This is a genomic window from Rhabdaerophilum sp. SD176 (assembly GCF_030143245.1).
Taxonomy (GTDB): domain Bacteria; phylum Pseudomonadota; class Alphaproteobacteria; order Rhizobiales; family Beijerinckiaceae; genus Rhabdaerophilum.
This window is the reverse complement of the sequence record NZ_JARJNS010000004.1, coordinates 112546-339298: the sequence shown is the minus strand read 5'-3', so window position 1 is coordinate 339298 and position 226753 is coordinate 112546. Positions and strand designations below refer to the sequence as shown.

The window sequence follows — 226753 nt, the reverse complement described above, 5'->3', positions numbered from 1 at the left end:
GCAGTGAAGACATAGACCGCGCCCCAGTAGCCCCCTGCCCTGTCGTGATCGAGGATCAACATCACGGAATCTCCTCGGCGGCGCGCTTCGCCTTGATGGCCCTTGCCTCAAGGCGCTTGCGCTGGTCCGGGTTCTCGTGCGGGGTGTCCTGCCAGATGCCGGCATTGTAGCCGGTGCCGACACCCGCGAAGAATTCCGTCATGATGTCGAACCGCGCCTTGTTGCCGAGCGCGGCATTGATCACCGTGGCGAGGCTACCGGCGCCGGCTGGGCCGAAAAGCGGGCGGGCCGAGATCAGGTTGGTGAAGTAGAGCGCGGGAATGCCCTGCTCCTTCGCCTTCTGCACAACCGGCGTGGTGCCGATCGCAAGGTCGGGCTTGAATTCCTCGATCGCGGCAAAATCCTGCTCGATGGCGGCCCGGAAATTGACGATCACGCCGCGCGCCTCGAGCCATTCCCGGTCGGCGGCGGACCAATCGGTTCTCGGGCAAGCCGTGCCGACATAGCGCAGGTCGGCACCGCTCTCGACGAGCAGCCGGGCCACCAGCAGTTCCGAGCCTTCATAGCCCGTCAGCGTGATGCGCCCCTTGATCGGGCGGGACGCCAGGGCGCCGCGGATGGCGGGCAAGATGGCATTCTGGGCGGCGGCGATGCGGTCCGCCGGGACATTGCAGGCTGCGCCGATCCCGGCCAGCCAGGCGGCGGTGCCATCGACACCCACCGGGGCCGAACCGACGACCGCACGGCCCGCAGACTGGAACTCGCGGATCGAGGCCGTGTAGAACGGGTGGATGGCCGCCACGGCCGCGCAATCGAGCGCGGCATAGAGTTCGCGCCATTCGCGGGTCGGGACAACAGGGCCAGCTGCGAGGCCCATCGGCTCCAGCATCATGCCGATGCCAACCGGATCGGCCGGAAACATCTCGCCGAGCAGCGTGACGGTGGGTTTTTCCGACTTGCCGCCGCGCGGCGCCTGGACCGGGCCGAGTTCGGCTTCCTGACGGGCATAGGCCAGCATCGCGCCAGCGAGGATGTCCTTCGCCTCGGCATGGGTGGGCACGCCGAAGCCGGGCACGTCGATCCCGATGATACGGACGCCGTTGATATCCTTCGGCAGCAGCCGCAGGGGCACGCCGGAGGCGCTGGGCACGCAGAGATTGGTGATGACGATCGCGTCGTAAAGCTCCGGATCCGCCATCTTGAAGACGGCCTCGCGGATATCCTCGAACAGCTTGCCGGTAACGAGCGTCTCGGAGTTGAAGGGCACATAGCCCACCGAGCGCCGGGCGCCATAGAAATGCGAGGTGAAGGTCAGGCCATAGACGCAGCAGGCCGAGCCGGAGAGGATCGTCGCCGTCCGCCGCATCCGCAAGCCGACGCGGAGCGAGCCGAAGGCCGGGCACATGCTCTGCGGCTTGTCATGCGGGCCGGCGGGATAATCCGCTGCGTAGCGTTCCAGCGTCTCGCCGAGGCCGGCCCTGGTGGCCGCCGCGCGCATCGCGTCCTTGCCCGTATGGCAGCCGATCCCGTCCGTCATCTCGACGGGTTTGGCCATGACCATTTCCGCCGGGGCCGGGGCGGCCTGCAGAACGGGTTGGGGCTGGTGGACAGTCATGGACGTCACTCGCGAGGGAGGGCGGGGTTCAGGCGTTGTCGTAGATCACTTCCAGGGTCGGCTTGGTGATGTCGGACTTGCCGCACATCTGTTCGATCGTGGCCGGAATCAGCACCACGTCGCGTCCGACGGTGTCGCCGTCGAACAGGCCGAGCAGGGCATCCGGCGTAAGGGGGGTGGGGCGGACAGGCGGGGCCTCGGCGACGCTGCTGGCAAGGCCCTCGAACAGCGAGGCCCATTGCGTGCCGGGCCGGCCGATAATCTCGTATTTCGCGCTCTTGCGACGGATATCCTCATCGGCCGGAATGGCGGCGAGGATCGGGATGCCGACAGCCTCGGCGAAGGCTGCTGCCTCGCCCGTGCCGTCATCCTTGTTCACCACGATGCCGGCGACGCCGACATTGCCGCCCAGCTTGCGGAAATACTCCACGGCCGAGCAGACATTGTTCGCGACATAGAGCGATTGCAGGTCGTTCGAGCCGACGATGATGACCTTCTGGCACATGTCGCGGGCGATCGGCAGGCCGAAGCCGCCGCAGACCACATCGCCCAGGAAGTCGAGCAGGACATAGTCAAAGCCCCATTCGTGGAAGCCCAGCTTCTCAAGCAACTCGAAGCCGTGGATGATGCCGCGCCCGCCGCAGCCGCGGCCGACTTCCGGCCCGCCCAGTTCCATGGCAAAGACGCCGTCCCGGACGAAGCAGACATCGCCGATCGCGACATTCTCGCCGGCCAGCTTCTTCTTCGAGGAGGTTTCGATGATGGTCGGGCAGGCCTTGCCGCCAAAGAGCAGCGAGGTGGTGTCGCTCTTCGGGTCGCAGCCGATCAGCAGCACCTTCTTGCCCTGCTGGGCCATCATGTAGCTGAGATTGGCGAGCGTGAAGCTCTTGCCGATGCCGCCCTTACCGTAGATGGCAATGACCTGCGTTTCCTTGGTGGCAGGGCCGGTTTCCGGCGCGTCCAGCTCCTCGCTGGCTTCCTGGCGGAGCTTTTCTGCCATGGCTTCCTGCGCGGATTTCCCGGCATGGGTAACGAGCGCGTTGCGCTGCTTGTCGAGGGCGCGAAGCTGCACATTCATGGATGGGCTCTCCAATCGAGGATCATCTTGAGGCAGCGGGCATCGCTGAAAGCGGTCCGATAGGCCGCTTCGGCATTGCAAGCCGGTTGGGTATGGGTGATCAGGCCGTCGAGACTGAGACGGCCGGACGCGATCAGGCGGCGCGTGAGATCGAGATCGGCCTCGCGCCATTCGGCGGCGATCCGGATCCGCGCCTCGCGCATGAAAGCAGGCGCGAAGTCGAATTTGATCGGCCGCTCATAGAAGCCAGCCAAAACGAGCTCGCCGCCCGGAGCCAACCTCGAGATCAGCAGATCGATCAGGGATTCGTCTCCCGAGACATCGTAGATGGTCGGGTAATCGCGGCGGGAATCGGCATCGGGATCCAGAACGGTGTAGCCGGCTGCGCCCGACTGGCGGTCCTGGTTCTTTTCCCAGACGACCGGGCTCGCCCCCAGCGCGACCGCAACCCGGGCCAGCAGCCGTCCCAGGACACCATGGCCGACGATGAGATCCGGGAGGGCCGCACCCTGGGCCTGAACCGCATGGATCGCAGTGGCCGCGAGGGCCATCAGCACGCCCTCGGGGCCGGAATCAGCGGCATCGAGGGTGACGGCACGGCGACCGGCCACGACGAGCCGCGAGGCGGCGCCGCCGAACAGCCCGCGGGCATCGCGGAACCCGCGGGAGCCCGGCACGAAGACCGACTCGCCGACACGGTGGCCGGAAGCCTCTCCCGCCATCACGACAGTACCGACAGATTCGTAACCGGGAACAAGCGGATAGCCGAGGCCGGGGAATTGCGGCATGCGCCCGGTCCAGAGCAGGCGCTCGGTGCCGGTGGAGATGCCGCTCCAGGCAATGTCCACCACGATGTCATCCGCTGTTGCCTCGACGAGATCGAGGCGGCGGAGCGAGAGGTGCTCCGGCTTCTCCATCACGACAGCTAGCGTTTCCATGGCGTTGTTCCTAACCGTCTGTTCATCAAACGGCCTGCTCCATGTGTCAGCTTAGAGTGACAGTTTTTAATGTCAATCCAACCTGACAATTAATTGGGCAAAGTGTCGGGCCGCCGGAACGCGGGCTTCGATGGCGCTGGTCAGGAGCGGACGACGGGTGTGCAGGAGTCGGATATCGTGGAATCCCGCCTGCTCGAGCATCTGCCGGATCTCCTGCGGGCGGCGGGCCCGGCCGGACCCCATCGCCAGCAGATAGAAGCCGAAATAAGCATCCGCCATCGCCTCTGCGCCGCGAATGCCGGCCATCGGCTCCGCAATCAGCAAGGTTCCGCCAGGCGGCAGTGCTGCACGGATGTTCCGCAGGATGGCCATGGCTTCGGGATCATCATGATCATGCAGCACGCGGATGAGGGTGACGAGATCGGCTTCACCGGGGATCGGCCCGGCAATCGCATCGCCGGCGACGGCCGAAAGCCGGGCGGATTGCGGTTCTGCCGCCAGCCGGTCGCGGGTTTCGGCAATCACGCCGGGCAGGTCCAGCACGCCGGCGGCGAGCCCCGGTACACGCTGCGTGACCGCGATGGCGAATCGACCCGTGCCGCCGCCGATATCCAGCATCCGGCGATGACGGGCAAAGGGGAACGCGTCCAGCACGTCTTCGACCACCAGCGAAAGCGAGTCAGCCATGAGCGCGCTGTAGGCGGAAACCGTTCCGCCGGTTTCCTCGCGCTCGCCGGCAGCATAGGGCCAGAAGGCTCCGAGGCCGGTTCCGGAATGCTCGCCCCGCAGCAGGGCAACGGGATCGGCAAGGTCGCGGTAGAGAATCCGGTGATGCTCGATCATGCGCATTGCGCCGGGATTGCCGAGCAGCGCCGCGCCCTTCATGCCGAGGCCATGGCGGCCACCCTGCCGGGGCGAAACAAGGCCAAGAGCCTGCGCGGCGCGCAGGAGTCGCTCCATCGCGGGAGGTCCCAGCTTCGTCGCTGCTGCCAGCTCGGCGGTGTCATGCGGGCGCTCGGCGAGGCGCGGCAGGATGCCCAGCTCGACCACGGCCGCCAGCACCTGGGAATAGACAAAGCCGGCGCAAAGATCGAAAACCGCGCGGGATTGCCGCTCGGCAACGGGCCGCGTCAGGGGAAAACGCGCCGCGAAACGCTGGAAGCCGGGGCTGCTGACCAAGCGGTCACGCCAGGCCAGCAGGCGGTCTGGAACGGCCATGGCGCGCGTCACGCGGCCCGGCGGGCCAGCTCCTCGGGCAGGAAACTGTTGGCCTGGATGCGGATCTGGGCCTGCAATTCCGCCCGGCCCGGGCAAGCCGGGACCCGCTCGATCGCACTCACGATCATCGAATCGAGGTGGCGGACCGCACCGGACAGCCCGAGCTGGTGCACGACATTGGGCCGGTGCAGCATGGCATCCTGCCCGTTCGGCTTGCCGATCTCCTCTGGCCGCCCTGCCACATCGCGGATATCGTCGGCAACCTGGAAAGCCGCGCCGATCTGCTCGCCAAGCGCACGCCATTCGGCATAGGGCATACCGGCAGCCGCAGCGCCAGCCATCGTCGCCCCGGCAAAAAGGGCACCGGTCTTGGCCTGGTGGTAGCAATCGAGATCGATCTCGGGCTCGGCCTCCCAGGCCTGCCCGGCGGTGATGCCGCCCCGGCTTCCCACCGCGCCGGCGATGATCCGGACCAGATTTCCGAGCCGGGCCGGCGCCACGCTGGCAGAGCGCGTCAGCACCTCGAAGGCGAGGACGATCAGGGCATCGCCGGCCAGAACCGCCAGCGGTTCGCCGAAGGCACAATGGACCGTCGGCTTGCCGCGCCGGAGATCGGCATCATCGAAACAGGGCAGATCATCGTGGACCAGCGAGGCGCAATGGAGCAGTTCGATCGCTGCTGCAGCGGACAAGGCGAGCCCGGGATCCCGGGCGCCGCAGGCCTTGGCCACGGCGAGGACCAGCCTCGGCCGTATACGGGCTCCGCCCGGAAAGACCGAGTAATGCATCGCCTGACCCAGGCGCGGCGGGCATCCGGCGCCTTGCGCCTCCCGGAGCACAGCCTCCAGCTTTTCTTCAAACCGGATCATGCTTTCCTCCCTGTCAGGCGACCCTGATCGGCGATTTTCTGAGTGTAAGGTTGCCTTGACAGTTTTCATTGTCAAGAGAAGATGTCATGGTAGCGGCATGGCGAATGTGACAATGCAGGATCAGGTGGTGATCATCGGTGCCGGGATCGGCGGGCTCAGCGCGGCCCTGCTGCTCGCGGCCCGCGGATTCGGCGTCACCGTGGTCGAGGCGGCCGGGGGGCCAGGTGGCAAGATGCGGCAGGTCACGGTCAATGGCCATCCGCTTGATGCCGGGCCGACGGTCTTCACGATGAAGGCGGTGTTCGAACAGCTCTTCGCCGAGGCCGGGCTCGATTTCGCTTTGGCCGTCCCGCTCCGGCGGCTGGATGTGCTGGCCCGCCATGGCTGGCCCGACGGCAGCCGGCTCGATCTTCATGCCGAACGCGAGGCCAGCCGGGATGCGATCGCAACCCTTGCCGGCGCGGAAGCGGGCCGGCTCTATGCCGAATTCGCGCGCGAGGCGGAAGCGATCTGCCGCTCGCTTGAACAGAGCTTCATGCAGGCGGAGCGCCCCTCCCCGTTCGGGCTTGTCCGTCAGGCGGGGATCGGCGCAATGCTCCGCACAAAACCCTTCTCGACCATGTGGAGCGCGCTGGGTCGTTTCTTCCCCGATCCGCGGCTGCGCCAGCTTTTCGGCCGCTATGCCACCTATTGCGGCTCCTCGCCCTTCCGGGCCCCGGCCACCCTCATGCTGATCGCCCATGTCGAGCAGGATGGCGTCTGGCAGATCGAGGGGGGCATGCACGTGCTGGCCCAAGCGCTCCGGAAGGCGATCGAGGGGCTGGGCGGCGTTTTCCGCTTCGGGCAGCGGGTTGACGCCATCGAGGTGCAAAATGGCCGGGCCAGCGGCGTCCGGCTGGCCAACGGGGAAACCATCCCGGCAGATTTCGTGATCAGCAATGCCGATCGCGCAGCGCTGGCCACCGGGTTGCTTGGCCAGGAAGCGACACGTTCCGTCCCGCCCCTGCCCCGTGGCGGGCGCTCGCTCTCCGCCATCACGCTCAGCGGGCGCAGCCGGTTTTCGGGCTTTCCGCTGCATCACCACACCGTCCTGTTCTCGGCCGATTATCCGGCCGAATTTGCCGCACTCGATAGCGGCATCGTTCCTGCGGATCCGACCCTCTATCTCTGCGCGCTGGACCGGCATGGCGCCGTGGCGCCGGAGGGCGAGGAAGGCTTCCTCATGCTCATCAATGCGCCGGCCCGTGGCGACGAGGCCGGGGCCGGCCTACCGGAGATCGAGACATGCCACAGGCTCCTTTCGCAGGCCCTGAACCGCCATGGCCTGGCACTGGACCCGGGCCCCACACCGCCGGTCCTGACGCGGCCGCAGGATTTCGCGGCCTTGTTTCCGGGCACGGGCGGGGCGCTGTACGGGATGGCGACGCATGGAGCGATGGCCTCATTCCAGCGCCCGGGCTCGCGGAGCCGGCTGCCGGGGCTGTACCTGACGGGCGGGAGCGTGCATCCGGGTCCGGGCGTTCCGATGGTGGCGCTTTCAGGCCGGCTGGCCGCCGAGGCGCTGATCCGGGATCGGGCTTCGACGCGCCGGTTCCTTTCGACGGGTATGCCTGGTGGTACTGCGATGCGATCAGCGCTGACGGCCGGTTCGGGCTGACCGTCATTGCCTTTGTCGGTTCGGTCTTCTCTCCCTATTACGCGTGGGCGCGGCGGCGAGGCGAGGCCGATCCGATGGCACATTGCGCCATCAACGTGGCGCTTTACGGCCCCGGGGCACGGCGCTGGGCGATGACCGAACGGGGTGCCGCTGCGGTTGAGCGGGCGCCCGGCCTGTTCCGGGTTGGCCCGAGCGCGTTGGAGGAACGGGGCGAGGATCTCATTATCCGGGTCTCGGAGCGCGGCATGCCAATCCCCAAGGCTGTGCGCGGCGAGATCCGGCTCCGGCCCGAGGCCCGCGGCGACACCAGCTATCTCCTGAACCCGCATGGAGAGCATATCTGGCGGCCGCTTGCGCCGCGATGCCATGTCGAGCTGGCCTTCGAGGCACCGGCACTCCGCTGGCAGGGCACAGGCTATCTCGACCATAATCGCGGCTCGATGCCGCTTGAGGCCGGGTTCATTGATTGGACCTGGTGCCGGGGCGATACCGAAACTGGCTCGCTGGTGGGCTATTCCGGCCGCCATCAGGACGGGACGCCGTTCTCGCTGGGCCTCGCCCAGGACGCGGATGGCACGGCGCACCGCTTCCCCCTCCCCGCCAACCAGAAGCTGCCGGGCACGTTCTGGCGCGTTCCGCGCGCCGTACCCGCCGATGCGGGGACGCGGCCGGAGGTGCAGGCGACGCTGGAGGACACGCCATTCTATTCGCGCTCGGTCATCCGCACGCAGCTGGCCGGCCAGTCGGTCACGATGATGCATGAGAGCCTGTCGCTGACCCGATTCACCCATCCGGTCGTCCAGGCCATGCTGCCGTTCCGGATGCCGCGGCGCGGGTGAGACCACTCTCCCCCAGGGCGGCCTTCAGGCGGCAGGATCGCGGCCGCCGGACGCGGCTTTGCCGGCCGCCTTTTCGCTTGCCCACTTTTCCTTTGCCTGCTTTTCCCTTGCCCGGCGGAGCGACCAGAGCTGGTGGACGCCCAGGCCGATGCCCAGGGCGCCGAAGACCAGCAGCTTGATCAGGCCAAAATAGTGCTCGTCCATCGAACCGATCCCCGAAGGGGCTACGTCTGGGGCTGCCGCATCGGATTGCCGCCGAGGGCGATGTCCCGCTCGGCCCGTTCCAGCTTCTCGAGGATCGGGAGGATGGTCAGCAGCCGGCCGGAGAGATCCCACCAGGCGAGGCCGGCCGATGCAGGAACGGCCGGAAGCGACAGCTCCGGCAGGCCCGGCATCATGAAGCGGACAGCCTCATGTGGCGCCGGCAATGCCTGGCGGGCATGGGTCAGGCCCTCATCGGGCAGGCGGACCAGCGCCGAGAGCAGGAGCCGCCATTTGCGGCTGCGCGGCACCACGGTCCGGTGCAGGATGTCGGCGCGCGGATTCCGGAGGATGGCGCGACCGATCTCGGCATAGATCAGCCGGGCGGCACGGATGGCGGGCCGGCAATCCGGCGGCAGCAGCGCGATGCCGAGTTCGGCACGGCGATAGAGCCGATCAGCCTCTTCCAGAAGGCGGTGAGCGGCCAGGCGGATCGCCGGGTGATCCTGCGGGTCAGCCAGCCAGGCCACCGGGTCGAGCCCGGCCTCGCGCAGCCAGAGGCGCGGAAGGTAGAGCCGACCGTTTCGGGCATCCTCGCCGATATCGCGGACGATATTGGTAAGCTGCATCGCCATGCCGAGATCGGCGGCGCGGGCCAAAGCGGCGTCCTGCGGGCGACCCATGATGGCGCTCATCATCACGCCGACGGAACCGGCGACGCGGGCGGCATAGTCCATCACGTCATCCAGGGTCTCGTAGACGCGCTCCTCGGCATCCCATGCGAACCCCTCGACCAGCGCATCGACAGCCGGACGCGGCACCGCGCAGGCCCGGACCACCGCCGCGAAGGCCCGGTCGGCCGGATGGGGAAAGGGCTCGCCGCGATAGATCTGGTCGACCCGCAGCCGGACCAGCTCGACACCGGCCTCGGCCTTGCCGGTCATGTCGATCAGGTCATCGGCGATGCGGCAGAAGGCATAGAGCCCCGTGGCCGCAGCACGAAGACGACCGGGCAGCAGATGCGAGGCCAGCGCGAAGGATTTCGACCCCTGTGCGAGCAAGGTGCGGCAGGCGACGAGATCGCGGGGGGGAAGATCGGGGAGCGGATTACGCATGGGTTGCATGGGGTGCCACCTCGTCGAGAATGCAGTCAAAGCGCCGGATGCCGGGACTATCCGCACCGAAAGCCGTATCCGCTCCGGGGAACCCGGCGGGCGGGGGCGTGTCATGCGGGGCGGGATGGGTGAAGGCAGGTTCCGGCAGTTCTGGCTGGTCCATGGCTCCCTCCCCTCAGGCCGCTTCGGCGAGGCCGTGATCGGCGGCGACCCGATCCACGAGTTCGACAACCTTGGCCGGCTGCTCCTCATGGCAGAGATGACCGAGGCCGGGCAGGAAATGCAGCCGGATCGACGGCATGGCCTGCTTCAGGCCACGCGCCTGTTCCGGCGAGACGGCCTTGTCGCCGAGACCGACAATCAGATGCAGCGGGACGGCCAGATCCGGCATGGCCTTGCGCAACGAGGCGAGATCCCAATAGGCCATCATCGCGAGGGTCGCGCGGATATGGTCGCGCGAGCGGAACAGCCGCTGATAGAAGGCCAGGCCTTCGGACGAAATGCGGGAACCGGTGGATTCCATCAGCCGCGAAATTGCCGCGAGATCGGTCGCCTGCCAGGTGAAGAAGCGAGGCACGAACGGGTTGAGCGTCAAAAGTCGGGCGAGCGGCGGGAATATCCGTTCGGCGGCGCCGCCGAAGGGCACGAGCGCGGCGTTGATGCCAACAATGGCCTGCGGCGTGACCGAGCCATCGAGCGCCATCCGGATCGCGATCGCCGCCCCGGCGGAATGGCCGATCACAAGATCGACCTCGGCATCAAGGGCCGTGAGGAGCGCAGCCACCGCCTTCGCCATTCCCGGAAGCCCGGCCTCGGATTCGGGCAAGGGGTCGGTAAAGGCATGGCCGGGCAGATCCGGCACGATCAGTTGGAAATGCGGCGCGAGCAGCGGGATCACATCGCGCCAGGAATGGGTGGAGGCGCCGGTGCCGTGGAGGAGCAGCAGGCTCGGCCCCTGGCCGAAAATCTGTACATGCCATTTCAGTCCACCAGCCTCGACGAAGCGGCTCGCCTCGCGATGCGGCCAGTCCGCCCCTTCATGATGCCAGTCGAGCCGACCGGTCATGCCCTGTGCGCGGCGCGGGGGGCCGGCCTTTCCTGGCTGACGGCATGCACCACCAGTTCCGGCGCGGCATAGGGCAAAGGCAGGTAGCGGGCCTCCATGGCATCGGCGAGGACCGCCGCCGCCTCGCCAGGCTTGTTTGCCGTGTCGATGAGGATTGTCGTCTGGCAGAGCGCGGCGAGTTCCCGCGCTGCCTGCCGGGCATCCGCCATGGCACGCTCGCGGCCGGGCTGGCCATCGCGCCCGATATTGGCGCGGGCATCGGTCATGAAGACGAGAACCGGCGTCCGGCCCGAGCGCATGATGCCCTCCGCCACCTGCCGCGCCGTATCGATGGCGGTGGCGAGCGGCGTTCCGCCGCCCCCGGCAAGGCCGGCAAGGGCGCGGGCCGCGCGCGCGAGGGCGCGGGTCGGCGGCAGGACCATCTCGGCCACGCGGCCGCGGAACGTGATCAACGCCACCTCGTCGCGGCGGACATAGCACTCGGCAAGAAGCAATTGCACCGCGCCCTTCGCCTCGCCAAGCCGCTGGAGCGCGGAGGAGCCGGAGGCATCGACAATGAAGAGCGTGGTCGTCCGGCGGCGGGCCCGACGCCGGACAATCCGGAAATCCTCGCGACGGACGGCGATCGTGCCATCGCCGAAGGAGGCGCCGCGCCGGAGTTTCTGCCAGGGCGCTGCCGCCCGGAGCGTGTCGATCAGGCCGAGCCTTGCGCCGGTCCGGGGATCGCCGGGCTTGACGCCGACGGCACGACCACGCCGGGCATTCTTCTCGCGGGCGCCGGCCTTGCCGGCGGAACGCTGGCGGCCGGAAGCCGCGCGGGCCTTCAGATCAGCCAGAAGCCCGGCCGGAAGGGCGGCGAGCGCCGACTGGCTCATCACGTCATCGGGCGGATCGCCCGACTGGTCCTGCGGCGGCTGTTCCGGCGGCGGCGTCTCCGCATCTGGCGGCGGCGGGGGCGGTGCCTCCTCCTGCTGCTCCTGCCGGCTCGGCCATTGCACGGCGCGCGGCGCCAGCACGAGCGCGGCGGCGAGGATCGCATCCTCGTCGGCCACGTCGAGCCGGCCATGCAGGGCCGCAAGGGCGCGGGCCACGCCGACGGCCTGCAGCGAAGGACGCAGGGAGGCGAGGCCGAAACCGGCGGCGGCGGCGCAGAGTTCGCCGATGATCCGGGCCGAGGTCGCCACGAGGGGCAGGCGCGCGCGCGCAGAAGCCACGGTCTCGAAGGAGAAGGGCAAGTCACCGAACCGTGCATGGGCGAGATCGAGGACGAGGCCGAGGCGCTCGGTCAGGATGGCCGGCGGGGCCTCGTCATCAATGCCCTCATCCAGTGCCACCATCGCAAAATGGGCCGGCAGGGTCTGGGTCACGCCGTCGCGCTCGACATGCAATTCGCCGGTTTCGGCCGTGGCCGCGACAAGGCTCGCCAGCCAGGGATCGAGCCGCTCGGCCATGCTGATGACGAGATAGCCGCCATCGGCCTCGGCCAGCAGGCCGCGTTCGGTCACCGGCAGGCCGGAAGCGAGGGTCGCGGCCAGATCGAGCCCACCGATCAGCCGGGATTCGGCAATGCCCGCCGGCATGCGGCGGAAAGGCACGCCCGGCACGGCATGGCTCCGCAGGGCGGCAAGCCAGCGATCGCGATCGGGGCCTGCCTGTGCACGCAGCCAGATGCCGCCCGCCGCTTCCGGCGCGACAGCGAGCACCGCCAACGCCAAACCGGCCAGATCTGCCCCGGCCGGATCGCTTCTGGCCGGATCGGGGTTCATGAGCCGAAGACCTCGCCGATCGCGCGCTCGACCCGAGCCGTGGCACGGGAATCATCAAGGGGCGAGCGACGCAAGCGATGGCGGAGCGCCATGGGCGCGACGACGCGCACATGCTCTTCCTCGACCGTATCCTCACCCTGATAGGCGGCAAGGGCCCGTGCTGCCCGGATCAGCGTGAGTTCACCGCGCAGGCCGTCCGTCCCGAGTGCAATACACAGTTCCGTGGCGCGACGCAGGGCAGCCTCGCTGGTTGTCATGCTGCCGATCCTCTTGCGGGCGGCGGAAATTCGGCGACGGATACCGGCATCGCGGCCGCGCCAGGCATCGGCGAAGGCCTCGGGATCGCGGTCAAAGGCATCGCGGCGGCGGACGACCTCGATCCGCGTTTCCAGATCGGTGGGCGTCTCGACATCGACCGAGAGGCCGAAGCGATCCAGCAATTGCGGGCGCAATTCACCCTCTTCCGGGTTACCGGAGCCGACCAGCACGAAACGGGCGGGGTGACGGATGCTCAGCCCCTCGCGTTCGACAACGTTCTCGCCGGAGGCCGCCACATCAAGCAGCACATCGACGAGATGATCTTCGAGGAGGTTGACCTCGTCGATGTAGAGAAAGCCGCGATGCGCCTTGGCCAGCAGGCCGGGCTGGAAGGCCTTCTCGCCACGGGCCAGGGCCCGTTCGAGATCGAGCGCGCCGACGACACGGTCTTCCGTCGCGCCGAGCGGCAGGTCGACGACCGGCACGGCAACGAGATGGGATTCGGCCTGCCCGCGCCGGCCCTTTTCGAGCGAGAGCCGCTGGCAATGCTCGCAGGAGGCTGCAGGGCGACCGGGTTCGCAGCCATAGGGGCAGCCGACAATGGCGCGCATGCGCGGCAGCAGGGCCGCGAGGGCGCGGATCGCGGTGGATTTCCCGGTGCCGCGATCGCCAAAGATCAGTACGCCGCCGATCGTCGCGTCGATGGCAGAGAGGATCAGCGCGTTCTTCATCTCTTCCTGCGCCACGATGGCGGAGAAGGGAAAGGGCACGCGCTGGCGAGGCGCCGGTGCCGGCGTGACCCGGACCGTCCGGTTGGCGCGATCCACCGTCTGCATGTGCCCGCCGAGTGTTTCGCGCAGGTTTTCTTCCCGTTCCGGAAGGGGGCGCTGGGCGCCATAGGCTTCTGCCGACATGGCGCTCTCCTCAGGTTCGTGCGGTGTTGGCAAGCCGGACGGGCAAGCGGAACACGACATCTTCCTCGACACCTTCCAGTTCGGTGATGGACACATCCCGGAAGTGCCGAAGCCAGTCGATCGTGGCCTGGATCAGCTCTTCCGGGGCGGAGGCGCCTGCGGAGAGACCGAGCGTGGACACGCCCTCCAGCCAGGCAAGATCAATGGAAGCCGGCCCCTCGACGAGATAGGCCGGCACGCCCAGCTGCGCGCCGATCTCCCGGAGACGGCTGGAATTGGAACTCTGCCGCGAGCCAATGACGAGGATGACCTCGGCCCGGCCCGCCATTTCCTGGACGGCGGCCTGACGGTTCTGCGTGGCGTAGCAGATGTTGCGCGTATCGGGCCCGACAATGTCCGGAAAGCGCGCCTTCAACGCCGCGATGACATCCCGCGTATCCTGCACGCCCAGCGTGGTCTGGGTGATATAGGCGACGCGGGCGGGGTCCGCGATCTCGAGATCCGCTACCTCTTCCGGCCGGGCGATGAGATGAAGGCGGCCATCGATCTGGCCGCGTGTGCCCTCGACCTCGGCATGGCCGGCATGGCCGATCAGCACCACGTCATGACCCTGCTCGGCATGGCGGCGGCCCTGCACATGAACCTTCACCACGAGAGGGCATGTCGCATCGATGACATCGAGGCCACGCTCCGCAGCCATGGACTCGACCCTGCGCGAGACGCCATGCGCGCTGAAGACAGTGATCGCGCCTTCGGGAATCTCGTCGACCTCGGACACGAAAACCGCGCCGCGCGCGCGCAACTGTTCCACGACATGCGTGTTGTGCACGATCTCGTGGCGGACATAGACCGGCGCGCCATGGATCTCAAGCGCACGCTCGACAATCTCGACCGCGCGGATCACGCCGGCGCAAAAGCCGCGTGGCTTGGCCAGCAACACTTCCAGCGGCGCGAGATCGGGTTCGAAGTGGCGTTGCGGGGCATGACGGTTCATGAGCCGGCAGCTCCCTCTACCTGGAATTCCGGCTGGCGCAGCACGGCCCTGGCGGAAGGGTCGGCCAACGCAATCAGCCTCGGGCCGATGCCGCTGATGATTCTTCGCCGGGTTGCCGGCTGGACGATGCTCATCGCCAGCCGGATAATGGCGTCGCAATCAAGCCCGGCCTCGGCATAGAGCCGCGCCTGCGTATCCTGGTCCTGGAACCGATCCGGAAGATGCATCGAGCGCAGCTTCAGGCCATGATCGAGCCAGCCGTTATGGACAAGATACTCCATGACAAGCGCGCCGAAGCCGCCGGTCGAGCCATCCTCGATGAGGATCAGCGCCTCGTGATGCCCGGCCAGCTGTTCCACGAGAGCCCGGTCGAAGGGCTTCGCGAAGCGGGCATCCGCCAGGGTCGTCGAGATCCCGAGATCATCGAGGCGTTCGGCCGCAATCCGGCATTCCTGCAGGCGCGTGCCATAGGAGAGAATGGCGAGGCGGCTGCCTTCGCGCAGGACCCGCCCCTTGCCGATCGGCAGGGGAATGCCGGTTTCGGGCAAGGCCACGCCGGTTCCGTCGGCGCGGGGATACCGGAAGGCGATCGGCCCGGCATCATGCGCTGCTGCCGTCGCGACCATATGGACAAGCTCGGCCTCGTCACCTGGGGCCATCAGAACCATGTTGGGCAAGCAGGCCATATAGGCAATGTCGAACGAGCCGGCATGGGTGGGCCCGTCGGCGCCTACGAGGCCCGCGCGGTCCAGCGCGAAGCGGACCGGCAGGTTCTGCAGCGCCACATCATGCATGATCTGGTCATAGGCGCGCTGCAGGAAGGTGGAGTAGATCGCGCAGAAGGGCTTCATCCCGTCACAGGCAAGGCCGGCGGCGAAGGTGACGGCGTGCTGCTCGGCAATACCGACATCGAAGAAGCGCTGCGGGAAGCGCTTCTCGAACAGGTCGGTGCCGGTGCCGGAGGGCATGGCGCCGGTGATTGCGATGATGCGATCGTCCTTCTCGGCCTCCTTCACGAGGCTCTGGCCGAACACCTTGGTGTAGGACGGCGCGGCGGCCTTGGGCTTTTCCTGCGTGCCCGTGGCCACATCGAACTTGACGACGCCGTGATACTTGTCGGCGCTGGCCTCGGCCGGGGCATAGCCCTTGCCTTTCTTCGTGATGACATGGAGCAGGATCGGGCCCTGATCGGCATCGCGGATATTCCGCAGGATCGGGACGAGATGATCGAGATCATGCCCGTCGACCGGTCCGACATAGTAGAGGCCCAGTTGGTCGAACAATGTACCGCCGGTGAGATAGGAGCGGGCATGCTCGATGGCGCGGGTGATCGTGCGGTCCATCCGGTTGCCGAACTTCCGCGTCAGCTTGCGGCCGGCCTCGCGCATGGTGAGATAGGTCTTGCCCGAGAGCAGATGGGCGAGATAGGTCGACATCGCACCGACCGGCGGAGCGATCGACATGTCGTTATCGTTGAGGATGACGATCAGCCGCGAACCGAGCGCGCCCGCATTGTTCATCGCCTCGTAGGCCATGCCGGCCGACATCGCGCCATCGCCGATCACGGCGATAACATGGCCGTCCTTCTGCTGGAGATCCCGCGCGACGGCATAGCCGAGTGCGGCGGAAATCGACGTCGAGGTATGCGCGGCACCGAAGGCGTCATATTCGCTCTCGCCGCGCTTGGTGAAGCCCGAAAGGCCTCCCCCCTGCCGCAGGGTGCGGATCCGGTCACGCCGGCCGGTGAGGATCTTGTGCGGATAGGCCTGGTGGCCGACATCCCAGATCAGGGTGTCCTTCGGAGTGTCGAAGACATGGTGGAGGGCAACCGTCAGTTCGACCACGCCGAGGCTGGCGCCGAGATGGCCGCCGGTGGTCGAGACCGCATCAATCGTCTCGGCCCGCAATTCATCGGCAACCTGCTTGAGGTCAGAAGCCGGGAGCGCGCGGAGATCGGCGGGCGTGGCAATCTGGTCCAGGAGAGGAGTTTCCGGCATCGGCTTGACCTCCACGACCGAATGTCTTCATTGAGTGACATTCTTGTGTCTAGCATTCTTGACACTTTGGAGAATTCCGCAAGGGGAAAATCACCCGGCCCGTCGAATTCACGGGGCAACATCTGGCTCAGTCCCGGTCCGTCCGACGCAGTCTACGTGCGAGATCAAGGGCGTGGGCAAGGCCGCCGAGCATCAGCAATCCGGCCATCGCCCAGTCCGACCCACCGGAAAGAGCCAGACGGAGAGCCAGAATCAGCGTCAGGCCCGCCCCTGAAACGAGCAGGATGGTTCCAACGGGCAAACCACGGCCTGTCAAGACTCGATGACAGATCAGTGCGGCGGCCTCGATGACCAGAATCGCCAGCGCGAGATCGACCCCGAACCGAACCCATTCGCCGAGCATCGCTACATTCATGGACCGGACCTTCCGAAGGGGCCATTGAGCAGCAGGATCGCCCGGTTGAGGAAGCCGGCAGTCGTCACCCAGAGGATGTAAGGGACCAACAGCAGGGCCGCGCCGCGCGAGAGCGGCCAGAGCACGAGGATCATCGCGAGGATCGACAGCCAGAGCAGCACCAGTTCGGCCAGCGCCCAATCGGGCCGGCGGAAGGTGAAGAACAGGAAGCTCCAGGCAATGTTCAGGGCTGCGTTGACCGCGAAGACCGCGATCAGGACCGTGCGGGCCTCGGGGCCGGGCGCATCGCGCCAGCCGAGGGCGAAAGCGAGCACGGCCAGCGCGAAGATCGTGGTCCAGACCGGACCGAAGATCCAGTTCGGCGGCTGCCACGAGGGTTTCCGCAAGGCCTGGTACCAGACTCCGGTTTCCGTTGCATAGCCGCCAAGCACGGCGACGATAACGGCAGCGCCGGCTGCCCAAAGCAGGATGCGCGTTTCGAGGCCCGCGAGATCAATCACGCGCGGGCAAAGCCGAGGAGGTGGCGAACATCGTTGAGAAAGATCCGGACATGGGCCATGAAGCGCCCCTGGACCAACGCCTTGTTCATGTAGGATTCCCAGGTCAGTTTCTGCACATCCGGATCGCGGCAGATCTTCACGAACTGCTCGCGGCTGCGATCATTGCGGTACCAGAAATACTGGAGCAGGCCGAGCACCCAGAAGACCCTGCCATGCTTGGCCATGAAGGTCTTTCGGGCGCCGGCCAGAGCCCGGGCATCGCCTGTGCGCAGGACAGTGGCCGTGGCCTCGGCGGCGAGACGGCCGCCATACATGGCGTAATGGATCCCCTCCCCCGAAGCCGGCGCCACAACGCCGGCGGCATCGCCGGCCAGCAGGACATCGCGGCCATTATCCCAGCGCTTCAGCGGCTTCATCGGGATCGGCGCGCCTTCCTTGCGGATGGTTTCCAGCCCCTCGAAGCCAAGCGCCTGGCGCAGGTCGGCGATCGAGCCCCGCAGCGAGAAGCCCTTGTGGGCGCTCCCGGTGCCGATGCTCATCGTCTCGCCATGGGGAAAGACCCAGCCATAGAAATCCGGCGAGACCTTGCCCTGGTAGATGACATCGCAGCGGGCGGCATCGTAATGCGGCGAGCCCGCCGCCGGGGCACGGACAATCTCGTGATAGGCAAAGACGAAGGGCACACGCTTCACATCCGGCAAGGCAATGCGGGCGACCTGAGAATTCGCACCATCCGCGCCGATGACCAGCCGGGTGCGGAGCGAGACCAGCCGGTCCTCGTCACCTTTCGGCCGGAACTGGACGACCGGGCGGCCCTCGTTGTCGCGGATGATCGTCTCGAACGTGCCGCTGAACCGCCTGGCACCGTAAAGAGCGGCCCGCTCACGCAGGAATTCGTCAAAATGCTCGCGGTCGACCATGCCGACAAAGCCGTTCTCGATCGGCATGTCGACGCCGATCTCGGACGGGGCGACCATGCGCGCCGAGCGGATCCGCGCGACGATCTGTGAATCCGGGATCTGGAATTCACGGATGCAGCAGGGTGGGATCGCGCCGCCGCAGGGCTTGATGCGGCCAGCGCGGTCAAGCAGCGCGACGCGATGACCGGCCCGGGCGAGATCCTCGGCCGCAATGGCGCCGGACGGACCGCCGCCGATCACGACGACATCGAACCGGGTGTTTTCGGCTTCATCCATGCGTGTTCCCTCCCTGCCCGTCATTCCGCCGGGCGGCCAAGTGCGAGATCCGGCAGATCCGGCTCCGACCGCCGGCTTCTGGCCGGCTGCCCCGCCTGCCTGGCAACACGATCCGCCAGAACTGCCGAGATGACGAAAAGAACGCCTTCCGCCGCGAAAACGGTGGCATAGGCCGAGACCTGCGAGGTGATGAGATACCGGGCGATATCCGCCGCCAGCGCACCGAGGAAGCCGCCTGCCCCGAAGGCAATGCCCTGCGCAGCACCCCAGAGGCCCATGCGCACGCCGGCCCTCTCCGGATTGCCGGCATTGACGAGCCGCATCATCGCGCCGATGGCGGCCGCAGCGAAGGCGCCATTGGCGACGCCAAGCAGAAAGACATTCGGGCGGAACGGGAATTCCGGCCCGATCAGCGCCGAGGCGACAAGGCCGGCCAGCGCGAAAGCTGACGCGATGCAGCCTCCCACGGTCCAGAAACGCGTGGTCCCAGGCCCGCGATTGCCATAGAGCGTCGAGACGATGGCCACGAGGATCATTCCCGCCAGCACGCCGCCATGCTGGAGCCCGGCCAGCTTGGTCGTCTCGCCGGGCGTATAGCCGAAGACCGCCCCGGCGAAGGGCTCAAGGATGAGGTCCTGCGCGCTGTAGGCGATCATCGACAGGAAGATGAAGATGGCGAAGAGGCGCGAATGGGGCTCGGACCAGACCTCGCGCAGCGCTTCGGGGAATGAAATCGCCGGTGCGGTCTCCCCGGCGGCCGGCGCGGAGGGCGATGTGTCCTCGACGCCCCAGACCGCTAGCACGCTGACGATGAAGGCAATAAGGCTGACCGCTGCAGAGACAGCGACCAGCCGGCCCATCGAGAAGGGATCGAGGAAATGGCCGGCGGTGCCAGCGGTCACGATGAAGCCCATGATCATCATGACCCAGACGATCGTGGCCGCTGCCGGGCGTCGGGCATCGGCCACGCGGCGCGAGAGCAGGACCAGCAGCGAGGTGCCGCTGGCACCAACGCCGATGCCGATGCCGAGAAAGGCGAGAACGGAGAGCAGCAGGCCGGCCACAGGCATGGTCGCCATCAGCGCGACCGCCAGTGCGGCACCGAAACCACCCAAGGCCAGCATGGCCATGCCGCCGATGATCCAGGGCGTCAGCCGGCCACCGATATCGGCACCATGGCCCCAGCGCGGACGGAGCACCTGTACCGCGTAGTGGAGCGCCACCAGCGCCCCGGGCAGCATGGCCGGCAGCGCAAGCTCCACCACCATGACGCGGTTGATGGTCGATGTGGTGAGGACCACGATGGCGCCGAGTGCGGTCTGCACGAGCCCGAGCCGCATGATGCCAAGCCAACCCAGCGGAGTCATGGTGTACCTCCCGAAGCAAGCATGCGCAGGGCAAAGGCCGACACCATCATGCCCGAGACATAGAGGGTGATGCCGGTGGCGTTGTACCAGGGCGCCCGCCCGCGCGGATCGGAGAGCAGGCGCTTCATCAGGGCGATCTGGGCTAGCAGGATGCCGGCGACGAGGCCGGCATGGACCGGTGCATTCCAGAGCCAGAGCAGCAGGATGACCACGAGCTGCGGCAGGGCCATGACCCAGCAGGCCAGCAGCGCAGCGCGTTCGGCGCCCAGTTGCGCCGGCACGGAGCGCAGCCCCATCTGCCGGTCGCCCTCGATCGACTTGAAATCGTTCAGCGTCATGATGCCGTGGGCGCCGAGGGAATAGAGCAGCGCGATCCAGACCAGCCGGCTGTCCGGGAAGGTGCCGAGAATGGCTGCAGCCGCCGTGAACCAGGGCAGGCCTTCATAACAGAGCCCGACTGCGGCATTGCCGACCCAGCCGTTGCGCTTGAGGCGGAAAGGCGGCGCCGAATAGGCCCAGGCCAGAGCGAGCCCCAGCACGGTTGCGGCGAGAACCCACGGGCCCAGCAAGGCGGCTACCAGCGCCGATACGGCTGTCCAGACGATGGCGAAGCCAAGGCCCCATCGCCCCGGCACCCGGCCGGAGGGGATCGGCCGGTTCGGCTCGTTGATCGCATCGACATGGCGGTCGAACCAGTCATTGACGACCTGGCTTGTCCCGCAAACCAGCGGACCGGCCAACAGCACGCCCGCCGCGGCCGCCATCCAGCCGCCGGCGCCGGCAATGCCGACAGAGGCAATACCGCAGGCATAGGCCCACATTGGCGGAAACCAAGTGATTGGCTTGAGCAATTCGACCATGGCGCTCAGCGCAGGCCGGTTCAATGCCGCGGCAGGAACCGGCTGCGAGCCACCGGAAGGGACAGGCGCCTCGATCATGGGGCAACGGTAGTGCCCGCCACCCGATCCGTCAATTTAGATTTACACTATTTTGTCGCGACAGGCTGACATATCGCAGCCGCCTGTGATCACTCCTCGCCCGGCACATCCGGATCGAGATCGCCAAGGCCGTGGCGGCGCATCTTGGCGTAGAAGCTCTGCCGGCTCAGCCCGAGCATCTGGGCAGCGGAGGCGCGATTGTCACCCGAACGTTCCAGGGCGGCCTCGATGCAGAGACGCTCGATCATGTCGCTCGACTCGCGCACCATGTCCTTCAGCGACACCCGGCCGACCAGTTCGGTGAGCTGCTCGACAGAGCGGTGGAGGGACCGACCGCGATGGCCATTCAGCGCCTGGCGGATGCCGTTGTTGCGGATGACGAAGCCGTAGGTCGGCACTTCCCCCGTCAGGGCGGGCACGGCCGAGACCTCGACCTGCTCGACACTGCCATAGGAACCGCGAAGCACGGTCGCGAAGGCGCGCATCGCCCGGCTTTCCTCGAGCCGCGCCATGATGAGATCCATGTCAACACCCGGCCGGCCGAGCCAATGCTCGAGAGGCTCGCCGAGCGCCTGCGTCTTGGCGCCAAGCTGGGCCAGATCGAGGAAGGCCTGGTTGCACTCGACGATCTTGAGGTCGCCGTCGATGACGACAAACCCATCCGGCAGCTGCTCGATGACGCCCATGACCTTGCTGGCCAGCCCGTCGCTCCCCGCCAGTGGCTGGGTGCCGGCATGCGGCGTCAGCCGGACGAGCAGGAAGACCACCTGGTCCTGCCGGAAAACCGAGGCCGCGACGGAGAAAAGCTGTCCGTTCTGGGCGAGGCGCGCCTCGACCTCCGGCACCTTACCGGCCCGACGGGCGGTTTTCAGCGCGGCTTCCAGCGCCTCGGCGCCATCATAGGTGAAGCAGGAGAGAATCGACTGGTTGACCAGCCGCTCCGCGCCATTGGCAATCTGGCGCAACGCCGCCGGGTTGGCCTCGACGATGCGCAGGGTGATGGAATCGACGATCAGCACGGGCTCGGAAGCGAGGTGGAAGAGCATGCGGTAGCGGGTCTCCGCCGCACGCATGCGGGCGTATTCCTGCTCCATCGCTTCCTGGGTCTCGACCAGGCGACGCTGCAGCTGCGCCAGGCTGCGCAGATCGCGGCCAATGGCAACGAAACGGCCGCTCTTGCCCAGAGCCATCGTGGAATAGCGGATGGGGACGTCGATCCCTGAACGGGCGGGATGATTGATCTCGCGCGGCTGGACGAGCCCGCCACGGAGAGAACCGCGGATCAGGTCATCGACTTTGGGCCGGCTTTCCCGGGTGACGATCTCGCTCCATTTGCGGCCGCGCCAGTCCGGGTCGACTTCACGGGCCAGTTCGGCATTTCCGAGCACCACATCATGGATCACGCCCTCGGCATCGATGATGAGCGCGATATCGGACATCGACGCGAGCAGCTTTTCAGCAATATCAGGCGACAGGCCATCGGCCCAGCCCACCCTCAGGCCGTCAGCGTTCGTGCTGCTGGATGATCCGAATTCCATGTTCTTCTCGGCTTCCTTGGGTCGATTTACCTCTGGGTCGTCAGCTCAGGCAAGGTTCAGGCCAAACAGGTTGACCGACGAAGTGTGTGCAAAGGGCGGCAGCATCGCGACTCAATCAAGACGCGCCATCTTCATCATACGATTGACTGCTGCAACAACATCGGGCCCGGCGCAAGCCTCGATATCGGCTCCGAGGGAAAGAGCCAAGTTCGGCTCCACAAGAAACGCCGCTCCGCCCAGCAGCACCTTCACATCGGGGTTGAGTGATGATTCCCGGATCCGGCGGACGAGTGCCGTCAGCTGGTGCACCGAGGCATCACAGCTCGCGGTCAGGCCGACGACATCGAACCACTCTGTCCGGACCCGCTCGAGCAGCTCCATCCGCGAGAGCCCGACCTCGGCCAGAACGTCCCAGCCCGCCCGGATGAAGAAAGCCTCTGCGATCGAGGCCCCGAAGGTATGGGTCTCGCCGGGGACGGCCGTGATGAAGATCCGGTGCGACTCGAGATCAGGGTCGAGTTCCGGTGCGAGGGCCGGTCCATAGACGCGGATCAGCTGCTGGAGGCGCGACATCGCGATCGTGACCTCGACGAAGCTCAGCACATCTTCTTCCCAGAGGCGCCCGAGCTTGCGTGCCGCCGGCTCGATCAATTCGAGGATGAGCCGCTCGAAAGGCACATCGTTGATCAGCAGATCATCAACAAAATCGATCGCGGCATCGACGGGCTGATCAATCAGGATCCGGAGGAACCGCTCCGCGATGGCGGGGGATTCCACATTCGGGATAGCCAGCACCCTCGCGGATAGCCCCTCGCTGGGCTGCCGGCGAGGCGTTGCCTCACGGTGGAGCAGCATGAGGCGGGGAATGATCTCGGATTCAATGGTGCGGGCAAGCGGCGCCATATCCGGCCGCGCGGGCGCGTAGCGCGTTGGCTCGGGCCGGTGACGATCGGACATATGGTGATCAGGCATATGACGATCGGGTCTCTGGGGCGTCGCGCGCGGCATCGCACTCTCCGTGCCTGACCGCGTTACCGCTTTATCATCCCCGTGATCGGGAACGGCGTCAGCTCCGATCATGTCGTCCGAAGTGCTCGCCATCCCACTCCTCCCAGAGTGTTTCGCTGCGTGCGGGACGTCTTGGCTTCCGCGCCCTCTCTGACAGAGCTGCGGGAGTTTCGGCATGCTGGAAAAGATGTGACAACCAGGCGAGACACAATCTGGCAGAACGCCCGCCCTTCCGCAAATCTTTCCGGTTTTTATCACCCAGAAATTGCAGCGACTGTGGAATGCCGTTGCACCAGCTCGATGGCTCGACCGGGAAAACTCTGTGTTGGCAACACCCTCCACCATCTGGACGCGTCCCGAACGCGCCTTGTTGAGTGACCATATTAAATGACAACCAAAGTGTCTAGTTAGATTGACAGATGTTTTTTTGGAGCCCACACTCTGTGCAAATTGGTGTCAACCCGAGTGAGGGGGATACCGGACAGGGAGTACGCCATGAGCGAGCGTCCACGGGGTCGCAAGACTGCCAAGCCGCTCTACACACCGGATGAGCGCCGCCGCCGGGACGCGACGCCCTGGACGCTGGTTCAGGGCATTCTCGCCCCCGTCCAGTTCGTGGTTTTCCTGGTCAGCCTCGTGCTGGTCCTGCGCTATCTGGCGAGCGGGCTGGGCTATGAGGCCGCGACCACGTCCATCATCGTGAAGACGCTGGTCCTGTATCTGATCATGGTCACCGGCTCGATCTGGGAACATGCGGTATTCGGCAAATACCTGCTGGCGCCGGCCTTCTTCTGGGAGGACATGGTCAGCTTCGTGGTCATTGCGCTGCACACGGCCTATCTCGTGGCCCTGTTCACCGGCTGGGCCGGACCGCATGGCCAGATGGCCATCGCGCTCGCGGCCTATGCCACCTACGTGGTGAATGCGGCGCAGTTCCTGCTCAAGCTGCGGGCGGCCCGGCTGCAAACACCACCGGATGTCGAGTTGACCTCTGAAGGGCTGGAGGTCACGCCATGACAACCAGCCCAGCCATCCTGCCCGAACTGCCGGCCTCGTCCTGCTCCAACCCGCCGATCCTGCGCGAGCGTGGGCAACGTGAGGTTTTCTGCGGCCTCACCGGCATCATGTGGCTTCACCGGAAGATCCAGGATGCGTTCTTCCTGATCGTCGGTTCACGGACCTGCGCCCATCTCATGCAATCCGCCGCCGGCGTGATGATCTTCGCCGAACCACGTTTCGCGACGGCGATCATCGAGGAACGTGACCTTGCCGGCCTCGCCGATGCGAACGATGAGCTGGACCGTGTGGTCATGCGCCTGCTCGAGCGCCGCCCGGATATCAAACTGCTGTTCCTCGTCGGCTCCTGCCCGTCGGAAGTGATCAAGCTGGACCTGTCCCGCGCGGCGAAGCGGCTGTCGGAGCGCGTCTCCCCCGCCGTGCGTGTGCTGAACTATTCCGGCAGCGGCATCGAGACCACCTTCACGCAAGGCGAGGATGCCTGCCTTGCGGCCCTCGTGCCGAGCCTCGCCGCCGCGCCGGCCGATGCCCCCGAATCCCTTCTCGTCGTCGGCGTGCTGGCCGATGCGGTGGAAGACCAGTTCCGCAGGATCTTTGCCGAGATCGGCATTCGCCACGTCGATTTCCTGCCTGCCCGCAAGGCCGGCGCCATGCCCAGCATCGGCCCGGGCACCCGTTACCTGCTTGCGCAACCGTTCCTTGGCGAGACCGCGCGGTTGATCGAAGGCCGCGGCGGCCAGCGCATCACCGCCCCCTTCCCGCTTGGCGCGGAAGGTGCGGCCGGCTGGATCCATGCCGCCGGGGTCACATTCGGTATCGCGCCGGCGGTCATCGACGCCGCGATCGCTGCACCGCTCGAACGCGCCCGCAAGGCCGTGTCACGCTACCGCGACATGCTGGCCGGGCGGCGGATCTTCTTCTTCCCGGACAGCCAGCTCGAAGTGCCGATCGCGCGGTTCCTGCATCGCGAGCTGGGCATGGAGCTGGTGGAGGTGGGCACGCCCTATTTCCACAAGGACCATCTCGCCGCCGACCTCGCCATGCTGCCGGCCGGAACGGCCTTCAGCGAGGGGCAGGATGTCGACCGGCAGATCGATCGCTGCCGCAAGGCTGCACCGGACATCGTGGTCTGCGGGCTCGGCCTTGCGAATCCGCTCGAGGCGGAAGGCATGACGACGAAATGGGCGATTGAACTCGTTTTCACCCCCATCCAGGGCTTCGAGCAGGCCGGCGATCTCGCCGAACTGTTCGCGCGGCCCCTCAATCGCCGCGCCCGGCTGGAGGTGTAGGATGCAGCTCACGGTCTGGACCTATGAGGGACCTCCCCATGTCGGCGCGATGCGGGTCGCCACCGCGATGCGCGACCTGCATTACGTCCTGCACGCGCCGCAGGGCGATACCTATGCCGACCTGCTCTTCACGATGATCGAGCGCCGGTCCAAGCGGCCGCCGGTGACCTACACCACGTTCCAGGCCCGCGATCTCGGCGGCGATACGGCCGCGCTGTTCCAGACGGTGTGCCACGAGGCCTATGAGCGGTTCAGGCCCAAGGCGATGATCGTCGGCGCCTCCTGCACCGGCGAGCTGATCCAGGATGATCCGGCCGGACTCGCCAAGGCCGGCGGCCTGCCGATTCCCGTGATCCCGCTGGAGCTGCCAAGCTACCAGAAAAAGGAAAACTGGGGCGCGGCGGAAACCTTCTACCAGATTGTCCGGCATCTCGCCGGTCCGCATGCGCTGCCGCCGAATGCCGCCCGGCCTGTCCGCGCGGCCGGCGAGAAGCCGCGCTGCAACCTGCTCGGCCCGACCGCGCTCGGCTTCCGCCATCGCGATGATGTCCGGGCCATTTCCGGCCTGCTGGAACGGATGGGCATCACCATCAACGTCACCGCGCCGTGGGAAGCGAGCCCGGCCGATATCGCCCGGCTCGGCCATGCCGATTTCAACGTGGTGCTGTATCCTGAAATCGCCGGCCCTGCCGCGCAATGGCTCAAGCGGTCCTTCGGGCAACCGGTTGTCTCGACCGTGCCGATCGGCGTCGGCGCGACGCGCGACTTCATCACCGAAGTGGCGCGGCTGGCGGAGATCGATCCAGCCCCTTTCCTGAAGGCCGAGGAAAGCCGCCTGCCCTGGTATTCGCGCTCGGTGGACTCGACCTATCTCACCGGCAAGCGCGTCTTCATCTTCGGCGATGCCACCCATGCCATCGCCGCGGCCCGCGTGGCGCGCGAGGAACTCGGGTTCGAGGTGGTCGGGCTCGGCACCTATAGCCGCGAGTTCGCCCGCGATGTCCGCGAGGCCGCTGCCCGCCACGGGATCGAGGCGCTGATCACCGACGATTACCTCGAAGTCGAGGCGAAGGTGGCGGAACTCCAGCCTGAACTCGTACTGGGCACGCAGATGGAGCGCCATATCGCCAAGCGTCTCGGCGTGCCCTGCGCCGTCATCTCGGCGCCCGTCCATGTGCAGGATTTCCCGGCGCGCTATTCGCCGCAGATGGGTTTCGAAGGCGCCGATGTGCTGTTCGATACCTGGGTCCATCCGCTGATGATGGGCCTTGAGGAACATCTGCTCGGCATGTTCCGGGATGATTTCGAATTCCATGACGGGGCGGCTCCCTCGCATCTCGGCCATGCCAGCCGTGCCCCGGCGGCGGCGGCACCTGCCCGCGCCGCGGAACCGGCATTCGAGGTTCCGGCGCCGGCCATGGCTGCGGCCGAGACGGCGGATGTCGGCGTCCTTGAAGGACCAACCGGCTGGGCCCCCGAGGCCGAGCAGGAACTGCGCAAGATCCCGTTCTTCGTGCGGGGAAAGGCCCGCCGGAATACCGAAAGCTTCGCTGGCCAGCGCGGCATCCGCCTGATCACCGTGGAGACGCTGTACGATGCAAAAGCGCATTTCGGACGCTGACCCCACCCCGATCCGGGTCGTGATCGTCACGATGGACGATCACCTGACCGGTGCGATCGCGCGTACCCGGCCGCGGCTGCGGCGGGAAATGCCGGGCCTCGTGCTGCAATTGCATTCGGCCGCCGAATGGGGCCGCCATCCCGAAGCGCTCGCCCGCTGCCGTGCCGATATCGCCCAGGGCGACATCATCATCGGGAGCATGCTGTTCATGGAAGAGCAGTATCTGCCGATCCTCGATGCGCTGCAGGCCCGCCGCCCGCATTGCGATGCGATGGTTGCCTGCATGTCGGCGCCGGAAATCGTCCGCCTGACGCGGATGGGCAGCTATGACATGAGCGCGCCCGTCACCGGGTTTGCCGCCTTCCTCAAGAAGTTGCGCGGAAATACCAAAGGGGGCACCGGCGCCCACCAGATGAAGATGCTGCGGCGCATCCCGCAGATCCTGAAATACATCCCCGGCGCAGCGCAGGATATCCGCGCCTATTTCCTGACCATGCAATACTGGCTGGCGGGTTCCGAGGACAATGCGCTGAACCTGGTTCGCTTCCTTGTCAGCCGTTACGCAGCGGGGCCGCGCCAGGCCTACCGGAATGGCCTCAAGGCGGCGCTGCCGGTGGAATATCCCGAAATCGGCGTCTACCACCCGGCCCTGCCAGGGCGGATCGCCGACAAAGCCGATGCCCTGCCCAGCCGCCGCGATTTGAAAGGCGTCATCGGCCTGCTGGTGATGCGATCCTACCTGCTGGCCGGCAATACCGCCCATTATGACGGCGTGATCGCGGCCATCGAGGCGCGCGGCTACCGGGTGATCCCGGCCTTTGCCAGCGGGCTCGATGCCCGGCCGGCGATCGAGCAGTATTTCATGCGCGACGGTCAGTGCCGGATCGATGCCATGGTCTCGCTGACCGGCTTCTCGCTGGTGGGTGGCCCGGCCTATAACGATGCGGAAGCGGCCGAGGCCATGCTGCGCCGGCTCGACGTGCCGTATATCGCGGCCCATGCGGTCGAGTTCCAGTCGCTGCAGGAATGGGGCGCCTCGGATCGCGGGCTGCTGCCGGTCGAAGCCACCATCATGGTTGCCATTCCGGAACTCGACGGTGCGACCGGCTCGATCGTCTTCGGTGGCCGGGCCGATCCGTCCGCTGGGGCCTGCACGGGCTGTGCCCGCAATTGCCGCTTCGAAGGCGCCAGCGACGACCGGCCGATGCAATCCTGCCCGGACAGGGCCGAGATGCTCGCGGCGCGGCTCGACAAGCTCGTCGCCCTGCGCCAGACGCGGCGCGAGGCGCGCAAGGTCGGGATCGTGATCTTCAACTTCCCGCCCAATGCCGGGAATACCGGCACTGCCGCCTATCTCGGCGTGTTCGAATCGCTCTTCAACACGCTCAGGGGCCTCGCTGAGGCCGGCTATCGCGTCGAGATGCCAGACAGCGTCGACACGCTCCGCAAGGCGATTGTCGAGGGCAATGCCAGTCGCTTCTGCGCGCCGGCGAATGTCCATCACCGGATTCCGCTTTCGGACCATGTCCGCCGCGAAACCTGGCTTGGCGAGATCGAGAAGCAATGGGGCCCGGCGCCCGGCCGCCAGCAGACCGACGGCGCCAGCCTGTTCGTCCTGGGTGCGCGGTTCGGCGATGTCTTTGTCGGTGTCCAGCCCTCTTTCGGCTATGAGGGCGATCCGATGCGCCTGCTCTTCGAGAAGGGCTTCGCGCCGACCCATGCCTTCTCGGCCTTCTATCGCTGGCTGCGCGAGGATTTCGGCGCGAATGCCGTGCTGCATTTCGGCACGCATGGCGCGCTCGAATTCATGCCTGGCAAGCAGACCGGCCTTTCCGGCTCGTCCTGGCCCGACCGGCTGATCGGCGACCTGCCGAATGTCTATCTCTATGCCTCGAACAATCCCTCCGAAGGGGCGCTGGCCAAGCGCCGTTCGGCGGCGACGCTGCTGAGCTACCTCACGCCGCCGGTTGCCCATGCCGGGCTCTATCGCGGCCTGCTCGACCTCAAGGCCTCGATCGATCGCTGGCGCAGCCTTGCGGGCGGTGCCGAAGCCGATCGCAGCGCGCTGGCCGAACTCATTCAGAGCCAGGCGGCAGCCGTCGATCTTGTTCCGGCCGAGCCGCTCTGGCCGGACAACCACGAGGCCGAGATCCGCCGGCTCGGCGAGAAGGTGCTCGAACTCGAATATGCGCTGATCCCGCATGGGCTGCATGTCGTCGGCGAGCCGATGGATCGCGAGGCACGGATCGAGATGCTCGCCGCCATGGCGGATGCCGGAGATGGCTGGCACCCGAGCCGTGCGGCGCTGGAAAGACTGGCCGACGGTGATCTGCCGGATGCCGAAGATGCCAACGAGGCTGCCAGTTTCGCCAAGCTTTCGCGGGCGAACGGGTTCCTTTCGGCCGATTCCGAGTTGCCGGCCATCCTGCAGGCGCTCGAGGGGCGCTTCATTGCACCGGCCCAGGGCGGCGACGTGCTGCGGACGCCGACCGTGCTGCCGACCGGGCGCAACCTCCATAGCTTCGATCCGTTCCGTATCCCGAGCGCCTATGCCCGGCTCGATGGCGCGCGGCAGGCGGAGAAGCTGCTTGCCCGCCATGCCGCCGAAGGCCATGGCCTGCCGCGCAAGGTCGCCCTCGTCCTCTGGGGCGCGGACAATGTGAAAACCGAGGGCGGCCCGATCGCCCAGGCGCTGGCGCTGATGGGCGCCGAGCCCCGCTTCGACGGCTATGGCCGCCTCGTCGGCGCGCAGCTGGTTCCGCTTGAAACGCTGGGCCGCCCGCGGATCGACGTGATGATGACGCTGTCCGGCATTTTCCGCGACCTGCTGCCGCTCCAGACGCGCCTTCTTGCCGAGGCGGCCTATCTCGCGGCAAGCGCCGAGGAACCGGAGCATCTCAATTTCATCCGGGCCCATGCTCTCGCCTATCAGGCCGAGCATGGCTGCGACCTCGAGACGGCGGCCCTGCGCGTCTTCTCGAATGCCGACGGCGCCTATGGCTCGAACGTCAACCATCTGGTCGAGAACGGGAAATGGCAGGAAGAGGATGAGTTGGCGGAAACCTATTCCCGCCGGAAATGCTTCGCCTATGGCCGACAGGGCAACCCGAACGCCCAGCCGGCTTTGCTCAATTCCATGCTGGGCCGGGTCGAGCTGACCTACCAGAACCTCGAATCGGTCGAGGTCGGGGTGACCAGCCTCGACCAGTATTTCGACACGCTGGGCGGGATCAGCAAGGCGGCCAGCCGCGCCCGCGGCGGCGCCTCGGTCCCGGTCTATATCGGCGACCAGACCCGCGGCGACGGCCTTGTCCGGACGCTCGGCGAGCAGGTTGCCCTTGAGGCGCGCTCACGGGTGCTGAACCCGAAATGGTACGAAGGCATGCTCAAGCATGGCTATGAAGGCGTGCGCCAGATCGAGGAGCATGTCCGCAATACGATGGGCTGGTCGGCGACGACCGGCCAGGTTGCGCCCTGGGTCTACAAGCAGATCACCGCAACCTTCGTGCTCGATCCTGAAATGCGCGAGCGCATGGCCGAACTGAACCCGGTCGCGGCAGCGAAGGTCGCCCAGCGCCTGATCGAGGCGCATGAGCGCAATTACTGGCAACCCGATGCCGAGACTCTCGACGCGCTCAGAAACGCGGAAGAGACGCTCGAGGATCGGATCGAAGGGGTCGGCATGGAGGTCGCAGCATGACATTACTTTATCGCCATCCCACCCTGAAGGACCGGCCCGAACGGGGCGCCGGCGACGGCGATGGCAGCGTCCAGGTCCATCTCGACCCGACGACCCAGATCGAGACGGCGAAGGTCTTCGCGGTCTATGGCAAGGGCGGCATCGGCAAGAGCACGACCTCGTCGAACCTTTCGGTCGCTTTCTCCAAGCTGGGCAAGCGCGTGCTCCAGATCGGCTGCGATCCCAAGCATGATTCGACCTTCACGCTCACCAAGCGGCTTATTCCGACGGTGATCGACGTGCTGGAGACCGTGAACTTCCATTCCGAGGAACTCCGCGTCGAGGATTTCGTCTTCGAGGGCTATAACGGGGTGATGTGTGTCGAGGCGGGCGGTCCGCCGGCGGGCACAGGCTGCGGCGGCTATGTCGTCGGCCAGACGGTGAAGCTGCTGAAGGAGCATCACCTGCTCGACGATACCGATGTCGTGATCTTCGACGTGCTGGGCGATGTGGTCTGCGGCGGCTTTGCGGCCCCGCTCCAGCATGCCGAGCGGGCGGTCATCGTGACGGCGAATGATTTCGACTCGATCTTCGCGATGAACCGCATCGTCGCGGCCATCAAGGCCAAGTCGAAGAATTACGACGTCCGCGTGGGCGGTGTCATCGCCAACCGCAGTGCCGGCACCGACGAGATCGACCGGTTCAACGAGGCGACGGGGCTGAAGCGCATTGCGCATTTCCGCGATGTCGATGCCATCCGCCGGTCGCGCCTCAAGAAATCGACGATGTTCGAGATGGACGACACGCCCGAGCTCAATGCGGTGCGGGCAGAATACATGCAGCTGGCCGAGACGCTCTGGGCCGGCACCGACGTGCTGGATGCGCGCCCGATGAAGGATCGCGAGATCTTCGACTTCCTGGGATACGAATAATGACAAGCACGACGTACACCAAGCGCAAGGGCGAACTGGAAACCTATTTCGACCGCACGGCGGCCGATGCCTGGGCCCGGTTGACCTCGGATGCCCCGGTCAGCGGCATCCGCGCCACGGTGCGGGCGGGGCGGGATTCAATGCGCCAGCGCCTGATGGGCTGGCTGCCGGACGACATGACAGGTTTCCGCCTTCTGGATGCCGGCTGCGGCACCGGGGCGCTCTCGGTCGAGGCCGCCCGACGTGGCGCTGAAGTGGTGGCGATCGACATTTCCGCAACGCTGATCGCGCTGGCCCAGGAGCGCAGCCCGCGCGATCTCAATGGCGGTTCGATCGATTTCCGGGTTGGCGACATGCTCGACCCGGCGCTCGGCCGGTTCGATGGCATGGTCGCGATGGATTCGCTGATCCATTACGACACGCCCGATATTGCCCGGGCGCTGGCCGGGCTGGCCGACCGGGTTGCCGGCCCGATGCTGGTGACCGTGGCGCCGAAAACCCCGCTCCTCACCGCCATGCATATGGCCGGACGGTTCTTTCCGCGCGGTGACCGGGCGCCGGCCATCGTGCCGGTCAGCGCGGCGCGGCTCGGCCGGGAAATGACGCGGCACCTGCCGCTGGCCGGCCGGGCGATCCGCGAGACCTATCGGGTGTCGCGCGGTTTCTACATCTCGGAAGCCCTGCGCATCGCTCCGGCGGAGGGCCATGCATGATCAACCTGAACCGCCTTATCCTGGAGCGGCTGAAGCGGATCGACACCCGCTACCTGCCCTTCGCCGATGCGGCCACGCCGGAGCTTCCGCTCGGGCGGCTGATGCGGCTGGCGCTGTTCCAGGTTTCGGTGGGCATGGCGACCGTGCTGCTGCTCGGCACGCTCAACCGGGTGATGATCGTCGAGCTGGGCGTCTCGGCCTCGCTTGTGGCGGTGATGGTGGCGATCCCCTTCCTGGCAGCGCCGTTCCGGGCGCTGGTCGGGTTCCGGTCGGACACGCATCGCTCCGCCTTCGGCCTGAGGCGCGTACCCTATGTCTGGACCGGCACGCTGCTGCAGTTCAGCGGGCTGGCCATCATGCCCTTTGCGGTCCTCCTGCTGGGCACGGACCATAACGCACCAGCCTGGGTCGGACAGGTTGCAGCCGCCCTCGCCTTCCTGCTGGCCGGCACGGGCCTGCATACGACGCAGACGGCCGGGCTTGCCCTCGCCACCGACCTCGCCGCCGAGGATCAACGGCCCCGCGTCGTCGCGCTGATGTATGTCGTATTCCTGATCGGCACGATCGTCAGCGGCTATGTCTTCTCGCTGTTCCTGGCCGATTTCAGCCCGGTTCGCCTGATCCAGGTGGTCCAGGGCGCGGCGGTGGCGACCTTCATCCTCAATGTGGTCGCGCTCTGGAAACAGGAGGTGCGCCGCGCGCCGCCGCCGAGGACCGAGACGAAGCCGAGCTTCCGCGAGGCCTGGGCGCTGTTCGCCGCCAACAGGCAGGCAAGGCGCTTCCTCGTCGCAGTCGGCTTCGGCACAGCCGGTTTCAACATGCAGGACATCATTCTCGAACCGTACGGCGCCGAGGTGCTGGGGCTGTCGGTCAGCGCGACGACGATGCTGACGGCCCTTCTCGGTGCGGGCTCGCTGCTGGCCTTCGCGCTCGCGGCGCGTTGGCTGGCGCTCGGGCTCCATCCCTGCCGACTGGCGGCGATCGGCGTGCTGGCCGGGCTGGTGGCCTTCCCGATGGTGATCTTTGCGGGGGCACTGCAATCGCCGATCCTGTTCCAGGCCGGAGTTTGCCTCATCGGCTTCGGCGCTGGACTCTTCGCAGTCAGTACGCTGATGGCCGCGATGTCGCTGGAAACCGGCGGCCTGACCGGCCTCGCGCTCGGCGCCTGGGGTGCCGTGCAGGCCAGCTGCGCCGGCCTCGCCATCGCCGTGGGTGGGATCGTCCGCGACAGCATTGCCATGCTGGGCAAGGCGGGGTCGCTCGGGGCGGCGTTCACCTCACCCTCCGCTGCCTATGGTTTTGTCTACCACATTGAAATCCTGCTTCTTTTCTCGACGCTTGTCGCGCTCGGGCCGCTGGTCCGCACACGGTTCAGCCGCGAGGAAAGGAGCTCGACCCGACTGCGTCTTGCCGAGTTCCCCAGTTAACCCCGCTTCGAGGAGGACATCCCATGGAGCCACAAAGTTTCGCCAACCATTACGATCTCGCGATCGTCTCGCTTTACGTGTTCTGGGTCTTCTTCGCCGGGCTGATCTACTACCTGCAGCGCGAAGCCCAGCGCGAGGGCTACCCGGTCGAGGAAGCCACGCAGCCCGGCAAGTTCCGGCTGAAGAGCCTCATGTTCTACCCGCCGGCGAAAACCTTCCTTCTGCCTGATGGTTCGACCAAAATCGCCCCGGATGGAATTCCTGATGCCCGCCCTGTTCCGGGCAAGGCTATCTCGCGCGTCCCGGGGGCCCCTCTGGAACCCAATAACGCCGTTCCACTGAATGATTGCATCGGGCCGGGCTCCTGGGCCGAACGCGCCGACAAGCCGGACCTGACCACCCAGATGACGCCGCGGATCGTACCGATGCGCGTCGCCACCAGCTACACCACAGCCTCGCGCGATCCCGATCCCCGCGGCATGCCGGTTGTCGGCTGTGACGGCGCAATCGGCGGCACCGTCGTCGATATCTGGGTCGACCGCTCGGAAGCCCTCGCCCGGTATCTCGAGGTCGAGACAGCCAAGGGCAAGCGCCGCATCCTGCTGCCGATGACCTTCTCAGTGGTGAAGACCTGGCCGGGCCGCGTGGTGGTGGATGCGATTACCGGCGCGCAGTTCGAGAACGTCCCGGGCACCGCGAAGGCGGATGTCGTGACCCTGCTCGAGGAAGACAAGATCTGTGCCTATTACGGCTCGGGCACCCTCTATGCGACGCCGGACCGTGCGGAGCCCCTGATATGAGCGATCACGACGATTTCGCCGTAGAGCCGGTGCGGGGCCTTCCCGCCCGGCTTCCGGAGGGCGAAACCCTGCTCTGGCAGGGGGCGCCCGACTGGAAGGTCCTTGCCTGGCGCGGCTTCCATCTGCGCTTCGTGTCGGCCTATTTCGCCGTGCTGATCGGCTGGACCGCCTTCAGCACCTGGTGGGTCGGCGGCGGCTGGCCGATGGTGTTCCGCTCCGTCGTGCCGATTACTGTCGCGGCCCTCCTGGCCATCGGCCTGCTGGCTCTGGTGGCCTGGCTGGTTGCACGGTCGAGCGTCTACAGCATCACCTCGAAGCGCGTCGTGATGCGGATCGGCGTGGCCCTGCCGATGACGTTCAACCTGCCCTTCGCCTGCATCGAAGGGGCCTCGGTCCGCCGCTGGGCGGATGGTTCCGGCGATATCAGCCTTGCGATGGGCAAGAACACCCGCCTGAACGCTCTCGTGCTCTGGCCGCATGCCCGGCCCTGGCATCTGAACAATCCGGAGCCGAGCTTCCGCGCCCTTGCAGATCTCGATGCCGTCGCCGCCGTATTGGCCCATGCCCTCCAGGCGGCCAGCCCGGAAGGCGAGACCAGCCTCAACCTGCCGGCGGCGCGCCCTGCGCCGCAGCCTGAAACGCCGCTGATCGAGGGCTCCTCCCTCGCCTCGGCCGCCCGCTAGGACTGGAGACGCACATGGCCACCACCACCAAGGGTTCGGTCTTTCCGGGATGGTTCCTGGCGGGTGCCGCCAGCCTGATGGTGCTGGCCGTCGTCTCGGCCGGCATCGGCCGCTACCAGAAGGCAATCAACGGACCGGCGCCGATGCCGGCCGTCGTCGCCGAAGTCTTGATCCGGTTCGAGGCCAGGCCGGATGGCAGCATGCTGATCCGCCGCCTCCCGGATGACCGGGTGATCGAGCATCTCCCCACCGATGGAAGCGGCTTCATGCGCGGCATCCATCGCAGCCTCAACCGCGACCGCGCGATGCGGCAGCTCGACCGGGACGCGCCCTATCGGCTCGTCAAGCGCGCCAATGGCCGCCATTCGGTCATCGACCCGCTTTCGGGCGAGAGGATCGAACTCGACGGTTTCGGGCCCAGCCACAGCCAGCATGTCGGCCGGCTGATTGACCAGGGACAAAGCCAGACCGGCCTGTCCACGCCTAGCCTGTCAAAGCACCAGAACTGAACGCAAAAAACCCGAACGAAACGGAGGATACCGATGCAGCCTGGAACCCATTCCCCCCCCGACATCAACGCCCGAAAGTTCGATGTCGGCTGCACGATCCGCGTCTCGCACACCTTCGAGAGCCTGCATGCCCATGTCGAACTGGATGACAACGTGCCGATCTTCCCCGGCGACGAAGTCATCGTCCATGGCTCGCCGGTGAAGGTGCCCTATGGCGAGACCGCCGAAATCCGCCGGACAGCCACCGTCGTCCGCGCCGGTCCGATCGAGCGCCTGTGGACCAAGGCCACAGGCCGTCTCGAAATGATGGAACTGCTTGAATTCAGCTTCTCGGAAAGGACCCGGCTATGAGCGCGACCACCACACTCGATGTCCGCAATGCCCCGGCGATCGACACCACGGAAGCCACGCGGATCGCGCAGGCGGACACAGTCCTGACGCCCCGCTTCTACACGACCGATTTCGACGAGCTCGACAAGGTCGACGTCACGCCCGTCCGCGAGGAATGGGATGCGCTGCTCGCCGAAATGAAGAGCGACCCCAACAAGGGCCATTTCCAGCGAAATGCCGAGTGGAATTCGGACATGTCGCATCTCCAGGGCCAGCTCCGGAAGGAGATGATCGACTTCCTGATCAGCTCCTGCACGGCGGAATTCTCGGGCTGCGTGCTTTATGCGGAAATGAAGAAGCGCGGAACCAACAAGGAAATCTGCGAGCTCTTCAAGTATATGAGCCGCGACGAAGCCCGCCATGCCGGGTTCATCAATGATGCACTGAAGGACTTCGGGGTCGGCGTCGATCTCGGCTTCCTGACGAAGGCGAAAAAATATACGTATTTCAAGCCGAAATACATCTATTACGCGACCTATCTCTCCGAGAAGATCGGCTATGCGCGCTATATCACGATCTTCCGGCATCTCGAGAAGCACCCGGAACTGCGCATCCACCCGATCTTCAAGTGGTTCGAGGAATGGTGCAATGACGAGTTCCGCCATGGCGAGGCCTTCTCGCTGCTGATGCGAGCCAACCCGCATCTGCTGCGCGGCTACAACAAGTACTGGATCCGCTTCTTCCTGCTCGCGGTCTTCGCGACGATGTATGTCCGCGATCATGCCCGGCCGGCCTTCCACAAGGCACTGGGCATCGATCCGAAGGAATACGGCATGCGCGTCTTCCGGGTAACGTCGGAAATTTCTCGCCAGTGCTTCCCGCTGGAACTGGATATCGACCATCCCGCCTTCCGCAAGGGCCTCGACCGGCTGCTGGTGCTCAACGAGAAGATCGCCGATGCCGACGAGCAGGGCGGCGTGATCGGCAAGGTGAAGCGCTACGCGGCCATGGCCCAGATCGCGGCCACGATGGCGAAGCTCTATTTCCTGCCGGTCAAGTCGAACACGATCCCGGCCACCAGCCGGCTCTATCCGACCTACTGAACCGGAACCGGCCATGGACGCGCTCGCCCTCCCGATCATCATGACACTCTTCGTCTGGTGGATCTCCACCGGCGCGGTGCTGTTCCTGACCGGGCTGCCGCGCGCGACCTATGGCTGGAGCATGGCCATCGCTACGCTGGTCGGGCTGGGCGGCCTCGCCGCCCTGTTCGCCAGCGCACGCATGACGACTCCGGCCGGCGCCTATATCGCCTTTTTCGGCGCAATGGCCGTCTGGGCCTGGAACGAGATCGGCTTCCTGCTCGGACATGTCACCGGCAGCCGCCGCACGCCCTCGCCGCCCGGCATCCGGGGCTGGGCACGGTTCGTCGCCGCGACGCAGACGCTGATCCATCATGAATTGCTGATCCTCGCTTCGGCCCTGGCCATCCTCGCCGTGACCTGGGACGAGCCCAATCAGGTCGGGACGCGGCTGTTCCTCGTGCTCTGGCTGATGCGGCTCAGCACGAAGTTCAACATCTTCCTCGGCGTGCCGAATGTGACCGTGGAATTCCTGCCGCCGCATCTCGCCTACCTTGCCACCTATTTCAAGAAGCGGCCGATGAACGGGCTGTTTCCCTTCTCGGTCACGATCTCGACGCTGGTAACGGCCTGGCTGTGTCACAGCATGCTGGCCGCGCCGGCCGGCAGCTTCCAGGCGACCGGCCATGCCCTGATCGCCGCGCTGATGGCGCTGGCGGTGCTGGAACATTGGTTCCTGGTCATTCCGCTGCCTTTCGGCGAACTCTGGTCCTGGGGTCTCGCCTCCCGTCCGCCGGTGCCGGAAGCACCGAAGCCGACCGAAGCCACGGAGCGGGTTGCCGCCTGTCCGGTGCTTCTTGCCATAAGCCAGCCTGGAACGGCGCCCGCCGTTGCGCCGGAAGCCTGGCCGAAGTCCCTAGTCTGTGGAGGAACCAGCCGATGAAATTCGAGACTTTCTTTCGCCGCGAGCTGGCCTCGCTCCGCAACGAGGGCCGTTACCGCGTTTTCGCCGATCTCGAACGCAAGGCCGGGCAGTTCCCCCGGGCGATGTTCCACGGACCATCCGGGCCGCGCGAGGTCACCGTCTGGTGTTCGAACGACTATCTCGGCATGGGCCAGCACCCGACAGTGCTCGAGGCCATGCACGAGGCGCTCGATACTTGTGGCGCCGGTGCGGGAGGCACGCGCAACATTGCCGGGACCAACCATTACCATGTGATGATCGAGAAAGAGCTGGCCGCGCTCCACAACAAGGAAGCGGCACTGCTCTTCAATTCGGGCTACATGTCGAACTGGGCCGCGATCAGCACCATCGCCTCGAAGCTGCCGGAATGCGTTATCCTCTCGGATGCGCTCAACCATGCCTCGATGATCGAGGGGATGCGGCACAGCCGGGCGAAAAAGGTCGTCTTCGAGCATAACAACCCGAATGACCTGCGGCGGCACCTTCGTGCGCTGGATCCGAAAGTGCCGAAATTCGTGCTGTTCGAATCCGTCTATTCAATGGATGGCGACGTCGCTCCGGTCCGCGAGATCGTCGAGGCGGCCGAGGATTACGGCGCCCTCACCTATATCGACGAGGTCCATTCCGTCGGGCTCTATGGCCCGGGCGGAGCGGGCATCGCGGCGCGGGACGGGATGAGCGACCGTATCGACATTATCGAGGGCACGCTCGGGAAGGCCATCGGCGTGTTGGGCGGCTACATCGCCGGCTCGGCGGCGATGTGCGACTTCGTGCGCAGTTTCGCCTCGGGCTTCATTTTCTCGACGGCCTTGCCGCCGGCCATTGCCGCAGGTGCGCTGGCCAGCATCCGGCACCTCCGGAACAGCGATGCCGAGCGGATCGGGCATCAGGAGCGTGTGGCGCAGGTGCGGGCGGCGCTCGACGAGGCCGGCATTCCGCACATGCCGAATCCCAGCCATATCGTTCCGGTGATGGTGGGGGATGCAGCCCTGTGCAAGAAACTCAGCGATGACCTGATCGAGCGCTTCGATATCTATGTCCAGCCGATCAACTACCCGACCGTGCCACGGGGCACGGAACGGCTGCGGATCACGCCGACCCCGTTGCATTCCGACGAGGATATCCGCAAGCTTGTGGAAGCGTTGTCCTCGATCTGGTCCATGGTCGGGCTGAAACGAGCGGCGTGACATTCTGTCATCCAGTCCAGACCTTGCCGCGTATATCCAAAACGTCGCGGATCAGTCCCGCGAACCAAGCCGAGGAAATGCCATGAGAGCTCTTGTATTTTCGGTCGCCGCGCTTGCCCTGACGCCGTTCGCGGCAAAGGCCCAGGATGCCGAGGCCGGCGCGCGGATCTTCGCCCAGTGCCGCACCTGCCACCAGATCGGTGAAACCGCCAAGAATGGCGTCGGCCCCCAGCTGAATGGCCTTTTCGGCCGCAAGGCGGGATCCGTTGCGGGATATTCCTATTCCAACGCCTACAAGGCGCTGGACAAGGTATGGAGCGTCGAGAACTTCACCGTCTACATCAAGGATCCGCGCGGCGTGACGCCCGGCACCAAGATGGTCTATCCCGGCCTGAAGGATGAGACGCAGATCAAGAACCTGATCGCGTTCCTCAGCCAGTACGGCGCGGACGGCAAGAAGAAATAAGCTCGGCCGCGCGGCACACCGCTCCGTGCCACCGCTTCGGTTGATCGGCAATTGATGATCCGGCTCTCGACAAGGAGAGCCGGATCTTCTTTTTTCTGTCGCACTCTTCAGACACGGCTAGGAGAAAAGAAAAGCTGGGTCGACGTGGAACCGCATCGGGGGCATTGATGGATAAGCTGAAGCAATTCGTCCAGGATAACCTGCTTCTTTCGATGTTTCTGGTAAGCCTTCTGACGTCGGTCGCGACGGTCAGCGTGCTGACACCCCGACAGGTTGTCGGCCCGGTCGGTCCGCAAGGGCCTGCTGGCCCGGCGGGACCGGCTGGCCCGGCCGGAGCACAAGGCCCGGCCGGAGCACAAGGCCCTGCCGGGGCACAAGGACCTGCCGGGGCTGTCGGGCCCGCCGGGGCCCAGGGCCCGGCCGGAGCACAAGGCCCTGCCGGGGCACAAGGCCCTGCCGGGGCACAAGGACCGGCAGGAGAACGTGGTCCGGCTGGTGAACCCGGTCCGGCCGGCCCGCAGGGGCCCGCTGGAGAGCGTGGCCCGGCCGGTGTTCCTGGCCCTGCCGGTCCGCAAGGTCCCGCCGGAGAACGCGGGCCGCAGGGCGAGCGCGGCCCGGCTGGCGGCTGATCGCCGCTCAGGTCAGCGCCCCGCGCGCCTCGACTTCCGTCCGGCCGATGATCTCGTCGCTGCGGACAAGGACAAGGCTGCCGACGACATTGACGACCGGGCAGACATGGTTCGGGATGACACGGACGATGTCACCCACTTTCGGCCGGTCATTGCAGCGGGAAAGGTCGAGGAACCCATGCTCCTCGGCGAAGCGGGCCACCTCGCCCTCGGGATGCTCGAGAATGTGGCCATAGCCCGTCAGGCCCCAGCCGGTATCGGTTGTGAAGACCTTTGAGCCCGCATCGAGAATGCCACGCTCCGGCCCGCCGCGGCTGACCACGGTGGTATAGACCATCAATGCGCAATCCTCCTGACGGGCATAGCCGGCGGCCATCATCATCCGGTCATTGAAAATCGAGGTGCCGGCACGGTGTTCGGTCTGTCCCTCAATGGCGCCGAGCGTCAGCAGGTTCGGCGTCCCGCCCGAGGACAGGGCTTTGAAAGCGATACCGTGTTCCGCGAGGCCGTCCCGCACAGCCTGTACGAAGGCATTGGTCACCGCTGCACCATCTTCCGGCGGATAGAGCATCAGCCCTTCGAAAACGAGTCCGGGGGTCGCCGCGATCTGCCGCGCAAGGGCGATGGCCTCGCCCGGCGTTTCGACACCGGCGCGCTTGCGGCCAGTATCGCATTCAACGCGAACAAAGAGCGGGGTACCGGCCTGCGCCGCCGCCCGGCCGAGATGCTCGACCACCAGCGGATTATCGGCCGCGACGCGCATCGTCACACCCTGCATCAGGCGGGCAAGGCGGGCCATCTTCTCCTCACCGAGCAGATTGTAGGAGATGAAAATGTCGTCGGCGCCGCCGGCCGCCATGGCTTCGGCCTCGCCGATCTTCTGGCAGGTGATGCCTTTCGCACCGGCCTCGAGTTGCCTCTGCATAAGCTCGACGGATTTATGCGTCTTGATATGCGGGCGATTGGCGATGCCCTTCGCATCGCAAGTCGCCTGGGCTTTCGCGATATTGCGATCGACCACATCAAGATCGACCACAAGTTGCGGCGTCCCGAATTCCTGCGCGATGCGCGTCTTCAGATCGGCCATGGCTCAGCCTTTCACCAGCAGGATCGCCTCGATCTCGACCGCCATGCGGTTCGGCAGCGAGCCCATGCCCACGGCTGAGCGGGCATGGCGGCCGGCCTCGCCCAGCACCTCGACCAGCAGGTCGGAGCATCCATTGATCACCTTGGGATGATCGGCGAAATCCGGTTCCGCATTGACCATGCCGAGCAGTTTCACCACGGCTTCGATGCGGGAGAGATCGCCCAGAGCGGCTTTCGCCACGGCCAGCAATTGCAGGCCGGTCAGCCGCGCTTCCTGATAGGCCTCGTCGATCGAGATGTCGCGGCCGAGCCGGCCGGCGCGGTAGGTGCCGTCGGGCCGCTTCGGGCCCTGCCCGGAGAGGTAGAGCAGGTTTCCGGCAAAGCGATAGGGCACGTAATTCGCCACCGGCACCGGGACGGGCGGCAGGACAAGGCCAAGGCTGGCCAGGCGCTGTTCGGGCGTCATGAATTCACCTTCGGAAAGCGCGTCGAGCGCTTCGGATGCCACCATTTGCCCTTGAGGACCACGCCTTCGGAGACGATCTTCTGGTTGCCGATCAGGTGTTCACCGGTCACGTCGACATAGTCGAACTTGCCCTCGCGCACGGTCAGGATCGTTGCATCGCCGAGCGCGCCGACCTTGAGCGATCCGTATTCCGGGCGCTTCAGCATCATCCCGGCATTGACGGTAGAGGCCTTGACCACCTCGTAGAGGCTGACGCCGAGGCAGAGGAATTTCGACATCGTCGTCACCTGGTCGAAAGCCGGTCCGTTGATGCAGAGCTGGTGAACATCCGAGGAGATGGTATCCGGCAGGAAGCCATTGGCCAGCATGGCGCGCGTCGTCTTGAAGGCGAAGGAGCCCTTGCCATGGCCGATATCGAACAGCACGCCGCGCTTGCGGGCCGCGAGCACGGCCGGCTTGACCGTGCCCTGCGCCGTGGCGGGCGAGTTCGGGAAAGGCCGGAAGGCATGGGTCAGCACATCGCCGGGGCGGAGCATCTCCAGCACTTCCTCGTAGGAGGGCGGCGGATGGTCGATATGGCACATCAGCGGCATGCCGACTTCCTCTGCCACCTGCAGCGCGATGTTGAGCGGCGCAGTGCCCTGCTCGCCCGAGGCATGGAGCCCGACTCGGACCTTGATGCCGACGATGAGATCGCGGTTCGCATCCGCCACCTCGGCGCAGGCGATCGGGTTCATCATGCGCATATCGACGCTCTCGCCCACCATGACACGGCTGTCAAAGCCATAGATGCCGGCATGACTGACATGGAGATAGGCGAGGATACGGGCCTGGCTGTGCTCGATCACATGCTTGCGGAAACCGGGCCAGTTGCCCGGGCCAGCCGAACCGGTATCCACCGAGGTGGTGACACCGGACATGCGGCAGAATTCATCCGCATCGATGCCCAGTGACGTGCCGCCCCAATAGACATGGGTATGCATGTCAATGAGCCCGGGCGTGACGATACAGCCGGAGACGTCGCGCGTTTCCTTCGCGCCTTTCAGGTCCTTGCCGAAGCCGGAGACCTTGCCGTCGGTGAAGGCGACATCGAGGATGCCGTCATGTTTCTGCGACGGGTCAATCACCCGGCCGCCTTTCAGGATCAGATCATGCATGGCGTCCTCCCTGGGTTGCGCCTGTCGGGAATGGTTGCTCGTCATCGCCAGCCCGGCCCGGCCATGACCTGACCGGCTCAGTCCGGCAGCACCGCGCCCTTGCGCTCGACGATCATCCGGTATTGCGCGGGCTCGCGGTGGCGGGCGAAATTGAAGGTGGAGTTCCTGTAGCTCTGGCCGAGATCGAGATCGCAGCGCGCGACGACAAGCTCGTCCTCGCGCGTCACCGCCTGCGCCACGATCTCGCCGGTCGGGGCAATGATGCAGGAGCCGCCGATCATCTCGCAGCCTTCCTCGACGCCGCATTTCGCTACGCCGATGACCCAGCTGGCATTCTGGTAGGCACCGGCCTGCATCACGAGATGGTTGTGGAAATCGCCGAGCCGGTCATGCGCCGGGGCCGGCGGGTTATGGACCGGGGTGTTGTAGCCGAGCAGGATCATCTCGACGCCCTGCAGGCCCATGACGCGGTAGCTTTCCGGCCAGCGGCGGTCATTGCAGATCATCTGGCCGAACAGGCCGGAATGCAGGTCAGCCCCTGCCCGGACGACCGGCCAGGACAGGTTGCCGACCTCGAAATAGCGCTTCTCGAGATGCTGGAAGGCCCGCCACGGCTCATGCTCGGCATGCCCGGGCAGATGGATCTTGCGGTATTTCGCGAGGATCCGGCCATCCTTGCCAACGAGGATCTGGGTGTTGAAGCGGCGGGTCCGCCCCTCCTCCTGCGTGAGTTCCGCATAACCGAGCGTGAAGGCAAGGCCGAGTTCGCGCGCGGTGGTGAAGAGCGTCGCGGTCTCGTTCGAGGGCATCTCGCGCTCGAAGAAGCTGTCGATCTCCGCCTGATCCGCCATGAACCAGCGCGGGAAGAAGGTGGTCAGCGCCAATTCGGGAAAGGCGACGAGATCGCAGCCATTCCGGGCGGCCTCGCGCATCAGCGTGACCATCCGGGCGACGACCGCCGAGCGGCTGTCGCTGCGCTGGATCGCGCCGAGCTGTGCAGCGCCAATGGTGAGGACACGGCTCATCCCTCGACCTCCTCCGGTGTGCGCCCAACAATCGCCGTGTAGACGGCGGGATCGGTGGCACCTTCCGTGCCATAGAACAGGATGCGGGAAGTGGCGTCGATGCCAAGCGCTGCCCGCCATTCCGGATGCGCGCAGACCTGCCGGAACCCGGCCAGCCCGGCCACGCCGGATTCGCCACCGACCACGCCCTCCTCCGCCAGCCGGCGCATGGCCGCTGCCGCGTCCTCGTCGGTGACGGTCATGAAAGCATCAGCGCCGGGATCGAGGATCGTCCAGGCGAGGATCGAAGGTTCGCCGCAGGCCAGCCCGGCAATGATCGTCTCGAGATCGCCGGTGACATTGGTGATCGTGCCCGCCTTCGCGCTGGCGAGCAGGCAGGCGGCATTTTCCGGCTCGACCACGATCATTTTCGGGCGGCCTGAACCGAACTTTTCCCAGCGATAGGAAAGAACGGCCGCGGCGATGCCACCGACGCCGCCCTGCACGAAGACATGGGTCGGCTTGCCGCCCTGTTCCTCGACTTCCATGGCGAGCGTCGCATAGCCCTGCATCACATCCCGCGGGACATCCTCGTAACCCGGCCACGACGTGTCGGAGACAATCTGCCAGCCATTCCGGGCCGCCGCTTCGGCCGAGGCGCGCACCGAGGCATCGTAGTTGAAGCCCTTGCGGACAACCTCGGCGCCATAGGAGCGGATGGCCTCCGCCCGCCCCTCGCTGACGCCCTCATGGACATAGATGACGGCGCGGATCCCGGCCCGCCGCGCGCCCCAGGCCACGGCCCGGCCATGATTGCCATCGGTGGCGCAGGTCACTGTCAGCCCCTCGCGGCCGCTTTTGGCCACCAGCCGGTCAACAGCGTAAGCTCCTCCCAGCGCCTTGAACGAGCGCAGGGTGAAGCGCTTGCCTTCATCCTTGTAGAGAATCTCGGCCACCCCGGCCTCCTGCGCCAAAGCGGGCAGGCTGCGGAGCGGGGTGGGCGCGTAGCCCTGCCATTGGCGGATGGTTTCGCGGGCCTCGCCAGCCCCTTCCAGCGAGAGAATGGCCTGCAGCTCGGGGCCGTAGGGACGGGCCCGGTCGAGATGCGGGTTGAGCAGGAAGTCAGGCATTGTCGGTCCCGGACGGCTCTTCGGCCGCTTCGATGAGATGGCAGGCGGCGACATGCTGGTTGCCCACCTGGCGCAGGACGGGCTCCTCGCTGCGGCAGCGATCGACCACGAAGGGGCAACGCGTGTTGAAGCGGCAGCCCTTGGGCGGGTTGATCGGGCTCGGCACATCGCCTCGGAGGATGATGCGTTCGCGCCGGATTTCCGGGTCCGGCACCGGCACAGCCGAAAGCAGCGCCTTGGTATAGGGGTGTTGCGGATTGGCGAAGATCGCCTCGCGGGGGCCCTTCTCGACGATCTTGCCGAGATACATCACCGCCACGCGATGCGTCATGTGCTCGACGATCGCGAGGTCGTGGCTGATGAAAAGCAAGGCGAGGCCGAGTTCCTGCTGCAGGTCGCAGAGCAGGTTCACGATCTGCGCCTTGACCGAGACATCGAGTGCGGAGACAGCCTCGTCGCAGATGATGAGATCCGGCTCGGCCGCCAGAGCCCGGGCAATGCCGATCCGCTGACGCTGCCCGCCCGAGAATTCATGCGGCCAGCGATCGATCGCATCGGGCGGCAGGCCGACCTTTGCCATCAGCGCGCGCAGGCGGGCATCGATCTCCGCCCGGGTCTTCAACAGGCCGAAATTCGTGATCGGCTCGGCGAGAATGTCGCGCACGCGCATTCGCGGGTTGAGCGAGGAGAACGGGTCCTGGAAGACCACCTGGATGCGCTGGCGGAGCGGGCGCAGGGCTGCGGGCGAGAGATCGTCGATGCGCTGGCCATCGAGCACAACCTGCCCGGAGGTCAGCTCGAACAGGCGCAGGATCGCCTTGCCGACCGTGGACTTGCCGCACCCGCTCTCGCCGACCAGCGACAGGGTTTCGCCTTTGTCGATCGAGAACGACACACCATCAACCGCAAAGACATGGCCGGTCACGCCGGAAAGGACGCCGCCCCGGATCGGGAAGTGCTTCTTGAGGTCGTTGACCGCGAGGATGGGCTGGTTCATGCGACCGAGGCCTCCCGTTCGGCATGGTGACAGGCGACGATCTGGCCGGGCGCCTTCATTTCGAGCCCTGGCGCGATGCGGCGGCAGAGTTCGGTAACCTGCGGGCAGCGGCCGGCAAAGACGCAGCCATCGATGCGCTTCTTGAGGCTGGGCACCATGCCGGGAATCTCGGCGAGGCGCTGGAAGCCCTGGCCGGAAAGCGAGGAACCCAGCTTCGGTACGGCGCCGAGCAGGCCCTGCGTATAGGGATGCTTCGGCGACCGGAAAAGCTGGCGGACCGGCGCTTCCTCGACCTTGCGGCCGGCATACATGACGACGACCTGATCAGCGACTTCGGCGACGACGCCGAGATCATGCGTGATCAGCATGATGGCGGCACCGACACGGGATTTGAGATCGCGCATCAGATCGAGGATCTGCGCCTGGATCGTCACGTCGAGCGCCGTCGTGGGCTCATCCGCGATCAGCAATTTGGGCGAGCAGGCGAGCGCGATGGCGATCATCACGCGCTGGCGCATGCCGCCGGAGAGCTGGTGCGGGTATTCATGCACCCGGCGGCCAGGCTCGGGAATGCCGACCAGCTTGAGCATCTCGACGGCCTGCGCAAGCGCCTCCGCCTTGCCGAGGCCCTGATGGAGGCGCAGGCTCTCGGAGATCTGCCGCCCGATGGTCAGGACCGGGTTGAGGCTGGTCATCGGCTCCTGGAAGATCATCGAGATCTCGTTGCCGCGGATATGGCGCATCTCCTCCGGTGTGCAGTCGAGCAGGTTGCGCCCCTCGAAGCGGATCTGCCCGGCCATCTTGCCCGGCGGCTCGGGGATGAGCCGCAGGATCGACATGGCGGTGACGGATTTCCCGCAGCCGCTCTCGCCGACGACCGCAAGCGTCTGCCCGGCCTCGATGGAGAAGGAGACGCCATCCACCGCGCGGTTGATGCCATCCGGCGTGCGGAAATGCGTCTGGAGCTGGTCTATTTCAAGCAGGGCCATGATCAGAGCCTTTTCGCCATGCGCGGGTCCAGCGCGTCACGCAGGCCGTCGCCGACAAGGTTCACCGCCAGCACGGTCACCGACAGGAAGATGGCGGGGAAGACGATGATATGCGGGCGCACCTGCCAGAGCGTCCGGCCATCGGCCATGATGTTGCCCCATGTGGGCACGGTCGGCGGAATGCCGGCTCCGATGAAGGAGAGGATCGCCTCGACGATCATGGCGCTGGCGCAGATATAGGTGGCCTGCACGATCATCGGCGCCAACGTGTTCGGCAGGATGTGGCGGAAGATCAGCCGCGGCATCCGCGTGCCGGCGGCGATGGCGCCGTCGACATAGGGCTGTTCGCGCAGGGTCAGCACGACGCCGCGCACAAGGCGCGCGACACGCGGGATTTCTGCAATGGTGATCGCGATGATCACATTCTGCATCGAGCCGCGCGTCAGGGCCATCAGCGCGATGGCCAGCAGGATCGGCGGGATCGACATCATGCCGTCGATCATCCGCATGATGAGGCTGTCGGCCCAGCGGACCATGCCGGAGACGAGGCCGATGACGAGCCCGGCAATCGATGCGAGGATGGCCACCGAGAAGCCGACCATCAGCGAAACACGGGTGCCATAGAGCACGCGGGAATAGATGTCGCGGCCCAGCATGTCGGTGCCGAACCAATAGGCTTCCGACGGCAGGCGGGTGCGGCGGGCGGGCGAGAGCGAGGTCGGATCCACCGTACCGAGGAAGGGCGCGAAGACGGCGAGGCAGACCATCAAAGCCAGCAGGAAAACCCCGAAGGCCATGGCCGGGTTGGTACGGATGAACCCGATCACGCCCTTGCGCGGCTTCCGGGCCGGCAGGATGTCCGGCAGGACCGGCGCCACGACAAGGCGGGATTCATCGACGGGAGGGAGCGGTCCGGGCTGGTTCATGGCTCAGTACCGGATTCGCGGGTCAAGCAGGGTGTAGATGATGTCGACCACGAGATTGATGAGGACATAGACGAAGGAAAACATCAGCACGACGCCCTGGATGACGGGATAATCGCGACGGAGGATGGCATCGACCGTCAGGCGGCCCAGGCCGGGAATGGCGAAGACGCTCTCCGTCACCACGGCGCCACCGATGAGCAACGCGATCCCGATGCCGATCACCGTGACGACCGGGATGGCGGCATTCTTCAGCGCATGAATGAAGAGGATGCTCGGCTGGGCGAGGCCCTTCGAGCGGGCGGTGCGGATATAATCCTGCTGGAGCACTTCGAGCATGGAGGCTCGCGTGATGCGGGCGATCAGCGCGATATAGACCATGCCCAGCGTGACGGCCGGCAGTACGAGGTTTTCCAGCCACGGGCCGAACCCGGCCGAAAGCGGCGTGTAGCCCTGCACGGGGAACCAGTCGAGTTTCAGCGCAAACACATAGGCCAGCAGGTAGCCGACCACGAAAACCGGCACCGAGAACCCGAACACCGCGAAGGCCATGGCCACACGGTCGATCCAGGTGTTGGCTTTCCATGCAGCGACCACGCCCATCGGCACGGCGATGATGATCGCGAAGAACAAGGTCACCACCATGAGGCTGACCGTGGGCTCGATCCGCTGCGCGATCAACTGGGTCACCGGCAGCGAGGTGAAGATCGAGGTTCCGAGATCGCCCTGCAGCACGCGGAACAGCCATTCGGCGAAGCGCACGAGATAAGGCCTGTCGAGGCCGAGCCCGGCGCGGATTCGCTCGACATCGGCGGGGCTGGCCTGATCACCGGCAATGACGGCGGCCGGATCCCCTGGCGCGATGTAGAGCAGGGAAAAGACGAACAGCGCTACAAATCCCATGACGGGAATTGTCGCGATGATCCGCCGGACGATGAACGCAAGCATCGGGGATGAGGTCCTCGCAACGGAGAAGGAGCCGGAGCGCGGATCCCACCCTCACGGGCGAGGAGGATCCGCGCTCCCCGTACTCGGCGGCCTCAGGCCTTGGACACGCCCCAGAAGAAGGGCAGCGGGCCCTTGGTCACACCCGACACGTTCTTCCGCCAGGCCTGATAGGTCAGGAAGAAGCCGGTCGGCGCAAAGACGACATCCTCGAGCGCGGATTTGTTGAGGCGCGCGATCGCGGCCTTCTCGTCATCGATTGTGGCGGCCTGGAACCAGTTGTCGACTTCCTTCTCGACACCCGGGCTGTTCGGCCAGCCGAACCAGGCCTTGTCGCCATTGCCGCGGACAGCGGTATAGGGGGCCGGGTTGATGCAATCCGCACCGGCATGCCAGGTGTGGAACATGTTCCAGCCGCCCTGACCGGGCGGGGTCTTCTGCGCGCGGCGGGCGCCGACCGTGCCCCAGTCGGTGGCGACGAAATCGACATTCATGCCCATCTTCTTCAGAAGGTCGGCCGTGACCTCGCCCATCGCCTTGAGAACCGGAAGATCCTGCGCGACCACGCAGGTGACCGGCTGGTTGCTGTAGCCGCCTTCCTGCAGAAGCTTCTTGGCCGCATCAAGCGACCTCATCTTCAGGATCTCGCCACCGGATTCGGTGTAGAGCGGGGTGCCCGGCGTGAAGAAGCCCGGCAGCGGCTTCCAGAGGTTGTTGTCGTCGCCGACAATCGCCCGCATGTAGTCTTCCTGGTTCATCGCCGCGAGGACGGCGCGCCGGATCTTCACATTGTCGAAGGGCGGATGCAGGTGGTTCATGCGGAACGCGCCGATATTCCCGAGCGGGTCGGCGATATCGACGTTGATGTTCCGGTTGGCCTTCAGCACCGGCACGAGGTCGGAAAGCGGGTTTTCCCACCAATCCACCTCGCCGTTCTGCAAGGCGGCCGAAGCCGTGGCGGGATCGGGCATGATCACCCATTCGATCCGGTCGACCATGATGCGCTTGCCGCCCGCCAGCCAGGAGGCCTTCTCGTCGCGCGGCTTGTAATCGGCGAATTTCTCGAACACCGCCTTGGCGCCGGGTACCCATTCGTTCCGGACGAATTTCATCGGGCCTGAGCCGATATACTCGGTGATCTGCTGGAACGGATCAGTCTTGGCGATGCGCTCCGGCATGATGAAGGTGCAGGGCGAGTTGTTCTTGCCCAGCGCCAGCAGCATCTTCGGATAGGGCTTCTTCAGCGACCAGCGGAAGGTCAGGTCATCAACCGCGACCAGCTCGTTCTGGAGCGCGCGGATCATCAGGCCCATCGGGTCGCGGGCCGACCAGCGCACGAGGCTCTGCACCGCATCCTTGGCGAGGACAGGCGAACCATCGTGGAATTTCATGCCCGAGCGCAGCTTGAAGGTCCAGACAAGGCCATCCGGCGAAACGGTCTCGCTCTCGACCATCTGGCGCTTCGGCGTCAGCGTCTCGTCGACACCATAGAGCGTATCCCAGACGAGCGCCGCCGCGTTGCGGACAACATATTGCGTTCCCCAAATCGGGTCGAAATTGGCGAGGTTGGCCTGCGGCACGAAACGCAGGGTGCGCGCATTGGCGCCCTGTGAAAGCGCGGGCGCGGGAAGCCCGCCGCTGGCCGCTGCCAGCATCACGCCGCCTGCCGATTTTACGAATGTCCTGCGATCCATTGACTCACTCCCAGTGCGGTCCACCCCGCCGGCACATGGATGTGCCGGTCGTTTTCGTGGCAATGTGTCCCCGGTCGCAAACCGCGTGCCAAGCCATTGCCTTGGTATACAGTGTTCCACCGATTATCCGGGCTGGCAAGCTTCAGTGATCACAGATTGTGCAGACCCGTTCGAAGCTGGGGAAACGGGCTCGCCGCTTCGAAGGCGCGGGCGGCCCGCAGCACCGTGAGATCATCGCCAAAAGCCCCGACAATCTGCAATCCGACCGGCATCCCGCCGGAGGTCAAACCTGCGGGAACGGAGATCGCCGGCTGCTGGGTGAGATTGAACGGATAGGTGAAGGGGCTCCAGTTCGTCCAGACATCGCCATAGCGCCCGTGCCCGGGGGTGAGGCGTCCTGCCTCGAAAGCGGGCAACGGCATGGTCGGAGAGATCAGCAGGTCGAAGCGCTGGTGGAACCGCGCCATGGTCTCCGCCAACGCGTTCCGCTTGTAGAGCAATGCCTCGACATAGGTGGCGGCATCCAGCCGGGCGCCGGCCTCCGCCGAGGCGACAAGGCCCGGGTCCATCCGCGTGCGATCCGCCGGAGGAATGCCTGCCAGCGCAAGGGCGGCACCGGCATTCCACAGGGTCAGCAGCACCTCGACCGGATCGGTGAATCCGGGATCGACCTGCTCGACATGTGCGCCCAAAGACTCGAAAGTCCGCGCCGCCGCCGCGACCTGCCGGGCGACATCGGGATCGACCTCGACGCGCTGACCGAGGGCCGGGGAATAGGCGATGCGCAGCCCGCGCACGCCATCCTCCAGGCCATGGCCCCATTCCATCGGCGGCAGGGTCGCCATCATGTCGCGCGGGTCAGGCCGGGCGATCACCGCCATGGCCTGCGCCGTTTCTTCCACGGTCTGCGTCAGCGGCCCGAGATGGGCAAGCACGCCCATCACGGAGATCGGCGCCGCGGCCACGCGGCCGAAGGTGGATTTCAGGCCCACCAGCCCGGTAAAGGCGCCGGGAATGCGCACCGAGCCGGCGCCATCGGTGCCGATATGGATGCGGCCGATGCCGAGAATCGCCGCCGCCGCCGCACCGGCTGAGGAGCCGCCGGTCGTACAGGCCGGGTTCCAGGGATTGCGGGTAATCCCGGTCAGCGGAGAATCGCTTGTGCCCTTCCAGCCGAATTCGGGCATCGTCGTCTTGCCGAGGATCACCGCGCCGGCATCGCGCAGGCGGGCCGTCCCCGGGGCGTCGAGCGCCGCCGGCACAGCCGACACCACCGCCGATCCCTTGCGCGACGGCCAGCCGGCGACGTCGATATTGTCCTTGATCGTCACCGGAACGCCATCGAGGGCCGAGAGCGGCGTTCCGTCGCGCCAACGCGCCGCCGAGGCCGAGGCCATGGCGAGGGTCACATCGGGTTCGACATGGCAGAAGGCGTTGAAGGCCTGCTGATGGTGCTCGATTGCGGCAAGGCCGGCTTGCGCCACCTCCACCGGCGAAAGGCGGCGGTTGCGATAGGCTTCCGCCAAGGCCGAAGCCGTGAGTTTGCTCAGGTCAGACATTCCGGTGCTCCCTGTCACGCCATCGCGGCGTCGTAGGCGACATGCAGGAGGACATTCGCCCCGGCCACGAGATCGGCATCGGTGGAGAACTCCCTCGGGTTGTGCGAAAGCCCCCCGATCGAGGGGATGAAGATCATACTGGTCGGACACAGGCCGGCCATGATCTGGGCATCGTGGCCGGCGCCGGAGATGATCCGCCGGCAGGACAGGCCAAGCGCGCCCGCCGCCTGCTCCACCTTGCCGATCATGGCGGGGTCGAAGGGCGTTGGCGGGAAGCGGGCGAGATCGCGGATCGCCAGCGTCAGGCCGGCCTTTTCCGCTGCGCCGGCCGCGAAATGGCGGATGGCCTGCTCCGCCGCGTCCAGCAGCGCCTGATCGGGGTTGCGGAGATCCAGCGTGCAGACCACCTGTTCGGGCACGACATTGACATTGCCCGGCATCATCCGGACGAAGCCCATATTGGCGAGAAGATCAGGCACAGCCTGCGTCTGCTCATGGGCGAAAACATTGATCCGTGCCGCCAGAAGCCCGGCATCGCGGCGATACTTCATCGGCGTGGTGCCGCCATGGCGCGGCTCGCCGCCGATCGTGAATTCGAGCCAGGTAATGCCCTGCACCCCGGTGACAGCACCGATCTGCAGCGCCTCCTGTTCGAGGACAGGGCCCTGCTCGATATGCAGCTCGAAATAGGCCCGGGCAGCAAGAAAGCCCGGTATTTCCGGCCCGGCATAGCCGATCCGGCCAAGCTCCGCGCCGAGAAGAGCGCCATCGGCATCCCGCTGCCCGAGCGCCTCCGCCAGCGGCAGGCCGCCGCCCCAGACGAAGGAGCCCAGCATATCCGGCTGGAACCGGGCGCCTTCCTCGTTGGTGAAGGCGATAACCGCCATCGGGCGGCGCGGCGTGATCCCCGCCTCCCGCAAGGTGGCAAGAACCTCCAGCCCGGCGACGACGCCGAGCGCGCCGTCATATTTGCCGCCGGTCGCCACCGTATCGATATGCGAGCCGAGGATCACCGCCGGGCCGTGCTCGGCACCGGGGAGAATCCCGACAATGTTGCCGATCGCATCGACCCGCACATCGAGATCGAGGCTGCGCATCCGCGCAACCAGCCAGTCGCGGCCGGCGCGGTCTTCGTCGGTCAGGGCGAGGCGCCGGCAGCCGCCTTCCGGCGTGGCGCCGATTTCCGCGAGGGCTGCCAGCCGCGACAGCAGGCGCGGTCCGTCGATCCGCAAATTGGTCGCCATTCTCGCTCCTCTTCAAAATCGCTCACGCCGCCGGTTGCCCATTCCAGCGTTGTTTCCGCCAGCACGCCAAGGGGGCGAACCGTTCGATGCTGCACGTATCCTTGGCCCTCAGTCTGTCGTCCCCAGCACGACAATGGCAAGCAGAACCGCCAATATGAGCGGTGGAACAAGTCCGGTGAAGGCGACTACCAACAGGACAAGGATCATCGCAGGAATCGTCAACACCAGGATCATGCGCCGGAGCGCCGGCCTCCCGGCCAATGCCGCCCATGAAAAGACAACGCGGAGTGTGATGCCGACGATGCCGCTCCCGATGACAAGGAAGACACCAGCCATGACGATCAAGCCTGTCAGGTCTTCCCCGGATGCGGCCGGCGATCCGATCCGGAACCAGAGCCCTGCGGATGCTCCAAACCCGACGAACAGCGCAACCGCGCCCATGGCCAGCAGGGGCAGGCCGGCAACCACGGCTACACCTATGCGGAAACCCTTGTGATCGCAGAGGGTTCGGCATAAAAGCCGGATTGAATGCAGCGTTGACATGCTGGCTCTGCGACTCCCTGCCGAAAAACTGCACCTGCCCCGCGAAACGCCCGACAGGCACTTCGTTGCCGGGCCTCCCAAGCCCGCCGGTCCGCCCGCTGGCGTGTGGCGCTTACCTGCGCCGTCGCCAGAGTTCGACGACCCCTGCAGCAATCAGGACCACTGGGAGAAGCGCCAAAGCGGGAAGTATTCCGAACACGATGATGGCAAAGGGAATGCCCCAGTTGCCCCCGCCCTGCCAGGGCTCGGCGGTTGCCAGAATGTAGCCGGAGAGCAAAGCAACCCAGAGTGCTGCCAAAACGAGCCAGATGCGGCTTGCTTGTTTCAGCCAGCTCATCCGGCCTCCTGGAAATCCGATCCCGAGGCAACACTGGCGATAGCCGCACGCTTCTGTCAACCGGAGGCCTCTGCCGGATCAGGACAGCATGACCTCGCGCCGGAAGTCGCGCAAATGATGGCCGTTTTCGGGGAAAATCTCGTGGCGCGCCCTACGGGAATCGAACCCGTCTTTACAACGTGAAAGGCTGTCGTCCTAACCGATAGACGAAGGGCGCCCGCGAGAGCCGGTCTAATAGCGAGGATCGCGCGGTGGGGCAAGCACCCGATTGCAGATTTCGTGAAAAACCTTGCGGCCAATTCCGGCCCCCCCGGGAAACGGATCTTGCGCATGGCGTCGCTTCATGTTTTGCCCTGCCCAACCGAGAGGATTGACCCCACGTGACCCCTCCCTCCCCGCCCGACCGGACGCTTGCCGGAATCGGTTTCATGCTCGCGGCGATGTTCGCCTTCTCATTGAATGACGTCATGGGGAAATGGCTGGTCGCCACTTATGGCGTCGCGCAATTGCTGCTGATTCGCTCCTTCGCCGGGGCGCTGATGCTGGCGCCGGCCATCCACCGGACCGGCTGGCGCGTGGTCGCCTTTCCCGAACGGCCGTGGCTGCATGTGCTCAGGGCATTCTGCTCGACCGCCGAGGTCGCGTTCTTCTACTGGGCCGTGATCTACCTGCCGCTGGCCAATGCGGTGGCCTTCTATCTCGCCGGGCCGATCTTCGTGACGCTGATGGCTGTACTGTTCCTGAAGGAGCAGGTGGGATGGCGGCGCTGGACAGCTGTCGGCCTCGGCTTCATCGGCGTGCTGATCGCTGTCAACCCGACCGGCGACGGCATGGGCTGGCCGGCGCTGATCGCCCTTGCCGGGACGATCCTCTTCGCGGCGCTCAATATCCTCACCCGCAAGCTGGCAGGGACAAACGAGGTGACGCTGGTTTCCTGGCAAGTGGCGAGCGCGCTGCTGTTCGGGCTGGCCGTGGCGCCGTTCCGCTGGGTGCCGCCTACGCTATTCGACTTCCTCGCCCTGATGCTGCTGGGGATCGTGGCCAATCTCGCCCATATGGGTGTGAACCGGGCGCTGCGTTATGCGCCGGCCGCCGTTGTTGTGCCCTACCAGTATACGCTGATCGTCTGGGCCGTGCTGCTCGGCTGGCTCTTCTTCGGCGACTGGCCGGCCCTGCATGTCTTTATCGGGTCGGCGATCATTGTCGCCGCGGGCCTCTACATCTTCCTGCGCGAGCAGGTGCGCGCACGGGAAAAGGCCCGGGCGGAAGCCTAGCCCGCCGGGGCGAAATCGACCAGCCGCGCGCTGACGCGCGGCTTGCCGCCCCACATATCACGCGAGACGGAGACGGCGGCATGGATCTTCCGGCCGCGATGGGCGGCAAGCGCCTCGCCGAGCGGACGGCCGCCAGCCCGGAAGGCCATCGCCTCCAGCCTTGCGCCGCCCTGGCTCGCCAGCGTGATGCGCAAATGGCCGTTCCGCAATTCCCGCAGGTCGAGCAGGGTATGGGCCGGCAGCGCGAAGAGCGGCTCTGGGTTGCCCTGGCCGAACGGGCCGGCCCGCTGGATCTCGGTGACGAAATCCGGAGTCAGGCTCTCGGCAGTCAGCGCAGCATCCAGCCGCAGGAAATCCGCCTCGCGTGAGATCGCGACAGCGGCGGCGAGTCGCTCCTCGAGAAAGGCCGAGAAGGCGGCCAGGCCCGTTTCGTCGAGCGTGATGCCTGCCGCCATGGCATGGCCCCCGCCCTTGCGCGCAAGCCCGGATTCCACGGCAAGGCGCACGGCGGCGCCGAGATCAACCCCGGAAATCGACCGGCCGGAGCCCGTCAGCAGCCCCGGATCACCCGGCGCGAAGGCGAAAGCCGGGCGCTGGAAACGCTCCTTCAGCCGGCCGGCCACGATGCCGACAATGCCGGGATGCCAACGTCCGCCCGCCACGACCAGCACCGCCCTGCCCTCGCCTTCGAGGCCGGCAAGGCGGATCGCCTCGTCCTCGGCTTCGGCGAGCATCGCTTCCTCGACCGCCTGCCGTTCGCGGTTGAGATGGTCGAGCTGCGTGGCGATCCGGGCCGCCTCGTCGCGATCCTCGCTCATCAGCAGCCGTGCGCCGAGGGCGGAATCGCCGATCCGGCCGCCGGCATTGATGCGCGGCCCCAGCAGATAGCCGAGATGCCAGGCCTCGGGCTCTGCATCGAGCCGGGAGACATCCGCCAGGGCGACAAGGCCCGGGCGCTCGCGGGCGCGCATGATCTTCAGCCCCTGCGCCACATAGGCGCGGTTGAGGCCGGTCAGCGGCACGACATCGGCCACCGTGGCGAGGGCGACGAGATCGAGCTGGCTCATCAGTTCCGGCAGGGCATGGCGGGAACCGCGCAGCTGCCGGTTCAGGCCGACCAGAACGAGGAAAACCACGCCCGCCGCGCAGAGATGGCCTAGGCCGGAGAGATCATCCAGCCGGTTCGGATTGACCAGCGCTTCAACGTCCGGAAGGACTTCCGGCGCCTGGTGGTGGTCAAGGACCAGCACATCCATGCCGATCGACCGGGCCTCGGCCAGCGGGGCATGGCCGGATGTGCCGCAATCGACGCAGACCAGCAGCGTGGCGCCGCGCCCGCGCAGCTGGCGGATCGCCTCGGCATTCGGGCCATAGCCCTCGGTCAGCCGGTCCGGGATATGGATCAGCGGATCCAGCCCGGCATGGCGGAGCGCATGGCCGAGAAGGGCCGCCGAGCAGGCGCCGTCGACATCGTAATCCCCGAAGATCGCGACGCGTTCGCCGGTCTCGATGGCGCGGGCCAGGCGGAACACGGCCTTGTCGAGATCAAGGACGGTCGAGGGGTCGGGCAGCCAGTCGCGCAGGCGCGGCTCCAGCCGGCGTGCGGCATCTTCCAGCGTAGCACCGCGCCCCGCCAGCAGGCGGGCGAGGATGGACGGCACATCGAGCTGCCGGCTGATCATCTCCGACTCGCGCGCGGCGGCCTCGTCCAGCCGGTCGGCCCAGCGGCGACCGAGGACCGAGCGCGAGACCCCGAGATAGGCGGCCTTGTCCATGCTCAGAAATTGTGGCGGTAGACGATGAAGCCCGAGCGCTCCGCCACCTTGTTGTAGAGCACCTGCGCCACGGCGTTGGTTTCATGCGTCTGCCAGTAGACGCGGTAACAATCCATCGCCTTCGCCTCCCGGTAGACATGCTCGATCAGCGCACGCGCCACACCCTTGCCGCGCGCCGCTTCCACCGTGAACAGGTCCTGCAGGTAGCAGTTCCACTGCACGCTCCAGGTGGTGCGATGGATGACGCATTGCACGATGCCGAGCAGGGATTCGTCCTCGAAGGCGCCCCAGACATGCATCGGCTCGGCCGGGTCCATCAGGCGGCGCCAGGTGGTTTCCGTGACTTCCGCCGGCAGGCTGGCCTTGTAAAAGGTAAGATAGCCCTGCCAGAGCGGCTCCCAGCGGGCACGGTCGGCAGGCAGGAGGGGACGGATTTCGAGCGACATCAGCGCTTTCCTTTCAGCATACCCCTCCGGCCGGACGATGCGCGAAGCAAGGCTCGCTGTCCAGCAACCGGTGGATCAATCCAGGTGGAACTTGTCCAGCTGGCGATGCTCGCCCGCGATGCGGCGCACGGTGCCGGTGAGCGAGCGATAGACGATGGTTTCGGTCTCGATGATGTTGCCCGAGAACTTCACGCCCTTGAGCAAGGCGCCATCGGTGACGCCAGTAGCCGCGACGACGACATCGCCGGAAGCCAGCTCGTTGAGTTCGTATTTCTTCTTGGGATCCTTGATGCCCATCGTGGCGGCGCGGGCCACCTTTTCCGGGGTATCGAGGATCAGCCGGCCCTGCATCTGGCCGCCGACGCAGCGGAGCGCGCCGGCCGCGAGCACGCCTTCCGGCGCGCCGCCGATGCCGAGATAGATGTCGATGCCGGTCTTCGCGGTTTCGGCGCACTGGATGACGCCGACCACATCGCCGTCGGTGATGAGGCGGATCGAGCAGCCAATCGCGCGCAGCCGGGCGATCAGCTCGGCATGGCGCGGCCGGTCCATGACCAGGGCGGTAATCTCGCCCGTCGGGACGCCCTTGGCCTTGGCGAGCGCCATGATGTTGTCCTCCGGCGAGGCGTCAAGATCGACGATGCCCTTGGGATAGCCCGGGCCAATGGCGATCTTGTCCATATACACATCCGGCGCGTAGAGCAGGGTGCCGGCCTGGGCCATCGCCATCACGGCGATCGAGCCCGGCATGTCCTTGGCGCAGAGCGTGGTGCCTTCCAGCGGATCGACCGCGATATCGACCTTCGGGCCCTTGGTCGTGCCGACCTTCTCGCCGATGAAGAGCATCGGCGCCTCGTCACGCTCGCCCTCGCCGATGACGATGGTGCCATCGATCGGCAGGCGGTTCAGCTCGCGCCGCATCGCATCGACTGCCGCCTGGTCCGCCGCTTTCTCGTTACCGCGCCCGCGCAGCTTGGCCGAAGCCACCGCGGCCCGCTCCGTCACACGGACGAGTTCCATCGTGAGGATGCGTTCGATGATTTTGTCTTCGGAAACGACGAGATCGACCATGGGTTAGCCTTGCGGTTCTTGTTTGTGATTGCATGACAACAGATTGCGCGGCTTCTAGCAGGACCGCGCGCCTTCGTCACGCTTTCGCTAGCGCTCGATGCGGATGACCTGGGGCGGGCCATCGAGCACGCCGTCCTCGGCGATGGCCGCCACGGCGTTGCGGATCAGCAGTTCGGTGGTGGCATAGGTGATCAGGATCACCGGCACGGAGCCATTGGCGTTGCGCCGGGCATCGCGCCCCTTCTGCAGGATGGATTCGAGGCTGATGCCGCGCTCGGCCATGCGGGTCGCGATGATCGCCGCAGCGCCCGGCCGATCCATGACCTGAAGGCGGATGTAATAGCCGCCCTCATGGCGCTGCATCGGTGCGCGGACCGGCTTGTCCAGTTCGTTCGAGGGCCGGCCGAACGTGGCGACCCTGTTGCCACGGGCGAGATCGACGATATCGCCCACCACGGCCGAAGCCGTCGCGCCGCCGCCGGCACCGGGGCCGACCAGCGTGATCGTGCCGACGGGATCGGCATCGATGGAGACGGCATTGGTGACACCCATCACGCCGGCAAGCTGGCTCGACCGCGAGACCATGGTCGGGTGGACACGCTGTTCGATGCCGGCCGCCGTACGCTCGGCCACGCCGAGCAGCTTGATGCGGAAGCCGAGCTCCTCGGCCATTTCGAGATCGAGCGGGGTCACGCCGGAAATGCCCTCGACATAGACGGCATCGCCATCGACCTCGGTGCCGAAGGCCAGGGATGTCAGAAGGGCCAGCTTGTGGGCCGTGTCATAGCCCTCGATATCGAAGGTCGGATCCGCCTCGGCATAGCCGAGTTCCTGCGCGGCCTTCAGGCATTGCTGGAAATCCAGCCCCTCGGCCTCCATCCGGCTGAGGATGTAGTTGCAGGTGCCGTTGAGGATGCCCGAGACCCGGCGCATCGTGTTGCCGACAAGCGCCTCGCGCAGCGCCTTGATCACCGGGATGCCCCCGGCCGCCGCTGCCTCGAAGGCGATGGTGGCGCCATGGCTCTCCGCCGTCAGGGCGAGGGATTGGCCATGCGCCGCAAGCAAGGCCTTGTTCGCCGTCACGACGGGCTTGCCCGCCGCCAGCGCAGCCTCGACCAGGGCTTTGGCCTGCCCGTCAGAGCCGCCCATCAGTTCGACGACAAGATCGACCTCCGGATCCTGCGCCAAGGCAACCGGATCATCATGCCAGCGATAACCGGAGAGATCGACGCCGCGATCACGGCCCTTTGTGCGGGCGGAAACGGCGACGATCCGGATCGGCCGGCCGGCACGGACAGACAGTTCATTGTGGGCTGAAGTGAGGATCCGGATCGTCGCGGCGCCGACCGTCCCGAGCCCGGCAATGCCGATCCTGAGTGCGTCTGCCATGGCCTGCTCCTTCGCCGTCGATTCCGGTTAATCCGGGTTGGCTTCTAGAACAGGTTCGGGAGGCACGGAACCCGCATTCTTGCATAGGGCCGGGCTTGTGGCGGTTTCCTGTGCGCAGGAGCGCGTTATCCCATCGAAATGACGATGCTGCCGGTCTTGTGGCCCCCGTCGATCAGGGCATGGGCCTCGCCGATCCGCTCCAGCGGGAAGCGGGCGCCGATGGCCGGGCGAAGCCTGCCGGTTTCGGCACGCGCCATCACGCGGGCCAACCCCTCGGCATTGTCCGGCACCATGCCGCCAATGACCGAACGGCCGGACCGCGCATTGAGCCAGGGCATGGCCATGAAATCCCAGAGCGAGGCTGTGAGCGCAACGAGCCGACCGCCTGGGCGGGCGAGCCGCACGCTTTGCGCGGCCGGCATCGCCCCGACCGTGTCGATCACGAGATCGAAAGCCCCGTGATAGGCATCCGGCCAGCCCGGCGCGCGATAGTCGATCACACTCTCGGCGCCCTGAGACTGGACCCAGTTCGCCTTTCCGGCGCTGCAGCAGGCACTGACCTTTGCGCCAGCTTCGCGTGCGAGTTGCATCGCAGCGACGCCCACAGCTCCGCCAGCACCGATCACGAGCACTGTCTCGCCGGGTGTAACCGGCGCCTTGTCCTCAAGGAAATGCCGCGCTGTCATGCCGCCGAAAATCACGGCAGCCGCTTCCTCGAAGCCGAGAGCCGCCGGCTTGGCGGCGATGGCCTTGCGCTCGCCGATCACACGGAATTCGGCATGGCATCCTTGCGCGGCACCGGTGCTGGCGACCACCTTGTCGCCGGGGCGGAACAGGCTGGTTCCGGGCCCGACCGCTTCGACGATCCCCGCGAGGGCCGTACCGAGGATTGGCTGGCGGGGCCGGCCGAAGCCGAAGGCCAGCCGCGCCATCGGCCCGAAGCCCGGCGGCATGTCCAGCGCGCGGACGCGCCGGTCGGCAGAATCCAGCGTGCTGGCGAGAATGCGCACCAGCACCTCGCCGTCACCCGGAACCGGTTTCGGGACCTCCGCGACACGAACGACCGAAGCATCGCCGAACCGCTCGCACAGGGCGGCGCGCATCATCGGAAGATCACTCATTTTCTGCTCAGATACTCGGCCGGGCGCTGAGCTGCTTCTTCAGTTCCTGCGTCATCTCGCCGAGCTTGCGCTCGACCTCCACGCGCTTGCGGCGGCCCTCATCCTGCACTTTCAGCACGCCGGTGATCGTGTCGATCAGGTCGCGGTTGGTCTTTTCCAGCGTCTCGATATCAATGATGCCGCGCTGCGACTGCCGCTCGATCTCGATCGCCTGCGTCTTCATCATTTCCGAGGCCTGTTTCAGCATCTCGTTGGTCGCATCGGTGACCGTCTTCTGCATTTCGAGCGCCGAGTTCTGGCGCGACAGGCCGAGCAGGAGGATCATCTTCTGCTTCCAGACCGGGATGGTGAGCTGCGTCGTCGCCTGCAGGTTCTCGATCAGCGTCTCGTCACCCGCCTGCACGATGCGGATCTGCGGCAATTGCTGGAAGCCGATCTGGCGCGCCTGCTGGAGATACATCACGCGCTTTTCCAGCCGGTCCAGAGCTTGCAGCGCATCCTGATAGACCTGAGCAGCCATCAACCCCTCGGTTGTGTTCGCCTTGGCATCCGCCTCGGCCTTCAGCTCGGCAAGGCGGCCCGCCTTGAATTCCTCGCCATAGGTCTTGCCGGCCTCGATATAGACGTCGAGCTCGGCAATGGCGGTCTTCGTCTGCTCGTGCAGCTCGTCGAGCATGGCGATGTCACTGCGGAGCGTCTCCTTGTGGCGGTCGAGCTCGATCGTCACGCGGTCGACCTGCCCCGCCACATCCTCGAACCGCTCCTTGAAGCGGCGCACGCGCGCTTCCATGCTGGTGAAGAGCCGCTGGAACCAGTTGAGCTTGCCGATGGCCGCCGGATCGAGCCCGCGGGCCTTGGCGAGAATGTCGGAGAGCAATTCGCCGGTCTTGCCCATCTCCTTGTTGCGGGTTTCCGCCAGGATCCGGTCGGCGAAATCGGAGACCTGCCGCTGGGCGGCATCGCCATAGGTGACGATCTGGGAGCGATCCTCGATATCGAGCTCCTTGCGGGCCCTGTCGACGGCAGCCTTGTCAAGCTGGATCGAGGGCAGATGGGCCTGGGCCCGGAGCTGGTCGGTTTCGGACATGGATCGCTTCCTCTTCTGCCCGCCAGCGCCATCGGGCGCGGCAGGTCGCGCGTAAGGTAGGGATGCGACAGATCGATGTCAGGAGGTGGCGTAAGATTTCGTTGCAGCGGTGCCCGTCGAAAGGTGCGCAATCGCACATTGGCAGCGCGGCCTGTCCGGTATGGAAAGGAGCATTGCAGGGGATGTGCACATGAAGTTGAACGCGTCTGTCCGGGTTGCCCTCGGCCTTGGTGCCGCCCTGCTCTGCACGCCCGTGCCGGCTTGGTCGAACCCTGCCGCCTGCGATGCCATCCAGAACGGTTTCAACGCGGTGGCCAGCGTGCCCGGCTACCGCCAGGTGGTTGAACTCGGCCGGACCGGCGAGCGGATGGAGGGTGTCGTGATCGGCGAGACCGTCTATATGCGCGTCAATGACCGATGGACCCGGATGCGCCTCAAGGCCGGCGGCCGGAAGGGCATGCTCAACCAGATCCTGTCCATGTCGTCGATCACGGATTGCCGCGAAGTGCGGGCGGAAGCCCTGCCCTCGGGCATGCGGGCCAAGATCTATGAATTCATGATGACCCCGCCGCGTGGGCTGCCCGGTGCATCGGACAAACCGATCCGCACGCTTGTCTGGATCGGGGTAGAGGATGGCCTGGTCTACCGGCAGGTGAGCGACGAGACCTCGCTCACCCTGTCCTACGACAAGGTGGTGCCGCCGATCCCGTGAGGGGCCGGCTTTTCACCTCACGGTTCGCGCAGGAAAAAGCCCCACTTTTCGGAAAAATCGAGAACCTTGCCGGCGAAATGCCGCGCATCGGGCTCTGTCGTGAAGAAGATGACCTCGAGCCCGCACAGCATCTGGATATGCCGCTCAATCTCCGGGCGCATGCTTTTCAAATAAAACGAAATCATCGGCATTTGCTGCTTTCTCCCGTTGTTGTAATGCACATAAGCCCACGCCACGGAGACGATGTCTGGCTCTTCGGAGGGGAATTCCTTGATCCACGCCTGACGAAGTTTTTCGATCTCAGGGATAGTTCTTCGAGAGAATGTGAAATTTATCGGTGGGCATTTATCGTAGGACGGCATAGCAATTGGTAATCATTTTCCAAATAACAACGCATTTTTAATTTTCTCATCGATAGATTATCTGACCTTCTTCCATTTCAAACTCGCCGCCCGATGCCCATTCCTTCGCTGGTGGTATACACACAATAAATCCAAACTGGTGATCCGGGCATCGAAAAGGAAACCGCGGCAGTTTTTCGTGCTTGATCCATCCCAATCCATATTTTGCGGGAAAATTTTGGATCAATTGACCCGTCTTGTTATCCTTGACAGTTCCGCCCAAACTCCAGGCCACGAGAGGAAAGGCATCGACGCCTAGTCGGACACCCACGACATCATCTGTCATTTCCTTTGCAATGACTGCTCTTAATTTTGCCCAAAAACGAAACATTTTCAATAATCCTTAGTATTTAATATATCCGTCGGGACAGTTATTGCCTTCATAAATTACACTGAAATGATAATTGAATGCCTTATCATAGAAGGTACAGATGGACTGGTCGGCTTCGCTCAGATAATTTCAGCCAGTAAGCACGCCGCTGAACTGAACGCGGCCCGCAGTAAGATAACCTCCCCCGCCGCCACTCGTCCATTGCCCGCCATCGCTGTTGCCGGCGGGGACGCGCGGCTGGCTTGGGCTGTATTTCCGGCGGAGGGCCGCATATTCGGCTTTCAGCGCGAACAGCCGCAGGTGGAGATCGGCGAGAATACGGCCACGGCTGAGTTCTTCAGCCGCCAGCCTCTCGCGCTGGGCGATCTTGAAGGCGGGCTCGAAGCGGAGATCGAACGGGGGCTGACGGCGGAAAGGGATCATGGCAGCGCCTCCTTGATGCGCCGCCATGATATAGATTTAAATTCCTATAAAAGGAACATAATCCGCTTCTGTTTTCCCCGTTCCCGTCACACCGCGCGTTTGATGCCGATCACGTTGTGCAGGGTCGAATCAGCGCTGTCGAAGAACTTCTTGAGGTTACGCGCGGCCTGCCGGATGCGCTGCTCGTTCTCGACAATGGCGAGGCGCACGAATTCATCGCCATGCTCGCCGAAGCCGAGGCCGGGCGCGACGGCGACTTCCGCCTTCTCGACCAGCAGCTTGGCGAACTCGACCGAACCGAGATGCCGGAACTTTTCCGGAATCTGCACCCAGGCGAACATCGTCGCCTCCGGCACCGGGATGTCCCAGCCGGCCTTGCCGAAGCTCTCGACAAGGGCATCGCGCCGCTTGCGATAGACATCGCGCATTTCGCGGATGCACTCATCCGGGCCGTTGAGCGCCGCCGTTGCGGCAACCTGGATCGGCGTGTAGGCGCCGTAATCGAGGTAGGATTTCACCCGTGCCAGCGCGGCGATGAGCCGCTCGTTGCCCACGGCGAAGCCCATGCGCCAGCCGGCCATGGAGAACGTTTTCGACATGGAGGTGAACTCGACCGTGCAATCCATCGCGCCCGGCACCTGCAGCACGGAAGGCGGCGGGCTGGCTTCGTCGAAATAGACCTCGGCATAGGCAAGGTCGGAGAGCAGGATGATCTCGTGCTTCTTCGCGAAGGCGACGAGATCGCGGTAGAAGTCGAGCCCGGCGACAAAGGCTGTCGGGTTCGAGGGATAGCAGACCACAAGCGCGATCGGCTTGGGCACCGAATGCATGATCGCCCGCTCGAGCGCGGGGAACATGGCCGGGGTCGGCTCTGCCGGGACCGAGCGGATGACGCCGCCGGCCATCAGGAAGCCGAAAGCGTGGATCGGATAGGAAGGGTTCGGCACGAGAACCACATCGCCCGGGCCGGTAATCGCCTGGGCCATGTTGGCGAAGCCTTCCTTCGATCCGAGCGTCGCGACAACCTGGGTGTCCGGGTTGAGCTTCACGCCGAAGCGGCGCTCGTAATAGGCTGCCTGCGCGCGGCGGAGACCGCCGATGCCCTTGGAGGCGGAATAGCGGTCGGTGCGCGGCTTGCCGGCCGTCTCGACCAGCTTCTCGATTACATGCCGGGGAGCCGGCAGATCGGGGTTCCCCATCCCCAGATCGACGATATCGGCCCCGTTAGCTCGCGCCTGCGCCTTGATCTTGTTGACCTGTTCGAAAACATAAGGCGGCAATCGGCGGATGCGGTGGAACTCGTTCATCTCTCTGGCTTTCGTTGTCTCTTCTCAAAGGGGTGGCCTGCCAGCCGGCAGGCCGGCTCAACCGGCGGGGAACCGGCAGCATGCCGATGACGCAGCATGACGCCGAAGTCTAGCATGAAATGGCGATTCGGGATGCCGGATCGCCAATTTGCCTGCCGGAATGCCCCTTACCGGCCCTTCGGACAGGCAAAGGGAAAAAAGGTGCTGGCCATGCCGGCATTCATGCCCCGGATCACCAGCGCGTTGGCCAGCCGCAGTTCCTCCGGGCTTTTCGGGCAGACATCCCGTTCGCCCTGACAGCCCGTGGCGAGGAACGCCTCATGCCGGGCGAGAAATTCGGTGCCGAGCCCGGTCCGCCCGAAGCGCTGCAGCGCTTCTGTCGTGGCTTTCGCATAACGCTCGCACTTCACACGCGGCCAATCCTCCTGACCAGGCTGCTGCGCGAACGCAATCTGCGGCAGGACGGCGAGAGCCGCGACCGGCAGGCGAAAGCGCATGGCTCACTCTGCCTGTGCCGGCGGAGCCGTGCGGAGGCGCGGCGGCACGCGGCCATCATAGGGCGAAGGCGGCTTCGGGCGGTTCGCGAAGGCCCGGCTCCGCTGGCGCTGGGCGTCGAGTTCCTTCTCTATCGATTGCAGTTCCGTCGCCGAACGCTGCACACCGGTCCGCTGCGGCGTTACACCCACGGGGATGTAATCCTGCTGGGCGGGGCGCGCTTCCCGGACAAAGGCGGCCGGCTCGCCAACCGTCGTGGTAACGCGGAGCCGGTTCGTCAGCGCATTCTCCACCGGCTTCTCCCCTGTCTCCGGAGCAGCCGGAGCAGCCGCGACCGGGGCCGGCGGCGTCCCGTCAGTGGCGCAGGCGGCCAGCAGCCCCGCAAGGGCCGGAACCAGCAGGATCATGCGCGAGGATCGGGGCATGGCGAAATTCCTCATCGGGCCGGCCGGGATGCTGCCAGGAGTGTCGAACCATCAGACCGCATCACCTTTAGTGTTTGCTTAAACCCGCGAACAAGGCACAATTCAGGCCCGCTCCGTCTTGTCCCTGCCCCGCCGGGACTGCTTCGACAAATTCCGCACTGGCCAAGATTGCGGGGCGCGTTAGAACAAGGATAAGCCCGGCATCTGACCGGGCATACGGAGGAAACCATGGACGCCGCCGGAAGCAAGTCGGGACGCCGGAAGCCGGGCCGGGCCGTCGTGCCCGAGGCACGGCGTCCGCAGGACAGCGCCACTTCCGCCAAGTCCGGCAAACCGGCGGCGAAGCGCGCGGCAATCCCCACCGCCGGCAAGGACAAGTCCGCCGGAAGCGGAAAGGCGCCCGGCAAAGGCAAGGCGGTTGAGAAGGGCAAGGCTGTCGCAAGAGACACAGGAGCCGGCACGATCAAGGCGGCGGAGAAGGCTCGGTCGGCCGACAAGAGCAAGAGTGCGCCGGCTTCAAACGCGCCTTCGAAACCGACAGGGGCCGTGCCTCCGGTGATGACCAAGGGTCGCGCGGGGGTGATCGAAGTCAGCGTGGCAGCGCCGCCCGCCAAGCCTGCTCCCGCCAAAACTGCTCCCGCCAAGACTGCCGCCAAAGGCACCATTCCTCCCCCGGCGAAGCCTGCGGCAGCATCCGAGAGACCCGCACCGGCGCCCGAAAGGCCGGCCGCCGCCAACCAGAACGCTGCGACGCCCGAGCCCGCCCTGCCGGCGCTTGACGTGGAGAAGCTGACGCAAGTCTCGACCGAGATCCTGACCGAAAGCGGCAAGGCCGGCGCGGCCATTCTGAAGGCGCTCGAAACCGGCGAGACGGCCAGTCTTGTTCCGGATGAAGGGGCGGAGATCGCCAAGACGCTGGGCGCTGTCGCGCAATACTGGCTGCAGGACCCGAAGAGGCTGGTCGAGGCGCAGAAGAACATCTCGCTCGACCTGATCACCTTGTGGAACGCCACATTGCATCATGTCAGCGGCGACAAGCCGGAACCCGTGGCGCCGATGCCGGCGCGGGATGCGCGCTTCGCCGATCCTGACTGGAACGAGCATCCTTATTTCAATTTCCTGAAACAGGCCTATTTCCTCGGCTCGAACTGGGTTCAGGGGCTTGTCGACAAAGCCGAGACGCTGGACGACCACACCAAGCTGAAGGCCGCCTTCTATGTCCGCCAGCTGGCCAGCGCGCTTTCACCCTCCAACTTCGTGATGACCAACCCGGAGCTGCTCCGCACCACGATCCAGGAGCAGGGCGAGAACATTGCGCGTGGCATGAAGATGCTCGCCGAGGATATCGATGCCGGCAAGGGCGAGTTGCGCATCCGCCAGACCGATGGCAGCGCCTTCGAAGTGGGCAAGAACCTCGCGACCACGCCGGGCAAGGTGGTCTTCCGGAACGAGCTGTTCGAGCTGATCCAGTATACGCCGACAACGGAAACCGTCTTCAAGACGCCGCTGCTGATCGTGCCGCCCTGGATCAACAAGTTCTACATTCTCGATCTCAACCCCGAAAAGAGTTTCATCCGCTGGGCTGTCAGCCAGGGGCTGACCGTTTTCATCATCTCGTGGATCAATCCGGATGCCCGCCACCGGACCTATGATTTCGAAGCCTATATGAAGAAGGGCGTTCTCGAGGCGATCCGCCAGATCGAGGAAGCCACAGGCGAGAAGTCGGTCGACACGATCGGCTATTGTGTCGGCGGCACGCTCCTCGCCGTGACTTTGGCCTATATCGCGCAGGGCAAGCGGCCGGAACGGATCCGCAGTGCGACCTTCTTCACCACGCAGGTCGATTTCACCCATGCCGGGGAACTGCTGGCCTTCGTGGACGAGCAACAGATCGCGGCCGTCGAGGAGATCATGGGCAAGTTCGGCTATCTGCCGGGCGAGAAGATGGCCGGTGCCTTCAACATGCTGCGGCCGAATGACCTGATCTGGTCATATATGGTCAACAACTATCTCAAGGGGAAGCAGCCGCCGGCCTTCGACCTGCTGTTCTGGAACTCCGATTCCACACGCATGGCCGAGGCCAATCACAGCTACTACCTGCGCAATTGCTATCTCCACAATCGCCTTGCCAAGGGCGAGATGGTGATCGGCGGGCGCAAGCTTGACCTGAAGAAGGTGACGATTCCGATCTACAATCTCGCCGCGAAGGAAGACCATATCGCTCCGGCGAAATCGGTCTTTGTCGGTTCGGCTCTGTTCGGCGGCCCGGTCACCTATGTCATGGCCGGGAGCGGCCATATTGCCGGCGTGATCAACCCCGCCTCCAAGCCGAAATACCAGTACTGGACCGGCGGCCCCGTGCGCGGCACGTTCGAGCAATGGGTCAACCAGGCGACCGAACATCCCGGCACCTGGTGGCCGAACTGGCTGGACTGGGTGACGAAGGGCGGCAAGCGGGTTGCCGCGCGGACGCCCGGGGATGGCAAGCTGAAGCCACTGGCTGATGCACCGGGCACCTATGTGCGGATCAAGTCCTGAGGCCGCAGACCCATTCTCCCGCCGCTGTTGACTGAGCACCGAGGTCCGACTTGCATAAGGCCCGCCTCGGTACGGCCTGCCCTTGTTTCCGCATAGGTCGAGTTTGCCGGGAAGCCGGGCCGACAGCCCTTTTGAGCCGGACCACCCGCAGACCATCAATGCATAAAAAAAGGGACCGGTTTCCCGGTCCCCTCGCCCCCTGCAGGCTTATGGGGTGGAGCGGCGGGCCGCTCAGAACTTCGCGATAACCGGCGCTTCCTTCTTCACCGGCGCGCCCCAGCGCGAGGTCAGGCCGAAGGAGAGGAGATGCGCATCGGCCTTCGATTCCCCGACAAAGACGGACCCGGCCGTCAGCGTCTGGTTGATCGGGGCCTTCTTGATGTGGAGGTACGAATACGAAGCATTGATGCTCAGGCGCTCGGACCAGTCATAGGTCAGGCCGGTCGAGAGCCAGAGGCGGTCATTATCGGGCAGCGAGGCGCGGCGGACGGCATCCGTTACCGGCGAGATCTCGTAGCCGATACCAGCACGCAGTGTCAGCTTGTCGTTGTAGCGGTATTCGCCGCCGAGCGAGAAGAACCAGCCGTCGCTGTAGCCGAACGGCAGGACCGCCGGGAAGCCGGCAGCCTGATTCTTGAGCGCGGCATGGCCGATACGGCCCCAGTTCTGCCATTCCACCGAGGCGAGCAGGTCGAACTTGGTGTGCAGCGTCTGGCGCAGCGAAAGGTTGACGCGGTTCGGAAGGTTGAGCGTGCCCTTCGAGTTCGACGACGAGGCCGCGCCGAACACCGTGGTGCCCTCGATCGGCTGGTCGACGAAGGAGCGCCAGCCAAGGCCGATCTGCGTCGTCTTGGTCGGGGTGAAGGTCACGCCCGCGGTCACGCCGAAGCCCCAGCCATCGGCCTGGGTGATCCCGGCACCGGCGGCACCGGCCGGCGGCAGCGGAACGAGCTGTCGGGCGCTGGCATACTGGATCTGCAAGCCGACGCCGAACGACCACATCTCGTTGAGCTTGTAGGCCACGGAGGGCGTCAGCGTGATGATGCGAAGCTTGGTCGTCGAGGCGAGGAAGCTGGTGCGCGAGAGCAGATCGGCCTTGGTCGTGTTGCCATAGGTCGAATTCAGCGAGACACCGAGATAGATCTTCTCGCTCAGGGGATACACCACGTAGGTGGCGGGCACGAAGTAATCCATGCCGACATCCCCCGAAAGGGGACGCGCGTTCAGGCCCGGGTTCAGCGGCGAGGCGCCGGTATAGGTGCCGGTGATTTTCGTCGTCGGAATGCCGAACGTGTAGTTCGAGTCCAGCGTGAACCGCGTGAAGCTGGTCATCGTCGCCGGGTTCATGAACATGGTGGCCGCCGAGCTCGAACCGGGCGCCGCAGCGCCGGCATAGGCGGTGCCATTGAAAACCGCGCTCTGCGAAGAGTTGATAAATCCACCCGCCAGCGCCGGTGACGCAAAGGCGCCCGCCAGGGCCAGGCCCGTGCTTGCGGCGAGTGCGGTTTTCAAAATCGATTTCATACCATGCCCCTTGCGTTACCCGGCGCTCATGTGAATCGGACGCCGTTTGTCCCGTCTTCACCATTTTGCAGAGCCGATTTCGTCATGCAACAGTCGCATTTTGAGGCGACCTGCCTGCAAGGGGGCATGCGGAGCAGCCGAATCCGGCAAATTGTCGAGCAATTCTGCAGGCGCTTGCAGAAAGCATCGGCAGACTTGGTTCATGGGTGAACTTTAGCCGGGAATCTGACCGCCCCGCCGAGGCGCGATACCGTTGAATTGGACCTCGGACTATTACGCTTTTGTAACCAGTGTTGCGCGCCGACAACAGTCAGCCGGCTGCCACCCGCCTTTTCGCGGAGACCACGCGAAGTCCCGCCTTGCAAAGCCTTGACGTTCGGCGTTGTATGCGCCCGGGGAGTACGATCGAGGCGTAACGCGGGGTATCCAATGAAACTGGTCAGGTTTGGGCAACCGGGAAAAGAAAAGCCGGGGCTCATCGATGGGCAGGGCAAGATCCGTGATCTTTCGGACCATGTTCCGGATATTGCGGGCAACGCCCTTTCCAGGAAATCACTCGCCAAGATTGCGAAGCTGAAGGCGGACAAGCTGCCGCTGGTTCGGGGTCGTCCCCGCCTCGGAGCCTGTGTCGGCGATGTCGGCAATTTCATCGCGGTCGGGCTGAATTACGCCGATCATGCGGCGGAGACCGGGGCGCCGATTCCGGTGGAGCCGATCCTCTTCAACAAGGCACCGTCCTGTATCGTCGGTCCGAATGACGATGTGACGATCCCGCGTGGCTCGCAGAAGACCGACTGGGAAGTCGAACTGGCGATCGTGATCGGCGAGCGCTGCAGCTATGTCGAGGAAAAGGACGCGATGAGCGTCATTGCCGGCTTCTGCGTCTGCAACGACGTGTCGGAGCGTGCCTACCAGACCGAGGGCACCGGCCAGTGGATGAAGGGCAAGGGCTGCCCGACTTTCGGACCGCTCGGCCCGTGGCTGGTGACGCCGGACGAGATTGCCGACGTGCAGAAGCTCGGCATGTGGCTCGACGTGAACGGCAAGCGGATGCAGAACGGCTCAACCGCCACGATGATCTTCGGCGTGGCGTTCCTGGTCTCGTACATCTCGAAATTCCTGATGCTGGAACCAGGCGATGTCATCACCACCGGCACCCCGCCGGGTGTTGGCATGGGCATGAAGCCGCCGGTCTATCTCAAGCCGGGCGATATCGTGCGCCTCGGCATTGACGGGCTCGGCGAGCAGAAGCAGCTCTTCAACGCCTGGCAGGGCTGACCGGTCAGGGCATCCCCTTGCGGGCGAGCAGGCTCATATTGCCGCCCGTCAAGGCGTCCCAGACCTCCTTTTCCCCGAGCACGGCGGCAGCGCCCGCAAGGCGGCCGGGGAACCGTTTCTCGTAGAAGGCAAGCCAACCCAGCGCGTTGCGCTCGAGCGGACGTTGTTCGGTCCCGGCAAGCCGGGCCATGGCGGATGAATCGCCGAAGCCCTTGAAGGTGAGCAGGGCGAGGCGGTGGATCGCGCCGTTTCCGGCGGCATAGCCGGCCTCGCCCCGGCGTTCCGACAATTCCGCCAGGATGACAAGGGGCCGGATCGCGAAGTTATGGTAATGGAGCGCCATGCGGCCGCGCGCCACCTCCCGCGGGAGCGAGCCATCCGGCTGGATATGGGTCAGGGCATCGCGGTAGATGGCCCTCGCCTTGCTCCAATGCCCGGCATGGCCGGTGGCGCTCGCGACGGCGCCCAGTGCGGCACCGGCCCAGTAGGTCAGGTTGTTCGGATTGCGGGAACGCAGCGTCGGTTCCGTTGTGACCGCATCCGCGACCCGGTCGAGCCAGGGCTCGATCACCGCCCGATCGGCGGTCGGGATTTCGGCCTTGATCATCAGATAGGCCATCGCGATCGCCGTGAGTGCCCATCGCCGCTCGTAATGGGCCTGCGTCTCGTTCATGCGCCCCAGCAAGGCCCCACCGGCTGCCCAATGGGCGATCCAGCGCCCGGCGCACTGGCTCCAGCCCTTGCTGCCCGCAAGTCCGCGGCTGGAGAACCGTGTCACCTCGCGGCGGAAATCCTCGAGCGGCTTCACCGAGGCCATCCGGCGATCCCAGGCAGCCTGGTCGACGATCGAATGGGCCTTGTCCGAGTAGAATCGGTTCGACGTGATGTCGGCTACGGCGGCCGGCGGCGGCGGGCAAGTCTCCTGCCCCCGGGCGGACGAGGCGATGCATCTCGGTTCTCCCGCCCCGAAGCATCGCCCGAAAGCGGCAAGGAAAGGTTACATCCCGACCATCAGCTTCAGGTTCTGCACGGCCGCGCCCGAGGCCCCCTTGCCGAGATTGTCGAGCCGGGCAACCAGCACCGCCTGGCCCCGCGCGGCATTGCCGAACACAAAGAGTTCCAGCCTGTTGGTGCTGTTGAGCGCCTCCGGCTCGAGCTTGCCCTTGAGCGCGAGGGTCTCCTCATCGCTCGCGACGCGGACGAATGTGCTGCCCGCATAATGCGCGGCGAGCGTCGACCGGAGGTCCTCGACGCTCGTTCCGGCGCGCAGGGTGGAGAGATGGAGCGGCACGGAAACCAGCATTCCCTGCCGGAAATTGCCAACGGAGGGCACGAAGACCGGCATGCGCGAAAGCTTGGAATAGGCCGTGAGTTCCGGCAGATGCTTGTGGGACAGCCCGAGCCCATAGAGTTCGAAAGCCGGCGCGTGGCCGGTCTCATAGGCCTCGATCATGCCCTTGCCACCGCCGGAATAGCCGGACACGGCGTTGATCGTCACCGGATGGTCTTTCGCCATGATGCCGGCATCGACAAGCGGCCGCAGCAACGCGATGCCGCCCGTCGGGTAGCAGCCCGGATTGGCGACACGCTCGGCCGCGGCAATCCGCGCGGCATGGCCGTGCGCGAGTTCGGGAAAGCCATAGACCCAGCCCGGCGCAACGCGATGGGCAGTCGAGGCATCGATGAAACGCGGGCATTCGCTGCCCAATGTCTCGCCGAGGGTCACGGCTTCCTTCGCGGCCTCGTCAGGCAGGCAGAGGATGACAACATCGACGCCGGCCATCAGCGCCTTCTTGGCGCTGACATCCTTGCGGGCTTCCGGCGCAATGGACCGGATCTCGAAACCGGGCTCGTTGGCCAGCAGATCGCGGATCTGGAGGCCGGTGGTTCCGGCTTCGCCATCGATGAACACGGCAGGTTTCGCACCCTTGAGAGGGGAGATCTGTGCAGACATGGGTTGACTCCAGGAATGGGCGGCAGGCAGCGGTTAAGCCCGCAAGATGTCAGAGGGATGAATCCGGCTACCGGATTATCCTCGTCGTCGAATCACGATGTGACCGGCCCTGAGGGGCATCACGCTCTCCCGGATAGCGAGGGCGCCGATCCCGGGCGCCAATCTCGCGATGCATGCCGGCTTCACGCCGGAATTGCAAGCGGATTTGCGCAGGCCGCCTTCCGCGTCACGAGGTGCGGCGGCTGCGGTTGAGGAAGGCCGCGAAGAACAGCCAGGGCAGGATCAGCCCGCTGCCGGCCAGGATCAGGCCGATCAGGCGCCCGAATTGCATGGCCTGCGGCGCATTGTTGGCCAGTGCGGGCATGAACTGGATCAGCCCGAAGGCGAGGATCGGCGTGAAGAAGGCTGCAAGGCTCCAGCGGATGCGGATGCCGAGGGCCTTGCCCGGCGCGAACAGGATAAGGATCGCCGGGAGAAAAACCAGGAGGGCAATCAGGCCGAGAGCAAAAGCGCGCATGGGATTCCGGTTCGCGTTGGGTTCGGGCATTCCCTTAGCTGCCGGCGGCCGTCCCCGCTAGGACGAAATCTCGCCGGGCGCGTGGGGATGCGCCGGATGGAGGAGAATGGGTCTGGGCTTGTCGGGGCCATTCGATTAGCTATTCGTGAACAAAGAAGGAAATGTGCATGATCCTCCCGACCGGCAATGCCCGCCTCGATGCCTATCTCGCCCATGGCTATGCAGAGGTCCGGGGCATGTCGTCGGGTTTCGCGGCGTCGATCACCGGCCATCTGATCAGCCGGCAGGCCGAAATGGGCATCCGTGGCCATGTGGCAGAGATCGGGACGTTCGAGGGGCGGTTCTTCATCGCCATGGCGCTGGGGCTGCACCCTGGCGAGCACGCGATCGGCGTCGATGTCTTCACCTGGCCAAGCGAGAAGGTGCTTGACCATCTCCATGCGAATTGCCGCCGCTTCGGCCTCGGACCGGCGGAGTATACCGCGATCAAGGGCAATACACGCGGCATGACGGGAGCTGACCTTCTCGCCCCGGCCGGCGGTGGCCTGATCCGCTTCTTCCATATCGACGGCGAGCATGACGATGCCAATGTCACGCAGGATCTCGACCTCGCTGCTCCGCTGATGCACGAGCACGGGCTGATTTGCCTCGATGATATGCTGCATCCGGGCTACCCGGAACTCACCGAGAGCGTGCATCGCTGGCTGCGCGCGCACCCCGAGTGGCGGGTCCTGGCCATTCTCGACCGCGAGGATATTGTCGCCGCGGCGAAATATGTGCTCTGCCGGGTGGAGAGCGTGGCCCTTTACGAAAAAGACCTGCTCGCGGCCTTCGCCGCGCAGGTCTTTCCGATGGGTGCCGATTGTGTCGGCCATTTCACGATGGTGCTGAGCCCCGCACCGCGCCTTGCGATCGTGGACTGATCAGCAGGCGGCGTGTTGCTGCCAGATCAATCCGTTCGAACCTGCCGGATGCGCTGTCCCTCCGGCTTCGGGCGGACGACATTGACGGGGCCGTTGGCCTGCGGAGCATGGCGATGGCGCGGGCCCGTGACCACCACGGCACCGGAACGGCCAGGCGTGACAAGGGCATCATCCGAACGCAGGACCGGGCGGGCTGCCGGGGCACGCGGGTGCACGATGACAATCCCGTCACGGCGGGTCCGCCAGGAGCCGGCATCCTCACGATAGGCCGAGGAATAGGTGTTGCGCGGCTTCGGACGTGGCCGGTAGGCATAGCCATAGGGCCGGTCGACCTCTGCGTAGGACTGGACCATCGGGCGCCGCGGCCGGCGCACCAATTCGGTCTCGACGTAGATGTCGGGGCGGAAAGCCCGTCGACGGTGATAGCCCTGCGGGTGATGCCCATAGGCCCGCCACGCATGCCGGGCATGAGCCGGCACGCAGCGACAGCCGTCATCCCAGCGCGCATGGCGCATGCCGTAGCCGCGATGGCCATAGCCGTAGATGCCGCCAGAGGAAACATCCGGCACGGGGTGGTAATAAACCAGCGGGAAGCCCGGCTGGTAATGCTGCGACTGCGCCTGGGCAGGGGCGACAAAGCCGAGGAAGGCCAGAAAACCGGAAGCCAGAACTGCGCGGAACATGATGGACCTCTAACGCGAAACAGGCTCCCACTAGGACTCGCTTCGGCAATTGCGTCAATCTGGGACAGGCCGGCGTGGCGCATTTCCTTTCCGTTAACATTACCGCCGACATCGATTTCCCACGCCGGCCGACGGATTCCGGGAGGGCCAAAAGAAAAAGGCCCGGTTTCCCGGGCCTTTCGTAAATCTCGGTTCGACGAGGCGCGATCAGCGCTTCGAGAACTGGAAGGACCGGCGGGCCTTCGCCTTGCCGTACTTCTTGCGCTCGACCACGCGGCTGTCGCGGGTCAGGAAGCCGCCCTTCTTGAGCACGCCACGCAGTTCCGGCTCGTAGAAAGTGAGCGCGCGCGAAATGCCATGGCGCACCGCGCCGGCCTGGCCGGAAAGGCCGCCGCCATTGCACGACACCATGATGTCGTACTGGTCGACACGGCCAGCGGCCACGAGCGGCTGGTTCAGCAGCATGCGCAGCACCGGGCGGGCGAAATAGACCTCGAGAGCACGGTTGTTGACCGTGATCTTGCCGGAGCCCGGCTTGATCCAGACGCGGGCAACCGCGTCCTTGCGCTTGCCGGTAGCATAGGCACGACCCTGCTTGTCGAGCTTCTGGACATGGACCGGCGCTTCAGCCTGGACCGACGCCTTGGCGCCGAGATCGGCGAGAGAAGACAGAACCTCAGCCATGATTACCCGAGCCTCGTATTCTTGGAGTTGAGCGATGCCACATCCAGCACCTGCGGCTGCTGGGCATCATGCGGATGGGCGGCACCCTTGTAGACGCGGAGATTGCCGAGCTGCTGGCGACCCAGCGGGCCGCGCGGGAGCATGCGCTCCACGGCCTTCTCGACGATGCGCTCCGGGAAGCGGCCCTCGATGATGAACTTCGCCGACCGTTCCTTGATCCCGCCGGGATAGCCGGTGTGGTGGTAATAGTTCTTCTGGGCCAGCTTGCGGCCCGTGAACACCACCTTCTCGGCGTTGATCACGATCACGTTGTCGCCCATGTCGACATGGGGTGTGAAGCTGGCTTTGTGCTTGCCGCGAAGCCGCATGGCGATGATCGAAGCGAGGCGGCCCACGACGAGGCCGGTGCCATCGATCACAATCCACTTCTTTTCGACTTCGGCCGGCTTCGCCACGAACGAACGCGTGGCAGAGGTCAGGGCCTTCATGGTCATCCTCGAAGGGTTGCATCCGAAAACAAGAAGCGACGCCGAAGCGCCGCCATCGGGAGCAAGCGTATAGGCGTTCGCGGCGAAGCGGTCAACGTCTTTCTTGCTTAGTACGCCAGTCAAAAAACATTGAAAATCATCGCTTTAACAATCGTGGTATTATTTTACCCTATCCAATAGCGCCCGGTGGGATGGAATAGGTGCCGGTCACGTGGGCGACGGGCTCGTCGCCGGCCTCGGAAAACAGCGTCACCTCGCCGACGCAGAGCCGCTTGCCGGCTTTCAGCAGCCGGCATTCGGCGATCAGATCGGCCTTGTCGGGCTTGCGGAGGAAATTGATCGACAGGTTTGTCGTGACCGCCAGCGCCACCCGCCCCGAAACCGAGAGAACGGCGACATAGAGCGCGAGGTCGGCGAGCATCATCATGGCGGGGCCGGAGAGCGTACCGCCCGGCCGGACATGCCGGGGATGATAGATCAGGCGCAGCCGGCAGGTGCCGTAACCGACCGCCTCGATGGCCACGCTTCGTCCGCCATGGTGGATCTCCGGAAAGACCTCGTCGAGGAAGGCTTCCATTTCGGCGCGGTCAAGGGCAGGTTTCTTGTCGGGTGCGGCAGACATCGGCAGGCACTTTCGGTTTCGGGGGCGAGGCGCTCGCCTCTCCGGGCCTGCGGCGCCGCGACGGGAAGTCGGGCACCGGGCTCGTTTCGACGCGAGGACAAACGTGATGACCACAGCCGCACTTGTCGAGGGCCCTGCCCCGCTGATCCACATCGAGGATCGCGGCGCGATCCGCATCCTCACGCTGGCCAACCCGCAACGGCGCAACCCGCTTTCAACCGCGATGATCGCGGCTCTGCATGGCGCGCTGGAGAAAGCGGGCAAGGACAGCAGCGTCCGCGTGGTGCTGCTGGCCCATGAAGGGCCTGCCTTCTCCGCCGGCCATGACCTCCGCGAAATCCAGGCGGCCCGCGCGACGGCAGATCACGGGCGCGGCTTCTTCACCGAGCTGATGGCGGCATGCTCCGCCATGATGCTCCAGATCCGCGCCATGCCGCAGCCGGTGATCGCGGTTGTGGAGGGCGTGGCAACCGCAGCCGGCTGCCAGCTTGTCGCGACCTGTGATCTCGCCGTGGCCGGCGCCGATGCGCGTTTCGCGACGCCCGGCGTGAATATCGGGCTGTTCTGCTCGACGCCGATGGTCGCGCTGTCGCGGAATGTCAGCCCGAAACATGCGATGGAAATGCTGCTGACGGGGGAGCTCGTCGATGCCGCGACAGCCGCCCGGTTCGGTCTCGTCAACCGCGTCATGCCAACCGGGGCGGCACTGGCAGAGGCCGAAGCGCTGGCGCGGCAGATTGCCGGCAAGCCTGCCGCCGTGCTGAAGATCGGCAAGGAGGCCTTCTACCGGCAGAACGAGCTCGACCTTGAGACCGCCTACACCTATGCGAGCGGCGTGATGGTCGAGAACATGCTCATGCGCGAGGCACAGGAGGGCATCGGCGCCTTTGTGGCCCCGAAACGCTGAAACCCGGCATGGCGCCGCCCGATTCCCCCTAGCGAAAATCCGCCTTCTGCGTCAGAGGAAAGGAATGAACCACGATTCCTACTCCGACGCGGCCATCCGCAGCATCCTGAAGCGCGTCCGCCGGATTGCCATGGTGGGTGCCAGCGAGAACCCGGCCAAGCCGAGCTTCCTCGTGTTCAAATACCTTGTCGAGCGCGGCTATGACGTGATCCCGGTCAATCCCGGCCGCGTCGGGACCGAGATGCTCGGCCGCCCCTTCCTGCCCAACCTCGCGGCGATCGAAGGGCCGGTCGACATGGTCGACATCTTCCGGAACTCGGAAGCCGCGCTGCCGATCGTCAAGGAAGCACTGGCCCTCGAGCCGAAGCCGCAGGTGATCTGGATGCAGCTGACGGTCCGGAATGACGAGGCGGCCGCCCTTGCCGAGGCGGCGGGGATCGAAGTGATCATGAACCGCTGCCCGAAGATCGAATTCGGCCGTCTCTCCGGCGAAATCTCGTGGCAGGGCGTGAATTCACGGATTCTCTCCGCCAAGCGACCAGCCCTCTCGACCAAGGGGTTCCAGAAGCTGACGCTGGACCGGAAGACATGAGGGACACCTCGGGGACAGCCGGGATGGATCGTTCGTCAAAACGAACAATCCCGATTGACGAACGAATTTCCGCTTTATAGAACAAACCTGCTTCTGGAGGAGACCCCGATGACCGATCACGCCCCTGGCTTCTCAACCCTTGCCGTCCATGCCGGCGCCCAGCCGGATCCTGCGACCGGCGCGCGCGCCACGCCGATCTACCAGACCACCTCCTTCGTGTTCGACGATGTCGACCATGCCGCCTCCTTGTTCGGGCTGCAGGCTTTCGGCAACATCTACACCCGCATCGGCAACCCGACCAATGCCGTGCTGGAGGAGCGCGTCGCCGCGCTTGAGGGCGGCACGGCCGCGCTCGCTGTAGCTTCCGGCCATGCGGCCGAACATCTTGTCTTCCACACGCTGCTGGAGCCGGGCGACGAATTCGTTGCGGCCAAGAAGCTCTATGGCGGCTCGATCAACCAGTTCAACCATGCCTACAAGAAGTTCGGCTGGAATGTCGTCTGGGCCGAGAATGACGAGGCCGAAAGCTTCGAGAAGGCGATCACGCCGAAGACCAAGGCGATCTTCATCGAATCCATCGCCAATCCGGGCGGGGTGATCTTCGACATCGCCGCCATCGCTGCCGTGGCCCGCAAGGCCGGCATCCCGCTGATCGTCGACAATACGCTCGCCTCGCCCTACCTCGTGCGCCCGTTCGAGCATGGCGCCGACATCGTGGTGCATTCGCTGACCAAGTTCCTCGGCGGTCACGGCAATTCCATCGGTGGCATCATCGTCGATGGCGGCACGTTCGACTGGCTCAAGGCCGGGCAGAAATATCCGTCGCTGACCGCGCCGCGGCCGGAATATGCCGGCATGGTGCTGGCCGAGACCTTCGGCAATTTCGCCTTCGCCATTGCCTGCCGCGTGCTCGGCCTGCGCGATCTCGGCCCGGCCCTCTCGCCGTTCAACGCCTTCCAGATCCTGACCGGCATCGAGACCCTACCCCTGCGCATGCAGAAGCATTCGGACAATGCCCTCGCCGTGGCGAAATTCCTGTCCACGCATCCCGCCGTTTCGTGGGTATCCTATCCGGGCCTCGAGAGCGACAAGTACCATGCCCTCGCCCAGCGCTATACGCCCAAGGGTGCGGGCGCCGTCTTCACCTTCGGGCTGAAGGGTGGCAACGCGGCCGGCATCGCGTTGGTCTCGAACCTCAAGCTCTTCTCGCATCTGGCGAATGTCGGCGATACGCGCAGCCTCGTGATCCACCCGGCTTCGACGACGCATCGCCAGCTGACCGACGAACAGAAGGTCATTGCCGGCGCCGGCCCGGATGTGGTGCGCCTTTCTGTCGGGATCGAGGATGTGGCGGATCTGATCGCCGATCTCGATCAGGCGCTGAACGCCGGGGCCTGAGCGGCCAGGATCATGCGGGGCCGCCCCGTGCGGCCCGTCACGACAGTCACGGCGCCGGTTTCACGACCGGCGCCATTTTCATGGCATGCATGACGGCATAGGCGAGGACGAGGAAAGCCAAAGCCTGATGGGCAAGGCCAGCCCAGATCGGCACGACGAGCAGCAAGGTCACGATGCCGAGCACGGCCTGCGCCGTGACCAGCCCGAACAGATGCGAGGCGCGCCGGGCCAGAGCCGTGCCCCGCAGCGCGAAAGCATGCCAGAACGCAAGCGCGAACAACAGATACGCCCCGATCCGGTGGTTGAACTGGACCAGCGTCGGATTGTCGACGAAGTTCTCGCCCCAGGGCTGGGTCACGAAGAGCTTGTCGAGCGGCGGAACCAGCGCGCCATCCATCAGCGGCCAGGTATTATAGGTGAAGCCGGCGCGCGAGCCGGCAACCAGCCCGCCCAGCGCGATTTGCGCCAGCACGCCGAGAACCAGACCCCAGGCGGCGAGGCGCATCCCCGCCCCTTCGGCGCGGCCGGAACCGAAAGCCCCGTAACGCGCCGCCATGGCCACCAGCCCGATGAAGAACAGGCTGGCGAAGGTCAGATGCAGGGTGAGCTTGACGGGTGCCACCGCAATCATCCCCGGCTCGAGGCCCGAGCGCACCATGATCCAGCCGATGGCGCCCTGCAGGCCCAGCAGCAGGCCGAGGCCGAAGGTGGCGAGCGCCAGCCAGCCGCGGATCACCCCCGTCAGCAGGAAGGCAAGGAACCCGCCGAGCATGACAAGGCCGATGAAACGGCCGAGCTGGCGATGGCCCCATTCCCACCAGTAAATGAACTTGAACTCGCCGAGCGACATGCCGGCATTGAGCAGCTTGTATTGGGGGCTGGCCTGATAGAGCGCGAATTCGCGCGCCCAGTCCGCTGCATTGAGCGGCGGGATGGCGCCGATCACCGGCTTCCATTCGGTAATGGACAGCCCGGAGCCGGTGAGCCGGGTCGCCCCGCCGACCGTGACCATGACCAGGACCAGCACGATCAGTGTCAACAGCCAGATCCGGAACGCCCGCGCGCCGGAAGCCCGCAGGCCGCCGGCCATGCCGGTGCCGAGGGCGTTGGGATGGGTGTCCATCAGCGTCACGGTGCCGCTTCCTTCTTGCCGGATCGGATTTCATGGTCGATATGCACGATCGAACGCGACGGACAAGTGCCCAATGGTCGCGGAAGCCCAGAGAGACAGCATGAACCCCCGGATCAAGAAGTTCATCGGCGCATTGGCCATGGTCCTGTTCGTGGCCTTTTATGCGCTGGTCATCGCGGCGCTCGCTCCCCGGATCCTGACGGGCGCCTCCAAGGTGACGGAGATGCTGTTCTATCTGGTGGCCGGGCTGGCCTGGGTGCTGCCGCTGCTGCCGCTGATCCGCTGGATGGAGCGGCGCAAGGCCTGATTCAGCCCTTCAGGGCAAAGGGAACGCCGGAAAGCAACGCCCGGAGATAGCGTTCTTTCTGGTAGTGGCCATTGACCGAAATGCGCGGCAGGGCATGAACGGGCTGCCCCGGCTTCAGCACGCCCGGTCGCGTCGTCACCGCAAGGCTGTAGCCCGCTTCGCGCGCCATCGTGAATTCACGGGTGCCGGCCGATCCGGGATCGCCGACGGGATAGGCAAAAACAAACGGATCGACATCCAGTTCCTCGCGGATACGGCGGCGGCTTTCCTCGATCTCGACCCGGGCACGTTCGGCCGGGATGCGCGCAAGGCGGGGATGGCTGACCGTATGGGCGCCGATGCTGGCCAGCGGGTGCCGGGCGAGATAGCGCAGGTCCTGCCAGTTCATGCAAAGGCTTTCCACCCGGCCGAGCGGATCAAGGCCCGCCGTATCCACCAGCACGCGCATGGTCTGTTCGAGCACGCTCTCGTCATGCCGGCGGAGGCGCCAGTAGATCCGGCTCCACAGGGCCAGTTTTTCTTTGGACGTGCCCGCCGGTCCTTCCACCATGCCATCCGGAAAGGCGAGCCGGAGGGCCGGCTGGCTATCGATCGCCTCCTCGAGGTCAAGCCACCATAGCGGAGCGGTCCTGTCGGCGAAGCCGGTGCAGACGAACATTGTGAAGGGCGCACGATGCGCCTCGAGCACCGGCAGGGCATGGCGTGCATTGTCGCGGTAGCCGTCATCGAAAGTGAGCACGGCGAAGGGCGGCCCCTCTTCGGACAGCCGGGCCGGCACCTCGGCCAGCGGCACGATGGCATAGCCGAGATCGGCGATGAGGCGCAGCGTCTGGTCGAGAAAGTCCGGCGTGATCGAGAGGCCGGCATTTTCCGGCATCTGTGCCACCGGTTCCGGCGCGACATGGTGGAAGGTGAGGATCACGCCCCGCCCCCGGCAGCGCGGTGCGAGCCAGCGATCAGCCCCCGTCATGGCGATCGTGGACAGGACGGTGCGGATCAGGGCATGGCGCATGGAATCGCGCGGGCTCCAGCGAATCGTGGCATGCACCATCTTAGACATGTCCAACGTCAAGTCGTCGTGAATTCACCATGGCCGAGCCATCGCTCCTGCGCGCCGAGATCCTGCTGCCCGAGGCGGCCAGTTTCGCTCGCCTTGATGGCGCGTTGACGACACCGTTCCAGGCCACGGGCTGGTTGCAGCATTTCCTCGAGGCGCACCGGGAGACCGGACGGCTGCGGCTGCTGCGGCTGCTCACGCCGGGCGGTGCGGAGATCCTGCTTCCGCTGCTGGTGCACAGGGCCCGCGGCGCAACTCTCGCCGTGAAGATTGGCGGGGCCCATGCCAGCTATTTCACGCCGGGCCTTGTCGGCGAGGTCCCGGCGCTGAATGCGGCCGAGCTTGTTCCGGCGTTGCGGCAGGCGGCCCGTGCAGGGGCGATCGACGCACTTCTGTTCGAGGATATGCTGCCGGCCTGGCGCGGCCGGAAAAACCCGCTGATGACCCTCGATGCCCGCATGGCGCCGAACGACGCAGCCTTCCTGACGCTCGGCGATGATGCCGAAGCGCTGCTCGGCTTCCTGCTTGACAAGGATGCGCGCAAGAAGCTGCGCGCGAAATCCGCCCGGCTTGCGGAAATGGGCGGTCTCGCGGCCCACTGGGTCGAAGAGCCGGCGGCGATCGAGACCGCCCTCGCCCTGTTTTTTTACTGGAAGACGCAGCAATTTTCCGCCCGCGGCCTCGCTGATGCGTTCGGCGACGAGGCGGTGCGCCGGTTCATCGTCCGGGCCGCGCATGACCCTGCCGGGGGTCTCAAGCTCTTTGCGCTCTCGCTGGCCGGGCGGCCGGTCGCGCTGATCGGCGGGGCGATGCATGACGGGCATTTCGCGGGGATGTTCACCGCCTATGATCCGCGACCCGATATTGCCAAGCACAGCCCGGGTGAAGTCATGCTGCAGGCTCTCCTGCCAGCTCTGGTCGAGGCCGGCTGCCGAGGCTTTGATCTCGGCGCCGGCGATGCCCGCTACAAGACGCGGTTCTGCCCGGAAAAGCAGACCCTGTTCGATGCCGCCCTCGGCGTCACGTTTCGCGGTCGCTTCCACGCACAGCTTTGGCGCATTGCACGGCGGATCAAGGGGCGAATCAAGCGCAATCCGCGCCTGATGGCGCTGGTGGAAGCGTGGCGCCGACGGCGCCGCAAGCGGGCACCCGGCCCGGCCTGACCCGAACCGTCAGGCCGTCTCGTCCTGGAAGCGGGGCATCGGGTCGTTCGCGGCGGCATATTCGCCGCCGGTCTCGTCACCCAGCACATAGACCGGAGCATCCCGGCAGGCCTCAAGCCGCGAGACCACCTTCTGCAGGACCGGATCATCATCGGGGCGTTGCGAGAGCACGATCACGACATCGCCCAGTTCGGTGAAGAACTCGCCGGGCCCGCCGACGGCCCCCAGTTCGATGATGATATGGCTGTAGCTCTGGCGGAGGGCATCGACCAGCGTGACAACGGCGTTCCGCCCCGTGGGCTGAACGATCTTTGCCCCGAGCACCATGCCTGCGGGAATGACATGCAGGCGCGAGCGGGCGTCGCGGTGGATGATGTCGCCCAGAGGGGCCACCCGGTCGAGCCAGGCGCCGAGGCCGGGTGCCCCATGTGGCAGCAACCGCGAGAACAGGTTGCCCGAACGGCCCTTCTCATGGCCGACAAGATCAACCACGATCGCCGCACCATCCTCGGCGAGGCGGCGGGCAAAGCGCAGGGCGCTGAGGCCGGGTTGCGGCGAGGCGTCGAGTGTGAAGACCAGGACCACCTTGCCCTGCCCCGTGAAATCCATCATCGCCAGTTCGGCCGCCAGAAGATCCGCCGGCGCGGTCTCGGCGCCGGGCTTGCGGCGCATCCCCGCCGCCACCGCCGGCGCGGGCGTGGGCGCGTTGAGGAAAGGTTCCTGCGCCTTGCGGCCAAGGCCGAAGGGCAGCAACAGCCCCCCGAGGAGAGAGGGCTTCTGCGGTTCCCATGGCAGGGGATGCGGGTTCGCACCCGGGCCCGTGCCGGAGGCCGGCACCTGAGCCGCTGGCATGTCATAGCCATAGGCGTCGAGATAGGCCGGCATGGCCTGCCGGGCCATCAGCGCCTGCGTTGCGATCAGCGTCGAGGAAACAACGAGCGTGCCAAGGGTCGCCAGCAGGATGATCGGGATCTTCTTCGGGAAGGTCGGCTCGCTCTGCGGGAAGGCACGGGAGATCACCCGGGCATCGGCGGGCTGGGTGCTTTCTGTCGAGCGCGCGGCGGCGTCGAGGAACTTGTTCCGGTAGGAATTAAGCTGCTCGCGGAGGGCCAGCGCATCGCGCTCCAACGCTTTCAGCTGCACCTCGTCCTCGTTGGACAGGGCCGTCGCCTTTTTCTGGCTGTCGAGTTCGGCCTGCATAGAGGTGACGCGGGCACCGGCCGCGCGGGCATCATTCTCGAAGGCACGGGCCGCGCGTTCGGCCGCTGCCCGGACCTGGCCCTCGAGATCCTGAAGCTGCGAGGCCAGTTCCTTCATGCGCGGATGGCCGGGCAGCAAGGTCCGCTCTTCAAGCGCGATCTGCGCCTTCAGCGAGGCGCGCTGCTCCAGCAGGCGGCGGACCAGCTCGTTGTTGATGATTTCCGAGGTCTCGAACACCTTTCCGAGGCGCAGGGCATCCCGGATGATTTTCGCGCGGGCCTGCAGATCGGCTTGCTGCGAGCGGGCCAGCGAGAGTTGCGTGTTCAGCTCCGAAAGCTGCTGCGTGGTGATGCTGGTGTTGTTGGTGCTGACGAACAGCCCCTTGGAAGACCGGAAGGCCTCGACCTTGGATTCTGCCTGCTGGACGCGCTTCATCAGCGGTTCGACGGCCTTTTCCAGCCATTCCGAGGTGACCCGGCTGGTCTGGGTTTTTGCGCCTTCCTCGCGCGCGAGATATTCTTCGGCAATCCGGTTGGCGACATTCGCTGCAACCTGCGGGTCCTGGGACTGGAACTCGATCGCGATCACGCGGGACTTGCCGAGCGGATAGACCAGCAGGCGGCGGAAATACATTTCCAGCACGCGCTCGTCCTGGGGAATGGTCCGCGGATCCTTCTGGAGGCCGAGGGCGATCAGGATCGTGCCCGACAGCCCGACGCCGTTCTGGACAGGGTCATATTCGGCGCGCTTGTGCAGGCCCATCTCGTGGATGACCTTCAGCGCGAGGTCCTTCGACATGACATTCTGGACCTGGCTCGCCACGGCTTCCGGGTCGATGGCCGGGTCGCTGCCGCGGGTATCCCGATCGGGCCGCGAATAGACCGTCTCGCGGTTTTCCAGCAGGACGCGCGCCTCGCCGGTATAGCGGGGCGTCAGGAGGCTGACTGCCACCATCGCGAGGCCGAATGCGACGGCCGTCGGGACGATGATCCAGAATTTCTTCCGCCACAGGGCCGCAGCAACGCCGCCGACGCTGTCATGCGTCGCAGGCGGCACAGCCGGGATGCGTTCCGCCGAATCCATGCGGAAACTCCTTTCACTTCAAAAGAAAGGCTGAACGAACATGGTTTCATTCGCGTTAAGACCGGCCGCAGGCGCGCGGAAACCCCGGCGAATTGATCATTCGTTAACCATAAGCGGGCAAGGTCGGCGCTGTAGAAACTGCCTCGAGTCTTGTCATGCGCCTGGTACGGATCCTTGGAACCCTCGCCTTCGCCCTGGCCGTTTCGGCCTGTGCGAACGGCGTGCGTTACAATCATCAGTATCTCGAAATGGAAGCGCACGCGCCCTACACGCTGGCCGGCGGTGACCGGCTCCGCGTGATCGTCTTCGGGCAGGACAGCCTCTCCAATTCCTATGCCGTCGACGGGGCCGGCCGGATCGCCATGCCGCTGATCGGCGTGATCGAGGCCCAGGGCCGCACCACGCTGCAACTCGCCCGGGCGATCGAGGACAGGCTCCGCGCCGGCTATCTCCGCGAGCCGAAGGTTTCAGTCGAGGTCGAGACCTACCGGCCTTTCTTCGTGCTCGGCGAAGTGAATTCATCCGGCCAGTTTCCCTATGTCAACAACATGACCGTGCAGACCGCCATTGCCATTGCCGGCGGCTTTGCCCCGCGCGCAAACCGGAACTATGCCGAACTGACGCGCGCAACGCCGGAAGGCATGATGACTGTGGCCGTTCCAATGACGATGCCGGTGCGCCCCGGCGATACGATCGTCATCAAGGAACGCTTCTTCTGATGTCCGACGGAGCCTTGCCCGCACGCGCCGAGCGCCCGCTCCGGATCCTCTACGTCTTCCGCGCCCCGGTCGGCGGGCTGTTCCGCAACGTCTTCGACGTCATCCGCGCCCTCGCCGCGCGCGGGCACTCGATCGGGCTGCTCTGCGACAGCCAGACCGGCGGCGAGCGGGGCGAACGGCTGCTCGGGCAACTGGCGCCGCTCCTGCCGCTCGGGATCCACCGGATACCGATGCATCGCAACCCGCACTGGACCGATATCCCGGCCCTTATGAAGATCCGGGCGCTGGTCCGCGACCATGATGTCGATGTCGTGCATGGCCACGGCGCCAAAGGCGGCCTCTATGCGCGTTTCCCGAGCTTCCGGCGGCGGGGCGGACGGCCGATCCGCTGCTACACCCCGCATGGCGGCAGCCTGAACTACTATCCCGGCTCGCTCGCCCACAAGGGGTTCATGCTCGTCGAGAAGCTGCTCGAATCGTCCACGGACCTGTTCCTTTTCGAAAGCCGGTTCATCACCGACCGCTATGTCGAATTTGTCTGCCAGACCAAAAAGCCGGTGGTGATCGCGCTTAACGGGCTGCACCAGCATGAATTCGAGCCGGTCGTCCCGCGGGAGGATGCGACCGATTTCCTCTATGTCGGGGAATTCCGGGAGGCCAAGGGCATCGACACCCTGGTCGAGGCGCTGTTCCTGCTGGCTGCAGACAGCATCTTTCCGACGATTACCATGGTCGGATCCGGCCCTTCGGAGGCGCGGATCCGCCAGATGATCGCCGAGCGTGGCCTCGAAGGCAGCTTCCGCTGGCAGGGCGTCACGCCGGCCAGCGAGGCGTTCCGGCTCGGCCGGATCATGGTGGTGCCCTCGCGCTTCGAATCCCTGCCCTATATCGTGCTTGAGGCCGTGGCTGGCCAATTGCCGCTGATCAGCACCCATGTCGGCGGCATTCCCGAGGTCCTGCCCCGGGATTACCCGCTGCTGATCCCGCCGAATGATCCGGCCCGGCTGGCCGAGGCGATGCGGAAAGCCGTAGAGACGCCATTCGATACACTCCGGGAAACCGCGGCGCGGCTTTCGGCCGATGTGCAGACGCGGTTCACCGTTCCGCTGATGGTCAGCACCGTCGAGGGCTCCTACCGCCGTGTGCTGGAGCATGGCTGAGCGCCTGCCCGGCTTAACCGGATCTTGATCGCTGCCGGCTAGCGTTTCCCGCGCAGGCGCGTTTTCCGCCTGCGCGTGGAGTATGCGTTGCGTTCGAGGTTCCAAGGCGGAAAGCTGCCCGGGCCAAGCCTGCCCCGGCCCGGCTGGATGCGCCATTCCCCCTTCCCTTCCGGGTTGCTGATGCCCGCCCATGCCGGCGAGCCCTTCCTGCTGCTCATGATGGCGCTGATGGTGTTCACCGGGGCCTTCGTCATCTTCGACATTGCCTACAACCTCACGAGCATCGCCACTGTCGGGCTGTTCGCGCTGATGGGCCTGCGCTTCGACCGGCGGAATGCCCCGCTCCTGCTCTTCCTCATGGTGTTCAATATCGCCGGCCTGATCGCGCTGCAGCCGCATCTCGACTTTGCCGAAAGCCGTGACTTCATCATCGGCACCTGCTTTGTCGCGACAACGGCCGCCTTCTTCTGCATGGCGATGAACCAGAACGCGATCCAGCGCCTCGAGGCCATCAAATGGGGCCTGCTGGCCGGCGCGAGCGTGGCCTCGCTGGCCGGGATCATCGGCTATCTCAACATTGCCGGCCTCGGCGCGTTCTTCACCATGCATGAAGGGCGCGTCTCCGGCACGTTCCGCGACCCGAACGTGCTGGGCTCGTTTCTTGTCCTGCCGGCGCTGTTCCTCATCCATGACTTCCTACGTGAACCGCGCTTGCGGCTGCTGCGCGTGGCTTTGCTGGGGCCGATCCTGCTCGGCCTGTTCCTGACCTATTCGCGCGGGTCCTGGGCCGCGATGGTGATCGGGACGGCGGTGCTTCTGGGGCTGATGTTCGTGACCGCCCGCAACGACCAGTTTCGCGCGCGACTGACCTTGCTGACTCTTGCCGGGTTCTTCGCGCTCGCTATCGGCTTCGCCGCGATCCTCTCGGTCGACCAGATCGCCGAGGTCTTCGCCGACCGGTTCACTCTCCAGAAGGACTATGATTCCGGCCCGTCCGGGCGTTTCGGCAACCAGCTCCGCTCACTGCCCGACCTGCTGTCGCGTCCTTTGGGGCACGGCCCGAACCGATTCTGGCTCTACTATCCCGAGAACCCGCACAATACCTACCTGATGGCCTTCGCTTCCTATGGCTGGCTCGGTGGCATCACTTTCCTGGCCTTCATCATCTCCACCTTGTTGATCTCGTGGCGGACGGTCCTGCTGCGCACGCCGTTCCAGCCCTATGCCGTGGTGATTTTCGCCGGCCTCATCCCGCACCTCGTGCAGAACTTCCAGATCGACACCGACCGCTGGCGCCATCTCTTCATGATCTATGGCCTCAGCTGGGGGCTGGCCGCGGCCTCACGCCGGTGGCTGGACGAGTATCGCTTCTATGCGCATCTCGCCTATGCGAGCGCCCGGGACCGCATCCGCCCCTCCACGGCCCCGCCGCTTCAGCCGCAGCCGGCCGAATAGCGGCGGCTACTTGCGGGCGATGAGCCCGGCATAGACCTCCTCGAGCCGGCGACAATGCCGTTCGAGGCTGTAGGGATCCGCCCAGTACCGGCGGTAGGCCCCTTCGGAAAGCCGCCTCACGGTGCCATCATCCGACAGGGCCGCCAGGGCCCGCGCCAGGTCAGCGGGGTCGGCCTGCCGGAACCACAATCCGTTCTCGCCATCGATGACGCTGTCCCGGGCGGCGCAGCCATCCGCGGCGATAACCGGCGTTCCGAGTGCGAGCGCTTCGAGGACGGTCAGCGGCTGGCCCTCGTGCCAGAGCGAGGGGAAGACGAGCGCCCGCGCCGCCCGGAGGTGGCGGCGGACCCCGGCTGCATCCTGCCAGCCGACCAGCCGCGCCTCGGGATAGCGGCGGCGCAGCTCGCCAGCCAGCGGCCCGTCGCCCACAAAAACCGGTGTGATGCCGGCAATCCGTGCGGCTTCAGCAAAAACGAAGATGCCCTTCTCCGTCGACAGGCGGCCGAGATAGATGATCTCGCCCGAGGCCGGATCGGGCTTGGGGCCGAGATTTTCGGCCTCGATCGGGTTGGCGACCTCGTGCAGGCGGGTTCCGGCCGGCAGGTGCGGCGCGATCACATCCCGCTGGTAGCCGTGGAAATAGACGATATCCGGCAGGGCCTCAGGCAAATGGTGGACATGCTTCATGGCCGTAGTCCGGACCACCCGCCAGGCCTTGTGGAGACGGGAGCGCGAATCGCAGGCCGTGGCGAGGCATGCCGCCGAGAGCGGCTTCAAGGTGCAGTGCCGATGCTGGACATAGTTGTAGAAGCCGCCATTCGGGCAGAGCAGGAAATATTCGTGCATCGTGTAGAGCGCCGGCAGCCCGGATTTCCGGATCGGACCGGCAATCGACGAGGACAGCGCCTTCGCCCAGCCATGAACGTGGATCACCGTGTCGCCGAGCGGCTGCGCAGCCAGCAGCGCCTCGAGCGCCTCGGCGGCGGTTTCGTTGTGAATGCCCCGCCAGGCCGCGCGCAGGGCCGAGCAATCCTTGATCAGCTCGCTCTGGCCCAGCACATGGACCGGGATTCCGGCTGCCTCCAGTTCCGCTGCCGCCGGGCCCACCGCCGCGAAGACGACCGGCTCGTGCCCGAGCGCCTTCAGCCCGAGCGCCGAATCGAGCGCGACCTTCGCCTGTCCGCCATTGACGAACGCCGTATCCAGAACCAGCACGATGCGCATGGGCAGCCTCCCGGCCGATCCGCCTAGCGCAAAATCATGAATTTTCCGGCTAACCTGCCGTGCCGCGGCCCGTTCCAGGCGCCCGCTTTCCGAACCCGGAGACGGACCGGCAAAAGACATTGCCAGCCCCGGCAGGACCCCCTATAAGCCGGGGCTCGTCGGAGTGTAGCGCAGCCTGGTTAGCGCACTAGTCTGGGGGACTAGGGGTCGTGGGTTCGAATCCCGCCACTCCGACCATCTTACCCGCCATCGAATACAAGCTTGTTTCCGATCTCCGGAAGCGTGCCCTGTGCACGGCTCGGTGCACGGCTCGCGGCATCGTCCGGACGGGCGGGGGGAACCTCAAACCGGTCGGATCACGCTTCGTCCAGCGTCTCGACATAGCGCAAGCCAGCCTTGGCGAGGCCCTCGCGCATGGCATACATGTCGAGACCGAGCTCACCCGAGGCGAGGCGCTGGCGCTTCTCGGTTTCGTTGGCCTCGCGTTTCGCGCCGAGTTCAGCGATGCGCGCGGCATCGGCCCGGGGCACGACGACGACGCCATCATCATCCGCGACAATGACATCGCCCGCATGGACCAGCGCACCGGCACAGACAACCGGCACATTCACCGCGCCGAGCGTGGCCTTCACCGTGCCCTTGGCGGAAATGGCCTTCGACCAGACCGGGAAACCCATCTCGGTCAGGGTGCGGACATCGCGCACGCCGGCATCGATGATCAGCCCCTGCACGCCGCGCGCCTTGAGGGAGGTGGCGAGGAGATCGCCGAAATAGCCATCGGTCGACGGCGCCGTCACGGCAACAACGAGCACGTCGCCCGGCCGGCATTGCTCGACCGCGACATGCAACATCCAGTTGTCGCCCGGCTGGGCGAGAACCGTGATGGCACTGCCGGCAATGGCGGCACCGGGATAGATCGGCCGCATATAGGGCTGCATCAGGCCGATCCGGCCCATCGCCTCATGGGTGGTGGAGACGCCGAGGCCGGCAAGGCGCTCGATGGCCGAGGGCTCCGCCCGCTCGACCCGGGTGACGACGACGGTTTTCATGCGAGTTCCTCCAGCGCCTGCGGGAAGAGACGCTGATAGGCCTCGCCATAGGTCATGGCGCGGCCGGAATTGCGCCCGCCCTGCATGCCGCGATTGAGCGCGACACGGGTGTAATATTCCCAGAGATGCTTCTGCGCCGCCAGGACCTCGAAGGCCCTGCGCTTCGTCTCCCAGACGTCATCGATGTTGAGGATGACATTCGGCTTGAAATTGCATTGCTCGGGCTGATGCGGCTCGAACAGGAAGACCGGAGGCGCGGCATAGGCGCGGTCCGGATCCGGCTTGTGCCCGGCTGCCTGTGCGATGATGCGCGCTTCCTGGGCCAGCCGCGTCGCCTCGGGATGGTCGATATTGTAGGGATCCTCGAGGCTGTGCGTGAGGATGAAGCTCGGCTTGAGCTCGTGGTTGATGTCAACGAGCCGGTCGATGATCGCCTCGGTGCCGCGCAGGGGGTAATCTCCCGCGTCGAAAAACTCGATCTCCGCCCCGAGGATCGTGGCGGCACGCTCCGCCTCGTCGCGGCGCTGGGCCTTGACCTCGGCAAGGCTGACCCCTGCCTTCTTCCAGGCGAACTGGCTTTCGCCGCGCTCGCCATAGGAGAGGCAGGCGATCTTCACCCGGTAGCCTTTCGCGACATGAAGCGCGATGGCGCCCCCGGCCCGCCAGACGAAATCCCCCGGATGGGCGGTGACGACAAGGCCGGTCTTGGTGGATGCACTCATACGTTGGGTCCCGATCATTCGGCAGCGTGGTGGATGGTGCCGGCCTCGGCGGGCTGGCGGGCGAAGGCAATACCGTCGAACAGCTTCCGTGCGGTGCGCAGGAGGCCAGCGCGCGTGACCACCGGGGCCGCCTCGGTCCCGTCGACTTCGAGGCGGACAGAGAATTCGCCGGTCGGATGCTCGACCGAGAGGGTCCGGATGCGGCCGGAGGGCATCCGTGCCACGGCAGCGGCCGGCGAGCCGGGGAGAACGGCTGCCGTCGCCACCGTGACGGCCGCAAAAACACCAATCGATGCATGGCATTCATGCGGGATGAAGCTGCGGGTCAGGATGTGACCGCCCGCCACGGGCGGCGCGACGAGGGCGATTTTCGGCACGACCTTGCCCGAGACATCGCCGAGATTCATCAAGGGGCCGGCCTCGAGCCGGATCGCCTCGATCCGGGCCTTGAGTTCGGCATCCTTGTCGAGCTGGTCGCGCGGTTCTTGCCCGGTCCGGCCGAGATCGGCCGCGCGCATCACGATGACGGGCATGCCGTTGTCGATCAGCGTGCAGGGCACGCCGCGGATGATATCGACCACGTTACCCGTGGGGAGAAGCTTGCCGCAGACCGAGCCTTCCGCATCAAGGAAATCGATCGCGATCGGTGCCGCCGTGCCGGGCGCGCCGTCGATCCGGGCCTCGCCGAGATAGTTCACCACGCCGCCGGGTGTTTCGACGAGGATCTCGGCGATCGTGCCGGTATTGAGCGTGCGCACCTTCACCCGCGTCTCGGGATGGCAGGCCGGTATGAGGCCGCGCTCGATCGCGAAGGGCACCACGCCGGCAAGGATGTTGCCGCAATTCGGGGTTGTATCGACCATCGGCTTGTCGACGCCGACCTGCGCGAACAGGAAATCGATGTCACAGCCGGGCTCCACCGAGCGGGAGACGATGGCGACTTTCGAGGTCAACGGATGCGCGCCGCCCAGCCCGTCAACCTGACGCGGATCGGGCGAACCCATCAGGCTTAGAAGCAGCGCATCCCGCGCGGCAGGCTCGGCGGGAAGGTCCTCGGCGAGGAAATAGGCCCCTTTCGAGGTGCCGCCCCGCATCATCATGCATCGAACGCCCCGGAGCATTTTGGCTTCCCGTTTCCCTGGGGGACCAGACCGGCCAGAGCCATGCCGGCTGTCCTTCTTGACCGAGACAGATGCTCCGCCCGGTTTGATGAATCAAATGATCGTTTTGCACGGATTGATGAGCTGCATTCAAAGCCCTTCCCGGCCGCCTCCGGTTTCGAGGCCGACGGCCAACCCATGCAAAGCCTTCATCAATAGACGCGAAAATCCAATTTGATTCAGCAGCGAGGCGCCCGCATCCTGCACACGACCAGAAGGCCGAATGCCCGCTCCGAGGAAGCCCAAGCCCATGTCCCTGACCGAGCCCTGCCACGATATCGCGCATCTCGCCCATGTCGAGATGTATACCGATCGCTACGCGGAGAGCCTGCGCTTCTTCACCGAGATCTACGGCCTGACCCTCACGGCGGAGGACGAGCGTTCCGCCTATCTCCGGGCCTTTGACGATTACGAATTCCACAGCCTCAAGCTGACGCGCCATGACACGACCGGCATCGGGCATGTCGCCTACCGCGCCAGCTCGGAGGCCGCATTGCAGCGCCGCGTCGCCACGATCGAGGCGAGCGGCTTCAAGGTTCACGGCTGGACCAAGGGCGACCTCGGCCATGGCCGGGCCTTCCGGTTCGAGGATCCGTTCGGCCATGTGTTCGAGATCTACTATGATACGAACCGCTATGCGCCGCCGGCGGGCCAGAAGGCGGCGCTGAAGAATATCGCCCAGCGCTATCACGGCCGGGGCGCCTGCCCGCGCCGGCTCGACCATCTCAACCTGCTGGCGAGCGATGTGCGCGAGTTCCGACGTTTCATGGAAACCTGCCTCGGCAGCCGCGTCACCGAAATAATCCAGCTCGACAATGGCCGGATCGGCGGCTGCTGGTTCACGATCAACAACAAGACCTATGATCTCGCCTGCACCGAGGAGCATGGCGGCGGCACGGGGCGCCTGCACCATGTGACCTATGCCACCGACCAGCGCGAGGACATCCTGCGCGCGGCGGATATCTTCCTCGAGAACGGCGTCCATATCGAGACGGGGCCGCACAAGCACGCGATCCAGGGCACGTTCTTCCTCTATGTCTGGGAGCCGGCGGGCAACCGCGTCGAGCTGGCCAATGCCGGGGCGCGGCTCATCCTCGCGCCGGACTGGGAGCCGATCGTCTGGACCGAGGCCGACCGGAAGAAGGGCCAGGCCTGGGGGCTGAAGACGATCGAGACCTTCCACACCCATGGCACGCCGCCGGTGAAGAAGGACTGAGTTCGCTCAGGCCCTCGCCAGCCTTGTGCCGAGTTCGGCCAGCCGCTCCGCTCCGACATTGGCGAAGGCGATGCGGAGATGGGTTTCCTGCCCCGGCCCGAAATAGGGGCCCGGCAGGGCGAGCACGCCGGATTCCAGCGCCAGCTTGCGCGCCGCCTCCCGCGCCGGCATGCCCGGGAACGGATGGGCGGCGAAGGCGAAATAGGCGCCGAGGGAATCGAGCCGCCAGCCCGGCAGGGGCGCGAAGGCGGCCCGGCAGGCTGCAGCGCGGCGGACGAGATCATCGCGCTGGCCATGGCGCCAGCTCCGCAGGCCCTCGATGGCCCAGGCCACGACCCGCTGGGCCGGCCGGGCCGGGCAGATCTGCATTGTATCCAGCACCTTGGCGATCTCGGCCATGGTTTCCGGCGCGGCGGCCATGGCCCCGAGCCGATGGCCGGGCACGGCATAGGCCTTCGAGAAGGAATAAAGCTGGATCGCCACATCCCCCCAGGAAGAATCGGCCAGCAGGTCATGCGGGCGGCCACTGCCGGCGGGCAGGAAATCACGGTAGGTCTCGTCGAGGATGAGGGCCAGCCCGCGCATCCGCGCCAGTTCGGCGAAGGCCGCGATGGTGGCCGGCGGGTAGATGGCGCCGGTCGGGTTGTTCGGCGTGACGAGCATGATGGCCCGGGTGGCGGACGTGATCCGCGCCGCGGCCTCCGCCACATCCGGCACGAAGCCGGCCTCGGGACGGCAGGGCAAGGACAAGGCCTCGATGCCGAGCATGTCCAGCGCCATCTTGTGGTTGAAATACCAGGGCGTGGGCAGCATGACGGCATCGCCGGCGCCGGCAATCGCCATCACGGCGACCATGAAGGCTTCATTGCAGCCGGCGGTGATCGCAACCGATTCCACCGGGAGCGAGGCGCCATAAAGCGCGCCCGTCTCCGCTGCATAGGCCTCGCGCAGTTCAACATCGCCGAGGATCGGGCCGTAGCGCGTGCAATCGGCCTCGCCGGCCGCCGCGGCGAGGCGCTCGAGCATCGCGGCGGGCGGCGGCTCGCCGGGCACGGCCTGCGACAGGTCGATCATCGGACCATGGCGGCCGTCATAGTCGCGGCGCCAGCCCTGCGCCTCGGGAATCGGGGGAGAATCGACCGCGAGCAGGCGCGGGTTGAGGCGGTAGGCGAGCTTTGTCACGGAGGATCCTCGGTAAATCCCGGCGACCTTAGCCGGCCATGGCGGCGGTGCAAGGGCTGGCTTCGCACTTGCATGCCATGCCGCATTGACGGAACGCGCGTCCATGCCATGTTCGATGGATAGAGAAGGAGACGTCCCATGCTGCGCCCTCTCGTTTTTGCCGCCTGGCTGCTGGTCTCGGCCCTGCCCGCCCTTGCCGAAGCCTGCCTCGGCCCCATCGCCCGCACGCCGGATGGCACGCCCATTTCCCTCGCGGCGCTCCAGAACGGCGAAGTGCGGATCACCTATGTCGGCCATTCCACCTTCACGATCGAGAGCCCGCAGGGCGTGACGGCGGCGACCGATTACAGTGATTACTTCCGGCCCCCTTTCCTGCCGACCATCGCAACGATGAACCACGCCCATTCGAGCCACTTCACCTACCGGCCAGACCCGGCGATCCGCCATGTCCTGCGCGGCTGGGCGCATCAGGGGCGCACGCCGTCCTTCGATATCCAGGAACGCGACATGCGCGTCCGCAATGTGCCCACGAACATCCGCGATGGCGGCGCGACCGAATTCTCCGGCAATTCGATCTTCATCTTCGAGGTTGGCGGCCTGTGCATCGCGCATCTCGGCCATCTCCATCACACGCTGACGCCGGACCATCTCAAGGCGATCGGTCAGGTCGATATCCTGATGGCGGCCGTGGATGGCTCCTGGACGCTGGATCTCGACGGGATTGTCGAGGTGATCACGCAATTGCAGCCGAAAGTGGTGCTCCCGATGCATTTCATCACAGAATATTCGCTGCAGCGCTTTCTCTCGCATATCGGAACGCGTTACCCGGTCGAACCGCTGGCCAGCGACAGCGCGGTCTACTCGCGTGCAAATTTGCCAACGAAACCGGCAATTCAGGTGATGATCGGCCGGTGATTTTTGCTGTAACGCAAACTATCTTGGGGGGATGACACTCACCCTTTCTTCCCTCCCCGAAACGCCGGCCATGCCGGTTCTGTTCATCGGCCATGGCTCGCCGATGCATGCCATCGAGGACAGCGCGTTCTCGAAAGCCTGGGGCGAGATGGGCGCAAGCCTGCCCGCCCCCACGGCCATCCTCGTGATTTCCGCCCATTGGATGACGCGTGGCGTCAGCCTCGTGCATATCGGCCGCAAGCCGCGCACGATCCATGATTTCGGCGGCTTCCCGCGCGCCCTGCACGAGGCGCAGTATCCCGCGCCCGGCGCGCCGGATGCGGCGGCGGCCACGCTGGAACTCCTGCGCGACCATCATGCCGAGGCTGATCTCGAATGGGGTCTCGACCATGGTGCCTGGTGCGTCTTGCTGCGCATGTTCCCGAAAGCCGACGTGCCGGTCTACCAGCTCTCGCTCGATCTCTCGCGGCCGCTGAAGGACCATATGGCCCTGGCGCGGGACCTGCGCGCCCTGCGCCGCAAGGGCGTGCTGATCGTCGGGTCCGGCAATGCGGTGCACAACCTGCCCGCGATGCGCTATGGCGTCGATGCGTTTGACTGGGCGCGGGAATTCGACGGGCGCATTGCCTCGGCTATCGAGCGCCGCGATTATGCGGCTTTGGCGGAGATCGACCCACGCGATCCGTTGACGCGGATCGCCCATCCGACGATCGAGCATTTCCTGCCGCTGCTCTACACGCTCGGCGCCGCCGAGGAGGCGGACAAACCGAGCTTCTTCGCGGAGGGCTTCGATCTCGGCTCGATCTCGATGCGGAGCGTCCTGCTCGCGGCGTGAGAGCCTTGTCCCATCCATAAGACAAGGCCTGACCGAGTGGTCAGGCCTTGTCGTGATGCGTTCCGGCCTATTTCCCGAAGCGCGAGAAGGTCATGTCCGGAGAAGACATGTTGTGCCGCGACGGCCAGTAACGGCCGGCCCAGAACTCGTTCGCCTCACCGCCCTTGTAGTCGAGCACATGCTCCTCGCCCCAGCGGGTCTTGCCGGCCTGACGGAAGGCGACGCGCGAGACATCATTGTTGATGTCGGTCACATACATCGAGCGGAGGGCCGCGAAGGGCTTGTCCTTCGGCAGGTTGCCGGAGAGCCGGACCTCGAGGCTGATATGATCCTTGTCGAGCTTGTCGAGCTTCAGGCTGCCCTCGCCGCCATCGCGGAAGGGGAAATGGAAGGTCATGGTCTCGGGATCGAAGCGGATCTCCTTCAGCGCCACGACCGGGCGGCCCTCCATCGTCACCGGCCCGATCATGAAGCTGGAGCCATAGGCGGTCCAGCCCATATGGGCCGGCGGCAGGGGCCGGGCACGCCAGTAGCCGTCCGGCGGATAGACGACCAGCATCTCTTCCATGCGCTGGCCGATGCGCTGGTAGACCTGGATGAGGTGGAGGCCGTTCTCAACGCGGTCGCCCACGCGCACCGGCACGTCAGCCGGCCGCCAGAAGCTCGGATAGACCTGCCCGACAATCGAGATCCACGGCGTTTCGTAGAGCGTGACCTGCCGCGGCTGGCCGGGGTTGAAGACGGGATCACCGGACATGTCGCAATCGGTGAAATCCGGCAGGGCGAGATCTTCTTTCAGCGTGGCGATATAGGCCGGGTGGACGGCCTGCACGCGGAAGCTGCGAACCTCCGGATTGATGAACCGGATGTCGATATTGTCCTTCTCGGCGCAGACTTCCGGCTCGGAATGGTTCTCGACCTTCACCGTCAGGCTCGGTGGCTTCTTGTTATGGGCGCCGAGGACGGTCTGGTCGGGCGCCCCGGCATTCTGGGCCTGACTGATTTCGGACGAGCACATGAAAACCCCCAGGGTCAGCAGCAGGGCCGGCAGCAGGCGCCCGGGTTCAGCCACGAAATGTCGCATAGACATCCCCCGAATTGGCCGCATGCGGCAAGGACAGGATATGGGCAGCCATGTCGCCGGCGGAAATGGGCTCGTCGAAATGAAGCTGCTGGCTCTCGCCGAGCGCGATGTTGAAGCGGTAGGGCCGGAGCGCGGCCAGAAGCGCAATGCACTTGCCGGCAATATCGCGCTGGATCGTCGTGAATTCGAACGACAGGGCCCGGACGGGGTGGGTCAACCCCGAAAGGACATCGGCTTCGAAGCCCTCGACATCGATTTTCACGAAATCCGGCATGCCATGCGCCGCGATCAGGTTGTCGAGCGTCGTCACCGGGACCTCGATGGCGCGGTCCCAGACCTGCCCCTCCCAGCCCTCGGCGCCATCAGCCGCCTTCACGAAATCCGTCGAGGCCGTGGTGACGGTGGGGTTGGCGGAATTGACATGCAGGGTCAGCCGGCCGGGCTCAGGCCCGCAGGCCGCCTCGACAAGGGCAACCCCTTCGTCCGCGCGATAGATCTCGCGGATGGCCGCCGCGCAATCCGGCTGCGGTTCGAGCGCGACGACACGGGCGCCGACGCGGCGGAAGGCGCCGATCCTGTCGCCCACATGGCTGCCGATATCGAAGGCAAGGCCGCCCGGCTTCACGAAGCGGGCATAGAGCGCGTCCATCGCCGCGTCGCGCGGGGCGTCACCGTAATAGACCTCGAAGGAGCGGCGGAGGCCCGGCCAGCGTGTGGAAAGGGCGGAAATCTGTTCCGGAGGCAGGCTCACGCGGCGCTCCCCTGGCTCTGGGCCTTCAGGACGATTTCGGGCTTCTCGATTTCCTCGGGAATGGCATAGAGGCCCTTGCGGGTCAGGGTCTCGCCAAGTCCGGGATCGGCGCTCCAGACCGCGAAGGGAATGGCCACGAGGAAGCCGAAGGTCAGCGGCAGCGACCAGAGCGCGAATTCGATCGAGGTGACAGCCATGAGCCCGACCACCACGAAGCCGAACAGCGTCTGCGGCCAGAGGTTGGAGGCCGCGATATCCCACGGCACGCCATGGGCATCGCGCGCCTGACCACCCCAGGTAACCGATTTGCCGATCAGCAGGCCGAGAATGAAGATCGTGGTCTTGAACGTGTCCGCAGCGCCGAGGACCCAGGCGAAAAGGATCTCGGTGATGCCGGCGAAGAGGAATTTGCCGGTGCCGCCATAGCGCGCCGTACCGCCCGGAGTGAGCATGATGTCGATCAGCCCGGCGATTTTCGGCATCAGGTTCATGACCGTGAACAGGATATAGAGCGTCAGCGCCGAGGCGACGGGGAACAGCGCGAGGCTCTCGCCATCGAAGGGCTTCAGCGCGGCCAGCGGCAGCATCAGCGTCCAGGCGGGAATGCCGAGGAACATCAGGATGGCCCAGATCAGCTGGAAGCGGCTGACGGCATAGAGGCCCGGCAGGTCGAGGAGCTTGAAGTACTGCAGGTTGCCCTGGCACCAGCGGGTATTGCGCTTCATGAATTCGAGCAGGGTCGGCGGGTTTTCCTCCCAGGAACCGCCCTCTTCCGGCATGACCCGGACCTCGTAGCCGGCACGGCGCATCAGCGTGGCTTCCACCTGGTCATGGCTGAGGATATGCCCGCCGAAGGGCGGCTTGCCCAGCAGCACGGGCAGGTGGCATTCGTCTCGGAAGGGGGCGATGCGGGCCAGTGCGTTATGGCCCCAGAACGGGCCGCATTCGCCCACCCACCAGGCCTGTCCCATCGTATAGGCGCGCATGCCCTGACGCATCCCGAACTGGAAGATGCGGGCGAAGGCCGATTTCGACGGCATGCCGACGACGAGGCTCTGCAGGATGCCGAGCTTGGGGTTGGCCTGCATGATCCGGACATGATGCAGAATGGTGCGCGCATCCATCAGGCTGTCGGCATCGAGCGGCAGCATCAGGTCGAAATCCGCGCCCCATGTCTCGAGGAAATCGCGGACATTGCCGGCCTTGAAGCCGGTATTCTCCTGCCGGCGGCGATAGGTGATCGGGGCGTCCGGCCCTGCCTCTTCCTTCCAACGGGCAAACCCGGCCTCTTCCTCGGCGGCGACATCCTCGCGGTTGGTGTCGGAGAGGAGGAAATAGGCGAATCGATCCGCCGCCGGGGTGGCATCGAGTTCGGCCTTGATCAGCTTCATCCGGTGCAGGGCGCGGGCGGGGTCCTCGTTGCGGAGGGTCATGAAAATCGCGGTCTTCAGGGTGACCGGCATCTCCGGATCGGGCAGATCGGCGAAGGGGGCCACTTCGCGCATGGGATCACGTCGGCCATGAAGCAGCCAGAGGCCGAGCACGGCATTCCAGAAGCCGAGCACCGCCCAGGGCGTCCCGAAGACCATGCAGATGAAGAGCAGGATATCGACGACGCTCCAGCCGCCGGCGCCGAGGATCGAGCCGGCCCAATAGAGCAGCGCGACATAAAGCGCGACATTCAGGCCGCCGACAATCACGCGGCGATAGGTCAAAGCCTCCGCGCTCTGGGTGCCGGTCGGCGTGAGGGGGATGGCGATGCGGGGCGCATTCGTCTCCGGGGGCATGGTCAGCGAGGCCTTTCGCGTTACGTCTGCTCTTTCGCATCCGGCCTTGCCACATGCACCTTTGCATGAAATGGCTCGGTCGGACTGTCTGTCCGTGCGATATCGCGGATGGAAGCTGAACGAAAGCAAACCAGAACTCTCATGTCCCGGCCATCTTCCTCCGCCCTCTTCTACACCGCGCCGATGACGGCCGAGCGCCGCATCCTGCCCTTGCCGGCACTGCAGCCCGGCGAGGCGCTGGTGCGGACGGAATTCACCGCCCTGTCCCGCGGGACGGAACGGCTGGTCGCCTCCGGCCTCGTGCCGCCGGAAGAGCAGGCCCGCATGCGCTGCCCGCTGCAGGAGGGCGATTTTCCCTTCCCCGTGAAATACGGCTATTGCGCCATCGGCGTGGTGGAAGATGGGCCGGCGGAATGGATCGGCAAGCGGGTCTTCGTGCTGCATCCGCATCAGGATCGTTTCGTCTGCGCCGCCTCGTGGCTGAACCCCGTGCCGGATTTCCTGCCTTCGCACCGGGCGGCTTTGGCCGCAAACATGGAAACCGCGCTGAACGCAATCTGGGATTCCGGCGTTTCGGCGGCGGACCGCGTCGTGGTGGTAGGCGGCGGGCTGGTCGGCCTGCTCGTGACCGCCCTTGCCGCGCGGATGCCCGGCACCGAGGTGACTCTGGTCGATCTCAACCCGCTGCGGGCCGACATTGCCGGCCATCTCGGCGCGCATTTCGCGATGCCGGACCATGCGCCCAAGGGGGCCGATATCGTGTTCCATACGAGCGCCAGCGCGGCCGGGCTTGCCACGGCCATCGGCGCGGCAGGGCCCGAGGCGCGGGTGATCGAGCTGTCCTGGTACGGGGCGAAGCCGGTCCAGGCGCCGCTGGGCGGCCTGTTCCATGCCGGGCGCGTGAGCCTCGTCTCGTCGCAGGTCGGCACGGTCTCGCCCGGGCATGCCGCGCGTGGCTGGACCTATTCATCGCGCCTTCAGGCGGCCCTGCGCTTATTGGCCGATGACAGGCTGGATGCGTTGATTACCGAAACCCTCCCCTTCCCCGACCTGGCTCCGGCCATTCCCCGCCTGCTGGCGGCGGATGCCCCGGGGCTTGCCACGCTGATCCGTTATTGAGGAAAGACCGATGTTTGCCGTTGAAGTCCGCGATCGCATCATGATCGGCCATTCGCTGCCTGACCCGTTCTTCGGGCCTGCCCAGAACATGCACGGCGCGACCTTCGTTGTGGATGTCGCCTTTTTCCGCGAGACGATGACGAAACAGAATGTCGTCGTTGATATCGGCGCGGCGCTCGATACGCTGGCGGCGGTTCTGAAGCCGCTGAAATACCAGAATCTCGATACGCTGCCGCAGTTCAAGGGTGTGCTGACGACGACGGAATTCCTCGCCCATCATATTTTCGGCGAGATGGCCAAGGCCGCGAAATCCGGCGCGCTGGGCGAGGATGGCAAGGGCCTGACGAAGATCCGCGTCACCCTGCACGAGACCGATCTCGCGCGCGCCTGGTTCGAGGGTCCGCTGACCTGATGCCCGGCCAATGAGTGACATCGCCTTCCTGATCCCCGGCGACCTGAACCTGCCCACGGGCGGTTATGGCTATGACCGCGCGGTCATCCGGCTGCTGCCCGAACACGGCGTGCAGGCGATGCATGTCGCCCTGCCCGGTTCATTCCCGATGGCCACCGAGGCGGATCTCGCCGATTGCGCGGCCATCGTGCAGGGGCTGCCGCCCGGTTGCCCGCTGCTGATCGACGGTCTGGCCTATGGCGCGATGCCGGCCGGGCTGATCCGCGCGTTCAACCGGCCGATCATCGCCCTGTGCCATCACCCACTGGCGCTGGAAAACGGCATTTCCGCAGCGCGCGCCCAGGCGCTCCACGCCTCGGAAGCAACGGCGCTGAGCCTGGCGGATCATGTGGTCGTGACCTCGCCGCTGACGGCGAAAATCCTCGAGGGGGATTTCGCCGTGCCCGCCGGCAAGATGACGGTCGCCATGCCCGGCACGGCGCGAAAGCCGCGCGCGACCGGCTCGGGCGACGCGGCGCTGAACCTCCTTGCGGTGGGCTCGATCGTGCCCCGCAAGGGCTATGCCGTGCTGGTCGAGGCGCTGTCCGGGCTGAAGAAACGGGGCTGGCACCTGCGCATTGTCGGAGCTGCCCATGCGCTCGACACCGTCAACGCGCTTCAGCAGCAGATCAGCCAGGCGGGCCTCGCTGACCGGATCCAGCTGCTCGGCGCAGTCCGCGAACGCGATCTCGATACGCTCTACGAGAAGGCGGATCTCTTTGTGATGTCCTCGCTCTTCGAGGGCTATGGCATGGTGCTCGGCGAGGCGATGCAGCGCGGACTGCCTATTGTCACCACCACCGGCGGCGCGGCCAGCGATACCGTGCCCGAGGGTGCCGGCCTCAAGGTGCCTCCGGGTGATGCCGGGGCCCTGCAGGGCGCGCTCGAACAGGCCATGGCCGACCCTGCCCTGCGGGCGCGGCTGGCCGACGAGGCCTATCGCGCCGGGCAGTTACTCCCCGATTGGGCGGATACGGCCCGCATCATTGCCGGGGCGGTTGCCCCCTTCCTCACGTCCAGAAAGGTTTCCGCATGAGCGGCTTCTCCGCTGACTGGCTTGCCCTGCGCGAGCCGGCCGACCATCGTTCGCGCAATGCCGAGCTCGCCGGCCGGGTCGGAACCCGGTTCGCCGGGCAGGATGTGACGCGCATCGTCGATCTCGGCTCCGGCACGGGCTCTAACCTGCGCGCCACCGCGCCGCTGCTCGGCAACCGGCAGGAATGGACCCTGGTCGATTACGATGCCGGGCTGCTCGAGACCGCCGCGAAAGTGCTGTCCGGCTGGGCCGACGAGGCGCGCGCCATCGGCGATGATCTCGTTCTCGTCAAGGGAGAGGCGACGATCGGCGTGAAGTTCCGCGTTGTCGATCTCAACCGCGATCTGGATACGGTGCTGGCCGGCAAGCCGGATCTCGTGACGGCCTCGGCGCTGTTCGACCTGATCTCCGAGGCGTGGATGAAGCGCTTCGCCTCGGCCCTCAAGGCGGCGGGCTCGGCTTTCTATACGGTGCTGACCTATAACGGCCAGGACCAGTTCATCCCCGAGCATCCGTTCGATTTCGGGGTGACACGCGCCTTTGCCATGCACCAGCGCCGCGACAAGGGCTTCGGGCCTGCCGCCGGGCCAGAGGCCGCGGCTGCACTCGTCGCGGCCCTGCGGCACGAGGGCTATGCGGTCGATACGGGCGATTCTCCGTGGATCCTGAAGCCTTCAGATGCGGAGCTTGTCCGGGAACTTCTGAAGGGGATTGCCAAGGCGGTCGAGGAAACCGGTTTCATCGTCGACAAGGGCCTAGCCGACTGGCTGTTCTACCGCGACGCCATGTGCGACCAGAAAGGCAGCCGCATGATGACCGGGCATACCGACATTTTCGCGACGCTTCCAGCCTGAGGCATCCGCGTTGCCGGAGGCGCGGCTGCCCTCAGGGCAGCATGCGCCGAAGGACACCGTCCTTCAGCACGAGGCGGTGGAACAGGGCCGCACCGACATGCATCGCGATGAACCCGGCCATCGCGATCGCGGCATAGCCGTGATATTTCAGGATGGTCTCGCCGAGTACCGTGTCCTTGCCCAGCAGAGACGGCAGGGAGAAGCCACCGAGCAGCCCTGTCGCGCCATAGGCCGAAACGCCGAGCCAGCCGAGAACCGGGACCAGGACCATCAGCAGGTAGAGCAGGCCATGCGTTGATTCCGCCGCGATGACCTGAATCCGCGCCAGACCGGGCTCCGGCGCCGGCGCGCCCTTGCGGATCCGCACCGCGATCCGGAGCACGATCAGCAGCAGGGCGAGGAAGCCGAATGTCTTGTGCGCCGTGTAGAGCTGGTTGGTCACGGCGTCGAAATTGGTCGCCGCGCCGCGTTGCACCATGTAGATCCCGACCGGGATCAAGGTCAGCAGCATGAGGGCGATGACCCAGTGGAGCAGCTTCTGCCCGCCGGAATAGCTGATGGGCCGCGAGGATGCCTTACTCATGCCGCTCTCCGGAATGTGATGCGCGTGTCAAGTCGCAATCGAATAGCACATCGCCAGCGCCGAGCGAAACCACCTCGACATGAGGGCGGATCGCCTGGCTGATCCGGTCGATCGGCGCGAGTTCGAGGCCGGCCTGCCCTGAACCGAGGATGATCGCGGAGACCATGAGATGAAGGCGATCGACAATCCGGGCATCAATGGCGCGCGAGATGATGCCCGCCCCGCCCTCGATCAGCACCTTGTCGAAACCGAGATCGGCCAGCGCGCGCGCAAGGTCCGGCATGCGGAAATGGCCGCGCGCATCGGTGGCGAGCCGGATGATCTCGACCTCGCCCGGCAGCGGCTCGCCCCGGGCGCCGGCATCACGGAAGACGATCCGCCGGACATTGTCGTGCCCGGCGAGGCATTTGGCCGCAGCGGGCAGCTTTCCGCGGGCATCGATCACGATGCGGGCCGGATTCGGCCCTTCGCAACGGCGCACATTGAGCTGCGGGTCATCCGCCAGCACGGTACCGATTCCCACAATGACGGCATCGACATGGGCACGGATGCGGTGCAGGTGGTCAAGCGAAGGGGCCGACCCTATGTACCGGCTGTCGCCCGTCCGGGTGGCGATCCTGCCATCAAGCGATTGGCCCAACTGGGCCACGATGAAAGGCCTTTCGGCAGAAACACGCCGGAAAGCCTGGAAAAGGGTCGCGGATTCGGGGGGCATCGGAGTCCTTGCAGGGCGACGGCATGAGCGGGTTTCACGCCTGAACGGAGCGGAATGAAATCAGACATCAGCCGTTCATCTTGCGAGCCCCATAGAGATATGGACCTTAACGATACGGTGTCCATCCGGCGGAATAACCCAGCCGAAATGACCGTAAACATGGACGAAAGAGGCGTAAATGGGTGACGTCAGTGAAATTCTCGGCCTTTTCGACACCGCCGGAGAGCGGGCCGTCGATCGTGCCCTCGCGGAGTACCGCGCAGGCCGGCCGGTTGCGATCATCGAGGGCGGCGAAGCGCTGCTCGCGCTGAATGTGGAATCGCTCGAGGCGGCCGTGGCCGTCGCGCTCGACCGGCTGGCACCGGGCCGCCCGCGCCTCGTCCTGCCGGCAGCGCGCCTGCGCCGCCTCGGGCTCGAGCGCACCCAGCCGGGTGTCGTCTCCTTCCCGGTTCCCAACGCGGAACGGGCGGAGATGCTGGCGCTCAAGATCGACGGCCGCATCGATGCGCCCGTGGCGCCGGTGGTCGCGCTGGACGAGGCTGCCCTCGAACTGGCGCGCCTCGCTCTTGTCACGCCGGCCGTCTACGCGGTTCCGATGGCCATCGAGGCGGTGAATGGCGGCGTTGCCCGCGTCACCGCGGCCGAATTGCGGGAGTACCGCGCCAGCCAGGTCCGGGCGACGAAAATCGTCGGCCGGGCGCCGGTGCCGCTCGAATTCGCAGCGGAAACGGAGTTTGTGGTGTTCCGCGGCGGCGAAGGCCTGCGCGACCAGGTGGCGATCATCGTCGGCAAGCCCGACCTGTCGAAGCCGGTGGCCATCCGCATGCATTCGGCCTGCCTGACGGGCGATCTCTTCGGCTCGCTGAAATGCGATTGCGGCGACCAGCTTCGCGGGACCGTCCAGAAAATGGCGGAGAGCGATGGCGGGATCCTGCTCTATCTCGACCAGGAAGGCCGCGGGAACGGCATCGCCAACAAGATGCGCGCCTACAAGCTGCAGAGCCAGGGCTGGGATACCTACGATGCGGACGAGGTTCTCGGCTTCGGCCTCGACCAGCGCCGCTTCGATTTCGCAGCGGTGATGCTGAAGCAGCTCGGCGTCACCTCGGTCCGCGTGATGACCAACAATCCCGAAAAGATCGGCGCGCTGAAGGCCGCAGGCCTTGAGGTTGTGGCGGATAACCGCGCCTATGGCCGGCCGACGGCGGAAAACATCCGCTATCTCGCCTCCAAGCGCGACCGGGCGGGCCATTTCATCGATTTCGATGCGATGGTCGCCCATGCTCCGGTCAACGGCTAGCCTTTCCGGCTAGTCGCCCCCGGGAGGCGACCATGCTCCAGCGCCTTCAGCGCCGAATGCGGGCTGAACCCGGCCTGCGGGACATCAGCCCTGCAAGCCATCAGCCCATGCTCCAGACGCGCGGTCGGGAATGGCTGGTGGCACTGGCCCTCGTGCTCGCCTCGGCCCTGTTTCTCGCCTGGCCGTGGCTGTCCGGGGCGGTCACCCTGCCCTGGGATGGCAAGGCGCATTTCCAGGCCCAGGCTGCGTTTCTTGCCCGCTCGATCCATTCCGGCGAGAGCCCGTTCTGGGCGCCCTACGTGTTCTCCGGCCATCCGCAGATCGCCGATCCGCAATCGCTGATCTTCAATCCCGGCTTCCTGCTGCTGGCCTTCCTGACGCCCGATCCCAGTTTCGCCATGGTCGATGGCGTGGCGCTCGGGTCACTGGTCTTCGGCGCGCTGGCCATTCTCGGCTTCGCGCGGGACCGGCGCTGGCACCCGGCGGCGGCTGTGGTCGCGGCGCTTGCCTTCGCCTTCGGTGGCAGCGCAGGCTGGCGGATCCAGCATATCGGACAGGTGCTCAGCCTCGCCTATTTCCCCTGGGCCTTCTGGATGCTCGACCGGGCGCTGCGGCTGTCCTCGGCACGGTTCGGCGCCCTGGCCGGGCTCTTTGCCGGGCTGATGGTGCTCGGACCGGACCAGGTGGCCTATCTCGGCCTCGTCTGCCTTGCAGGCATCGTCCTTGCGCATCTCGTGGCCGGCCCCGGCCGGCTGCCGCGCCTCAGGGCCAGCCTGCGGCCCCTGGCTGCCGGCGCGGCGACGGGTGGCGTGCTCATCACCCTTCCCCTGTTGATGGTGCTTGGCTTTGCCGACAGCTCGAACCGGGCCCAGATCGCGCTCGAACAGGCCTATATCGGCTCGCTGCATCCCACCAACCTGTTGACCTTGGTGGTCGCCAACCTGTTCGGAACGATCGGGCCGGCCGAGGAGTTCTGGGGCGCACCCAGCGTCCACTGGCCCTTCATCGTCATGTCCAACGTGGCCAGGAACATGGCCAATGTCTATATGGGCCTGCTGCCTTTGGCCGGCATCCTCGCATGGATGGCCTGCCGGGAAGCCTACCGCGCGCGGATGATCGCCCTGCCGATCCTTTTCGGCCTGATGATCGCCTATGCGCTGGGGCGCCATACGCCGGTCTATTCGATGGCCTATCATCTGCTGCCCGGGGTCGATCTCTTCCGACGACCGGCCGATTCGCTGTTCCTGGTCGGGGCTGTCGGCGCCCTCCTGGCGGGGTTCGGCCTTGACCGCGTGCTCAAGAGTGGACCGGGTCCGCTTCCAACGGGCGTGGTGTGCCTCTGGATCGGCTTGGCCGGGCTGGCGCTGACGGGCGGGCTGGCCATGGCCTTCTGGCTGGGGAAGCTCGGGCAGGCTGTGCCCGAGCTCCTTGTGGCCTCCGGCTGGCTGGTGGCGGCAGCGAGCATCCTCGCCCTCGCCCGGCATCAGGCGCGGGCGCGGCCGATGCTCGTGGCTGGCCTGTTGGCCCTCGCTGTCACAGCCGATCTCCGCTGGAATCTCCGACCCAATGATTCCACAGGCCTGGAGCCTGCAGTCTACAGCGCCGTGCGGCCGGACAGCGACAACGAGACCCTGGCCTGGCTGAAGGCGAATATCGTGCGCGATGGCGAGCGGCGCGATCGGGTGGAACTGGCCGGGCTGGGCTTCGAATGGCCCAATATCGGCCTGATCCACGGTATCGAACATGTGCTTGGCTATAACCCGCTCCGGGTGGCCCATTATGCGCAGGCCACCGGTGCCCGCGACCATGTGGCCGGCTGGGACCAGCGCCGTTTCTCGGCCCTGATGCCGGGATACCGCGCACCCATCAGCAATCTGCTCGGGCTGCGCTGGATCGTGACCAGTGTCCCGATCGAGAAGATCGATCCCTCGCTGGCCCAGGCGCCTCCGAGCCCGGTTGCGCGGACGAAGGATGGCTATATCTACGAGAATCCGGAAACGCTGCCCCGCGTGATGATTGTGCCGGAGGCGCAACCGATCGACCAGGACCGGTTGATCCGGTCCGGCGAGTGGCCTTCCACCGACTTCCGGAACGTTGTCTACGTCGAACACTCGGCCCTGCCGCTGCCCCGGCGGGGAACGGGCGGGACTGCCAGCATCACCCGGTATGGCCATGCAGCGATCGACGTTGCCGTGGAAGCCCCGCGTGGCGGCGTTCTGGTGCTCAATGATGTCTGGCATCCCTGGTGGTTCGCCGAAGTGGACGGCATGCCCGCCAAGATCCTGCGCGCCAACGGCATTTTCCGGGCGGTGGTGCTGCCCCGTGGCGCCCGCCAGGTAACCTTCCGGTTCGAGCCCTTCCGCGGTTTGATCCGCAGGGCGCTGCAGAAGCGTGGGCTCATCGACAACCCGGTCCCTTGACCGGGCGCTGCGATCATACCGGCTGGCGGCGCGCCAGAACCCGGTCGATCATCGAGCGACAGGCCACCAGTTCATCCAGCGCATAACGCATGGCCTCACGGGCGGAAGCCGAGATGCCCTCAGGCGCGCTGTCGCGCTCGACAGGGAAAGCCGGGCGTGCTGGCGGCGGAGCCGGCATGACGCCCTCGCCGCGCGCCAGACCGCCGCGGAACATCGAGACCTGCGGGGGGGGCGGCGGGGCCGGCCCTTGTTCCAGCGTGATGGCGATGCCCGAATCGGCCGGTTCCTCCTCCGGTTCCGGCCGCCAGTTCTCGAGCGCCGGGTTCGGCGCATCCGGAACCGGGGGCGCGGCAGCCGCCTCGATGGCAGGCACGAGAACAGGCGGGGCCGGCGGCGGAGGTGGCGCGAAAACCTGGATCTCGACCGGCATCTCGAGCGTCGTTGCCGGTCGCTGGATCACGGCCGGCGCAGGCGGAGCCGGGGGTGTCGCCTCGACCGGCGGCGGCGGCAAAGGTGCGGATTCGGCCTCGGCCAGCCCGCGGGCGAAGACCTGCACCGCTCGGGCGCCCTGCTCCTTCAGGATGCGCTGGACACCCTTGATCGTGTAGCCTTCCTTGTAGAGCAGGTGGCGGATGCCCTTGAGCAGCTCGACATCATCCGGGCGATAGTAGCGCCGGCCCCCGCCGCGCTTGAGCGGCTTGATCTGGCTGAATCGGGTTTCCCAGAACCGCAGCACATGCTGCGGCAGATCGAGATCGTCGGCGACCTCGCTGATCGTCCGGTAAGCGTCCGGTGCCTTGTCCATGCCCGCCTCGCCTTACCGTCGGATCAATCCTCGTCAGCCGTTTCGAGCCCGTTGATCCGGGCCTTCATCACGTTGGACGGCTTGAAGACCAGCACACGGCGCGGCGTGATCGGCACCTCGACGCCGGTCTTCGGGTTGCGCCCGATCCGCTCGCCCTTCTCGCGGACGATGAACGAGCCGAAGGAGGAGAGCTTCACCGTCTCTCCCTTGGCGAGCGTGTCGCTGATCTCGCGCAGGACAGCCTCGACCAGATCGGACGATTCGGCACGGCTCAGGCCCAGCTTCTGATACACGGCCTCGCAAAGGTCGGCCCGGGTGATGGTCTGGTTGGCCATAGGCTTGATCCCCGTGAAAACTTAAATCGTGATAATTGAATTTAACTCAAGCACTTACGAGCTTAGGCCTTTGATGCATCCCGGTCAATCGACTTGGCCGGAAGCCGCCCGGACTAAAGCCGGAAAAGTGCCGAGCCCCAGGTGAAGCCGCCGCCCATGGCCTCGATCAGCACGACATGCCCTTTCCGGATCCGCCCGTCCCGGACGGCCGTGTCGAGCGCCAGCGGAATCGAGGCCGCCGAGGTGTTGCCATGGTCCTGCACGGTCATCACCACCTTGTCGAGCGGGATGTCGAGCTTCTCGGCGCTGGCGGTGATGATGCGGGCATTGGCCTGATGGGGCACGAACCAGTCGATCGTCCCGGCCGAGAAGCCTGTGGCGGCGAAGGCATCGACGATGACATCGGTGATCATCCCGACCGCATGCTTGAAGACCTCGCGGCCCTCCATGCGCAGATGGCCGGCAAGCTGGTTGGTCGAGGGGCCGCCATCGACATAGAGCTTCTCGCGGTGGCGGCCATCGGAGCGCAGATGCGTAGTCAGGATTCCCTGATCCGCCATGGTTCCGGCGGCCTCGTAGCCTTCGATGACAACCGCGCCGGCACCGTCCCCGAAGAGGACGCAGGTGGTCCGGTCATTCCAGTCGAGGATGCGCGAGAAGGTCTCGGCGCCGATGACGAGCGCGCGCTTCGCCGCGCCGGAAGTGACGAATTTCTCCGCCGTTGTCAGCGCGAAGACGAACCCCGAGCAGACAGCGGCAACATCGAATGCCGCGCCATGGGTGATGCCGAGATTGGCCTGGACCTGCGTCGCCGTGGCGGGGAAGGTGTAATCCGGCGTGGCCGTGGCCAGGACGATGAGGTCGATCTCGCTGGCGGCGATCCCGGCGGCATCAAGGGCGCGGCGGGCGGCTTCGGTGGCGAGCTGGCTCGTGGTCTCGCCCTCGGCCGCAATGTGCCGGGCGCGGATGCCGGTGCGCTGGGTGATCCACTCATCCGACGTGTCGACCTTCCGCGCGAGATCCGCGTTGGTCACCCGGTTGGCCGGCAGGTAGCTGCCCGTGCCGATGATTCGCGTACGACGCATTACTGGCCTTCCGTCCGATGGCTCCCGGATGAATCCGGGGCGGATTGAGCCTCCCCCTCGGCAGCCTCGACCATCGCCGAGGAAGCACCGGGCAGCACCCACTCGCCGCGATCCGCAAGCGCATGGGAGATTTTCGAAAGCAGTTCGTATTTCACCATGTCGTAGGCCACATCGATGGCGCTGGCAAAGCCGAGGGCATCGGTGCCGCCATGACTTTTCACCACAATTCCATCAAGCCCGAGGAACACGCCGCCATTGACGCGGCGCGGATCCATCTTGTGCCGGAGCGCCCGGAAAGCGCCACGCGCGAAGACATAGCCGATCTTGGCGAGGAGCGAGCGCTGGATGGCGCCACGGAGATATTCCCCGATCTGCTTGGCCGTGCCCTCGGCAGTCTTCAGGGCGATATTGCCGGCGAAGCCTTCGGTCACCACCACATCAGTGGTGCCCTTGCCAATATCGTCGCCCTCGACAAAGCCGCGATATTCGAGGTTGGGCAGGTTGGCCTCGCGCAGGATGCGGCCGGCCTCCTTCACCTGTTCGAGGCCCTTGACCTCCTCGACCCCGACATTCAGCAGGCCGACCGTCGGGCGGTCGATATCGAAGACGATCCGTGCCATGGCCGATCCCATGATCGCCATGTCGACGAGGTTCTCGGCTTCGGCCCCGATCGAGGCCCCGACATCGAGGACGATGGATTCGCCGCGCGCGGTCGGCCACATGCAGGCAATGGCGGGGCGGTCGATCCCCGGCATCATCTTCAGGCAGAATCGCGACATGACCATCAGCGCGCCGGTATTGCCGGCGGAAACGCAGACCTGCGCCTCGCCCTTCTTCACCGCGTCGATCGCCTGCCACATCGAGGATTTGTAGCGCCCCTGACGCAAGGCCTGCGAGGGCTTGTCGTCCATCGCGATGGCGATATCGCTGTGATGGACGCTCGAGCGGGCCGCGAGGGCCGGAAACTTCGCCAGCTCGGCGCGGATCTCGGCCTCGCGCCCGAACAGCAGGAAAAACGTGTCGGGGTGGCGTTCCAGCGCCTTGGCCGCGCCGGGAATGACCACCGAGGGGCCATGGTCCCCGCCCATCGCGTCGAGCGAGATCCTGACCTGAACCGAAGCCGCGTCACTCATGGATGAATAGAGCCTCCGAATGCGACAGGCGTCGCGGTCTCCCGGATGTCGTCTGCCGGCAGGCGGGGGTGTGTCGGCATAGAATTACTCATCGAGCGGTGCAAGCCGAAAAGGGCAAAATCGGGGCCGAACCCTCGCCTTTTCGCGCCGAACGCGCCAACTCACTCCTCGCCGTCCTTCAGTTTGAGCGCGAGCAGCGCCTCGAAGGGCGACTGGCGGGCCGGTTCGGGATCGCCACCGGCAAAAGCGGCGCCGGGCTTGCGGGGATAGGGATCCAGTTCGAGGGCAAGGAATTCAACCACGACGGCGCCGAAATCGATCTGCCCGTCGACGATCAGGTCCGGTGGCTCGAAATCCTCGTTCTCCTCCTCGGCAGCCCGTTTGGTCATCCGCTCGATAAGCCCTTCGGGAGCGAACTGGATGGCGACTGGCGCCTCGATCTCCTGGGGAAACGGGTCGAGCGAGACGACACAAACCGGCTGGACCCGGGCTTTCAGCGTGCCCTCGATATCAACACGGCCGTTATTGGCCTGCGTGATGGCGAGAACCGCCTCGAAAGCATCGACCGCATGGAGGCCCAGCATCGCCGCAATGCGGGCGCGGGCCGTCTCGTCCGGACGCAGGACGAGATGCGTCTCGCCATGCAAGGTCGCGACAGGGACGGGATGGGAAAACGGCAGGTCGAGGGATTTCCGTGCGGCCATGCTCAATCTCCGCTCAGGGTGGTGCCGGCGAGCAGCGTGCCCAGATCGGCGGCGTCGAGGCGGCGACGCCAGGCGTCGATCTCGGCCAGAAGGCCAGCATGGATCTCTGCCGGGGCAACACGGCCCGACAGCAGGTTACGCGCCAACACCTCGCGCAGGGCGCCCTCGCCGGTCTCGAGCGCGGCGGTATAGGCCTCGGCACGGCCATAGAAGCCCTGGGCCAGCTTCTTCACACGCTTGCCGACGGCAAGATCGCTCACGCCGGCGCGGCGGAGACCATCATCGAGATCCTCGAAAAGGCGGTCGACCAACGCCTGCGCCAGGGGCTCGGCCTCGCCACCGAGCGCGCGGAGGCGGCGCAGCACGAGGGTGGCGACGATGACAAGCCGCTCGAAGCGGCCCTCGAAATCATCGGCGACGCCGAAATGGCGAAAGGCCTCGGGCGCGCGCGAGGCGGCCACGATATCGCCATAGAGGGCCGCGATGGGAGATTCACGCGGCGTGAAGAACGGAAGTCGGATCATCGAGGGCGTTCTTTCAGGCTGTCAAACCGGGGACCGGCCGGGAATTTTGCCGCGTCTTCCGGGCAGGCTTGCGGAAGTCGATTGTGTTTGTTCATGAATTTGGGCATCCATAGCGGCGTTCCGGAAACGGTGCAATTCGCTCGTGCCCGAAAGGGGCACCAACAGGCCCCAGAGGCCGTGATCGTGGAGTGAGAGTCGTGACGAAAGCCCAGCCCCGCGCCCGTTCCATCGCGCTTCGCCTGAGCGGAATCGCGCTTGCCGCGACCCTGCTCGGCGGCTGCCTTTCTGACCAGAGCCCCGGGGTGCGCGGGTTCGTGCTGGACGAGAAGGCGCTGGACCAGATCCGGCCGGGCTCCTCGGCAGAGCAGGTCATCCTCGTGCTTGGCACGCCCTCGACCACCTCCACCGTCGGCGGGCAGACCTATTATTACATCTCGCAGAAGGTCAGCCAGCGCTTCCAGTTCATGAACGAGAAAATCACCGACCAGCGCGTTGTTGCGGTCTATCTCGACAAGAACAACCGGGTCGAGCGCGTTGCCAATTACGGTCTGAAGGATGGCAAGGTCTTCGACTTCATCTCGCGCACCACACCGACCGGCGGTGTCGAGAACAGCTTCATCTCGAGCCTGTTCCGCCGGATCGGCGCACCTTCGGTCTGACCCCGACTTCACCGCCGGGACCCACACCGGAACCAAAAACCCCGCGATGCCTCGCGGGGTTTTCTGTTGGTGTGCACCGGAAGGACGGGCGCCGGAGCGCCCGTCCGCGGTTCATGCCTCAATGGGCGAGGATCGCCAGGAGCAGCAGGGCCACGATGTTGGTGATCTTGATCGCCGGGTTGACAGCCGGACCGGCCGTATCCTTGTAGGGATCGCCGACGGTATCGCCGGTCACCGAGGCCTTGTGGGCATCGGAGCCCTTGAGGTGGCGAACGCCGTCCTTGTCCACGAAGCCATCCTCGAAGGACTTCTTCGCATTGTCCCAGGCGCCGCCGCCCGAGGTCATCGAGATGGCGACGAAGAGGCCGGTGACAATGACACCGAGCAGCATGGCGCCCACGGCCGAGAAGGCCGCCGACTTGCCCGCAAGCGCGAGGATCGCGAAGTAGAGCACCACCGGCGAGAGCACCGGCAGCAGCGAGGGCACCACCATCTCGCGGATGGCGGCCTTGGTCAGCATGTCGACGGCGCGGGCATGGTCCGGCTTCGAGGTGCCGGCCATGATGCCGGGATTTTCCCGGAACTGGCGGCGGACTTCCATGACCACGTCGCCGGCCGCCCGGCCGACCGCCGTCATGGCAATGCCGCCGAACAGGAACGGGATGAGGCCCCCGAGCAGCAAGCCGACCACCACGTAGGGGTTGGAGAGCGAGAAGTCGATCGCGACGCCCTTGAAATAGGGATACTTGTCGGCATTGGCGACGAAGAACTTGAGATCCTCGCTGTAGGCGGCGAAGAGCACGAGTGCGCCGAGACCGGCCGAGCCGATCGCATAGCCCTTGGTGACCGCCTTGGTCGTGTTGCCGACAGCATCGAGCGCGTCGGTCGACTTGCGGACTTCCTTGGGCAGGCCTGCCATTTCGGCAATGCCGCCGGCATTGTCCGTCACCGGGCCGAAGGCATCGAGCGCCACGATCATGCCGGCGAGGCCGAGCATGGTGGCCGTGGCGATGGCCGTGCCGAACAGGCCGGCGAACTGGTAGGTCGAGATCACGCCGCCGACGATCACGAGGGTCGGCAGGGCGGTCGATTCCAGGCTGACCGCGAGGCCCTGGATGACGTTGGTGCCATGCCCGGTCACCGAAGCCTGGGCGATGGAGACGACCGGGCGCTTGCCGGTGGCGGTGTAGTATTCGGTGATCCAGACGATCAGGGCTGTCACCGCGAGGCCGATCAGCCCGCAGATGAAGAGCGCCTTGCCGGTGATAACCTGCCCCGCAACGGTGCCGATCGGACCCCAGCCGATCGTCAGCGAGGTGGCCGCACCGAGGCCGATGACCGACAGGACACCGGTGGCGATGAGGCCCTTGTAGAGCGCACCCATGATCGAGCCATTGGCACCGAGCTTCACGAAATAGGTGCCGATGATCGAGGTGAGGATGCAGGCGGCGCCGATCGCCATCGGGTAGAGCATGGCCGCGCCAAGCGAGGCCTGCGTGCCGAAGAAGATCGCGGCGAGAACCATCGTGGCGACGAGCGTCACCGCATAGGTCTCGAACAGGTCGGCCGCCATGCCGGCGCAATCGCCGACATTGTCGCCCACATTGTCGGCGATCACGGCCGGGTTGCGCGGGTCATCTTCCGGGATGCCGGCCTCGACCTTGCCGACAAGGTCAGCGCCCACATCCGCACCCTTGGTGAAGATGCCGCCGCCGAGACGGGCGAAGATCGAGATGAGCGAGGCGCCGAAGCCGAGCGCGACCAGCGCGTCGATCACGGTGCGGCTGGCAGGAGCCAGGCCAAGCAACTGCGTCAGGACCGTGTAATAGACAGCGACGCCCAGCAGCGCGAGACCGGCCACGAGCATGCCGGTGACGGCGCCCGCCTTGAAGGCGATGTCAAGGCCGCTGGCGAGGCTCTGCATCGCCGCCTGCGCCGTGCGGACATTCGCGCGGACCGACACGTTCATGCCGATGAAGCCGGCGAGACCGGACAGGATGGCACCGATGGCGAAGCCGATCGCCACCTGCCAGCCGAGCAGGGCCCAGGCCGCTGCAAAGATCACAATGCCGACGAGGGCGATGGTATTGTATTGCCGCTTGAGATAGGCGCTGGCGCCTTCGGCAATATTGCCGGCAATTTCCTGCATCCGTTGATTGCCCGCATCCTGTGCCATCACCGAATTGATCGTGATGATGGCATAGACGATGGAGAGGGCGCCAAGCGCGATGATCGCGAGAAGAGCTGTCATGGGTTTACTCTTTTTTCTGCACTCGATCCGATGTCATCAGCCCGCGGCAACCGGCCTCCCTGCCCCTGCCTGCTGATCCCGGCGGTGTTAGCAAAGCTTTCACGATGAATCCATGCCGACTTTCGCTGCCGCCCCCGTCGTCCCATGCTTTGACAGGGGCGGTTGGCATCCCGCTTGACCAAGGCGGGGCATCGGCTCACGCTGGGGGCGCCGCGGCTGGCGCGGCAGACGGGGGAAGTCCATGAAAAAACTGATGATTGCAGCCGGTGCCGCCCTGATCGCAAGCACCGCCTTCCTTGCTTCCGCGCCCGAGGCCTCGGCCTGGGGCTGCGAGGCGCGCGGCAACGGCACGACACGGGGATGGAGCACGCGCTACCCGACCCGCGCCGCCGCCGCGAACCGCGCCCTGCGCGAATGCATCCGCCGGCCAGGCGCCCGGCGCTGCGTGATCACCTATTGCGATCCCTATCGCTGAGCCCCGCTCACGAGGCGCGGGGCTGGGGCTGGCGCATCAGCCAGAGGACCAGCAGCCCCGCGCCCACCACGAAGGGGAAGATGGTCACGTTGAGCGTGGCCCAGCCGAACCAGGCCAGAATCTTGCCGGCCATCAGCGAGGCAAAGGCCGTGGTGGCGAAGATGATCATGTCGTTGATGCCCTGGATGCGGGTGCGCTCGGCCGGGCGCAGGCCGTCGACAACCAGCGTCGTGGCACCGACAAAGGCCAGGTTCCAGCCGAGGCCGAGCAGGATCAGCGCCAGGAAGAAATGGGAGACGCTGATCCCCGCCAGCGCGACGATCCCGCAGCCGGCGAGCAGCGCAAGGCCGATCATCAGGATCGGATAGACACCGAACCGGATAATGAGCGCGCCGGTGAAGAGCCCGGGCAGATACATCGCCACGATATGCCACTGGATGGCGAGGGTGGAATCCGTGTCGGTATGGTTGCAGCCCAGCATGGCCAGCGGAGTCGCCGTCATGATCAGGTTCATCAGCGCCTGGGCCACGGCACCGCAGAAGATGGCCACGCGCAGGCGCGTCGACCGGAGGATCTCGCGGACCGGCCGGGCCTCGCCCGCCGGGCTCGTATCGATCTTCGGCGGTGGACCGTCGAACAGGCCAAGCACGAGGATGGCGAGCCCCGCCACCGCCGCCTGCCCGAGATAGGAGGCGAGGAAGGTGAAGGGCGGAATCAGATCCTTCGTGTGGATGACGAGCTGCGGGCCGACAATCGCCGAGGCCAGCCCGCCGAGCGTGACATACGAAATCGCCTTGGGGCGGAAGGCCGGGGTGGCATTGTCGGCCGCGCCGAACCGGTAGGAGATGACGAAAGCCTGATAGGCCCCGCACAGCGCGGTGGAGGCCATGAAGGTCCAGAACGAGCCGGAATGGACTGACCAGGCCGAGAGCAGGCCCGCCAGCACGCCGAGCAGCGCGCCAAGGCGATAGGCATCGCGCCGGCCGATCCGCCGCATCAGGCTGGCCGCCGGCATGGTCATCAGCGCGGTGCCGATGACGAAGGTGGTGATCGGCGCCGTCGCCCATTCCGGCGAGGGCGCAAGCATCCGGCCGACAAGGGTGCCGGTCGCGATCACAACCGAGGCATTCGCGCCGGCGAGCGCCATGGCGAAGGCCAGGATCAGGGCGTTGCGGCGGGCAAGGTTGTCGTCGACGATCATGGGGAACTCCGGCTGGCAGGCGGGCGGGGCCGACGTGCCAGCGAGCTAGAAATGCGCAAAGGACCGGCGGGGGAAGCCTCTCTCCAGGCCGGTCCCCATGCGCCAGACAGCGCCCGAACCCTCGCGAAGCAACGCTCCGATCTTGACGACCGGAACACCGCATTGCAAGGCATCCCGCTCGAAAGCCCCGGCTTTTTCCGGCGGAACGGCCGCGAGGATCTCGTAGTCGTCGCCGCCGGTCAGAGCGAGGTCCAGCAGGGCCGGATCGGCCGCGACCAGCGCCCGCGCAGCAGGGGAGAGCGGCACGGCCTCGACGGCCATGTCACGCCCGAGCCGGAAGGCGAGCTTGTCGGCATCGCCGACCAGCCCGTCGGAGATATCCATCGCGGCGCGGGCATGGGCGAGCAGGACAGGGACAAGCGCGAGCCGGGGCTGCGGCCGGAGATATCGGTCGAGCAGGAAGGCGCGGTGGGGCTGCGCAAGGCCTTGCACGGCCGGCGATTCCGGCTTCAGGCGCAGATGGAGGCCCAGCGCGGCATCGCCAATCGTGCCGGAGACATAAAGCGCGTCACCGGGCTCGCCGGCCTGCCGCAAGACCATACGCCCGGCCGGAACCTCGCCGAAAGCCGTGACGGAGAGGAAGGGCTGGCCGGTCCGCACCGTATCGCCGCCCAGCAAAGGGCAGCCCCAGAGGCGCGAATCCTCGGCAAGGCCGGCGGCGAAGGCGGTCAGCCAGTCCGCATCGAGCGCCGGCGACCGGCCGAGGCCAAGCAGGAAGCCGACAGGCCGCGCGCCCTTGGCGGCAAGGTCGGAGAGATTGGTGCGCAGGGCCTTGCGGGCGATCTCCGCCGGCGGATCTTCCGCGAAATAATGGACATTCTCGACAAGGACGTCCTTGGTGAGCACGAGGTCATGCCCGGGGGTGGGCGTCAGCCGCGCGCAATCATCCAGCAGGCCAAGCCCGCCCTCGCCCGCCATCGGGGCGAAGAGCCGGGCGATCATCTCGAATTCGGGCAGGGTCTCGCGCATGCTCCCTCCCCTCGCGCCCGGTCAGCTGCGGGCCGGCCGTGCCAATTCCTCGGCACGCGCTTCCTTGGCGAGCCGGTCGAGGACGGCATTGATCATGCCCACCTCGTCCCGCTCGAGGAAGGCGGAGGCGATATCAACATATTCCGAGATCGCCACCCGCACCGGCGTGTCCGGCCGGTGCATCAGTTCGTAGGCGCCGGCGCGGAGCACCGCGCGCATGATCGCCTCGATCCGCTTGAGCGGCCAGCCATCGGCCAGCAACTCATCGACCTTGCGGTCAATCCCGATCTGCTCGCCCAGCACGCCCTCGACAATGGCGCGGAAGAGCTTGCTCTCGGCCGGCTTGTACTGGTCGCCCTCGATCTCGCGGCCCATCCAGAAGCTCTCGAACTCGGCGAAAACCTCGTTCAGCCCCTTGGCGGCGATTTCCATCTGGTAGAGCGCCTGAACGGCCGCCAGCCGGGCGGCAGAGCGGAGCTCCCCGCGTGAGACCGGGGCCCGGCGCGGACGGTCTGGTTTCTCGCCCGCCATGTCAGGCGCTCCGCTTCAGCGCATAGAGCGCGAGAGCGGCGCGGGCGGCATCACCGCCCTTGTCGCCCCGGGACGGATTGGCCCGCGCCTCGGCCTGCGCCATGTTTTCAACCGTCAGGATACCGTTGCCGAAAGCGAGGCGATGGCGCGTGGCGAGTGCGATGAGTTCGCGCGCGCTTTCGTTCGAGACGATCTCGTAATGGGTGGTCTCACCCCGGATGACCACGCCAAGCGCCACGAAGCCATCGGCCTTGCGGCGGCCGGATTCCGCCTGCTGGCGCAGGATCTCGATCGCCACGGGGATTTCGAGCGCGCCCGGCACGGTAACGACCTCGCTCGTCGCGCCGGAGGCTGCGAAGGCGGCCACGGCGCCGGCGATCAACTGGTCGTTGAGACTGTCATAGAACCGCCCCTCGACGATGATGAAATGCGCGCCTGTCGCATCCACCAGCGGAAGGGCCTCGCGTGTGGCCTCGGCCATCGGGAAACTCCTGTATCGAGCAGCGGGGATAGAGCGGGCGGCGCGGCGGCGCAAGGCCCGGATGCGAATTGGCCGCATGCGCGGGCGGAAGAGCGGGGCTTGCCCCACTCCACTCTGCCCTCCCCCGTCATGGCCGGGCCTGGCCCGGCCATCCTTGACTTTGCAGAAGAACCGCGAAGTCGTGGATGCCCGCCCCAAGGGCGGGCATGACGGCAGGGCGCCTTCCTGATACGCCGTTGCACCAGCGCGCGCCCACCTCTCCCCCACGGGGAAAGGTCGCGAGCGAAAGCGAGCGGGTGAGGGGTTAGAGCCCCGACGGACCGGCTCAGCCCTGTTTCAGCGTCTCGGCCAGGCGGGCAGCGTAGCGCGCCATCATGTCCACCTCGAGATGGACCTTGTCACCGGCCTGCCTTGCGCCCCAGGTGGTGACCTTGAGCGTGTGCGGGATCAGCAGCACGGTGAAGCGATCCTCCTCGACGCTGTTGACCGTGAGCGATACGCCGTCGAGCGTCACCGAGCCCTTGGCCGCGATGAAGCGGTGCAGCGGCGCCGGGACGCGCAAGGTGAAGCGGGCCGTTGCGCCCCAGTTCGCCTCGTCCGGCGTCACATCCTCGCGGGTGACGATTTCGGCCAGGGCATCGACGTGGCCGGTCACGAGATGGCCGCCAAGCTCGTCGCCAAGGCGCATCGCCCGTTCAAGATTGAGCCTCGTGCCGACCTGCCATTGCCCGGCTGCGGTGAGGCGCAGTGTCTCGGCTGCGGTCTCCACGTCGAACCAGCGCCGGCCTTCCGACTCGCCCCTCGCCACCACGGTCAGGCAGATGCCGGAACAGGCGATCGAGGCGCCGATCGCGATCGTGGCCGGATCATAGGCCGAGCCGATGCGGAAACGGCGCAGCTTGCCCTCGCCTTCCGCCGCGATGATCTCGCCGATATCGGTGACAATCCCAGTAAACATCATCTGTCCTTCATGATGGGCGCGCCGGCCGGCATAGACCCGCGCGTGATCGCGGTCGAGAGCGCGTTCCTCGCAGAGATCGGCATAGCGTAGCCATCCGGCAAGACCCGGCCCGATGGCCTGCAGGCCATTGCCCGCCGGGTGGGGCCCCGTGAGCCGGACGAATTTATCGCAGAAGCCCGACGCGGCGAAGGCATCGGCAAGGGTCGGGCCGGCCTCGACCATGGCGCGGGTGATGCCCCGGGCTGCGAGCGCCCCGAGCAGGGCGGCAAGGTCAACCCGGCCACGATCCGCCGGCATGCCGAGAAGCTCGACGCCCGGGCGGTCTCCGAGCCGGGCACGCAGGGAGGCGGGGTCGAGCGTAGCGATCAGCACCGGTACCCGGCCGGCATCGGCGAGCATCCGCCGGTCGGGCGTGATCCGGCCATGGCTGTCGAGGATGACCCGGAGCGGGGAAAAGCCGGCCATGCCGGGCAGGCGCACATCGAGCATCGGATCATCGGCCTGCACGGTTCCGATGCCGGTGATGATGGCATCGCAATCGGCGCGGAGGCGATGGACAAAGGCGCGGGCGGCCTCGCCCGTAATGGCAATGGGGCGGCGATCGGCTGTCGCGGCAAAGCCATCCGCCGTCTCGGCGAGCTTGATGCGCAGGAAGGGCCGGTTCTTCTGTACACGCAGGACGTGGCCGGCATTGAGCGCGGCGGCCTCCGGCTCGAGGACGCCCTCGGTGACGGCAAGGCCGGCCTCCTTCAGCCGGGTCGTGCCCTCGTCGGCGGCAAAAGGCGAGGGATCGCGCGCGGCGATGACGACGCGGGCAAGGCCATGGGAGAGGATCAGATCGGTGCAGGCCGGCCCGAAATAGCGCGTCGAGCGACGCGAACAGGGTTCGAGCGTGACATAGAGCGTGGCCCCCCGCGCCGCCTCTCCCGCTTGCCGGAGCGCGAGATCCTCGGCATGGGGGCGGCCGCTGGGCGCCGTGACGCCACGGCCGAGCATGACGGGAGGCTCGCGCGTCTCATCAACGACAAGGGCTGCAACGGCCGGATTGGGCGCCGTGGTGCCGAGGCCGCGCCGGGCAAGGGCAAGCGCGGCGCGCATGAAGGCCTCGTCGCGGGACGAGGCGCTCATCAGTCCCGCTCCCCGCCGGCCTCGTCGACCGCAGCCTCGCGGCCATCGCCGGAAATCTCGTCCAGCAGCGCGCTGAATTCCCGCGCTTCGGTGAAGTTGCGGTAGACCGAGGCGAAGCGCACATAGGCCACGTCATCGAGCGCCTTGAGCGCCTCCATGACCAGCGAGCCGATCTCTTCCGAGGTGATCTCGCCCTCACCCTGGCTTTCGAGCTGGCGGACGACGCCGTTGATCAGCCGCTCGACGCGCTCCGGCTCGACCGGCCGCTTGCGCAGGGCCACCTCGATGGAGCGGGCCAGCTTGTCGCGGTCGAACGGCGTGCGGCGGCCCGAGCGCTTCACCACCGTCAGTTCGCGCAACTGCACGCGCTCGAATGTGGTGAAGCGGCCGCCGCAATCGGGGCAGACGCGCCGCCGGCGGATGGCGGAGGAATCCTCCGTCGGCCGGCTGTCCTTCACCTGCGTGTCGAGCGATCCGCAATAGGGGCAACGCATGAGGGCGCCCTCCGTTCAGGCCAGCCGGCGGGCGGGAGGCCGCTCAGTAGATCGGGAAGCGGGCGGTCAGCGCATGAACGCGCGTCTTAACGCTGTCCTCGATGGCGTGGTTGCCTTCCTCGCCGTTCTTCGCGAGCCCGTCGATCACCTCGCCGATCAGCTGCGCCACCTGCTGGAACTCCGCCACGCCGAAGCCTCGCGACGTCGCGGCCGGGGTGCCGAGGCGGATGCCCGAGGTGACCATCGGCTTTTCCGGGTCGAAGGGAATGCCGTTCTTGTTGCAGGTGATATGGGCGCGGCCGAGCGCCTTCTCGGCCATCGTCCCTGTCACCTTCTTGGGCCGCAGGTCCACCAGCATGAGGTGGTTGTCGGTGCCGCCGGCGACGATGGCGAAGCCGCGCGTCTTCAGGCCTTCCGCCAGCGCCTTGGCATTGGCCACGACCTGGTGGGCATAGGTCTTGAATTCCGGCTGCAGCGCCTCGTGGAAGGCGACGGCCTTGGCAGCAATGACATGCATCAGCGGGCCGCCCTGCAGGCCGGGGAAGATCGCCGAGTTGAACTTCTTGGCGAGGTCCGGATCATTCGTCAGGATCATGCCGCCGCGCGGGCCGCGCAGGGTCTTGTGCGTGGTGGTGGTGACGACATGCGCATGCGGGAAGGGCGAGGGATGCGCCCCGCCCGCCACGAGCCCGGCGAAATGGGCGATATCGACCATGAAATAGGCGCCGACGAGATCGGCGATGCGGCGGAAATTCTCGAAATCCCAGTGGCGGGAATAGGCCGAGCCGCCGGCGATGATGATCCGGGGCTTGTGCTCGAGGGCGAGGCGCTCGACCTCCTCCATGTCGATCAGGTGGGTTTCCGGATGGACATTATAGGAGACGACGTTGAACCACTTGCCGCTCATATTGACCGGGGCGCCATGGGTGAGATGGCCGCCGGCGGCGAGGTTCAGGCCCATGAAGGTATCGCCCGGCTTCATCAGCGCCATGAAGACGCCCTGGTTGGCCTGGCTGCCGGAATTGGGCTGGACATTGGCGAAATCGCAGCCGAAGAGCTTCTTGGCGCGGGAAATCGCGAGTTCCTCGGCGATATCGACGAACTGGCAGCCGCCGTAATAGCGCTTGCCGGGATAGCCCTCGGCATATTTGTTCGTGAGAACCGAGCCCTGCGCCTCGAGCACGGCGCGGCTGACGATGTTCTCCGAGGCGATCAGCTCGATCTCGTCGCGCTGGCGGCCGAGTTCCAGCTGGACAGCCTTCGCGATCTCGGGATCGGCATCGGCCAGGCCCGCGGAGAAAAAGGAATTCGAGCGGATCGGGGCGGTGGCAGCGGTCATGGGATGTCCTGCTTCTCGAGGGGTGGCCAGCAAGCGAGGCTGCGGTTTATCGCAACACCACCACCCGGGCAAGGTTCTTGCCCGCATGGCTGGCGCGTCAAAAACGCCCTTCGGGACGGCTCAGGCCGCCCATTCCGCCGCGCGATGCAGGTCGACATTGCCGCCACAGAACAGGATCCCGACCCGCGCACCCGGTTCAGGCCGGTATGCGCCCGAAAGGACAGCACCGAGCGCGGCCGCGCCGCCGGGTTCGAGCATCTGGTGGAAATCCTGCCAGGCGGTGCGGATCGCCGAGAGAATCGCCGCGTCCGATACCAGCGCGACCGTGTGGACGCCCGCGGCGCAGATCTCATGGACCAGCGGCCCGACATTCCGCGCACCCAGCGAATCGGCCGCAACCGACTGAACCTTCACCTCGACCGGGCCGCCGGCCTGCAGCGCGGCATCGAGCGCGCGCGACCCTTCCGGCTCGACGCCGATCACCTTCACATCGGTCCCATGGAACCAGGCCGCCGCACCGGAGACGAGGCCGCCGCCGCCCACGGCAATCACCACTTCGTCAAGTTCGGCCTGGTCGGCCCATTCCAGCCCGAGCGTGCCCTGCCCGGCAATGGTGGCCGGCGCGGAGAAGGGATGGATCTTCAGCGCGCCGGTCTCGGCGACATAGAGGTCACAGGCGGCCTGGGCATCGTCATATTGCGCACCGCCGATCACGACCTCGGCGCCGTAGCGGCGGATGGCCGCGATTTTCGGCGCCGGCGAGATTTCGGGCACGAAGATGCGCGCGGGAATGCCGAGCGCCCTGGCCGCAAACGCCACCGCCGCGCCGTGATTGCCGCCGGAGGCAGCAGCAACGCCGGATTCCGGCACCGCCATCGAGAGCAGCGAATTGAATGCGCCGCGGGCCTTGAAGGAGCCGGAAAGCTGGCTGTGCTCGAATTTCAGGACAGGCGTGAAATCCCCGCCCAGCGCGCCGCGCGGCAATTCGATCACCGGGGTCTGGCGGATATGGGAGCGGATCCGCGCATGGGCAGCACGGATATCGTCATGGGAAACAGGCAATGGGCTCATGGGCTAGGGCTAGCATGCCCTTGCCGCAGGCGGCAACCGCTCATTCAACCGGGCGGTCGTCACCCTCGCGCAGGGCCTCGGTCACGGCGCCGGGGCCGACACCGTCCTTGCCGTAGATGTCATCGCGGAACTGGATGACACCTTCCGGCGTACCCCATGCGGTGATGTAGACCCAGTAGACCGGGATCGGCTCCCGCGGGGTGGCATCGATGCGCTGGCCCGACCGCATGGCCGCGTCGATGGCCTCACGCGTCCATTGCGGGTTGTCCTGGAGGATCCAGTAAATGTAGTCGCGCACGTTCTGCACGCGGACGCAGCCCGAGGAGACGAAGCGGTAATCGTCGCCGAAAATGCCCTTGGCCGGCGTGTCATGCATGTAGACGCCATGCGGATTGGCGATGTTGATGCGCACGAAGCCGAGGCTGTTGAACTCGCCACCGGGATCCTGGCGGAACATGTAGTTGGTGGCCTCGTCCGAATTCCAGTTCACCGCCGCTGGCTGGATTTCCTGGCCCTGGCGGTTGTAGATGCGGATCTTCTGCTCGGTGAGATAGTTCGGGTTCTTCCGCATCAGCGGGATCAGGTCCTTGCGGATGATCGAGGCCGGCACGGTCCAGAACGGGTTGAAATTCACGTTCAGGATCCGCGCATTCATGATCGGCGACTGGCGGTCGATCTTGCCGACACCTGCGACATGGCGCGTCGCAACCTGACCGTTCTCCACCGTCTCGACATAGGCAGCGGGAATGTTGGTGATGACGAAGCGCGAGCCGAGGTTGCCGTTATAGGAGCGCAGGCGCTGCAGGTTGACCTCGAGCTGCTTCAGTCGGATCTCCGCCGGCGTGTTGAGCGCGGCGAAGGTCTGGGCACCGACAACGCCGGTCGGCGTCAGGCCATGACGGGCCTGGTAGCGCTTCACCGCAGCATCGACATAGGAATCAAACACCGCGCCGGTGCCGACATTCGGCGAGAGATCGCCAAGCTCGATCAGCCGCTGGCGCAGGGCCTGCACATTCGGATGGCGCGTGCCCAGCTTGAGCCGCACGGCAGAAGGAAGCGGCGGGAGGCCGCCCTTCGCGACAATGTCCTGATAGACGCGGACAGCGCCTTCGGTAGCGGCAGTCGTCGCCGGGCTGAGGATCGGGTGCGGCGTCAGGATCGTGCGGGTCTGCTGGCCGCCGGAATCATAGCTCTGCGCCCATTCCGCCTGGCCGCCGACCATCCCGCTCTGCTGAGCGATGGCGGGTCCGGCCAGACCGGCCCCGACGAGGCCCGCCGTGCCGAAAAGAAAGCGGCGGCGGTCCAGCCCGAAGGAGACCATGGTCGAAGACTTGTCCTGCTGCATCATCTGCCCCATCAACCTCGTCAGGCCGGCCCATTCGGCACAAGCCTGTAATCCCACATACTTAACCAAGCGTATCAACGCCATGCCGCCGGCGCAGGCCAGGCCTGCAAACCCCACGACGTGTCGCTCCGGAACTATCGGAAGCGCGTCCGATCCGGCGAAAATGTGGCATTCGTGCCGAATCCACCCAGTTCACGCGGACGTTATCACATTTCATCGCCCCAGGGGGTGCGCCAACGCACGAAAGCCCGCCTTTGGGGCGGGCTTCCAGGGGTCCGGTCGGGTCTTTGGGCCCGACGCGGGAATCGTCCGGAGGCAGACGTCAGAGCCGGTAGCGGATCTGGTCGGTCCAGAGCACCGCGAAGCCGAGGCTTCGCGGAAGGATCAAAGACGGTAGCGGATCTGGTCGGTCCAGAACCGGTCGAGGCGGATGAGCGCCTGGTTGAGCGTCTCGAACTCGCCGGCCGAGATGCCGCCGATCTGCTCGACGGTGCGGACATGCTTTTCGTAAAGCTCGGCCACGATGGCATGCACTTCCTTGCCCTTCGGGGCGAGACGGATGCGGACCGAACGGCGATCGACGCGGCTGCGCTGATGCGAAAGATAGCCCAGCTCGACGAGCTTCTTGACATTGTACGAGACGTTCGAGCCGAGATAGTAACCACGGGTGCGCAGCTCGCTCGCCGTGACATCATTGTCGCCGATATTATAAAGCAGCAACGCCTGCACACTGTTGACATCGGCGCGACCACGACGATCGAACTCGTCCTTGATCACGTCGAGCAACCGGCGGTGAAGACGTTCCACCAGCGCAAGGGACTCCAGGTAAAGACCGCGGACGGCCGGCGCGCCGTCGGGCTTCTGTTCGACAATACGCGCAACATTCGCGTTGTTCATGACTCACTACCCCTGTTTGTCTTGAGGCGTGCTTCAGCCCGTCCTCGTCTTATGGCATCAACATAGGGTGTTCGGATGAAAATGAGTTTAAATTCCAGCGTAAATTTGATGTTTAGATATTGGAGTGAACAGAAGATTGAACTGAGAAAGTCTTAGTATTTTTGAATCGTGAATCTAAAATTCTGTTTACCGAGATTCAGAAGGCGATTCACGTTGCTATGAAGAAGGCCGACAGGAGCATGCCCAACCGGGCGATATCGCTCAGAAGAGGCCCAGCCTGCGCTTGCGCACGGCAAAGGCGAGGATGAAATAAAAGAACAGCGCAAGTCCGGCGCCCGAGGCCGAGGTCATCCCCACGGCATTGCCGAAGCCCGTGAGGCCGAGGGCGATCTCGGCCACCACGGCAAAAACCCAGAGGCTCTTCCCCCAGGGCGCCACCAGCCAAAGGCCGATCGCGGCGACACAATCGACCAGCGCAAACCCGATAATGATGACCTGCCGGATCCGGCTTTCGTCATTCAGCGCGATATCACCGAGCCCGAGGACCAGCGCCCAGAAGGCAATGCCCTTGACGAGCCAGATCGCGGCTGTCAGCCGGAGGAACAGCACATACATCAGGTCCCAGCGGATGCCGGGATTGTCAAATTCGGCGCCGATGGGCGGTTCGTCCCGACTGCCGGGCTCGATCACCATATCCTGCGCGCGCCGTTCCTCGCGGCGCGACGGCTTGCGGCGGAGCAGCATTGACAACCGGCCGGACCGTATCCGCCCCAATTCAGTCTTCAGCAAAGCGCAGATCCTCGTCCAGCGGCTGAAAATGCGCGGCAATCGCGGCAGGATCAAGCCCGGCAATACTATCCGGCCGCCATTGCGGGCGGTTGTCCTTGTCGATGATCAGCGCCCGGACACCTTCGTAAAAATCGTGGCCATGCACGATCCGGCTGACGATGCGGAATTCCAGCACCATCGCGGCCTCGAAATCGAGGCTGGCCCCGCGGCGGATCTGCTCCATGGCGATCGCCATCGAGGTGGGCGAGCGTTTCGCCATGCCCGCCACCAGTTCCGCCGCGAAGGGCGATTCCGGTGCGGCGGCGGCCAGCCCGTCCATGATCGCAGGGAGATCAGCGCCCGAGAACAACCGGTTGATCTCGCCGGCGCGGTCGAAAACCGGCGTCTCGCCGGCCGCCTCGGCAAAGCGGGCGGCGATGGAATCGACCGCCTCCCCGGCCGCGAGCGCGTCGAGGATGTCCTCTTCCGCGCCGCCACGCACGGCATGGGTGGCGAGGCCGAGGGCGAGCGCGTCCCCCCTGCGCAAGCGGGCGCCGGTCAATGCGAGATACATGCCGAAAGCGCCCGGCAGGCGCGGCAGGGCATGGGTCGCGCCGACATCGGGGAAGAAGCCGATGCCGACTTCCGGCATGGCGAAGAGATAGTTCGGCCCCGCGAAACGGTGGCTGCCATGGAGCGAGACGCCGACGCCTCCGCCCATCACGATCCCGTCGACCAGGGCGATATAGGGCTTGGGGAACCGCTTGATGAAGGCATTGAGCCGGTATTCCCGCGCCCAGAAATCCAGCGCGACAGCATGGCGCCCGGTCTGCCCGTATTCATGCATGAGGCGGATATCGCCGCCGGCGCAGAAGGCCTTGCCACCGGCGCCGCGGATCGCGACATGGCGGATGGCCGGATCGTCGCGGAAGTCGAGCAGGGCCGCCTGTAGGCCATCGACCATAGCATCGTTGAGCGCATTGAGCGCCTGCGGCCGGTTGAGCGTGATCAGCCCCAGCACGCCCCGCTGTTCGATGAGAATATCGCTCATGGAACCCTCCCCTGGCATCCTCGCCTGCTCGCGGGGGTAGAGCGCGCATGGCGGAGCGTCAATGCCCATGGCCCGTGCAAAACGCTTCCCTTTGGATCGGCGCCTCCTTAAGATTCATTCCAAAATGATAACCGGCGGGAAAGTGCCATGCGTCAGGTCTCCGAATCTCTCGATCTCGTCCGGCGGCCGCGCCGCAACCGCAAGGCGGACTGGACCCGCCGCCTCGTGCGGGAAACCCGGGTGACGGTGGATGACCTGATCTGGCCGATCTTCCTGACCGACGGCGATACGCCGACCCAGCCGATCCCGACCATGCCCGGCGTGCTGCGCTATTCCATCGCGGCCAGCGTCGAGGCGGCGAAAGAGGCGGTGGCGCTCGGCATTCCGCTGCTGGCCCTGTTCCCCAACACGGCAGGAGACCTGCGCGACGAGAACGGCTCGGAAGCGCTCAACCCGGACAACCTGACCTGCCGCGCGCTCCGGGCGATCCGCGCCGAAGTGCCGGAAATCGGGCTGATGACCGATGTGGCGCTCGACCCCTATACCAGCCACGGGCATGACGGCCTGCTCGAGCATGGCCGCATCCTCAATGACGAATCCGTCGCGATCCTCTGCCAGCAGGCCGTGATCCAGGCGGAGGCCGGCTCCGATATCATCGCTCCGTCCGACATGATGGACGGGCGGATCGGCGCGATCCGGGCTGCACTCGACGGCAACGGCTATACCGATGTCTCGATCATGGCCTATTCGGCCAAATATGCCTCGGCCTATTACGGGCCGTTCCGCGATGCGGTCGGCTCGTCCTCGACGCTGTCGGGCGACAAGAAGACCTACCAGATGGATTACGGCAACGGCGCGGAAGCGATCATCGAAGCCGAACTCGACATTGCCGAGGGCGCGGACATGATCATGGTCAAGCCCGGCATGCCCTATCTCGACATTGTCCACCGGCTTAAGGCGCAATTCGGCATGCCGACCTTCGCCTACCAGGTCTCGGGCGAATACGCGATGATCCATGCCGCCGGCGACCGGGGCATGATCGATGTCGAAAAGGCGATGGTGGAGAGCCTCTCCGCTTTCAAGCGCGCCGGGGCCGACGGCATCCTCACCTATTTCGCGCCGGCCATGGCACGCTGGCTTCAGCAGCATCGGTAGCCAATGGCCTTGCTGCGCCGGCGACCGGAACTCTGGATTCTCGTTGCCCCGATCCTGGCCCTTGCGATCATCACGGTGCCGCTGTTCCTGGCCGGCGGCCCCGGGGCGGATGCCGAGCAGGCCCGCCTCTGCCGGATGCTGCTGCCGGCCCTCTACCCGCAGGATGAAGGAATCACGGTTCTCGACACCGAGAGCAGCCCCGGCAATGCCGTCCATGTCACCTTCCGGACCGGCGACGAGGCCAACCGCCCGCATCTGCTGACCTGCCGTTTCGGCGGGATCGGCTATTCAGCCGCCCGTCGGGACCTGTCCGCCGTCCTGATCGACGGGGTCGGCCTGGGGGAATCGACGCTCTACATCCTGCGCAACCGCTGGCTCGAGACACAATTCGCGGTCGAGGCCGATCCCGGGCCACCGCGGCATCCCGGCGAAGCGATCGAGCTGACGCGGCCGCTTGCGCTGGCGCTGCAGCATCTGATCGGCGGCCTGCCCCGGCTCGGCATCCTCGCCCTGCTGGCGCTGTCAACCGCGCTGATCTACGGGCTGATCGGGCGGATCAACCTCGCGCTCGGCGAGTTTCTCGCCTTTGGCGGCATCATGACCACGCTGGCGGCGCTGGCGCTCTCCGGACTTGGGCCAGGCGGGTTCACCCTGGCGGGTTCGCCGCTGGTGCCGGTGCTGGCCGGCGCGCTGGCGGTAACCCTGTGCGGGCTGGCCGGGCTTGTGCTCGGCCGGGGCCTGCTCTGGCCCCTCACCCGGCCCGGTGCGGCGGCCGGCGTCGGACAACCGGTGCTGGTGGCGGGAATTGGCCTGGTGGTGGCGATGCAGGAAGCGTTGCGCCTCAGCCAAGGGGCCGGCACGATGTGGCTTCCGCCCGCCCATGCCGAAGGCATGGTTGTGGCTGTTTCCGGCAGCTTTGACGTGATCCTCCATCCGCGCCTGCTGGTCATGGCCCTGGTCAATGCGTCGGCGATCCTCGCCGTGCTGTGGCTGATGAAGCGGACCGCCTTCGGCCGGGCGTGGCGGGCCAGCGCCGATGATCCCGAAGCGGCGCGCCTGTGCGGGGTTGATCCGGAGGCCCTGCTGGCCCGGACTGCCATGCTCGCGATCGCCCTTGCGGGATTGGCCGGCGCTACGATTGCGCTGAATTATGGTGGAATCCACTTTTCCGGTGGGACAATGATGGGACTGACGGGCTTGATCGCCGCCATCCTTGGCGGTATCGGCTCGATTGGCGGTGCCGTTCTCGGCGGGCTGGTGATCGGCTTGTTCCAGATCGGCTGGTCCGCCCTGATGGATATCGCGCTTTGGGAACTGGCGAGCTTCGTCCTGCTGACGCTGGCCCTGATCCTCAAGCCCGGCGGTTTTTTCGGGTTTGCTGAAGGGCCGATGCGGAAAGTGTAGCCCGACCGCCCGGTCAGGCGTTTGTATCATTTCCCGGACAAGAGAAGGAAAGCCAATCCCATGATGTCCGCCAGCCCGGCCTTCGCGGTCAGCCTTGATGAGATCAACGCGGCCGCCGAGCTGCTGCGGGGGCAGGTGATCCGGACGCCCTTCCTGCCGGCGCCGCGGCTTTCGGCAATCACCGGGGCCGAATGCTTCGTCAAGTTCGAGAACATGCAGGTGACCGGTGCTTTCAAGGAACGCGGCGCCTTCGTGAAGCTGTCGCGGCTTGACCCTGCCGCCCGCAAGGCCGGCGTGATCGCCATGTCGGCCGGCAACCACGCGCAGGCCGTGGCCTATCACGCGCAGAGGCTTGGCATCCCGGCAACAATCGTGATGCCCGTCGGCACGCCCTTCGTGAAGGTGGAGAACACGGCGCGGTTCGGTGCCCGCGTGATCCTTGACGGCACCACTCTCGCCGAGAGCCAGAACCGGGTGCAGCAGATCATCGCCGAGGAGGGGCCGGTCCTCGTCCATCCCTATGACGATCCCGATGTGATCGCCGGCCAGGGCACGATCGCGCTCGAAATGCTGGAGGACCAGCCCGGGCTCGATGCCGTGGTGATCCCGATGGGTGGCGGCGGGCTGATTGCCGGCAATGCCGTGGCCTTCCACGCCCTGCGGCCGGATATCGCGGTGATCGGCGTCGAGGTCGAGAGCTATGCCTCGTTCCACAATGCGCTGAAGGGCGAGAGCCACCCGATTGGTGGCCCGACCTTGGCCGAAGGCATCGCGGTGAAGAATGTCGGCGCGCTGACGCTGCCGATCATCCGGGCGCTGGTCGCGGAAACGATGATCGTGCCGGAAAGCGCGGTCGAGCGGGCGGTCGACGCCTTTGCCACGCATCAGCGCTCGATGGCCGAGGGCGCCGGGGCAAGCGGGCTCGCCGCCCTGCTCCACCAGCCGGAAAGGTTCCGCGGCCAGCGCGTCGGCCTCGTCCTGTGCGGGGGCAATATCGATGCGCGGATTCTCGCTTCGATCATGGTGCGGGAGCTGGAACGGCGCGAGCGGATCATTTCCTTCCGCCTGACCGGCGAGGACCGGCCGGGCTTTCTCGGCCGGGTAGCGACGCGGCTCGGCGAACTCGGTGCGAATATCCTCGAGGTCACGCATCGCCGGACCTTTCTCTCGGTACCGGCCAAGGGCGTCTCGCTCGATGTCACGGTGGAAACGCGCGATGCCGCGCATGCCGAGGACCTTCTCCGCCAGCTCGAGGCGCAGGGCTATGTGATCCGGCGGATCGACGCGAACGGCGCCGTGCTGCCGGGCGGCTGAGCGCATGCCCGCATTTTGTCGCGGGGATGCACGTTGAGCCCCCCTTGCCGAGCGGGCCGGCTTGGCCAATGATGACGGCCTTGCCGAATTTCGAAGCCGATGACGGAACAGCCGCGCGACACGCCGCAATTCTTTCTGACCTCGCCCTCCCCCTGCCCGTATCTTCCCGATCGGCAGGAACGGAAGGTCTTCACCCATCTTGTCGGCAAGCGAGCCTTCCAGCTCAACGAAATCCTGACGCAGGGCGGCTTCCGTCGCAGCCAGTCGATCGCCTATCGGCCCGCCTGCGAATCCTGCCGGGCCTGCATTTCCGTGCGGGTGCTGGTCGGTGAATTCGAGACGAACCGCAGTTTCCGCCGCATTCTCGCGCGGAATGCCGATCTCGGCGCCCGAATGATCTCCGCCCAGCCGACGGCCGAGCAATACGGGCTGTTCCGCCGCTATCTTGATGCCCGCCATGCCGATGGCGGCATGGTCGATATGAGCGTGCTCGATTATGCCGCCATGATCGAGGACAGCCATGTCGAAACCCGGCTGGTGGAATACCGCAAGCCGGCGACGGGCCGGGCCGGCAGTGACGAGCTGGTCGGCGTGGTACTGACCGACATCCTCTCGGACGGGCTGTCGATGGTCTACTCCTTCTACGATCCCGACCTGACGGACCGCTCGCTCGGGACCTTCCTGATCCTCGACCATATCGCCAAGACCAAGGCATTCGGGCTGCCCTACCTTTATCTCGGCTACTGGGTCGAGGGTTCACGGAAGATGGATTACAAGGCCCGCTTCCTGCCGCAGGAGCGCCTCGGCATGCTCGCCTGGGAACGGGTGGAGAAACAGCCCGGCTGCTGAGCCCGGTCGTCCCCGCACTCCCTCCGCTCAGCCGATTTCCGCCTCGAGCGCGGCACGCAGGCGCTCGGTTATATCGTCGGCCCTGGCATAACCCTGGCTGACCATCATCAGCGCATTGTCGCCGGTGCTGCGCTGGCGATGGAGGATCAGCGTCGGGAAGCCGTCAATTCCGAATTGCTGCGCGACCTGGAAATCCGCCATCGTCGCCTGGCGGATGGCCTCGCTCGAGAAGGTTTCGAGGAAGGCCTCCTCGGGCACGCCGAAAGCGGCGGCATGGCGGGCCAGCACGTCCGGCCGGGTGATATCCTCGCCATCCGCATAGAAGGCGCGCTGGATCGCCAGCATGAAGGCGTAGTCATCGCCCGGCGCCATGGTGCGCATCGTCACCACGGCCCGGGAAGCGGGCTCGCTGTCATAGACAAAGCCGGGCGTGAGCGAGGGGCAGGTCCCGAAGGGCTGGCCGGTGAGCTGCCCGATCCGGCCATAGGTCTCGGTGAGCATGGCGCGCATGCTGTCCGAGACGGGCTCGGTGTTGAAGGGGCGCAGGCCGCCACTGAAGGCCAGCAGGTCGAGTTCCGGGTGGAACCGTTCCAGAACGATCTGCATTTCTGGCGCGAAGCCGTAGCACCAGGAGCACATCGTATCCGCGAAATACAGGAGACGCGGACGATCGATTGTTTCGGATTCCATGGAGCCTCGGCAAGATACGGGCGGGGACGACCCCCGCCCGGTCAGTCTGGCCTGCCGATCAGCGGGCCGCAAGCTTCGCGATGCGCTCGCCGAGCAGCCGCGCGAATTCCTTGTCGCCGGCCGGCGGCGTCACATCCGGGCCGGCATTGTCGGACTGGGTGATCACGCCGAGGGCCGAGCCGATGCGGTTGGCGGCTTCCGGCGCCGAGGTGGAGTTGCCGGCCATATTGCCGAGTGGCACACCGGGGCCCGCCCAGAGCATGCCGTGCTGCATGGCGAGGACCCACATCGAGGTGATCGTGTGGTCCTTGTTGCCGCCGAAGGTCAGGCCGTTGGTGAAGCCGCCCGCCAGCTTGTCCTTCCAGCCGCCGCTCATCCAGATCTTGGAGGACGCTTCGAAAAAGGCACGCAGCGGCACCGAGACATCGCCCATATAGGTCGGGGCGCCAAAGATCACGGCATCGGCGGCGGTGACAGCCTCGAGGGCGGGGCCGAAATCCTGGCTGGCGCTTTCGAGACGGATGAGGTCCGGCGTGCCGCCGGCCCGCTTCACGCCTTCGGCCACGGCCTCGGCGACAACGGCGGTGTGGCCGTAGCCGGAATGATAAACGATCGCGACTTTCGTCATGGGGCAATCCCTTGCTGCAAGTTGATGCCCTCTAGATCGGGTGCATTCATGCAAGGATCAAGGCCGGAAAACGCCGTTTCTGTTTGCGGAATTGCAATTCGAGAATCTGCCTCAGCCGGTGAAGCGGTTCGAGCGCGGGAAGCCCTTCGGCGGCAAGCGGCCGGATTCGGCGCGATGGCCGAGCCATTCCTTCAGGTCATCGCCCTTGAGCGTGAAAGTGCGGCCGGCACTGTCCTGCCAGGTCAGCCCGGTCTCGATGGAGAAGGTGCGGAGATCGGCGAGGCCTCCCTCCTTGTAGCGCTGCAACCGGACGCCCTTCCCGCGCGGCATTTCCGGCATTTCCGACAAGGGGAAGGCCAGAAGCTTGCGGTTCTCGCCAATGACCGCGACCATGTCGCCCTCGACCGGCACAACCAGCCAGAGGCGGGCGCCGTCGACATTCATGACCTGCCGCCCCTTGCGGGTATTGGCAACGAGATCATCCGCCGCGACGATGAAACCGCGCGCATCCTTGGCGACAACGATCCGCTTCTGGCCCGGCACATAGGGGAAGGCCGCCATAATCTCGGCTTCGGCGTCGAGATCGACCATCAGGCGGATCGGCTCGCCGAAGCCGCGCCCGCCCGGCAGTTTCGAGGCATCGAGCGTGAAGGCCTTGCCGTCGCTGGCGAGCAGCAGGACCTTCGCCGTGGTTTCCGTCGGGAAGGCAAAGGCGAAGGCGTCATCGCCCTTGTATTGCAGGTTGGCGAGATCGACACCGTGGCCCTTCAGGGCACGGATCCAGCCCTTCTTCGTGACGACGACGGTGATCGGCTCGCGCTCGATCAGCGCTTCCGTCACATCGACCGGCACTTCCGAGGCGGTCCCGAAATCCGTCCGGCGCCGGCCGAGCGGCGTATCCTTCGAGAAGGCTTTCGCCACCTCGCCGATCTCCCAGCGGACGGTCTTCCATTGCTTCGCCTCGGAGCCGAGCAGCGCCTCGATGCTGGCCTTCTCCTTCGAGAGCTCGTCATGCTCGGTGCGCAGTTCCATTTCCTCGAGCTTGCGCAGCTGGCGCAGGCGGGTATCGAGGATGGCGTTGGCCTGCACGTCCGTGAGGTCGAAGCGCTTCATCAGGACGGGCTTGGGCTCATCTTCCTCGCGGATGATGCGGATCACCTCGTCGAGATTGAGGAAGGCGACCAGCAGCCCGCCGAGGATTTCCAGCCGGGCCTCGATCTTGCCGAGGCGCCAGCGCGAACGGCGCAGCAGCACCTCGCGGCGATGGTCCAGGAAGGCGCGCAGCGCTTCGGCGAGGCCGACAACCTTCGGCACCTTGCCGTCGATCAGGACATTCATGTTCACGGAGAAGCGCGTTTCCAGCTCGGTGAGCTTGAACAGCGCCTCCATCATCAGTTCGGCCTCGACCGTGCGTGTGCGCGGCTCGAGGACAACGCGAACATCTTCCGCCGATTCGTCGCGGATATCGGCAAGGAGCGGCAGCTTCTTGTCATTGAGCAATTCGGCGATCTTCTCGATCAGCCGGCTCTTCTGGACGAGATAGGGGATCTCGGTGATGACCACGACATAGCCGCCGCGGCCCGTCTCCTCCTTGTGCCAGCGCGCGCGCAGGCGGATCGAGCCACGGCCGGTGCGGGCGGTTTCCGCTAGGCTGGCCGGCCCTTCGACAATAATGCCGCCGGTCGGGAAATCCGGCCCGGGCACCAGCTGCATCAGCGCTTCGTGGCTCACCTGCGGATCATCGATCAGCGCGATGGCGGCGGCGCAGAGCTCGGCCGCGTTATGGGGCGGGATCGAGGTCGCCATGCCCACGGCGATGCCCTGCGCGCCATTGGCCAGCAAATTCGGGAACGCGCCGGGCAGGACGACCGGCTCCTCGTTCTGGCCATCATAATTCGGGCGGAAGGCGACGCCATCCTCGTCGATGCCCTGCAGAAGCAGCCGGGCAACCTCGGTCATCCGGGCTTCGGTGTAGCGATAGGCGGCGGCACTGTCGCCGTCGATATTGCCGAAATTGCCCTGGCCATCGACCAGCGGGTAGCGCGAGGAGAAATCCTGCGCGAGCCGGACCAGCGCATCGTAGATCGCCTGGTCGCCATGGGGATGGAACGTACCCATGACGTCGCCGACGATCTTCGCGCTCTTCTTGAACGGGGCGGCCGGATCGAGCCGCAGCAGGTGCATCCCGTAGAGGATGCGACGATGCACCGGTTTCAGCCCGTCCCGCGCATCCGGCAGGGCACGATGCATGATCGTCGAGAGGGCATAGGCGAGGTAGCGCTCCTCCAGCGCCTCGCGCAAGGCGATGGACTCGACGCCCTCGGATGACGGTGGATCGACCGGTTTTCCCATGCGATCCGCGTTAGCGGAGGATGCGAGTCGCCACAAGGGATTGCCCTGCTGGCAAGGCAGATATCCCCGCCTCCCAGCGTGCGGCTATTTCTCCAGATAAAGTTTCTGGTTGCCGGTCGGGCCGAGGCCGACGGGCACGGGCACCGGCGAATTCTGGTAGTTGGAGTTCAGGACAAGGTTCGGGCCGTCATAAAGGTCGAGCCGGTCCACCACCATGATCGTGAAGGGCGACTGATCGGCCACGGGCTGCGTGCTGTCGATCGTCAGCGCGCCCTTCCTGAGATAGATCGTGCCGGTCAGCACCTTGGCGCGGTCCGAGGTAATGCGGTTCTGGTTGGTGATCTTCACCAACGTTGTGCTGCCGGTGAGGGGATCGGTCTTCGCGGCAACCTCCTCGATCATGCCGCTGCCCTCCCAGATCAGCATGCCGGCCGTATCGCCCTTCTCGGGAGCAGTCAGGTTGATCAGGCCCTGATGCTCGAACCGGAAATAGGATTTGGTCCCGGTGAAGAACAGCGTGACACCGTTGCCATGCAGTTCGGCGGTGTTCTGGACCCGGAGCGGCCCATCCTTGAAAATATAGATGCCCGGATTGAAGGTGACCTTGGCCGTGCCATGGATCTGCATCCCGCCGCAATAGGTGCCGGGATCGAAGGAGAAGGTGCCACCGGCGATCTTCTTCGGCAGCGTCTTGCAGAGTAGGTCTGCCTTGGGTTCGGGCTTGCTGGCCAACGGGTCCCGCATTTCCGGGCAATCGGTCACGAGCTGCGCCTCGACCGATGACCCGATATTCTTGATGCCGCCGCGGGCACAAACGGTCGTGGCCTTGAGCTTTGATCCCTCACCCAGCATCACCGCCTGCTTGGACGTGGAATTGGAATGCATCATGCAACCATTGGCGGTCAGCGTCGAACCATTCCGCAGGTTGACGCCGCCGGTCTTGGACGCATTGAGGGAGAGCACACACAGCTTCATCTGCTCGGCCACCCCCGCCGGACGCGCCGTGGCGGAAGCCGAGATGCTGCTGACCCCGATCACCTTCTCGAACGTACCGAAGGGCGTCGAGAATCTCTGGCTGCCCTCGACGCGGACGGCTGCATTGTTGTCGATCAGCGTGGCGGTAATGGCGATCTTGTGCGGGATGTTGGCCGGAATATTGGCCTCGGCAAAGCGTACGGCCAGCGTCTGGGCGCGGCTCTGCGTCACAGGCGAGAGGCTCATCTCGCGGGCAATGCCGAGCGCGGCCGCATCGACGATCTGCTGGAGGCGGTTCTGGGTACCGGACATCGAGGCGTAGTCGGTGGCGAAGCCGCCAACGGCCAGCATGGTCGGGAGGGACATGGCGAAGATCACCGCAGACGTGCCGGCTTCGGCCCTGCCGAAACGCTTGATCCGCGATCTGATCGTTTCAACCCAATGGTTGATTGACTTGAACATCTTGTACGCCTGCCGGGGATTGTTCCCTCTGGCTTTCGTTCCTAACAGCGAGATGCAAACAAATGGGTAGGAAACGGAGGCAACAGGCGGTTTCGTGAAATGATCAAATTTTAGAGATTTTTGATGCAATAGCGAGCCGATCTCGCAGAATCGCCAGGAAGGGCTGGCGCGTAGCGGTGGGGTCCAGCCCACGCGGAATGAAGAGATGCCGCTCGAGAAAATGGCCGGCGAGCCGGAAGCCCGCGTCGATGCCTTGTGAATCCGCCTCCTCCAGCCCCTCGCCGAGCAGGAAAGCGGGGAGCGGCAACAGCCGGTCCCGGTAGGGTTCCGCAGCCCCGGCAGAAACAGCCCGGCCGGATTTCGGCGAGACATGAGTCAGCGCGTCGCCGCGGCCTGTCGCCGCACAGCAGGAGAGATCGAGCCCGAATCCCAGCTCGGCGAGGATGTTAACCTCGAACCTCACCATCACGGCACCAAGCAGAAGCGGTTCAGCCAGCAGCTGGCACAGGCCATCCGCCGCCTCATAGAGCCCGCCATGGACCTGCCGTTCCGGCATCAGCCGCAGCAGCGAGGCCAGGTGCATGACCGCATGCAATGCCAGCGGATCGGACAGGACGAGCCCGGCACGGCTTTGCAGCGGTTCGGCCGTGAACTGGCCGAGATGCTCCTCCAGCCGCGCGCGCCAGGTGAGCGCGACGCGGTTGCCGGGCTGGAGGCCGGGCGCCTGCCGCGCGGAACGGCCGCCCCGGACGAGGCCGAGATGGCGGCCATGGCTCCGCGTCATCGCCTCGAGAATGACATCGCGCTCGCCGTGGCGGCGCACGGAAAGGATGAGCCCCTCATCCTGCCATTCCATGGCGGCCTCCCTGCCGGCTTTCCCGGCTCTCGTGCGCCCCGCGGCTCAGCGTTTCGGCTCGCGCGGGAATTCCAGCCCCATCTCGCGATAGCGTTCGGGATCGTTCGCCCAGTCCTCGCGCACCTTCACGAAAAGGAAGAGATGCACCTTGGTCTCGGCGGCCTCCTCGATCTCCTTTCGGGCAGCCATGCCGATATGCTTGATCGTCTGGCCCTTCTCGCCGAGCACGATCTTCCGCTGGCTCTCGCGCTCGACGAAGATCGTCTGGTCGATGCGGACATCGCCATTCTTCATCACCGTCCATTTCTCGGTTTCCACCGTGGAGCGGTAGGGCAGCTCGTCATGGAGCCGCTCGAAAATCTTCTCGCGGGTGATCTCGGCCGCGAGGAAGCGCAACGGCGCATCGGAAATCTCGTCTTCCGGGTAAAGCCAGGGCCCCGGCGGCAATTTGTCCTCGAGCCATTCGAGGATCTTCGGCACGCCGTGGCCGCGCAGGGCGGAGACCATGAACGTAGCCTCGAAGGCGATCCGCTCGTTCAGCGCGGCGGTGATGGCCAGCAGCTTCTCGTGCGGGACGAGATCGATCTTGTTGAGGATGAGGAATTTCGGCTGCCGCACCTCGCCGAGCTGGGCCAGCAGCGCCTCCTCGTCATCGTGGTCGGCATGGGTGACATCGATCAGCACGCCGACGCGATCGGCATCCGAAGCCCCGCCCCAGGCGGAGGTGACCATCGCCTTTTCCAGCCTTCGTTTCGGCGCGAAGATGCCGGGCGTATCGACGAAGATCACCTGCGTCCGGCCGGCCATGGCGATGCCGCGGATCTGGGTGCGCGTCGTCTGCACCTTGCGGCTGACGATGGAGATCTTCGCCCCGACAAGCGCGTTGAGCAACGTCGACTTGCCGGCATTCGGCACGCCGATCAGGGCGACGAAGCCACACCGCGTGGGCATATCAGTCACGGGTTCAGTCATTCTGGTTCGATCCATCCGGGCGCGACGGCCCGTCCTCCTGCCACAGGCCGGCCGCACGCAACCATCGCTCGGCTGCGGCGCGTTCGGCCAGACGTTTCGACGGCCCGGTGGCCGTTACTTCGGACTGGCCCTCGACCAGCACGGCGATTTCGAAGACCGGCGCGTGATCCGGGCCCTTGCGCCCGACATCCCGGTAGGCCGGCACCGGCAGGCCGCGGGCCTGCACGATCTCCTGAAGCAACGTCTTCGCATCCTTCGGCACCGAAAGCGGCGCCTGCATCCGCGCCGTCCAGGAGGCCCGGACGAGCCGCTCCGCCGCCTCCAGCCCGCCATCGCGGAAGACCGCGCCGATCACCGCCTCGCAGGAATCCCCAAGAATCGCATCCCGCTTGCGCGCGCCCGAACGGATCTCGCCCTCGCCCATGCGGAGATGATCGCCAAGGCCCCATTCGCGTGCGACGGCAGCGCAGCTTTCCTTGCGGACGAGATCGGCAAGCCGCTTCGACATCTCCCCTTCCGGCGCGTCGGGGAAAGCCTCGAACAGCATGGTCGAGACGATGAGGCCGAGCACGCGGTCGCCCAGGAATTCCAGCCGCTGGTAGGAACGCCCGGCCCCGGCGCCGCTGACATGGGTCAGCGCCTCCTCGAGCAGGGCGATATCGCTGAACCGGTAGCCCAGCCGGCGCTGGAGAGCGGCGAGCGAGGGCGCGTCCGCCGCCATCAGCGGATTTTCTGGAAGATGCGGCCCCAGCGGGCCTCGCCCGGCCAGCGCCAGATCATCCAGGGCGGGGTGCCTTCCTCGATCGAGAAGAAGATCATCTCGGCGCGTCCGACAAAATTCTCGTAGGGCACGAAGCCGACGCCTTGCGCGGATTGATCGCGGCTGTCGGTCGAGTTATCGCGGTTGTCGCCCATCATGAAGTAATGACCGGGCGGCACGAGGTATTCGGGCGTGTTGTCCCAGTAGGAACGGTTCCCCTCACGCTCGTTGACGTGATAGGTCACGCCGTTGGGCAAGGTCTCGCGGAAGCGCGGCACCCGCAGGACGCGGCCGAACTGGTCCCGCTCCTCGAAGACGCCGTCGGCTTCCTTCTTCACGGGCTGGCCATTGATGTAGACGAGGCCGTTGATCAGCTGCACGCGGTCACCCGGCAGGCCGATGACGCGCTTGATGTAATCCGTCTCGCCGTCCCGCGGCAGCTTGAACACCGCGATGTCGCCACGCTTGGGCTCCGCCCCCCAGACGCGCCCCTCGAAGGGGGCGATCGAATAGGGGAAGGAATGTTTCGAATAGCCATAGGCATATTTCGAGACGAAGAGATAATCGCCGATCAGCAATGTCGGGATCAACGAGCCCGAGGGAATGTTGAAGGGCTGGAAGGCGAATGTCCGGATCACCAGCGCGATGAGCAGCGCCTCGATGATCACGCGGATCGTTTCGCCCAGACCGCCGGTATCCTTGGCCTGGGGTTTTTCCTGCAAGTTATCCATCGCCATTCCGAGAAAACTCCGCCGTTGCACGAGAGAACCCCGGTGGCGGCGAGAACCTGATGCACCGGGATATACAAGCGCACCCCGACAAGGGCAATGTGGCGGAATGAGGAGAGAGGCCCGGCTGCACCGGATTTTTCTCCCGGGGCGGGGAAATCCGGGGCTGTGCCCCCTCAGCCGCCGTCGCTTCCCGCAGGGTGAGGGGCAGAACCGCCCTGCCCTATCGTGGCAGCGTCTCCAGAAACGTCGCGAAGGCAGAGACGGGCTCGCGCTGCGTCTCGAACAGGTTCTCCGGCGCCTCCGGATCACGGTGGCCGAGCGCCATGCCGCAGACGATGCGCTGGTCGGCCGGGATGGCGAGCAGGTCGCGGATCTCGCGGTGATAGGTGATGAAGGCCGCCTGCGGGCAGGTATCGAGCCCGCGGGCCCGGGCGGCGATCATCACGTTCTCGAGGAACATGCCGTAATCGAGCCATGAGCCGAGTTCGAGATCATCGTCAATCGTGAAGATCAGCCCGACCGGCGCGTTGAAGAAGGTGAAGTTCTTCGCATGCTGGCCATGCATCCGGGCCTTGTCGCCCTTCTGGATGCCCAGCGTGGCGTAGAGATCATAGCCGACCTTGCGGCGCCGGGTGAGATAGGGCTCGCGGAAGACCGGCGGGTAATAGGCATATTGCGGGGTGCCTGCCTCGCCCTCCAGCGCCAGGGCCTCCAGCCGGTGGCAGAATTCCGTCCGGGCCGCGCCCGTCAGGACCGTCGCGCGCCAGGGCTGCATGTTGGTGCCCGAAGGGGCCCGCGCCGCAACGGCGAGGATCTCTTCCACCGTCTCACGCGGGACGGGCTTGTCGAGAAAGGCCCGGATCGATTTCCGGGTCAGGATGGCCTCGTCGGCACTGAGCATGGCGCGTTCCCCGTCTGGTGGCCGGCCGCCTCAGAAGGAACGCGGCAGGCCGAGCACATGCTCCGCGATATAGGCCAGGATCAGATTGGTCGAGATGGGCGCGACCTGATAGAGGCGGGTTTCGCGGAATTTCCGCTCGACATCATATTCGCAGGCAAAGCCGAAGCCGCCATGGAACTGGATGCAGGCATTGGCGGCTTCCCAGCTCGCCTTGGCAGCGAGATATTTCGCCATGTTGGCCTGGGCGCCGCAGGCCTCGTGCGCATCGAAGAGCCGGCAAGCCTCATAGCGCATGAGGTTGGCGGCCTCGACCTCGATATAGCTCTCGGCGATCGGAAATTGCACGCCCTGGTTCTGGCCGATCGGGCGGCCGAACACGATGCGCTCCTTCGTATAGGCCGTGACCTTGTCGAGGAACCAATAGCCATCGCCGATGCATTCCGCCGCGATCAGGATGCGCTCGGCATTCAGCCCGTCGAGGATGTATTTGAACCCCTTGCCCTCCTCGCCGATCAGGTTCTCGGCGGGAATCTCGAGATTGTCGAAGAACAGCTCGTTGGTCTCGTGGTTGACCATGTTGGGGATCGGCCGGACCTCCAGACCCTTGCCGATGGCCTGCCTGAGGTCGACGAGGAAGATCGACATGCCCTCGCTCTTCTTCTTCACCTCGTCGAGCGGTGTCGTGCGGGCCAGCAGGATCATCAGGTCGGAATGCTGGACGCGACTGATCCAGACCTTCTGCCCGTTGACGATATAGCGATCACCCTTCCGGACCGCTGTTGTCTTCAGCCTGGTCGTATCCGTGCCGGTCGTGGGTTCCGTCACACCCATGGATTGCAGCCGAAGGTCTCCGGCCGCGATTTTCGGCAGGTAGAAGCGCTTCTGCGCCTCCGAGCCGTGCCGCAGCAGGGTGCCCATATTGTACATCTGGCCGTGACAGGCGCCGGAATTGCCGCCCGAGCGGTTGATCTCCTCCATGATAATCGACGCCTCGGTCAGGCCGAGGCCGGAGCCGCCATAATCCTCAGGGATCAGCGCCGCCATCCAGCCGGCCCGGGTCAGCGCCTCGACGAAGGCCTCGGGATAGCCGCGTGCCTCGTCGATCTTCCGGTGATATTCGGCCGGAAATTCCGCGCAGAGCGCACGTACGGCTTCGCGGATCTCGGGGTGGCTGTTGGCGGAAGGGATCATCATCAGGTCCGGGTTGGGGATCGGTCAGCAAAGCTCGGCGACGGCATCCATGGTGAGCTGGCCGGATTTCTCCGCCCAGAGTTGCGTTCTATCCGGCTCTTCAATCTTTCCGTGCACGGCGAAGGGGTCGATGTGGAAAATGGGCGCGAGGGCGCGGAAGCTGAATTTCCTGACCGATCGGTCAGGAAATTTCCGGCGCAGCCCGTCGAGCAGCAGGGTCGCGATCAGCGGCCCGTGGACAACAAGGCCAGGATAGCCTTCCTCGCGGGTGACGTAATCGAGATCATAATGGATCCGGTGCGAATTGAAGGTCAGTGCCGAATAGCGGAACAGCAGCACCGCATCCGGCCGGATCGGGAACGACCATTGCGCTCCTTCCGGCGGTGCGAGCGGTTTCGGCGGCGGCGCATCCGGCGGCGGCAGGCCGCGATAGACGATATCGTGCTCCTCCTCGATCGCGGGGCCGGAGGCGCCGGAAATCTCGTGCCGGACGGTGACAAAGACGAGATCGCCGGTCTTGCCGGCCTTGTGTTCAATGCGCGTCACGGTCGAGACGCGCGTTGCCGTCTCGCCGATGACCAGCGGCGCGAGGAAGATCAGCCGGCTGCCAGCCCACATGCGCCGGGGCAGCGGCACCGGCGGCAGGAATCCGCCCCGGGCGGGGTGGCCATCCGGCCCGGCCTCGGCCAGCGGGCTGACGGGCAGGAAATGCAGCCAGTGCCAAAGTGGCGGCAGGTTTGCGCCGACCGCGTAGGGCGGATCGGCCCGATCGAGCGTCGCCGCCAGCGCATTGGCCGGGAACGGCGCGAGCGTCTCGACCCGCGTCTCGCTGCGGCCGATCCATTGCCGGAGATGGTCAAGATCGAGGCTCATGTGCGATTTCCCAGCCGCATCGCTGCCGCGCCGAGCGCCTCGGCCATGGCGGCGGCGCTTCCGGTGTCCGGCGCATCGAGAAGGGCCATCGCCGCCCTCGCCTCGTCCGCCGGCAGCAGCGCGCGGACCTTGCCCTCGATGCGGGTGCGGCGGGCGGTGAATTCCATCGGCGTGTCGAGATCGAAGCATGCCTCGCGGCTGCGGTTGTCGGTGAAGGTGAGCTGCACCGACGCCGCGGTATCAGGGATTGCCGGATCACCCTCGACATGGACGCGATCCCGCAACGGCAGCAATTCCGGATCGGCGCAGCTTGCTTCGGAATAGGTGTCGAGCGCGGCGGTCGGGCGCCCGGCTAGAGCCATGGCGCTGGTCAGGCGATAGCTGAATTTGGCCTCGAGCCCGGTTCGCGGGGCCGGCAGGTCGCAGACGCGGAGCCAACGCGGATTGACGCGGATCTGCACGGCACTGACCCTGCCCCTGTCGAAGCCCGGCTCGTCGCGCAGGCGGATCAGCGCCTCGAGGCTGGCATGGAGGCCGTGGCAGCAGGCGTGGAATTTGTGCTGGACAGCCTCGAACCAGAAATCCCGGCCAAGCCCCGCCAGAGCCGCTTCGGTCGAGCCGGCCTCCCCGGCATGGGTTTCGGCGAAGCCCTGCCCACATTCCAGCCCGTCGGGCCGCGAGACGAAGCCGCGCGCCGCCAGCAAGGCGGCCTCGACGCCATTCGCTGCAGCAATGCCCGCATTGAAAGGCTTGCCCATGGTGCCGAATTGCGATTTCAGCCCGGAGGCGCGGGTGGCGACGATGCCGAGCGCATGGCGAAGGCGCTCCTCGTCGAGGCCGAGCAGGCGCCCCGCCGCCATGGCCGCACCGAAGGCACCGGATGTCGCGGTCTGATGGAAGCCGTGGTTGTAGTGCCGGGTGCCGAGCCAATGGCCGATCCGGCAGGCAGCCTCCATGCCGACCAGAGCCGCCTCGAGGAAGGCCGCACCGCTCGCGCCCTGCCGTTCCGCCATGGCGAGAGCGGCCGGAAACACCGCAACGCTGGGATGGCCGACATAGGCGAAATGCGTGTCGTCATAATCAAGGGCATGCGAAAGCGCGCCGTTGGCCAGAGCCGCGGCCCGGGCCGGAACCTTCAGGCCAAGACCGAGAACGGTGGCCTGCGCCGCGCCGGCCTCCTCGAACACGAGATCACGCGTGATCGTGGCCACCGGTTCGCCGAGGCCGGCAAGGGAGACGGCGGCCCAGTCAACCAGCGACAGCCGGGCCACATCCAGCGCCGAAGCCGGGGGTTGCAGCGTGCGATCGGCCGCGAAAGCCGCGATTGCGGCGGTGATCGAAGGGCCCTCCATGCCGGTCATGCCGCCATGGTGATCACGTGACGGATGACCTCGCCCCGGTCGAGCCGGTCGAAAGCCTCGTTGATCCCGTCCAAAGGCCCGGTCGAGGAGAGGAGCTTGTCCACCGGCAGCTTTCCGGCCTGGAACAGCGCGAGATAGCGCGGGATATCGCGGCTCGGCACGCAGGAGCCCATATAGGCGCCCATCACGATGCGCTCCTCGGCGACGAGGCTTACGGCCGGCACCGCGAATTGCGTGGTCGGGGCCGGCAGGCCGCCCGTCACCGTCATGCCGCCGCGGCGGGTGATGGCATAGGCGGTCTCGAAGGCGCGGGCCGCGCCGGCCAGCTCGATCGCATGGTCGACGCCGCCGCCGGTCAGCGCGCGGATCTGCGGCACGAGATCCGGATCAGCGGCGAGGAAGCCATCGGTCGCGCCGAGATCCTTCGCAATGGCGAGCTTGGCCGGGTTGAGATCGATGGCGATCACGCGGCCGGCCCCGCTGGCCACCGCGCCGAGCACGGCCGACAGGCCGACGCCGCCAAGGCCGATCACCGCGACGGACTGGCCCGGCCGGACCTTGCAGGTATTCATCACCGTGCCGACGCCGGTCATCACCGCGCAGCCGAACAGGGCGGCATGGACCAGCGAGATCTCGGGCCCGATCTTCACGATCGAGCGGCGATGGACGACGGAATATTCCGAGAAGGCGCAGACACCACAATGATGGTTGATCGAGCCGTCATCGCAGGAAAAGCGGCGGCCACCGCCGAGAAGCGTGCCGGCGCCGTTGGCGGCATTGCCCGGCTCGCAGAGGGCCGCGCGGCCCTCGGCGCAGAAGGCGCAGGTGCCGCAGGTCGGCACGAAGCTCATCACCACGGGGTCACCGCGGCGGAGGTCATCCACACCGGCGCCGACCTCCTCGACCACGGCCGAAGCCTCGTGGCCAAGCGCCACCGGCAGCGGGCGCGGCCGGTCGCCATTGATGCCCGAGAGATCGGAATGGCAGACGCCCGCCGCCGCGATGCGCACCAGCACCTCGCCGGGCCCGGGCGGGGCCAGTTCGACCGTCTCGATGGAGAGCGGCCGCGAATTGGCATAGGGGCGCGGCAGGCCGGATTGCCGGAGGATGGCGGAGCGGATGCGCATCATGGCCTGTTTCCTTCCCGCTCAGATCGTCCGGCCGCCATCGACCTCAAGCACGACGCCGGTGATGAATTCGGCTTCGTCGGAGGCGAGGTAGAGGCAGGCATTGGCGATGTCATCCGGGGTGGAGAATCGGCCGAGCGGGATGGTGCCGAGGAATTTCGCGCGGTTTTCCGGCGTGTCCGGCATGCCCATGAATTGCTCCAGCAATCCGGTTGCGCCGATGACCGGGGCAACGCAATTCACGCGGATCCGGTCCGGCGCGAGTTCCACCGCCATGGACCGGGAGAGCAGGTTCACCGCGCCCTTGGTGGAATTGTACCAGGTCAGCCCCGGGCGCGGGCGGATGCCGGCGGTCGAGCCGATATTGATGATCACGCCACCGCCCTTCGCGCGGTAATGCGGGATGATTGCGCGGCTCATATGGAAGATCGCCTTCACGTTGATGGCGTAGACGCGGTCGAATTCCTCCTCCGTTACCTCCATCATCGGCTTGTTGCGATGGCTCCAGCCGGCATTGTTGACGACGATGTCGAGGCGCCCGCCGCCGAATTCGGCCGCAGCCTTTACCGCCGCCTCGGTCTGGGCCGCAGAGGTCAGATCCGCCTCGACCGCGATTGCCGATGCCCCGATGGATGCCGCGACGCGCTTCGCGCCATCGAGATTGATATCGACGATCGCCACACGGGCGCCCTCCCGCGCGAATGTCCGGGCGATGCCTTCGCCGAAGCCGGAACCGGCGCCGGTGACGAGGGCGGTCTTGCCTTTGAGACGCATGGTCTCCTCCCTGGGTCTGCCCTCGGGTTCAGCCCCGGGGCCTTGTTGCGAATTCACGAGAGGCGGAAGGGCAGCGGCATGCTGCCCTTCCGTTCAGCCGTGCTTGATGACGAGGGTCTTCATGGCACCGAATTCATAGAGCGCCTCGAAGCCCTTCTCGCGGCCATGGCCGGATTTCTTCATGCCGCCGAAGGGCAGCTCGATGCCGCCGCCGGCACCATACCCATTGACGAAAAGCTGGCCGGCCCGGACCTTCCGCGCGACGCGGATGGCGCGGCTGCCATCGCCCGACCAGACCCCGGCGACAAGCCCGTATTCGGTGCCGTTGGCGAGGCGGATCGCCTCCTCCTCGCTGTCGAAAGGCATGGCGGCGAGGATCGGGCCGAACACTTCCCTCTGGGCGAGTTCGGAGACCGGATTGACCTCGTGATAGACAGTCGGCCGGACATAGAAGCCCTCGGCCGGGCTGTTGGTGGCGATCTCACCCTGCGCAAGGATGCGCGCGCCCTCCTGTTCCGCGCGCTGCAACATGGCGCCGATCCGGCTCCTCTGGCCGGCGCTGATCACCGGGCCGAGATCGAGATCCATTTCCGGGGTGCCGGCGCGGATTTGCTCGAAGCGCAACTTCAGATCCGCCATGAAGCGATCCCAGATCCGCCGTTCCACCAGCACGCGGCTGCCGGCCGAGCAGGTCTGGCCGGCATTCTGCACCACGGCAGCCGCCACCGATTGCACCGCCGCGCCGAGATCGGCATCGCCGAAGATGATCTGCGGTGACTTGCCACCGAGTTCCAGCGTGCAGCCGATATGGTTCTTCGCGGCCGCGATCTGGACCAGCGTGCCGACTTCCGGGCTGCCGGTGAAGGAAATGAAATCGATGCCGCGATGGTTCGCGAGCGCCGCGCCGGCCTCCTCGCCGAGCCCCGGAACGACATTGACCGCGCCTTCCGGGAAGCCCGCCTCGGCGGCCAGTTCGGCCAGACGCAACGGCACCAGGCAGGCCTCCTCGGCCGGCTTGATGACGGTGGCATTGCCCATGGCGAGGGCCGGGGCCACGGTGCGCCCGAACATCTGGCCGGGATAGTTCCACGGGATGATATGGGCTGTCACACCGAGCGGCTCATACAGCGTGTTGACGAGGAACCCCTCCATGAAGGGGATCGTGTCGCCATGGATCTTGTCCGCCGCGCCGCCGTAATATTCGAAATAGCGGCTGACGGCGACGATATCGGCCCGGGCCTGTTTCATCGGCTTGCCGGTATCCCGCGCCTCGAGCTGGGCCAGTTCCTCGGCATGATCATCGACGAGGCGCGACAGGCGGAGCAGCAAGCGGCCGCGCTCCGTCGCCGTCAGCCGGCCCCAGGCGCCGGTCTCGAGGGCAGCGCGGGCGGCGGCCACCGCGAGATCGATATCTCCGGCATTGCCGGCAGCGATGGCGGCGAAAGCCTGGCCATCGGCCGGGGCGATCATCGGGATCGTCCGGCCCGACAGCGAGGGCTGCCAGCGATTGTTGATGAAGACGCCCTTGGCGGCTTCACTGCGCAGGATCTGGTTCATGACAGGCTCCCTTGAGGCATGGGCGCGGGGGCGAATTCTCCCCGCAAGGCGTCATCGTGCTGGCCGATGGCCGGCACTGGGCCGAAAGCGGGTTCGGCGGCATCGGTCTCGACAGCCGGGGCGATCAGCGTGACCGGCCCTTCCGGTGTGTCGTAGGTGATCGTGCGAAGCTGCGGATGGCCGATCAGGCCATCGACCGTATTGAGCATGCCGAAGGCGATGCCGGCTTCGGAGAGGCTTTTCGCCATCGCGGCCTTGGGCCGGGGCGCGAAGAAGCCGGCGATGCGGGAATCGAGGCTTTCGCGATTGGCGATGCGGGCCGGCATCGTGGCGTAACGCGGATCGCTCGCCATCGCGGCATCGCCCAGCACCTCGGCGCAAAAGCGGGCCCATTCGCGCCCGTTCTGGATCGAGAGCAGGATCTCGCCATCGGCGCAGGAAAACACACCATAAGGGGCGATCGAGGGGTGTTTCAGCCCCGGCCTGGGCGGGATCGAGCCGCCATAACGGCGCTGGAGATACGGCACATTCATCCAGTCGGCCATGCCGCCGAAGAGCGAGACCTTGATCGACCGGCCCTGCCCCGTCTTCTCGCGGGCGAGCAGGGCCTGAAGGATGGCGGCATGGGCATTCATGCCGGCGGCGAGATCGCAGACGGAGACCCCGACGCGGGCCGGGGCGTCGGCATTGCCGGTCACCGAGCAGAGGCCGGTTTCCGCCTGGACGAGCAGGTCATAGGCCTTCATGTCGCGATAGGGCCCGGAATCGCCATAGCCGGAAATCTCGCAGGTGATGAGGCGCGGATGGCGTTTGCGGAGCGCAGCCACAGGAAAGCCGAGCCGATCCATCGCGCCGGGGGCGAGGTTCTGCACGAGGATATCCGCCCGCCCGATCATGGTGCCGAGCAGGGCCTTGTCACCCTCGCTCTTGAGATCGAGCCGGATCGATTCCTTGCCGCGGTTGAGCCAGACGAAATAGGTGCTGTTGCCGTTGACATGGCGATCATAGCCGCGCGCGAAATCGCCTTCCGGGCGCTCGATCTTGATCACCCGGGCACCGGCATCCGCGAGGCGCGCGGTACAATAGGGCGCAGCCACCGCCTGCTCGACCGCGACGACGAGCATTCCCTCCAGATCTCTGGGCACGTTCCGATCCCGCTTTCCTGTTGGGTGCAGGTTCCTCCTCCGGCGCGAAAAGGGCAAGCCTGAAAGTGCAGGAGGAGCAGGCCCCTCAACCCGTTTCCGGCAGGGCCTCGATCACCACGAAGGCCTGCGCATAGGGCTTGTCATCGGTGATCGTCAGATGGATCACGGCGCGATGGCCCATCGGGGTGATCGCCTTCAGCCGTTCCAGCGCGCCGCCGGTGAGGCGCAGGGTCGGCTGGCCCGACGGCGCGTTGACCACGCCCATCTCGCGCCAGGCAATGCCCATGCGCATGCCGGTGCCGAGCGCCTTGGCGCAGGCCTCCTTCGCCGCAAAGCGCTTGGCATAGGTGGCCGCGCGCTCGACCCTTTTCTCGGCGCGTGCGCGTTCGGTCTCGGTGAAGACGCGGTTGATGAAGCGTTCGCCGAACCGGTCCAAAGTCTCGGCGATCCGGTCGATATTGCAGAGATCGGCGCCGATCCCGATGATCATGCGTGGCCTTTCGGCCTCGGACCGAGATTGACATGCGCCGGCACGAGGCCACGCCCGCGATCCATGGCAAGGCGCATCGTGGCAATGGCCTGCGCGAGGCCGACGAAGATCGCCTCGCCCATCAGGAAATGGCCGATATTGAACTCGACGAATTCCGGAACCGAGGCGAGCTTTTCGGCCGTGTCGAAATCGAGGCCATGGCCGGCATGGACCTCCAGCCCGGCCGCATGGGCGATCGCGGCGCCGTCAGCCAGCCGGCGGAATTCGGCCTCGGCCTTCTCTGCCTGCCCGGCCTCGACCGCATGGCACCAGGTGCCGGTATGCAGTTCGACGATATCGGCGCCGAGATCACGCGACATCTCGATCGGCGCGCGGTCCGGCTCGATGAAGAGCGAGACACGGATCCCGAGCGCCTTCAGCTCGGCGATGTAGGGCCGGAGATGATTGTGGCCGCCCACGACATCGAGACCGCCCTCGGTGGTGCGCTCCTCGCGCTTTTCCGGCACGAGGCAGCAGGCATGCGGGCGGATGCGGCTGGCAATAGCCAGCATCTCGGCCGTGGCCGCCATCTCGTAATTGAGCGGCTTGGCGATGCCGGATTTCAGCGCCGCCATGTCCTCGTCGCGGATATGGCGGCGATCCTCGCGCAGATGCGCGGTGATGCCATCCGCCCCCGCCGCGATGGCGAGCAGGGCCGCCCGCACCGGATCCGGGCGGGAGCCGCCGCGCGCGTTCCGGACCGTGGCGACATGGTCGATATTCACGCCGAGGCGGATGCGGTCCAGCTTCTGCATCGCTCAGGCCTTCGCGCCCTGGATGCCACGGCTGCCCGGCTTGACCGGCGGCAGGGCGGCGAGTTCCGGCGGCAATTCGCGCGGGTCATAATCCGGCACGGCGAATTCGCACAGGGCGACCAGCGGAACGCCGAGATCGGCCTTGCCGGCGGATCGGTCGATCAGGCAGGCCGCGCCGATGATCGTGCCCGGCTGGTCAGCCAGCGAGTTGATGCATTCGCGCGCCGAGAGGCCAGTGGTGATAATGTCCTCGATCACGAGAACCTTGTCGCCCGGCTCGATGGCGAAGCCGCGCCGGAGCTGGAAATCGCCATCCTCGCGCTCGACGAACAGGGCGCGGGCGCCGAGCGCGCGGGCAATCTCGTAACCCGGGACGATGCCGCCGATCGCCGGCGAGACCACGACATCGACCTTGCCGTAGCGCGCCACGATCTTTTCGGCCAGCGCACGGCAAAGTTTCTCCGTGCGGGCCGGGCTTTCGAAGACGCGCATCTTCTGGATGAAGAAGCCCGACCGGCGCCCCGAGGACAGGATGAAATGCCCTTCGAGCAAGGCTCCCGCTTCGCGGAAAACGGCCAGCACCTCGTCCTTCGTCATCGTCTTGCTCCCGCCTCAGGCCTTGGGAAAAATCATGCAGGTTTCGGAAGCATGGGCGTAGAGCTTTCCGCCCGAATCGACAAGCCTCGCCTCGCTGAGCGCGAGGGTACGCCCGCGCTGGATCACCTTGCCCTCGCAGGTCAGGCGGCCGGTCTTGCCGGCGAGGATGGGGCGCAGGTAGTTCAGCTTCATCTCGACGCTGGTATAGCGCTCGCCGACGGCCAATGTGGCATGGACCGCGCAGGCCAGGGCCGAATCGAGGATCGTCGCGGCCCAGCCGCCATGCACCGTCCCCGCCGGGTTGAGATGGGCCTCGAGCGGTGTCCCGGCAAAGACCACGCGGCCTCCCTCCGCCTCGATCAGGTCAAAGTTCAGGGTCCCCGCCATGGGCGGTGCGGGCAGATCCCCCGCGATCATCGCACGGAGCGTATCGAGGCCTGACAGGCGATCGAAGGTGTCAGGCGGGAGCGGGGCGTAGCGGGACATGGCAATTCCGGAGGCGTTTTTCAGCGTCGCGCGAGTTTCGATGAGAGCGGGCCGCGGTCAAGCCCCCCTCACCCGATCACCCGCTCCACATTGGCCACAAGCGGCTTGGCGCGCAGTTCGGAGATGATCGCGGTGAGATGCTTGAGATCCCAGACCTCGATATCGAGGATCATCTCGCGGAAATCCGCCGTCTTCGCCCGCATGGCGATATTGTCGATATTGGCATCGGTATCGGCGATCACACGGGCGATCTCGGCAAGGCTGCCGGGCTCGTTGATGACGGAGATGGTGAGCTGCGCACCGAAGCGGCGGGGATCATGCTCGTCCACATCCCAGCGCACATCGAGCCAGCGCCAAGGCTCCTCGTCATAGGCGACCAGCGCGGGAGACTGGATCGGGTAGATGGTGATGCCCTCGCCGGGCGTCAGGATGCCGACGATCCGGTCGCCCGGGACCGCGCCCCCGTTCGGCGCGAAGCGCACGGGCAGGTCGTCCGAGAGGCCGCGGATGGGAATCGAACCGGTGCTGCTCTCCTGGCCCGGCACCTTGAATTTCAGCTTCTCGGCGCCCTGGACGCCAAACCAGCCGGCGCCCGTTCCCGGGGCGGCGGCCTTGGAGACTTCCTCGCGGAAATCCGGGAAGACCGCCTTGACCACATCGCCGGAATACATCTCACCGCGGCCGACCGCCGTCAGCACGTCATCGAGCGTGGCGCGGGCAAGGCGCGGCAACGCCGCGACCAGCTTCTCTTCGGAGAAGGTCTTGCCCGCCCGCGAGAAAGCGCGCTCGACGATCCGGCGGCCAAGGCCCACGAACTGCTTGCGCACGGCTTCGCGCGTCGCCCGGCGGATCGCCGCCCGCGCCTTGCCGGTGACGACAAGACTTTCCCATGCCGCCGGCGGCACCTGCCCCACGGTGGTGAGAATCTCGACCTCGTCGCCATTCTGCAGTTCGGAAATCAGCGGCGAATTGCGGCCATTGATCCGGCAACCCACGGTATTGTTACCGATATCCGTATGGACGGCATACGCGAAGTCGATCGGCGTCGCGCCGCGCGGCAGCGCGATCAGCAGCCCCTTCGGCGTGAAGCAGAAGACCTGGTCCTGGAAGAGTTCGAGCTTGGTGTGCTCGAGGAATTCCTCGGGATTGTCGCCCTCGGCCAGCAATTCGATGGTGCGCCTGAGCCAGCGATAGGCATTCGACTCCCCGCCCCCATTGGGCTGCGAACCGCCTTCCTTGTAGGCGGCATGGGCGGCGATGCCGAATTCGGCGACGGCATCCATCTCGCGGGTGCGGATCTGCAATTCGACGCGCTGGTGCTTCGGCCCCACCACCGTGGTATGGATGGAGCGGTAATCGTTCTGCTTCGGGGTGGAGATGTAATCCTTGAAGCGCCCGGGCACGAAGGGCCAGGCCTGGTGGATGATTCCGAGCGCGCGATAGCAATCCTCGGCCGTGCCGACGATCACGCGGAAGCCGAACACATCCGACAATTGCTCGAAGGAGATGCTCTTTCGCTCCATCTTGCGCCAGATTGAATAGACGCGCTTCTCGCGCCCCTTGATCTCGCCAAGGATGGAATTGGCCAGCAGCTTTGCCTTGAGATCGCGTTCGATCAACTCAATCAGGCCACCGGCCCGCTCGCGCAGCGCCTGAAGGCGCCGCGTCATCATCAGATGGGCATCCGGCATCAGCACGCGGAAGCAGATATCCTCCAGCTCCTCGCGCATGTCCTGCATGCCGATCCGGCCGGCGAGCGGGGCGTAGATCTCCAGCGTTTCCTCGGCGATCCGGGCGCGCTTGTCCGGCGGCACGAAATGCAGGGTGCGCATGTTGTGAAGGCGGTCGGCCAGCTTGACGAGCAGAACGCGGGCATCGGCCGCCACCGCGAGCAGCAGCTTGCGGAGATTTTCCGCCTGCGCGGCCTTTTTCGAAACGAGATCGAGCTTCTTGATCTTGGTCAGTCCGTCGACCAGATCCGCAATGTTCTCGCCAAAACGGTTGGCGATATCCTCGCGCGTGGTGCCGGTATCCTCGATCGTGTCATGGAGAATGGCAGCCGCGATCGTCTGGTCGTCGACATGCAGGTCGGTGAGGATCGCGGCGACTTCGAGCGGATGCGAGAAATACGGATCGCCCGAGGCACGCTTCTGGCTGCCATGGGCCCGCATGGCATAGACATAGGCCCGGTTCAGCAGATCCTCGTTTGCCTCCGGGTAATAGCGCTTGACCCGCTCGACGAGTTCAAATTGCCGCATCATGCGCGGATCAGCCTGCTTTCGGCGCCGGAAATCAAAAAGGCGGCCGGAACATCCGCACCGCCTCTTCCGCAGTATGCCGCCATTCAGGCGCAACGCAACCCGTTGCGCGCCGAAAGATCAGTCATCATCGTCCGACTCGGTCGGCGGCACGAGACCATCGAGGCCACGCAGCAGATCTTCCTCGGACATGCGGTCGAACGTGACTTCACTGTCATCGACTTCCGACACGGCCATGCGGGCCGGGGCGCCCGGCAGGCGCGGTACGGCTTCCGGCTCCGGCTCGTCAACCTCGACAAACTTCTGGAGCGAGTGGATGAAGTCTTCCTTCAGATCGCCGGGGGCAAGGCGCTCGTCCGCGATCTCGCGGAGGGCCACGACCGGGTTCTTGTCGCGGTCGCGCTGCACGAGCGGCGACGCGCCGCTGGAGAGCATGCGCGCCCGGTGGCTGGCGAGAAGCACCAGCTCGAAGCGGTTTTCAACCTTGTCGACGCAATCTTCGACAGTGACGCGAGCCATGTCTCACGCACTCCTTTTCCAGAAATACCAGAAGAGGGTGCCTGTTACACCATCCGGCCCGGGCCTTCAACCTCGAATCGCCTCGTGAAAGGCGCCCTCCCCCGGTGGCCGGGCATGGCGTGGATACCTATCCAATGTAACTAAATTGCCTTATCATTGTTTGGGATGACATTTTGGATCATCTGTGTCATCAACGTCCCATGCTGCTGCAAGGGATGCGAGCCTGCCTTTTTGCCCTTGCTATTGCCAAACCAGACTTCGAATTTCGAATAATTCCAACATGTTAGCCGATCCTGATTGCGACGTCGCCCATCTTTTCAATTACGAATTGAGAAACGACCGTAAATCCGGATCGCTTGCCGCCAGGACAGCAGGATGAACCAGACCGAAAGAATCGCCCTCTTCATTGACGGCGCCAATCTCTACGCGACCTCGAAGACGCTCGGTTTCGATATCGATTACCGCCGGCTGCTCAAGGAATACAACACGCGTGGCTATCTTGTCCGCGCCTTCTATTACACGGCTCTGATCGAAGATCAGGAATATTCCTCGATCCGGCCGCTGATCGACTGGCTCGATTACAATGGCTATTCGGTGGTCACCAAGCCCGTGAAGGAATTTACCGATGCGATGGGCCGCCGCAAGGTCAAGGGCAACATGGATATCGAGCTGGCCATCGACGCGATGGAGCTGGCGCCTTTCATCGATCACATGGTGCTGTTCTCCGGTGACGGCGATTTCCGTAGCCTGGTCGAGGCAATGCAGCGCAAGGGTGTGCGCGTCACGGTGATCTCGACCGTGGCCACCCAGCCGCCGATGGTGGCGGATGACCTGCGCCGGCAGGCCGATATCTTCCTCGATCTGGCCGATCTCCAGGGCAAGATCGGGCGGGATCCGGGCGAACGGACGCAGCGCGAGCTTCGCCCCGAAGGCCGCGAGCCACGGGTCGAAGGCCGCCCGGTCGAAACCCGTCCGGCCATGCCGTCCTTCATCGAGCGGCCCGCCGGCACGCGCGTGAAGGAACGCGATGAAGGCTGAACCGGGGCGGGATTGCCCGCTCTGCCCCCGGCTCGTCGAATTCCGGATGGACTGGCGCGGGCGCGAGCCCGGCTGGCACAACGCGCCGGTGCCGAGCTTCGGACCAAGCGAGGCACGGTTGCTGATTGTCGGGCTTGCGCCGGGCTTGCGCGGCGCCAATGCGACCGGGCGCCCCTTCACGGGGGATTATGCCGGCGACCTGCTTTACGCGACGCTGGGCGCCTTCGGCTTCGCGACAGGCGAATATGCCGAATCACCGGATGACGGCCTCAGCCTCGTCGATTGCCGGATCACCAATGCCGTCCGCTGCGTGCCACCGGAGAACAAGCCGGTCGGGGCCGAAATCGGTGCCTGCCGGCCTTTCCTTTCGGCCACGATCGCGGGCATGGACCGGCTTCAGGCCATCCTCGCGCTCGGCAAGATCGCGCATGATTCGGTGCTGCGGGCGCTGGAGGTTCCGGTTTCCCGCGCGCCATTCCGCCATGGCGGACGGGTTCCGCTGGGCCGGGTGACGTTGTTCTCAAGCTATCATTGCTCGCGTTACAACACGAATACCGGCCGGCTGACGGAACCGATGTTCCGCGCGGTCTTCGCCGATCTGCGGGCCTTTCTGGGCTAGAAGGGCGCGGGCCTTCGGCGATCAGCCCCGATCCCGCAGAATCCGGCCCTGCTCGCGCTTCCAGTCCCGCGCCTTCTCGGTCTCGCGCTTGTCGTGCAGCTTCTTGCCGCGTGCGAGCGCGATCTCGACCTTGGCGCGGCCCTTCTCGTTGAAATAGACCTTGAGCGGCACGATCGTCATGCCCTCGCGCTCGACGGCGATGGCGAGCCGGTTCATCTGCTTGCGCTGAAGCAGCAGTTTCCGCGGCCGTTTCGGTTCGTGGTTGAACCGGTTGGCCTGCAGGTATTCCGGGATGTAGGAATTGACGAGATAAAGCTCGCCATGGTCGATCTCGGCGTAGGAATCGCCGATCGTCGCCTTGCCGCCGCGCAGTGACTTGACCTCCGTGCCCGTCAATACAAGGCCGGCCTCATAGGTATCGAGGATCTCGAAATTGAAACGCGCCTTCCGGTTATCCGCCGCGATCCGGTAGCGGGCCTCGTCACGGCCATTCATGATGCCGGCTTTCCGGAATGCCGGCGCATCGTCTCGGCCATGGCCGGACCGGCAGGACCCTTTTCGCCGGCAAGGCCGGAAACCACGCCGTCATGATCGGCGGCCTGGCGGTTCTGGCTCAGCTTGTACTTGCCGGAAATCTCGCGGATCGGGATCTCGATGCCGACAATGCCGCGCATCTGCGCCTCGATGAAGGGCTCCGGGGCATCCGTCACCTCCCAGGGCTGCGGGCGGGCCCCTTCCTCCTGGGCGGTGAGCGCGGAAATCTGGTCCATCAGGAAGCCCCGGTCATCCTGGATGATGGCCTTTCCGCGCACCTGCACCATCATGTAATTCCAGGTCGGAACAACCTTGCCGTGCTCGCGCTTGCTGGCATACCACGAGGGCGTGATGTAATGCTCGTGGCCCTGGAAGACGACCAGCGCCTCCGGCGCTTCGGCCAGCGCCCGCCATTGCGGGTTGGGCCGGGCGAGATGGGCGAGCAGGCTGGCCGTGCCGTCCGGCCGCTCCTGCACAAGGAACGGAATCGGGTTGGCCATCAGGCCGCCCTCGCCACCCGAGACCAATATGCCGAGAGGATGCGCGCGGATCAGCGCGAGCATCTCCGCCCGGTCCTCGATCCTGAAATGGGGCGGCTGGTACATGACCCCACTCAGTTCAGAAGGCCGGCATGCACCATTGCCGCGCGGATCGCCTGCTTGGTCGCATCCTGCTGAACCGGCATCATGGGCAGGCGGATTTCCTCATTCATCCGGCCGAGCAGGCTGAGCCCGTGCTTCGCGCCGGCAAGGCCCGGTTCCCTGAAAACCGCATCATGCAGCGGGATCAGCCGGTCCTGGATGGCCAGCGCAAGCGCATAGTCTCCAGCAAGGCAGGCGGCCTGCAGGTCGGCGCAGAGGCGCGGCGCCACGTTTGACACAACCGAGATGCAGCCGACGCCGCCGGCGGCATTATAGGCCATCGCCGTCATGTCTTCGCCCGAGAGCTGGATGAAATCCTTCCCGACAATCGCGCGCTGCTGCGAGACGCGGGCGATGTTGCCGGTGGCATCCTTCACGCCGGCAATATTCGGCAGCTCGTAGAGGCGGGCCATCGTCTCGTTCGACATATCGACCACCGAGCGCGGCGGGATGTTGTAGATGAAGATCGGGATGCCGACGGCATCGTTCACCGCCTTGTAATGCCGGTAGAGGCCTTCCTGCGTCGGGCGGTTGTAATAGGGCGTGACGACGAGGATCGCCTCCGCGCCGGCCTTTTCGGCATGGCGCGCGAGATCCACCGCCTCGGCCGTATTGTTCGAGCCGGCGCCGGCCATGACCGGCACGCGGCCGCCGGCCTCGCTGATGCACCATTCGACAACGCGCTTGTGTTCGTCATGGCTGAGCGTCGGGCTCTCGCCGGTCGTGCCGACCGGAACGAGCCCCATGGTGCCCTGCTCGATCTGCCAGCTGACATGCGACCGGAACGCCGCTTCATCGACGGCACCGTTTTTGAAAGGCGTCACCAGAGCGGTGAAGGAGCCTCGAAACAGCGCGGCATTGGCGGGCTTGGTCATGATCTTTCCATGCGGGAAGGGGCAGAATTGCCGGAGCAACGCTTTTCCCCCCAATCCGGCGCTCCGTCAACCATCGTCGAGGCCATGCCGCGTTGCGTCAGGGCACCAGATTGCTAGAAAGATCGGGAACAGGAGCCCCCATGCCGCGCAGACCCGGAAAAGCCGCCGCCAGCCATCTCCAGCTTGTCGACACGCTTTCGGAATGGCGGAGCCACCATGTGCTGGCGCGGGACGGGCTCCGGCTCCATCTCCGGGAGATCGGCAACCGGGCCGGCGGCGACCTGCCGGTGATCTGCCTGCCCGGCCTTTCGCGCAATGCCGATGATTTCGAGGTGATCGGCCGCGCCCTTGCCGAAACGGGCGACCGCTGGGTCATCGCGCTTGATTCCCGCGGGCGCGGCGGTTCGGAATATGATCCGGACTGGCGCCGCTATGACCTGCAGGTCGAACTCGACGACCTGTTCAATGTGATCGATGCCCTCGGCATCGGGCGGGCGATCTTCTTCGGGACTTCGCGCGGCGGGCTTCTCACTGCCCTCACCGCGATCACCCGCCCCGCCGTGATCGCAGCCTCGATCCTCAATGATATCGGGCCCATCATCGAAGGGCGTGGCCTCGCGCGGATCCGCGGCTATGTCGGCAAGCTGCCGCGCCCCAAGAGTTTCGACGAGGCGACGCAGGTTCTGCGGCAGGTTTTCGGGACGCATTTCACCGATATGGCGCCGGAAGCCTGGGCGCGTTTCGCCCGCCGGACCTGGAAGGAAGGGCCGAAGGGGCTCGAGCCCCGCTACGATCCCAACCTGATGCGCCCGCTGGCCGAACTCGATCTCGAGAAGCCCCTGCCCGTCCTCTGGACGCAGTTCGAGACGCTGGCCGTTGCGCCGATGATGGTGATCCGGGGCGAACTGAGCGACATTCTCGGAGAGCAGACCGCGCGGGAGATGGTCGCCCGGCATCCGGATGCGCGGCTGCACGAGGTGCCCTATCAGGGCCATGCGCCGATCCTCGAGGACGCGCCGACCATCGAGGCCGTGCGCGCCTTCGTGGCGAGCCTCGGCTGATCAGGCCTTTTCGGGCGGCTTGCGGCCCTTTTTCGGCGCGGCCACAGGCGTGATGACATTGCCCTGGCCATCGTCATTGGTGTCATCACGCGAGCTGGCCACTTCGCCGGCATCCGCCCGGCGGGCAAAGTCGGTGGTGCCACCCTCGGCGAGGATCTTCGCCTGGCCGACCCAATCCTCCCGCTCGATCCGGCCCGGGAAGGCGAGATAGCCGCCGACCCATTTCACCTCGTCGGCATTCCAGCCGGCGATCTGCGCGAAATGCCAGATGCCGAGGCCGTGGAGGCGGCCCTCGTTCTGCTTGCCGATCCCCTTGATCCGTTTGAGATCATCGGCCTTTCCATCCCTTGGCGCCTCCAGCCCGGCGGGCTTGGTGCCCTCGATCGCCGGAGAGTCGGCGCCAGCCGGACCCATCGCTGCCACCGGCGCGGTTGCGCCGGTTCCGCCGGCGACGATCTGCTCGGCATCGAAGCGCCAGCGCCACCACCAGCTCGGAAAACGCCCTGCATGGCCGAGCTGGCGGAACAGCCAGCGCCGCTGGCCGGGCGCGAGACTGGCCATCTGGTCGAAATGATAGAGTCCGAGGGCATTGAGCTTCGCCTGCACATCCGCATCGATGCCGTAGATGCGGGTCAGGTCGTCCGGCTTGCCGCCGCGCGGACCGGAAAGGCCGGTGATCGCCTGCTCGATGGGCTCCGCCGGAATTACGGCGGCCGGCTCAGCCTTCATCGGCTCGACGGCCAGTTCCTTCGCCGCAGCCACAGGGGCGGCGGCCGGAACAGGAGCCGGGGCCGGGGCAAAGGCCGGAGCGATGCGCTCTGTCGCCATGGCCGGCTCGGCCTCCGAAGCAGAGCCGCGAAGAAGCGCGGCCAGAAGGCAGCCGATGAGATAGGCCGCGAGCATCAGCAGGGCGAGATCAAGCCAGTAGCCGGCCCGGGTGGGCAGCACGCGGAAGGCAGCGACGAGGCCGCCCAGCCCCAGAACCAGTCCCCAGGGCAGCAGGCCTGGCCAAAGGCCGCCGCCCTCGCCGCGCCGGGCTGTAAGCCAGGCCACAGCAACACCGAGGACAAGCGCGAAAAGAAGCCAGATCCAGAAAACTTGCAGGAGGTAGATCATGGTTCCGCCCTCACTTCACGACGAATTCGATACGGCGGTTCTTCGCCTTGTTCTCGGGCGTATCATTCGGCGCAACCGGAACGGTCTGGCCATAGCCGACCGGTTCAAGCCGCTCCGCCGGCACGCCAGCCCGGACCATATAGGCTGCGACCGTCTCCGAGCGCCGACGCGAGAGCTCCGCATTGGACTGGAAACTGCCGTCGGTATCCGTATGCCCGCCGATCTCGATCCGCGAATTGACGCAGCGGAGCGTGACAAGTGTCAGCCGGTCAACGATGGCGCGGGATTCGTCAGACAAATCGGCCGAACCGGAGCGGAAGCGCACTGTTCCGCGGGCCAGCTCCTGATTGTAGAGGAGTTGGCATTCCGGCGAGAGCGTGATGGGCGGCGGCAGCGGCAGGACGCCGAGCTCCGGCTGACCCCGGAAGCTGGCGGGCAGCAGGCGGGCCAGTTCCGAGGCGATCTCGCCGCGGGCGAAGTCGAACAGGGCAGCGCCCTTCACGGTCAGGCCGGTACCGGACAAAGCGAATTCTCCGCCCGGCGCGAGGCGCGCCAGGGTGTGGAAACCGGCGCGGATGGCGCCAAGGAAATCAGCCGGGGCGCCGAGGCCCTCCGCCAGCCGGTCCTCGACGCGTTCGCCCTCGAAATAGCGGGCGGCAAGCTCGAGCACATCTGCCTTTGTGCGTGCATCCGGCACATAGCCGGTCAGCACCACGCCGCCGGCCTGCCGGGTCGCACCGAAAACGTAGGGCCTGACAACGCGGGATTCGACGGCCACCTGCGTAGCCGCAAAGCCGGTTGGCAGCGTGCGCAGGTCGGTGCGGATATCATCCTCGGTAAAAAGGTCGCGCGCCTTGCCCTGCAGGGTGATCCTGTCATCGGTCATGGCGGCGCGCCCGGATTCCAGCTTGGCCATTTCCCGGACAAGGAGCGAGGCCGCTGCGGTCCAGTCGCCACTTGGCACACCATCGGCCACCCGGAGGTTGTCGCGGAGGGTCAGACCAAGGGCGCGGGCATCCGCAACCAGCCGCGCCAGGGCTGCTTCCGACGGCACATAGCCGGATAATGTGAGGGCGCTGCCATTACGCTCGACCGCGAAAGTAAAGGGGCGGATGACGGGCGGCAGGATGTCGCCCGGAGCCAGCCCCTTGGCGAGCCGGCTGCCGGCCGGCAGCGCGGCGAGACGCGTCCTGATCTCGGACAAAGCGTTGAATTCCTTCGCCCTTCCGGAAATCGAGAGATTCGCGTCCGAGAGGGTGAGCGTGCCTTCACTGAGCTTGCCCAGCTCGGCCAGACCGAAAGCCGCCAGCGCACCGAAGCCGGGGGCAGCCCCGCGGGCTGGCTTGAGTTCATCAACGAGGGCGGCGCCGGGGAAGGCTGCCTTCGCGGCATCGAGCAGCGCCTGCCGCGCATTGCCGGGCGGAACGGCACCGGTCAGCGTCACCTTGGCGCCATCGCGAAGGGCCGTGAAGATGAAGGGTGCAGCCTCGGGAAGAAGCGTGGTGCGGTCCGCGACCTTGCGCATCCCGAACAGCCCTTCGAGCTGGCCGCGCGCAGCGGCACGCGCTTCGGGCGACGGCGCCTCGCCCGTGAGGGTGGCATCGCGCCCGCCGAGGCCGGCCCGGGCCCAACCCTGGCCGGCCGTGGCCAGCCCGGATGTCGCGCGGGCCAGCAGATCCTGCTCGACGCGGCCCTGATTCCAGAAGCCGGCAACGGCGACAAGAAGTGCGAGGGGCAGAAGCCCCGAAATCCATTTCCGTGGCTGTGCCATGGTCAAGCGACGCTCCCCTTCCGACCGACGGTGCGGATGCACTCTCCGCAGAGGAAAGGGGAAGGTCAAGAGCGTCCGCAACACGACCGTTCCGGGGCAAAATCACGGTTGGGGACAAAAACAGAAAAGGGGAGCCTTTCGGCTCCCCAATCCTTGATCTCGCGATCGACGCGGTTGCCCGCGCCGTCAGGAGATTAGAAGTCGCGCTGGAAGCGCAGGCGGCCGAAGAAGTTATCCTTCTGGGTGCCGGCCGGGATGACGCCGGCCGAAGCCGAAACGTTACGATAGCCAACTTCACCACCGATCAGGAAGCCAGCAACCGGGGTCCAGCCCACAGTACCGATAACTTCAGCCGAGCGGATCGTGTTGGCAGCGCCGGTCGCGTCATGCTGACCATAGCCGGCAACGATACCAGCCCAAACGGTCGGCATGAAGTAAACCTGCACGCCACCGCCGATGGTCCAGGTGCGCGTGGTGCGCAGCGAGGTACCAACGACAACCGCGTCAGACGTTGCGAGGGCGAAGCCACCGATCGTCGTGCCACCGAAGCCGGTGTAGCTCGAGGCGCCGTCAGCATAAGCAGCGTTCAACCAGAGGTTCGAGCCCTTGGCGAGCATCGGGAGCTGAAACTTCACGCCACCCGAAATGGCCCAGCCGTACTTCGTGCTGACCAGCGGAGACACCGTGCGGAGCTGATGAACAGCACCGGCAAGGTAAGCCGAACCCCAGGAAGCGTCATAGGCGAGCTTGCCGACGATGTCCGGCATGGCCTGGCCGCCGTAGCCGCCGCCACCGGTAATCGCCGTGCGGCGCTCACGGTTGTCGTCCAGGGCGATCGTGGCCGAGAAGCCGCCACCGAACGAAGCGGTGTAGCCGATCGAGTTCACGTAGGAGATGTCAGAGTGAACGCCGAGACCGCCACCACCGTTGAACGTCCACGACCAGCCGTGCTCCCAAACCGGGGTCACGCGACCGACGGTGAGGCCGCCGAACTGGATGAAGGCATACTCGATGACCGGGGCATAAGCGGCGTTGTTGTCACGGCCGATGAAGCCACGAATGTAGGTGCGCAGCAGGCCGTATTCGGTGGCCGTGCGGTGATCATAGCCAATGTAGCCACGAGCACGGAACGTGTTCTTGTCCGCAGCGCGGGTCAGGTCGTTGTTGAAGATGTAGTCAGCGCGAACGCGGCCAACGATCTTCAGGCACGACGTGGTGCCCGGAACGACGAAGAAGCCAGCACCGTAGGTCGGGCAGGTCTTCACATATTCAACAGCCGTCGGCTTCTTAACGCCGAGATCGGCAGCCGAGGCGCCGGCCACAGCGACGAGACCCGCCGCCGAACCGAGGAGAAGGCTCTTAACGAGCTTCATGGTGGTACCTCCAAAGATTTCGAGACCAATCGGGAGTTTACGAATTTGGCTTTGGAGAACCGCTGCCTAGCCCGCTTTCCCTTGTCACCCGCTCTCTCCCCGGACCCCCCGAAAGAGAAAGCAAGTCAGCGACCGGAAACTCCCGTCGCGATTGGCACCATACTCATGCGGGATTGTCGTTCAACCTTCGAAACGGGGTTGGCCCGGTTCCGGGGCGGCTTTTCAAACCCATGTTGCGGATAAGTCACGCCCCTGTGAACAGGCCAGCCGCATTCCGTGTCAAAACGAGTCGAAAAGTAAGGAATTCTTCACGGACGGCCGCATTTTTTGCCGCCGCTCGGCGCTTCGAGACCATAAAGGCCCCGGATTTCAGCCGGCGGGATCCGGCGGCGAAACGGCCCGGTCCTGGGCTTCCCGGCGCCGGTAGCGCTGGATCGCGACGGGAATCATCCCGACATAGAGCAGCGTCAGGGCCGAGATCGTCTCGAAGGGATGACTGAAGGCGAGTGCGAGAATCACGACCGCACCGCCGAGAATCGCCAGAACCCATTCCCGCGGGACCGGCGTGCCAAGCCCCTTGCCCGAGAAGGTTGGCAGTCGGGAGATGATGAGCGCGGTGGAAACAGCCGTCCAGAGGAGAATCATCACCGAATCGCCGGCAAAGGCAGGAATGCCCGACAGGGACAAAGTCAGCGGCAGCATGACCATCATGGCGCCGGCCGGCGCCGGAACGCCGACAGCATAGGCTTTCTGCCAGGCCGGACGCTCAGGCCCGTCGATCATGACATTGAACCGCGCCAGACGCAGCGCCATCGCGAAAGCGAGAAGCAGGCAGACGAGCCAGCCTGCGGTCTTCAGGACATGGAGCTTCCAGAAATAGAGAATCAGCGCCGGCGCGCAGCCGAAGCTGACGAAATCCGCCAGCGAATCGAGTTCGGCCCCGAATCGCGACGTGCCCTTGAGCATGCGCGCGATGCGGCCATCGATCCCGTCAAGGATGGCGGCAGCGAGGATCGCGATGGCCGCCGCCTCGAACCGCCCCTCGATGGCAAAGCGGACGGCGGTCAACCCCGAGGCCAGAGCCGCGAGCGTGATCATGTTGGGGATCAGCAGGCGGATCGGCACAGGGCGGAATCGCCGCTGCGGCGGGGCCGGATCAGGCTCGAAGGGCGGAAAAATCGGGTCCATGTGCGTTCGGTCAGGCCACGCGGAAGCTGCGCGGCGGCTCTTTCGAGGAAAGGTCGCACAGAACGGTCTCGCCGCCAATCGCGCGCTGGCCTTCCGAAACCAGCGCCTGGGCGCCTTCGGGCAGGTAGATGTCGGTCCGGCTGCCGAAGCGGATCAGGCCGAAACGCTGGCCCGGCGAGAGATCCTCGCCCTCGCGGACGAAGCAGAGGATGCGGCGGGCGATCAGCCCGGCGATCTGCACGCAGGCGATGGTGCCGGCGGGCGATTCGATCACCAGCGCGTTGCGCTCGTTGTCCTGGCTTGCCTTGTCGAGATCGGCATTGAGGAAGAGGCCTGGCGTATAGGCGATCTTGCGGATCTTCCCGCCCACGGGCGTGCGGTTGATATGGACATCGAAGACCGAGAGGAAGATCGAGATGCGCAGGCGCGGCGCATCACCGAGCCCGAGTTCGGCCGGCGGCGGGAAATAGCCGATCATGCTGACGCGGCCATCGGCCGGCGAAAGGACCAGCCCGTCCCGCGTGGGCGAGACCCGCGGCGGATCGCGGAAGAAATAGGCGACGAAGGCCGGCAGGAACCAGAAGAGCCAGCCCAGAGCCGGAACCAGCCAATGGACGAAGAGGGCCAGCAGGATTGCCGCGATGATGAAGAGATAGCCTTCGGGATGCACCGGAACCACGAATTTCCGGATCGAATCAACAACCGACATGCCGTTCCTTCTTTCTTCTGCGCCCGGCTCACAAGCGCGTGAGGTCACGACGCGGGCGGCTTTCTGCCCTGTTTCCGCCGCACCCTTACCGGCAGGCTTCGGGGCAGGCAAGGTTTCTGCTTCGCTTGGTGCTGCAGCGCACATCGCCGATGGATGCGAGAGGCTTCATGGGCGGGCGAAACAGGCCGGACGACCGGGGCAGAAGGTGCCACAGTTTTCTGCCGTCTTTGCCAACTTGTCTCTTAATTGTCTTCCGTCTTTGGTATATAGTCCCTGCGCAATAAAGGAGGAGAACCATGGATCACAATCTGGCCCTCTCCGCTGTCGGCTACGGCTCTGTCCGGGTGCTGCGCGAACGTCACTTCTCGACCGACCCGTTCCTGCTGCCGGCCAACTGGATCCTGAAAAAGCCGGATCCCGTGCAGTTCTGCGTCGAAGCCCTCGAAGTCGAGCATCCTGACTGGGTGGAAAAGATCGACGAGGAAACCCGCATCGCCATCCATGCACGCCTTCGCGACGAAGCCCGACGCGACCGCATTCCCTGAGTTCACGCGAGCATCCCCCCCCTGCCCGCCCGCGTGATCGCGCCCCGCCCCCCGGGGCGCTTTTTTTTGCCGCGTCAGATTTCGCGCGTCTTCAGACTTCGAGCTTCTGGCGCAGGCTGGGTTCCTCGCCGGATTCGGCGCGCTTCAGCGTCTCGCGGGCGAGGTCAGCCTCGCGCTGCTTGTTCCACATCCCGGCATAGATGCCGCCCGAGGCCAGAAGCTCCTCATGGGTGCCGCTCTCCGCGATGATGCCCTTGTCCAGCACGATGATCCGGTCCGCATTCACGACCGTCGAGAGGCGATGCGCGATGACGAGGGTCGAGCGGCCACGGCTCATCCGTTCCAGCGCGTCCTGGATTTCCTTTTCGGTGTAGCTGTCGAGCGCCGAGGTCGCCTCGTCGAGCACGAGGATGGGCGGGCCCTTGAGGATCGTCCGGGCGATGGCGACGCGCTGCTTCTCGCCGCCGGAGAGCTTCAGGCCGCGCTCGCCGACCTGGCTGTTATAGCCATCGGGCAGCTGGCGGATCAGCGGGTCGATCTGCGCCATGGTGGCCGCCTCGGCAATGCGATGCTCGTCCGCGCCGTCCTTCCCGTAGCCGATATTGTAGAGAATCGTATCGTTGAAAAGCACGGTATCCTGCGGGACGATGCCGATCGCCGCCCGAAGTGACCCCTGCGTGACGTGGCGGATATCCTGCCCGTCGATCAGGATGCGCCCGCCGATGACGTCATAAAAGCGGAAGAGCAGCCGCGAGAGCGTTGACTTGCCGGCGCCGGACGGGCCGACAATCGCCACGGTCTGGCCCGGCGGGACATCGAAGGTGACGCCCTTGAGGATCGCGCGTTCGGGCACGTAGTGGAAGCGGACATCCTCGAAGCGGATATGCCCTTCCGAGACCTCCAGAGGCCGGGCTGTCGGCGCATCCTCGACCTCGGCCTCGCGCTCGAGCACATCGAACATCTTCTCGATATCGACGATGGCCTGCTTGATCTCGCGATAGACCATGCCCATGAAATTGAGCGGCTGGTAAAGCTGGATCATCAGGGCGTTGACCATCACGAAATGGCCGACGCTCTTCTTGCCGGCCATCACATCCACCGCGGCGATGGCCATGCAGACTGCCAGCGCGATCGTGAAGATCACCGCCTGCCCGGTATTGAGGAAGGCGAGCGAGGTATAGGTCTTGATCGAGGCCTTCTCGTAGGTGGCGAGGCTCCGGTCATACCGGGCGGTCTCGCGCGCTTCCGCCCCGAAATACTTCACCGTCTCGAAATTCAGCAGCGAATCGACGGCCTTGGCATTGGCGTCGGTGTCGCTGTCGTTCATGGCGCGGCGGATCTCCATCCGCCAGACCGTGGCGCGCACCGTGAAGGCGAGATAGATCACGATCATCACGCAGACGATGACGACATAGCGCCAGTCGAATTCGAGCGCGAAGACGAGGATGACAAGGCTGAACTCGACAATGGTCGGGATGAGCGTCATCAGCGTCATCCGGGTGAGTTCCTCGATACCGTTGCGGCCGCGCTCGAGAACCCGGGTCAGCCCGCCGGTCTTGCGCTCGAGATGGAAGCGCAACGAAAGGCGGTGCATATGCGTGAAGGTGCGCAGGGCGAGCCGGCGCACGGCATTCATCGCGACCTTGGCGAACAGCCCTTCCCTCACCTGCGTGAAGACAACCATGAGGATGCGCGTCAGCCCGTAGAGGGCGCTCGCGAGAATCGGCGCGCCGACCAGCCAGGGCCAGACCGAACTGGCCTCCATCTTGCCGCCGGTGGCGAGGACAAGCGCATCCGTCGCCCATTTGAAGGTGAAAGGCATCAGGATGGTGAAGCCCTTGGCGACGAGAATCAGCACCAGCGAAATGGCGATGGTCCGCTGGAGATCCGGCCGATCCTGCGGCCAGAAAAAGGGCCAGAGCGTACGCAGCGTCGAGACGAGCGACGCCTCGCGCCGGAGAGATGAGGTCGGATTGGACAAGACGATGCCTTTCAGGCTGGCCCGGCGGCGAGGGCGCCTGCCCGCCGCTTCGGGACCGGTTGTCCCTCGGCAATGGCTGGCAGGCCGGACGGCGCCGACAGGTCAGTTCGGATTTTTTCTAATCTGGTCTGTCGCTCCGGCGAATCCAAGCCTTCCTCGCGGCCCGATGCAGAAATGCCGGCTCGCCGTGTTCGAAACGTCACGAAATCCTGCTCCGAATTTCCGTGGTCGCTTGCCTTTTTGCGGCCTTCACGAGACCTTGAACCCATGAAAAATACCTTGATTCGATCTGTTTGCGTCTTTTGTGGCTCCGGCAATGGCTCCGAGCCGATCTTCCTGGATTCGGCCGAAATGCTGGGCCGGCTGATGGCCGAGAACGGGATCCGCCTTGTCTATGGCGGCGGCTCGCATGGCCTGATGGGTGCCGTTGCGCGATCGGTGCTTGGCCATGGCGGCCATGTCACCGGGATCATCCCGCATTTCCTCAAGAACAAGGAAATCATGCTGGAAGGCGCGCAGGAGATGATCGTCACCAATGACATGCACGAGCGCAAGCGCCTGATGTTCGAGAAGGCGGATGCCTTTGTCGCCCTGCCCGGCGGAATCGGCACGCTCGAGGAGGTGGTCGAGCAATTGACCTGGGCGCAGCTTGGCCAGCATAACAAGCCGATCCTGCTTGCCAATATTTCCGGGTTCTGGAAGCCGCTGCTGGTCCTGCTCGCCCATATGCGCGAGTTCCAGTTCATCCGCGCCGGGCTCGAGGTGCAGTACCTGGTCGCCGAATCCGTGCCCGAGATCGTCCCGATGCTGGAACAGAGCGCGCTGATGAAGAGCCGCCAGAGCGCGTGAGGCCTCGTCCACTTTCCGCGTGCTTTATCGTGAGTTGCGCAACTCCAACAACTGCGCCATGACTTGTGGCGGGAAGCCCTTCGGGGCACGGGGGTACGGGACGCGCTCAGGGCACGAAGGAGCGCCGTTTCCATTCCAGCGGCATCGTGCCTGAGTGGAGAAAGCCATGCGGATCGTGACCGGATTGGCGAGCGTCGTCCTTATCATGGGGCTGGGCCAGGGTGCCGCGATGGCGCAGCAGGCCAATGCGCCGGCAGCAGCCCCGGCCGCCCCTCGAACGGCCCAGCGCGCCGTACCGAAAAACGCGGCGGAAATCATTCTCACCAATGCCCGCAGCGGCGCGGTCGTAACCGGCCTTTCCGTGACGAGCGCGGCCGGCAAGTCGGTCGCCACGCTGAAGAAGCCGCTCGAACCGGGCAAGAAGATCACAATCAGGCTGCCGAAGAATTCAGGCTGCACCTTCGCGGTCAACGCCTCTTTCTCGGATGACGCCGAGTTTGACCAGACCGACGTCAATCTGTGCATGGACAAGACGGTCCGCTTCACGGATTGAGCGCGGGGCCGGCTCTCATTCCGCCGGAACCTGGCTCCGCATCAGCTTGTAGATGATCGAATCCGTCAGCGCCTGGAACGAGGCGTCAATGATGTTCGAGGACACGCCCACTGTCGTCCAGCTCTCGCCGGCCTCATCGGTGGAATCGATCAGGACGCGCGTCACTGCATCGGTGCCGCCCTGGAAGATGCGGACCTTGAAATCCGTCAGCTTCAGGCCCTTGATGTAACTCTGGTAGCGGCCGAGATCCTTGCGCAGGGCCTTGTCCAGCGCGTTGACCGGCCCGTCGCCTTCGGCAGCCGAGATCATCGTCTTGTCGCCGACACGCACCTTCACGACTGCTTCGGAGAAGCTCACGAGATCGCCCTTCGCATTGTAACGGCGCTCGACATTGACCTTGAACCGCTCGACCTTGAAGAAATCCGGCACGCGGCCGAGCAAGCGCTGGGCGAGGATGTAGAAGCTCGCATCGGCGCCCTCATAGGAATAGCCGTTCGCCTCCTTCTCCTTGACCTCGTCCAGCAGCCGCGCAAGGCGCGGGTCGTTCTTCTCGACGGTGATGCCGAGCCGTTCCAGTTCCGCGAGGATGTTCGACCGCCCGGCCTGGGTCGAGACCAGCACCATCCGGCGGTTGCCGATCCGCTCGGGTTCGACATGTTCGTAGGTCTTCGGATCCTTGATCAGGGCCGAGGCATGGATGCCGGCCTTGGTCGCGAAGGCAGAAGCGCCGACATAGGGTGCCTGCCGGTTCGGCACACGGTTCAGGATCTCGTCGAAGCTGCGCGACAGGGCCGACAGCCCGGCCAGTGCCTCCTGGCTGACGCCGATCTCGAACCGGTCGGCGTAATCGGCCTTCAGCATGAGCGTCGGGATCAGGCTGACGAGATTGGCATTGCCGCATCGTTCGCCGAGCCCGTTCAGCGTGCCCTGGATCTGGCGGGCGCCGGCCCGGACGGCCGCAAGGCTGTTGGCCACGGCCTGGCCGGTATCATCGTGGGCATGGATGCCGAGCCGGATTCCTGGCACCACCGCGATGACCGCACCGACAATCGCCTCGACCTCATGCGGGAGCGTGCCGCCATTGGTATCGCACAGGACAACCCATTCCGCCCCGGCCTCATGCGCGGTCCGGGCGCAATCGAGCGCATAGGTGCGGTTGGCCTTGAACCCGTCGAAAAAATGCTCGCAATCGACCAGCGCCCGCTTGTCGGCGGCGCGGGCGGCCTGCACCGAACCGGCGATGCTCTCGAGATTCTCGGCCAAGGTGCAGCCGAGCGCGAATTCGACATGGTAGTCCCAGCTCTTCGCCACGAAACAGATCGCGTCGGATTTCGCCTGGATCAGCGCGGCGAGGCCGGGATCGTTCGAGGCAGAGACGCCCGCCCGCTTGGTCATGCCGAAAGCGGTGAAACAGGCTTTCATCGCCGGCGGCTTCTCGAAGAACTTCGTATCGACCGGATTGGCGCCGGGATAGCCGCCCTCGATGAAATCCACGCCGAGCCGGTCGAGCATGGCGGCGATCTTCTGCTTGTCGGCGAGGCTGAAATCGACACCCGTGGTCTGCGCGCCATCACGCAGGGTGGTGTCGAACAGGGTGATGCGGTCCTTCATGTCAGCCATCCGCCTTCGCCTTTTCGGGCAGTGTCTTCTTCATCGTCGTATTGACGAGCCATTCCTCGCCGCGCATCACCGTGTTCCGGGCCTGCATCGCGTAGCCGTGGCCGGCGAAGAACTCGCGGGCGGTTTCCGAGGCATCGACGGTCGCGGTCTCGGCGCCACGCTGGCGGGCCAGCAGCTCCATCACCTCGAGCAAGGCCTTGCCGATGCCCTGCCCGGCATGATCGGGCGAGACATACAGCATTTCGATGATGCGGTTCTCCTTGACTTTCGGATCATCCCGCAGGGCGGCGAAACCCAGGATCTCGCCCTCCGCCTCGGCGAGGATGGTCAGCCAGCCGGCGAGCCGCGCGCCGAAGGCCTCGACATCGTCGGCTGCGCTGGCCCAGGCGGCGCGCTGGCCCTCGTCATAATCCTCGGCCGTCAGTTCCTCGATCGAGGCAGCGAAAAGATCGGCCAGCGGCGCGGCATCGCGCGGGAGATAGGGGCGGAAGGAGATGGTGGTCACCTTTTGACCTCCCAGCGGGTGACGGGGTTGCCGGCCTCGTCCTTGCCATCCATCAGCACGATGCCCAGCGCGACGAGTTCATCGCGGATCCGGTCCGATTCCGCCCAGTTCTTCGCCGCGCGGGCGGCAAGGCGGGCGTTGATGAGGGAGTCAATGTAAACCTCATTCAAATCACGCCGCTCCAAGTAAAGCTCTGAAGAGCGGAATCGCGTGAGATCGATACCCAGAAACACGCAATCCACCCACAATTGATAGGCTGCGTCCTGCGCAAAGATAACGTCTTCTCGAGTAACTCCATCGGTTGCAGCACGTCGATAGTGTTTACGTAGAACGAACAATACCCCTGGCAAATTCAGATCGTCGCTTAGCGCCTCAAGAATTTCAGGAGAAGGCTTGTATGCCGGGTATGGAGTTGCTCTTGGTGAGACATAGTCATCACGATGCTCCTCCCACTTTGGCGCGCTTTCCGAAATCTTTGCCCATTTCAAAAGTTCAGCCGTGCCCTCGATCAAACTTTGTTCTGTCCAATCGATAGGCTGTCGGTAGTGCGTCTTCAGCATAGCAAATCGCAGGACATCACCTGTCCAACGCCTGCCACCGAAACTCTCGGTCGCCAACAACTCATTGATCGTGAAGAAATTCCCCAGGCTCTTGGACATTTTCTGCCCCTCGACCTGCAGGAATCCGTTATGCATCCAGATCGAGGCCATGCGCTCCGCGCCGAAGGCGCAGCAGGATTGCGCGATCTCGTTCTCGTGGTGCGGGAAGACGAGATCGATGCCGCCGCCATGGATGTCGAAGGTGTTCTTCAGCGGATCATCGCAGGCAAGACCACCGCCATAGGGCTCGAGCAGCTTGGCCATCGACATGGCCGAGCACTCGATATGCCAGCCAGGGCGGCCGGGCACGGGAATGCCGGCGGGCGACTCCCAACCCGGTTCGTTCGGCTTTGACGGCTTCCAGAGCACGAAATCGGTGGCGTCGCGCTTGTAGGGCGCGACATCCACCCGCGCGCCAGCGATCATCTCGTCGAGGCTGCGATTGGCGAGCGCCCCGTAGCGCGGCAGGCGGCCCTTCGCCGCGTCCATCGCCGCCGGCGAGAACAGCACATGGTTTTCCGCCACATAGGCGAAACCGCGCGCGATCAGCCGGTCGATCAGCGCGCGCATGCCGTCGATATGTTCGGTGGCGCGCGGCTGATCTGTGGGCTCAAGGCAGCCGAGGGCCTCCACATCGGCCTGGAACTGCGCATTCGTGCCCTCGGTGACCTTGCGGATCGCCTCGTTGAGCGGCAGGTCCGGGTAGTCCCGCGCGGCGCGGTCGTTGATCTTGTCATCCACGTCGGTGATGTTCCGCGCATAGACAACGTGATCCTCGCCGTAGAGGTGACGCAGCAGGCGGAACAGCACATCGAAGACGATGACCGGGCGCGCATTGCCGATATGGGCATAGTCATAGACGGTCGGGCCGCAGACATACATCCGCACCAGCGGCAGACCCGTTTCCGGGTGGAGCGCGAGCGGCTCCAGCCGCTCCTTGCGCCGCGTCAGCGTGTTGTAGAGCATCAGCTCCGCCATGGTTCAGCCCTCACGAGGTTAAGCGCCACCACTCGCCGGGGGCGCCTCTCGGGATTTTCACCTTGCGGGTTGAACGAGACGGCTGGCCAGCGAGCGTTGCGCGCTAGCCACAAATCGCAATCGAAATCAGGTGCGACCCAGGATGTCTCATGCGCAATCCTTGCGCGAAGAGACGCGCCGGGTCAAGTCACCGCTCCCGTCATGGCTGACGAATCACCACCGGGGGGAAACCGGCCCTGCGAAATGCAGTCCGGGAGGGCATCGGGCCCGCGAAATCAACCCTTCGTTAAGAGATTTGCCGCACGATGATCGAGCTTGGGTCATGCGTATCAACTGGGGGCACAGCGATGCGCGCACGCGTCAGCATTCTTGCCGCTCTGGCGGTCAGCATCACTTCTGCAGTGATCTTCGCCTCCTCGGGGATTGAAACCGAGGCGCGGCCGAAACAGCGGGATTTCATTATCGCAGGCAGCGATGGCTATGGCACGCAGGAATGCCTCGCCAGCCAATCCTCCTGCGGCCGCATCGTCGCGGATGCCTGGTGCGAGGCCAAGGGGTTCAGATCCGCCCTCGCCTACCGGCAGCTCGACCGCGACGAGATCACCGGTTCGGCCAGCACCAGCCGCGGCAAGCCCGTCGACAGCTTCCTCATCTCCTGCAAGGACTGAGCCTGAACGGCTTCACCGTGCAGGCCTTCCCCCGGCAAGGACCGGGCGCACGGGTGGTCGCTCCCCCTGCCCTTATTTCAGCCAGTCCTTGCAGCGCGGCGGTTCGCCCGAGCCCCAGGGCATGATCGGGACCGTCGAAGTGGAATTTTTCGGGCTCCCCTCGATCAGCTTGTCTGAATAGACAAGATAGACCAGCACGTTGCGCTTCTCATCGCAGCCACGCACGATCTGCATGCGCTTGAAGAGCAGCGAGCGCGACTGGCGGAACATCACATCGCCCTGCTCGAACTTGGCCTTGAATTTCACCGGCCCGACCTGCCGGCAGGCCAGCGAGACATCCGAGACTTCCTCGGCCAGACCCAGCCCACCGGCAACACCGCCGCGCTCCGGCACAGTGTAATGGCAGGCGACCCCCTCGATCTCGGGATCATCGATCGCGTAGGTGGCGAGTTTGTCATCCGGGGTCAGCAGGCGGAACACCGTCGACTTCTTGAAGATCAGGTCGGGCGACTGGGCCAGAGCCGGGCTGGTGGCAACCAGTGCAAGCAGGATGGCCGGAATCAGGCGCATGGCGGTTCTCCTTCGGTTGGACCGGAGATAAGCATCGCAGGCGTCGAAAGGAAGGCCGGAATCAACCCGCCTCCGTTGCCAGGCTTGCCGCTGCGATAGCCGCCCGGAGCACGTCCTCGCTGCCGATATGGTTTGCAAGCAGCAAGACCAGCCGCGCATCGAGGGCGGCGGCCTCTTCCGGCGTCAGGCCGCGCCGAGCTTCCACCAGCATCCGGAAGGCGCGATCGGGATCGGGGAAGCGTGAATGCGTCACAAGGGTTTCGGCCATGGATCAGGCTCCGGAGGCATGGGCGCGGGCAAGGGCCGCGCGAAGGCGGGCGGGATCGGGCTCCCGGAAGCGCGCCGCGACATGGCGGTCCGGGCGGAGAAGGTAGCCGCCTGGCCTGTCGAAGCCGAAACGCGCGGCCATCTCGCCGGCCGGATCGCCGAGGGCGCCGGGCCCGAGCCGAAGCCGCGCCGCCCCTTCCGGCAGATCCGCGAGGGCCGACCCGGCCTCGAGCCAAACGAAGCCGGCAGGCAGTTCCTCCGACAGGAATGAAGCGGTTCCGTCCGGCCGCGCCACGCGCGCATCGGGAATCGGGGCGCCCGGCGCCGGACCAACGGACCAGGGTTCGGCATCCGGCGTGGAAAGCGGCGAGTCGTGATAGGCGGTCGGGGCGGAGAGCCGGCCGGAATTGACCATCCGCTTCGCGAAATCATGCCGGCGCGCCAGGGCGAGCGCGGCATCACGCAACACGCGTTCGGCGGGGGATTGCGGGGCGATGAAATCGGTCGAGCGGGTGGAATGGCCGATATTCTCGTCCGCGGCCTCGCCGCGCTCGCAGTCATAGCTCTCGAGCAGGCCCGGTCCGGCGCGGCCATGATGGATCGCCGCAAGCTTCCAGGCGAGGTTCTCGGCATCCTGCACGCCGGAATTCGCGCCGCGTGCCCCGAACGGCGAGACCTGATGCGCGGAATCGCCGGCAAAAATCACCCGGCCCTGCACGAAGCGCTGAAGACGCAGGCAGCGGAAACGGTAGATCGAGACCCATTCCAGATCAAAGCGGCCATGGCCCAGCATACGCTCGATCCGCGGCCGGACCTGCTCGGGGCGCTTCTCGAACTCGGCATCGGCCGTCGCCGGCAATTGCAGGTCGATCCGCCAAATGTCGTCCGGCTGGCGATGCAGCAGGGCCGAGCCACCAGGATGGAAGGGCGGATCGAACCAGAACCAGCGCTCGGTGGGATAGTTGCCCTGCATCCGCACATCGGCGATCAGGAACTGCTCCTCGAAAACCTCGCCAGCAAAATCGAGGCCGAGCATGCTTCGCACCGGCGAGCGCGCACCATCGCAGGCGACGACATGATCGGCCCGGAGGCTGTAGAGGCCGTCCGGCGTCTCGATCCGGATCTCGACATGGTCTTCCGCCGGAGCCACCCCGACAACGCGGTTCTTCCAGCGCAAATCGAGCCCCGGCACGGCAAGGGCGCGGTCGATCAGCATCTTCTCGACATGGAACTGCTGGAGATTGATGAAAGCCGGCATCTTGTGCCCCGCCTCGGGCAGGAGGTCGAAGGCGTAGAGTTCGCCCTCTCGCTGGAAGACGCGGCCGCGGCTCCAGGACACCCCCTTCTCCACCATCGGCGCAGCGCAGCCCAGCCGGTCGAAGATCTCCAGCGTCTTTTTCGCGAAACAGATGGCCCGGCTGCCCTCGCCGATCCGATCGCTGTCATCGAGCAGCACCACCGGCACGCCCCGCTGGCCGAGATCGATCGCGAGCGAGAGCCCGACCGGGCCGGCGCCGATCACCACGACGGGGTGGCGGGCCGGCTCGGACCGGAATTGGTCGGGCGATGCCCGGTAGGGAAAGGTAGCGAAAACGGCGGTCATGGCAGGGACTCGGTTGACAGATGGGTGGATACGTGATACGTATCGCGTATTATTTTATGCTGATATTCGAGGCGTTTTTGATCATCAGTTTTGCGGATCGGAGAACCGAAAGGTTTTTCCATGCCGGAATGTGCGATCTGCGGTGGCAGACCTTCGCCAAGATCGCCCGGCGAAAACTTGACTATCTGGATGCGGCGAAGTCGATCCTGGACTTGCTGCATCCACCGGGAAACCGGCTCGAGTGCCTGCAGGGCAATCGGGCGGGGCAGTGGTGCATCCGGATCAATGATCAATGGCGCCTCTGCTTTATCTGGACAGGAAAAGGGGCGAGCCATGTCGAAATCGTCGACTATCACTGAGGAAAGGCCGCCGGCCATCCGGGTTCGGACCCATCCCGGCGAGGTCCTGCGCGAGGAATTCCTGGTCCCGCTTGGCATGAGCGCGCGCCAGCTGGCCGAGGCGCTTGACGTCCCGGCCAACCGCATCAGCGAGATCGTGCGGGAGCGGAGGGATATCACGGCGGATACGGCCATCAGGCTCAGCCGGTATTTCGGGACAACCCCGGAACTCTGGCTGAACCTCCAGATTGCCCATGATCTCACCAAGGCCAATGCGCAAGTTGACTACTCCACCATCAAGCCCCGTGCGGCCTGATCACCCCTGCAACTGCGCCCACATCTCGCGGTCGCGTTCGGCGGTCCAGATCACGGGATGGTCGATGCCCCGCGCCTCGTCATAGGCGCGGCTGACATTGAACGGCAGGCAATGCTCGTAGATGGCATAGCTGCCGAACGGCCCGTCCATGGCGGCGCGGACATCGGCGAAGGCGGCGCGCAGGTCCTTGCCGGCTACGACGGCCTTCTGCACCGTGCCATAGAGCGTCTCGAGGAAGTCGGTCGTGCCGGCAATGGCGGCCGCGACCCTGTCGCGCCCCACCAGCGCATCGCCGCGCCCGGGCACGAGCGCCACCGGATCATGCCCGGCCACACGCTTCAGCGTTTCCGGCCAATCGGTGAAATGCGCATCGCCGCAATAGCAGGCGGAGCGGTATTCGACGAGATCGCCGGAGAACATCACGCCGGCATCGGGCACCCAGGCGATGGTGTCGCCGGCTGTATGGCCACGGCCGGGATGCTTGAGCCGCACCTCGCGCTTGCCGAGCCAGACCGACATCTCGCCCGCGAAGGTGATGCTCGGCCAGGTGAGACCGGGAATCGTCTCTTTCCCGCGGAACAGGCGCGGGAAGCGGCCGATCTCGGAATCCATATCCTGCGCGCCACGCTCGACGATGAGATCACGCGTGGCATCGGAAGCGAGGATCATCTTCGCATCCCGATAGGCCGAAGCGCCCAGCACCCGCACCGCATGGTAATGCGAGAGCAGGACATGGGTGATCGGCTTGTCGGTCACCGAACGGACGCGGTCGATCACGGCCTGCGCCATGGCCGGCGTCGCCTGGGCATCGACGATCAGCACTCCGTCATCGCCGATGATGACCCCGGTATTCGGGTCTCCCTCGGCAGTGAAGGCATAGAGGCCGGGGCCGATTTCCGCGAAGGTGATGGTCTTCTCGGCGAGATCCGCCGCCGAGGCGAAAGCCGGGCCGCTCATCGGCCACCTCCTGCAAGAAGCTGAGGCTCGATGCGGTTCTCGATCGCGCCGAACAGCGAATGGCCTTTGCGGTCCTTCATTTCGATGCGGACGATATCCCCGAAGCGCAGGAACGGCGTCCGGACGGCGCCGTCGCGGATGGTCTCGACCATGCGCTGCTCGGCGAGGCAGGAATAGCCGCGTCCGCCTTCCGCCACAGGGCGGCCGGGCGAGCCATCCGGATCCCGGTTGGAGACCGTGCCCGAGCCGAGAATGGTGCCGGCACCCAGAGGCCGTGTTTTCGCGGCATGGGCGAGCAGGGTGCCGAAATCGAAGGTCATTTCCTCGCCGGCTTCCGGGCAGCCGAGCATGCGGCCGTTGATCGAGGTGAGCAGCGGCAGGGCAAGCTTGCCGCCCGACCAGGCCGGACCCAGCTCGTCCGGCGTCAGCGCTACCGGCGAGAAGGCCGTCGGCGGCTTGGATTGCAGGAAGCCGAAGCCCTTGGCCAGTTCGCCCGGAATGAGATTGCGCAGGCTGACATCATTGACGAGCACGACCAGCCGGATCGCGGCGATGCAGGTGGCGGCATCGGCGCCGGCAGGAATATCGCCGGTGATCACCGCGATCTCGGCCTCGCAATCGATGCCATATTCCTCGCTGGCCACGGGCACAGCATCCCGGGCGCCGAGATTGGAATCGGAGGTGCCCTGATACATCAGCGGATCGGTCCAGAAACTGGCGGGCAATTCGGCACCGCGCGCCTTCCGGACAAGCTCCACGTGATTCACATAGGCCGATCCATCGAGCCACTGATAGGCGCGCGGCAACGGAGCCGCAGCATCATGCTCGTGGAAGCGGAACGACGGCACGGCCTCGTGCTCGAGACTTTCGGCGAGATCGGCGAGCGGCGCGGCCACCTGATCCCACGAATCGAGGGCGGCCTGCAGGGTCGGCGCGATCGTGGATGCCTCGGTGGCGCGGGTGAGGTCCCGCGAAACCACGACGAGCCGACCATCCCGCCCGCCCTTGAGCGATGCCAATTTCATACCGTTCCTCCCGCGCTTGCCTTGTTTCGCCATCTTTCTGCGTTTCACATCAAAATGAAACGGAGTTCGGGATGACGACCCGGCATCTCTGTGCAATTCTCGCAAGGGACACGCGTGAAGGGCAAGCAAAAAGTTTCACGCGGAACTAATTCCGCTATGAAAGGGGTCAGGACGATGCGTCGGCGTGAAGTATTGCTCTCGGGGATGGGGGCGGGAACCGCCCTGGCGGCCGGCACATTGGCCAAGCCGGCAATCGCGCAGAGCATGCCGGAAATCAAATGGCGCATGACCTCCAGCTTCCCGAAATCGCTCGACACGATCTTCGGCACGGCCCAGCACTTGGCCAAGCTGGTGGCAGCGGCCACGGATAACCGCTTCCAGATCCAGACCTTTGCTGCCGGCGAGATCGTGCCGGGCCTGCAGGCGCTCGACGCGGTTTCCTCCGGTGCACTCGAATGCTGCCACACGCCGACCTATTTCTATGGCGGCAAGGACCCCGTTCTCGGCTTCGGGACGGGTATGCCCTTCGGGCCGAATGCCCGCCTCCAGCATGCCTGGTGGCACAATGGCGGCGGGGCCGAGATCGTCAACGAATCACTGGCCAAGTTCAACACGATCGGCTTCGCGGCCGGCAATTCCGGCACGCAGATGGGCGGATGGTTCCGGAAGGAAATCAACACGCTCGATGATCTCAAGGGGTTGAAGTTCCGTATCGGCGGGACCGGCGGGCAGATCCTCGCCCGGATGGGCGTGGTGCCGCAGCAGATCGCGCCGGCCGACATCTACCCCGCGCTGGAAAAGGGCACGATCGATGCGATCGAGTTCGTCGGCCCCTATGACGACGAGAAGCTCGGCTTCTCCAAGGTCGCCAAGTATTATTACTATCCCGGCTTCTGGGAAGGCGGCGCCATGCTCCATCTCGTGGTCAATCTCGAGCAGTGGAACCGGCTGCCGAAGCATTACCAGGCCATCATCCGGCAGGCTTCGGAAGCGGCCAACACCTGGATGCTGGCGAAATACGACACGGTCAACGCTCCGGCGCTGAAGCGCCTGGTTGGCCGGGGCACGGAGCTGCGCCCGTTCAGCGCCGCCATCATAGACACGGGCTACGAAACGTCAAAGACCTATTATGCCGAGATCGCGGCACAGAATCCGCTGTTCAAGAAGGCCCTTGATTCGGTGAATGCCTATCTGGGTGACCAGTATCTGTGGTGGCAAGTCGGTGAATATTCCTACGATTCCATGATGATCAGGACGCGGTTGCGGGGCTGAACCTTGGAATGCGCCTTTGGTATTAGGCGAATTGTTCAAGATTGGACTGGACAGATCGGGGCCTCACCCCGATCATCCGGCGCAACTTGATCGTTTCAGCTGAAACAAACCCACGGATTTTGTGTAACATGGCCTCCGGCGAGAGATTGCCCTCCGGCGTATTAGATATTCATGCCGAAGCCGAACCCCTTCGCCTTGAAGGGTTCCTGCCCTATCGCCTCAACATGCTGGCGACTGAGGTCAGCCAGACGCTGGCCCGCGCGTATGGCCGGAAATTCGGCATTTCCATTCCTGAATGGCGGGTCCTGGCCACGTTGGGCCAGTTCGGCGTCATGACGGCACGGGATATTGGCGGGCATTCGCGGATGCACAAGACGACTGTCAGCCGTGCCGTCGCCGCACTGGAGAAGCGCCGCCTGATCGTGCGCCGGGCCAACCGTGCCGACATGCGGGAGGCGTTCCTGGCGCTGACCGATGCGGGAACGACGATCTACCAGGAGATCGTTCCCATGGCGCGGGCTTTCTCCGATTCGCTCTGCGAGGGCCTGTCCGAGACCGAACTCCGGCAGATGAATGTGCTGATCGACAAACTGGCGGAGCGGGTTGCCTCCCTGGGCAACGGATAGGCATTCCAGACCGAAATCCTGCCTTGCTTGGACCATGTTTCGCCGGCATGACAGCGGGCGCGTGATTCCGTTGGCGAATCCGCCGTTTGTTTACGTTCGTCGGGTACGCTTCTGGCATGATTCCGCTTCGATTCAGGCTCCGGTCCCTTGCCTTGGCGCTTCTGGGTGCCGCTGGCGCCGTTCTGGCGACCGAGACCCATGCGCAATCGCCTGTCTGTGCGCAGATCCGTTCCGAACTGGCGAGCATGCCCAATACCGGCGGGCCGACGCGGGATTCATCGCGGCTGCGTTCGGAGCTTGGGCGCATCCGCCTCGCGATACAGCAGAACGATTGCGGACGCGGATCTGGTTTTCTTGGCCTTGGTGGCCCGCCGCCCGTCTGCACGCCGCTCCGCAACCAGGCGGCGGCCTACGAGGCCCAGATCCGCCAGATCGAGGGCGGCTCGCCGCGCCGGGCGCAGCTCATTGCCGCGCTGGACCGCTATGGGTGTCTTGGCAGGCAGCAGGCGGCCCAGCCGCAGCGCGGCGTGATCTATGCGGCACCGAACTCGCCGAGCCTGTTCGAGCGCCTGTTCGGTGACGACACCCCGCGTGACGATAACCGCTATGCCAACGACGCCCCGATCGACCCCGATGCGGAATTCAAGGAGCGGCTCGGCGGCCGCCTCGCTGTCTGCGTCCGGACCTGCGACGGCTTCTTCTTCCCGGTGAATTTCGAGGGGATCGGCGCGCGGGATGAATACGCCACCGTCTGCCAGTCGCTCTGCCCAGCCGCGGAAACGCGCATCTTCTTCATGCAGGCGGGTGCGGATATCGAGCGCGCAGCCTCGCGGGACGGCACGCCCTACATGTCGCTGCCGACGGCCAAGAAATTCCAGCAATCGCGCGATCCCGCCTGTTTCTGCAAGCCGCCGCAGCAGACCTGGGCCAGCGCGATGAAGGGCGTCGAGGACATTGTCGAGACGCGCAAGGGCGATATCGTCGTCTCGCAGGAGCAGGCGCTGGCCATGTCCCGCCCGAAGGCGACGCCGAACCCGGCCGACAAGCGCAATGCGAAGAACCAGCCCGCGCCAAAGCCGCCCAATGCGGCGGAATCGGAGGCGCCGGCCAGCCTGCCGGAAAGCGCCCTGCCGACCGGCGGCAATGCCTCGGCCGGAATCGGGCCGCGCGTCCAGCGCGAACGCATCATCTCCTCCGCCGGCGGCACGAAGCAGCAGGTGGTCGGGGCGGACGGAACGGTGCGGGTCGTCAGGAACGTGGCGCCGGAGCTAACCGGGAAAGAGCGGCCGATCGACCTAAGAGGGGAAGCACGGCCCTGAGTTCCGGCCCGTGGTCACGGCCGGTCAGCGCCAGCCTCAGCGGCATGAACAGGGCCTTGCCCTTCCGCCCGGTCTTCGCCTGAAGCGCCTGCACCCAGCGTGACCAGGTCTCGCCGTCAAACGGCTCCTCCGGCAGGCAGGCTGCCGCCTCGGCAAGGAAAGCCGGATCCTCGGCCGGGAAATGCTGCGGCGCCATCAGCAGTGACCACCATTCCGCCGCTTCCTCGATCCGATCCACGTTGCCGTGGATCGCCAGCCAGAACGCTTCCGCCTGCGGGCCGGCAATGCCGAAAGCGGCCAGCTTTTCCGCCACGGCAGCAAAGGGCCGGGCATGAAGGAGCCGCTTCGAGAGGTCGCGGATTTCCGCCGGGTCGAATTTCGTCAACGCACGCGAGAATTTCGCAAGATCAAGCCGCTCCGCGAGGGCCGCGAGATCCGGCAGGGGCTGGACCGGCTCGGCCGTGCCGGTCAGCGTGGCGACAAGGGCGACCGCCAGCGGATCCACCCCTTCCGCGCGGAAACTGCGGATCGACAGGGCACCTGTCCGCTTCGACATTTCCTCGCCCGTGGCGGAGGTGATGAGATTGTGATGCGAGAAGCGCGGCGGCACCGCGCCGAAGCCTTCGAAGAGCTCGATCTGCACCGCCGTATTCGCCACGTGATCCTCGCCGCGGAGGATATCCGTGACACCCATATCGATATCGTCGATGACCGAGGCGAAGGTGTAGAGGAACGTGCCATCGGCCCGTACAAGGACGGGATCGGAAAGGGATCCGGTCTCGATATGGCATTCGCCGCGCACGCCGTCGAGCCAACGCACGGTCTTGCCGGAGAGCTTGAAGCGCCAATGCGGGGCGCGCCCCTCGGCTTCCAGACGCGCGCGGTCCTCCGCCGTCAGGGCGAGCGCCGCGCGATCATAGACCGGCGGCAGGCCTCGTGCCTGCTGGCGCTTCCGCTTGCGGTCAAGCTCCTCCGCCGTCTCGTAGGCGGGGTAGATGAGGCCGCGCGCCTTGAAGTCCTCGAGCGCTGCGGCATAGCGGGCAATGCGGTCAGACTGGCGCTCGATCCTGTCCGGCACGATGCCGAGCCAGGCGAGATCCTCGACAATCGCTTCGGCATATTCCGCCCGCGAGCGCTCCACATCCGTGTCGTCGAAACGCAGGATGAAAGTGCCACCGGCCTTGCGGGCCAGAAGCGCGTTCCACAACGCCGTCCGGGCATTGCCGATATGGATGTAGCCGGTCGGCGAAGGAGCGAAACGGAAGATCGGGGCCATGCCGGCTATTCTCGATGGAAAGGAGGAAGGGCCGGAGGCTGGCCCGGGCAGCTGGCCCTGTCCTTAGCCGATGCGCCCGCGCCGGCAAAGGGGCGGGAACGGCTCAGCCGTCGAAAGCCTCGCTGATCGATCCCGCCGGGCCGGGCGCGAGCGCCGGATCCGGCATATAGGGCGCCTCCAGCCGATCGCGGAAAGCGTTGGTGATCGGATAACGGCGGTCGCGGCCGAAGTTCCGGCGGGTGATCTTCACGCCAGGGGCGGACTGGCGGCGCTTGTACTCGGCGATCGAGAGCAGATGCTCGATCCGCCGCACCGTGGCGACATCATGCCCGCGCGCGACAATCGCGCTTGCAGGGAGTTCCTGCTCGACCAGACATTCAAGAATGTCGTCGAGGATCTCGTAGGGCGGCAGCGAATCCTGGTCCTTCTGGTTTTCGCGCAGTTCGGCTGTCGGCGGCTTGGTCAGGATGTTCTCCGGGATGACGATGCCGTCCGGCCCCTTCGCACCCGGCGGCTTCCAGCGGTTGCGCAACGCCGACAGGCGGAACACCTCCATCTTGTAGAGGTCCTTGATCGGGTTGTAGCCGCCATTCATGTCGCCATAGAGCGTGGCATAGCCCACCGACATCTCGCTCTTGTTGCCCGTGGTGACAACCATCGAGCCGAACTTGTTCGAGATCGACATGAGCAGCGTGCCGCGGGCGCGGGATTGGAGGTTTTCTTCGGTCACGTCACGCGGACGACCCGCGAAGAGCGGCGCCAGCACCGATTCCAGCCCCTCCACCGCCGGTGCGATCGACAGGATGTCATAGCGCAGGCCGAGCGCGGCAGCGCAATCCCGGGCATCGCGCAGGCTCTCCTCCGACGTGTAACGGTAGGGCATCATCACCGCATGGACGCGGTCCGGCCCCAGCGCGTCAACCGCCATGGCCGCGCAGATCGCCGAATCGACGCCGCCGGACAGGCCGAGCACGACGCCCGGAAAGCGGTTCTTCTCGACATAATCCTTCAGACCGAGCACGCAGGCCGCATAATCCGCCTCGGGCCCTTCCGGCACGATGGCCTTGTCGCCGGGAAGGATTCGCCAGCCTCCACCCTGCCGTTCGAAAACAATCGTCGCGCAATGCTCGACAAAGGCCGGAAACTGGAAGGCCAGTGCCCCGTCCGCCTGCAGGCCGAAGGAGGCGCCGTCGAAAACCAGCTCGTCCTGCCCGCCGACCTGGTTGAGATAGACGAGCGGCAGGCCGCTTTCCCTGACGCGCGCCACGGCAATGTTGGTCCGGACATCGGCCTTGTTCCGCTCATAGGGCGAACCGTTCGGCACCAGCAGGATCTCGGCGCCGGTCTCGGCGAGGCACTCCACCACATCCACGCCCCAGATATCCTCGCAGATCGGCAGACCCAGGCGCACACCGCGCACGGCCAGCGGACCGGGCATGGGGCCCGGCGCGAAAACGCGCTTTTCGTCAAAAACACCGTAATTCGGCAGGTCTGCCTTGAAACGCACGCCAAGAATCCGCCCGGCATCCAGCGCCGCGACCGCGTTGTGGAGCTTCCCGCCCTCGCGCCAGGGCAGGCCGACCAGCATGGCCGGGCCGCCATCGGCCGTCTCGCGGGCGAGCGTGTCGAGCGCCTGCCGGCAGGCCTGTTCGAGCGCCGGCTTCGTCACCATGTCCTCGGGCGGGTAGCCAGTCAGGAACAGCTCGGAAAACAGCACCAGATCGGCGCCCTGCTCGGCCGCCTCCTGCCGGGCCTTGCGCGCCCGCTCGAGATTGCCCGCAATATCCCCCATGACGGGATTGAGCTGGGCCAGGGCGACAACGAGGCGGTCCGGAGTTTTGCTCATTTTGACTATATATCTCCTGTCACGCCCGGCGGCAATGGCCTGCTGTCGGCGAACTGTGTGCCGTTTCAGGTCATACTTTTATCTGCGCCCTTAACCGGCGGGTAACGTTAATTTTTTACAGTTCGCTCATTCGAGGATTCGAAAGCCGGGTCAAACCCGGATGTGGAGTTGGGTTATGTCGGAATCGCGCATCCTGTCCAGCACGGGCATGGTCCTTGCCACGGCCATCGCCACCCTTGCGGCAACAAGCCCTGCCTCCGCGCTTGACTGGCTGCGCGGCAGCTTCTCCGGACAACATCAGGTGGATTGGTCGGGGGTCTATGGCGGCGTGCATGCCGGCATCACCTCCGGACAGACCGATCCGCGCCCGCTGGCTGGCCCCCTCGCCCAGAACGCCCTGCCGAATTCCTCAATCACCGACCTGCTCGAGCAGACGATCTTCTTCAAGGAGACGAACAAGCAGGGCGCCAGCTATGGCGGCTTCGTCGGCATGAACTGGCAATGGGACGATGTCGTCCTCGGCTGGGAGGTTGACTACTCCCGGTCGAACATCAAGTCGAATACCACGACCGGTCCGAATGGATTGATGCGGACGGAGGGTTCCAACGAGTGGCATGTCACCAGCACCTCGACCTCGCGCGGCGAGATCAAGGACTGGGGCACGATCCGCGGCCGGGTGGGCTATGCCATGGGCATCTTCATGCCCTACCTCACCGTTGGCGTCGCGGTCGGCAATCTCAACAGCCGCGCCACTACATCCGGTTCCTGGCAGCGCTACGATATCAGCACGCCGCCGGCCCGCCCGCTGGTCGGCTCCGCCACATTCAACGGTGTGGTCGGCCGCAGCGGCGTCACCTATGGCGGCGCGCTTGGTGCGGGCGTGGATATGCAGCTCCTGCCGAACACCTTCCTGCGCGGAGAGTGGCAATACATTCAATTCGCATCGGGCGGTTCCCGCCCGAATCTCTCGATCAACACGGCCCGCGTGGCCGGTGGCGTGAAATTCTGACCGGGTTGCCGGTCGGATTGCTGTCGGTGGGTCTCGACACCGCAAAAAGCCCGGCCTCTCGGCCGGGCTTTCCCGTTTACGCAAGACCGGAAAGGTGATCCGGCGCGGTCAGCGGCAGACCTGCACGCGCTGGATGTTCCAGCCATAGCCATCCCAGTAACGCTGCTTCCGGACCTTGCAGACCGGGCCGCGATAGGCGAAGCCGGTTTCGGCATAGCCGTGATAGCGATGGGGCCGACGATGGCCGTTATAGCCATGGCCATAATAGCCCGGACCGGCAGGATAATAGACCGGCGTCGGCTGGTGGTAGACGGGTGCCGGCGGGGCATAATCGTAGCCCGGATCGGCATAATAGCCGGGCGCGGCATGTGCGCTGTTGGCGGCAATCGCACCCACGGCGAGCGCGCCGAGGATGCCGGCGGCGATGATGGCGCCCTTGCGGCCGCCACGGGCTTCGGCTTCACCGGTCGTGGCAGCCATGCCGGCGCCAAGCGTGAGGGCGACCAACGCCGCCGCAGCGGCCTTCTTGCCGAAGGGGGAAAGGGTAGCCATCGTCTGTATCTCCTTGTGGAAGTCCGGGCCATCGGCCCCTGCCGGGCTCCGACTTCGATGAGGAGACATTAACCTTGCGGCCATGGCGCAAAGCTGAACGCGGCATGTTGCCTGATATTCATCCTTTGATGCGGCCAAGCATCGGCCGCCGCATTGCGGATTACTCGCAGACCTCGACGCGGCGATAGGTGTAGCTTTCGCTGTCAATCCAGACGCGGCGGCGCTCCATGCGGCAGGTCGGGACGTAACGGGGCGCGGGCCGTTCGATGTATTCTTCCTCGACCACCACCGGCGCGGCACGGGCGGGGCGGTTGAGCAGGATCGCGGCGCCGGCGGCACCGATGGCAAGGCCACCGATCAGGGCGGCATTGCGGCCTTGCGCGGCCCGAGCAGGATGGGCAGTTGCCAGGGCGGCGGCCAGAGCGGCCGTAGCGAGGGCAATGGTGGTCGCGAAACGCATGTCGGAACTCCCTTGAAGAGCCGACAGGCTGGCCGAATTCCCTAACGAAACCCTTACGCGAGGGATCGAATTGTCAGGATTTGGTTAACGCGCCCGGGGTCTGGATCGCCATGGCGCTGATGCACATCGCGATGACGGCGAGGCCCGTCATGGATGCCCGGGCGAGGCCCGGGCATGATGCGTGGCACGACGCCGTTGGTTACTCCGCCGCTGCCGGCACGGCCGGGCCGCGCATGGCCTTCTCGTGCTTGAGCAGATCGGCCACGAGGAAGGCCATCTCGATGGCCTGTTCGGCATTGAGGCGCGGATCGCAGGCCGTGTCGTAACGGTCGGCGAGGCCCTCGGCCGTCACGGTCCGGGCGCCGCCGGTGCATTCCGTGACGTCCTTGCCGGTCATTTCGAGATGGATGCCCCCGGCATAGGTGCCCTCGGCCTCGTGGATGGCGAAGAAGCTCTTCACTTCCGAGAGAATGCGGTCAAACGGCCGCGTCTTGTAGCCGGCGAGGCTGATCGTGTTGCCGTGCATCGGATCGCAGGACCAGACGACCTTCCGGCCCTCGCGCTCCACCGCGCGGATCAGGCCCGGCAGATGGTCGCCCACCTTGTCGGCGCCGAAGCGGGTGATGAGCGTGAGGCGGCCGGCCTCGTTCTCCGGGTTCAGCGCATCGATCATCTGGATGAGGCCGTCCGGCGTCATGGACGGGCCGCATTTCAGGCCGATCGGGTTCTTGATGCCGCGGAAGAACTCGACATGGGCGTGGTCCGGCTGGCGGGTGCGGTCGCCGATCCAGAGCATATGGCCGGAGGTGGCATACCAGTCGCCGGAGGTGGAATCGACACGCGTCAGCGCCTGCTCATAGCCGAGCAGCAGGGCCTCGTGGCTGGTGAAGAATTCCGTGATCTGCATTTCCGGGTGCGTATCGGCGGAGATGCCGATGGCGCGCATGAAATCCAGCGCTTCGGTGATGCGGTTGGCCAGCTCGTTATATCGCCCGCTCTGCGGCGAGTCCTTCACGAAGCCCAGCATCCAGCGATGCGCATTGTCGAGATTGGCATAACCACCGGTCGCGAAGGCGCGGATCAGGTTCAGCGTGGCGGCAGACTGGCGGTAAGCCTCGATCTGCCGGCGCGGGTCGGGGATACGCGCTTCGGGCGTGAATTCGGTTCCGTTGATGATGTCGCCGCGGTAGCTCGGCAACTCGACATCGCCCACCTTCTCGACCGGCGAGGAGCGCGGCTTGGCGAATTGCCCGGCGACGCGGCCGACCTTCACCACCGGCGAGGAGCCGGCATAGGTCAGCACCACCGACATCTGCAGGAAAACGCGGAAGAAATCGCGGATATGGTCGGCCGAATGCTCGGCGAAGCTCTCGGCGCAATCGCCACCCTGCAGCAGGAAGGCTTCGCCATTGGCAACCTTGCCCAACGCCCGCTTGAGCTTGCGCGCCTCGCCCGCAAAAACCAGCGGCGGGAAGGTGCCGAGCTGGGCTTCTGTTGCCTCGAGAACGGCCCTGTCGGGATAATCCGGCACCTGGGCGATCGGAAACGACCGCCAGCTACCCGGGTTCCAGGTTTGCCGGGAGGTGAGGTTTCCTTGCGTGCTCATGGTGCTTTTCCTTGACTAGGCACAGATCAACCGGCTCGGAGCCGGAGCGCGGTTCCTTACACCCTGAAGTCGGATTTGGCGAGGGGTGGGGGGAAGCCGTCGGCAGCGGGCGGTGCCCGCCCGACTGCCCCTGCCCTCAGAAGGCCTCGTCGAGGATGGCGCGGTAATCCGCCTCGGTCGGCGTGCGCGCATTGGTCTTCGTGCAATGGTCTTCCATCGAGATCCGCGCGACATCATCCAGCCATTCGCGCCGGATGCCCATGGCCGAGAGGCTGGCCGGCATGCCAAGCCGGCGGTTCAGCGCCTCGACGAAACGATCGAGTGTCTGCCCGGCCGGGACCTGCATCTCCTGGGCGAGGCGGGCATATTCCTCTGCGCGGATGCCGGCATTATAGCGCAAAACCGCCGGCAGCAGCACGGCATTGAGCGTCCCGTGATGGAGCTGGACCTGCTTCAGCCCGCCCAGCGTGTGCGAAAGCGAATGCACCGCGCCGAGGCCTTTCTGGAAGGCCATCGCACCCATCATCGAGGCCATCATCATGTCGTATCGAGCAGCACGGTTGCCGCCGTCGCGCACCGCCGTCTCGATATTGCGGGCGGCAAGACGCGCGCATTCGAGCGCGATGGCGCCGGCCGGTGGGTTCGGCGTGTTGGAGATGAAGCATTCGATGCCATGGGTCAGCGCATCCATGCCGGTGGCGGCGGTGAGTCCCGGCGGCAGGCCGAGCGTGAGTTCCGGGTCGCAAATGGCGCGCTTGGGGATGAGATGGGGCGAGATGACCGACATCTTCCGGCCGTCCCGGAAGCTCATCACCGCGCCGCGCCCGACCTCGGAGCCGGTGCCCGAGGTGGTGGGAATGGCGATGACGGGCGCGACCTTGGCCGTGATCTTCGGCCCGCCGCCGAGGATGAGGACATAATCGCGCAGGGTGCCGCCATGCGTCGCAACGATCGCGACGGCCTTGGCCAGGTCCATCGGCGAGCCGCCGCCCAGTGCGACGATCCCGTCACAGCCCATGGCCTGGTAGGCGGCCACGGCCAGCTCCGTTGCCTCCTCTGTCGGGTTGGACGGCGTGTCAGCGAAAACCGGCGTCTCGACACCGCGGGGCATCAGGGCAGCGACCCGCGCGACGAGGCCGGTCGCCTCGAGGCCGCGATCGGAGACCAGCAGCGGGTTCTTCATCCCGAGCGCGGCGATCTCTTCAGGCAGACCGGCAACGGCGCCGAAATCGAAGCGGATCGTGGTGAGGTAGGTGATGAGAGGCATGAGTGTTTCCTGCAGATTTTCGTTCTGGTTTCGGGAACGATCACGCCGGAGAGGGTTCGGGCTCAGCCGGCGGCATCAACACGCGGATCCCCGCCATCACGCCTGCAAAAAGCAGGGCGGCGCCGAGGCTCTCATGCCAATCCGGCCAGCGCGTCTCGGCAAGGAAGCCGTAGAACAACCCGAACAGGGTTTCCGACACGATCAGTTGCGCCGACAATGCGACAGAGAGGCGCCGCGAGGCAACCACCCAGGCAAAGGTCGCGACCCAGCTCGAGAACAGGCCGGTCGCGAGCGCCCAGAGCCAGAGCGGCCCGGCCTCCGCCCCGAACAGCGGCACGGCGCCCATCCGCGACCAGCCAAGCGCAAGGCCGAGAGGCCAGACGGCCAGCATGCCAAGGCCTGCACCGATGCCCTGCAGCGAGGTCCAGACCAGCGTATCGGTGCCTGGACGCGCCTTGAGCGCGGCAGCATTCCAGAGGCCATACCAGAGCCAGAGAGCCAGCCCGCCGAGGGCCAGCAGGAAGCCGATCACGATTTCCGCGCCCGCGCGCCCCATGACCGGCGCGCGGAGCGAGCCGAGATTGACGATCACCAGCCCGAGCGTGATCAGGGCCAGAGGCACCGCCAGCCGTGACCACGCGACATCGCGCGCCTGCCAGTTCCCGGCGATCGCAAGCAGGACCGGAAGGGCACCGATGACAAGCGCGGGTATGGCCGGGCCGGCAAACGCGACCGCATAGGCGACGAAGAGGTAATAGCCGGAATAGCCCATCAACCCGAGCGCAAGCGCGATCCAGCGCCCTGCCGGATCAAGCTGCCGCATCGCTGCGCGGAACGCCAGCAGCAGGGCGAGCGACAAGGCCGCGAAGATCACGTTCCGCCAGAAGGCGAGATCGAACGGGGTGAACGGCGCGACAAGATTGGGCGCAACAAAGGTCAGCCCCCAGAGCGCGCCGGCGGACAGGCCAGCCAGAAGCCCCGTCAACATACCGGCTTACCGCGTGTGCCGGGCCGTGCGGCTGCGCATCGTCACCAGTTCTTCGGCCGATGTGGGATGGACGGCCATGGTCGCGTCGAAATCGGCCTTGGTGGCGCCCATGCGCAGCGGAATGCCGACAAGCTGGATCATCTCGCCCGCACCCTCGCCGAGAATATGGACGCCGAGCACGCGATCGGTCTCGCCATCGACGACGATCTTCATCACGGTGCGGTCCTCGCCGCCGCTGAGCGTCGCGCGGATCGGCCGGAAGCTGGTCCTGTAGATGTCGACCACGGCAAAGGCCTTGCGCGCCTCGGCTTCCGTCAGGCCCACCGTGCCGATCTCCGGCGTTGTGAAGACGGCCGTGGGGATATTCGCGTAATCGACCTGCCACGGGGCAATGCCCTTCGCCGCGCCGAAGAGCAGGTCTGCCACGGCATGCCCCTCGCGGATCGCCACGGGTGTCAGCGTGACACGGTTGGTCACGTCGCCCACGGCGAAGACATGCGGAATATTGGTGCGCGACTGTGCATCGACGGCAATCGCCCCGTCCGGCGCCAGCGTAATGCCGGCCTTGTCGAGACCGAGGCCCTCGATATTCGGCGAGCGGCCGATGGCCATCAGCACCTGATCGGTCTCCAGCCGCAAACCTGTCCGGGTGGTGGCGACGAGACCGTCCTCGGTGCGGTCGATCCTCGCGAAGACATCGTTCAGCACGAAGCGGATGCCAGCCCGCTCATAGGCCGCGACGAGGCCTTCGCGCATATCCTGGTCGAAATTCTTCAGCACCTCCGCGCCGCGATAGATCACGGTGACCTCGGCGCCGAGCAGCCGGAAGATGCCAGCAAATTCCAGCGCTATATAGCCACCGCCGGCAATGACGATCCGGCGGGGGAAGGTCTCGAGATCGAACACTTCATTCGACGTGATGACATGCTCGCGCCCCGGCAAGGCCGGATCGATATTCGGCCGGCCACCGGTGGCGACGAGGATATGCCGGGCGCGGATAATCCGGCCATCATTGACGAGGCGGATCTCGTGCGGACCCTCGATCACGGCGCGGGTCTTCACCACCTCGACACCGGCGCCCTGCTGGCCCTTGGCATAGAGGCCCTCAAGCCGGGTGATCTCGGCTTCCTTCGCGCCGACAAGGCGCTGCCAGTCGAAGCTGGCCGGGCCGGGCTTCCAGCCAAAACCGCGGGCGGCCTCGAAGTCCTGGGCAAAGCGCGAGGCGAGGACATAGAGCTTCTTCGGCACGCAGCCGCGGATGACGCAGGTCCCGCCAAGGCGGAACTCCTCCGCCAGCATGACCCGGGCGCCATGGCCGGCCGCGATCCGGGCCGCGCGCACGCCGCCGGACCCGCCGCCGATCACGAACAGGTCAACATCGAAAGCGTCAGACATGAAAGGAACTCCAAGCGTTGATCGAGCGAGAACCTAGGCCCTCGCCGTGCCGATTGCGAGCGTTGGGCCGGGGCGAAACCATGCCGGCCGATCACAAGCCTGTGCATGCAAGGGCCCGATAACAAAAAGGGGCCCGTCGGGCCCCTGTGATGCGTGACCGGCCATGCCGATCAGAGCTTGTGGCCGCGCTTGGTCATTTCCTGCTGGAACAGGTTCATCATCCGGCCACCGGCTTCCTGGCTCCAGATTTCAAGATAGGGCACCACCAGGTCCATGAAGGCCGGCAGGGCCTCGACATATTTCTTGCCGGCAGGCGAGGTGAGGAACGTGTTGATTTCCTTCAGTTCAGCCTCGTTGAGGCGCTGCGCCAGGAACCGGGCAGCCCCGCTGACACCATCGGCCGAGATCTTGCCCTGCTCGGCCTCAACCACCTTGAGCGCTTCCTCGATGTCGCGGGCGAGTTCCGGGCGCGTCCGGGTGACGTTAACGCGGAGCGAGCCCACAACATTTGGCATGGCATTCTGGAACATGGTGATCATCCCAGAGGCCTTCAGCACATCCGTGGCGAGGGCAAGATGCGAGGGGACGATCGGCGCTTGCAGCGCCTTCTGGATTTCATCCATCGTTTCCTTGCTCACCTGCTGGGCCGGCGCGGCGACCGGGGCGAGCAGTGTCGCGGCCAGGAGGAACGAACGGATGAGGGAGACGGGCTTCGGCATGAGGCACCTTCCTGATAACCTTGCGCGGCGGGGCGCGGGGCGGCATGCCGCCGCGAGGCGTGTAACGACGCGCCTGTTACGTCTTCTTGCCGATCACGGCAACCCCTTCTTCTGCGCCGAGATAAACGGCAAAACAAAGGCCGACGAAAAGACCATGCTCGACAAGGCCGGGAATCCGGTCGAGCCGGTCGGCCAGCGAAGCCGGATCAGCAATGCCGTCATTGGCCACATCGAAGATCAGGTTGCCGTTGTCGGAGATGTATGGCGAGCCATCCGGCCGGTGGCGCTGGCGGATCTCGGCGCGGATCCCCGCCTCGGCGAAAACACGGGCGACCGCACGCACGGTCGTGCCCTGCGCGAAGGGCGTGATCTCCAGCGGCAGCGGGAAGGCGCCGAGGCGCGCGACGCGCTTGGAGGCATCGGCGATCACGATCATCCGGCGCGAATTGGCCGCGACCATTTTCTCGCGCAGATGCGCACCGCCACCGCCCTTGATCAGGTTCAGGCCGGGGTCGAACTCGTCGGCCCCGTCGACGGTGAGGTCAAGCTCGCCGGCCTCGTCTAGGCTGGTCAGCGGGATGCCGAGGCTCTCGGCCTGCCGGCGGGTGGCCTCGGAGGTGGGCACGCAGAGATAGGTCTCGCCGGCGCGGATCCGCTCGCCGACAATGTCGACGAAATGCTTCGCCGTGGAGCCGGTGCCGAGGCCCAGCTTCATGCCGGAGCGCAATTCGGCCGAGGCCGCCGCTTCCGCCGCCAGCCGCTTCAGTTGGTCGCTCATCGTGCTGCCTCTCCCCTGCCCGCCGCTCTTGCGACAGGCTCTACTTGGCCGGCGGCGTGCAGACAACCTCCTGATCGTCGCGGACATAGCAGATGCTCACCGCGCCATTGCGCCGGTTGAAGCGGAAAATGCCGGATTCCTGCCGATGGCTGGAGGCGATCAGGCCGTAATCGCCCGCCTCGCCGGCGCGCGCGCCCTCCCCCGCCGGGTAGCAGAGGGTCAGACCGATCGGGCTGTCATCCTTCACGGCGAACTGGCAGGCAATGACCTCTCCCGTCTGGCGGTCGATCCGGTAGATGCGGTTGAGATCCTGCTGCGGCGCCGGCGCGAAGGCAAAATTCTCGGCTGCAGCAAGGCCGGAGGTGGCCAGCCAAAGCAGGATCGCGGCACCGATACTGAAACGGGGCATGGAAGAACTCCCTTTCCGGCTAAGGCTGGGGTTTGTGCGAATCGTCCGGTCCAGTGTAGGAGGCAGGAGAGTTTTCGCAAAAAGGGCAGGTCATGCGCGGCACGGTGGTTTTCGATCTCGACGGGACCCTTGCCGAGACAGCGCCCGACATCATGGCTACGCTCAATGTGCTGCTGGAGGCCGAGGATCTGGCGGCGCTGCCGGTCTCGGCGGCGCGCAACCTTGTCGGCGCCGGCGCCCGCGCGCTGATCGAACGCGGCTTTCGCGTCTCTGGCGTGCCGCTTTCGCCCGAGCGGCTCGACCGGCTGTTCGAGGCATTCCTCGTGCATTACCTCGACCATGTCGCCGATCATTCCTACCTCTTCCCGGGCGTGGAAGCGGCGTTGACTGCCCTCGCCGGCGAGGGCCATCTTCTCGCCGTCTGCACCAACAAGCCGGAACGGCATTCGCGCGCGCTGATCGAGCAGCTCGGCGTGTTCGACCGTTTTGCCGCGATTGCGGGGCGCGATACTTTCGCCTTCTGCAAGCCCGATCCGCGCCACCTGACCGAGACGATCCGCCTTGCCGGCGGGGATATCGGCCGCGCGGTGATGGTGGGGGATTCCCGGACGGATATCGACACCGCCCGCGCGGCGGGCCTACCGGTCGTGGCGGTGACGTTCGGCTATACGGATACGCCGGTCGAGCAGCTGGGCCCCGATGTGGTGATCAACCATTTCGACGCGCTGCCGGCCGAAATCGCCCGATGGATGCCCTGATAAAAGATCAGACGAGCAGGTGATGCCCTGATCAGCGATCCGAGGCGCAGGTAATCCCGACAATCCCGGCACGGACCCTTTCGCCCAGTTCCGCACCGGATTTTACGACCGTCGTGGTTGCACCGGATTGCGGCGTAATCCCCGCCGCGCGGGCGAGGTCGGCCGCAGGCAACATCGGATAGGACAGGACCGGCACGATTCCGGCCACCCGCACCTTGGTGACGGGGCTGGCGGCGATCACGCCGACAAGCTGGCCTGACCGGTCCAGCACCAGCGCGCCGGCGCCGCCTTCCTGCAGCGAGGTGGAGACCTTGCCGCCGGCAATCTCGGCCGCAGCGACCAGCAATTCGCCCTCGGTATCCCGCTGGACCAGCGCACCCTCGGTGCCGGCGGGCGCAAAGGGCAGCGCCAGCGGCGCACCGATGCGACCCGACAGGGCGATCAGGCCGGTCCCCTCCAGTTTGCGCGGGTTGCGGAGGGCGAGCGGCGCGGCATCGGGCGCCGTGCGGGCCTGGAATTCCGTGCAGCCGGAAAGGGCGGCCTCGCCGGTCACGACGAGATCGGGCCCGAGCACGAGGCCGGTCGCGCGGCGGCGCGACGGCGTGGCGGCCACCAGCGGCGGGCGGGCCGAATCTGCCGGGCTGGTGGCAGGATTCGCGGAGGGCCAGGGCTCGAAGCTGGCCGCGATGGCGACGACGAGCGGGTCGATCGTGGCGGCCATGGTCTTGTCATAGCCGATCGAGAGGGCGCGGAGCGGGCCCTTGCCATCGCTGGCGACACGGCGGAAGAACTTGCCCTTGTCGGTTTCGCCCGAGATCACGAAGAAATCCGGACGCAGCAGCTTGTACGTGATCCTGCGGCCCTGGACCTTCGCGTCGGTGCCCTTCTCGAACAGGGCCGGCAGCGTATCCTCCGGCTTGAGGACGGAAAGATCGACCGTCACCTTCTCGCCCGGATCCTGCCAGCGCGGGCCGCCGGAGCCGTTGGTGCCGGGTTTCGAGAGCAGTTTGACCGGGATGCCGACCTGCATGCCGGAGGCGCGATCGGTCTGGATGGCGAAGCCGAGCGCTGCCCGCGCCCGGTTGGCCGCATCGGCGAGGCGGCGGCGGGCCGGATCCGTCAGCCCATCGCCGGGCTTCAGCTTCTCCGCCTCCTCGAAACGCTTCAGGGCTGCGAAGGTCAGCGGGCCGAAATCGCCCGTCGCTGAACCGGGAAATTTCGCCACCCAGATCAGGTCACGCTGGATCTGTTTCCGCATCTCGACATCGAGCGCGAGATAGGTCTTCTCGGCTGCCGCGAAACGCGGATCGACCGGCTTCGGGGCCGGGGCCTGCGCCATGCCCGGAGCCGGCGCGGCCATCATCAGCGCCAGCAGGACGCCGGCCGAAAGATTTGCCGGAAAATCGTTTTTCCACAGCGACATGGGACAGCTCCGTTCGGTCATTCCCGGGACGCGGAAAACCCAGCGTGACACGGGCTCCCGCCCCATGGCAACCCGGGCGCGCACCGATTTCCGTGCGCTATCGCACATTGCGGGCCGGGCGCAAGGTGATAGTCTGGCGCTCCCTTTCTCCCCATGAACGGAGCCACCGGCATGCGCGTCGCCCCCCTCTCCTTTCGCGGCTCCCGGTCCGGACGTCTTGCATCGCTCGCCGGCGGCCTTCTCGGCCTCGGTCTCATGCTGGGCACCGCGCTGGCCCAGACCCCGCAGAAGCCGTTCTCGCGCGATGATCTCGCGACATCCGGCGCGGCGATGGAGGAGCGGCTCAAGCGCGAGGTGACGCTGCCGGCCAATGCCGAAGCCCAGCGCCTGCTCTCGGCGGGCGAGGCGGCAATGAACCGCAATGATGCCCGGGCGGCCCTGCCTCTCGCCAACCAGGCGGTTCTGGCGGCCCCCTCCAACCCGGCGGCATGGCGGCTGATGGCCCGTGCGGCGCGCGGCATCACCCCGCGGGACTGGCGCGAGCGCTACGACCTGCAGGAGCGCGCCGTCAATGCGGCCTACATCGCCTATCAGCGGTCGCGCAGCCGCGAGGACGAGGCCTCTTCGCTCGGCCTGCTCGGCCAGATCTTCGAATGGCGCGAGATGTGGCGGCCGGCGCTGACCGCCTACCGGATCAGCCTCGAGGCCAATGACAATGCCACGATCCGCACCGCCTACGAGGCCCTGCGCGAGAAGCGCGGCTTTCGTCTGACCGGCAACGAGGTGGATGCCGATGCCGCCTCGCCGCGCGCCTGCTTCACCTTCTCCGAACCGCTGGCGCGCGGCCGTGTCGATTTCGCGCCCTATGTCGCAGTGTCGGGGCGCGGTGATTTCGCGGTCGTGGCCGAGGACCAGCAGATCTGCGTCGACGGCCTGCGCCATGGCGAGCGCTACGCCGTGGTGCTGCGCCAGGGCATTCCCTCCGCGATCCCCGGCGAGACGCTGCTGAAAAACGCGGATTACGAGATTTATGTCCGCGACCGCACGCCCTCCGTGCGGGCCAGCGGCAAGACCTATGTGCTGCCGCGCTCCGGCCAGCAGGGCGTGCCGCTGATCTCGGTCAATACCGACAAGATCGGCATCCGCGTGCTGCGGATCGGCGACCGCAACCTGATCAACACGGTGCGCTCCTCCGAGTTCCTCGAGCAGATCGACACATCGCAGCTCGACAAGATCATCGGCGAGACGGGCCAGCAGGTCTGGCGCGGCACGATGGATGTGAAGAACGAGCTGAACAAGGACGTGACCACCGGCTTTCCGGTGACGGAAGCCACCGGCAAGCTCGAGCCCGGCGTCTATCTGATCGCGGCGCAGGCCGGCGAGTTCAAGACGCAGAGCGGCGCGACGACGCCGAATGTCGACGGCGATGTCGATACCGGCGGCGAGCAGGTGGCAACGCAATGGTTCGTCGTGTCCGATCTCGGCCTGACCGCCTTTTCCGGCCGTGACGGCGTGCATGTACTGGTTCGCTCGCTCGCCTCGGCGGAGCCGGTCGCCGATACGGAGATCCGGCTGATCGCGCGGAACAACGAGATCCTCGGTACCGCCAAAACCGATGCGCGCGGCCATGCGAAATTCGATGCCGGCCTTTCCCGAGGGGAAGGCGGTTTGGCGCCGGGCCTCGTCACCGCGCAGCTCAAGGAAGATTACGGCTTCCTCGACCTGCAGCAGAGCGCCTTCGACCTGACCGATCGCGGCGTTTCCGGCCGCGTCGCCCCGACCGGGCTCGATGCCTTCCTCTATGCCGAGCGCGGCGTCTATCGCCCGGGCGAGACGGTCTATCTCTCCACGCTCCTCCGCGATGCGCGCGGCGCGGCCGTGTCCGGCCTGCCGCTGACGCTGGTGGTGCGCCGCCCGGACGGGATGGAATACCGCCGTTCGGTGGTGGCGGATCAGGGCGCCGGCGGGCGGGCCTGGTCGATCCCGCTCCTTTCCGGCGTGCCGGTGGGGACGTGGCGCGTGAGCGCGTATTCCGATCCCAAGCGCCCGGCCATCGGCGAGACGACGATCCTCGTCGAGGATTACGTGCCCGAAAGGCTCGAGGTGAAGCTCGACAGCCCGGCCAAGACGATCAAGTCCGGCGAGAATGCGGAGATCGATGTCGAGGTGCGCTATCTCTACGGCGCCGTGGGGAGTGATCTTTCCGTCTCCGGTGACTGGACCATCCGCCAGTCGGCGGGCAGCGCGATCCCCGGTTTCGAGGGTTACACGGTCGGCCTGTCGGACGAGACCTTCGAGACGATGCGCAGTGAATTCGAGGGCACGACAACCGATGAGGATGGCAAGGCCAAGCTCTCGATTACCCTCACCGAGCCGGCCACCACCCTCCCGCTGGAAGCGCAGTTCAACGTGACGGCCTCGGAAACCGGCGGCCGCGGCGTGACGCGCTCCATCACCGTGCCGATCGTGCCGAAGGGCGTGGTGATCGGCGTGAAGCCGCTCTTCGGCGATGGCGAGATCGGCGATGGCGGCACGGCGAAATTCGGCGTGATCATGGCCACCGGCGAGGGCAAGCGGATCGCGAAATCCGGGCTGAAATGGCAACTCTCGCGGATCACCCGCAACTACCAGTGGTTCTTCAAGGAAGGCCGCTGGGCCTATGAATCGATCAAGACCTCGCGGCGCGTGGCAGATGGCGAGGTTGCCGTTTCCGAGACCGCAATGGCCGAAATCGCGGCACGCGTCGGCTGGGGCACCTACCGGCTCGAGGTACGCAGCAGCGGTGCCGACGATGCCGAGACGGCGCATACCTTCACCATCGGCTATGTCGCCGATGCCAAGGCCGATACGCCGGATGTGCTCGACGTGGCGCTCGACAAGAAGGGCTATGCGGCCGGGGAAACGATGCAGATCCGCCTGAATTCGCGCTTCTCGGGCAAGGCGACGCTGGCGGTTGTCTCGGACCGGATCGCCCATCTCGAGACGATCGACCTGAAGGAAGGCGGGCAGACCGCCTCGCTCAGGGTCAGTGCGGATTGGGGCGCCGGCGCCTATCTCACCGTGCTGGCGCATCGCCCGCTCGACGAAGCAGCGAAGCGCATGCCCGGCCGGGCTTTGGGCCTGTCCTGGTTCGGCATCGGGCAGGAGGCGCGCAAAATCGGCGTCGCGCTCAATGCACCGGCGCAGATGCGGCCGCGCGGCACGCTCTCGCTGCCGATCAAGCTCGACAATCTCAAGGCCGGCGAGGAAGCCTTCGTCACCGTCGCGGCGGTGGATGTCGGTATCCTAAACCTCACGCGTTACCAGAGCCCGAATGCCACGGCGCATTTCTTCGGCCAGCGGCAGCTCGCCGGTGACCTGCGCGATCTCTATGGCTACCTGATCGACGGGATGCAGGGCGTGCGCGGCGCGATCCGTTCGGGCGGCGATGCCGCGCCGGAAGCCAAGGGCGAAAAGCCGACGCAGGAACCGCTGGCGCGCTATTCCGGCGTCGTCAAGGTCAACCCGGATGGCACGGCCAGGATCGATTTCGAGATCCCCGCCTTCAACGGCACGGTCCGGGTGATGGCCGTGGCCTGGAGCGCCGACAAGACCGGCGAGGCCAGCAGCGACGTCATCATCCGCGATCCGATCGTGGTGCAGGCAACGACGCCGCGCTTCCTCGCGCTCGGCGACCGTTCGCAATTCCACATCGAGATCAACAATGTGGAAGGGCAGAACGGGGATTACATCCTCGATGTCGACATGCGCGGGCCGGTTTCCGTGAGCCTCGATCCGGCCCTGCGCAAGATTGCGCTCGAGAAGGGCAAGAAGGTTTCCTTCGCGCTGCCGGTCATCGCGGCCGGGCTCGGGCTGGCGGAACTCGACCTCACCCTGCGCGGGGGCGGCGAGACCCTGCCGCAGACCGTGCGCGTCCAGGTGAAACCCTCGGCGCCGAGCGTCGTCAACCGTATCGTCCGGCCGCTGCCGGGCGGGCAGACGCTGGAAGTCTCCGGCGAATTGCTGGCGGATTTTGTGCCGCGTTCCGGTTCGGTCTCGATTTCGGCATCGCCCTTCGCCGCGCTCGATGTGCCCTCGCTGCTCGCGAGCCTCGACCGCTACCCCTATGGCTGCACGGAACAGACCGTCAGCCGGGCCATGCCGCTTCTTTATGTGAACCGGCTGGCCTCGATGGAGCAGCTGCAGCTGGATGACAGTGCCGAGAAGCGGATCGGCGCGGCCATCGAGCGCGTGGTTTCGCGGCAGGGTGCCAATGGCGGTTTCGGCCTCTGGGGCATCGGCGGTGGTGACCTGTGGCTGGACGCCTTCGTCGCCGATTTCCTGACCCGCGCGCGGGAACAGAATGTCGTGGTGCCGCAACTCGCCTTCGGGCTGGTGCTGGACCGGCTGCGCAACCAGGTGGCGAATACCACCGATATCCGCAAGGAGGAGGCCGCCGGCCTCGCCTATGCCATCTATGTTCTGGCGCGGAACGGCCGGCCGGTCATGGGCGATTTGCGTTATCTCGCCGACAACAAGATCGGCGAATTCACCTCGCCGCTCGCCAAGGGCCAGATCGCGGCCGCGCTCGCCCTGCTGGGTGACCGGGGCCGGGCCGACCGGGTGTTCAACGAGGCGCTGACGGCCATCGGGGCTGTGAGCGACGAGACGGTCTTCCGCGACGACTATGGTTCGCGCCTGCGCGACAGTGCCGGCCTTCTGGCCCTGCTGGCCGAGACCAATGCCGAGCGGACCCGTATCACCCGCGTGGCGAATGTCCTCGACGCGGCGCGGCAGAACCGTCGCTACACCTCGACCCAGGAGCAGAACTGGATGGTGCTGGCAGCGCAGGCGCTGCAGAAGGAAGTGGAGAGCTTCTCGCTCACCGTCGACGGGCAGGATCGGCGCGGTGCCTATTACCGCAATGTCGGCCAGGCGGCGCTGGAGGCAAAGCCGGTCACCCTCCGCAATAACGGACAGGCCCCGGCGCGGGTGGTGCTGTCGGTTTCCGGCATCCCGACCAGCCCGGCACCGGCTGTTTCGGAGGGCTTCACCATCAAGCGGACGATCCACACGCTCGATGGCGAGGAAGTGCAGCCGGAGGATATCCAGCAGAACGAGCGCTATGCCGTGCGGCTGGAAGTGACGCGGTCGAGCCGTGTCGGGGCGCGGCTGCTTGTGGTCGACCCGCTGCCGGCCGGGCTGGAAATCGAGAATGCCAAGCTGACCGAAGGGAGCACGGAAGGGCTCGACTTCCTGAAATCCGACCTGACGCCCGATCACACGGAGGCGCGGGATGACCGTTTCGTTGCCTCGATCACACTCTCCGGCGGGGGTGGAAATACGCCCTTCGTCACGGGCTATCTCGTCCGGGCGGTGACGCCGGGCACCTATGTCCATCCGGCGGCGATCGCCGAGGACATGTACCGGCCGGAGCGCTTCGGCCGGACCGCCTTCGGCACGCTCGCCGTCAAGCCGGCGAAGCGGAACTGAGATGGGCTGGCGGCGGCGCCTCGCAGTTGCAGCCGGCGGGCTGGCGCTGCTGGCCAGCCTGCCGCTCGGCTTCGCGCTCTATGCGCGGGGCCTGCCGCCGCTCGATCTCGATGCGCTGAAGGAACGCTCGACCATCGTTGTCGACCGGAACGGCAAGCTGCTGCGGCCCTTCGTGATGGCGGATGGCCGCTGGCGGATGCCGGTGAGTGCGGCGGAGGTGGATCCGCGTTTCCTGACGATGCTGATCGCCTACGAGGACCAGCGCTTCCACCAGCATGGCGGGGTTGATCCGCTGGCGCTTGTCCGTGCGGGCTGGCAATGGCTCGCCCGGGGGCGGATCGTTTCCGGCGGCTCGACGCTGTCGATGCAGGTTGCCCGGCTGGTCGAGCCGCGCGAGGCGCGGACCCTCGGCGCGAAACTCCGGCAGATGGCGCGCGCGATCGAACTGGAGCGGCGCGTCGGCAAGGGCGGCATCCTCGACCTCTATCTCAGCCTTGCACCCTATGGTGGCAATCTCGAAGGGCTGCGCGCCGCCTCCCTCGCCTATTTCGGCAAGGAGCCGACACGCCTGTCGAATGCCGAGGCCGCCTTGCTCGTGGCCCTGCCGCAGGCACCGGAGAGCCGTCGGCCCGACCGGTTCCCCCAGCGCGCCGAAGCCGCAAGGCGGCGCGTGATCGAGCGGATGCGCAGCCAGAACACGCTGGCCGAGGCCGAACTGGCCCGGGCCGAGAGCGAGCCCGTACCGGAACGGCGGCGCCCCTTCCCGCATCTCGCGGCGCATCGCGCGGAAACGCTGGTGGCGGCCGATCCGGCGCGGCGGCGGCACGAAACCACGCTGGAACGCGACTGGCAGGTTGTGCTCGAACGGCTGGCGCTGGAACGCGCCGAGGCGCAGGGGCCGAAGGTTTCCGTGGCCATCGTTGTCGTCGAGAACGAGACCGGGCAGGTCCGGGCTTCTGTGGGCGGCGCGGATTATTTCAACGCCGCGCGCTGGGGCGGGATCGACCTGACGCGGGCGAGCCGCTCGCCGGGTTCAGCGCTCAAGCCCTTCATCTATGCGCTGGCCTTCGAGAACGGCCTTGCCCATCCCGAGACGATGCTGGAGGACCGGCCGCAGCGTTTCGGCACCTATGCGCCGGACAATTTCGACTATGCCTTCCAGGGCATGGTCACGGCACGGCAGGCGCTGCAGATGTCGCTCAACCTGCCGGCGGTGGAATTGCTGCAACTCGTCGGGGCGCAGCGCTTCATCTCCCGGCTGCGGCAGGCCGGCGCCGTGGTCGAGACGCCGGACGAGAGCGCGCCCGGCCTCGCGATCGGCCTCGGCGGGCTGGGCATCTCGCTGCAGGACCTGACAATGCTCTATGCCGGGCTGGCCCGGGGCGGGGTGATGCTGCCCTCGACCGAGCGGCAGGCGCAGGGGCAAGGGCTGCCCTCGCGCTTTGTCGGGCCGGTGCCGGCCTGGTATGTCGGCGACATCCTGCTCGGTGCGCCGCCGCCGGATAATGCCCTGCAGGCGCGGATCGCCTACAAGACCGGCACGTCCTACGGCTACCGCGATGCCTGGGCTGTCGGCTTCGACCGCAAACATACGATCGGCATCTGGGTCGGGCAGGCCGATAACGGCGCTGTGCCGGGGCTGATCGGCCGCAAGGTCGCCGCGCCAGTCCTCTTCGATGCCTTTGCCCGGATCGGGCTGTCCAGCGGGCCGATGCCGCGCCCGCGTGAGGCGCTGGTCGCCAGCAATGCCAGCCTGCCGCCGCCCCTGCGGCATATCCGGCAGGATATTCCGAAAACCGCCCTGCTCGGGAGCCGGCAGGCCTTGCAGATTGCCTTCCCGCCCGATGGCGCGGCCATCGACACCAGGGCCGAGCGGGCCGATGCGCGCCCGAGCGTGATGGTCAAGATTGCCGGTGGCCTGCCGCCCTTTACGCTGCTGCTCAATGGCGAACCTGTCGGCGGGCAGCGCCTGCGCCGCGAGATCGAAATCGGGCCGGAGGGGCTCGGCTTCGCGCAGATCTCGGTGATCGACGCGACGGGCGCGACGGAGCGGGTGACGATCCGCCTCCAGTAACGGCGCCCATGCACCGCGTTTCGTGGTTAACGCTTGCTCAACTGCCCCGTGCGACACTGAAATTCCCGTTTCCGTGGCAGGAACCTACCGTGGCATCCATGTTTTCGCGCCGCTCCGTGGCTTTCGAAATCTACGCCGTCTTCGTGGTGATCCTCGCGGTATTCGCGATGGTCGCGATGATGGTGCGCAACCTCAGCGGCACCATGGTGGGCGATGCCCGCGATGCCGTGTGGGAAGCTTCGGTGCCTCCCACGATTGTCTTTGCCTTGCAGGACAGCCTCTGGCGCAACCACCAGGACGCGGTGAGTGCGGTGCTCAACCCGGCCGAGGCGGGGCGTCTGCGGGCCGCGATCGAGACACAGCGGCAGGCGGCGGATGCCAAATGGAAGGAACTCACCGCCCTGGCCCCCTATTTCCCGCCCGATGTGAAAGCTGCCGTCGAGACCACTGACAAAGCCATTGCCGGTTTCTACGCCGATATCGGCGCGCTGATGCGATCCGCCGATGTCTCGACCGGGCTCGAGCCGAGGGCGCAGGCGATTGCCGGGCAGGCCGCGAAGACACAGGCGCTGGCCAACCAGATGGAGGCGATGCTCGTGACGATGCGCGCCCGCATCCAGAGCGTGCACCAGAAGATGGAGGCCAGTTCGGCGGAGGCGATGAAGGGCCTGATGCTGGCGGGCCTGGCGCTGCTGGTGCTGGTCGGGCTGGCGGCGCTCGTCATCCAGCGGCGGATGATCGCTCCGGTCACGGCGATGACCCGTGTGATGACGGCTCTGGCCGCAGGCCGGCGCGATGTCGTGTTGCCGGAGACGAAACGCCGAGATGAGGTCGGCCAGCTTGCCGAGACGGTCCGGGCCTTCCACCGGAGCCTCGAGGAAACCGAAACGCTCCGGCTTGCGCAGGAAGCGGAAAGGCTCGCCAATGAGGCCCGCCGCAAGAGCGAGATGGATGCGCTTGCCGAGGCGTTCGAGGCCCGGGTCGGCCGCGTCGTCTCCAGTGTCACCGGCGCTGTCGGGCTGCTGGAAACGGCGGCGGAGGCCATGTCCCGCGAGGCGGGTTCGGCCACGATGGAAGCCACCGCCGTGGCTGCGGCTTCCGAACAGGCAACCGAGAATGTGCGGGCGGTTGCCGGCGCGACGGCAGATCTCTCGACCGCGATGAATGAGGTCGGCAGCCAGATCGCCCGGAGTACGGACAGGATCCGCGCGGTGACGGAGCAGGCCCTGCACACTGATCAGGAGATGAAGACGCTGGGTTCGGCGGCCGAATCGATCGGAACCGTGGCGAAGGTGATCAGCGACATTGCCAGCCAGACAAACCTCCTCGCCCTCAACGCGACGATCGAGGCCGCCCGGGCCGGCGAGGCCGGCCGTGGCTTCGCCGTGGTGGCGCAGGAGGTGAAGGAGCTTGCCGCCCAGACCGCAAAGGCAACGGACGAAATCGCCGGCCAGATCCGGGCGATCCAGGAGGCCAGTTCGCTGGCCATCGAGGCCATTCACGCCATCACGGAAACCCTGGGCGAGGTCAACACGCTGGCCGAAGCCGTGGGGGGGTCGATCAGCCAGCAGATGATGACGACGGGCATCATCGCCGGGAATATCGAGGAAGCGGCGCGCGGCACGGTCGAGGTCACGAAGAACATCTCGAATGTCAGCGTGGCCATTTCAAACTCGAACACGCTTGTCGACCAGGTGCTCGGCTCCGCCCGCGAATTGTCCCGCGAGGGGGTGGCGCTGGGGAGCGCTGTGGATGAATTCCTTGGCTCCATCCGGGCGGCCTGAGCGCGGGGAGGCCGGCAACAAGCGAAGGACCGGGAGGAATGGTGGGCGCGACAGGGATCGAACCTGTGACCCCTTCGGTGTGAACGAAGTGCTCTTCCGCTGAGCTACGCGCCCCAGAGCGGTGGGGATAGGCCAAGCGGAAACGGACGTCAAGGCGAAGCATGGCACGTCCTGAGCTGGAAACAACCGCCGATGTTGCGAGGGTGCAACATTGGCACCAGAAGGAGGCAGGAAGGCAGCGCGATCACGCAGTTGTGTGCTAGCGCACTTGTCAACTTGAACACACAGGAGTCATACGTGGCCTCGAGTTTTTCGCGCCGCGGGCGATGCGGCGAGCTTCAAACGGCATGGGGAATAAAGATGCGTCTACTCAAGACGATGAGCGTTGCGGTTCTGCTTGGGCTTGCGGCTGTTCCGGCGGTTTCCGCCTATGAAATCGATCCGGTGACCCGGCAGCCGCTGGTGATGGCCGATGACGGTCGCATCCGCGCCACGCCGATCCCGCGGGAAGAAGTCGAATACAAGGGCAAGTTCGGTCCCGGCACCATCGTGGTCGATACCAACGAGAAGCGCCTGTACCTCGTCTTGCCGAATGGCCGCGCCATGAAATACGGCGTGGGCGTCGGTCGCCCGGGCTTCTCGTGGGGTGGCACGAAGACGGTAACCCGCAAGGCGGAATGGCCGTCCTGGACGCCCCCGGCCCAGATGCTGCGCCGTCGCCCCGACCTGCCGCGTTTCATGCCGGGCGGTGAAGGCAACCCGATGGGCGCCCGCGCCCTCTATCTCGGCACCTCGCTCTACCGCATCCATGGCTCGAACGAGCCGGAGACGATCGGCCAGGCCGTGTCGTCGGGCTGCATCCGCATGCTCAACGAGGACGTGATCGACCTCTACGAGCGCGTGAAGGTCGGCACCCGCGTCGTCGTGATGCGCTGAGCCCTTCCCGGGACGAGAGATTAAAAAGCCGGCCCTCGGGCCGGCTTTTTCATGCCGGGCATCAGGGTCAGGCGCGCCGGCGCGGCTCGCGGCTCAGGCCCTTCGCCTCCAGCTCGGCGAGGTATTCGGCAAATAGCGCCTCGCGGTCCCGGCCGAAGCGGTAGAGCAGCGGCCAGCCATAGATGCCGGAATCATGCAGATCGTCGAAGCGGATCCGGATCGCGTAATTGCCGACCGGCTCGACGCCGAGAATCATGACATCGCGCTTGCCCGGTACCGTCTTGCGCTCGTCAGGCGTATGCCCCTGCACCTCGGCGCTGGGACTCATGACGCGCAGCATTTCAGCGGGAATCTCTGCCGAGAACCCGTCATCGAAACTCACCTGCAATGCCTTGCGATCGCTACGCACCCGCAGCTCGACCGGCCAGACTGTGCTCCTGCCTTCTTCCATTCCAGATCCCCTGCCCGGCCCTATCCGTCCGGCCCGGCAACAGATGGACCGGCAGGCGGGAGGGATCAACCCCCGGCCGGGGACGGCCCGGGCGGTTTCGCGGCGTCGCCTTCCGGCCAGTGGCTTCGTTTGCAGGCCCGGTTCTTCGTGCCTGCGCGCCTCTCTTGCAGGCTCGGATCTTTTGTCTACTTGCCCTTTCGCCCGTCCGGTCTCATCTGTAGAAGAGCCCAGTGACAGGCCTGCAGGACAAGACGGAGCGTCAACCCGCCATGCTGCCCCACTCTTTGCCCCCGATGATCGACCCGTTCGGTCGGTCGATCTCGTATCTCCGCGTCTCGGTAACGGATCGCTGCGATTTCCGCTGCGTCTATTGCATGAGCGAGAACATGACCTTCCTGCCGAAGGGAGATCTCCTCAGCCTCGAGGAACTGGACAGGCTGTGCAGCGCCTTCATCCGCCGGGGCGTCCGCAAGCTGCGGCTGACCGGTGGCGAGCCGCTTGTGCGGCGGGATATCATGACGCTGTTCCGCAATCTCGGCCGCCATCTCGAAACCGGCGCGCTCGAGGAGCTCACCGTCACGACGAATGGCTCGCAGCTGTCGCGCTTCGCGGGGGATCTGGCCGCCTGCGGTGTGCGGCGGATCAATGTCTCGCTGGATACGCTCGATGCGGCGAAGTTCCGCCAGATCACCCGCTGGGGCGCGCTCGACAAGGTGCTCGAGGGGATCGATGCGGCGCAGCGCGCCGGGCTCAAGATCAAGATCAATGCCGTCGCGCTGAAGGATTTCAACGAAGACGAGCTTCTCCCCATGATCCGCTGGGCCCATGGCCGCGACATGGACATCACCTTCATCGAGGTGATGCCGCTGGGCGAGATCGACGGCCAGCGGGTGGATCAGTACCTGCCGCTGAGCGAGGTGCGCGCCCGGCTGTCGCAAGCGCTGACGCTGGAAGCCAGCAGCCACCGGACAGGTGGCCCGGCCCGCTATTTCAGGAGCGTGGAAACCGGTGGCCAGGTCGGGTTTATCACGCCGCTGACGCACAATTTCTGCGAAAGCTGCAACCGCGTCCGGCTGACCTGCACCGGCACGCTCTACATGTGCCTCGGCCAGGAGGATGCGGCAGATCTGCGCAAGCCGCTTCGGGCCAGCGAAAGCGATGACGCGCTGATGGAAGCGATCGACCGGGCCATTTCGCGCAAGCCCAAGGGCCATGATTTCATCATCGACCGCACCACGAAGCAGCCGGCGGTTGGCCGCCACATGAGCGTGACCGGCGGCTGAGGCCGCTCGATCGCCTCAGATCTTGAAGGCCATGCGCGCGCCGCCCCAATGGCGCGAAGCGATGATCAGCGGCGCGTCGGTCTCCTTCATCGCAACCTTCACGCCATTGCCCATATCGCGGTGGTAGGGCTGGATCAGATACGGTTTCAGCACGCGGGCCGCCAGCAGCCCCGCACGGTCATCGAAGATGCGGCGGTTGCGGCAATTGGCGATGTTCCAGGCCCGATCGCCCTTGCGCTGCGGCTGGCTGACCGCCTTGACATGCACCGGCAGATAGCCGTTGCGGTCCACCGCCGCGCAGAAGGCGAGGCTCGGGAAAGCCGTCATCGTCCGTTCGATGATCGGCGGCAGGATCACCTCGAAGCGGGACAGATAGGCCGTCGAGAATTGTGGCGGATCGCTTTCGGGAATGCGCTTGTAATCCGTGTCGAAAAGCTGGGTGAGATTGAGCCGGCCGGCCGCCAGTTCGCCCTCGATCGCGGCGGTGATCTCGCGGGCGAAGGACTGGACCGCCTCGATGACCGGCTGGTTCTCGTGATGGAAGGCCGCCATCGCGGCCTGGACCTTGGCGATCACCTCGGCCGACGGCTCGATGAAGCGGCAATGGGCACCGAGGCTGGAGACATTGACCACCTCGATCCGGACCTCGCCGATGCGGGCAATATCCGCCTCGCCGCGCTGGCCGACGGCAGGGGCAAGGCCATCCTGCGCGCGGATGAGCATGCCGCCCTCGCTGATGTCGAAGGTCCGGCAGGCCAGCGTGTTGCCACCGAACCGCAACCGGACCGGCAGGTCGATCGGGACGCGCTCGTCGCGCCGGTCAGCCGCCGGCATCGTCCGAAGGATAGTGACGACGCGGCGCCCCAGCTCCTGCGCCTCGTTATAGGCCATGCCGGACAACTCGCCGGCATCCTTCGAGGTTTGCGCGGCATGGTCGGCAAGACCGGTGACCTCCTCGACGACACCGCTGACTTCCTCGAGCGCTTTCCGGGCCAGCTGCATCCGCACAGACAGGTCGAGGATCGTGGTGCGCTGTTCGTTGGCGGCGCCGGCAATGGTCTCGCAGACAGGGGCAAGCCCGCCGATCTCGGCGCGGATCCGCTCCATGTTGCTGATGGCGTTCTGGCTGGCCTCGCGCAGGTCATCCATCCGGTTGCGGATGGCACTGACGGATTGTGCTGCCGCGACCGAGAGGGATTTCACCTCGCCGGCAACGACCGCGAAGCCGCGCCCGGCCTCGCCGGCCCGCGCTGCCTCGATCGTGGCATTCAGCGCCAGCAGGTTGGTGCGGGTCGAGATCTCGCTGATGCTGTTGAGCATGCCGCCGATTTCCGCGACAACGGCACCGAGCCGCGCCATCAGGCCGGCGGAATCATCGGCGGAAGCCAGCGTCGCCTGGGCCCGCTGCTGGACATTCGAAACCGTGGCGGTGATCTCGTCGGCAGCCTTGCCCATCTCGTCGGTGGAAGCGGCGATGCCGGAAATCTCGGCATTCACGCGGCCGCTCGAATCCAGCAGCCGGGTCATGGCAAGGCGAACCGTGTCGAGGCGCTCAACGGACGCCACTGAATGGTCGCGGGCATCCTGAACCGAATGGCCGAGATTTCGGACGACGCGCAGGACGTCATCCTCGAACAGATCGAGCGCCTCGCGCAGGGCGGCTTCAGTCTCGATTCCCGACGCGGCCACAGCTTCTGTCGCCACGGTTTCAGGCAGGGCGGCAGGCGGCATGTCGGAACCGGCACGTCCGAACAGGCGAGCCCTCAGATTCTTCATCTTTGTCCCTGACCTCGGAACTGGTTACACGTTGTCCAGTTATCATAGACAAACATACCTAACGCGGGGTTAAGGCGTGCCCCCGCGCTTGCAGGAATGCCAGGCCGGGGGATGGCCTGAGTCCGGGGTGGACCAAGGTCCGGTATGGTCATGGCGGGGTAAAGCCGCTACAGATACCGGCCCCGGAAGCACTCCGCTTCACATCCCTCGAATTCTCGTGCTGCAATCCCAGAAAAACCTCCGCGGCATCCTCATGATGGTGCTGGCCATGGCGTGCTTCGTGTTCAACGACACGCTGGTGAAGCTGGCGCGCGTCACGCTCGAAGCCGGCCAGATCCTCGTCATCCGCGGCATTGTGGCGCTGGTGCTGCTGATGATCTGGCTCCGCGCCTCCGGCATGATGCGCCGCCTCGGTGATGCGGCCCATCCGAAGCTGCTGGCGCGCGGCGGGATCGAGGCGACCATCGCGATGAGTTTCATCACGGCGCTCGGCGTGATGCCGCTGGCGGATATCACCGCCATCCTGATGGCTGCGCCGCTGATCATCACCGCCCTGTCGATGGTGCTGTTCGGCGAGCAGATCGGCTGGCGGCGCTGGAGCGCGGTGATGGTGGGCTTCGGCGGGATGCTGCTGGTGGTCCGCCCGGGCGGGACCGGCATTCCGCTGCTCGCCCTCGTCCTGGCGATCTACTCGGTGATCGGGGTCGGCCTGCGCGACCTGCTGACCCGGCGGATCCCGATGGATATTCCCAGCGTGGTCATCGCGTTGACGAGCACGCTCGGCACCCTGCTCGGCGGGCTGATACTGGTGATCGCCACCGGCATCTGGCGCCCGTTCGGCATGGCCGAAATGCTCTATGCTGCGGGGGCCGCCGCCTTCGTCATTCTCGGCAATCTCGCGATGATCGAGGCCTGCCGGGATGTCGAATTGTCGGTCGTCTCGCCCTTCCGCTATGTCGTTATCGTCTGGGCCGTGTTGCTGGGAATTCTCGTCTTCGGCGAATGGCCGGCGCCGATCGCCCTGCTGGGCATCGCGCTGATCGGGGCGAGCGGACTTTACACCCTCCACAGGGAACGCATCCGGCATCGTGAGGAACTCCGCGCACCGGCACCGGACAGGGGTTGATTTTCTCCCCGTTCCCGTCAAGTTGCAGGGCCTGCAGGGGTCAGCTATCACAATTCGGCATGGCTCATATGCTGAATGCCGGGGGCTGGGCGCGTTGTTGCGTCGTCCTCTCTGTGCCAATGCGAAACGGCCCGGTGAAAGTCCGGACGGTTTCGCTGACAACGAACGCAACAGGTCGGAAAACCGGCCGGTTCTGTGCCCAAGGGGAGAGTGGCGTGGAAAACCTACTGAAAATCAGTTCGCTGATCGATAAGATCAATGAGCGGATTGGCCATTTCGTCAAATGGCTGATCCTCGCTGCCGTGATCGTTTCAACCGGGAATGCGGTGATCCGGAAGGTGTTCAACCAGAGCTCGAATGCCTGGCTGGAACTGCAATGGTATCTGTTCGGCGCCGTCTTCATGCTCGGCGCGGCGTATACGTTCCTGAAGAACGAACATATCCGCATCGACATTGTCACCGGGAATTTCCGCAAGCGTACGCGCGACTGGATCGACGTGTTCGGCCACATCTTCTTCCTCGTCCCGTTCTGCTGGATCATGATCTACCATGGCTGGCCATTCTTCATGCGATCCTTCGAACTCAACGAAGCGTCGATGAATGCCGGCGGTTTGTCCGTCTGGCCGGCCAAGCTGCTGGTTCCGGCCGGCTTCATGCTGCTCTTGGCGCAGGGCATCTCCGAGCTGATCAAACGTTACGCGATCATCAAGGGTGTAATCGAGGACCCGAATGCAGCGGTCGGCCACCATGCCGCAGCGGAAGCGGAAGCTGCCCGTCTGCTCGAGGTAGCCAAGGCCGAAGCTGCGAACCGCTCCTGATCCGCCCTTTTCGAGGAATTCCGATGTCCAAGCGTTTTCCCTTCTGGCTCGGCGGATCTCTGCTGAGCGCCGCCCTCGCCCTTGTCTTCCTGGCCGGGTTCGGCACCGAGGCCGCCCAGGCGGCCACCCAGTATCCTCCAGGCTTTATCGGCTTCATCACCCATTACATGGCGCCGATCATGTTCGCCTCGCTGGTGGCGCTGCTGCTGATGGGCTACCCGGTCGCCTTCGCGCTGGCGGCCTGCGGCCTTCTCTATGCCGTTGTCGGCATCGAGCTGGGCCTGTTCGTGCCAAACTTCCTGCAGGCGCTGCCGGAGCGTGTCTATGGCACGATGAACAACGACGTGCTGCTTGCCATTCCCTTCTTCACCTTCATGGGGCTGATCCTTGAGCGGTCGGGCATGGCGGAAGACCTTCTCGACACGATCGGCCAGCTCTTCGGGCCGGTCCGCGGCGGTCTGGCCTATGCGGTTATCTTCGTCGGCGCCCTGCTGGCCGCAACGACCGGGGTCGTCGCCGCCTCGGTCATTTCCATGGGACTGATCTCCCTGCCGATCATGCTGCGCTACGGCTATGACCGCCGTGTCGCCTCAGGCGTCATCGCCGCCTCGGGCACGCTGGCACAGATCATCCCGCCTTCGCTCGTCCTGATCGTCATGGCCGACCAGCTCGGCCGTTCGGTCGGTGACATGTATGAGGGCGCCTTCATCCCGGGCATGGTGCTCTCGGCCCTCTATGCGGGCTATGTCTTCCTCGTCTCGGTGATCCGGCCGTCGTATGTGCCGGCCCTCCCGAAAGAAGCCCGCACATTGGGCGGCGGTGTCGGTTCCCTGATCGTCTGCCTCATCCTGGCGGTCGCGCTCACCTATTTCCTGAAGGACCGTTTCGTCGGCCATGTCCAGCCGGGCTCGGAAATGATCCTCGCGGCCTTTGCTGCGATGGTCATCGTGTATATCCTCTCGCTGATCCACAAGTTCATGGGCCTGAAGATCATTTCCCGCCTGTCGCAGGAAGTGATCATGGTGCTGATGCCGCCGCTGGGCCTGATCTTTCTGGTTTTGGGGACGATCTTCATCGGTCTCGCCACGCCGACCGAAGGCGGCGCCATGGGCGCCACCGGAGCGATGCTCATCGCGATGGCCAAGCGCCGTCTGACGATGAGCCTTGTCTCGCAGGCACTCGACTCCACGGCCAAGCTCTCGGCCTTCGTGGTCTTCATCCTCGTCGGTGCGCGCGTCTTCTCGCTCACCTTCTATGGCGTGAACGGTCATGTCTGGGTCGAGGAACTGCTGACCTCGCTGCCGGGCGGCCAGGCCGGGTTCCTGATCGTCGTCAACATCATGGTCTTCCTGCTGGCCTTCTTCCTCGACTTCTTCGAGCTGGCCTTCATCGTCGTGCCGCTGCTCGGCCCGGCGGCCGAGAAGCTGGGGATCGACCTGATCTGGTTCGGCGTCATCCTCGGGGTGAACATGCAGACCAGCTTCATGCATCCGCCCTTCGGCTTCGCGCTGTTCTACCTGCGATCGGTGGCGCCGAAGGTGGCCTATGTCGACAAGGTGACCGGCAAGGAAACCGAGCCTGTCACCACCGGCCAGATCTACTGGGGTGCCGTGCCGTTCGTGGTCATCCAGTGCATCATGGTCGCGCTGGTCATCATCTTCCCACAGATGGTCATGCACTACAAAGGCAGCCAGGTTCAGGTCGATCCGGCCAAGATCGAGCAGCAGCTGAAGAACCTGACGATCCCGGGGCTCGATTCCCCGGGCGGCTTGCCGGGGCTGGCCCCGCCGGGTGGCGGGGGCCTGCCGGGTCTGCCGGGGCTGACACCGCCGGCTGGCCCGCCGCCGGGGCTCGAACCGCCGAAGCCGCAATAAGCGGCTCTCGCCGAAGATCAGGAAAGCCGGGCCTCGCGCCCGGCTTTTCCGTTACCGGTTCTGGCGAAACCCGGTCAGACCGGGATATCGAAATGCAGCACGTCCTCGCGGCGGCCCAAACGGGCATAGAGCGCGATGGCGGGGTCATCCTCGAGATCAGCCTGCACGAAGATGACATGGGCGCCGCCGGCCCGCGCGATGGGCTTCAGCGCCTCGATCAACCCTGTGGCGATGCCCTGCCGACGGGCCCTCGCGGACACGGCGAGATCGTAGAGATAGGCCTCGCGCCGCTCCTGTTCGAATTTCTGCAGGAAATAGGCCGCCAGCGCACCGACCACGGCGCCATCCTGTTCCGCCACGAGGGCCACGAAGTCCGGGTTGGCGAGGAGACTGTCGCGCCAGGCCGAGCCGGGGCGACGGTCGCCATAGGCGGCGCGATCCTCGAAGGCATCGGCGAACAGGTCGAGCATCGCGTCAAACCCCGCCTCATCTCCCGGGGCGAGGCGACGGATGGTCCAGTCCGGCATGGTTAGTCCCTCCAGAGTTCTGGCAGGGTCCCAACGAAAAACGGCGGCCCGAAGGCCGCCGTTCCTGTTCCGTGACCGGAAATCCGATCAGCCGCGGGCGCGGGCGCGGATCATGAAGTTGTCGAAGGTGTATTCGGCCACCTGCCACCAGAGATACTGGTCGCCGCGGAAGGCCATCATGTTGTCGTGGACCTTCTTGAACTTCGGATTGGCAGCAGCGGTTTCCGCATAGAGTTCGTTGGCCGCCTTGTAGCAAGCTTCGAGAACATCCTGCGAGAACGGACGGAGCTGGGTGCCAGCCGCGACAAGCGCCTTCAGCGCAGCGGGGTTACGGGCATCGTACTTGGCCATCATGTCGGTGTTGGCCTGATGCGAGGCGGCTTCGAGAACCGCCTTGTAGCTCTTGGGCAACGCTTCCCACTTGGCCTTGTTGATGAAGAAATGCAGCGCGGCGCCGCCTTCCCACCAACCCGGATAATGATAGAACGGGGCAACCTTGTTGAAGCCGAGCTTCTGGTCATCATACGGACCGACCCATTCGGCCGCGTCGATCGTGCCCTTTTCAAGGGACGGATAGATATCGCCGCCGGCAATCTGCTGCGGCACGCCGCCGAGCTTCTGCAGCACGCGGCCGGCAAAGCCGCCGATGCGCATCTTGAGGCCGTTGATATCCGCAACCGACTTGATTTCCTTGCGGAACCAGCCACCCATCTGGCAGCCGGTATTGCCGCCCAGAAGCGCGTGGATCTGGTAGCCGGCATAGAACTCGTTCATGAGAGCCATGCCACCGCCATGCATGAACCATGCATCCTGCTGGCGGGCATTGAGGCCGAACGGAACGGCGGTGCCGAAGGCGAAGGTCGGATCCTTGCCGACATAGTAATACGAGGCGGTGTGGCAGACCTCGACCGTGCCGTTGGTGACCGCGTCCGCAGCCTGCAGGCCCGGGACGATTTCACCGGCCGCAAAGGCCTGGATCTGGAACTTGTTGTCGGTCATTTCCGCGACAGCCTTCGCGAAGGTGTCGGCCGCGCCATAGATCGTGTCGAGCGACTTGGGGAAGCTCGATGTCAGGCGCCATTTCACTTCAGGCATGCTCTGCGCGATAGCCGGCGCGGCAATCGCAGCGGTCCCGAGCCCGGCCCCCGCAGCAGTCAAAAACTGACGACGCTTCATGCGTTTTCTCCCTCTTTCAACGCGTGCTTTCCACGAACGGGACAGTCCCTACCCTTGGAAACGCCGGGCAAGTTGTAGGGAACATCCAATCTTTCGCAACCTTTTTCATAGCGCCCCGACCCGGGGGCACCCGGCGTTTTCAGTATGAGTATTATGTGATTTTCGCATATGTGCAATGCACATGGCGCGGATCAGGCATCAAAAACAATGCGGGGCGCCGGCCTCTGCGTGGCCCCGCCCTCGAGGATGTCCCAGACCTTCGCGGCGATCCCGCGATAAGCGACAGCATGGGGGCTGTCGGGCTCCGAAACGACGACCGGCGTGCCGGCATCGGATTTCTCGCGGATCGACATGGTAAGCGGGATCTCGCCGAGGAAGGGCACGCCCTGGCGTTCGGCCTCGGCCCGCGCACCGCCATTGCCGAAAATGTCGTAGCGCTTGCCGGTATCGGGGGCGATGAAATAGCTCATGTTCTCGATGATGCCGAGGATCGGGACCTCGACCTTGCGGAACATCGCCACACCGCGGCGGGCATCGATCAGCGCGAGATCCTGCGGCGTGGAGACGATGACGGCGCCGGCCAGCGGCACATTCTGCGCCATGGTCAGCTGGGCATCGCCGGTGCCGGGCGGCATGTCGACGACGAGGATGTCGAGATCGCCCCAATCCACCTCGCGCAGCATCTGCTGGATGGCCGAGATGACCATCGGGCCCCGCCAGATCATGGCAGCTTCCTCATCCACCAGGAAGCCGATCGACATCACCTTGATGCCGTAACCCTGCATCGGGTTGAGCGTGCGGCCTTCCTTGAGCGTCGGCCGTCCATGGATGGCAAAGAGTTTCGGCATCGAGGGGCCATAGATATCCGCATCGAGCACGCCGACGCGCAGCCCCTGCGCAGCGAAGCCGAGCGCGAGGTTGCAGGCGGTGGTCGACTTGCCGACACCGCCCTTGCCGGAAGCCACCGCGATGATGTGGCGGATGCCAGCGACCTGCACCTTCGCCTGTCCGCCCGGGCCGGGCTGGGCGGGCTTTGCCGGCGCGGCCGCTGCCGGTTTCGGCGGAGCCTCGGCGGTCAATGTGACGAGGGCGGAGGTGATGCCGGGCACGGCGCGGGCCGCCGCCTCGGCGGCTTTCCGCAAGGGCTCGGCTCCGGCCACCTGCGCGGCGGGCACTGTGATGGAGAAATAGGCCTTGCCCTGGTGGATGACGATTTCCGAGAGCGCGCCGGATTCCGCCAGCGAACCGCGCCCGTCCGGCATTGCCACCCCGGCCAAAGCCTGCCGGACCTGTTCCCTGTCTGCCATCGTTCCTGCCTCGTGCCTGCCGTCCGCGCGTTTGCGACCGCGCTACGGCAGATAGGGCGCGGGGTCGGGATTGGTCAATCAGCAAGCACGCGGAGCGCGCAGCGGGCACACCGCTCGCGCGGGAGGCGCAAACGGGCGGGATCGCGGCAAAAAGGGTGTCCGCCGCGACAAAAATAGTGGGATGGGGACATTGCCAAATGCCCCGAACTTATCTCACTCTAGCCAAGGGCCGCCAGAAGGCGGGGTCGAAAGCCGTTGCACACGGGGCTGTGCAATCCAGCAGGGAGAGAGAAAATGAAGTTGCTGCGTGTGCTCGTGACGTCTGCCATTGTCGCCATTTCCGGTGCGGCCATGGCACAGACGAAGGAATGGAAGGAAATCCGCATCGGCACCGAGGGCGCCTACCCGCCCTACAACAATCTCAACGCGAAGAAGGAACTCGAGGGTTTCGAGATCGACTATATGAACGATCTCTGCGCGAAGATGAAGGTGAAGTGCACCTGGGTGGTCCAGGACTGGGATGGCATCATTCCGGCGCTGCTGTCGAACAAGTATGATGTCATCGTGGCCGGCATGAATGCCACGCCCGAGCGCCAGAAGCGCGTCGACTTCACGAGTGTCTACACCTCGACGCCGATTGCCATGGTCGGCGCGAAGTCGATTACCTCGACCGACATCTCGCCGAACGCGCTCAAGGGCAAGAATATCGGCGCGCAGGGCTCGACGATCCACATGAATTACCTCGAAGCCTATTACAAGGGCTCGACCGCCCGCCCCTACCCGACCCAGGAAGAGGCCAATCTCGACCTGCTCAATGGCCGTCTTGACTATATCGTCGCCGATCTCGAGGCCCTCGAGACCTTTGTGAAGGGTAAGGGCAAGGATTGCTGCAAGATCATCGCCGAGGTGAAGCGCGATGCGGCCATCCATGGCCCGGGCGTCGGCATGGCCATGCGCAAGGGCGAGAAGGAACTGGCTGCGATGCTGAACAAGGCGATCGCCGATTCCAAGGCCGATGGCAGCCTCGACAAGCACGCAATGAAGTGGCTGGGCAAGAAGGCCATCCAGTAAGCATCGGCGTTCCGGCGGCACGGATTCCCGTGTCGCCGGCTCCCATTTGATCATGCAATATTATCTCGATCTTCTTTCTTTCGGTCCGGAAGGCTGGGGCGACGAATTGCTCGCCGGCGCGCTGGTCACCATTTCGATCGCGCTGGCGACCTTGCCCTTCGGGCTCGCGCTCGGCCTTGCCATCGCTTTGGCCAAGCGTTCCCGCTCCTGGACGCTCCGCACCTTCGCCACGCTCTACACCACGATTTTCCGCGGTGTGCCGGAACTGCTGACGCTCTACATCATCTATTTCGGGGTGCAGGTGCTGCTCCAGGGGGTCTGGTCCGCTCTTGGCCTGCCCGGAAATCTCGAGATGTCGCCCTTCCTTGCCGGCATGGTCGCGCTTGGTGTCGTGCTTGCCGCGTTCTCGGCGGAAGTCTGGCTCGGCGCCCTCAACGCGATCCAGAAAGGCCAGCGCGAGGCGGCGGCCGCGCTCGGGCTGACGAAATGGCAGGCCTTCCGGCTGGTGGTTTTCCCCCAGCTGATGCGTGTCGCCCTGCCCGGCCTCGGCAATAACTGGATGGTGCTGCTGAAGGAGACCTCGCTGGTCTCGGTGATCACGCTGCAGGACACGATGTTCATCGCCACGCGGGCAAATGTCGTGACCAAGGAACCATTCCTTTTCTTCGGCGCCGCGGCACTGATCTATCTCTTCTTCTCGGTCATCTCGACCTGGGGCTTTGACCGGCTCGAGGATCGGGCCAATCGCGGCCATGCCCGCGCGGGAGCTTCGCGATGACCTGGTGTGAATATCCCGGCGCGTGGATCGGTCTCGAGGTCCTCCAGAATTACGGCTGCCGGATGGCCAGTGGCCTCGGGCTCACCCTGCAGCTCGTGGCGATCTCTTTCGGCCTCGGCATCGCCATCGGGCTTGGCCTTGCCGTGCTGCGCCTGCGCGGCCCGAAGCCGGTGCGGATGATCCTGCATGGGTACATGACGTTCTTCCGCGGCACGCCGCTGCTGGTGCAGCTGTTCCTGATCTATTACGGGCTCGGCTCGTTTCGGCCGTTCTGGCAGGAGGTGGGCCTGTGGTGGTTCTTCCGGGATCCGCTCTATTGCTGCCTGCTGGCCTTCACCATCAATACTGCCGCCTACCAGGCCGAGATCTTCCGGGGGGCGCTGCAATCCCTGCCATACGGGCAGGCGGAGGCGGCGCGGGCGCTCGGCATGCGGCCCTTCGCGATCTTCCTCCGGGTGGAGATGCCGCAGGCGATGATCGTGGCCCTGCGCCCGCTCGGCAACGAATTGATCGTGATGATCAAGGCGAGTGCCCTTGCCTCGCTGGTCACGCTGTTCGATCTGATGGGGGCGACCCGGCTGGCCTTCGCGCGAAGTTTCGACCTCTCCATTTACCTTGTGGCGGCACTGATCTATCTCGCTTTGGTGGAGATCATCCGGCGGGTCTGGGATGGTCTGGAAATGCGGCTCACCCGGCATATGGCCCTGCGGTGAGACCGCCGGGCATCGGCCTCCGGGCCGAACGGGAGATCAGAAATGGCGGAAGTGGCTTTCCTCGGGCTGGGCGTGATGGGCGCGCCGATGGCGGGGCATCTCAAGAACAAGGGCGGCCATGCCGTCACGGTCTATAACCGCACCTTCGCGAAGGCCGAGGCCTGGGTGGCCAAGCATGGCGGCGCTGCCGCGAGAACGCCGAAAGAGGCGGCTGCCGGCAAGGATTTCGTTTTCGCCTGCGTGGGCAATGACGATGACCTGCGCGCCGTGACGATCGGCCCCGATGGTGCCTTCCAGGCGATGAAGCCGGGCTCGATCTTCGTCGACAACACGACCGCCTCGGCCGAGGTCGCGCGTGAATTGCATGCGGCAGCCAAGGCGCGCGGCATCGCCTTCATCGATGCGCCGGTCTCGGGCGGCCAGGCCGGTGCGGAGAACGGTGTGCTGACCGTGATGTGCGGCGGCGATGCCGAGCCCTTCGCCAAGGCAGAACCGGTGATCATGGCCTTTGCCCGCGCCTGCCGCCTGCTCGGCCCGTCAGGGGCCGGCCAGCTCGCCAAGATGATGAACCAGATCTGCATTGCCGGGCTTGTGCAGGGCCTCTCGGAGGCCGTGCATTTCGGCAAGCGCGCCGGCCTCGATGTCGAGGCCGTGCTCGAGGTGATCTCCAAGGGCGCTGCCGGCTCGTGGCAAATGGAGAACCGCGGCAAGACCATGGTTGCCGGCAAGTTCGATTTCGGCTTCGCCGTAGACTGGATGCGCAAGGATCTCGATATCTGCCTCGCCGAGGCGCGCCGCAACGGTGCCCATCTGCCGGTGACGGCTCTGGTCGACCAGTTCTATTCCGAAGTGCAGAAGATGGGCGGCAACCGCTGGGATACGTCCAGCCTGGTCGCCCGACTGGACAAGTGATTCCGCACCCAGCTGCACTGCAGCCGAACTAAAGCGGCGCCAGACATGAAAAGGCCGGAGCAATGCTCCGGCCTTTTCCGTTATCGACAGGCGCCCCGGGCCCGGAGTTCCGGCGTGCATTCCCCAATCGCGCCGGGAGCCGGCGGTCGGGCAGCCGGTGCAGGCCTTGCCGCCGGAGGCGGTGTCGGCCGAGCTGCGGGCGGCGGCGCCGGCCGGGCTGCGGGCGGCGGTGCCGGCCGGGCTGCAGGCGGCGGCGGGGGCGCAGGCCGAGCAACCGGCGGGGGCGGAGGCGCCGGTCGCGCAACCGGCGGGGGTGGGGGAGCGACCGGGCGCGCCACCGGCGGAGGCGGCGGAACAGGCCGCGCCTGCGGCGGGGGCGGAGCAGCTGCGGGCGGGCGTGGCACCGGCCGGAATTGCGGTGGTGGCTCGCCCGGGCCCGGGCGCGGCGGAACGGGCCGGAATTGCGGCGGCGGATTCTGGGGTGGCGGAGCTCCGATCGGCCGCGGCGCCGAGGGCGGCGTCGGACGCGTCACGGCCGGCGGCGGAACCGCACCCGGCGGTGGCCCCGCAGGACGCGGAACCGCACCCGGTTGCGCGGGCGGCAGTGGTCCGGCAGGGCGCGGCGCGGGCGGGCGGGACGGCCGGATTGCCCCCGGCGGCGGGGTCGGGCCTCCGGCCGGCGGGCGTGTGCCCGGCGGCGGTGTGACCACAGGCGGTGTGACCACAGGCGGTGTGACCACAGGCGGTGTCACGCCCGGTGCGGTTGTTCCCGGCGGTGCCACCGGCGGCGGGGTCGGGCCGCCGGTCGGCGGGCGTGTAGCCGGCGGCGGCGTGCCCAGAGGCGGCGTTACACCCGGCGCGGTTGTTCCCGGCGGTACTGCCGGCGGCGGGGTCGGGCCTCCGGTCGGCGGGCGCGTGCCCGGCGGCGGCGTGCCGACAGGCGGCGTCACACCCGGCGCGGTTGTTCCCGGCGGTGCCACCGGCGGCGGGGTCGGGCCTCCGGTCGGCGGGCGTGTGCCCGGCGGCGGCGTGCCCAGAGGCGGCGTCACGCCCGGTGCGGTTGTTCCCGGCGGTGCCACCGGCGGCGGGGTCGGGCCGCCGGTCGGCGGGCGTGTGCCCGGCGGCGGCGTGCCGACAGGCGGTGTCACAGGCCCCTGCCCGATCGGGCGTGTCGGATTTCCGACGGGCAGGCCCACGGGCGGCGGAACGCCGATCGGGCGCGTGCCGGGGCGCGGCGGGGGCGGCAGCACGGTGCCCGGCGGCAGGACGGAAGGGCGCAACGGGCGCGGCGGCGGGGCCACAGCCGGGCGAACCTCGCGCGGGCGGCGCCATTCGCGGTTGGCCCAGATCGCAGCCCCGACAACGCCGGCGCCGACAATCGCGGCCCCGATGCCCACGGAAGGCAATGTGCGCGCCTGCGGGTTGGGCGGCGGCGGCGGCAATTCGATGATCTCGACCGGCGGCGGCGGCAGGAGATGCACTGCATAGCCGGAGGGCGGCGGCAGCACCTCCCAGCGCTCCTCGATCACCACGGTTTCGTAGACCTCGACCTCCTCGATATCCGGCGGGGGCAGGTCATCGTAGATGATCTCGTCGAATTGCGGCGGCGGCACGATCGGCGCCGAGAGGCGCGTCAGCCGGGCCTGCGCCTCGACCGCATGGGCACCGCGCGGATAGCGGCGGAGGTAGGACCAATAGGCCCGGTCGGTGTTGGTGCGGCGGGCACGCTGCCAGTAGAAGGCCTCACGCCGCGTGGCGACCATGGCCCGGACGCGCCGCGCCTGCACATGGCGCGGATAGGCGGCGAGGAATTCCTCATAGGCGGCGATGGTGTCGATCTCGACGGCGCGGGCATAGGCCTCGTCGCCGGGCAGTTCCCGGATCGGGCGGGCCCGCTTGGCCTCGAGCGCCGCCGTGGCAGCCGGCGCAGCCGTGCCGGGGAACAGCACGACGGGCTGGGTCAGCCCGTTGATATCCCACGGCGTTTCCGCACCCTGGCTGAGATCGTGCGTGCGGAGGCGGATACGCTCGAACATCGCGCCGAGATCGATGCCCGGCTCGCGCAGGACTTCAGCCAGGGCCATCGCATAATGCCCGTAATTGGTGGCCGGCAGCGGCGAGACGCGGTCCGGCGCTTGGTTATAGGCCACCAGCATGCCCTCGCGCCGTTCGCCGGCGGCGAAACCGCGCGCGCCATCGCCGGTCAGCTGGCCATAGGGATGGGTATAGGCGGCATCGAGAATGACGAACCG

215 protein-coding genes, 3 tRNA genes and 1 pseudogene (2 of these 219 running past the window's edge) are annotated in these 226753 nt (G+C 65.9%); 72 read left to right on the top strand and 147 right to left on the bottom strand.

The window, feature by feature from the left end:
* The 6 genes from bchZ to P0652_RS11180 form a co-directional block, all read right to left on the bottom strand.
* Window positions 1-62 carry the beginning of a chlorophyllide a reductase subunit Z gene (gene bchZ / locus P0652_RS11205; RefSeq protein WP_284178894.1) on the bottom strand. The gene continues 1387 nt to the left of window position 1, outside the view, so the window shows 62 of its 1449 coding nt (coding positions 1-62); its start codon is at window positions 60-62; the stop codon falls past the left edge of the window.
* Window positions 62-1561, bottom strand: coding sequence for a chlorophyllide a reductase subunit Y (gene bchY, locus P0652_RS11200; RefSeq protein WP_502947523.1), 1500 nt, complete (start codon window positions 1559-1561; stop codon window positions 62-64). The genes bchZ and bchY overlap by 1 nt, the downstream gene beginning before the upstream one ends.
* 82 nt (window positions 1562-1643) lie before the next feature.
* Window positions 1644-2615: a chlorophyllide a reductase iron protein subunit X gene (locus P0652_RS11195; RefSeq protein WP_284179099.1), complete on the bottom strand. Its 972-nt coding sequence runs from the start codon at window positions 2613-2615 to the stop codon at window positions 1644-1646.
* A gap of 74 nt (window positions 2616-2689) precedes the next feature.
* Window positions 2690-3631: a chlorophyll synthesis pathway protein BchC gene (gene bchC, locus P0652_RS11190; protein ID WP_284178892.1), complete on the bottom strand. Its 942-nt coding sequence runs from the start codon at window positions 3629-3631 to the stop codon at window positions 2690-2692.
* A 72-nt stretch (window positions 3632-3703) separates the two neighbouring features.
* Complete coding sequence (locus tag P0652_RS11185; protein ID WP_284178891.1) at window positions 3704-4849, bottom strand: methyltransferase; 1146 nt, start codon at window positions 4847-4849, stop codon at window positions 3704-3706.
* 8 nt (window positions 4850-4857) lie between these two features.
* The gene (locus P0652_RS11180) at window positions 4858-5718 is read right to left on the bottom strand and encodes a polyprenyl synthetase family protein (RefSeq protein WP_284178890.1); all 861 of its coding nucleotides are present in this window, start codon (window positions 5716-5718) and stop codon (window positions 4858-4860) included.
* A 97-nt stretch (window positions 5719-5815) separates the two neighbouring features.
* On the opposite strand from P0652_RS11180, the gene crtD reads away from it, so the two are divergent.
* On the top strand, window positions 5816-7375 hold the full coding sequence (gene crtD, locus P0652_RS11175) for a 1-hydroxycarotenoid 3,4-desaturase CrtD (protein WP_284178889.1): 1560 nt from the start codon (window positions 5816-5818) through the stop codon (window positions 7373-7375).
* A complete protein-coding gene (locus P0652_RS11170; protein WP_502947522.1) occupies window positions 7348-8214 on the top strand; it encodes a carotenoid 1,2-hydratase family protein in 867 nt (288 codons plus the stop codon). The genes crtD and P0652_RS11170 overlap by 28 nt, the downstream gene beginning before the upstream one ends.
* 24 nt (window positions 8215-8238) lie before the next feature.
* On the opposite strand, the gene P0652_RS11165 is transcribed toward P0652_RS11170, so the two are convergent.
* From P0652_RS11165 to P0652_RS11095, 15 genes are all read right to left on the bottom strand, one after another.
* The gene (locus P0652_RS11165; RefSeq protein ID WP_284178887.1) at window positions 8239-8418 is read right to left on the bottom strand and encodes a hypothetical protein; all 180 of its coding nucleotides are present in this window, start codon (window positions 8416-8418) and stop codon (window positions 8239-8241) included.
* 20 nt (window positions 8419-8438) lie between these two features.
* Window positions 8439-9539, bottom strand: a complete 1101-nt coding sequence (locus P0652_RS11160) for a phytoene/squalene synthase family protein (protein WP_284178886.1) — start codon at window positions 9537-9539, stop codon at window positions 8439-8441.
* On the bottom strand, window positions 9523-9693 hold the full coding sequence (locus tag P0652_RS11155) for a hypothetical protein (RefSeq protein ID WP_284178885.1): 171 nt from the start codon (window positions 9691-9693) through the stop codon (window positions 9523-9525). Before P0652_RS11155 ends, P0652_RS11160 begins: the two co-directional genes overlap by 17 nt.
* Window positions 9694-9705: 12 nt before the next feature.
* Entirely contained in the window at window positions 9706-10596 is an 891-nt protein-coding gene (gene bchO, locus P0652_RS11150) for an alpha/beta fold hydrolase BchO (RefSeq protein WP_284178884.1), read from the bottom strand.
* On the bottom strand, window positions 10593-12362 hold the full coding sequence (locus tag P0652_RS11145) for a magnesium chelatase subunit D (RefSeq protein ID WP_284178883.1): 1770 nt from the start codon (window positions 12360-12362) through the stop codon (window positions 10593-10595). The genes bchO and P0652_RS11145 overlap by 4 nt, the downstream gene beginning before the upstream one ends.
* Entirely contained in the window at window positions 12359-13351 is a 993-nt protein-coding gene (gene bchI, locus P0652_RS11140; protein WP_502947521.1) for a magnesium chelatase ATPase subunit I, read from the bottom strand. Before bchI ends, P0652_RS11145 begins: the two co-directional genes overlap by 4 nt.
* Window positions 13352-13544: 193 nt before the next feature.
* Complete coding sequence (gene ispH, locus P0652_RS11135; protein WP_284178882.1) at window positions 13545-14528, bottom strand: 4-hydroxy-3-methylbut-2-enyl diphosphate reductase; 984 nt, start codon at window positions 14526-14528, stop codon at window positions 13545-13547.
* Window positions 14525-16525: a 1-deoxy-D-xylulose-5-phosphate synthase gene (gene dxs / locus P0652_RS11130; RefSeq protein WP_284178881.1), complete on the bottom strand. Its 2001-nt coding sequence runs from the start codon at window positions 16523-16525 to the stop codon at window positions 14525-14527. Before dxs ends, ispH begins: the two co-directional genes overlap by 4 nt.
* A 127-nt stretch (window positions 16526-16652) precedes the next feature.
* Window positions 16653-16940 carry a hypothetical protein gene (locus P0652_RS11125; protein WP_284178880.1) on the bottom strand — a complete coding sequence of 96 codons (288 nt, stop codon included), beginning with the start codon at window positions 16938-16940 and terminating at the stop codon, window positions 16653-16655.
* Window positions 16937-17440 (bottom strand): TspO/MBR family protein, encoded by a 504-nt coding sequence (locus tag P0652_RS11120; protein WP_284178879.1) that lies wholly within the window; start codon window positions 17438-17440, stop codon window positions 16937-16939. The genes P0652_RS11125 and P0652_RS11120 overlap by 4 nt, the downstream gene beginning before the upstream one ends.
* Window positions 17437-18636 carry a geranylgeranyl diphosphate reductase gene (locus P0652_RS11115; protein ID WP_284178878.1) on the bottom strand — a complete coding sequence of 400 codons (1200 nt, stop codon included), beginning with the start codon at window positions 18634-18636 and terminating at the stop codon, window positions 17437-17439. Before P0652_RS11115 ends, P0652_RS11120 begins: the two co-directional genes overlap by 4 nt.
* Before the next feature lie 20 nt (window positions 18637-18656).
* Window positions 18657-20003 carry a BCD family MFS transporter gene (locus P0652_RS11110; RefSeq protein ID WP_284178877.1) on the bottom strand — a complete coding sequence of 449 codons (1347 nt, stop codon included), beginning with the start codon at window positions 20001-20003 and terminating at the stop codon, window positions 18657-18659.
* A complete protein-coding gene (gene chlG, locus P0652_RS11105) occupies window positions 20000-20887 on the bottom strand; it encodes a chlorophyll synthase ChlG (protein ID WP_284179097.1) in 888 nt (295 codons plus the stop codon). Before chlG ends, P0652_RS11110 begins: the two co-directional genes overlap by 4 nt.
* Before the next feature lie 143 nt (window positions 20888-21030).
* Window positions 21031-22479 carry a transcriptional regulator PpsR gene (ppsR, locus tag P0652_RS11100; RefSeq protein WP_284178876.1) on the bottom strand — a complete coding sequence of 483 codons (1449 nt, stop codon included), beginning with the start codon at window positions 22477-22479 and terminating at the stop codon, window positions 21031-21033.
* Window positions 22480-22590: 111 nt separating this feature from the next.
* On the bottom strand, window positions 22591-23436 hold the full coding sequence (locus tag P0652_RS11095; protein ID WP_284178875.1) for a cobalamin B12-binding domain-containing protein: 846 nt from the start codon (window positions 23434-23436) through the stop codon (window positions 22591-22593).
* A 546-nt stretch (window positions 23437-23982) separates the two neighbouring features.
* Here P0652_RS11095 and bchF point away from each other — a divergent pair.
* The 15 genes from bchF (at window position 23983) to P0652_RS11020 (ending at window position 40186) form a co-directional block, all read left to right on the top strand.
* Window positions 23983-24504, top strand: a complete 522-nt coding sequence (bchF, locus tag P0652_RS11090) for a 2-vinyl bacteriochlorophyllide hydratase (protein ID WP_284178874.1) — start codon at window positions 23983-23985, stop codon at window positions 24502-24504.
* Complete coding sequence (locus P0652_RS11085; RefSeq protein ID WP_284178873.1) at window positions 24501-25793, top strand: ferredoxin:protochlorophyllide reductase (ATP-dependent) subunit N; 1293 nt, start codon at window positions 24501-24503, stop codon at window positions 25791-25793. Before bchF ends, P0652_RS11085 begins: the two co-directional genes overlap by 4 nt.
* 1 nt (window position 25794) lies before the next feature.
* Window positions 25795-27414, top strand: coding sequence for a ferredoxin:protochlorophyllide reductase (ATP-dependent) subunit B (gene bchB / locus P0652_RS11080; protein WP_284178872.1), 1620 nt, complete (start codon window positions 25795-25797; stop codon window positions 27412-27414).
* On the top strand, window positions 27389-31114 hold the full coding sequence (locus P0652_RS11075) for a magnesium chelatase subunit H (RefSeq protein WP_284178871.1): 3726 nt from the start codon (window positions 27389-27391) through the stop codon (window positions 31112-31114). The genes bchB and P0652_RS11075 overlap by 26 nt, the downstream gene beginning before the upstream one ends.
* On the top strand, window positions 31111-32025 hold the full coding sequence (gene bchL / locus P0652_RS11070) for a ferredoxin:protochlorophyllide reductase (ATP-dependent) iron-sulfur ATP-binding protein (protein ID WP_284178870.1): 915 nt from the start codon (window positions 31111-31113) through the stop codon (window positions 32023-32025). The genes P0652_RS11075 and bchL overlap by 4 nt, the downstream gene beginning before the upstream one ends.
* Entirely contained in the window at window positions 32025-32738 is a 714-nt protein-coding gene (gene bchM / locus P0652_RS11065) for a magnesium protoporphyrin IX methyltransferase (RefSeq protein WP_284178869.1), read from the top strand. The genes bchL and bchM overlap by 1 nt, the downstream gene beginning before the upstream one ends.
* Window positions 32735-34165 carry a BCD family MFS transporter gene (locus P0652_RS11060; RefSeq protein ID WP_284178868.1) on the top strand — a complete coding sequence of 477 codons (1431 nt, stop codon included), beginning with the start codon at window positions 32735-32737 and terminating at the stop codon, window positions 34163-34165. Before bchM ends, P0652_RS11060 begins: the two co-directional genes overlap by 4 nt.
* A 23-nt stretch (window positions 34166-34188) precedes the next feature.
* Window positions 34189-34965, top strand: coding sequence for a photosynthetic reaction center subunit H (gene puhA / locus P0652_RS11055; protein ID WP_284178867.1), 777 nt, complete (start codon window positions 34189-34191; stop codon window positions 34963-34965).
* Window positions 34962-35648: a photosynthetic complex putative assembly protein PuhB gene (puhB, locus tag P0652_RS11050; RefSeq protein WP_284178866.1), complete on the top strand. Its 687-nt coding sequence runs from the start codon at window positions 34962-34964 to the stop codon at window positions 35646-35648. The genes puhA and puhB overlap by 4 nt, the downstream gene beginning before the upstream one ends.
* A gap of 14 nt (window positions 35649-35662) precedes the next feature.
* The gene (gene puhC / locus P0652_RS11045) at window positions 35663-36157 is read left to right on the top strand and encodes a photosynthetic complex assembly protein PuhC (RefSeq protein ID WP_284178865.1); all 495 of its coding nucleotides are present in this window, start codon (window positions 35663-35665) and stop codon (window positions 36155-36157) included.
* A 33-nt stretch (window positions 36158-36190) separates the two neighbouring features.
* Entirely contained in the window at window positions 36191-36508 is a 318-nt protein-coding gene (locus tag P0652_RS11040; protein WP_284178864.1) for an O2-dependent cyclase accessory protein, read from the top strand.
* Complete coding sequence (acsF, locus tag P0652_RS11035; RefSeq protein ID WP_284178863.1) at window positions 36505-37590, top strand: magnesium-protoporphyrin IX monomethyl ester (oxidative) cyclase; 1086 nt, start codon at window positions 36505-36507, stop codon at window positions 37588-37590. Before P0652_RS11040 ends, acsF begins: the two co-directional genes overlap by 4 nt.
* Before the next feature lie 13 nt (window positions 37591-37603).
* Window positions 37604-38512, top strand: a complete 909-nt coding sequence (gene puhE / locus P0652_RS11030) for a putative photosynthetic complex assembly protein PuhE (protein WP_284178862.1) — start codon at window positions 37604-37606, stop codon at window positions 38510-38512.
* A complete protein-coding gene (gene hemA / locus P0652_RS11025; protein WP_284178861.1) occupies window positions 38509-39720 on the top strand; it encodes a 5-aminolevulinate synthase in 1212 nt (403 codons plus the stop codon). Before puhE ends, hemA begins: the two co-directional genes overlap by 4 nt.
* 82 nt (window positions 39721-39802) lie before the next feature.
* Window positions 39803-40186 carry a c-type cytochrome gene (locus P0652_RS11020; RefSeq protein WP_284178860.1) on the top strand — a complete coding sequence of 128 codons (384 nt, stop codon included), beginning with the start codon at window positions 39803-39805 and terminating at the stop codon, window positions 40184-40186.
* Window positions 40187-40822: 636 nt separating this feature from the next.
* Here the strand turns inward: P0652_RS11020 and P0652_RS11015 are convergent.
* From P0652_RS11015 to P0652_RS10945, 15 genes are all read right to left on the bottom strand, one after another.
* Window positions 40823-41902 (bottom strand): alanine racemase, encoded by a 1080-nt coding sequence (locus P0652_RS11015; RefSeq protein WP_284178859.1) that lies wholly within the window; start codon window positions 41900-41902, stop codon window positions 40823-40825.
* A gap of 3 nt (window positions 41903-41905) precedes the next feature.
* The gene (locus P0652_RS11010) at window positions 41906-42367 is read right to left on the bottom strand and encodes a RidA family protein (protein WP_284178858.1); all 462 of its coding nucleotides are present in this window, start codon (window positions 42365-42367) and stop codon (window positions 41906-41908) included.
* A complete protein-coding gene (locus P0652_RS11005; RefSeq protein ID WP_284178857.1) occupies window positions 42364-43524 on the bottom strand; it encodes an amidohydrolase/deacetylase family metallohydrolase in 1161 nt (386 codons plus the stop codon). Before P0652_RS11005 ends, P0652_RS11010 begins: the two co-directional genes overlap by 4 nt.
* A gap of 77 nt (window positions 43525-43601) precedes the next feature.
* On the bottom strand, window positions 43602-44549 hold the full coding sequence (locus P0652_RS11000; RefSeq protein ID WP_284178856.1) for an N-carbamoyl-D-amino-acid hydrolase: 948 nt from the start codon (window positions 44547-44549) through the stop codon (window positions 43602-43604).
* Window positions 44546-45658: a diaminopropionate ammonia-lyase gene (locus P0652_RS10995; protein ID WP_284178855.1), complete on the bottom strand. Its 1113-nt coding sequence runs from the start codon at window positions 45656-45658 to the stop codon at window positions 44546-44548. Before P0652_RS10995 ends, P0652_RS11000 begins: the two co-directional genes overlap by 4 nt.
* Complete coding sequence (locus P0652_RS10990; protein ID WP_284178854.1) at window positions 45651-46655, bottom strand: ABC transporter ATP-binding protein; 1005 nt, start codon at window positions 46653-46655, stop codon at window positions 45651-45653. Before P0652_RS10990 ends, P0652_RS10995 begins: the two co-directional genes overlap by 8 nt.
* Window positions 46652-47644 carry an ABC transporter ATP-binding protein gene (locus P0652_RS10985; protein ID WP_284178853.1) on the bottom strand — a complete coding sequence of 331 codons (993 nt, stop codon included), beginning with the start codon at window positions 47642-47644 and terminating at the stop codon, window positions 46652-46654. The genes P0652_RS10990 and P0652_RS10985 overlap by 4 nt, the downstream gene beginning before the upstream one ends.
* A gap of 2 nt (window positions 47645-47646) precedes the next feature.
* A complete protein-coding gene (locus tag P0652_RS10980; protein ID WP_284178852.1) occupies window positions 47647-48570 on the bottom strand; it encodes an ABC transporter permease in 924 nt (307 codons plus the stop codon).
* Between the two features lie 3 nt (window positions 48571-48573).
* Entirely contained in the window at window positions 48574-49515 is a 942-nt protein-coding gene (locus P0652_RS10975; protein ID WP_284178851.1) for an ABC transporter permease, read from the bottom strand.
* A 92-nt stretch (window positions 49516-49607) separates the two neighbouring features.
* Window positions 49608-51206 (bottom strand): ABC transporter substrate-binding protein, encoded by a 1599-nt coding sequence (locus P0652_RS10970; RefSeq protein ID WP_284178850.1) that lies wholly within the window; start codon window positions 51204-51206, stop codon window positions 49608-49610.
* A 149-nt stretch (window positions 51207-51355) separates the two neighbouring features.
* Entirely contained in the window at window positions 51356-52765 is a 1410-nt protein-coding gene (locus tag P0652_RS10965; protein WP_284178849.1) for an amidase, read from the bottom strand.
* A 14-nt stretch (window positions 52766-52779) separates the two neighbouring features.
* Complete coding sequence (locus tag P0652_RS10960) at window positions 52780-54009, bottom strand: Zn-dependent hydrolase (protein ID WP_284178848.1); 1230 nt, start codon at window positions 54007-54009, stop codon at window positions 52780-52782.
* A 108-nt stretch (window positions 54010-54117) separates the two neighbouring features.
* Window positions 54118-54477, bottom strand: a complete 360-nt coding sequence (locus P0652_RS10955; RefSeq protein WP_284178847.1) for a hypothetical protein — start codon at window positions 54475-54477, stop codon at window positions 54118-54120.
* A gap of 187 nt (window positions 54478-54664) precedes the next feature.
* Window positions 54665-54889 carry a hypothetical protein gene (locus P0652_RS10950; RefSeq protein ID WP_284178846.1) on the bottom strand — a complete coding sequence of 75 codons (225 nt, stop codon included), beginning with the start codon at window positions 54887-54889 and terminating at the stop codon, window positions 54665-54667.
* Between the two features lie 142 nt (window positions 54890-55031).
* Window positions 55032-55106, bottom strand: a tRNA-Glu gene (locus tag P0652_RS10945).
* A 163-nt stretch (window positions 55107-55269) separates the two neighbouring features.
* Between P0652_RS10945 and P0652_RS10940 the strand changes: the two genes are divergently transcribed.
* Window positions 55270-56163, top strand: a complete 894-nt coding sequence (locus P0652_RS10940) for a DMT family transporter (protein ID WP_284178845.1) — start codon at window positions 55270-55272, stop codon at window positions 56161-56163.
* On the opposite strand, the gene recJ is transcribed toward P0652_RS10940, so the two are convergent.
* The 6 genes from recJ to P0652_RS10910 all read right to left on the bottom strand — a co-directional run bounded on the left by recJ (window position 56160) and on the right by P0652_RS10910 (window position 63052).
* Entirely contained in the window at window positions 56160-57938 is a 1779-nt protein-coding gene (recJ, locus tag P0652_RS10935) for a single-stranded-DNA-specific exonuclease RecJ (protein WP_284178844.1), read from the bottom strand. The two genes, P0652_RS10940 and recJ, sit on opposite strands and share 4 nt — an antisense overlap.
* Before the next feature lie 2 nt (window positions 57939-57940).
* A complete protein-coding gene (locus tag P0652_RS10930; RefSeq protein WP_284178843.1) occupies window positions 57941-58384 on the bottom strand; it encodes a GNAT family N-acetyltransferase in 444 nt (147 codons plus the stop codon).
* 75 nt (window positions 58385-58459) lie between these two features.
* Window positions 58460-59455, bottom strand: a complete 996-nt coding sequence (gene glpX, locus P0652_RS10925; RefSeq protein WP_284178842.1) for a class II fructose-bisphosphatase — start codon at window positions 59453-59455, stop codon at window positions 58460-58462.
* A gap of 87 nt (window positions 59456-59542) precedes the next feature.
* On the bottom strand, window positions 59543-60844 hold the full coding sequence (locus tag P0652_RS10920) for a homoserine dehydrogenase (protein WP_284178841.1): 1302 nt from the start codon (window positions 60842-60844) through the stop codon (window positions 59543-59545).
* Between the two features lie 125 nt (window positions 60845-60969).
* Entirely contained in the window at window positions 60970-61965 is a 996-nt protein-coding gene (locus tag P0652_RS10915) for an NAD(P)-dependent alcohol dehydrogenase (RefSeq protein ID WP_284178840.1), read from the bottom strand.
* Window positions 61966-61972: 7 nt separating this feature from the next.
* The gene (locus tag P0652_RS10910) at window positions 61973-63052 is read right to left on the bottom strand and encodes a toxic anion resistance protein (protein ID WP_284178839.1); all 1080 of its coding nucleotides are present in this window, start codon (window positions 63050-63052) and stop codon (window positions 61973-61975) included.
* A 190-nt stretch (window positions 63053-63242) separates the two neighbouring features.
* Here P0652_RS10910 and P0652_RS10905 point away from each other — a divergent pair, with 190 nt between their 5' ends.
* Complete coding sequence (locus P0652_RS10905) at window positions 63243-63764, top strand: hypothetical protein (protein WP_284178838.1); 522 nt, start codon at window positions 63243-63245, stop codon at window positions 63762-63764.
* A gap of 17 nt (window positions 63765-63781) precedes the next feature.
* Here the strand turns inward: P0652_RS10905 and P0652_RS10900 are convergent, their stop codons facing one another.
* The 6 genes from P0652_RS10900 to P0652_RS10875 form a co-directional block, all read right to left on the bottom strand.
* Entirely contained in the window at window positions 63782-64126 is a 345-nt protein-coding gene (locus P0652_RS10900) for a hypothetical protein (RefSeq protein WP_284178837.1), read from the bottom strand.
* A 46-nt stretch (window positions 64127-64172) separates the two neighbouring features.
* The gene (locus tag P0652_RS10895) at window positions 64173-64496 is read right to left on the bottom strand and encodes a hypothetical protein (RefSeq protein ID WP_284178836.1); all 324 of its coding nucleotides are present in this window, start codon (window positions 64494-64496) and stop codon (window positions 64173-64175) included.
* A 129-nt stretch (window positions 64497-64625) separates the two neighbouring features.
* Complete coding sequence (locus tag P0652_RS10890; protein WP_284178835.1) at window positions 64626-64919, bottom strand: hypothetical protein; 294 nt, start codon at window positions 64917-64919, stop codon at window positions 64626-64628.
* A gap of 86 nt (window positions 64920-65005) precedes the next feature.
* Window positions 65006-66226 (bottom strand): LL-diaminopimelate aminotransferase, encoded by a 1221-nt coding sequence (locus P0652_RS10885; RefSeq protein WP_284178834.1) that lies wholly within the window; start codon window positions 66224-66226, stop codon window positions 65006-65008.
* Window positions 66227-66393: 167 nt separating this feature from the next.
* Window positions 66394-66723, bottom strand: a complete 330-nt coding sequence (locus tag P0652_RS10880; protein WP_284178833.1) for a hypothetical protein — start codon at window positions 66721-66723, stop codon at window positions 66394-66396.
* 3 nt (window positions 66724-66726) lie between these two features.
* Entirely contained in the window at window positions 66727-67146 is a 420-nt protein-coding gene (locus P0652_RS10875) for a hypothetical protein (RefSeq protein WP_284178832.1), read from the bottom strand.
* A gap of 558 nt (window positions 67147-67704) precedes the next feature.
* Here P0652_RS10875 and P0652_RS10870 point away from each other — a divergent pair.
* On the top strand, window positions 67705-69684 hold the full coding sequence (locus P0652_RS10870) for a PHA/PHB synthase family protein (protein WP_284179096.1): 1980 nt from the start codon (window positions 67705-67707) through the stop codon (window positions 69682-69684).
* Between the two features lie 231 nt (window positions 69685-69915).
* Here P0652_RS10870 and P0652_RS10865 read toward each other — a convergent pair whose 3' ends face one another.
* Window positions 69916-71208 carry an OmpP1/FadL family transporter gene (locus P0652_RS10865; protein ID WP_284178831.1) on the bottom strand — a complete coding sequence of 431 codons (1293 nt, stop codon included), beginning with the start codon at window positions 71206-71208 and terminating at the stop codon, window positions 69916-69918.
* Window positions 71209-71637: 429 nt separating this feature from the next.
* On the opposite strand from P0652_RS10865, the gene P0652_RS10860 reads away from it, so the two are divergent.
* Complete coding sequence (locus P0652_RS10860) at window positions 71638-72486, top strand: fumarylacetoacetate hydrolase family protein (RefSeq protein WP_284178830.1); 849 nt, start codon at window positions 71638-71640, stop codon at window positions 72484-72486.
* A gap of 4 nt (window positions 72487-72490) precedes the next feature.
* On the opposite strand, the gene P0652_RS10855 is transcribed toward P0652_RS10860, so the two are convergent.
* The 3 genes from P0652_RS10855 to P0652_RS10845 all read right to left on the bottom strand — a co-directional run bounded on the left by P0652_RS10855 (window position 72491) and on the right by P0652_RS10845 (window position 74957).
* Window positions 72491-73372: an alginate lyase family protein gene (locus tag P0652_RS10855; protein ID WP_284179095.1), complete on the bottom strand. Its 882-nt coding sequence runs from the start codon at window positions 73370-73372 to the stop codon at window positions 72491-72493.
* A 111-nt stretch (window positions 73373-73483) separates the two neighbouring features.
* Window positions 73484-74440: an N-acetyl-gamma-glutamyl-phosphate reductase gene (gene argC / locus P0652_RS10850; protein WP_284178829.1), complete on the bottom strand. Its 957-nt coding sequence runs from the start codon at window positions 74438-74440 to the stop codon at window positions 73484-73486.
* Between the two features lie 226 nt (window positions 74441-74666).
* Window positions 74667-74957, bottom strand: coding sequence for a hypothetical protein (locus tag P0652_RS10845; RefSeq protein ID WP_284178828.1), 291 nt, complete (start codon window positions 74955-74957; stop codon window positions 74667-74669).
* A gap of 167 nt (window positions 74958-75124) precedes the next feature.
* Here P0652_RS10845 and P0652_RS10840 point away from each other — a divergent pair, with 167 nt between their 5' ends.
* Entirely contained in the window at window positions 75125-75880 is a 756-nt protein-coding gene (locus P0652_RS10840) for a class I SAM-dependent methyltransferase (RefSeq protein WP_284178827.1), read from the top strand.
* Between the two features lie 26 nt (window positions 75881-75906).
* On the opposite strand, the gene P0652_RS10835 is transcribed toward P0652_RS10840, so the two are convergent.
* From P0652_RS10835 to P0652_RS10820, 4 genes are all read right to left on the bottom strand, one after another.
* Window positions 75907-76563 carry a hypothetical protein gene (locus P0652_RS10835; protein ID WP_284178826.1) on the bottom strand — a complete coding sequence of 219 codons (657 nt, stop codon included), beginning with the start codon at window positions 76561-76563 and terminating at the stop codon, window positions 75907-75909.
* A 207-nt stretch (window positions 76564-76770) separates the two neighbouring features.
* The gene (gene rpsI / locus P0652_RS10830; protein ID WP_284178825.1) at window positions 76771-77247 is read right to left on the bottom strand and encodes a 30S ribosomal protein S9; all 477 of its coding nucleotides are present in this window, start codon (window positions 77245-77247) and stop codon (window positions 76771-76773) included.
* 2 nt (window positions 77248-77249) lie between these two features.
* Window positions 77250-77735 carry a 50S ribosomal protein L13 gene (rplM, locus tag P0652_RS10825; protein ID WP_284178824.1) on the bottom strand — a complete coding sequence of 162 codons (486 nt, stop codon included), beginning with the start codon at window positions 77733-77735 and terminating at the stop codon, window positions 77250-77252.
* 169 nt (window positions 77736-77904) lie between these two features.
* Window positions 77905-78357: a PaaI family thioesterase gene (locus tag P0652_RS10820; protein WP_284178823.1), complete on the bottom strand. Its 453-nt coding sequence runs from the start codon at window positions 78355-78357 to the stop codon at window positions 77905-77907.
* A 106-nt stretch (window positions 78358-78463) separates the two neighbouring features.
* Here P0652_RS10820 and P0652_RS10815 point away from each other — a divergent pair, with 106 nt between their 5' ends.
* From P0652_RS10815 to P0652_RS10805, 3 genes are all read left to right on the top strand, one after another.
* Window positions 78464-79264, top strand: coding sequence for an enoyl-CoA hydratase (locus P0652_RS10815; RefSeq protein ID WP_284178822.1), 801 nt, complete (start codon window positions 78464-78466; stop codon window positions 79262-79264).
* 64 nt (window positions 79265-79328) lie between these two features.
* On the top strand, window positions 79329-79856 hold the full coding sequence (locus P0652_RS10810; protein WP_284178821.1) for a CoA-binding protein: 528 nt from the start codon (window positions 79329-79331) through the stop codon (window positions 79854-79856).
* Window positions 79857-79964: 108 nt separating this feature from the next.
* Window positions 79965-81254 carry an O-acetylhomoserine aminocarboxypropyltransferase gene (locus P0652_RS10805; protein WP_284178820.1) on the top strand — a complete coding sequence of 430 codons (1290 nt, stop codon included), beginning with the start codon at window positions 79965-79967 and terminating at the stop codon, window positions 81252-81254.
* 46 nt (window positions 81255-81300) lie between these two features.
* Here the strand turns inward: P0652_RS10805 and P0652_RS10800 are convergent, their stop codons facing one another.
* Window positions 81301-82344 (bottom strand): COX15/CtaA family protein, encoded by a 1044-nt coding sequence (locus tag P0652_RS10800; protein ID WP_502947520.1) that lies wholly within the window; start codon window positions 82342-82344, stop codon window positions 81301-81303.
* Between the two features lie 142 nt (window positions 82345-82486).
* Here P0652_RS10800 and P0652_RS10795 point away from each other — a divergent pair, with 142 nt between their 5' ends.
* The gene (locus P0652_RS10795) at window positions 82487-82693 is read left to right on the top strand and encodes a DUF2842 domain-containing protein (RefSeq protein ID WP_284178819.1); all 207 of its coding nucleotides are present in this window, start codon (window positions 82487-82489) and stop codon (window positions 82691-82693) included.
* Between the two features lies 1 nt (window position 82694).
* On the opposite strand, the gene P0652_RS10790 is transcribed toward P0652_RS10795, so the two are convergent.
* Entirely contained in the window at window positions 82695-83753 is a 1059-nt protein-coding gene (locus P0652_RS10790; RefSeq protein WP_349774980.1) for a polysaccharide deacetylase family protein, read from the bottom strand.
* A 29-nt stretch (window positions 83754-83782) separates the two neighbouring features.
* Here P0652_RS10790 and P0652_RS10785 point away from each other — a divergent pair, with 29 nt between their 5' ends.
* Window positions 83783-84913, top strand: a complete 1131-nt coding sequence (locus tag P0652_RS10785) for a GNAT family N-acetyltransferase (protein ID WP_284178818.1) — start codon at window positions 83783-83785, stop codon at window positions 84911-84913.
* Between the two features lie 9 nt (window positions 84914-84922).
* On the opposite strand, the gene P0652_RS10780 is transcribed toward P0652_RS10785, so the two are convergent.
* The gene (locus P0652_RS10780; RefSeq protein WP_284178817.1) at window positions 84923-87196 is read right to left on the bottom strand and encodes a GumC family protein; all 2274 of its coding nucleotides are present in this window, start codon (window positions 87194-87196) and stop codon (window positions 84923-84925) included.
* A 248-nt stretch (window positions 87197-87444) separates the two neighbouring features.
* Here P0652_RS10780 and P0652_RS10775 point away from each other — a divergent pair, with 248 nt between their 5' ends.
* The 3 genes from P0652_RS10775 (at window position 87445) to P0652_RS10765 (ending at window position 90530) form a co-directional block, all read left to right on the top strand.
* Window positions 87445-87915 carry a polysaccharide biosynthesis/export family protein gene (locus tag P0652_RS10775; RefSeq protein WP_284179092.1) on the top strand — a complete coding sequence of 157 codons (471 nt, stop codon included), beginning with the start codon at window positions 87445-87447 and terminating at the stop codon, window positions 87913-87915.
* Window positions 87915-89075 carry a glycosyltransferase gene (locus P0652_RS10770; protein WP_284178816.1) on the top strand — a complete coding sequence of 387 codons (1161 nt, stop codon included), beginning with the start codon at window positions 87915-87917 and terminating at the stop codon, window positions 89073-89075. Before P0652_RS10775 ends, P0652_RS10770 begins: the two co-directional genes overlap by 1 nt.
* A gap of 180 nt (window positions 89076-89255) precedes the next feature.
* On the top strand, window positions 89256-90530 hold the full coding sequence (locus P0652_RS10765; protein WP_284178815.1) for an O-antigen ligase family protein: 1275 nt from the start codon (window positions 89256-89258) through the stop codon (window positions 90528-90530).
* A gap of 6 nt (window positions 90531-90536) precedes the next feature.
* On the opposite strand, the gene P0652_RS10760 is transcribed toward P0652_RS10765, so the two are convergent.
* Window positions 90537-91754 carry a glycosyltransferase family 4 protein gene (locus tag P0652_RS10760; RefSeq protein ID WP_284178814.1) on the bottom strand — a complete coding sequence of 406 codons (1218 nt, stop codon included), beginning with the start codon at window positions 91752-91754 and terminating at the stop codon, window positions 90537-90539.
* Between the two features lie 159 nt (window positions 91755-91913).
* Between P0652_RS10760 and P0652_RS10755 the strand changes: the two genes are divergently transcribed.
* Window positions 91914-91991 (top strand) — tRNA-Pro (locus P0652_RS10755).
* Window positions 91992-92110: 119 nt separating this feature from the next.
* On the opposite strand, the gene P0652_RS10750 is transcribed toward P0652_RS10755, so the two are convergent.
* Genes P0652_RS10750 through P0652_RS10740 form a run of 3 tightly spaced genes read right to left on the bottom strand, consistent with a single transcriptional unit; the run spans window position 92111 to window position 94646 of the window.
* Window positions 92111-92803, bottom strand: a complete 693-nt coding sequence (locus P0652_RS10750) for a 4-carboxy-4-hydroxy-2-oxoadipate aldolase/oxaloacetate decarboxylase (protein WP_284178813.1) — start codon at window positions 92801-92803, stop codon at window positions 92111-92113.
* A complete protein-coding gene (locus tag P0652_RS10745; protein ID WP_284178812.1) occupies window positions 92800-93525 on the bottom strand; it encodes a PIG-L deacetylase family protein in 726 nt (241 codons plus the stop codon). The genes P0652_RS10750 and P0652_RS10745 overlap by 4 nt, the downstream gene beginning before the upstream one ends.
* A gap of 14 nt (window positions 93526-93539) precedes the next feature.
* Window positions 93540-94646, bottom strand: a complete 1107-nt coding sequence (locus P0652_RS10740; protein WP_284178811.1) for a 4-oxalomesaconate tautomerase — start codon at window positions 94644-94646, stop codon at window positions 93540-93542.
* 289 nt (window positions 94647-94935) lie between these two features.
* On the opposite strand from P0652_RS10740, the gene P0652_RS10735 reads away from it, so the two are divergent.
* Window positions 94936-95901 carry a VOC family protein gene (locus P0652_RS10735; protein ID WP_284178810.1) on the top strand — a complete coding sequence of 322 codons (966 nt, stop codon included), beginning with the start codon at window positions 94936-94938 and terminating at the stop codon, window positions 95899-95901.
* A 6-nt stretch (window positions 95902-95907) separates the two neighbouring features.
* Here the strand turns inward: P0652_RS10735 and P0652_RS10730 are convergent, their stop codons facing one another.
* Entirely contained in the window at window positions 95908-97083 is a 1176-nt protein-coding gene (locus P0652_RS10730; RefSeq protein WP_284178809.1) for an aminotransferase, read from the bottom strand.
* A 138-nt stretch (window positions 97084-97221) separates the two neighbouring features.
* On the opposite strand from P0652_RS10730, the gene P0652_RS10725 reads away from it, so the two are divergent.
* Together P0652_RS10725 and ygiD are read left to right on the top strand one after the other, a co-directional pair.
* Entirely contained in the window at window positions 97222-97998 is a 777-nt protein-coding gene (locus P0652_RS10725; protein WP_284178808.1) for an MBL fold metallo-hydrolase, read from the top strand.
* A gap of 70 nt (window positions 97999-98068) precedes the next feature.
* Entirely contained in the window at window positions 98069-98833 is a 765-nt protein-coding gene (gene ygiD, locus P0652_RS10720; protein ID WP_284178807.1) for a 4,5-DOPA-extradiol-dioxygenase, read from the top strand.
* A gap of 67 nt (window positions 98834-98900) precedes the next feature.
* Here the strand turns inward: ygiD and P0652_RS10715 are convergent, their stop codons facing one another.
* The 3 genes from P0652_RS10715 to mdoH are packed head-to-tail and all read right to left on the bottom strand — an operon-like array spanning window position 98901 to window position 102527.
* Window positions 98901-99917 carry a hypothetical protein gene (locus P0652_RS10715; protein ID WP_284178806.1) on the bottom strand — a complete coding sequence of 339 codons (1017 nt, stop codon included), beginning with the start codon at window positions 99915-99917 and terminating at the stop codon, window positions 98901-98903.
* Window positions 99898-100668 (bottom strand): FkbM family methyltransferase, encoded by a 771-nt coding sequence (locus tag P0652_RS10710; RefSeq protein ID WP_284178805.1) that lies wholly within the window; start codon window positions 100666-100668, stop codon window positions 99898-99900. Before P0652_RS10710 ends, P0652_RS10715 begins: the two co-directional genes overlap by 20 nt.
* Window positions 100665-102527: a glucans biosynthesis glucosyltransferase MdoH gene (mdoH, locus tag P0652_RS10705; protein ID WP_502947519.1), complete on the bottom strand. Its 1863-nt coding sequence runs from the start codon at window positions 102525-102527 to the stop codon at window positions 100665-100667. Before mdoH ends, P0652_RS10710 begins: the two co-directional genes overlap by 4 nt.
* Window positions 102528-102596: 69 nt before the next feature.
* Between mdoH and P0652_RS10700 the strand changes: the two genes are divergently transcribed.
* From P0652_RS10700 to P0652_RS10685, 4 genes are read left to right on the top strand one after another with little or no spacing between them, the layout of a single operon-like run.
* Window positions 102597-103574: a zinc-dependent alcohol dehydrogenase gene (locus P0652_RS10700; protein ID WP_284178803.1), complete on the top strand. Its 978-nt coding sequence runs from the start codon at window positions 102597-102599 to the stop codon at window positions 103572-103574.
* Between the two features lie 10 nt (window positions 103575-103584).
* Entirely contained in the window at window positions 103585-103986 is a 402-nt protein-coding gene (locus tag P0652_RS10695) for a 6-pyruvoyl trahydropterin synthase family protein (RefSeq protein WP_284178802.1), read from the top strand.
* 10 nt (window positions 103987-103996) lie between these two features.
* Entirely contained in the window at window positions 103997-105061 is a 1065-nt protein-coding gene (locus P0652_RS10690; protein ID WP_284178801.1) for a glycosyltransferase family 4 protein, read from the top strand.
* Entirely contained in the window at window positions 105058-105915 is an 858-nt protein-coding gene (locus P0652_RS10685) for a class I SAM-dependent methyltransferase (protein WP_284178800.1), read from the top strand. The genes P0652_RS10690 and P0652_RS10685 overlap by 4 nt, the downstream gene beginning before the upstream one ends.
* A 31-nt stretch (window positions 105916-105946) precedes the next feature.
* Here the strand turns inward: P0652_RS10685 and P0652_RS10680 are convergent, their stop codons facing one another.
* Window positions 105947-106498, bottom strand: coding sequence for a cytochrome b (locus tag P0652_RS10680; protein ID WP_284178799.1), 552 nt, complete (start codon window positions 106496-106498; stop codon window positions 105947-105949).
* Entirely contained in the window at window positions 106491-107213 is a 723-nt protein-coding gene (locus P0652_RS10675; RefSeq protein WP_284178798.1) for a RibD family protein, read from the bottom strand. The genes P0652_RS10680 and P0652_RS10675 overlap by 8 nt, the downstream gene beginning before the upstream one ends.
* A gap of 178 nt (window positions 107214-107391) precedes the next feature.
* Between P0652_RS10675 and ribA the strand changes: the two genes are divergently transcribed.
* Complete coding sequence (ribA, locus tag P0652_RS10670; RefSeq protein WP_284178797.1) at window positions 107392-108513, top strand: GTP cyclohydrolase II RibA; 1122 nt, start codon at window positions 107392-107394, stop codon at window positions 108511-108513.
* Window positions 108514-108545: 32 nt separating this feature from the next.
* Window positions 108546-110933 (top strand): hypothetical protein, encoded by a 2388-nt coding sequence (locus tag P0652_RS10665; protein WP_284178796.1) that lies wholly within the window; start codon window positions 108546-108548, stop codon window positions 110931-110933.
* A 13-nt stretch (window positions 110934-110946) separates the two neighbouring features.
* Here the strand turns inward: P0652_RS10665 and P0652_RS10660 are convergent, their stop codons facing one another.
* The 6 genes from P0652_RS10660 to P0652_RS10635 form a co-directional block, all read right to left on the bottom strand.
* On the bottom strand, window positions 110947-111738 hold the full coding sequence (locus P0652_RS10660) for a MerR family transcriptional regulator (RefSeq protein WP_284178795.1): 792 nt from the start codon (window positions 111736-111738) through the stop codon (window positions 110947-110949).
* Between the two features lie 23 nt (window positions 111739-111761).
* Window positions 111762-112073 (bottom strand): integration host factor subunit alpha, encoded by a 312-nt coding sequence (locus P0652_RS10655; protein ID WP_284178794.1) that lies wholly within the window; start codon window positions 112071-112073, stop codon window positions 111762-111764.
* A 113-nt stretch (window positions 112074-112186) separates the two neighbouring features.
* Window positions 112187-113158, bottom strand: coding sequence for a beta-ketoacyl-ACP synthase III (locus P0652_RS10650; RefSeq protein ID WP_284178793.1), 972 nt, complete (start codon window positions 113156-113158; stop codon window positions 112187-112189).
* The gene (gene plsX, locus P0652_RS10645; protein ID WP_284178792.1) at window positions 113158-114291 is read right to left on the bottom strand and encodes a phosphate acyltransferase PlsX; all 1134 of its coding nucleotides are present in this window, start codon (window positions 114289-114291) and stop codon (window positions 113158-113160) included. Before plsX ends, P0652_RS10650 begins: the two co-directional genes overlap by 1 nt.
* A gap of 161 nt (window positions 114292-114452) precedes the next feature.
* Window positions 114453-114995: a YceD family protein gene (locus P0652_RS10640; protein ID WP_284178791.1), complete on the bottom strand. Its 543-nt coding sequence runs from the start codon at window positions 114993-114995 to the stop codon at window positions 114453-114455.
* 2 nt (window positions 114996-114997) lie between these two features.
* On the bottom strand, window positions 114998-115519 hold the full coding sequence (locus P0652_RS10635; RefSeq protein WP_284178790.1) for a ubiquinol-cytochrome C chaperone family protein: 522 nt from the start codon (window positions 115517-115519) through the stop codon (window positions 114998-115000).
* A 197-nt stretch (window positions 115520-115716) separates the two neighbouring features.
* On the opposite strand from P0652_RS10635, the gene P0652_RS10630 reads away from it, so the two are divergent.
* Window positions 115717-116178 carry an outer membrane protein assembly factor BamE gene (locus tag P0652_RS10630; protein ID WP_284178789.1) on the top strand — a complete coding sequence of 154 codons (462 nt, stop codon included), beginning with the start codon at window positions 115717-115719 and terminating at the stop codon, window positions 116176-116178.
* 118 nt (window positions 116179-116296) lie between these two features.
* Here P0652_RS10630 and P0652_RS10625 read toward each other — a convergent pair whose 3' ends face one another.
* Window positions 116297-118429, bottom strand: coding sequence for a sodium-translocating pyrophosphatase (locus P0652_RS10625; protein ID WP_284178788.1), 2133 nt, complete (start codon window positions 118427-118429; stop codon window positions 116297-116299).
* Between the two features lie 241 nt (window positions 118430-118670).
* Here P0652_RS10625 and P0652_RS10620 point away from each other — a divergent pair, with 241 nt between their 5' ends.
* On the top strand, window positions 118671-118904 hold the full coding sequence (locus tag P0652_RS10620) for a hypothetical protein (protein WP_284178787.1): 234 nt from the start codon (window positions 118671-118673) through the stop codon (window positions 118902-118904).
* A gap of 7 nt (window positions 118905-118911) precedes the next feature.
* On the opposite strand, the gene P0652_RS10615 is transcribed toward P0652_RS10620, so the two are convergent.
* The 13 genes and pseudogenes from P0652_RS10615 to P0652_RS10555 form a co-directional block, all read right to left on the bottom strand.
* A complete protein-coding gene (locus P0652_RS10615) occupies window positions 118912-120105 on the bottom strand; it encodes an MFS transporter (protein ID WP_284178786.1) in 1194 nt (397 codons plus the stop codon).
* Between the two features lie 45 nt (window positions 120106-120150).
* Window positions 120151-121134: a thiamine-phosphate kinase gene (thiL, locus tag P0652_RS10610; protein ID WP_284178785.1), complete on the bottom strand. Its 984-nt coding sequence runs from the start codon at window positions 121132-121134 to the stop codon at window positions 120151-120153.
* A gap of 21 nt (window positions 121135-121155) precedes the next feature.
* Entirely contained in the window at window positions 121156-121665 is a 510-nt protein-coding gene (nusB, locus tag P0652_RS10605; RefSeq protein ID WP_284178784.1) for a transcription antitermination factor NusB, read from the bottom strand.
* A 1-nt stretch (window position 121666) separates the two neighbouring features.
* Complete coding sequence (gene ribH / locus P0652_RS10600; protein WP_284178783.1) at window positions 121667-122146, bottom strand: 6,7-dimethyl-8-ribityllumazine synthase; 480 nt, start codon at window positions 122144-122146, stop codon at window positions 121667-121669.
* 325 nt (window positions 122147-122471) lie between these two features.
* Complete coding sequence (locus P0652_RS10595; RefSeq protein WP_284179091.1) at window positions 122472-123104, bottom strand: riboflavin synthase; 633 nt, start codon at window positions 123102-123104, stop codon at window positions 122472-122474.
* Window positions 123105-123245: 141 nt separating this feature from the next.
* A pseudogene (gene ribD / locus P0652_RS10590) lies at window positions 123246-124235 on the bottom strand (bifunctional diaminohydroxyphosphoribosylaminopyrimidine deaminase/5-amino-6-(5-phosphoribosylamino)uracil reductase RibD); the annotation flags it as partial.
* On the bottom strand, window positions 124235-124729 hold the full coding sequence (nrdR, locus tag P0652_RS10585; protein WP_284178782.1) for a transcriptional regulator NrdR: 495 nt from the start codon (window positions 124727-124729) through the stop codon (window positions 124235-124237). The pseudogene ribD and the gene nrdR, both read right to left, overlap by 1 nt.
* Window positions 124730-124772: 43 nt before the next feature.
* The gene (gene glyA / locus P0652_RS10580; protein WP_284178781.1) at window positions 124773-126068 is read right to left on the bottom strand and encodes a serine hydroxymethyltransferase; all 1296 of its coding nucleotides are present in this window, start codon (window positions 126066-126068) and stop codon (window positions 124773-124775) included.
* A gap of 120 nt (window positions 126069-126188) precedes the next feature.
* A complete protein-coding gene (locus tag P0652_RS10575) occupies window positions 126189-127139 on the bottom strand; it encodes a threonine/serine dehydratase (RefSeq protein ID WP_284178780.1) in 951 nt (316 codons plus the stop codon).
* A gap of 40 nt (window positions 127140-127179) precedes the next feature.
* A complete protein-coding gene (locus P0652_RS10570) occupies window positions 127180-128460 on the bottom strand; it encodes a L,D-transpeptidase family protein (RefSeq protein ID WP_502947518.1) in 1281 nt (426 codons plus the stop codon).
* 408 nt (window positions 128461-128868) lie between these two features.
* A complete protein-coding gene (ldtR, locus tag P0652_RS10565; protein ID WP_284178779.1) occupies window positions 128869-129381 on the bottom strand; it encodes a transcriptional regulator LdtR in 513 nt (170 codons plus the stop codon).
* A gap of 261 nt (window positions 129382-129642) precedes the next feature.
* Complete coding sequence (locus P0652_RS10560; RefSeq protein ID WP_349774984.1) at window positions 129643-130125, bottom strand: DUF6163 family protein; 483 nt, start codon at window positions 130123-130125, stop codon at window positions 129643-129645.
* A 31-nt stretch (window positions 130126-130156) separates the two neighbouring features.
* Window positions 130157-131200, bottom strand: coding sequence for an enoyl-CoA hydratase/isomerase family protein (locus tag P0652_RS10555; protein ID WP_284178777.1), 1044 nt, complete (start codon window positions 131198-131200; stop codon window positions 130157-130159).
* A gap of 147 nt (window positions 131201-131347) precedes the next feature.
* On the opposite strand from P0652_RS10555, the gene hemB reads away from it, so the two are divergent.
* The 4 genes from hemB to P0652_RS10535 all read left to right on the top strand — a co-directional run bounded on the left by hemB (window position 131348) and on the right by P0652_RS10535 (window position 135922).
* Window positions 131348-132355: a porphobilinogen synthase gene (gene hemB, locus P0652_RS10550; protein WP_284178776.1), complete on the top strand. Its 1008-nt coding sequence runs from the start codon at window positions 131348-131350 to the stop codon at window positions 132353-132355.
* Window positions 132356-132358: 3 nt separating this feature from the next.
* A complete protein-coding gene (locus tag P0652_RS10545; RefSeq protein ID WP_284178775.1) occupies window positions 132359-133759 on the top strand; it encodes a branched-chain amino acid ABC transporter permease in 1401 nt (466 codons plus the stop codon).
* Between the two features lie 60 nt (window positions 133760-133819).
* Window positions 133820-135073: a threonine ammonia-lyase gene (locus tag P0652_RS10540; protein WP_502947507.1), complete on the top strand. Its 1254-nt coding sequence runs from the start codon at window positions 133820-133822 to the stop codon at window positions 135071-135073.
* Between the two features lie 99 nt (window positions 135074-135172).
* Window positions 135173-135922, top strand: coding sequence for an arginyltransferase (locus tag P0652_RS10535; RefSeq protein WP_284178774.1), 750 nt, complete (start codon window positions 135173-135175; stop codon window positions 135920-135922).
* Between the two features lie 27 nt (window positions 135923-135949).
* Here P0652_RS10535 and P0652_RS10530 read toward each other — a convergent pair whose 3' ends face one another.
* The 22 genes from P0652_RS10530 to rpoZ form a co-directional block, all read right to left on the bottom strand.
* Window positions 135950-136612: a DsbA family protein gene (locus P0652_RS10530; RefSeq protein WP_284178773.1), complete on the bottom strand. Its 663-nt coding sequence runs from the start codon at window positions 136610-136612 to the stop codon at window positions 135950-135952.
* 58 nt (window positions 136613-136670) lie between these two features.
* Window positions 136671-137240: a flavodoxin family protein gene (locus P0652_RS10525; protein WP_284178772.1), complete on the bottom strand. Its 570-nt coding sequence runs from the start codon at window positions 137238-137240 to the stop codon at window positions 136671-136673.
* A gap of 111 nt (window positions 137241-137351) precedes the next feature.
* Complete coding sequence (gene parC, locus P0652_RS10520) at window positions 137352-139592, bottom strand: DNA topoisomerase IV subunit A (protein WP_284178771.1); 2241 nt, start codon at window positions 139590-139592, stop codon at window positions 137352-137354.
* An 84-nt stretch (window positions 139593-139676) separates the two neighbouring features.
* Window positions 139677-141029 (bottom strand): TadE/TadG family type IV pilus assembly protein, encoded by a 1353-nt coding sequence (locus tag P0652_RS10515; RefSeq protein ID WP_284178770.1) that lies wholly within the window; start codon window positions 141027-141029, stop codon window positions 139677-139679.
* Window positions 141030-141132: 103 nt separating this feature from the next.
* Window positions 141133-141885: a DNA repair protein RecO gene (gene recO, locus P0652_RS10510; RefSeq protein WP_284178769.1), complete on the bottom strand. Its 753-nt coding sequence runs from the start codon at window positions 141883-141885 to the stop codon at window positions 141133-141135.
* Window positions 141886-141930: 45 nt separating this feature from the next.
* Window positions 141931-142872: a GTPase Era gene (gene era / locus P0652_RS10505; protein WP_502947506.1), complete on the bottom strand. Its 942-nt coding sequence runs from the start codon at window positions 142870-142872 to the stop codon at window positions 141931-141933.
* Complete coding sequence (rnc, locus tag P0652_RS10500) at window positions 142850-143578, bottom strand: ribonuclease III (RefSeq protein ID WP_284178768.1); 729 nt, start codon at window positions 143576-143578, stop codon at window positions 142850-142852. Before rnc ends, era begins: the two co-directional genes overlap by 23 nt.
* Window positions 143578-144354: a signal peptidase I gene (gene lepB / locus P0652_RS10495; RefSeq protein ID WP_284178767.1), complete on the bottom strand. Its 777-nt coding sequence runs from the start codon at window positions 144352-144354 to the stop codon at window positions 143578-143580. The genes rnc and lepB overlap by 1 nt, the downstream gene beginning before the upstream one ends.
* Window positions 144355-144568: 214 nt before the next feature.
* Window positions 144569-145249, bottom strand: a complete 681-nt coding sequence (locus P0652_RS10490) for a nitroreductase (RefSeq protein ID WP_284178766.1) — start codon at window positions 145247-145249, stop codon at window positions 144569-144571.
* 30 nt (window positions 145250-145279) lie between these two features.
* The gene (locus P0652_RS10485; RefSeq protein WP_284178765.1) at window positions 145280-146440 is read right to left on the bottom strand and encodes an acyl-CoA dehydrogenase family protein; all 1161 of its coding nucleotides are present in this window, start codon (window positions 146438-146440) and stop codon (window positions 145280-145282) included.
* A gap of 24 nt (window positions 146441-146464) precedes the next feature.
* Window positions 146465-147313 (bottom strand): HTD2 family dehydratase, encoded by an 849-nt coding sequence (locus P0652_RS10480; protein ID WP_284178764.1) that lies wholly within the window; start codon window positions 147311-147313, stop codon window positions 146465-146467.
* Window positions 147310-148665 carry an MmgE/PrpD family protein gene (locus tag P0652_RS10475; RefSeq protein WP_284178763.1) on the bottom strand — a complete coding sequence of 452 codons (1356 nt, stop codon included), beginning with the start codon at window positions 148663-148665 and terminating at the stop codon, window positions 147310-147312. The genes P0652_RS10480 and P0652_RS10475 overlap by 4 nt, the downstream gene beginning before the upstream one ends.
* A gap of 5 nt (window positions 148666-148670) precedes the next feature.
* Window positions 148671-149801, bottom strand: coding sequence for a zinc-dependent alcohol dehydrogenase family protein (locus tag P0652_RS10470; RefSeq protein WP_284179087.1), 1131 nt, complete (start codon window positions 149799-149801; stop codon window positions 148671-148673).
* Between the two features lie 21 nt (window positions 149802-149822).
* Window positions 149823-150575 (bottom strand): SDR family oxidoreductase, encoded by a 753-nt coding sequence (locus P0652_RS10465; RefSeq protein ID WP_284178762.1) that lies wholly within the window; start codon window positions 150573-150575, stop codon window positions 149823-149825.
* A 93-nt stretch (window positions 150576-150668) separates the two neighbouring features.
* Window positions 150669-152132: an aldehyde dehydrogenase family protein gene (locus P0652_RS10460; RefSeq protein ID WP_284178761.1), complete on the bottom strand. Its 1464-nt coding sequence runs from the start codon at window positions 152130-152132 to the stop codon at window positions 150669-150671.
* Window positions 152129-153277, bottom strand: a complete 1149-nt coding sequence (locus P0652_RS10455; RefSeq protein ID WP_284178760.1) for a CaiB/BaiF CoA transferase family protein — start codon at window positions 153275-153277, stop codon at window positions 152129-152131. Before P0652_RS10455 ends, P0652_RS10460 begins: the two co-directional genes overlap by 4 nt.
* 85 nt (window positions 153278-153362) lie before the next feature.
* Entirely contained in the window at window positions 153363-153767 is a 405-nt protein-coding gene (gene acpS / locus P0652_RS10450) for a holo-ACP synthase (protein WP_284178759.1), read from the bottom strand.
* A complete protein-coding gene (locus P0652_RS10445; RefSeq protein WP_284178758.1) occupies window positions 153764-154561 on the bottom strand; it encodes a pyridoxine 5'-phosphate synthase in 798 nt (265 codons plus the stop codon). The genes acpS and P0652_RS10445 overlap by 4 nt, the downstream gene beginning before the upstream one ends.
* Window positions 154562-154564: 3 nt before the next feature.
* On the bottom strand, window positions 154565-155158 hold the full coding sequence (gene pyrE, locus P0652_RS10440; protein ID WP_284178757.1) for an orotate phosphoribosyltransferase: 594 nt from the start codon (window positions 155156-155158) through the stop codon (window positions 154565-154567).
* A 15-nt stretch (window positions 155159-155173) separates the two neighbouring features.
* Window positions 155174-155644: a PaaI family thioesterase gene (locus tag P0652_RS10435; protein ID WP_284178756.1), complete on the bottom strand. Its 471-nt coding sequence runs from the start codon at window positions 155642-155644 to the stop codon at window positions 155174-155176.
* Between the two features lie 68 nt (window positions 155645-155712).
* Entirely contained in the window at window positions 155713-157905 is a 2193-nt protein-coding gene (locus tag P0652_RS10430) for a RelA/SpoT family protein (protein WP_284178755.1), read from the bottom strand.
* A gap of 117 nt (window positions 157906-158022) precedes the next feature.
* The gene (gene rpoZ / locus P0652_RS10425) at window positions 158023-158421 is read right to left on the bottom strand and encodes a DNA-directed RNA polymerase subunit omega (RefSeq protein WP_284178754.1); all 399 of its coding nucleotides are present in this window, start codon (window positions 158419-158421) and stop codon (window positions 158023-158025) included.
* A gap of 375 nt (window positions 158422-158796) precedes the next feature.
* Here rpoZ and P0652_RS10420 point away from each other — a divergent pair, with 375 nt between their 5' ends.
* Window positions 158797-159459, top strand: a complete 663-nt coding sequence (locus P0652_RS10420; RefSeq protein ID WP_284178753.1) for a LabA-like NYN domain-containing protein — start codon at window positions 158797-158799, stop codon at window positions 159457-159459.
* Entirely contained in the window at window positions 159449-160078 is a 630-nt protein-coding gene (locus tag P0652_RS10415; protein ID WP_284178752.1) for a uracil-DNA glycosylase, read from the top strand. The genes P0652_RS10420 and P0652_RS10415 overlap by 11 nt, the downstream gene beginning before the upstream one ends.
* A gap of 21 nt (window positions 160079-160099) precedes the next feature.
* Here P0652_RS10415 and smpB read toward each other — a convergent pair whose 3' ends face one another.
* From smpB to dapA, 3 genes are read right to left on the bottom strand one after another with little or no spacing between them, the layout of a single operon-like run.
* The gene (smpB, locus tag P0652_RS10410) at window positions 160100-160573 is read right to left on the bottom strand and encodes an SsrA-binding protein SmpB (protein ID WP_284178751.1); all 474 of its coding nucleotides are present in this window, start codon (window positions 160571-160573) and stop codon (window positions 160100-160102) included.
* Entirely contained in the window at window positions 160570-161217 is a 648-nt protein-coding gene (locus P0652_RS10405; protein ID WP_284178750.1) for an FMN-binding negative transcriptional regulator, read from the bottom strand. Before P0652_RS10405 ends, smpB begins: the two co-directional genes overlap by 4 nt.
* An 8-nt stretch (window positions 161218-161225) precedes the next feature.
* Entirely contained in the window at window positions 161226-162128 is a 903-nt protein-coding gene (gene dapA / locus P0652_RS10400; RefSeq protein ID WP_284178749.1) for a 4-hydroxy-tetrahydrodipicolinate synthase, read from the bottom strand.
* Between the two features lie 140 nt (window positions 162129-162268).
* On the opposite strand from dapA, the gene P0652_RS10395 reads away from it, so the two are divergent.
* A complete protein-coding gene (locus P0652_RS10395; protein WP_284178748.1) occupies window positions 162269-163189 on the top strand; it encodes an alpha/beta fold hydrolase in 921 nt (306 codons plus the stop codon).
* Here P0652_RS10395 and P0652_RS10390 read toward each other — a convergent pair whose 3' ends face one another.
* The 5 genes from P0652_RS10390 to P0652_RS10370 form a co-directional block, all read right to left on the bottom strand.
* The gene (locus P0652_RS10390; protein WP_284178747.1) at window positions 163190-164305 is read right to left on the bottom strand and encodes a helix-hairpin-helix domain-containing protein; all 1116 of its coding nucleotides are present in this window, start codon (window positions 164303-164305) and stop codon (window positions 163190-163192) included.
* A 10-nt stretch (window positions 164306-164315) separates the two neighbouring features.
* On the bottom strand, window positions 164316-166076 hold the full coding sequence (locus P0652_RS10385) for an OmpA family protein (protein WP_284178746.1): 1761 nt from the start codon (window positions 166074-166076) through the stop codon (window positions 164316-164318).
* Window positions 166077-166270: 194 nt separating this feature from the next.
* The gene (locus P0652_RS10380; protein ID WP_284178745.1) at window positions 166271-167449 is read right to left on the bottom strand and encodes a porin; all 1179 of its coding nucleotides are present in this window, start codon (window positions 167447-167449) and stop codon (window positions 166271-166273) included.
* A 369-nt stretch (window positions 167450-167818) separates the two neighbouring features.
* Entirely contained in the window at window positions 167819-168637 is an 819-nt protein-coding gene (locus P0652_RS10375) for a CDP-alcohol phosphatidyltransferase family protein (RefSeq protein ID WP_284178744.1), read from the bottom strand.
* A 10-nt stretch (window positions 168638-168647) separates the two neighbouring features.
* Window positions 168648-169490, bottom strand: coding sequence for a phosphatidylserine decarboxylase (locus tag P0652_RS10370; protein WP_284178743.1), 843 nt, complete (start codon window positions 169488-169490; stop codon window positions 168648-168650).
* Window positions 169491-169642: 152 nt separating this feature from the next.
* Here P0652_RS10370 and P0652_RS10365 point away from each other — a divergent pair, with 152 nt between their 5' ends.
* The gene (locus P0652_RS10365; RefSeq protein WP_284178742.1) at window positions 169643-169891 is read left to right on the top strand and encodes a hypothetical protein; all 249 of its coding nucleotides are present in this window, start codon (window positions 169643-169645) and stop codon (window positions 169889-169891) included.
* Between the two features lie 91 nt (window positions 169892-169982).
* Here the strand turns inward: P0652_RS10365 and P0652_RS10360 are convergent, their stop codons facing one another.
* A complete protein-coding gene (locus tag P0652_RS10360; protein WP_284178741.1) occupies window positions 169983-171872 on the bottom strand; it encodes an ABCB family ABC transporter ATP-binding protein/permease in 1890 nt (629 codons plus the stop codon).
* Window positions 171873-172139: 267 nt separating this feature from the next.
* Between P0652_RS10360 and P0652_RS10355 the strand changes: the two genes are divergently transcribed.
* Window positions 172140-172721 carry an LOG family protein gene (locus tag P0652_RS10355; RefSeq protein WP_284178740.1) on the top strand — a complete coding sequence of 194 codons (582 nt, stop codon included), beginning with the start codon at window positions 172140-172142 and terminating at the stop codon, window positions 172719-172721.
* A 166-nt stretch (window positions 172722-172887) separates the two neighbouring features.
* The gene (locus P0652_RS10350; protein WP_284178739.1) at window positions 172888-173274 is read left to right on the top strand and encodes a hypothetical protein; all 387 of its coding nucleotides are present in this window, start codon (window positions 172888-172890) and stop codon (window positions 173272-173274) included.
* 15 nt (window positions 173275-173289) lie between these two features.
* On the opposite strand, the gene cimA is transcribed toward P0652_RS10350, so the two are convergent.
* From cimA to cysS, 3 genes are read right to left on the bottom strand one after another with little or no spacing between them, the layout of a single operon-like run.
* Window positions 173290-174894 (bottom strand): citramalate synthase, encoded by a 1605-nt coding sequence (gene cimA / locus P0652_RS10345; protein ID WP_284178738.1) that lies wholly within the window; start codon window positions 174892-174894, stop codon window positions 173290-173292.
* Window positions 174887-175399, bottom strand: a complete 513-nt coding sequence (locus tag P0652_RS10340; RefSeq protein ID WP_284178737.1) for a GNAT family N-acetyltransferase — start codon at window positions 175397-175399, stop codon at window positions 174887-174889. The genes cimA and P0652_RS10340 overlap by 8 nt, the downstream gene beginning before the upstream one ends.
* Window positions 175396-176976: a cysteine--tRNA ligase gene (cysS, locus tag P0652_RS10335; protein ID WP_284178736.1), complete on the bottom strand. Its 1581-nt coding sequence runs from the start codon at window positions 176974-176976 to the stop codon at window positions 175396-175398. Before cysS ends, P0652_RS10340 begins: the two co-directional genes overlap by 4 nt.
* Before the next feature lie 347 nt (window positions 176977-177323).
* Here cysS and P0652_RS10330 point away from each other — a divergent pair, with 347 nt between their 5' ends.
* Entirely contained in the window at window positions 177324-177644 is a 321-nt protein-coding gene (locus tag P0652_RS10330; protein WP_284178735.1) for a hypothetical protein, read from the top strand.
* A 72-nt stretch (window positions 177645-177716) separates the two neighbouring features.
* Here P0652_RS10330 and P0652_RS10325 read toward each other — a convergent pair whose 3' ends face one another.
* From P0652_RS10325 to P0652_RS10315, 3 genes are all read right to left on the bottom strand, one after another.
* Window positions 177717-178214 carry a CreA family protein gene (locus P0652_RS10325; RefSeq protein ID WP_284178734.1) on the bottom strand — a complete coding sequence of 166 codons (498 nt, stop codon included), beginning with the start codon at window positions 178212-178214 and terminating at the stop codon, window positions 177717-177719.
* A 61-nt stretch (window positions 178215-178275) separates the two neighbouring features.
* Window positions 178276-178482, bottom strand: coding sequence for a DUF2783 domain-containing protein (locus P0652_RS10320; protein WP_284178733.1), 207 nt, complete (start codon window positions 178480-178482; stop codon window positions 178276-178278).
* A 3-nt stretch (window positions 178483-178485) separates the two neighbouring features.
* Window positions 178486-180084 carry an FAD-dependent oxidoreductase gene (locus tag P0652_RS10315; RefSeq protein WP_284178732.1) on the bottom strand — a complete coding sequence of 533 codons (1599 nt, stop codon included), beginning with the start codon at window positions 180082-180084 and terminating at the stop codon, window positions 178486-178488.
* 20 nt (window positions 180085-180104) lie between these two features.
* Here P0652_RS10315 and P0652_RS10310 point away from each other — a divergent pair, with 20 nt between their 5' ends.
* Window positions 180105-180443, top strand: a complete 339-nt coding sequence (locus P0652_RS10310) for a type II toxin-antitoxin system RelE/ParE family toxin (RefSeq protein WP_349774979.1) — start codon at window positions 180105-180107, stop codon at window positions 180441-180443.
* Complete coding sequence (locus P0652_RS10305; protein WP_284178731.1) at window positions 180418-180738, top strand: HigA family addiction module antitoxin; 321 nt, start codon at window positions 180418-180420, stop codon at window positions 180736-180738. The genes P0652_RS10310 and P0652_RS10305 overlap by 26 nt, the downstream gene beginning before the upstream one ends.
* Here the strand turns inward: P0652_RS10305 and P0652_RS10300 are convergent, their stop codons facing one another.
* The gene (locus P0652_RS10300; protein ID WP_284178730.1) at window positions 180739-181695 is read right to left on the bottom strand and encodes an MBL fold metallo-hydrolase; all 957 of its coding nucleotides are present in this window, start codon (window positions 181693-181695) and stop codon (window positions 180739-180741) included. It lies immediately after the preceding gene.
* Window positions 181692-182720: a fumarylacetoacetate hydrolase family protein gene (locus P0652_RS10295; protein ID WP_284178729.1), complete on the bottom strand. Its 1029-nt coding sequence runs from the start codon at window positions 182718-182720 to the stop codon at window positions 181692-181694. Before P0652_RS10295 ends, P0652_RS10300 begins: the two co-directional genes overlap by 4 nt.
* A gap of 174 nt (window positions 182721-182894) precedes the next feature.
* On the opposite strand from P0652_RS10295, the gene P0652_RS10290 reads away from it, so the two are divergent.
* The 3 genes from P0652_RS10290 to P0652_RS10280 all read left to right on the top strand — a co-directional run bounded on the left by P0652_RS10290 (window position 182895) and on the right by P0652_RS10280 (window position 185937).
* Entirely contained in the window at window positions 182895-183992 is a 1098-nt protein-coding gene (locus P0652_RS10290) for a TRAP transporter substrate-binding protein (protein WP_284178728.1), read from the top strand.
* Between the two features lie 128 nt (window positions 183993-184120).
* Window positions 184121-184618: a MarR family winged helix-turn-helix transcriptional regulator gene (locus tag P0652_RS10285; protein WP_284178727.1), complete on the top strand. Its 498-nt coding sequence runs from the start codon at window positions 184121-184123 to the stop codon at window positions 184616-184618.
* A 116-nt stretch (window positions 184619-184734) separates the two neighbouring features.
* Entirely contained in the window at window positions 184735-185937 is a 1203-nt protein-coding gene (locus tag P0652_RS10280; protein ID WP_284178726.1) for a DUF2865 domain-containing protein, read from the top strand.
* Here the strand turns inward: P0652_RS10280 and gltX are convergent.
* Both gltX and P0652_RS10270 read right to left on the bottom strand, forming a co-directional pair.
* Window positions 185867-187213 (bottom strand): glutamate--tRNA ligase, encoded by a 1347-nt coding sequence (gene gltX, locus P0652_RS10275; RefSeq protein ID WP_284178725.1) that lies wholly within the window; start codon window positions 187211-187213, stop codon window positions 185867-185869. The genes P0652_RS10280 and gltX overlap by 71 nt on opposite strands.
* 103 nt (window positions 187214-187316) lie before the next feature.
* Window positions 187317-189059: an NAD+ synthase gene (locus P0652_RS10270; RefSeq protein ID WP_284178724.1), complete on the bottom strand. Its 1743-nt coding sequence runs from the start codon at window positions 189057-189059 to the stop codon at window positions 187317-187319.
* A 175-nt stretch (window positions 189060-189234) separates the two neighbouring features.
* On the opposite strand from P0652_RS10270, the gene P0652_RS10265 reads away from it, so the two are divergent.
* Window positions 189235-190068, top strand: coding sequence for an outer membrane protein (locus tag P0652_RS10265; protein WP_284178723.1), 834 nt, complete (start codon window positions 189235-189237; stop codon window positions 190066-190068).
* 108 nt (window positions 190069-190176) lie between these two features.
* On the opposite strand, the gene P0652_RS10260 is transcribed toward P0652_RS10265, so the two are convergent.
* The 9 genes from P0652_RS10260 to P0652_RS10220 all read right to left on the bottom strand — a co-directional run bounded on the left by P0652_RS10260 (window position 190177) and on the right by P0652_RS10220 (window position 198242).
* Entirely contained in the window at window positions 190177-190620 is a 444-nt protein-coding gene (locus tag P0652_RS10260) for a hypothetical protein (RefSeq protein WP_284178722.1), read from the bottom strand.
* Window positions 190621-190780: 160 nt separating this feature from the next.
* Entirely contained in the window at window positions 190781-191080 is a 300-nt protein-coding gene (locus P0652_RS10255) for a hypothetical protein (protein ID WP_284178721.1), read from the bottom strand.
* Between the two features lie 199 nt (window positions 191081-191279).
* Entirely contained in the window at window positions 191280-192686 is a 1407-nt protein-coding gene (locus P0652_RS10250; RefSeq protein ID WP_284178720.1) for a class II 3-deoxy-7-phosphoheptulonate synthase, read from the bottom strand.
* Window positions 192687-192822: 136 nt separating this feature from the next.
* Window positions 192823-193953: a 4-hydroxybutyrate dehydrogenase gene (gene gbd, locus P0652_RS10245; protein WP_284178719.1), complete on the bottom strand. Its 1131-nt coding sequence runs from the start codon at window positions 193951-193953 to the stop codon at window positions 192823-192825.
* Window positions 193954-193993: 40 nt separating this feature from the next.
* Window positions 193994-194941, bottom strand: a complete 948-nt coding sequence (locus tag P0652_RS10240; protein WP_284178718.1) for a DMT family transporter — start codon at window positions 194939-194941, stop codon at window positions 193994-193996.
* Between the two features lie 6 nt (window positions 194942-194947).
* Window positions 194948-196336 (bottom strand): glutathione-disulfide reductase, encoded by a 1389-nt coding sequence (gor, locus tag P0652_RS10235; RefSeq protein ID WP_284178717.1) that lies wholly within the window; start codon window positions 196334-196336, stop codon window positions 194948-194950.
* Between the two features lie 170 nt (window positions 196337-196506).
* Window positions 196507-197055, bottom strand: coding sequence for a DUF2059 domain-containing protein (locus P0652_RS10230; protein WP_284178716.1), 549 nt, complete (start codon window positions 197053-197055; stop codon window positions 196507-196509).
* 76 nt (window positions 197056-197131) lie between these two features.
* Window positions 197132-197833, bottom strand: coding sequence for a ribose-5-phosphate isomerase RpiA (rpiA, locus tag P0652_RS10225; RefSeq protein ID WP_284178715.1), 702 nt, complete (start codon window positions 197831-197833; stop codon window positions 197132-197134).
* A 40-nt stretch (window positions 197834-197873) separates the two neighbouring features.
* Entirely contained in the window at window positions 197874-198242 is a 369-nt protein-coding gene (locus P0652_RS10220) for a hypothetical protein (protein ID WP_284178714.1), read from the bottom strand.
* A gap of 92 nt (window positions 198243-198334) precedes the next feature.
* On the opposite strand from P0652_RS10220, the gene P0652_RS10215 reads away from it, so the two are divergent.
* The gene (locus P0652_RS10215; RefSeq protein ID WP_284178713.1) at window positions 198335-199000 is read left to right on the top strand and encodes a phosphoglycolate phosphatase; all 666 of its coding nucleotides are present in this window, start codon (window positions 198335-198337) and stop codon (window positions 198998-199000) included.
* Window positions 199001-199031: 31 nt separating this feature from the next.
* Here P0652_RS10215 and P0652_RS10210 read toward each other — a convergent pair whose 3' ends face one another.
* Window positions 199032-200423 (bottom strand): peptidoglycan-binding domain-containing protein, encoded by a 1392-nt coding sequence (locus P0652_RS10210; RefSeq protein ID WP_284178712.1) that lies wholly within the window; start codon window positions 200421-200423, stop codon window positions 199032-199034.
* 171 nt (window positions 200424-200594) lie between these two features.
* Here P0652_RS10210 and P0652_RS10205 point away from each other — a divergent pair, with 171 nt between their 5' ends.
* The 3 genes from P0652_RS10205 to P0652_RS10195 all read left to right on the top strand — a co-directional run bounded on the left by P0652_RS10205 (window position 200595) and on the right by P0652_RS10195 (window position 209753).
* Entirely contained in the window at window positions 200595-205895 is a 5301-nt protein-coding gene (locus P0652_RS10205) for an alpha-2-macroglobulin (protein WP_284178711.1), read from the top strand.
* Window position 205896: 1 nt separating this feature from the next.
* The gene (pbpC, locus tag P0652_RS10200; RefSeq protein WP_284178710.1) at window positions 205897-207969 is read left to right on the top strand and encodes a penicillin-binding protein 1C; all 2073 of its coding nucleotides are present in this window, start codon (window positions 205897-205899) and stop codon (window positions 207967-207969) included.
* A gap of 98 nt (window positions 207970-208067) precedes the next feature.
* The gene (locus P0652_RS10195; protein ID WP_284179085.1) at window positions 208068-209753 is read left to right on the top strand and encodes a methyl-accepting chemotaxis protein; all 1686 of its coding nucleotides are present in this window, start codon (window positions 208068-208070) and stop codon (window positions 209751-209753) included.
* Between the two features lie 39 nt (window positions 209754-209792).
* Here P0652_RS10195 and P0652_RS10190 read toward each other — a convergent pair.
* A tRNA-Val gene (locus P0652_RS10190) sits at window positions 209793-209867 on the bottom strand.
* Between the two features lie 246 nt (window positions 209868-210113).
* On the opposite strand from P0652_RS10190, the gene P0652_RS10185 reads away from it, so the two are divergent.
* Entirely contained in the window at window positions 210114-210689 is a 576-nt protein-coding gene (locus P0652_RS10185; protein WP_284178709.1) for a L,D-transpeptidase, read from the top strand.
* A 67-nt stretch (window positions 210690-210756) separates the two neighbouring features.
* On the opposite strand, the gene P0652_RS10180 is transcribed toward P0652_RS10185, so the two are convergent.
* Entirely contained in the window at window positions 210757-211140 is a 384-nt protein-coding gene (locus P0652_RS10180; protein WP_284178708.1) for a gamma-butyrobetaine hydroxylase family protein, read from the bottom strand.
* 269 nt (window positions 211141-211409) lie between these two features.
* Between P0652_RS10180 and moaA the strand changes: the two genes are divergently transcribed.
* A complete protein-coding gene (gene moaA / locus P0652_RS10175) occupies window positions 211410-212423 on the top strand; it encodes a GTP 3',8-cyclase MoaA (protein ID WP_284179084.1) in 1014 nt (337 codons plus the stop codon).
* 15 nt (window positions 212424-212438) lie between these two features.
* On the opposite strand, the gene P0652_RS10170 is transcribed toward moaA, so the two are convergent.
* Window positions 212439-214199: a methyl-accepting chemotaxis protein gene (locus P0652_RS10170; protein ID WP_284178707.1), complete on the bottom strand. Its 1761-nt coding sequence runs from the start codon at window positions 214197-214199 to the stop codon at window positions 212439-212441.
* A 217-nt stretch (window positions 214200-214416) separates the two neighbouring features.
* Between P0652_RS10170 and P0652_RS10165 the strand changes: the two genes are divergently transcribed.
* The 3 genes from P0652_RS10165 (at window position 214417) to P0652_RS10155 (ending at window position 218017) form a co-directional block, all read left to right on the top strand.
* Window positions 214417-215325: a DMT family transporter gene (locus P0652_RS10165; protein WP_284178706.1), complete on the top strand. Its 909-nt coding sequence runs from the start codon at window positions 214417-214419 to the stop codon at window positions 215323-215325.
* Window positions 215326-215540: 215 nt separating this feature from the next.
* Complete coding sequence (locus P0652_RS10160; protein ID WP_284178705.1) at window positions 215541-216143, top strand: TRAP transporter small permease subunit; 603 nt, start codon at window positions 215541-215543, stop codon at window positions 216141-216143.
* Between the two features lie 167 nt (window positions 216144-216310).
* Window positions 216311-218017 (top strand): TRAP transporter large permease, encoded by a 1707-nt coding sequence (locus P0652_RS10155; RefSeq protein WP_284179083.1) that lies wholly within the window; start codon window positions 216311-216313, stop codon window positions 218015-218017.
* Window positions 218018-218091: 74 nt separating this feature from the next.
* Here P0652_RS10155 and P0652_RS10150 read toward each other — a convergent pair whose 3' ends face one another.
* The 3 genes from P0652_RS10150 to P0652_RS10140 all read right to left on the bottom strand — a co-directional run bounded on the left by P0652_RS10150 (window position 218092) and on the right by P0652_RS10140 (window position 221027).
* Window positions 218092-218544, bottom strand: a complete 453-nt coding sequence (locus P0652_RS10150; RefSeq protein ID WP_284178704.1) for an AAC(3)-I family aminoglycoside N-acetyltransferase — start codon at window positions 218542-218544, stop codon at window positions 218092-218094.
* Between the two features lie 87 nt (window positions 218545-218631).
* Window positions 218632-219720 (bottom strand): TRAP transporter substrate-binding protein, encoded by a 1089-nt coding sequence (locus tag P0652_RS10145; protein ID WP_284178703.1) that lies wholly within the window; start codon window positions 219718-219720, stop codon window positions 218632-218634.
* A gap of 191 nt (window positions 219721-219911) precedes the next feature.
* Window positions 219912-221027, bottom strand: a complete 1116-nt coding sequence (locus P0652_RS10140) for an Mrp/NBP35 family ATP-binding protein (protein WP_284178702.1) — start codon at window positions 221025-221027, stop codon at window positions 219912-219914.
* A gap of 294 nt (window positions 221028-221321) precedes the next feature.
* On the opposite strand from P0652_RS10140, the gene P0652_RS10135 reads away from it, so the two are divergent.
* The 4 genes from P0652_RS10135 to P0652_RS10120 are packed head-to-tail and all read left to right on the top strand — an operon-like array spanning window position 221322 to window position 224501.
* The gene (locus P0652_RS10135; protein WP_284178701.1) at window positions 221322-222098 is read left to right on the top strand and encodes a transporter substrate-binding domain-containing protein; all 777 of its coding nucleotides are present in this window, start codon (window positions 221322-221324) and stop codon (window positions 222096-222098) included.
* Between the two features lie 52 nt (window positions 222099-222150).
* Window positions 222151-222876 carry an ABC transporter permease gene (locus tag P0652_RS10130; protein WP_284178700.1) on the top strand — a complete coding sequence of 242 codons (726 nt, stop codon included), beginning with the start codon at window positions 222151-222153 and terminating at the stop codon, window positions 222874-222876.
* Window positions 222873-223589: an ABC transporter permease gene (locus P0652_RS10125; RefSeq protein WP_284178699.1), complete on the top strand. Its 717-nt coding sequence runs from the start codon at window positions 222873-222875 to the stop codon at window positions 223587-223589. The genes P0652_RS10130 and P0652_RS10125 overlap by 4 nt, the downstream gene beginning before the upstream one ends.
* A gap of 42 nt (window positions 223590-223631) precedes the next feature.
* Entirely contained in the window at window positions 223632-224501 is an 870-nt protein-coding gene (locus P0652_RS10120; RefSeq protein WP_284178698.1) for an NAD(P)-dependent oxidoreductase, read from the top strand.
* A gap of 80 nt (window positions 224502-224581) precedes the next feature.
* On the opposite strand, the gene P0652_RS10115 is transcribed toward P0652_RS10120, so the two are convergent.
* Window positions 224582-226753, bottom strand: the 3' portion of a protein-coding gene (locus P0652_RS10115) for a caspase family protein (protein ID WP_284178697.1). 453 nt of this gene lie beyond the right edge of the window; the window shows 2172 of its 2625 coding nt (coding positions 454-2625); its start codon lies off the right edge, out of view; the stop codon is at window positions 224582-224584.

Coding starts and splice junctions, on each gene's coding strand:
- bchY (WP_502947523.1), bottom strand. CDS start 1,561: ATGGTCATGGCCAAACCCGTCGAGATGACGGACGGGATCGGCTGCCAT.
- P0652_RS11195 (WP_284179099.1), bottom strand. CDS start 2,615: ATGGCAGAAAAGCTCCGCCAGGAAGCCAGCGAGGAGCTGGACGCGCCG.
- bchC (WP_284178892.1), bottom strand. CDS start 3,631: ATGGAAACGCTAGCTGTCGTGATGGAGAAGCCGGAGCACCTCTCGCTC.
- P0652_RS11185 (WP_284178891.1), bottom strand. CDS start 4,849: ATGGCCGTTCCAGACCGCCTGCTGGCCTGGCGTGACCGCTTGGTCAGC.
- P0652_RS11180 (WP_284178890.1), bottom strand. CDS start 5,718: ATGATCCGGTTTGAAGAAAAGCTGGAGGCTGTGCTCCGGGAGGCGCAA.
- crtD (WP_284178889.1), top strand. CDS start 5,816: ATGGCGAATGTGACAATGCAGGATCAGGTGGTGATCATCGGTGCCGGG.
- P0652_RS11165 (WP_284178887.1), bottom strand. CDS start 8,418: ATGGACGAGCACTATTTTGGCCTGATCAAGCTGCTGGTCTTCGGCGCC.
- P0652_RS11160 (WP_284178886.1), bottom strand. CDS start 9,539: ATGCAACCCATGCGTAATCCGCTCCCCGATCTTCCCCCCCGCGATCTC.
- P0652_RS11155 (WP_284178885.1), bottom strand. CDS start 9,693: ATGGACCAGCCAGAACTGCCGGAACCTGCCTTCACCCATCCCGCCCCG.
- bchO (WP_284178884.1), bottom strand. CDS start 10,596: ATGACCGGTCGGCTCGACTGGCATCATGAAGGGGCGGACTGGCCGCAT.
- P0652_RS11145 (WP_284178883.1), bottom strand. CDS start 12,362: ATGAACCCCGATCCGGCCAGAAGCGATCCGGCCGGGGCAGATCTGGCC.
- bchI (WP_502947521.1), bottom strand. CDS start 13,351: ATGAAGAACGCGCTGATCCTCTCTGCCATCGACGCGACGATCGGCGGC.
- ispH (WP_284178882.1), bottom strand. CDS start 14,528: ATGAACCGTCATGCCCCGCAACGCCACTTCGAACCCGATCTCGCGCCG.
- dxs (WP_284178881.1), bottom strand. CDS start 16,525: ATGCCGGAAACTCCTCTCCTGGACCAGATTGCCACGCCCGCCGATCTC.
- P0652_RS11125 (WP_284178880.1), bottom strand. CDS start 16,940: ATGAATGTAGCGATGCTCGGCGAATGGGTTCGGTTCGGGGTCGATCTC.
- P0652_RS11115 (WP_284178878.1), bottom strand. CDS start 18,636: ATGGATGAAGCCGAAAACACCCGGTTCGATGTCGTCGTGATCGGCGGC.
- P0652_RS11110 (WP_284178877.1), bottom strand. CDS start 20,003: ATGACTCCGCTGGGTTGGCTTGGCATCATGCGGCTCGGGCTCGTGCAG.
- ppsR (WP_284178876.1), bottom strand. CDS start 22,479: ATGGAATTCGGATCATCCAGCAGCACGAACGCTGACGGCCTGAGGGTG.
- P0652_RS11095 (WP_284178875.1), bottom strand. CDS start 23,436: ATGTCCGATCGTCACCGGCCCGAGCCAACGCGCTACGCGCCCGCGCGG.
- bchF (WP_284178874.1), top strand. CDS start 23,983: ATGAGCGAGCGTCCACGGGGTCGCAAGACTGCCAAGCCGCTCTACACA.
- P0652_RS11085 (WP_284178873.1), top strand. CDS start 24,501: ATGACAACCAGCCCAGCCATCCTGCCCGAACTGCCGGCCTCGTCCTGC.
- bchB (WP_284178872.1), top strand. CDS start 25,795: ATGCAGCTCACGGTCTGGACCTATGAGGGACCTCCCCATGTCGGCGCG.
- P0652_RS11075 (WP_284178871.1), top strand. CDS start 27,389: ATGCAAAAGCGCATTTCGGACGCTGACCCCACCCCGATCCGGGTCGTG.
- bchL (WP_284178870.1), top strand. CDS start 31,111: ATGACATTACTTTATCGCCATCCCACCCTGAAGGACCGGCCCGAACGG.
- bchM (WP_284178869.1), top strand. CDS start 32,025: ATGACAAGCACGACGTACACCAAGCGCAAGGGCGAACTGGAAACCTAT.
- P0652_RS11060 (WP_284178868.1), top strand. CDS start 32,735: ATGATCAACCTGAACCGCCTTATCCTGGAGCGGCTGAAGCGGATCGAC.
- puhA (WP_284178867.1), top strand. CDS start 34,189: ATGGAGCCACAAAGTTTCGCCAACCATTACGATCTCGCGATCGTCTCG.
- puhB (WP_284178866.1), top strand. CDS start 34,962: ATGAGCGATCACGACGATTTCGCCGTAGAGCCGGTGCGGGGCCTTCCC.
- puhC (WP_284178865.1), top strand. CDS start 35,663: ATGGCCACCACCACCAAGGGTTCGGTCTTTCCGGGATGGTTCCTGGCG.
- P0652_RS11040 (WP_284178864.1), top strand. CDS start 36,191: ATGCAGCCTGGAACCCATTCCCCCCCCGACATCAACGCCCGAAAGTTC.
- acsF (WP_284178863.1), top strand. CDS start 36,505: ATGAGCGCGACCACCACACTCGATGTCCGCAATGCCCCGGCGATCGAC.
- puhE (WP_284178862.1), top strand. CDS start 37,604: ATGGACGCGCTCGCCCTCCCGATCATCATGACACTCTTCGTCTGGTGG.
- hemA (WP_284178861.1), top strand. CDS start 38,509: ATGAAATTCGAGACTTTCTTTCGCCGCGAGCTGGCCTCGCTCCGCAAC.
- P0652_RS11020 (WP_284178860.1), top strand. CDS start 39,803: ATGAGAGCTCTTGTATTTTCGGTCGCCGCGCTTGCCCTGACGCCGTTC.
- P0652_RS11015 (WP_284178859.1), bottom strand. CDS start 41,902: ATGGCCGATCTGAAGACGCGCATCGCGCAGGAATTCGGGACGCCGCAA.
- P0652_RS11010 (WP_284178858.1), bottom strand. CDS start 42,367: ATGACGCCCGAACAGCGCCTGGCCAGCCTTGGCCTTGTCCTGCCGCCC.
- P0652_RS11005 (WP_284178857.1), bottom strand. CDS start 43,524: ATGCATGATCTGATCCTGAAAGGCGGCCGGGTGATTGACCCGTCGCAG.
- P0652_RS11000 (WP_284178856.1), bottom strand. CDS start 44,549: ATGAGCCGTGTCCTCACCATTGGCGCTGCACAGCTCGGCGCGATCCAG.
- P0652_RS10995 (WP_284178855.1), bottom strand. CDS start 45,658: ATGCCTGACTTCCTGCTCAACCCGCATCTCGACCGGGCCCGTCCCTAC.
- P0652_RS10990 (WP_284178854.1), bottom strand. CDS start 46,655: ATGAACCAGCCCATCCTCGCGGTCAACGACCTCAAGAAGCACTTCCCG.
- P0652_RS10985 (WP_284178853.1), bottom strand. CDS start 47,644: ATGGCCCTGCTTGAAATAGACCAGCTCCAGACGCATTTCCGCACGCCG.
- P0652_RS10980 (WP_284178852.1), bottom strand. CDS start 48,570: ATGAACCAGCCCGGACCGCTCCCTCCCGTCGATGAATCCCGCCTTGTC.
- P0652_RS10975 (WP_284178851.1), bottom strand. CDS start 49,515: ATGCTTGCGTTCATCGTCCGGCGGATCATCGCGACAATTCCCGTCATG.
- P0652_RS10970 (WP_284178850.1), bottom strand. CDS start 51,206: ATGGATCGCAGGACATTCGTAAAATCGGCAGGCGGCGTGATGCTGGCA.
- P0652_RS10965 (WP_284178849.1), bottom strand. CDS start 52,765: ATGTCTGACCTGAGCAAACTCACGGCTTCGGCCTTGGCGGAAGCCTAT.
- P0652_RS10960 (WP_284178848.1), bottom strand. CDS start 54,009: ATGGCGACCAATTTGCGGATCGACGGACCGCGCCTGCTGTCGCGGCTG.
- P0652_RS10950 (WP_284178846.1), bottom strand. CDS start 54,889: ATGAGCTGGCTGAAACAAGCAAGCCGCATCTGGCTCGTTTTGGCAGCA.
- recJ (WP_284178844.1), bottom strand. CDS start 57,938: ATGGACAAGGCCGCCTATCTCGGGGTCTCGCGCTCGGTCCTCGGTCGC.
- P0652_RS10930 (WP_284178843.1), bottom strand. CDS start 58,384: ATGTCGCTCGAAATCCGTCCCCTCCTGCCTGCCGACCGTGCCCGCTGG.
- glpX (WP_284178842.1), bottom strand. CDS start 59,455: ATGGTCGATCTCGTCGTTTCCGAAGACAAAATCATCGAACGCATCCTC.
- P0652_RS10920 (WP_284178841.1), bottom strand. CDS start 60,844: ATGGCAGACGCACTCAGGATCGGCATTGCCGGGCTCGGGACGGTCGGC.
- P0652_RS10915 (WP_284178840.1), bottom strand. CDS start 61,965: ATGAGTGATCTTCCGATGATGCGCGCCGCCCTGTGCGAGCGGTTCGGC.
- P0652_RS10910 (WP_284178839.1), bottom strand. CDS start 63,052: ATGTCCGAAACCGACCAGCTCCGGGCCCAGGCCCATCTGCCCTCGATC.
- P0652_RS10905 (WP_284178838.1), top strand. CDS start 63,243: ATGAAGTTGAACGCGTCTGTCCGGGTTGCCCTCGGCCTTGGTGCCGCC.
- P0652_RS10900 (WP_284178837.1), bottom strand. CDS start 64,126: ATGCCGTCCTACGATAAATGCCCACCGATAAATTTCACATTCTCTCGA.
- P0652_RS10895 (WP_284178836.1), bottom strand. CDS start 64,496: ATGTTTCGTTTTTGGGCAAAATTAAGAGCAGTCATTGCAAAGGAAATG.
- P0652_RS10890 (WP_284178835.1), bottom strand. CDS start 64,919: ATGATCCCTTTCCGCCGTCAGCCCCCGTTCGATCTCCGCTTCGAGCCC.
- P0652_RS10885 (WP_284178834.1), bottom strand. CDS start 66,226: ATGAACGAGTTCCACCGCATCCGCCGATTGCCGCCTTATGTTTTCGAA.
- P0652_RS10880 (WP_284178833.1), bottom strand. CDS start 66,723: ATGCGCTTTCGCCTGCCGGTCGCGGCTCTCGCCGTCCTGCCGCAGATT.
- P0652_RS10875 (WP_284178832.1), bottom strand. CDS start 67,146: ATGCCCCGATCCTCGCGCATGATCCTGCTGGTTCCGGCCCTTGCGGGG.
- P0652_RS10870 (WP_284179096.1), top strand. CDS start 67,705: ATGACCAAGGGTCGCGCGGGGGTGATCGAAGTCAGCGTGGCAGCGCCG.
- P0652_RS10865 (WP_284178831.1), bottom strand. CDS start 71,208: ATGAAATCGATTTTGAAAACCGCACTCGCCGCAAGCACGGGCCTGGCC.
- P0652_RS10860 (WP_284178830.1), top strand. CDS start 71,638: ATGAAACTGGTCAGGTTTGGGCAACCGGGAAAAGAAAAGCCGGGGCTC.
- argC (WP_284178829.1), bottom strand. CDS start 74,440: ATGTCTGCACAGATCTCCCCTCTCAAGGGTGCGAAACCTGCCGTGTTC.
- P0652_RS10845 (WP_284178828.1), bottom strand. CDS start 74,957: ATGCGCGCTTTTGCTCTCGGCCTGATTGCCCTCCTGGTTTTTCTCCCG.
- P0652_RS10840 (WP_284178827.1), top strand. CDS start 75,125: ATGATCCTCCCGACCGGCAATGCCCGCCTCGATGCCTATCTCGCCCAT.
- P0652_RS10835 (WP_284178826.1), bottom strand. CDS start 76,563: ATGTTCCGCGCAGTTCTGGCTTCCGGTTTTCTGGCCTTCCTCGGCTTT.
- rpsI (WP_284178825.1), bottom strand. CDS start 77,247: ATGGCTGAGGTTCTGTCTTCTCTCGCCGATCTCGGCGCCAAGGCGTCG.
- rplM (WP_284178824.1), bottom strand. CDS start 77,735: ATGAAGGCCCTGACCTCTGCCACGCGTTCGTTCGTGGCGAAGCCGGCC.
- P0652_RS10820 (WP_284178823.1), bottom strand. CDS start 78,357: ATGTCTGCCGCACCCGACAAGAAACCTGCCCTTGACCGCGCCGAAATG.
- P0652_RS10815 (WP_284178822.1), top strand. CDS start 78,464: ATGACCACAGCCGCACTTGTCGAGGGCCCTGCCCCGCTGATCCACATC.
- P0652_RS10810 (WP_284178821.1), top strand. CDS start 79,329: ATGAACCACGATTCCTACTCCGACGCGGCCATCCGCAGCATCCTGAAG.
- P0652_RS10805 (WP_284178820.1), top strand. CDS start 79,965: ATGACCGATCACGCCCCTGGCTTCTCAACCCTTGCCGTCCATGCCGGC.
- P0652_RS10800 (WP_502947520.1), bottom strand. CDS start 82,344: ATGGCCGGCGGCCTGCGGGCTTCCGGCGCGCGGGCGTTCCGGATCTGG.
- P0652_RS10795 (WP_284178819.1), top strand. CDS start 82,487: ATGAACCCCCGGATCAAGAAGTTCATCGGCGCATTGGCCATGGTCCTG.
- P0652_RS10790 (WP_349774980.1), bottom strand. CDS start 83,753: ATGTCTAAGATGGTGCATGCCACGATTCGCTGGAGCCCGCGCGATTCC.
- P0652_RS10785 (WP_284178818.1), top strand. CDS start 83,783: ATGGCCGAGCCATCGCTCCTGCGCGCCGAGATCCTGCTGCCCGAGGCG.
- P0652_RS10780 (WP_284178817.1), bottom strand. CDS start 87,196: ATGGATTCGGCGGAACGCATCCCGGCTGTGCCGCCTGCGACGCATGAC.
- P0652_RS10775 (WP_284179092.1), top strand. CDS start 87,445: ATGGAAGCGCACGCGCCCTACACGCTGGCCGGCGGTGACCGGCTCCGC.
- P0652_RS10770 (WP_284178816.1), top strand. CDS start 87,915: ATGTCCGACGGAGCCTTGCCCGCACGCGCCGAGCGCCCGCTCCGGATC.
- P0652_RS10765 (WP_284178815.1), top strand. CDS start 89,256: ATGCCCGCCCATGCCGGCGAGCCCTTCCTGCTGCTCATGATGGCGCTG.
- P0652_RS10760 (WP_284178814.1), bottom strand. CDS start 91,754: ATGCGCATCGTGCTGGTTCTGGATACGGCGTTCGTCAATGGCGGACAG.
- P0652_RS10750 (WP_284178813.1), bottom strand. CDS start 92,803: ATGAAAACCGTCGTCGTCACCCGGGTCGAGCGGGCGGAGCCCTCGGCC.
- P0652_RS10745 (WP_284178812.1), bottom strand. CDS start 93,525: ATGAGTGCATCCACCAAGACCGGCCTTGTCGTCACCGCCCATCCGGGG.
- P0652_RS10740 (WP_284178811.1), bottom strand. CDS start 94,646: ATGCTCCGGGGCGTTCGATGCATGATGATGCGGGGCGGCACCTCGAAA.
- P0652_RS10735 (WP_284178810.1), top strand. CDS start 94,936: ATGTCCCTGACCGAGCCCTGCCACGATATCGCGCATCTCGCCCATGTC.
- P0652_RS10725 (WP_284178808.1), top strand. CDS start 97,222: ATGCTGCGCCCTCTCGTTTTTGCCGCCTGGCTGCTGGTCTCGGCCCTG.
- ygiD (WP_284178807.1), top strand. CDS start 98,069: ATGCCGGTTCTGTTCATCGGCCATGGCTCGCCGATGCATGCCATCGAG.
- P0652_RS10715 (WP_284178806.1), bottom strand. CDS start 99,917: ATGCGACATTTCGTGGCTGAACCCGGGCGCCTGCTGCCGGCCCTGCTG.
- P0652_RS10700 (WP_284178803.1), top strand. CDS start 102,597: ATGTCCCGGCCATCTTCCTCCGCCCTCTTCTACACCGCGCCGATGACG.
- P0652_RS10695 (WP_284178802.1), top strand. CDS start 103,585: ATGTTTGCCGTTGAAGTCCGCGATCGCATCATGATCGGCCATTCGCTG.
- P0652_RS10690 (WP_284178801.1), top strand. CDS start 103,997: ATGAGTGACATCGCCTTCCTGATCCCCGGCGACCTGAACCTGCCCACG.
- P0652_RS10685 (WP_284178800.1), top strand. CDS start 105,058: ATGAGCGGCTTCTCCGCTGACTGGCTTGCCCTGCGCGAGCCGGCCGAC.
- P0652_RS10680 (WP_284178799.1), bottom strand. CDS start 106,498: ATGAGTAAGGCATCCTCGCGGCCCATCAGCTATTCCGGCGGGCAGAAG.
- P0652_RS10675 (WP_284178798.1), bottom strand. CDS start 107,213: ATGCCCCCCGAATCCGCGACCCTTTTCCAGGCTTTCCGGCGTGTTTCT.
- ribA (WP_284178797.1), top strand. CDS start 107,392: ATGGGTGACGTCAGTGAAATTCTCGGCCTTTTCGACACCGCCGGAGAG.
- P0652_RS10665 (WP_284178796.1), top strand. CDS start 108,546: ATGCTCCAGCGCCTTCAGCGCCGAATGCGGGCTGAACCCGGCCTGCGG.
- P0652_RS10660 (WP_284178795.1), bottom strand. CDS start 111,738: ATGGACAAGGCACCGGACGCTTACCGGACGATCAGCGAGGTCGCCGAC.
- P0652_RS10655 (WP_284178794.1), bottom strand. CDS start 112,073: ATGGCCAACCAGACCATCACCCGGGCCGACCTTTGCGAGGCCGTGTAT.
- P0652_RS10650 (WP_284178793.1), bottom strand. CDS start 113,158: ATGCGTCGTACGCGAATCATCGGCACGGGCAGCTACCTGCCGGCCAAC.
- plsX (WP_284178792.1), bottom strand. CDS start 114,291: ATGAGTGACGCGGCTTCGGTTCAGGTCAGGATCTCGCTCGACGCGATG.
- P0652_RS10640 (WP_284178791.1), bottom strand. CDS start 114,995: ATGGCCGCACGGAAATCCCTCGACCTGCCGTTTTCCCATCCCGTCCCT.
- P0652_RS10635 (WP_284178790.1), bottom strand. CDS start 115,519: ATGATCCGACTTCCGTTCTTCACGCCGCGTGAATCTCCCATCGCGGCC.
- P0652_RS10625 (WP_284178788.1), bottom strand. CDS start 118,429: ATGACAGCTCTTCTCGCGATCATCGCGCTTGGCGCCCTCTCCATCGTC.
- P0652_RS10620 (WP_284178787.1), top strand. CDS start 118,671: ATGAAAAAACTGATGATTGCAGCCGGTGCCGCCCTGATCGCAAGCACC.
- P0652_RS10615 (WP_284178786.1), bottom strand. CDS start 120,105: ATGATCGTCGACGACAACCTTGCCCGCCGCAACGCCCTGATCCTGGCC.
- thiL (WP_284178785.1), bottom strand. CDS start 121,134: ATGCGCGAGACCCTGCCCGAATTCGAGATGATCGCCCGGCTCTTCGCC.
- nusB (WP_284178784.1), bottom strand. CDS start 121,665: ATGGCGGGCGAGAAACCAGACCGTCCGCGCCGGGCCCCGGTCTCACGC.
- ribH (WP_284178783.1), bottom strand. CDS start 122,146: ATGGCCGAGGCCACACGCGAGGCCCTTCCGCTGGTGGATGCGACAGGC.
- P0652_RS10595 (WP_284179091.1), bottom strand. CDS start 123,104: ATGTTTACTGGGATTGTCACCGATATCGGCGAGATCATCGCGGCGGAA.
- nrdR (WP_284178782.1), bottom strand. CDS start 124,729: ATGCGTTGCCCCTATTGCGGATCGCTCGACACGCAGGTGAAGGACAGC.
- glyA (WP_284178781.1), bottom strand. CDS start 126,068: ATGACCGCTGCCACCGCCCCGATCCGCTCGAATTCCTTTTTCTCCGCG.
- P0652_RS10575 (WP_284178780.1), bottom strand. CDS start 127,139: ATGAGCCCATTGCCTGTTTCCCATGACGATATCCGTGCTGCCCATGCG.
- P0652_RS10570 (WP_502947518.1), bottom strand. CDS start 128,460: ATGGTCTCCTTCGGGCTGGACCGCCGCCGCTTTCTTTTCGGCACGGCG.
- ldtR (WP_284178779.1), bottom strand. CDS start 129,381: ATGAACAACGCGAATGTTGCGCGTATTGTCGAACAGAAGCCCGACGGC.
- P0652_RS10560 (WP_349774984.1), bottom strand. CDS start 130,125: ATGCTGCTCCGCCGCAAGCCGTCGCGCCGCGAGGAACGGCGCGCGCAG.
- P0652_RS10555 (WP_284178777.1), bottom strand. CDS start 131,200: ATGAGCGATATTCTCATCGAACAGCGGGGCGTGCTGGGGCTGATCACG.
- hemB (WP_284178776.1), top strand. CDS start 131,348: ATGCGTCAGGTCTCCGAATCTCTCGATCTCGTCCGGCGGCCGCGCCGC.
- P0652_RS10545 (WP_284178775.1), top strand. CDS start 132,359: ATGGCCTTGCTGCGCCGGCGACCGGAACTCTGGATTCTCGTTGCCCCG.
- P0652_RS10540 (WP_502947507.1), top strand. CDS start 133,820: ATGATGTCCGCCAGCCCGGCCTTCGCGGTCAGCCTTGATGAGATCAAC.
- P0652_RS10535 (WP_284178774.1), top strand. CDS start 135,173: ATGACGGAACAGCCGCGCGACACGCCGCAATTCTTTCTGACCTCGCCC.
- P0652_RS10530 (WP_284178773.1), bottom strand. CDS start 136,612: ATGGAATCCGAAACAATCGATCGTCCGCGTCTCCTGTATTTCGCGGAT.
- P0652_RS10525 (WP_284178772.1), bottom strand. CDS start 137,240: ATGACGAAAGTCGCGATCGTTTATCATTCCGGCTACGGCCACACCGCC.
- parC (WP_284178771.1), bottom strand. CDS start 139,592: ATGGGAAAACCGGTCGATCCACCGTCATCCGAGGGCGTCGAGTCCATC.
- P0652_RS10515 (WP_284178770.1), bottom strand. CDS start 141,029: ATGTTCAAGTCAATCAACCATTGGGTTGAAACGATCAGATCGCGGATC.
- recO (WP_284178769.1), bottom strand. CDS start 141,885: ATGGAATGGCAGGATGAGGGGCTCATCCTTTCCGTGCGCCGCCACGGC.
- era (WP_502947506.1), bottom strand. CDS start 142,872: ATGGATCGAACCAGAATGACTGAACCCGTGACTGATATGCCCACGCGG.
- rnc (WP_284178768.1), bottom strand. CDS start 143,578: ATGGCGGCGGACGCGCCCTCGCTCGCCGCTCTCCAGCGCCGGCTGGGC.
- lepB (WP_284178767.1), bottom strand. CDS start 144,354: ATGGCGATGGATAACTTGCAGGAAAAACCCCAGGCCAAGGATACCGGC.
- P0652_RS10490 (WP_284178766.1), bottom strand. CDS start 145,249: ATGCTCAGTGCCGACGAGGCCATCCTGACCCGGAAATCGATCCGGGCC.
- P0652_RS10485 (WP_284178765.1), bottom strand. CDS start 146,440: ATGATCCCTTCCGCCAACAGCCACCCCGAGATCCGCGAAGCCGTACGT.
- P0652_RS10480 (WP_284178764.1), bottom strand. CDS start 147,313: ATGAGCCTCGATCTTGACCATCTCCGGCAATGGATCGGCCGCAGCGAG.
- P0652_RS10475 (WP_284178763.1), bottom strand. CDS start 148,665: ATGGAGGGCCCTTCGATCACCGCCGCAATCGCGGCTTTCGCGGCCGAT.
- P0652_RS10470 (WP_284179087.1), bottom strand. CDS start 149,801: ATGCGCATCCGCTCCGCCATCCTCCGGCAATCCGGCCTGCCGCGCCCC.
- P0652_RS10465 (WP_284178762.1), bottom strand. CDS start 150,575: ATGCGTCTCAAAGGCAAGACCGCCCTCGTCACCGGCGCCGGTTCCGGC.
- P0652_RS10460 (WP_284178761.1), bottom strand. CDS start 152,132: ATGAACCAGATCCTGCGCAGTGAAGCCGCCAAGGGCGTCTTCATCAAC.
- acpS (WP_284178759.1), bottom strand. CDS start 153,767: ATGATCATCGGGATCGGCGCCGATCTCTGCAATATCGACCGGATCGCC.
- P0652_RS10445 (WP_284178758.1), bottom strand. CDS start 154,561: ATGCAGAAGCTGGACCGCATCCGCCTCGGCGTGAATATCGACCATGTC.
- pyrE (WP_284178757.1), bottom strand. CDS start 155,158: ATGACGAAGGACGAGGTGCTGGCCGTTTTCCGCGAAGCGGGAGCCTTG.
- P0652_RS10435 (WP_284178756.1), bottom strand. CDS start 155,644: ATGTCCCGCTACGCCCCGCTCCCGCCTGACACCTTCGATCGCCTGTCA.
- P0652_RS10430 (WP_284178755.1), bottom strand. CDS start 157,905: ATGATGCGGCAATTTGAACTCGTCGAGCGGGTCAAGCGCTATTACCCG.
- rpoZ (WP_284178754.1), bottom strand. CDS start 158,421: ATGGCTCGCGTCACTGTCGAAGATTGCGTCGACAAGGTTGAAAACCGC.
- P0652_RS10420 (WP_284178753.1), top strand. CDS start 158,797: ATGAACCAGACCGAAAGAATCGCCCTCTTCATTGACGGCGCCAATCTC.
- P0652_RS10415 (WP_284178752.1), top strand. CDS start 159,449: ATGAAGGCTGAACCGGGGCGGGATTGCCCGCTCTGCCCCCGGCTCGTC.
- smpB (WP_284178751.1), bottom strand. CDS start 160,573: ATGAATGGCCGTGACGAGGCCCGCTACCGGATCGCGGCGGATAACCGG.
- P0652_RS10405 (WP_284178750.1), bottom strand. CDS start 161,217: ATGTACCAGCCGCCCCATTTCAGGATCGAGGACCGGGCGGAGATGCTC.
- dapA (WP_284178749.1), bottom strand. CDS start 162,128: ATGACCAAGCCCGCCAATGCCGCGCTGTTTCGAGGCTCCTTCACCGCT.
- P0652_RS10395 (WP_284178748.1), top strand. CDS start 162,269: ATGCCGCGCAGACCCGGAAAAGCCGCCGCCAGCCATCTCCAGCTTGTC.
- P0652_RS10390 (WP_284178747.1), bottom strand. CDS start 164,305: ATGATCTACCTCCTGCAAGTTTTCTGGATCTGGCTTCTTTTCGCGCTT.
- P0652_RS10385 (WP_284178746.1), bottom strand. CDS start 166,076: ATGGCACAGCCACGGAAATGGATTTCGGGGCTTCTGCCCCTCGCACTT.
- P0652_RS10380 (WP_284178745.1), bottom strand. CDS start 167,449: ATGAAGCTCGTTAAGAGCCTTCTCCTCGGTTCGGCGGCGGGTCTCGTC.
- P0652_RS10375 (WP_284178744.1), bottom strand. CDS start 168,637: ATGGACCCGATTTTTCCGCCCTTCGAGCCTGATCCGGCCCCGCCGCAG.
- P0652_RS10370 (WP_284178743.1), bottom strand. CDS start 169,490: ATGTGCGCTGCAGCACCAAGCGAAGCAGAAACCTTGCCTGCCCCGAAG.
- P0652_RS10365 (WP_284178742.1), top strand. CDS start 169,643: ATGGATCACAATCTGGCCCTCTCCGCTGTCGGCTACGGCTCTGTCCGG.
- P0652_RS10355 (WP_284178740.1), top strand. CDS start 172,140: ATGAAAAATACCTTGATTCGATCTGTTTGCGTCTTTTGTGGCTCCGGC.
- P0652_RS10350 (WP_284178739.1), top strand. CDS start 172,888: ATGCGGATCGTGACCGGATTGGCGAGCGTCGTCCTTATCATGGGGCTG.
- cimA (WP_284178738.1), bottom strand. CDS start 174,894: ATGGCTGACATGAAGGACCGCATCACCCTGTTCGACACCACCCTGCGT.
- cysS (WP_284178736.1), bottom strand. CDS start 176,976: ATGGCGGAGCTGATGCTCTACAACACGCTGACGCGGCGCAAGGAGCGG.
- P0652_RS10330 (WP_284178735.1), top strand. CDS start 177,324: ATGCGCGCACGCGTCAGCATTCTTGCCGCTCTGGCGGTCAGCATCACT.
- P0652_RS10325 (WP_284178734.1), bottom strand. CDS start 178,214: ATGCGCCTGATTCCGGCCATCCTGCTTGCACTGGTTGCCACCAGCCCG.
- P0652_RS10320 (WP_284178733.1), bottom strand. CDS start 178,482: ATGGCCGAAACCCTTGTGACGCATTCACGCTTCCCCGATCCCGATCGC.
- P0652_RS10315 (WP_284178732.1), bottom strand. CDS start 180,084: ATGACCGCCGTTTTCGCTACCTTTCCCTACCGGGCATCGCCCGACCAA.
- P0652_RS10310 (WP_349774979.1), top strand. CDS start 180,105: ATGGGTGGATACGTGATACGTATCGCGTATTATTTTATGCTGATATTC.
- P0652_RS10305 (WP_284178731.1), top strand. CDS start 180,418: ATGTCGAAATCGTCGACTATCACTGAGGAAAGGCCGCCGGCCATCCGG.
- P0652_RS10300 (WP_284178730.1), bottom strand. CDS start 181,695: ATGAGCGGCCCGGCTTTCGCCTCGGCGGCGGATCTCGCCGAGAAGACC.
- P0652_RS10295 (WP_284178729.1), bottom strand. CDS start 182,720: ATGAAATTGGCATCGCTCAAGGGCGGGCGGGATGGTCGGCTCGTCGTG.
- P0652_RS10290 (WP_284178728.1), top strand. CDS start 182,895: ATGCGTCGGCGTGAAGTATTGCTCTCGGGGATGGGGGCGGGAACCGCC.
- P0652_RS10285 (WP_284178727.1), top strand. CDS start 184,121: ATGGCCTCCGGCGAGAGATTGCCCTCCGGCGTATTAGATATTCATGCC.
- P0652_RS10280 (WP_284178726.1), top strand. CDS start 184,735: ATGATTCCGCTTCGATTCAGGCTCCGGTCCCTTGCCTTGGCGCTTCTG.
- gltX (WP_284178725.1), bottom strand. CDS start 187,213: ATGGCCCCGATCTTCCGTTTCGCTCCTTCGCCGACCGGCTACATCCAT.
- P0652_RS10270 (WP_284178724.1), bottom strand. CDS start 189,059: ATGAGCAAAACTCCGGACCGCCTCGTTGTCGCCCTGGCCCAGCTCAAT.
- P0652_RS10265 (WP_284178723.1), top strand. CDS start 189,235: ATGTCGGAATCGCGCATCCTGTCCAGCACGGGCATGGTCCTTGCCACG.
- P0652_RS10260 (WP_284178722.1), bottom strand. CDS start 190,620: ATGGCTACCCTTTCCCCCTTCGGCAAGAAGGCCGCTGCGGCGGCGTTG.
- P0652_RS10255 (WP_284178721.1), bottom strand. CDS start 191,080: ATGCGTTTCGCGACCACCATTGCCCTCGCTACGGCCGCTCTGGCCGCC.
- P0652_RS10250 (WP_284178720.1), bottom strand. CDS start 192,686: ATGAGCACGCAAGGAAACCTCACCTCCCGGCAAACCTGGAACCCGGGT.
- gbd (WP_284178719.1), bottom strand. CDS start 193,953: ATGCCTCTCATCACCTACCTCACCACGATCCGCTTCGATTTCGGCGCC.
- P0652_RS10240 (WP_284178718.1), bottom strand. CDS start 194,941: ATGTTGACGGGGCTTCTGGCTGGCCTGTCCGCCGGCGCGCTCTGGGGG.
- gor (WP_284178717.1), bottom strand. CDS start 196,336: ATGTCTGACGCTTTCGATGTTGACCTGTTCGTGATCGGCGGCGGGTCC.
- P0652_RS10230 (WP_284178716.1), bottom strand. CDS start 197,055: ATGCCGAAGCCCGTCTCCCTCATCCGTTCGTTCCTCCTGGCCGCGACA.
- rpiA (WP_284178715.1), bottom strand. CDS start 197,833: ATGAGCGACCAACTGAAGCGGCTGGCGGCGGAAGCGGCGGCCTCGGCC.
- P0652_RS10220 (WP_284178714.1), bottom strand. CDS start 198,242: ATGCCCCGTTTCAGTATCGGTGCCGCGATCCTGCTTTGGCTGGCCACC.
- P0652_RS10215 (WP_284178713.1), top strand. CDS start 198,335: ATGCGCGGCACGGTGGTTTTCGATCTCGACGGGACCCTTGCCGAGACA.
- P0652_RS10210 (WP_284178712.1), bottom strand. CDS start 200,423: ATGTCGCTGTGGAAAAACGATTTTCCGGCAAATCTTTCGGCCGGCGTC.
- P0652_RS10205 (WP_284178711.1), top strand. CDS start 200,595: ATGCGCGTCGCCCCCCTCTCCTTTCGCGGCTCCCGGTCCGGACGTCTT.
- pbpC (WP_284178710.1), top strand. CDS start 205,897: ATGGGCTGGCGGCGGCGCCTCGCAGTTGCAGCCGGCGGGCTGGCGCTG.
- P0652_RS10195 (WP_284179085.1), top strand. CDS start 208,068: ATGTTTTCGCGCCGCTCCGTGGCTTTCGAAATCTACGCCGTCTTCGTG.
- P0652_RS10185 (WP_284178709.1), top strand. CDS start 210,114: ATGCGTCTACTCAAGACGATGAGCGTTGCGGTTCTGCTTGGGCTTGCG.
- P0652_RS10180 (WP_284178708.1), bottom strand. CDS start 211,140: ATGGAAGAAGGCAGGAGCACAGTCTGGCCGGTCGAGCTGCGGGTGCGT.
- moaA (WP_284179084.1), top strand. CDS start 211,410: ATGCTGCCCCACTCTTTGCCCCCGATGATCGACCCGTTCGGTCGGTCG.
- P0652_RS10170 (WP_284178707.1), bottom strand. CDS start 214,199: ATGAAGAATCTGAGGGCTCGCCTGTTCGGACGTGCCGGTTCCGACATG.
- P0652_RS10155 (WP_284179083.1), top strand. CDS start 216,311: ATGGCGCCGATCATGTTCGCCTCGCTGGTGGCGCTGCTGCTGATGGGC.
- P0652_RS10150 (WP_284178704.1), bottom strand. CDS start 218,544: ATGCCGGACTGGACCATCCGTCGCCTCGCCCCGGGAGATGAGGCGGGG.
- P0652_RS10145 (WP_284178703.1), bottom strand. CDS start 219,720: ATGAAGCGTCGTCAGTTTTTGACTGCTGCGGGGGCCGGGCTCGGGACC.
- P0652_RS10140 (WP_284178702.1), bottom strand. CDS start 221,027: ATGGCAGACAGGGAACAGGTCCGGCAGGCTTTGGCCGGGGTGGCAATG.
- P0652_RS10135 (WP_284178701.1), top strand. CDS start 221,322: ATGAAGTTGCTGCGTGTGCTCGTGACGTCTGCCATTGTCGCCATTTCC.
- P0652_RS10130 (WP_284178700.1), top strand. CDS start 222,151: ATGCAATATTATCTCGATCTTCTTTCTTTCGGTCCGGAAGGCTGGGGC.
- P0652_RS10125 (WP_284178699.1), top strand. CDS start 222,873: ATGACCTGGTGTGAATATCCCGGCGCGTGGATCGGTCTCGAGGTCCTC.
- P0652_RS10120 (WP_284178698.1), top strand. CDS start 223,632: ATGGCGGAAGTGGCTTTCCTCGGGCTGGGCGTGATGGGCGCGCCGATG.